The following is a 228,704-nucleotide window of genomic DNA, read 5'->3' as shown; positions in this document are numbered from 1 at the left end:
CCCGCCACGCGACTGCTCGATATTGCCAAGGAAGTCGCGCCGGGCATGCAGCCGGACTTCATCGCCTTCCCCGGCACGCGTTTCTCCAGCGAACACCATTACGCGGTGTTCATGAAAGGCAGCACGCACCTGACCTCGCACCTGCTGACCCCGGTGCTGATCGACGCCAGCACCCTGCAAGTCACGGCCGTGGCCGAGCGTCCGTGGTACATGGACGCCATGGGCATGTCACAGCCGCTGCACTTCGGGGATTACGGCGGCATGCCGATGAAAATCCTCTGGGCGACCCTGGATGTGCTGACCATCATCGTGCTCGGCAGCGGGGTGTATTTGTGGGTGGTGCGGCGCAAAGCGGCGAAGCCAGTGCTCGATAAAGCGGAGCGTGCGGCATGAAGCCCCGACAGCCGAACTTCTGGAAAGTCTTCGCCACGCCGACGGTAATCGCATTGCTCAGCGCGGCCGGGTTGTTTTCCGCGCTGCTGGGGGATGGCGTGTGGGATGCGTTGAGCTGGCTGGGCCTGGGCATCCCTGCGGCCCTGGCCCTGCGCGGGTTGCTGCAACGGCAGTAAAAACCTTTCACCTTGAGCTATCGGGGCAACACGCTATGCTGCCCGGCATTGCCACCGATCGAGACGCTGCCATGTCCGCCCCGAGCATGACCCTGTTCCACAACCCCGCTTCGCCCTTTGTTCGCAAAGTCACGGTGCTGCTGCACGAGACCGGCCAGACCGACCGCGTGGCCCTGCAACTCAGCCAGTTGACGCCGGTCAGCCCGGACCTGGCGCTGTGCGAAGACAACCCGCTGGGCAAGATCCCGGCCCTGCGCCTGGCCGATGGCAACGTCATCCATGACAGCCGGGTGATCCTCGATTACCTCGATCACCAGCACGTCGGCAATCCGCTGATCCCGCGTGACGGCCCGGCCCGCTGGCGGCGCCTGACCCTGGCCTCCCTGGCTGACGGGATCATGGACGCTGCGGTGATGATTCGTTACGAACAAGCCCTGCGCGCGCCGGAGAAACACTGGGAGCAATGGCTCGATGGCCAGCGCGAGAAGATTCGCCGTGCCTTGGCCGTGTTGGAAGCGGAGGCGATTGCCGAGCTGACCAGTCATTTCGATGTGGCGGCGATCAGCGTGGCGTGTGCCTTGGGCTACCTCGACCTGCGCCATCCCGATCTGGAATGGCGCGTGGCGAATCCGAAGCTGGGCGAGTGGTTTTTTGAGGTGAGTCAGCGGCCGTCCATGTTGGCCACGATGCCTAAGGCCTGATCTTTGCGGTGACTGATCTGCCGTCATCGCGGGCAAGCCTTGCTCCTACAGACCGCGTGTTCCTGTAGGAGCAAGGCTTGCCCGCGATGGCATCACCTCGCTCTAACGGGAACAACCCGAAAATCAGCGTCGCCAACACTTCCCCTTCCCGCTGATCCTCACGCAACCCCAACGACCGGCTCATTCCACCGCTCCCATATCAAATTCCAACGGCTTGGTGGTCTTCGCGCCGATGCCGTACCAGTCCAGTTTGCGCGTCAGCACCATGAACACCCCGAGCAAGCCGAACAGCAACAGCGAGCCCATCAACAGCGCGTAATCCTCGGCACTCAACAAGCCATAAAGCAAACCGTACAACGCCGCCAGCCCCGCCGAAAAACTCAGGCCGTGGCGCACGCTGCGCAACACGTGGCAGACGTAGAAGCCGATCAGCAGCACACAGCTACTCGCCGACAGCAGATACGCCAGGGCAAAGCCAATGTGCTCGGACAGCGACAGCAGCAACAGGTAGAAAAACGCCAGGGCCACGCCGACCAGCGCGTATTGCACCGGGTGCACCGCCAGGCTTTTCAGCACTTCGAAGAGGAAGAAGCCCGCGAAGGTCAGGACGATAAACAGCAAGGCATATTTGATCGCCCGGTCGCTTTTCAGGTACTGGTCCACCGGGTCGATGAAGCTCACGCCGAAGCTGCGAGCGTTGAACGCTTTACAGCCCGCGCCGGACGCGCAACTGTTCAACGCTTCTTGCAGGTTGGTGGAGAAAAACGAGGTTTGCCAATTGGCGGTGAAACCCTGGTCGCTGACTTCGCGCTGGGTCGGCAGGTAGTTGCCGACAAAGCTTGGGTGCGGCCAGTTGGCGGCGAACGCGACTTTGCTGGTCTTGCCCACCGGCAGCACTTGCAACTGACCGGTGCCTTGCAAGCGCAGGTCGAAACCGAAGGCCAATTCCGTGGCCTGCTTCGCATCCAGTGCCGGCAGCATGACGTGCACACCCTCCCCCAAAAAGCCCACCTGGCTACCCGGAACGAAGTCCAGGCGCTGGCCATCGAGTTCCAGTTTCAGGGCATTCTCGATGCCACGAATGTCGCTGATGCCGACCGCCAGAAAGGGCTGGTCGAATTGGTAATCCGCAAAGTCTTCCTTGATGCCCAGTTGTTCCGGGATCGAAAAATGCCCGCTGATGCGGTTGTCGGCGTGGAACAGGCGCGCTTCATAAATGCCGCGCGAGCGCAGTTCGGTCTGGACCTGGCCATCCAGTTCAAAGCGTTCCGGGAGAAAGTACAAACGCCCGCGCTCTTCACCGACGTCCTGATAACGCTCGTTGGTTTTTTCGTTGAGTTTCCAGTTGCGCACTACCTTGCGATACGGCACCACCATCAGCGGCCCGCTCAATTGCTGGCTGAAGCTGGAACTGCGGGCGATGTCTTCCAACACACCATCGCGCAATTGCTGACGGTCCTGGATCACGCCGTTGATCATCAGCAATGGAATCAGCAATAACAGAATCAGTAGGGCAATCGCCCCGAGTTTTATGGCCAGGTTACGGTTCATGGGTTCTCTCCCTGTTCGAATGAGGGAGAGTTTGGTGTCGGCGTGTGAGAGTTTTGTGGGGGGAATGTGGAGAGTGTGTGGAGACTGCTCAAACTCGGCAAACACATAACCCTGTGGCGAGGGAGCTTGCTCCCGTTGGGCTGCGAAGCGGCCCCATATCCAAACTGCGAGTTGTTTCAGACTGACTGCATACGCCGGATGACGACTGCTGCGCAGCCGAACGGGAGCAAGCTCCCTCGCCACAAAGGCAGCGTGCATTCAGGGTAATTGAAGCGTGACCTCTACACCGCCCGACACATTGCCGACATGCATTCCGCCACCATGCAACTTGACCACTTCTTCAACGAAGTTAAGTCCCAACCCGGTGCTTTTGCGCCCACTGTCCGGTCGTGGCAGCGAGTAGAACCGTTCACTCAAGCGGGGTAACGCATAGTCAGGAATCGCCTCGGCCTGGTTGAACAGCCTGAACTCAATCCGCTCGCCCACACGCTCGGCGCTAAACCGCATGACACCCTGAACCGGGGTGAAATCCAGGGCGTTTTCCAGCAGATTGCCGAATGCCTGGCGCAACAGGAACGGCTCACCGATCAATGCCAGGCCAGGGGCAATCGTCTGTTCAACGCGCAATTGTTTGCTTTCGATACGTGCGGCCTGAGCGTCGAGCACTGCCTTAACCAATGCCGCCAACGGCACCTCGACACGTTCTTCCAACCCTTGCCGCTGCTCAACCTGCGCCAGGTTCAACAACCGCTCGATCAACTGCTGCATCCGCGCGCTTTCGCTGTGGATGTTGCTGACGAAACGCTGCTGCTGGGCCAGCGGCATCTGGCCTTGTAACAGTTCCGCCGCGCCGCGAATCGCCGCCAGCGGGCTCTTCAACTCATGGGTCAAGGTGTGCACGTAGCGCTCGACGTAGGCTTTGCCTTCCAGTTGTGTGCGCATCTGCTCCACCGCCGTCGCCAGTTGCTCCAGTTCGCCGCCGCGATAATGCGGCACTTCAACTCGCCGCCCTTCGCTGACGGCTTGGGCGTAAGCGGTCAACCGCCGCAGCGCCGCGCTCAACCACCAGGACAGCACGGCGCCAAACATCAAGCCGAGGCCGATCAACCCGGCGCCATAAGCGAACAAGCGTCTCTCGGTCCGGTCGACGTAAGGCTGCAATGAGCTGTTGGGCTTGGCCACGGTGACCACACCGATGATCTGGCCGTTGTCACGGATCGGCGCGCCAACGTGCATCGCCGAGGTGCGGGCGTCATTGGGATCGGTGCGGGTCGAGCGGGCGCCGTATTCACCGCGCAGGGTCAGGTAGACGTCGTTCCAGCGCGAGTAGTCCTGACCCACGGCGACGCCGCTGGAGTCCAGCACCACGATGCCTTTGGCGTCAGTGACGTAGATGCGGTGGCTGACCTGATTCTTCGGCAGGCCCCAGATGCTCGCCTTCGGCTGCCGTTCGCCGTAGGCCTTGAGCAGTTGCGGCCAGTGATTCTGGTTGAGGGTGCCGGCCTTGAAGTCATCGCGCAGGATCTCGGCCATCAGGTTGGCGGTGTCCACCAGGGTTTCTTCGGTGGACTGGCGCACGCCGGGGCGGATTTCCTGGATCACGGTGTTGAGCACGAAATAACCGGTCAGGCCGATAAACAGCACGTAGACCAGGAAAATCCGGATCGCCAGTGACATCAGCTGTGTCCCGGGCTGTAGCTGTAGCCGAGGCCGCGATGGGTCTGGATCGGTTCGGCGTCGGCCCGCACCAGGCGCAGTTTGGCGCGCACGCTCTTGATGTGGCTGTCGATGCTGCGCTCGTAGCCGGCATCGGCGGGCACGCCCAGGGCGTCGAGCAATTGCTCGCGACTGAAGACACGCTCAGGTTGTTCGAGCAGGCATTGCAGCAGACGGAACTCATGGCGTGTCAGGCTCAGGGGCTGGCCGCGATAGCTGATCTGCACCCGTTCGCTGTCGATGCGGAACAGCGTCGAGGCCACTTCGGCTGAAGCACGCGGGGTCATGCGCTTGAGGATCGCCCGGACCCGCGCCGCCACTTCTCGCGGGCTGAACGGCTTGACCACGTAATCGTCGGCACCGATTTCCAGGCCCACCACGCGGTCGATTTCCGCATCACGGGCACTAAGGAAGATCACCGGCACGTCGCTGAAACGCCGCAGTTGCTTGCAGGTTTCGAAGCCGCTGATGTCCGGCAGGCCAATGTCGAGGATGATCAGGTCGGCCGGGGTCTGGCGCTGATGTTCAAGCGCGGCGGCGCCAAGGCTCACCCACGTGGTGGTAAAGCCTTCGCCCTGCAAGGCAAAAATCAACGTATCGGCAATGGCCGCTTCGTCTTCGACAATCAGGATATGAGGCATGGCGTCCGGGCACGGCAGTTAAGTTGCGCAACGGTGGCCCAAGCCTCACATCCCGTCAATCAGCAGTCGGGTTTATCCGCGGTAAAACGTCGGGCCGGGTTCACCGCTGCGCCGAATTCACGCAAGGCCTTGGCGCCGATCAGCAGCGGGTAATTGAAGCTGCTGCGGTCGGTGAGGTTGACCTCGACCGTGCGCTTGACGTTGCCCAGGCACAGTTCCAGATCGACGACCGGACGCTTGGTGGGTGCGGCTTCGTCCTTCTCGTCCTCGTCTTCTTCGGAGCGGGTCTTGATCTTGCTGATCCGCGCGATCTTGTGCTCGTAGACCTTGTTGCTCGCGTCCTTGGTGGCGAGGCGGAAGCGCACCCAATCGTCGCCGTCGCGGGTGAACATTTCGATGTCCTTGGCCGACAGCGATGCCGTCAGGGCGCCGGTGTCCATCTTGGCCTTGAGGACTTCACCGCCGATTTCCGGCAGCGCGATGTATTCGTAACGCCCGTACAGGGTCGGCTCGGCGGCCATGACCGGCAGGGCCACGAGGGTCAGCAGTGCAAGGAGGGATTTCACGTATTGGGCATCCATAAGGAGTGGGCAGCGGGATTTTAGACCTTTATCGGTTAGATCGTTCCCACGCTCTGCGTGGGAACGATCAGTACCGCGTGCGTCGGGTTGACGACTGCTTCGCAGCCGAAGCGGGAGCAAGCTCCCTCGCCACAGGGGATCTTCATGATTCTGAGCATATCGCTTCAAAGGTGAAACATTCGTCACCCCCGATTTGGCCTGCCGCCCGAAGCTGCTTATCATGGCGCGCCCAAATGCTTTCAAGAGTTACTTATGCGCCGCCTGCTCACCGGCTGTTTCGTTACCCTGCTGCTGTTGCTCAACACCCTGGTCCTGTTCGGGCCGCTGATGGTGTTTGCCCTGCTCAAACTGGTCCTGCCCGGCCGTTATCGCGATTACGCCTCGTGGTCGGTGATGTGGATCGCCGAGACCTGGGCCGAAATCGACAAGCTGATCTTCCGCCTGTGCATCCCCACCCAATGGGACATTCGCGGGGGCGCTGACCTGCGAGTTGTTACGTCCTATCTGGTGATCAGCAACCACCAGTCCTGGGTGGATATCCCGGCGCTGATCCAGACCCTGAACCGGCGCACGCCGTTCTTCAAATTCTTCCTCAAGAAAGAGCTGATCTGGGTGCCGTTCCTGGGCCTGGCCTGGTGGGCGCTGGATTACCCGTTCATGAAGCGCTACACCAAGGCGTTCCTGGCGAAAAACCCTGAATTGGCCGGGCATGATCTGGAGATCACCAAGGCTGCGTGCGAGCTGTATAAGCGTCAGCCGGTGACGGTGGTCAATTACCTGGAAGGCACCCGGTTTACGGCGGCAAAAAGCACCGAGCAGCAATCACCCTTCACCCACCTGCTCAAGCCCAAGGCCGGCGGCGTGGCGTTTGTGCTGGCGGCGATGGGCGAACAGCTGGATGCGATTCTGGATGTGACGGTGGTGTATCCGCAGCAGGCGATTCCGGGGTTCTGGGATTTGATCAGCGGTAACGTGCCGAAGGTCATCATCGACATCCAGCCCCGCGAACTGGACCCGGCGTTGTGGCAGGGGGATTACGAAAACGATCCGCTGTTTCGCGAAACGGTCCAGAACTGGGTCAACCAGCTCTGGATCGAGAAGGACAAGCGCATCGACGCGTTGCGCACCGAGCGCCGCTGAATCAGCTACCGGAGCCGGCGCCCCAGATCCCGCCCAGGCTTTCCAGCAATGGACCTCCAACGCCCTGGCCACCGAGGTACTGGAGAATCACCGGAGCAAATTGGCCGATCATGCTGCTGTCCATGCCCAAGGCGCTGAATGCGCTGTTCAGGTCATTGGTGTTCTTCACATTGCCCAAGGCGTTTTCCAGGCCGGCCGATTTGCCGGACGAACCGAGCAAGCCGCTGAGGGCACCCAGCTCACCGCCACCCGACAGTTTATCGATCCCCGGTACGCTTTTGGCCAACTCTGAGTAATCCGTCGAACTCAATTGATTTTTGGCCAGACCGAGCATCGCCCCGGTGCCGCCAACGGCTTGTTGCGGGGTCACGTTCAATTGGCTGAGCGCACTCAGCAGGCCGGCCGTCTGCGAGGTGGGCGCGGCTGCGGCGGCGGCGTTGTCGCCTTTCATGCCGGAGATGGCATTGGCCGCATCGTTCAGGTTGAACTGAGCAAACACCGGGCTGGCCGCGAGGGTCATGAGCGAAGCCAGTGCAAAACCGCGTGAAATCTTCATCGAGACAACCTCTATAGGCATAAACCGCCCACCCATGAGCGGCGCAAAACTGTGCGTTCGACTGACATCCCCGGGGAATGTTCCCAACCCCCTGTGGGAGCGGGCTTTTGTGGCGAGGGGCTTGCCCCCGTTGGGTCGCGAAGCGGCCCCTGCATTTTCCAGGCAGACCGCATTCAACGGACTGACGACTGCTTCGCAGCCGAACGGGGGCAAGCCCCCTCGCCACATAAGGCCTCAGTCACAAAGAGTTTCTTGGTGGTGCATCCAGTCTAGACCCCGCCGCGTATATCAAGCACGGACAGACACTCCTGGCCGATTCTCCCCACAAGGATCACCACCATGAACCGCACTTCGATCAAAACCCCGTTGATTGCCAGCCTGCTGACCCTGGCCCTTGCCGGCGGATTCGCCCTCAATACCGTGCAAGCGGCAGACATGAGCCACGACAGCGTCATGGTCGGCGGCCAAAGCATGCTGCCCAGCAAGGACATCGTCGATAACGCGGTGAACTCCGCCGACCACACCACCCTGGTGGCTGCGGTAAAAGCCGCCGGTCTGGTCGACACCCTCAAAGGCAAAGGCCCGTTCACCGTGTTCGCCCCGGTCAACTCGGCGTTCACCGCCCTGCCCGCCGGCACGGTCGATACGCTGCTCAAACCCGAGAACAAAGGCACCCTGACCAAGCTCCTCACCTACCACGTCGTCGCCGGCAAACTCGACATGATGACCCTGGCCGCGAAGATCAAGGCGGGCGGCGGCAAAGCCGAACTCACCACCGTCGCGGGCGGCAAGCTGTGGGTGATGATGAACGGCCCGCACAACATCACGCTCAAGGATGAAAAGGGTGACGTCGCCGACATCACCACCTATGACGTGTACCAGTCCAACGGTGTGATTCAGGTCATCGACAAAGTGCTGATGCCCAAAGGTTGAGCAGTGCTCGCCGGCCCTGCGCATCGGGGCCGGCATTTTTCCGAGGTGCCCGTCCGTGAATGGAACAACCCCGCGCGGTGAACTAACCTCTGCCTGCAACCGGCACCGTACGCGGCCCATCGTCGCGAGCTCGATTGCCTGGAGAACCGTCATTTCCATCGCCGACACCGATCAGCTCCGACAGCTTCTGGCCCAGTGTTCACTGGGGGACCGCCGCGCGTTCGAGACGCTTTACCGTAGCGTCGGCCCGCGCTTGCACGGTATCGCCCTGCGTTTCATGGGCCGCCACGACCTGGCCGAAGAAGTGTTGCAGGAAAGCTTCGTGCGCATCTGGAACAACGCCTCGCGCTATGAATCGCACCTGTCGGCACCGCTGACCTGGATGATCAACATCACCCGCAATCAAGCCATCGACCAGTTGCGCAAACACCGCGACCGGCCGCTGACCGATCAGGAAGAACTGGCGCTGGTGGACGAAAGCCCCTCCGCCCACGAATTACTGAACGCCGCCCGCGAGGCCAATGCCTTGAACCGCTGCCTGGAAAGCCTCGAAGGCAGGCAGCGCCAATCGATTACCGTGGCGTACTTTCAGGGGCTGTCCTGCTCCGAATTGGCGGAGCATCTGGCCGCGCCGCTGGGCTCGGTCAAGTCCTGGATCCGCCGTGGCATGGAGCGCCTGCGCAGGTGCCTTGAATCATGAATTACCAAACTCCGACCCTGCGCCGCGCCCTCGCCGCCGACTACGCCATTGGCTTGATGCCCGCCGCGGCTCGCCGACGTTTTGAACAGTTGCTGCTGGAGGATGCGGCATTGCGCGCAGAACTGGCGCACTGGCAGGAAAGCCTCGCCAGCCTGACCGAAGCATTGCCCGAGCAACCGGTGCCAGAGCATGTGTGGCAGGGAATCACCGCACGGATCGAACCGCAGAGGCTGCACGTGCCCGAGAAGCGTTCATTCTGGAACTGGATGCGGGTAACGGCGGCGCTGTGTTCGCTGGTGGTGGTCGTGTTCCTGAGCATGCTCTACAACCGCGACGATGCCCGCTACAGCGCCACTTTGCTCAGCGCCGACGCACAACCTGCGTTGAAAGTTGAAGCGCACGCGAACTTCCTGAACGTCGAGCCGCTGACACTGGCTGCGGTTGATCCAGGACGCAGCCTGGAGTTGTGGGCGATACCAGCGAACGGCAAACCGATCTCCCTCGGCGTGATTCCGGCGGGCGGCAAGGGCAAGGTTGAGTTGAGCGATGCGCAGAAGGCGTTGATCGGCAAACCGATTGCGTTGGCGGTGAGTCTTGAGCCCAAGGGTGGCTCGCCGACCGGACAGCCGACGGGGCCGGTGTTGTATCAAGGGGCGTTGGCGGCGTTGTGAGCAAACAGCAAGATCTTTTGATTCAAAAAAACGGCGACCCGAAGGTCGCCGTTTTACTTCGCTCAACACGAACCGACGCGTTGCAGAAACTAACAACTACCAACGGTTAACTTGCTATTACAGTTTGACAACTTCGCTACATCGCTCAATGGAACTGAAATTATGTTTTGTGCCCGATCCGTCGAACGACGAGTCCATCCAGCGGGACCATCAGTGAAGGTGCCTGTCCCAAAACACGTCTGATCCAGATTGCATGTGCCCGGAGGGTTCTGAGTTGTCACTGCGTTACCGCTACAAGTAGCGGCTGCTGAGCTGTTCATGAAAGCCTTCGCACACTGTTCATCGGCGAAACCCTGGGTACTGACCAACAGCAGTAATATCGAGGCGCACGGTAATCCTATTTTTTTAGCAATGTTCATTATCATCACTCCCTGAAAATAAAAGTCATTGGTACAAGAAGAACCTTGCGATTGACATAACAAATGTCACGACAAGTCCATCGTATTAACAACCCAGTGCACTTACACCTGTCATCTCTGACAGTTCTTTAGAAAAAAATGTAATTAGCGCCATCTGCCAACCAACGATTCTGCAATCAAAAAAAAACGGCGACCCGAAGGTCGCCGTTTTGCATTGCGGTAAAGTCTTACGCCGCGCTGAACAACTTGTGCGGGTCGATCACAAACTTCTTCGGTACGCCGGCATCGAACTCGCCATAGCCACGTGGTGCGTCGTCGAGGCTGATGACTTCCACGCCGACGATGTCGGCAATGTGGATGCGGTCCCACATGATCGCCTGCATCAGCTGGCGGTTGTACTTCATCACGGGCGTCTGGCCGGTGTGGAAGCTGTGGGATTTGGCCCAGCCCAGACCGAAGCGAATGCTCAGGCTGCCCATTTTCGCGGCCGCATCCACAGCGCCCGGATCTTCCGTCACGTACAGGCCCGGAATACCGATTTTGCCCGCTACGCGAACCACGCCCATCAGCGAGTTGAGCACGGTGGCCGGAGCCTCGTGTTTCACGCCGTCATGCCCGTGACCACGCGCTTCGAAGCCCACGGCGTCGACGGCGCAATCCACTTCCGGTTCGCCCAGCAGTGCAGCGATTTGTTCGTGCAGCGGGGTGTCGAGGGACAGGTCGGCGATTTCGAAACCCTGAGCCTTGGCGTGCGCCAGGCGCACGGTGTTGACGTCACCGATGATCACCACCGCCGCGCCCAGCAGACGCGCGGAAGCCGCAGCGGCCAGACCGACTGGACCAGCGCCCGCGATGTACACGGTGCTGCCAGGGCCAACGCCCGCAGTCACGGCGCCGTGATAACCGGTCGGCAGGATGTCGGAGAGGCAGGTCAGGTCGCGGATTTTTTCCATCGCGCGATCACGGTCCGGCAGTTTCAGCAGGTTGAAGTCGGCGTACGGCACCATGGCGTATTCCGCCTGGCCGCCGGTCCAGTCGCCCATGTCGACATAACCGTAAGCACCGCCGGGACGGGCCGGGTTGACGCTCAGGCAGACACCGGTGTGCATCTCTTTGCAGGAACGGCAGCGCCCGCAAGCGACGTTGAACGGAACGGACACCAGGTCGCCGATTTGCAGGTTTTCGACGTCGCTGCCCTTCTCGATCACTTCACCGGTGATTTCGTGGCCCAGGACCAGGCCGGTTTGAGCGGTGGTACGACCGCGCACCATGTGCTGATCGGAACCACAGATGTTGGTGGAGACTACGCGCAGGATGACAGCGTGATTGATCTTCCTGCCGCGCGGGTCCTGCATTTTGGGATAGTCGATTTTCTGTATTTCGACCTTGCCGTTGCCGAGATACACGACACCACGATTACCAGACATGCTTTCACCTCGCTGTTGTTTTTATGTAGCGGTCGCGTCGCCAGACAGCGGCGGCGCGTTGATTGCTCGGGTTATTGCCTGTGTCTTTTTGCGTTGTTTGTGAGGGCCTCTTCGCGGGCAAGCCTTGCTCCTACAGGATTGAGGTGGCCCCATTTTCACGAGCAACCCCAATCCTGTAGGAGCGAGGCTTGCCCGCGAAGGCGATCTAAAGAACGACGGTTCTGTTGGCGTTGAGGAAAACCCTGCGTTCAATGTGATACCCCACGGCCCGCGCCAGGGTCAGCCCTTCAATATCCCGCCCCTTGGCGATCAAATCTTCCGGGTAATGACTGTGGTCCACGACCTCCACGCCCTGGGCGATGATCGGGCCTTCGTCCAGGTCGTTGTTGATGTAGTGCGCGGTAGCGCCGACCAGTTTCACGCCCTTGTTGTAGGCCTGGTGATAGGGCTTGGCGCCCTTGAAACCCGGCAGCAGGGAGTGGTGAATGTTGATCGCCTTGCCGTCGAGTTTGCGACACAGCTCCGGCGACAACACCTGCATGTAACGGGCAAGGATCACCAGTTCGGCGCCGGACTCCTCGATCACCTGCAACACCTGACGCTCTTGCGAAGGCTTGTCGTTCGGGTCCAGGGGGAAGTGGTAGTACGGAATCTGGTGCCAGTCGGCCAGCGGCTTGAGGTCCGGGTGGTTGGAGACCACGGCGGCCACGTCCATGGACAACTGGCCGATGCGCTGGCGGTAGAGCAAATCGTTGAGGCAGTGATCGGCCTTGGAGACCATGATCACCACTTTCGGGCGGTAGTTCGGCGGAGTCAGCTCGAAGATCATGCCGAAGGCCTGGCCACGCTCTTCGAGGCCGGCGCGGAAGGCTTGTTCGTCGAAGCCGTCAGGCTGGCGGAATTCCACACGAATGAAGAAACGACCCGAGAGCCGGTCATCGAAGGAATGGTGCTCGGTGACGTAGCAGCCCTGCTCGAACAGAAAGCGGGTCACCGCATCCACGGTGCCGAGGACGCTTGGGCAGTCGGCGGTCAGAATCCATGTGTCTGGGGCGCGGCTCATAGTGCGGTGACTCCTATCTGATCGTTCCCACGCTCTGCGTGGGAACGCCGCCATGGACGCTCTGCGTCCGCTTTGGGACGCGGAGCGTCCCGGGATGCATTCCCACGCAGAGCGTGGGAACGATCATTACGCCTGGACGCTAAGCCCGTATTCGGCGGCCGCATCCTGCAACCACAACCACCAGTAATCCGAGAAGCTGCGACGGATCAGCAGTTCCCAGGTGTCTTCAGCGGTGTGGCGAATCACCAGTTGCGACTTGGCGAACACCGTGCCGACGGCCTTGCCCACCGGGAAGCTGTTCGGATGCACGTCGTAGCTGGTGGATTTCATCAGCACCTGGCGCACGTTCGGGCCGCTCAGTTCGAGGATCTGCTGGCCGCCGCTGACGTTGACGATCTGGATGTGCAGGTCGCCCAACGCTTCACGCAGCTTTTGCTCGGCGGCAAATTCTTCGCCGGTCGGCACGATCAGCAGCCACTCATCCGGCCCCATCCATTGCAGGCTGGTTTCGCCTTTGACGATGACGCTCAACGCGCCGGGCAACTCGATGCCCAGGGCCTTGTGCACGCCGGCGCTGAACGCGGCATCGTGGCCATCACCACGAAGGGTCAGGTGGCCGAGGAGTTTTTTCTCACGCACGATCACGCCGGCGCTTTTACGGCCCTTGCCCACGAGGCTGGCGAGGTCGGCGTGATGCAGCGACGACTCGGCCTTGGCCCCGGTGGTTGGGCGTTGTTGGTAAACATTGGCTGCGGTCATAAAGCACCTTTCCTGAATTCTTGCATCTCACCTGTGGGAGCGTGGCTTGCCCGCGATGGGAGCAACTCGGTCTGCCTGAGGCACCGCGTTATCGTTCATCGCGGGCAAGCCACGCTCCCACAGGTACTGTGGTGTCAGATGTTCTGGCGATCACCCTTCGGATCGAAGAACACCGAAGAAACAATCTCCGCCTCGATCACGCTGCCATCCGCCAGCGGTGCGAACACCCGCTCGCCGATGCGCTTCAACCCACCCTTGACCACGCCCATGGCAAACGAATAACCGAGGGAGTTGTGCAGGTAGCTGGAGGTCACGTGACCGACCATGGTCATCGGGATGGTTTGCTTGGTGTTGAACACCAGTTGTGCCCCTTCCGGCAGCCACTTGGTCGGATCGATCGGCTTCAGGCCCACCAACTGTTTGCGCTGATCACGCACGCAGTCTTCGCGATTCATCCCGCGCTGGCCGATCCACGAGAACGGTTTGGTGCGACCGACACACCAGCCCATGTTCAAATCGTCCGGGGTCATCGAGCCGTCGGTGTCTTGGCCCACGATGATGAAGCCCTTCTCGGCCCGCAGTACGTGCATGGTTTCGGTGCCGTACGGGGTCAGGTTGTACTGCTTGCCCGCCGCGACGATTTTTTCGAGCACGCCCATGGCGTAGTCGGCCTGCACGTTGACTTCGTACGACAGCTCACCGGTAAACGAGATCCGGAACACCCGCGCCGGTACACCGCCGACTAGGCCTTCTTTCCACGTCATGAACGGGAAGGCTTCGTTGCTCAGATCAATGTCGGTGACTTCGCTGAGCAGCTTGCGGCTGTTCGGCCCGGACAGGGTCATGGTTGCCCAGTGATCCGTCACGGAGGTGAAGTACACCTTCAGGTCTGGCCATTCGGTCTGTTGGTAGATTTCCAGCCATTGCAGCACGCGTGCAGCGCCGCCGGTGGTGGTGGTCATCACGAAATGGTTGTCGGCGAGACAGGCTGTTACGCCGTCGTCGAAGACCATGCCGTCTTCTTTGCACATCAGACCGTAGCGCGCCTTGCCCACATCGAGCTTGGTCCAGGCGTTGGTGTAGATGCGGTTCAGGAACTCACGGGCATCCGGGCCCTGGATGTCGATCTTGCCCAGGGTCGAAGCGTCCAGCAGGCCGACGCTATCGCGCACGGCTTTGCATTCGCGCTTGACGGCGGCATGCAGGTCTTCGCCATTTTTCGGGAAGTACCAAGGACGTTTCCACTGACCGACGTCTTCAAACTCGGCGCCGTTTTTCACGTGCCAGTGATGCAGCGCGGTGAAACGCACCGGTTCGAAGATGTGCCCACAGTGACGACCGGCCACGGCGCCGAAGGTCACCGGCGTGTAGTTCGGGCGGAACATGGTGGTGCCCATCTGCGGGATGGTCACGTTCAGCGAACGGGCGGCAATCGCCAGGCCGTTGACGTTGCCGAGCTTGCCCTGGTCCGTACCGAAGCCCAGCGCGGTGTAGCGTTTGACGTGCTCGACCGACTCGAAGCCTTCGCGGGTCGCCAGTTCGATGGCGGCGGCGGTGACGTCGTTTTGCAGGTCGACGAATTGCTTCGGCGCCCGTGCGGTGTTCTTTTCGTGGGGCACCTGGAACAGCGCCAGGGTCGGCTCTTCGAGACGGCTCAGGGCTTTGGGCAAGGAACCTTCGACCACACCGAAACCGGCTTCACTGGCGGCGCGAGCGCCGCCTTCAAAACCATCGGCCAGGGAATCGCCGAGGCCGTAGACGCCGTTGATACCACCGACGCACACGCGTTTCTGCGGGGCTTCGCCCGGTACGAAACCGAGAATGTCTTCACGCCAGGTCGGCTTGCCGCCCAGGTGCGAAGCCAGGTGAACCACCGGGCTGTAACCGCCGGAAGTGGCAACCAGATCGCAATCGAGCCATTCGCCAGGACTGGTCACGGCGTGGGCCTTCACATCAATCGCGGCGATGCGAGCAGCGGTTACGCGCTTGGTGCCACGGGCCTCGATCACGGCGCTGCCGGTGAGGATGCGGATGCCTTTGGCGCGGGCTTCTTCAACCAAAGCGCCACGCGGATTGCTGCGAGCGTCGGCGATGGCCACGACTTGCAGGCTGGCGTCGAGCCAATCCAGCGCCACGCGGTAGGCGTGATCGTTGTTGGTCGACAGCACCAGCTTCTTGCCCGGCGCCACGCCGTAGCGGCGCACGTAAGTCGAGACAGCGCCGGCGAGCATGTTGCCCGGCACGTCGTTGTTGCCGTAAACCAATGGACGCTCGCAAGCGCCGGTCGCCAGCACCACACGCTTGGCGCGAACCCGGTGGATGCGCTGGCGCACCTGGCCAATCGGGGCGCGGTCGCCGAGGTGATCGGTCAGACGCTCGTGAATGGTCAGGAAGTTATGGTCGTGGTAACCGTTGACCGTGGCGCGGGGCAACAGCAGCACGTCCGGGGTGTTTTTCAGTTCTTCGATGACGCTGGCGACCCATTCGGTCGCCGGTTTGCCATCGAGACTTTCCCGAGAATCGAGCAGGCTGCCGCCAAACTCTTCCTGCTCATCGGCCAGGATCACGCGAGCACCGCTGCGCGCAGCGGCCAATGCAGCGGCCAGGCCAGCAGGGCCGGCACCGACGATCAGCACGTCGCAGTGCTGGTTCATGTAGTCGTAGGTGTCCGGATCGTTCTCGGTCGGCGAGCGGCCCAGACCGGCAGCCTTACGAATGTACTTCTCGTAAGTCATCCAGAACGATTGCGGGTACATGAAGGTTTTGTAGTAGAAACCCGGCGGCATCAGCTTGCCGCCGACTTTGCCGAGAATCCCCATCATGTCGTTGTTCACGCTCGGCCAGCCGTTGGTGCTGGTGGCGACCAAACCCTGGTACAGCGCTTGTTGCGTGGCGCGCACGTTCGGGATTTGCGTAGCTTCGGTGGCGCCAATCTGCAGCACCGCGTTCGGCTCTTCGGCACCGGCGGCGAAGATGCCGCGCGGACGGGAATACTTGAAGCTGCGACCGATGATATCCACGCCGTTGGCCAACAAGGCTGCGGCCAGGGAATCGCCTTCAAAGCCTTTGTAGACCTGGCCGTTGAAGGTGAAGCTCAGCACTTTGTTGCGGTCGATCCGTCCGCCGTTGGACAGGCGATTGGTCTGGCTCATACCTTCTCTCCCAGAGCCGTGCTCGCCGCTTTCGGGCTATCGGTCTTGTCGGTGAATTGGGGCTTGGTGCCGATCTTGTAGGTTTCGAGAATCTCGTAGGTCACGGTGTCGCGGGTCGCGTTGAAGTACTGGCGGCAACCGGCGGCGTGGATCCACAGTTCGTGGTGCAGACCGCGAGGGTTATCGCGGAAGAACATGTAGTCGCCCCACTCCTCGTCGGTGCAGGCATTAGGATCCAGTGGACGCGGGATGTGCGCCTGGCCGGATGCGTGGAATTCCTCTTCGGAGCGCAGCTCGCCGCAGTGAGGACAGAAGATATGCAACATGGGGATTTCTCCTGTTAGTGGGCAACCGCAGCAGCGCCGTGTTCATCGATCAACGCACCGTTGTGGAAACGGTCGATGGAGAAAGGTGCGGCCAACGGGTGCATTTCACCCTTGGCCAGGCTCGCGGCAAATACGTTGCCCGAGCCAGGTGTCGCCTTGAAGCCACCGGTGCCCCAACCGCAGTTGAAGAACATGTTCGGGACCGGCGTCTTGGAGATGATCGGGCACGCATCCGGCGTGGTGTCGACGATGCCGCCCCACTGCCGGTTCATGCGTACGCGGGACAGCACCGGGAACATCTCGACGATGGCCTGGATGGTGTGCTCGATCACCGGGTACGAACCACGCTGGCCGTAGCCGTTGTAGCCGTCGATACCGGCGCCGATCACCAGGTCGCCCTTGTCGGACTGGCTGATGTAACCGTGCACGGCGTTGGACATGATCACGCTGTCGATAATCGGTTTGATCGGCTCGGACACCAGCGCTTGCAGCGGGTGGGATTCGATCGGCAGACGGAAACCGGCGAGCTTGGCCATGTGCCCGGAGTTGCCGGCGGTCACCACACCGACGCGCTTGGCGCCGATGAAGCCCTTGTTGGTTTCAACACCGATGCACACGCCGTTTTCCTTGCGGAAACCGATCACTTCGGTCTGTTGGATCAAGTCCACGCCGAGTGCGTCAGCGGCCCGGGCAAAGCCCCAGGCCACGGCATCGTGACGGGCCACGCCGCCGCGACGCTGGACGGTGGCGCCCAGCACCGGGTAGCGGGTGTTCTTCGAGCAGTCGAGGTACGGAATCTCATCGGCCACTTGCTTGGCATCCAGCAGTTCGCCGTCCACGCCGTTGAGGCGGTTGGCGCTGACCCGACGCTCGGAATCACGGATGTCCTGCAGGGTGTGGCACAGGTTGTAGACGCCGCGCTGGGAGAACATCACGTTGTAGTTCAGGTCCTGGGACAGGCCTTCCCACAATTTCATCGCGTGTTCGTACAAGTGCGCCGACTCGTCCCACAGGTAGTTGGAGCGAACGATGGTGGTGTTGCGCGCGGTGTTACCCGCCGCCCAGCCAGCCTTTCTCGACCACAGCCACGTTGGTGATGCCGTGTTCCTTGGCCAGGTAGTAAGCCGTGGCGAGACCATGCCCGCCACCACCGACGATGACCACGTCATAGACCTTTTTCGGGGTCGGCGTGCGCCACATTTTCTGCCAGTTTTCGTGATGGCTGAGGGAGTGTTTGAAGAGGCCGAAGCCCGAATAGCGTTGCATAGTCATTTACTCCAAAACCGCGCTCAGCGATAAACCGGGAAGTCCGCGCACAGGGCTGCCACTTGCTGCGCCACATTCGCTTCAACGTCGGCATCGCCGAGGTTGTCGAGGATGTCGCAGATCCAGCCGGCCAGCGTCACGCACTGGGTGACTTTGAAGCCGCGCGTGGTCACCGCCGGGGTGCCGATGCGCAGGCCCGAGGTCACGAACGGCGACTGTGGATCGTTCGGCACAGCGTTCTTGTTCACGGTGATGTGGGCGCGACCGAGGGCGGCGTCCGCATCTTTACCGGTGAGGCCCTGACGGATCAGGCTGACCAGGAACAGGTGATTGTCAGTACCGCCGGACACTACATCGTAGCCGCGTTTGATAAACACGCCGGCCATGGCCTGGGCGTTGTCGATCACTTGTTGTTGGTAAGCCTTGAAACCAGGCTCCAGCGCTTCCTTGAAGCACACCGCTTTACCGGCGATGACGTGCATCAGCGGGCCGCCTTGGGCGCCGGGGAATACGGCGGAGTTGAGCTTTTTCTCGATTTCTTCGTTGGCCTTGCACAGGATCAGGCCGCCACGTGGACCGCGCAGGGTCTTGTGGGTAGTGGTGGTGACCACGTCGGCGTACGGCAGCGGGTTCGGGTACAGACCGGCGGCGACCAGACCGGCCACGTGGGCCATGTCGACGAACAGCAGCGCACCGACCTTGTCGGCAATCTGACGGAAGCGCGGGAAGTCGAGGGTCTTGGAGTAAGCCGAGAACCCGGCGACGATCATTTTCGGCTTGCACTCGACGGCCAGGCGTTCAACTTCGTCGTAGTCGATCAGACCGGTCTTGGTGTCGATACCGTACTGCACGGCGTTGTAGAGCTTGCCGGAGGACGACACTTTGGCGCCGTGGGTCAGGTGACCGCCGTGGGCCAGGCTCATGCCGAGAATGGTGTCGCCCGGCTGGATCAGGGCCAGGTACACGGCGCTGTTGGCGGAGGAACCGGAGTGCGGCTGGACGTTGGCGTAATCGGCGCCGAACAGTTGCTTGGCGCGTTCGATGGCCAGGGCTTCAACCTTGTCCACGTGCTCACAGCCACCGTAGTAGCGCTTGCCCGGATAACCTTCGGCGTATTTGTTGGTCAGGCCACTGCCTTGCGCTTCCATGACGCGTTTGCTGGTGTAGTTCTCTGACGCGATCAGCTCGATGTGATCTTCCTGGCGTTGCTCCTCGGCATTCATCGCCGCCAGCAGTGCATCGTCGTAGCCCTTGATCTGGTCTTGCTTGCTGAACATCGCGTCTCTCCCAGCGGCGGCTTGTGCGCCTTTCGTCTCGGTGAGGCACGTACCTTTCGGCAGTGCCCTTTGGATGCGATGGTATGACCGGCGCAGACAGGTCAAATGCCTATGGACGCCACGCAAAGGTGCGTTTACGACATGACGCAAAATGGCTGCGTCCTGTGGCGAGGGAGCTTGCTTGTGGCGAGGGGGCTTGCCCCCGTTCGGCTGCGCAGCAGTCGTAAAAAACCCGGGACTGCAATGTCTTGATCTGGGGCCGCTTCGCAGCCCAACGGGGGCAAGCCCCCTCGCCACAAAAGCCCCATCCACAGAAACGGCATCAGGCAATGAGTTGGCGTAACGCCAACAGGGCGAGGAAGTGCGCGGGATAGAGCGCGTACGCCCAACGACGCATGGGCGGTGGCTTGAGGCTACGAGCGTGTTGCAGTAGCAATACACCGATCAGTGGCGCAATCAGACAAGCGGCAATACCGAAAATCGCCGCGCTGTTCCCCATCCGCGCCGCGCCATACAGCACCTGCCATTGATTCGCCGCCAGGCACACCAGCCCCGGCAACAGGCTGAAATACCAGGGCCGGCGGATCACCAGCAGCATCGCCAGCGGCAACAGCACGCCGAAGAAACCGAACATCAGTCGCTCCGGGAACACCAGCGCAAGCAACACCGCGCCGATCGCCAGCCATCGCGATTGAAGTGTCGGCTGCTGCCAGCCCCGCGCCACCAGCAAGCCAAGTACCAGCGTGGGCATCACATTGAAGGTGTCGGGATCGGGAATGTAGATCCGGTAGGGAATTTCGCTGATGGCGCTGAATACGATCAACCACCCCAGGTAACGCCACTGACCCGTTGCAGTGGCTGCACGCGCCCGCGCCAGATTCGTCGCCATTGCCAGACAAAACCACGGAAACGCCAACCGCCCCGGCACATACAGAAAATCGACGGAGTAACCGACATATCGCAGGTGATCGAGCACCATGCTCAGCAGCGCCAGCCACTTGAGCAGATCCAGCGCGCCGTCCCGTGGCGTCATGTGCATAATTGCCCGTCAACTGTGTACATTTCTGACAGCATCACTGCGTGTGCTCCCCGGACGATCTTCGGTAAAGTGCGCACCATCATTGACCACAAGTCCCTTCACCATAAGGGCCTTGAACACGGAATCAGGCCATGACCGATAAGAGCCAACAATTTGCCAGCGACAACTATTCCGGTATCTGCCCTGAAGCCTGGGCAGCCATGGAACAGGCCAACCACGGCCACCAGCGCGCCTATGGCGACGACGAATGGACCGCCCGCGCGTCCGACGATTTCCGCAAATTGTTTGAAACCGACTGCGAAGTGTTCTTCGCGTTCAACGGCACTGCCGCTAACTCTTTGGCCCTGTCCTCGCTGTGCCAGAGTTACCACAGCGTGATCTGCTCGGAAACCGCCCACGTCGAAACCGACGAATGCGGCGCCCCGGAGTTTTTCTCCAACGGTTCCAAATTGCTGGTCGCGCGCACTGAAAACGGCAAGCTGACCCCGGAATCGATCCGCGAAGTCGCGCTCAAGCGCCAGGACATCCACTACCCGAAACCCCGCGTCGTGACCCTGACCCAGGCGACCGAAGTCGGCAGCGTCTACACCCCGGAAGAAATCCGCGCCATCAGCGTCACCTGCAAAGAGCTGGGCCTGAACCTGCACATGGACGGCGCGCGCTTCTCCAACGCCTGCGCCTTCCTCGGTTGCACCCCGGCGGACCTGACCTGGAAGGCCGGCGTCGATGTGTTGTGCTTCGGCGGCACGAAAAACGGCATGGCCGTGGGCGAGGCGATCCTGTTCTTCAACCACAAACTGGCGGAAGACTTCGACTACCGCTGCAAACAGGCCGGGCAACTGGCCTCGAAGATGCGTTTCCTCTCGGCCCCCTGGGTCGGCATCCTGGAAAACGACGCCTGGCTCAAATACGCCCAACACGCCAACCGCTGCGCGCAACTGCTGGCGGAACTGGTCAGCGACATCCAGGGCGTGGAACTGATGTTCCCGGTACAGGCCAACGGTGTGTTCCTGCAACTCTCGGAACCCGCCATCGCCGCCCTGACCGCCAAGGGCTGGCGCTTCTACACCTTCATCGGCAACGGCGGCGCGCGCTTCATGTGCTCGTGGGACACCGAAGAAGAGCGCGTACGCGAACTCGCAACGGACATCCGCGAAGTCATGTCCCGCTAAGCCCCGACACCGATCATTCCCACGCTCCGCGTGGGAATGCAGCCCGTGACGCTCCGCGTCACAAGCGGAGTCTGGCCTTGCGCTGGCGGTGAAGCTGGAACGCGGAGCGTCCCTGGAGGCATTCCCACGCGGAGCGGGGGAACGATCAGTGGAGGCGCGTCGCCATTTCCCACGCGCTTCGCGGTGCCGTCCGCTAGCCTGACGTCAAAACCCGGCTCACCCTAGTCATCCCTTCGCAATGGAATGCACCTATGGGCCGAAGCCGCTACACCATCACCGAACCTGACAAACCCCACTTCCTCACCTGCACCCTCCTGGAATGGCTCCCGCTGTTCATCCGGCCTTATATCGTCGATCACCTGCTCAATTGCTGGCGTTATCAGCAAACGCATCAGGATTTAAAGCTGTATGGCTATGTGGTCCTGGAAAACCATCTGCACTTCGTCGCGCAAGCTCCAGACCTGAGTAAATGCCTCCACCAGTTCAAATCCTTCACTGCCCGACAAATCCTGGACGATTTGCAAAGCAAAGGGGCTGAACGCGCATTGCAGCGTCTGCGGTTCAGTAAACGGGCGCACAAGAAGGATCGCGTTTATCAGCTGTGGCAGGAGGGTTCACATGCCGAGATGGTGCTCAGCGAAACAGTGATGCGCCAGAAGCTGGATTACATCCATTACAACCCGGTGAAGCGTGGGTATGTGGACTTACCGGAACAGTGGAGGTACTCAAGCGCCCGAGATTACGCAGGTCAGGAAGGACTGATCGAAATACAGCGGTGGTACTGACACGTTGATCGTTCCCACGCTCCGCGTGGGAATGCAGCCCGTGACGCTCCGCGTCACAAGCGGAGTCTGGCCTTGCGCTGGCGGTGAAGCTGGAACGCGGAGCGTCCCTGGAGGCATTCCCACGCGGAGCGGGGGAACGATCATCGTCGATCATCGCGGCACGCGTCTTGGACTACATTGAATCGCTCAGACAATAACAATCAGGAGCGCACCCATGTCCCTTCAAGGCAAAACCCTGTTCATCACCGGCGCCAGCCGTGGCATCGGGCGCGAGATTGCGCTGCGGGCCGCGCGGGACGGGGCCAATATTGTGATTGCGGCTAAAAGTGCCGACGCGCATGCCAAGTTGCCGGGGACGATTTTCAGCGTGGCGCAGGAAGTTGAAGCGGCGGGTGGCCAGGCGTTGGCGCTGCAGGTGGATGTGCGCGATGAAGTCGCGGTGCGGGAGGCCTTGGCCCGGGCCAATGAGCATTTCGGCGGGATTGATGCGCTGGTCAACAATGCCGGGGCGATCAAGTTGACCGGCGTGCAACACATCGAACTCAAGCGCTTCGACCTGATGCACCAGATCAACACCCGCGCCGTGCTGCTGTGCAGCCAGGCGGCCCTGCCCTATCTGAAAAAATCCAACGGCCACATCCTTAACCTGTCGCCGCCGCTGAACCTGGCGACGAAATGGTTCGCGCAATACAGCCCCTACACCGTGACCAAGTACGGCATGAGCATGCTGACGCTGGGAATGAGCGAGGAATTTGCCAATTACGGCATTAGCGTCAACTCGCTATGGCCGCAAACCATGATCGCCACGGCGGCCATCGAGTTTCAGCTCGGCTCGCGGGAATCGTTCAAACACGCACGAACGCCGGCGATCATGGCGGACGCCGCGCACATCATTCTGGACAGCAGCGGTCGCAGCATGACCGGGCGGTTGTTGATTGATGAGGAGGTTTTGCGCGAAAGCGGAGTGACGGAGTTCGAGGGGTATCGGTTTGAACCGGGCTCGATCGACAAACTGATGCCGGATCTGTTTGTCGACTGAAAAGCGAACCCTGCAGGAGCTGCCGGAGGCTGCGATCTTTTGATCTTGATCCTGAAAACAAGATCAAAAGATCGCAGCCTCGTTTCGCTCGACAGCTCCTACAAGGTTATTGCGCGAGCTTCAAAAATCGATCCGCACGTCGCCCTTCGGCACACTGCAGCACGACAGGATGTAACCCTCGGCCTCGTCTTCCTCGGTAATCCCGCCGTTGTGGTCCATTTCGACCTCGCCCCCCAGCTTCATTACCTTGCATGTCCCGCAGATCCCCATCCCGCACGCCTTTGGAATCAGCAAGCCCAGCTTGGCCGCCGCCGCATGCACGGTTTCACCCGGGGCCACCCGAATGCTCTTGCCGGACGAGATAAATTCGACTTGATGCAGGTCCGCCAAATCGACTTCCGGCGCGTCGGCAGCGATTTCGGCTTGTTCCACCGCATCGGCACGGGCTTCCGCTGGCGTGGCGCCGAAGGATTCCTCGTGATAACGGCTCATGTCGAAACCGGCCGCCTCGAGCATACGTTTGACCGCGTTCATGTACGGCGTCGGGCCGCAACAGAACACTTCGCGCTCCATGAAGTCCGGCGCCATCAGTTCCAGCATCTTGTGGTTCAGGTAGCCGCGATAACCGGCCCATGGCTCGCCCAGACCGTGCTTCTCGCAGATCAGGTGCAGGCTGAAGTTATCGATCCGCGACGCCATGTGTTCCAGCTCGCGGTGATAGATGATGTCTTTGGGCGAACGGGCGCTGTGGATAAACACCATGTCGACGTTGCCGTTGGTGTCGTAGAACCAGCGCGCCATGGACATGACCGGCGTGATCCCGACGCCACCGCTGAGGTAGAGCACCTTCGGCGCGGTGAAGTCCATGGCGTTGAACAGCCCGACCGGCCCGTGCACCGCCAGCTCCTGGCCTTCGTGCAGCGTGTCGTGCAACCAGTTGGAGACCTTGCCCCCCGGCACGCGCTTGATGGTCACCGAAAAGCTGTACGGCACCGACGGCGAACTGGAAATGGTGTAGGAACGCATGATCGGCACGCCGTCGATTTCCAGCTCCAGGGTCACGAACTGCCCGGGCTTGAAGAAGAACAGGATTGGCTGATCGGCCATAAAGCAGAAGGTGCGCACGTCCCAGGTTTCCTGGATGACTTTGACGCAACGGACGATGTGTCGACCATTGGCCCAGGTCTGGGTGGTTACCGGATTCAGGAAGCTGTTGGACATGCTGTTCTCCACCGCCGATGGTCGGCCTTATGTTGGCGATTCTGCGTATAGCGCGAGCCACCCATTTACCTATCTGCGACATTCACATACTTATCGCGACCAGCCCCCAACTACCGGGGGTTGCGCGTCGGGAACAGATTGGGCCATGTCGCCCATGGATAAGGTTCAGGGATGCGCCGGCCCCACACTCGCTCCACACAACTACAGTTTCTTTACGCCTTGCGATGTAACCGTATCAGCCACTTTCGCCGGCCTCACAGAAAGGCCTTGAGGATCAAATCGATGGACGTCACCGCAAAAATCAGCCTGGGCGATCCGCTGGAACCCGCACGCAAGGCCACCGCGCAGATGCTGCAAGAGCGCGAGCGCACTTTCTCGCTGCCACAGCCGTTTTACTCTGACGAACGGCTGTTTGATATCGATATGCAGGAGATCTTCCAGAAAGAGTGGTTGATCGCCGGCATGACCTGCGAAATCCCGGCCAAGGGCAACTACCTGACCCTGCAAGTCGGCAAGAACCCGATCATCGTGATCCGCGGCGCCGACGGCGTGGTGCACGCATTCCACAACGTCTGCCGCCACCGTGGCTCGCGGCTGTGCACCAGTGAAAAAGGCAAAGTCGCCAAACTGGTTTGCCACTACCACCAGTGGACCTACGAGCTGGACGGTCGCCTGCTGTTCGCCGGCACCGAAATGGGCGCCGACTTCGACATGAAGCAGTACGGCCTCAAACCGGTGAGCGTGAAGACCGCTGGCGGCTACATCTTTATCAGCCTGTCGGAAAACCCGCCGGCCATTGATGACTTCCTGTCGACGCTGAACCATTACATGGAACCGTACGACATGGAGAACACCAAGGTGGCGATCCAGACCACCTTGTTCGAAAAGGCCAACTGGAAACTGGTGCTGGAAAACAACCGCGAGTGCTACCACTGCAACGCGTCGCACCCGGAACTGCTGAAGACCCTGCTGGAATGGGACGACGTCACCGACCCGCGCGCCGACCAGGCGTTCAAGGACCACGTCGCCGCCTCCGCCGCCGCCTGGGAAGCCGAGAAGATCCCTTACGCCCACGCCAGTTTCGGCCTGCGTAACCGCATCGTGCGCATGCCGCTGCTCAAGGGCACCGTGTCGATGACCCTCGATGGCAAACAGGGCTGCGCCAAACTCATGGGCCGGATCAAGAACCCGGACCTCGGCTCGATGCGCATCCTGCACCTGCCGCACTCGTGGAACCACTGCATGGGCGACCACATCATCGTGTTCACCGTGTGGCCGATCAGCGCACAGGAAACCATGGTCACCACCAAGTGGATCGTGCACAAGGATGCCGTCGAAGGCGTGGATTACGACGTCGAGCGCATGCGCAAAGTCTGGGATGCGACCAACGACCAGGACCGGCGCCTGGCGGAAGAGAACCAGCGCGGGATCAACTCCACGGCTTACCAGCCTGGGCCTTACTCCAAGACTTATGAGTTTGGCGTGGTGAATTTTGTGGATTGGTACAGCGAGCGGTTGTTGAACAACCTCGGGGCGGAGCCTGCGCCTTACCTCAAAGGCGTGCCGGTTCAGGGCTGACCTGAGCATGATCGTTCCCACGCTCCGCGTGGGAACGCAGCCCGGGACGCTCCGCGTCCCAAGAGCCGAACGCGGAGCGTCCATTGAGGCATTCCCACGCAGAGCGTGGGAACGATCATCTAAGGGAAGACCACCGCACTGACCCATCCTCCCCGATAAACGTCTCCTCGATGTTCTCCCCCACCAGCCGCACTTTCACGTAACCGTTCAACACCCGATCCGGGTATTCCTCGTCCCGCGCATTCTCGGTTTCCGACCACAACACCCGCGAATGCCCGTTCAGCTCGCTGGCATTGCCATACGGAATCGCCCCATGCCCGGCGCACCGTGCATGCAGCCCGCCCTGGGCGGCGTAGCAGATGCCGTTGTGCAAATGCCCCCAGTACCAGTAATCCGGCTCACGCCCCAAGGCATCGCACACCGGTTGATACAGCGCCGTCTTGTTGTGCCCGGAGATATCAAAGCCCTGGTGGTGGCTGAGCACCATGATCTTCTTGCGCTGAGGCAGCTGTTTCATCCAGGCGATCTGCTCTTTGTTCAGCGTGCCGTCCATGTACAGGTTGATCGCGTCCGAGGCGTAGGCCGTGTCGAGCCCGACCACCAGCCAGTCATCGTTGTACAACGCGAAATAACTGGTGCCCTGCTGCGTCGGGAAGCGCTTGGCCAGTTCCTTGTAGTAGCCATGGGCGCCGCTGTACATCTCGTGATTGGAATTGAGGGTGAACGAGCCGTGCTTGCCCATGGGCCAGCCGACCATGTCGACGTCTTCCTGGGAGTGAGTGCCGGCGTAATACACGTCCCCCAAGTGAATGGTGAAATCGGCCTGGGCCAGTTGCATCTGATTGGCCACCGCCACCGCTGGGGCATGGCTGTCGAACGGCCCGGTGCCCCAGTCGCCGGCAATCCCCAGAATCACGTCGCTGTCCATTTTCATCAGCGCCGGGGTGGTGGCGAACGGCGCGTGATGCCGCAGGTTTTCGATCCACTTCAGCAACGCCTCGCTCCACAGCAAGTCCAGCAGTTCCCACTTGCGACAACCGAGCAGACTGCCGTCCTTGAGCACCCGGGTTTGCAACTCGTCGGTGGATTGCGGCAACGGGGTGGCGTTGCCGATGTGCAGGATCGACAAGCCGTGGGACAACTCCCACGGCACGCTCGGTTCATCGTCCGGCAAGTCGCCGTGCTTGAGCACGTATTGCGCCTGGTCGTGACCGCGCTGCAGCAGCGCGACAATGGCCTCGAACTCTTGCGGCTCCAGCTCGCTGACGAGTTTCTTCCACGACATTTCCAGCCGCGTGAACAGCCCGTGCAGGCGCAGCTTGACCTTGTCGTACTCATGTTCCCAATGACTGACTAATGACATGTTGGCCTTCCTCCATCCGTAGTGGGATCACAGGGTTTTCATGAATTCGATGAGCGCCCGTTTATCGACATCCGACAGCTGCGTGCCATACAGGTGGCCGCTGTTGTGGTTGCCTTCCAGTCGTGTGTCGTATTTGAAGCCCCCCGGGATTTGGGTGGTGGTGACGAAGCCGACCTTCTGCTGGTCGTAGACGTCGGAACCGGTGAAGAACACCGGCGGCCGCTGTTCCGGTGGTTGCAGCAAATCCCACAGGGTCGGCACCGAACCGTTGTGCAGGTAAGGCGCGCGCATCCAGATGCCGTCGGTCGGGGTGTTGCTGTAGCTCTGGGTCTTGCGATAGGCGTTGAAGTCGAACGGCGGTTTCTTGAAGCCGTGGAACGCGGTCACCAGACCGGTGGTGAACGAGTCCAGGCGATGGGGATCGGTGCCCAGTTCATCGATGTTGGTGGTGACCTGGCCGGTGTCGGTGCGGCCGAACTCATGGCACCCGGCGCAGTTCTTGTCCCACACCGGTTTGCCCTGGGCAACCTTGGCCTGATCCAGCGCCCACGGCCACTTCGGTGGCTGGGTGCCGAGCAGCCAATTGGTCACGCGGTTGAAGCTTTCCGGCAGCACCGATTCCGGCGTCGCGCCCACGGCCATGGCCGCTGCGTAGTTGCGCTCGTGGATGTCGTTGTTGTTGCCGTCCCAGTGCAGGTACAGCGACTCCCGGGGTTTCTGGTTCCAGACTTGCGGCAGGTCGACGGTGCCGATGGTCGAGTCATCCGGGAAGCCGAACACCACCATTTTGGTCGGGTTGAAGGTGTCGGTGCGCCCCGGTCCTTGAGGTGGGCGCAGCTTCTGCCAGGCGTACGCCTGTTTCTGCGCGAGCAACGCGCTCTTGGCCATCGGGATGATCAGGTAGCGGTTGTAAATCCGCTCGAAAAAGCCGAGCTGGAACTTGCTGTTGATCGCCGTCATCACCGCGTCGGTGGTGAATTTCGGGTCGCTGGCGCAATCGTAGGCGAACCACTGGAAGGCCTGGAGTTGCAAGGTGTTGGCCGGTGCGGTGGCCACCGTTTTGGCGACGTCGCTGGCATTCGCGCGGTAGGAACCGGTGTGGCACAGGGCGCAGTTCGGCTCCACGGTCGGGTAGCCGATCTGCCGCTTGGCCATGCCGACGGGCAGGTCCTTGCCGTTTTCGTAGAGGAAGCCGAAGACTTCATAGCCGCCGGGTTTCGGCAGTTTCTCCGGGCACATCTGCGGCAGTACGGCGAACAGGTAATACGGGATGCGTGCTTCGATACCGAGGCCGATGGCGGCGTATTTGTAGTGGTCTTCATCCGAGGCGTATTTCTCTGCCGGCACCACTCGCAGCATTTGGTACCAGGTTTCGTAGCCGATAAACCCCAGCAGCAGCACCACGATCAGCGTCCCGACCTTGAAGCCGTGGCTTTGCCAGCGCAGCGCCCATCCGGCGCGCCACTCCCGCCAGCCGTCGCACAGCAGCGCCAACGGCCGAGTGGCCGGCGTGGTGCCGAGGTACAGCAGGATCCCGAGGATCAGGAACATGCTCAAGTCGCCGAGGAACATCGGCACGAACACCGTGGCCTGGTTGCTGGTGTTGATCAGGTAGATCCAGAACGCCACGGCGATCAGCCGCGACAACACGCACAACCAGGAATGCACCACGAACCTCGGCGCGTTGAAGCCCGACGGCATGTAGAACACGCTGATCCCCACCAGCAACATGCCGGCGTTTTCCAGCCAGGGATCGGAGAGTTGCGGCGGCAGGCCGAGCATCGACGTGAGCAGCGCCGGGGCAAACAGGGCTGGCAGCGCGAAGAACATGTTCATCACGATGCCTAGCCAGATGAAGCGTTGAAACCAGCGGATGTAACTGTCCATATCATCCATTTCCTTGTGCAAGACCCGCAGAGGTGTAGCGCCTGGTAAATCGCCTTCGCGGGCAAGCCTCGCTCCTACAGGTTTCGCGTCGCTTTTGTAGGAGCGAGGCTTGCCCGCGAAGGGGTCGCCTCGGTCTACCGCCTAGCCGATAGCGGTTTTCTCCAGGTGTTGCAGGATGATCGGGTACACATCCACCACCGCGTCCTTGCCGAACATGCAGTCGATGTGGCCATACCCCGGCACCACGTGCCGGCTGTAGCGCTCCGGCCCGTGGGCCTTGCACACCCGCTCGAAGGTCTTGAGCGTGCTTTGCGGCAGGTAACACTGGTTGTCCGCGCCGCTGATGAAACAGATCGGCATGCTCAGCCGATCGAAGTGCGACATGTACACGTCTTCACCCTTGAAGTTCACCAGATGACCTTTGCGCACAATCAGCGCCAGGTGCTCGAAGGTGTGCATGTTCGACTCGCCGAACAGTTCGTGCAGGTTGTCGTGCAGGGTTTCGTTGAGGGTGTCGTGGCGGTACAGCGACGCATACATGAAGGTGATGCGGTGGCACACCGGGTTGGTGCAATAGCCCTGGGCCTCGATCCGCGCGTAGCCGTTGAGGGCTTTGTCGTAGAGTTTGTTGAACCAGTTTTCCTTGTTGTCGGCGTAGGCGGTGAGGGATTTCACACCCATCGCATCGAGCATCCCCGGCAGGTGCAACCCGGCCTTCAGCCCCGTCGCCGTCGCTACCACGGTATCCGCCGCAATCTGCGAACAAACCACCGAGCGCACCCCTTGCAACCCGGCCAGCAGCGACATGAAGAAGGTCGTCGCGCCGTAGCAATGCACCACGCATTGCACATCTTTCGCCTGAGTCGCCTGCCGGATCTGCGCGATCGCCGCTTTGAAGTCGTACTCGGCGATCTGGTCGCCGTTCCATTCCTGCTTGCTCGCCGGCAGCAGGATGCTCACCCGCAGATCCAGCAGCCACACGTCGTACTCGTGCTTGCACAGGAATTCCAGCAGGTTGGTCTGGATGGTGTCGGTGGAGAAAATGTTCGAGCCCACGCCCAACCCATGCACCAGCATCACCGGGCCTTTAGTGCCGCCCTGATAACGGGTCAGGCGCAGCTCCACGTTGTCCTCGGTCTGGAAGAAATGCACGCTCGGCGTTGGCGCATCCAGCGGTCGTTTCAGCCGCGGCGGCGCGTCCGGGTTGAAGTAGATGTCGCCAGCAAACACTCCGCCGTAACTCTCCCAGAGAATCCCGGCGAAGAACTTGCCGAACCGCGCCAGGCCTTCGATGCGCTCGCGTTCGTTGCGCGCATTCAGCACTTTCATGGTGGTCATTTGCTTGGCGAAGTCGGTCGGGTGGATGTGCATCACCCCGGAGCCAATCACCGCGCCAGTCTTGTCCGGCCCGTTGTACAGCGTGACGTAGAGGGTGCTGGTGTCGTGCCAGATATTCAGCACGCCGTTGTCTTCGGGCACAGTTTTGAAGGCGCTGAAGAAATAGTCGTGACCGTCCTCGGCGGTCAGTTTCATGTCGTATTTCATGTGGCGTACGCCGACCTGTTCCTCGAACTGCTCGAACAGGTTGAACACGCCGTTGCTGGCGGTCAGTGGCTGTGGCGACAGGCCCGGAGCATTCAGCGTGCCGACCAGGGTCGCGGCATGTTCCGGCTCCTTGATCATGCGGTTGAGGTCGTTGGCGGTGATGGTCAGGGTGAACTCGATGGGCGAGTTTTCCGCTTCGCCACGGGTGGCCGCCGCTTCATACAGCTTGAGGTCGGTGCCTTGGGCCTGGGTGAAATCCTTGGAGAAGTAGCCCTTCATGGTTTCGGTGAACTGCACGCCGAGGGTCGGCGGCGCCACCTGTTTACGCGGCGCTGACGGCAGCGTGTAGTCGATCTGCCAACCGCGATCCGCCGCCAGCAGGCCCATGTTGCGCTCGCTCACCGCCGAGATGGTCAGCAGCGGATTGACCGCCAGGGACGTCGGGATCACCGCGCCGTCGGTCACGTACAAACCGGCGTACACGTCAGTGCCACTCGCACCGCTGAACACCTGGCCCTTGTGGTTGACCACGCCCTGCCCCGCGTCCTCGCCCATCACGCAGCCGCCCAACGGGTGGACCGAAACGATGCTGTGCTTGAGCAGTTTGGTCCAGATCGGGTTCTCGACCCAGATCCCGCCCAGCGCCTTGGTGCTCAGGTGCAGGCGCTCGTTGCCGATTTTGACGTTCTCCTGCTCGCCGACGCCCGGCCAATCGATACGCAGTTGATCCTTGCTGTCGAGCACCATCCGGCCTTTGCCATCGTCGTGGCTCATGATCAGGTAGGTCTGCATGTTGTGCAGCGCGCCGTAATACGGGCCACGCAGGAAGCTTTCGGCCTCGCGCTCCTTGTATTTCAGTTTGCCGCTGAAGCTGTCGTCAGTGGCTTTGCCGATCAGTTCAGCGAACCCGGCCATGCTCGGCACCATCGGCCGGCCGAGGGCGCCGGGGATCGAGCCTTCTTCGATGACCATGCGGCTGCGCCAGTCGCCTTCGGTGCGCATGTCGATGATCGAGGTGATGCACGGACCGACTGGCTGCAGTTCCTTGGCCGGATGGGCGCCGAAACCGATGCCGTTGATCGGCTGTTCGCAGTTGTGGCCGAAGCCGAGGATGTCACCGTTGCCGCTCATGTTTTCGCCGAGCTGGTTGGACGTGGACAAACCTTTGTCCCTAGAGCGCAGGAGGATTTCGGTGGAGCCCAGGGTGCCGGCGGAAACGACCACGATGTCGGCTTTGACGAACAGCGTTGGCGCCGAGAATTTCTCACGGCCGCTGTCCAGGTACTGGAAGTGCACGATCCAGCCATCGCCGTCGCGCTCCAGATGCCGCACTTCGGCCTGGCAGAAAATCTCCGCGCCGTGGTTCCAGGCGTCCGGCAGGTAGTTCATCAGCGTGGTGTTCTTGGCCTTGTTGTTACAGCCCGAGACGCAGTCGCCGCAGTGGTTGCACGGCAGTTGTTCGACGCCGACGTGGTTGAGGTTGTTCGGCAGTTTGTCGAAGGTCACGTTGATCGGCGGCCGGTAGAAGTGCGCGCCTTGCTTGAGGTAATCCGCCGACTTCTTGTTGGCTTCCAGTTTCGGCAACACCGGGGAGGTGCTGGGATAAGGCGTCGGTTTGAGCATTTCCCGAGCCCGGGCGTAACCGTCCTTGAGCAAGGTGTCGCGATGTTCGCGCACCGCCAGCGGCCAGCGCGGATCGTCGAACACGCCAGGCTCCGGTTCAAGGGCCACGTTGGCGTTGATCAGCGACGTACCGCCCAAACCGCAACCGACCACCACGTTCTGTTGGGCGTTGACGTGCAGATCGAACAACCCGGTGCGCGAGCCGATGTGGCCGTCCGGGTCATGCACCTGCAATTCCTCGGTGGCCGCGATCATGGTGTTCGGGTATTCCCCAGGCTGCATCTCCCGCCCGCGCTCCAGCAGGCACACCCGCTTGCCCGCCCGGGACAGGCGCGAAGCCGCGATCCCGCCGCCATAGCCGGAGCCGATGACGATCACGTCGTAGTGTTCCTTGATGTCGCTGATGGGCGTAGCGATCCGGGTCATGGTTCTTTTCCTCTCAGGCTGATGGGGCAACTCTGCGGTTGCCTGCAATCAATGGGCGAACGAACACCTGGCCACCGGGCGAACCCGGCGGCAGCAAGCTGTGTCAGTGCAAAGGTCTGGCGCTATAGACGCGCACGCTGATTGACGGCCCGGCGATGGATTCGCTTGCGCAGCGAAGTCGCGGCGGCCGGGACGCAGGTCGTGCAGGGAATGGGGTGCGAGCGGTGTGGCTGGCTATCCATCACGCGTTCTCCCTGAACCAGATGTGGATAAGTGGCGGCTGTCCTTTTGTAACTGGTTAGTGAAGACACGCGGCAGTTTGAAGTCAAGGAAGTGCCTTAGAACTGTATGAAATCTGATCTATAGCGTTCGGGCCTATGAACGGCGTGGCTTGCAGGGTTTAGCGAACAAGTTATCCACACCTTCGCCCACAGCAAATGGGGACAACTATGGGTTTCCCTGGAATTAGCCTGATAAATACTGAAGAAAAACCGTGACTTATCCAGAAGCAGGGTTTGCAGAGGTGATTGGGTGTTTTTTGATCAAAAGCCTGGAGGGCACGTTATGTATGGCGTGTAGCGGATGGCGAACACCTTATCCACAGAAGCGCCAACAGACTTTGGGGGCAACTTTGGCGGATCTGTGGAAAACCGCTGATAGCTTCGATAAATCGGGGTTCGCAGGCGGTTTAACGAGTTAAAACGATGAATTGGGTGTTTTTTGATCAGTCGCTTGATAGGCCCGGTTTATATAGCCTGTAGCGGACAGCGAACATCTTATCCACAGAAGCGCCAACAGAGATTGGGGGCAAGTATTGGTTCCTGGGCAAAGTTATCCTCGGGAAAAAGCCCGAAAAAACCGTAGGTTAGGCTGGTTGTTTTTTGTACGGAGGGTTGCAGGGCCCGGTTTGTATGGGGTGTAGCGAGGGGCGAACATGTTATCCACAGAAGCGCTAACAGGGATTGTGCATAAATCCTGAAAATCCCCTTGTAGGAGCAAAGCTTGCTCGCGATAGCGGTGGGTCAGGCGACATCGATGTTGGATGGGATGGCCTCTTCGCGAGCAAGCTTTGCTCCTACAGGGGTTGGCTTGGGCCCCCGCGACCTGTAGGAGCAAAGCTTGCTCGCGATAGCGGTGGGTCAGACAACATCGATGTTGGATGGGATGGCCTCTTCGCGAGCAAGCTTCGCTCCTACAGAGGGTTGGCTTGGGCCCCCACGACCTGTAGGAGCAGAGCTTGCTCGCGAAAGCGGTGGGTCAGGCGACATCGATGTTGAATGTGATGGCCTCTTCGCGAGCAAGCTTCGCTCCTACAGGGGGTTGGCTTGGGCTCCCGCGACTTGTAGGAGCAAAGCTTGCTCGCGATAGCGTTGGGTCAGACAACATCGATGTTGGATGGGATGACCTCTTCGCGAGCAAGCTTCGCTCCTACAGGGGGTTGGCTTGGGCTCCCGCGACTTGTAGGAGCAGAGCTTGCTCGCGAAAGCGGTGGGTCAGGCGACATCGATGTTGGATGTGATGGCCTCTTCGCGAGCAAGCTTTGCTCCTACAGAGAGTTGGCTTGGGCCCCCACGACCTGTAGGAGCAGAGCTTGCTCGCGAAAGCGGTGGGTCAGGCGACATCGATGTTGGATGTGATGGCCTCTTCGCGAGCAAGCTTTGCTCCTGCAGGGGTTGGCTTGGGCCTTATGGCCGGTACATCAGATAGGCCTCACCGGTGACCCGAATCATCGGATGCGGCGTGATCTGGCAGGTATCGACAATCCGAAACCCATGCCGCTCATAAAACCGCCGGGCGCCGGTGTTCACCGCGTAATCGATCAAACTCAAGCCGTTGAGCCCCAATTGATTGGCGCGGTCGTAAGCGTAAGCGAGGAATTGTTGGCCCAAGCCCTGATTGCGCCAGCCTTCGTGCAGCGCCAGGCTCGAAATGTAGAGGGTGTCGGGGATTTCCATCGTGGCGTACGGCGCCAGGACGGGATCGGTAACCGGCGCGGCCAGCGGATCGTGACGCATCACGTAGCTGTGCAACATGCCGACAACCTCGCCCCCGGCCTCTGCGATCAGGCAGTTCTGGTAAGAGAAATCGACGTCGTCACGGGCATAGCGACTGGCGCCGACGTCCAGCAGATCCTGGCCGGGCCGGGCCAGTTGGCTCCAGATGTAATCCGCCGCGCCTTCCGATGAAATCTGAAACAAGCGAGCAATCTCCCGCGCATCCGCGCGCAGGGCCGAACGAAATTCAACGGGCATTATTTTCTCCGACAGGATGGCGAGCTCAGGCGGCAAAGAGGGACGCAGAGCGTCCCGGGCGGCATTCCCACGCAGAGCGTGGGAACGATCAGCGGACGACGCCTTCTTCGATCAACAGTTTGAGGATGGCTTCTGCGCCGGCTTGCGCCGTCACGCCTTTGAGCACCTGACCACCGCCACCGCTGGCCTTGGCCGTCGCGGCTTTCATGCGGTCGGCACCGCTTTTGGCTTTGATCACTTTCAGGCGTTTAGGCCGTGGCTTGGCCGGTTGCAAAGTGGCGACAGCCAGCAGTTCATCGTCGATGACTTCGACTTGATCCGCCTGCAACACCCCACGCCGAGCCGGGCCGTAGGCGCTTTGCCGAGGCTTCGGCGCGGCGTTATCCACAGTCGCCAGGAACGGCAGCCGCACTTTCAAACGACGACGCTGGCCCCGGGGCAAGGCTTGCAGGACCAAGGCCGAATTGCCGTCGATGGATTCCACCTGAGCCAACCCCACCACCAGCGGCCAGCCGAGGCTTTCGGCCAACAGGAACGGCAACATGCCCGAACCTTCACCGGTTTCCGCCTGGCTGCCTGTCAGCACCACTTGTGCCCCGGCATCACGCAAATAAGCGGTCAACGCGGGCAGCGCATCGGCGCCCGACGGTTGTTCCAGCACGTGCAGTTGTTCGAGTCCCATGCCCAGATAGGCGCGCAACGCCGGTTCTGCAACATCGCCGGCATGCAGCACTTGCAGGTTATCCCCAGCCAGTTGCAGGCCCAGCTCCACGGCGCGCGCGTCCTGCTCGGCGCGGCGGGGCCGGCCAGAGGTCGGGTGGGCGCCGATGGACACCAGGCTGATGACTTTTGTACTCATGACCCTTTCCTTCCCTTAAGCCGCATCGCGCTTGGCGTCGTTGCGATAAGCCGCTATCGCATCGATCAAGGCTTGAAGAATCTCGGCGCTCTCGCCGATCACCGACAGGTCGGCCCGTTTGATCATGTCGCAGCCAGGGTCGAGGTTGATCGCCACCACCTTGTCGCAGGCACCGATACCTTGCAGGTGCTGGATCGCCCCGGAAATCCCCACGGCCACGTAGACCCGCGCGGTGACCCAGGTGCCGGACGCGCCGACCTGACGGTCGCGAGCCATGAACCCATCGTCCACCGCCACCCGCGACGCACCTTCGGTCGCGCCCAAGGCTTCGGCGGTCCTGTGGAAAAGTCCCCAGTCCTTGACCCCGTTGCCGCCGGAGAAGATGAACTCGGCTTCGGCCATCGGAATCGCCGCCGGATCCACCGCCACCGCGCCCAGATCTTCGATACGCGACAGACTGCGCACCACGGCTGTGGATAACTCCACCGGCAGGGCTTCGTGACGGGTTTCACTGACCGGTTCGGCGCATTCGACGGCGGCCAGAATCAGTCGAGCCACCGGACGCGCAAGGTCTTGCAGGCCTGCACCGGCGCGGCCGATACACTCCTGATCCTTGACCTGCCAGACCCGCGTGGCCGGGCGTTCGCCCAGAGCAGCGGCAAAGCGCCGACCGAGTTCACCACCACCGCTGCGGCTGTCCGGCAGCAACCAGTGACGCGGGCTGAACTGGTTATCCACAGACCGCAGGCCCTGGACTCTTTGTTCCGGTGCATAACCGCTGAACTCGTCGCCATCCAGCACCAGCAAGCGATCGACGCCCGCAGTGGCGAAGGCGTTTTCCTTGTGTTCGCCGAAGACCACGGCCAACACCGCGCCATCCTTGCCGGCCAGTTGATGGGCGAGGCCGAGCAAATCGCGGTCGTGGCTGCTCAAACGGCCACCGACCATGTCCGGAACGACGCTGATGTAGAACGCCGGGGCCGGCACTTGATGCAGCGGCAATTGCACTTCAACGGCGGCCGAACGTTTAGTCGCCCCGCCCTGCTGCGCACCACTGCGGTCGATGCGCTTGATGCCGTTCGGCCCGATAAAACCGATGCCATGCAGGTTCTTGCGGATGACGCCGTTGGGCCCCATCCAGCTGTGTTGCGCCGGTTGCATCGCCGCGTGCAGCGGGTGCAGGCGGTTACGGGCAATCCATTCGGCGCGGGGGTCGCGGCGGATAATGTCGCTCATCAGTGGGCCTCCGCAGGTTCACGTTTGGCCGGGGTGTTCGGCTTGCTCGGCGCGGCATCTTCGAGCAATGCGTCCGCCACCAGTTCGGCGATGTCCTTGATCAGCGGACGGGGTTCGACCACGCCTTCGAGCATCGCCGTGCATTGCGGGCAACCCACGGCTACCAGTTCGGCACCGGTTTCGCGGATGTCGTCCATGCGCATGTCGGGAATCCGTTGCTTGCCCGGAATGTCAGTGATCGGCGCCCCGCCACCGCCGCCGCAGCAGCGCGAGCGGAAACCGGAGCGTTGCATTTCCTTCACTTCGATTCCGAGGGCGCGCAGCACTTCGCGCGGCGCCTCGTATTCGCCGTTGTAGCGACCGAGGTAGCACGGGTCGTGATAGGTCACGCTGCTGCCTTTGTGCTGGCCGAGGTTCAGGGCGCCAGCGCCAATGATTTCGGCCATGTAGGTGCTGTGGTGCTGCACCAGGTAATTGCCGTCGAAGGCGCCGTATTCGTTTTTCAGCACGTGGAAGCTGTGCGGATCGCAGGTGACGATGCGGTTGAAGTTGTACTTCGCCAGGGTCTGGATATTGCGTTTAGCCAACAACTGGAAGGTCGCTTCGTCGCCCAGACGTCGGGCCACGTCACCGCTGTCGCGCTCTTCAAGACCCAGCACCGCGAAGTCGACCTTGGCCGCTTTCAGCACTTTGACGAAGGCGCGCAAGGTGCGCTGGTTGCGCATGTCGAAGGCACCGTCGCCGACCCAGAACAACACGTCGACGGACTTTTTCTCGCTCATCAAATTCAGGTTCAAATCCGCCGCCCAGTTCATCCGCCCGCCCGGCGCGAAGCCGCCCGGGTTGTCGGTGGCGATCAGGTTTTCCAGGACTTCGGCGCCCTTGTTTGGCGTGGCGCCAAGCTCCAGGGTCAGATGGCGGCGCATGTCGACGATGGCATCGACGTGCTCGATCATCATCGGGCATTCCTCGACGCAGGCGCGGCACGTGGTGCAGGACCACAGGGTTTCGGCGTCGACCAGACCGTTGACGATGGGTTGATGTGGATTGCCGGCGTGTTCGCCAACCGCTTTGCCTGGATAGGGGCTACCGGCGAACTTAGCGTCAGTACCGCCAGCGAGGCCAACCACCATGTCTTGAATCAGTTTTTTCGGGTTCAGCGGCTGGCCGGCGGCGAAGGCCGGGCACGCCGCTTCGCACTTACCGCACTGCACGCAGGCGTCAAAACCGAGCAGTTGGTTCCAGGTGAAATCCTTGGGTTTTTCCACGCCCAGAGGCGCGGTCGGGTCGTTCAGGTCCAGGGGTTTCAAACCGGTGGATCGACCACCGCCGAAGCGTTCGGCGCGACGGTGCCAGGCCAGGTGCAGGGCACCGGCAAAGGCGTGCTTCATCGGGCCGCCCCAGGTCATGCCGAAGAACAGTTCGCTAACGCCCCACAACACGCCGACGCCGAGGACCGCAGCTACCACCCATCCACCGAAGTTTTCCGGGAGGATGCCAGCGACCGGCAGGGTCAACAGGAAGAAACTCGCCGAGAACGCCAGCAGGCTTTTCGGCAACCGCATCCACGGCCCTTTGGACAGGCGCGCCGGTGGATTGCGACGACGCAGGAACATGAAAATCGCCCCGCCAAACATCACCGCCGAAGCGATCAACAGGGCGAAACCGAGAATACGGCTGTGCAGGCCGAAACCGTGGACCAGGATCGCCAGCACAATCGACGCCACCGCCCCACCGGCCGTGGCTACGTGGGTGTTGGCGATGTATTTGTCCCGCGCGACGACGTGGTGCAAATCGACCATGTAACGCTTGGGCATGGCCAGCAGGCCGCCGATCAGGTCGACCTTCGAGGCCCGGCCCCGGCGCCACATATTCATCCGCCGCAACGCGCCGAGGACAGCCAGGCCCAGGGCAGCGAACAGCAGGATTGGAAGAAGGGTGTTCAACATCAGAGTCACCTCTAGCGAGGTGCAAGCTACAAGCTACAAGCTGCAAGAAAGACCAGCGGCGAGGCTGAGCTTTTACTTGCGACTTGCAGCTTACGGCTTGCAGCTGCGCCGTCAAAAATCCTTACAGAGCCGGAGTGCGTCATAAATGGCGGCGTGTGTGTTGCGCTGGGCCACGCAGTCGCCGATGCGGAACAGCAAGTAGCCGTCACCCGCCTGGCTCAGCGATGGCTGCGGCTTGATCGCGAACAAGGCTTCGATGTCCATCTGGCCCTTGTTGCGCGACGCTTCCTTCAGCGCGTAATAGATTTCTTCGTCCGGACGCACGCCGTTTTCGACGACGACCTGGTCCACCACCCGCTCCTCTTTGGCGCCGGTGTATTCGTTCTCCAGCACCGCCACCAGCTTGTCACCTTCGCGGTAGACCTTCTCCAGCATCATGTCGCCGGTCATGATCACTTCTTTCGGGTACATGCTGCGGTAGTAGGTCGGGAACGACGTACCGCCAATCGCCACGCCCGGCTTGATGTCGTCAGTGACGATCTCGACCTGGCTGCCCTTGTCCGCGAGGAAGTCTGCGGTGGACATCCCGGTGAACTCGCAAATGGTGTCGTAGACCAGCACGTTTTTGCCCGGCGCGACCTTGCCGTCGAGGATGTCCCAGCTGCTGACCACCAAGCCTTCCGCCGCGCCCCAGTGTTCGTTCTGTTCCAGGAATGGATGTCCGCCGACGGCGAGCACCACCACGTCCGGACGCAGGTCGAGAATGGTCGCCGCATCCGCCGCCACGCCCAGGCGCAGGTCGACTTTCAGACGCGCCAGCTCAAGTTGGAACCAGCGAGTGATACCGGCAATCTGGTCCCGTTGCGGGGCTTTCGAGGCGGTGGTGATTTGCCCGCCGATGAATTCTTTCTTTTCGAACAGGGTCACGTCGTGGCCCCGTTCGGCGGAGACGCGCGCCGCTTCCATCCCCGCAGGGCCGGCACCGACCACCACGACTTTGCGCTTCACACCGGTCGATTTCTCGATGATGTGCGGCACGCCCATGTATTCACGGGAGGTCGCGGCGTTCTGGATGCACAGCACGTCCAGGCCCTGGTACTGACGGTCGATGCAGTAGTTGGCGCCGACGCATTGCTTGATCTGGTCCACCTGGCCCATTTTGATCTTGGCGATCAGGTGCGGGTCGGCGATGTGGGCGCGGGTCATGCCGACCATGTCGACGTAGCCGCCTTCCAGAATACGGGTCGCCTGGTTCGGGTCCTTGATGTTCTGCGCGTGCAGGACCGGGGCCTTGACCACTTCCTTGATACCGGCGGCCAAGTGCAAAAATGGCTCCGGTGGATAACTCATGTTGGGGATAACGTTGGCCAGGGTGTTGTGGGTGTCGCAACCCGAGCCGACCACGCCGATGAAGTCGATCATGCCGGTGTCGTCGTAGTACTTGGCGATCTGCTTCATGTCTTCGTGGGACAAGCCGTCCGGGTGGAATTCATCACCGCACAGACGGATGCCGACACAGAAATCCGGCCCAACTTCAGCGCGCACAGCCTTCAACACTTCCAGGCCGAAACGCATGCGGTTTTCGAAGCTGCCGCCCCATTCGTCGGTGCGTTTGTTGACGCGAGGGCTCCAGAACTGGTCGATCATGTGCTGGTGCACTGCCGACAGTTCTACGCCGTCGAGGCCACCGGCCTTCGCACGGCCAGCCGCCGTGGCGTAGTTGCCGATCACCCGCCAGATTTCTTCCGGTTCGATGGTTTTGCAGGTCGCACGGTGCACCGGTTCCCGGATGCCCGACGGCGACAGCAACGTTGGCCAGTGCTCGCCGTCCCAACGGGAGCGACGGCCCATGTGGGTAATCTGGATCATGATCTTGGCGCCATGCTTGTGCATGGCATCGGCCAGGTTCTGGAAGTGCGGAATGATCCGGTCGTCGGCCAGGTTGACCGACTTCCACCAGCCTTGCGGGCTGTCGATGGCCACACTGGAGGAACCGCCGCAAATCGCCAGGCCGATCCCGCCCTTGGCTTTCTCTTCGTAATACTTGACGTACCGGTCGGTGGTCATGCCGCCGTCGGTGGCATACACCTCGGCGTGCGCGGTGCTGAGCACGCGGTTGCGGATGGTCAGTTTGCCGATCTGGATCGGCTGGAACATTGCTTCGAAAGCCATGGCGGGTTCCTCGACTTACAACGGCTTGACGGTGAACAAACCGTCGTCGTGGCCTTCTTCGGAGCCACCGTAGACTTGCTCGGCAACCGTACGGATCTTGCTGCCGCGCGCCTCAAGAATCTGGTCCATGGCGCCGGCAAACCAACCGGTGAACATGTAGTCGACTTTGCGCCCGACCTTGCCGTACACGTAGACGAACGCCGAGTGTTCGAGCTTGACGCTCGCGGTGCCTTTGTCGAGGTCGATGTCCTGGATCTTGAACAGGCCCCAGCCGCGCTGCGACAGGCGCTTCATGTAGTGCTCGAACACCGCGACGCCTTCCAAGCCGTGGCATTCGGCTTCTTTTTCACACCAGTGCCAGGCGGATTTGTAGCCAGCCTTGTAGAGGATTTCGGCGTAGGCTTCGGCGCCCAAAACCTCTTCGATGCCCATGTGGTTGTTGACGAAGAAGTGACGCGGTACGTACAGCATCGGCAGGGCGTCGGAGGTCCAGACACCGGTTTCGCTGTCGACTTCGATTGGCAATTGCGGGGCGATCTTGGCCATGGAAACTTAACTCCAGAAAAATTGGGGTGTTGCCCCCGGCGCGGACGGCCGGGGGAAAGGATTCAGAATGCGGTGGCTTATTCGCCCCAGACGTCCTTGAGGACGTTGACCCAGTTCTCGCCCATGATCTTGCGCACGACTCGCTCGGAGTGGCCGCGCTTGAGCAGGGTTTCAGTCAGGTTCGGGAACTCGCCGACGGTGCGGATGCCCAGCGGGTTGATGATCTTGCCGAAGCTGGTCAGACGGCGGGCGTAGCCCTTGTCATGGGTCAGGTATTCGAAGAAGTCCTGGCCATGGCCCTGGGTGAAGTCGGTGCCAATGCCGATGGCGTCTTCGCCGACGATGTTCATGGTGTATTCGATGGCTTCGGCGTAGTCGTCGATGGTCGAATCGATGCCCTTGGCCAGGAATGGCGCGAACATGGTCACACCGACGAAACCGCCGTGATCGGCGATGAACTTCAGTTCTTCATCGGATTTGTTGCGCGGGTGGATTTTCAGACCCGACGGCAGGCAGTGGGAGTAGCAGACCGGCTTCTTGGATTCGAGAATGACTTCTTCGGAGGTCTTGGAGCCGACGTGGGACAGGTCACACATAACGCCGACGCGGTTCATCTCGGCGACGATTTCACGACCGAAACCCGACAGGCCGCCATCGCGTTCGTAGCAACCGGTGCCCACCAGGTTCTGGGTGTTGTAGCACATCTGCACGATACCGACGCCGAGCTGCTTGAACACCTCGACATAGCCGATCTGGTCTTCAAACGCGTGAGCATTCTGGAAGCCGAAGAGGATGCCGGTCTTGCCCTGCTCCTTGGCCTTGCGGATATCGGCGGTGGTGCGCACTGGAATCACCAGGTCGCTGTTCTCGCGGATCAGCTTCTGGCTGGCGGCGATATTGTTGACGGTGGCCTGGAAGCCCTCCCACACCGACACGGTGCAGTTGGCCGCAGTCAGACCGCCCTTGCGCATGTCTTCAAACAGCTCGCGGTTCCACTTGGCGATAATCAGCCCGTCGATAACGATGCTGTCGGCGTGCAATTCGGCTGGGCTCATCAGGCTGTCCCCTATTAGCGATTCGTGCGCCGAATCGTGTGCCGGCGCTTTGGGGCCAGCATATGCCTGAGGACCGGGGCAGCCGGGTGCAAAAACGACAGAGGGTTTGCCGAAAGCGTCAATCTGCGACAAAGGGTCGTCGCCGGGCATGATCGCGTAGCTGTTCAAGGGCCTGCGCATGGGCCAGAATTCGCGGCATTACTGGAAATGCACTGAAAAAGGGGCGACGACGCAATGAAAACGATGTTCCTGGCTTTGGCACTCATAGCGACCGGCGTACAGGCGGCGGAAGAGTCCGACAACAACCCCTGCGATTCAGTCGAAAACGACGTCCAGACCCTGGAATGCTCGGCCTACAGCAGAACCACCGCCGAAGATCTGCTCAAGGAAAACTACCAGGGGCTGAACACGCGTTTGCAGTCGGTCTACGGCAAGAACAAGGCGCAATTGAGCGACATCACTGAAAAGCTCAAGGTCGCCCAGCAGCAGTGGCTGAAGAGCCGGGATGCCGATTGCGCCGTGGAAGCGTTTCCGGCGACGAGCGGTAGCAAGGCCTTCACCATTGCGCAGAATGATTGCGTGGCGCGGATGAGTGATGAGCGGTCGGAGTTTTTGGAGTCGATTTCGCAGGAGTGATCTTGAATTTCCGTCGGAAGCTGGCACCGGCGTCGGCTTTCGATCCTGAAGAGATGATGTTTCCTACAAACCTCGCTGACTAAACCTACAGCACTTCCAGTACCTCGCAGCAGACCCTATTGGCCGGGCAACATCCCGACATGCTTCGTTAATTGGCTGAGAGAGAATTATAAGTAAAGATTGTAAAAGCTTATAAAAGACTTATATTCTCTCATGAACAGTATTCACTGGACTCGAAAGGCCGTTAAGCAGCTTCTGAAATTGCATTCCGTTCACCAGATCCAGGTCCGTGATGCCGTCGCGGTGCTGACTGACATGCCTGACATCAGCAATGTCAAAGCACTGGTCGGTCATGACTATGCCTATCGACTTCGAGTGGGTAATTATCGAGTCATGTTCGACTGGGATGGCGCAATCAAAGTGGTCAGTATTCAAGAGGTCAAAAAACGCGATGAACGCACCTACTGACGTTCAAATCATCAACGACGCGGAGGGCAATCCTGCTTTCGTGGTCATTCCCTACGCGCAATATGTGGCGCAGAAGATTGAGCCCGATCTGATTCCCCACGAAGTCGTCAGCCGCATTGTCGATGGCTCGACGCCGATTCGCGCCTGGCGCGAACATCTGAACCTTACTCAGGACGAAGTGGCCAAACGCATGGGTATTTCCCAACCGGCCTTCGCTCAGCAAGAGACGGTTGCGAAACCGCGCAAGGCCACCCGCGAGAAAATTGCCGCGGCGTTTGGCATCACGGCCAATCAACTTGAGTTGTAGGCTGCACACCACCATTTCTGAAAGGGATTGATATGAACATCTGCGGCATCGAAATCAAAGGCAGCGAAGCGATCATCGCCGTGGCCTCCCTCGACGGTCAGGCCTTGAGCCACGTCGCCCTGGCCACCAAGAAAATCGCCCTGGACGATGATGACGAGGCCGCCAACGTCAAGGTCTTCGCCGCTCAAGTGGCGTCGTTTGTGCGGGAGAATTCCATAGACCGGATTGCGATCAAGAAGCGCAGCAAGAAGGGTGAGTTTGCCGGGGGGCCGACGACGTTCAAGATCGAGGGGGTTTTTCAGCTGTTGGAGAGTTGCGAGGTGACGCTGCTGTCGCCGCAGACGATCAATGCCCAGGCCAAGAAGCACAACTTCGAACTGCCGGGAACGCTGAACAAGTATCAGCATGAGGCGTTTAAAGCGGCGTGTTCGGCCCTCATGAAAAAGTAAAACCCTCCACTGATCGTTCCCACGCTCTGCGTGGGAATGCATCCCGTGACGCTCTGCGTCACATCCCGAAGCGGAACGCGGAGCGTCCCTGGCGGCATTCCCACGCAGAGTGTGGGAACAATCATGCCTTGGCGGTTCGCCGGTCTTCCCGCGGACACCGCTCAAACCGCGCCCGATAACTGCGGGTGAAATACGACGGCGATTCAAACCCGCACGCAATGCTCACTTCCAGCACGCTCATGTCGGTCTGGCGCAATAACTGCCGCGCCTTTTCCAGCCTTAGCCGCAGGTAAAAATTGCTCGGTGTGTCGTTCAGGTGCAACCGAAACAACCGCTCCAACTGCCGCCGCGTCACTTTGATCGACTCCGCCAACGCCAGCGTACTCAACGGCGGTTCGCTGTGCTGCTCCATCTCGCCGATCACCTGCACCAGTTTCTTGTTGCTGATGCCATAACGCGTGGCGACTTCCATGCGTTGGTGGTCTTTGCGCGGGCGGATGCGGCCGAGTACGAATTGTTCGCTGACCTGGATCGCCAGTTCCGGGCCGTGGGCCTGGCCGATGAGGTCGAGCATCAGGTCGATGGAGGCGGTGCCGCCGGCGGAGGTGATTCGCCGGCGGTCGATCTCGAACAGTTCCTGGGTGACGCTGAGCTGTGGGTAGGATTCCTTGAAGGCGTCGATGGCTTCCCAGTGCAGGGTCAAGCGATGGCCGTCGAGCAGGCCGGCTTCGGCGAGGACGAAGCTGCCGGTGTCGATGGCGCCGAGGGTGACGCCCTCGTTGTCCAGTCGGCGCAGCCAGTGCTCCAGGGCCGGGGTGGCGAATTTCAGCGGTTCGAAACCGGCGACCACCAGCAGCGTCGCGCCTTTCTTCAGCGGTTCCAGCGCCGCATCGGCGTTGACCGACATGCCGTTGCTGGCCAGAACCGCGCCGCCATCAGCACTTAATACATGCCAGCGATACAGCTCGCCGCGAAAGCGATTGGCGACCCGCAGTGGCTCGATGGCCGAGATAAAACCGATGGCCGAGAAACCCGGCATCAGCATGAAGTAGAAATCCTGGGACATGGAGCGCACTCGACTGGCAAGTAACGAGAGGGCGGGGAGCGTGTGGACGTTGATACGCCACTTGGCGATGGCATTCAAGAGCGCAGGTCGCTGCAGTGCAAGAGCTGGTCGCCGTAGTGCGTTTGGCCGGGGCCTTAGCTGCGTAACTTGGTCATCACCGGCGCACGAAGATGCCGGGACCCACAATAACGACCTGCCGAGGAACCCACCATGAAACGACTGATCAGCAGCTGTGTTCTTGCACTCAGCGGTACCGCTTTCTTGAGCGCCAGTGTCATGGCCGCCGACCCTGCCTCGTGCCAGAACGTGCGCATGGGCGTAGTGAACTGGACCGATGTGATTGCCACCAGCGCCATGACTCAGGTATTGCTCGATGGCCTCGGCTACAACACCAAACAAACCAGTGCGTCCCAGCAAATCATCTTCGCCGGGATCCGCGACCAGCGCCTGGACCTGTTCCTGGGCTACTGGAACCCGCTGATGACCCAGACCATCACCCCGTTCGTCGCAGCCAATCAGGTCAAGGTGCTTGAGGCCCCAAGCCTGAAAGACGCCCGCGCCACCCTCGCCGTCCCGACCTACCTCGCCGACAAGGGCCTGAAAACCTTCGCCGACATCGCCAAGTTCGAAAAAGAACTGGGCGGCAAGATCTACGGCATCGAACCGGGCTCGGGCGCCAACACCCAGATCAAGGCGATGATCGCCAAGAATCAGTTTGGCCTCGGCAAGTTCCAGCTGGTCGAGTCCAGCGAGGCCGGCATGCTCGCCGCCGTGGATCGCGCCGTGCGCCGCAAGGAAGCCGTGGTGTTCTTCGGCTGGGCGCCGCACCCGATGAACGTCAACGTGAAGATGACTTACCTCACCGGCAGCGAAGATGCTCTGGGCCCGAACGAAGGCATGGCCACGGTCTGGACCGTCACCGCCCCGAAATACGCCGAACAATGCCCGAACGTCAGCCGTTTGCTGAGCAACCTGACCTACACCGCCGAAGATGAGAGCCGGATGATGCAGCCGTTGCTGGATCACAAGGACGCCTTCGAGTCGGCCAAGCAATGGCTCAAAGATCACCCGCAAGACAAGCAACGCTGGCTCGAAGGTGTGACGACTTTCGATGGAAAACCAGCGGCTGAAAACCTGTCATTGACCAGTAAATAAACCCGATTGAACCACCGAATCGCAGCCTGCACGGGCTGCGAACGGAATCATCACGCCTGCCACACCCATAAAGAACAGGAATCGCCTAATGAACCACGACGTCATCATCACCTGCGCACTCACCGGTGCTGGCGACACGACCGCCAGAAGCCCACATGTGCCGGTCACCCCGAAACAAATTGCCGCCGCCGCCGTGGAAGCCGCCAAGGCCGGCGCCACCGTGGTCCACTGCCACGTCCGCGATCCCGAAACCGGCAAGTTCAGCCGTGACGTGGCGCTGTACCGCGAAGTGATGGAGCGCATCCGCGAGGCGGACGTGGACATCATCGTCAACCTCACCGCCGGCATGGGCGGCGACCTGGAAATCGGCGCGGGCGAGAACCCGATGGCGTTCGGCCCGAACACCGACCTGGTCGGCCCGCTGACCCGCCTCGCTCACGTCGAAGAACTGCTGCCGGAAATCTGCACCCTCGACTGCGGCACTCTGAACTTCGGCGATGGCGACACGATTTACGTCTCCACTCCGGCGCAGCTGCGCGCTGGCGCCAAACGCATTCAAGAGCTGGGCGTGAAGGCCGAGCTGGAAATCTTCGACACCGGTCACCTGTGGTTCGCCAAGCAGATGATCAAGGAAGGCTTGCTCGACAACCCGCTGTTCCAGCTGTGCCTGGGCATCCCGTGGGGCGCGCCGGCCGACACCACCACCATGAAAGCCATGGTCGACAACCTGCCGGCCGACGCGGTCTGGGCCGGGTTCGGCATCGGGCGCATGCAAATGCCGATGGCGGCGCAAGCGGTGCTGCTGGGCGGCAACGTACGGGTCGGGCTGGAAGACAACCTGTGGCTGGACAAAGGCGTACTGGCGACCAACGGCCAACTGGTGGAACGCGCCAGCGAAATCCTCAGCCGCCTCGGCGCTCGCGTCCTGACGCCGGCCGAAGGCCGGGCAAAAATGGGCCTGACCAAGCGCGGTTAAACCCCACAACACATTCAACCTGTGGGAGCGGGCTTGTGTGGCGAGGGGGCTTGCCCCCGTTCGGCTGCGAAGCAGTCGTAAACCATTGCATGCGGTATGCCTGGCATACCGCGGTTGCAGGTTTTGGGGCCGCTACGCGACCCAACGGGGCCAAGCCCCCTCGCCACAAAGGTTCGGCCCACATGGGATCACTGAATTCATTTAGGAAGTCGCCATGAGCTTTATCACCGAAATCAAAACCTTCGCCGCGCTGGGCAGCGGTGTCATCGGCAGCGGCTGGGTCTCCCGCGCCCTCGCCCATGGCCTCGACGTGGTGGCCTGGGACCCGGCGCCCGGTGCCGAAGCGGCGCTGCGCAAGCGGGTCGCCAATGCCTGGGGCGCACTGGAGAAACAAGGCCTGGCCCCCGGCGCCTCGCAAGATCGCCTGCGCTTTGTCGCCACCATTGAAGAATGCGTGCGCGACGCGGATTTCATCCAGGAAAGCGCCCCGGAACGTCTGGAACTGAAACTGGAACTGCACGGCAAAATCAGCGCAGCGGCCAAGCCCAATGCACTGATCGGCTCCAGCACCTCGGGGCTGTTGCCGAGCGAATTCTACGAAGGCTCAACCCACCCGGAACGCTGCGTGGTCGGGCATCCGTTCAACCCGGTTTACCTGCTGCCATTGGTAGAAGTGGTCGGCGGCAAGAACACCGCGCCGGAAGCGATTCAAGCGGCGATCAAAGTCTACGAATCCCTAGGGATGCGCCCGCTGCATGTACGCAAGGAAGTGCCGGGGTTCATCGCCGACCGCTTGCTCGAAGCGCTGTGGCGCGAGGCGCTGCACCTGGTCAACGACGGCGTGGCGACTACCGGCGAAATCGACGATGCGATCCGCTTTGGCGCGGGTCTGCGCTGGTCGTTCATGGGCACGTTCCTGACCTACACCCTGGCAGGTGGCGATGCGGGCATGCGGCACTTTATGGCGCAATTCGGGCCGGCGTTGCAGTTGCCTTGGACCTATCTGCCGGCACCGGAGCTGACCGACAAGTTGATTGATGATGTGGTGGATGGGACCAGTGATCAGTTGGGCAGCCACAGCATTTCAGCGCTGGAACGCTATCGTGATGATTGCTTGCTGGCGGTGCTGGAGGCGGTGAAGACCACCAAAGAGAAGCATGGGATGGCGTTTGCCGACTAAACCCGCGTCCTGATCGTTCCCACGCTCTGCGTGGGAATGCAGCCCGGGACGCTCCGCGTCCCAAAGCGTGACGCAGAGCGTCACAAGAGGCATTCCCACGCGGAGCGTGGGAACGATCACAACCCAACCATTTTCGGATGTGACGACATGCCCACCCTCACCACCTACCAAACCAAAATCATCCCCGACTGGGTCGACTACAACGGCCACCTGCGCGACGCCTTCTACCTGCTGATCTTCAGCTACGCCACCGACGCGCTGATGGATCGTCTGGGCATGGACAGCAACAACCGCGAAGCCAGCGGCAACTCGTTGTTCACCCTCGAATTGCACCTCAACTACCTGCACGAAGTGAAGCTCGACGCCGACGTCGAAGTGCACACGCAAATCATCGCCCACGACAGCAAACGCCTGCACCTCTACCACAGCCTGCACCTGGTGGGCGGTGACAAGGAACTGGCCGGCAACGAGCAAATGCTGCTGCACGTCGACCTCGCCGGACCGCGCTCCGCACCGTTCAGCGAAGACACCCTGGGCAAGCTGCAAGCCATCGTCGCCGAACAAGCCGACCTGCCTGCCCCTGACTACATCGGCCGAGTGATCGCACTACCGCCAAAAAAATAACCAGGAGATCGCCATGAACACCGCCGCCGCTTTTGCCGACTTCCGCACCTACCCGTTGATCAGCGCGTTAACCGCCGTGCACACCCTGGCGGACCGCGTCCAAGTGACCTGGGCCGATGGCCGCGTCAGCCCTTTTCATCACCAATGGCTGCGGGACAACTGCCCGTGTCCGTTGTGTGTCTATACCGTGACTCGCGAGCAGGTGCTGGAAATCGTCGATGTCGCGGAAGACCTGACACCCAGTGCCGCGCATCTCGAAGCCGACGGTTGCCTGCGCGTCGACTGGCAAGACGGCCACCTCAGCCGCTTCGATCCGGGCTGGTTGCGGGCCCATGCCTACGACGATGAATCCCGCACCGAGCGACGGGCGGGCAAACCGAAATCCAAATTGTGGACCAGCGATTTGCGGCTGCCGGTGTTCGACTATCAGGCATTAATGAACGACAACGACGCCCTGCTGCAATGGCTGCTGGCGGTGCGGGATATCGGCCTGACCCAGGTCCGTGGCGTGCCCACCGAACCCGGCTCGCTGAAGTTGATCGCCCAGCGCATCTCCTTCATCCGCGAGAGCAATTTCGGCGTGTTGTTCAACGTGCAATCCAAGGCCGACGCCGACAGCAACGCCTACACTGCTTTCAACCTGCCGCTGCACAGCGACCTGCCAACCCGGGAGTTGCAACCGGGGCTGCAATTCCTGCATTGCCTGGTGAATGATGCCGAGGGTGGCGAGAGTATTTTTGTCGACGGTTTTGCCATTGCCGAGGCGTTGCGGGTTGAGAGCCCAGAGTCGTTCCAGGCCTTGTGCGACATCCCCGTGGAGTTCCGCAACAAGGATCGCCACAGCGACTACCGCTGCCTGGCGCCGATCATCGCACTGGATGCGTTGGGGCACGTGTCGGAGATCCCGCATGGCGAACTTCCTGCGCGGGCCGTTTGATGCATCGATCGAGGACATGCCCAAGCTCTATCGGGCGTATCGGCGGTTTATTGCCATGACCCGAGAGGCGCGGTTTCGCCTGATGCAGCGGCTCAATCCCGGCGAATTGTGGTGTTTCGACAACCGCCGCACCCTCCACGCCCGCAACGCCTTCGACCCTGCCACCGGCGCCCGGCATTTCCAGGGGTGTTATGTGGATCGGGATGAGTTGTTGTCGCGGATTTTGGTGTTGCAACGGTAGACCGCGTCATCGTTCATTCGCGGGCAAGCCTCTCTCCTACAGGGGATCGCATACCCCCTGTAGGAGCGAGGCTTGCCCGCGAAGACGTCAGCCCAAACAACACATCCCCACCTGATTCCCCAGACAAAAAAAAGCCCCGATCAAGCCGTGACAGGATCGGGGCACAAGGTACTGTTGAGGAGCCGTTGCGCGAGGGTGACCAAACCATCGTGAAGCCAGCTGAATCCAGTGTGCCTACTCCCCTCCCTGGCAAGTTAGCCGAAAACGACCTGTTCATAGGTATCGCGGCCATTGCGACAAATCGTCCTTGCCGACGCCCCGCCCCCCTACCAGAATCGAGCCACGACACCGTTCCCTGAAGAAGGATTGCGTCATGATGTACGCCGATTTGATTGACCAGGAAGACCTGTTGGGCCAGCTGAAATCGTTGGGCTTTCCAGTACCGAGCGGTGCCACCGCCGAACAGGCTTGCGAGTGTGCGGTGCGGGGTTTGAACGATGAGCGGGCCATCGTGCTGCGCACCATGGTCAAGCAGATGTACACCAGCAGCGCGACCATCCTGCCGGCGGTGCGCCAGGCGATAGACAAGCAATTGTTGCCGGCGTTGGCGGAGTATCAGCAGAGTCGTAGCGCCTGATTGTCAGCACTGAGCGGCCTTTTGTGGCGAGGGAGCTTGCTCCCGCTCGACCGCGAAGCGGTCGCAAAAAGCAGCGAATGCGGTTTGTCAGAAAGACCGCATTCGCCGGTTTTGGGACTGCTGCGCAGCCCAGCGGGAGCAAGCTCCCTCGCCACAGTAGCCCGCTCGGTCTAGAGCCTAACGCTGGCGAAGGTTGACTCATTGCGCGCCTGACTCAACGCCGACAACGGCCCGGACAACGGCGACAAGACCAGCGCTTGCGGCAGCGGCATCATCGCCACCTGTTGCGTGGTGTTGGACCCTACGCGCTCGTCACGCGGCGGAATGCCGAAGTATTCGCGGTAGCACTTGGAGAAGTGCGGCGTGGACACGAAACCGCACACCGACGCCACTTCGATGATCGACATCGGCGTTTGCTTGAGCAACTGCCGGGCGCGGATCAGGCGCAGCTTGAGGTAGTAGCGCGACGGAGAGCAGTGCAGGTATTTCTGGAACAGCCGCTCCAGCTGACGTCGGGAAACGGCGACGTACACCGCCAGTTCGTCGAGGTCGATAGGCTCTTCCAGGTTGGCTTCCATCAGCGCAACGATTTCCTGCAACTTCGGCTGGTTGGTGCCGAGCATGTGCTTGAGCGGCACGCGCTGGTGATCCTGCTCGTTGCGGATGCGCTCGTAGACAAACATCTCCGAAATTGCCGCCGACAGTTCACGGCCGTGATCGCGGCTGATCAGGTGCAGCATCATGTCCAGCGGCGCGGTGCCGCCGGAGCTGGTGAAACGGTTGCGGTCGAGGGTAAACAAGCGGGTGCTCATGGCCACGCGCGGAAACGCTTCCTGCATAGCCGCCAGGCATTCCCAGTGCACGCTGCAATCGAAGCCATCCAGCAGACCGGCGCAAGCCAGGGCCCAACTGCCGGTGCACACCGCGCCGAGGCGCTTGGACTGACGCGCCTGGCTTTGCAGCCAAGACACGTGTTCGCGGGTCACAGTGCGCTGGATGCCGATACCGCCGCAGACAATGATGGTGTCCATGGACGGCGCTTTGTGCATGGAGCAATCGGGGGTGATTTGCAGACCGTCACTGGCCCAGACCTGGCCGCCGTCGACGGTGAGGGTGGTCCAGCGATACAGCTCGCGGCCGGACAATTGGTTGGCCATGCGCAGGGGTTCTACTGCTGAGGCCAGAGAAATCAGCGTGAAATTGTCCAGCAGCAGAAAGCCGATGGATTGAGGCGCACGGTTCTGGGGTTGAGCCCCCGAGTTGAACGTCGTCATCGCGGTATCTCCTCACACAAAGCGGGTGATGGCCTCAGGCGGAGGCTCTTGTTATTGCCATCGTTCTCGCGTGGGAGACGGGCTTTGTAATGACAGAGCAAATGCCATGCCTAAAATTGAATGCGCGTTCAATAACTCCTGAAAACGACGTCGCGGCGTGTCTATATAAGCCGTGCGCAGAGTGGGGGTTATAAGTGCCATCAAGGCGGGCAAATGCGCAGTATTGCGGGGTGTGAGCAAATCGGTAGCACTTGTGGGAACAGGGGCTGCGAGGTGCTGGAGCAGAGTGTCACCACAAGCACAGGTGACAGGCGGTAATGGCCAGACTGGATCCCGGATCTCGGGAAGTGCGCTTGTCTGTAAGCGACGCGCTAAAAGGTGGCGCGGTTTTGGTGCGGTGTTCACTTAGCGCGCAGTTTTGACTGGTCTGACGCCTTCGCGGGCAAGCCTCGCTCCTACAGGTTTTGTATTGCCCTTGTAGGAGCGAGGCTTGCCCGCGAATGGCGCGACGCGGTCCTACTGAATCAACACTCCACCGCACTCACCGCCAACCCACCCCGCGACGTTTCCTTGTATTTGTCATGCATATCGGCGCCGGTATCGCGCATGGTGCGGATCACCCGGTCCAGCGAGATAAAGTGCTGACCATCGCCGCGCAACGCCATCTGCGCCGCGTTGATCGCTTTCACCGCGGCAATCGCATTGCGCTCGATGCACGGCACTTGCACCAACCCGCCCACCGGGTCGCAAGTCAGGCCGAGGTTGTGTTCCAGGCCAATCTCCGCCGCGTTGCACAACTGCTCCGGCGTGGCGCCGAGAATCTCCGCCAACCCCGCCGCCGCCATGGCGCAGGCCGAGCCGACTTCGCCCTGGCAACCGACTTCGGCGCCGGAGATGGAGGCGTTCTTCTTGCACAGAATCCCCACCGCTGCCGCACTGAGGAAATAGTCGACCACGTTGGCCTCGGTCACCACCTCGCTGAACTTCATAAAGTAGTGCAACACCGCCGGAATAATCCCTGCCGCGCCGTTGGTCGGCGCCGTGACCATGCGCCCACCGGCCGCGTTCTCTTCGTTGACCGCCAGGGCGAACAGGTTGACCCATTCCATAGCGCTCAACGTCGAGCCGATCACGTTGGGCTTGCCCAGCTCTTGCAGACTGCGATGCAACTTGGCGGCACGTCGGCGCACGTTCAGGCCGCCGGGCAGGATGCCTTCGTGCTTGAGGCCCTGGTCGACGCAGTCCTGCATGGCGCGCCAGAGTTTCATCAGGCCGGCGCGGATCTCTTCTTCGCTGCGCCAGACCTTCTCGTTGGCCAGCATCAGCTCGGCCACGCGCAAGTTGTGCTTCTGGCACAACTCCAGCAGTTCCACCGCACTGGAGAAGTCATACGGCAACACGGTGCGATCCAGGTCCACCACGCCACTGGACGCTTGTGCCTCATCGACGACAAAACCGCCGCCAATCGAATAGTAGGTGTCGCGGTGCAGCTCCCCGTGATCGCCTTCTACAATTAAGGTCATGGCATTCGGGTGAAAAGGCAGGTTCTCGTCGATCAGGCGCATGTCACGAGCCCAGATGAACGGCACCGACAAACGACCGTCGAGCAACAAGGTGTGGGTTTCGCGCAGGGTTTCGATATGCAGGCCGATTTTCGACGGATCGATCGCGTCCGGCCACTCGCCCATCAGCCCCATGATCACGGCGTTATCGCTGCCGTGACCGATGCCGGTGGCCGATAACGAGCCGTAGAGCTGAACTTCGACACGCCTTACTTGTTCCAAAAGACCCTGCTCACGCAAACCTTGCACGAACAGCGCCGCCGCCCGCATCGGGCCGACGGTGTGCGAACTGGAAGGGCCAATGCCGATTTTGAACAGGTCGAAAACGCTGATAGCCATTACTGCCGAACTCCTGGATGTGCCAACTCCAGGCGCAAAAGCGCCCAGTGACGGAGCTGCTACGCTCAAGCTGCAATCCGCCGAGATGGCCGCATCATCAGGCTTTTGTGGTGTCGTTCGACGTCTCACACCGACGCACTCATGTCCAACAACGCCGCGGGTCGTCGACGCTGCGTTTTCGCCGTTTTTTTGCGGTTCAGAGCGGCAAACAGGGCAGAAAAAAGCTGTAAACGACGTCACTGACACTGGATGCGACCATCCCTGTACTGGTTACGACGCCCCCTGTAGGCGTCAGATTTTCACTGGTACATGATCGTATCGACTCGATTGCAAGGCGCCGTGGTAGAGCTGTCTTAAAAAACGCCACCAACCGCAACCTATAAGTGCGGTGGTCCAGTCGGAACACTGCCAAAAAAAACACCAAGGAGTCCACCCATGAAAGGTTCCCCGTCGTTGTTGTTGGCCGCCATGCTGAGTTTGCCGTTACTGGCTCAAGCCGCAGAACCCGCTCAGTGCAGCACCGTAAACTTCTCTGATGTCGGCTGGACCGACATCACCGCGACTACCGCGACCACCAGCGTTGTCCTCGACGCCCTGGGCTACAAAACCAAGACCACCATGATTTCCGTGCCCGTGACCTACAAGTCCCTGGCCGATGGCAAGAACATGGACGTGTTCCTCGGTAACTGGATGCCGACCATGGAAAACGACATCAAGGCCTACCGCGATGCCGGCACCGTGGACGTCGTTCGCACCAACCTCACCGGCGCCAAGTACACCCTCGCCGTTCCGCAAGCCCTGTACGACAAGGGGCTGCATGACTTCGCCGACATCGCCAAATTCAAGAAAGAACTCGACGGCAAGATCTACGGCATCGAGCCAGGCAACGACGGCAACCGCCTGATCCAGAGCATGATCGACAAGGATGCCTTCGGTCTCAAAACCGCCGGCTTCAAAGTCGTCGAGTCCAGCGAAGCGGGGATGCTGTCCCAGGTCGATCGCGCGCAGAAACGCGATACCGCCGTGGTCTTCCTCGGCTGGGCACCGCACCCGATGAACAAGCGCTTCAAGATTCAATACCTGACCGGTGGCGATGACTTCTTCGGCAAGGACTTCGGTGCCGCCACCGTGGCCACCAATACCCGCAAGGGCTACGTCCAGGAATGCAGCAACGTCGGTACTCTGCTGAAAAACCTGGAATTCACCGTAGACATGGAAAGCGCGCTGATGGGCAACATCCTGGACGACAAGATGAAGCCTGACGCGGCCGCCAAGGCCTGGCTGAAAAAGAATCCACAGGTCCTCGATACCTGGCTCGCTGGCGTGACCACCATTGACGGTAAACCAGGCCTGGAGGCCGTGAAAGCCAAGCTCGCGCAGTAATCGCTTACGCCGGACGGTTTCGGCCGTCCGGGCTGTTTATTTCCTTGCATGCGGACGTTCACTACCATGCTGATTGATCAGAAAATCCCCCTAGGCCAGTACATCGCGGGCTTCGTTGAATGGTTGACGCAACACGGCGCCAGCACCTTCGACGCAATCGCCGTGACACTGGAAACGATGATCCACGGCGTGACTTTTGCGCTGACCTGGTTCAACCCGCTGGCATTGATCGGCCTCATCGCGCTACTGGCACACTTCATTCAACGCAAGTGGGGGCTGACCGTTTTCGTCATCGCCTCCTTTCTGCTGATCCTCAATCTGGGGTACTGGCAGGAAACCATGGAAACCCTCGCCCAGGTGCTCTTCGCGACCCTGGTCTGCGTGGTCATCGGCGTGCCGTTGGGCATCGTCGCCGCGCACAAACCGATGTTCTACACACTGATGCGTCCGGTGCTCGATCTGATGCAGACCGTGCCGACCTTCGTGTACCTCATTCCAACCCTGACCCTCTTCGGGCTGGGTGTGGTCCCGGGCCTGATCTCGACGGTGGTGTTCGCGATTGCCGCGCCAATCCGCCTGACCTACCTGGGTATCCGTGATGTTCCCGCAGAACTGATGGACGCCGGCAAAGCCTTCGGCTGCTCGCGACGTCAACTGCTCGCACGCATCGAACTGCCCTACGCGATGCCCAGCATCGCGGCCGGTATCACCCAGTGCATCATGCTGTCGTTGTCGATGGTGGTGATCGCTGCACTGGTGGGCGCCGACGGCCTGGGCAAACCCGTGGTCAACGCACTGAACACCGCCGATATCGCCCTGGGCTTCGAAGCCGGGTTGGCAATCGTACTGCTGGCGATCATGCTCGACCGTATCTGCAAACAACCCGACGCTAAAGTAGGGGGTGACGCATGAGCATTATTCGCTTCGAAGACGTCGACGTAATCTTCTCCAAAGACCCGCGTGAGGCGCTCAAACTCCTCGACCAAGGCATGACCCGCGACCAGATCCTGAAGAAAACCGGGCAGATCGTCGGCGTTGAAAAAGCCAGCCTGGACGTCGAAAAAGGCGAAATCTGCGTGCTGATGGGCCTGTCCGGCTCCGGTAAATCCAGCCTGCTGCGTTGTATCAACGGTCTTAACACCGTCAGCCGTGGCAAGTTGTTCGTCGAGCACGAAGGCAAGCAGATCGATATCGCGTCCTGTACCCCGGCCGAACTGAAAATGATGCGCACCAAGCGCATCGCGATGGTGTTCCAGAAGTTCGCCCTGATGCCTTGGCTGACCGTGCGCGAGAACATCAGCTTCGGTCTGGAAATGCAGGGTCGCCCGGAAAAAGAACGGCGCAAGCTGGTGGACGACAAGCTTGAGCTGGTGGGCCTGACCCAGTGGCGCAACAAGAAGCCCGACGAACTCTCCGGCGGTATGCAGCAACGTGTGGGCCTGGCCCGTGCGCTGGCGATGGACGCCGACATTCTGCTGATGGACGAACCGTTCTCGGCCCTCGACCCGTTGATCCGCCAAGGCCTGCAAGACGAACTGCTGGAACTGCAAAGCAAGCTGAACAAGACCATCGTGTTCGTGAGCCATGACCTGGATGAAGCGCTGAAGCTCGGCAGCCGGATTGCGATCATGAAAGACGGGCGCATCGTGCAGTACAGCGTGCCGGAAGAGATCGTGTTGAACCCGGCGGACGATTACGTGCGCACCTTCGTGGCTCACACCAACCCGCTGAACGTGTTGTGCGGCCGCAGCCTGATGCGCACGCTGGACAACTGCAAACGCATCAACGGTTCGGTGTGCCTGGATCCGGGCGGCGATTCGTGGCTGGACCTGGCCGAGGGCAACACCATCAAGGGCGCCCGCCAGAACGGCGCGAGCCTGGACCTGCAGAACTGGGTGCCAGGGCAATCGGTGGAAGGTTTAGGCCGTCGGCCAACGGTGGTGGATTCGAACATCGGCATGCGCGAAGCGCTGCAGATTCGTTACCAGACCGGCAACAAACTGGTGCTGCACGACAACAACAAAGTGGTGGGGATCCTCGGCGACAGCGAGCTTTACCACGCGCTGCTCGGCAAGAACCTGGGCTAAGGCAACAGACACAAAAACGCCGCGAGAGGATCGCGGCGTGATCGTTCCCACGCTTGATCGTTCCCACGCTCCGCGTGGGAATGCATCCGGTGACGCTCCGCGTCACGATTCAAAAGCGGACGCGGAGCGTCCGGGGCGGCATTCCCACGCAGAGCGTGAGAACGATCAACCGATCGATCAGGCACAAAAAAAGGGGCTCAACTTGAGCCCCTTTGCGTTCCCACGCGTAGCGCAGGAACGCTCATCTCGCTACTCAGCTATAGACACGGCCAAGGAGCTGCCGATGGCTTTCAAACTGATCGAGCACGTCACGGGTGATCTGATCCTGAGCGAAGCCCATCAGGTCATAGTCCTGGCTGCCGTTGTGCAGGTACACCTCGGCGCGGTAGTAGCGTGCGCGGGGTTCATCGGCGCTTTCGGCCGACACCGTGTCACTCGCCGCCGCCAGATAGCCGTCCAGGCTCACTTCGTAGACAAAAGGGTTGCCCTCTTCCATCTCGATCCGCAGGCCCATGCAACGCTTGGACTTGCCGAGCAAGGTCTGCACGTCCAGGCCTTGAGCGCGCAATTGCACCGCCGCATCTTCCAGCGCCGGGCTGACTTGCTTGTCCATGAAGCGCTGCACGATCGACTGGTTCGGTTGCAGGTCCAGCTGGGTCAAGCGCTCGCTGAAACCGCGACGACCGCGTGCGGCCAACTCCGCTTGCTCCTGTTCGATCTGCACGTCCAGGCGCATCTGCTTGTGCAAACCGAACATGAAGAACACCAGCACCACCGAGAACGGCAGACCGGCCAGCACCACCATGGTTTGCATGGCTTCGAAGTTACCGGCAAACAGCAGGCCGATGGTCACCAGGGTGATCACCGCCGACCAGAAGATCCGCAGCCAGTGCGGCGCATCTTCATCAACGTTGCCGCCCTTGCAGGACAGGTTGGCCATCATCACCGCGCCGGAATCCGCCGGGGTCAGGAACAGCACAAAACCGACAAAGATCGACACGCCGATCACAATCTTCGACGCCGGGTAATGCTCAAGCAGTTGGTAGATCGCCATCGACGGCTGTTCCAGCGCCGTCTTCCCGAGCTCCACCGCCCCATGGTTCATCACCAGGTCCAGGGCCGAGTTACCGAAGATCGACAGCCACGCCAGGGTGAAACCCAGCGGAATCAGCAGCACGCCGGCCACCAGTTCACGCACCGTGCGACCACGGGAAATACGCGCGATGAACATGCCTACGAACGGGGCCCAGGAAATCCACCAGGCCCAGTAGAACAGAGTCCACAGGCCCAACCAGCGGTCGGACTTGTCACTGTCGCCTTCGTACACATAGAGGTCGAAGGTCTTCAGCACCACACCGTTCAGGTAATCGCCGATGTTCTGCACGAAGCCGTTGAGCAGGTGCAACGTCGGGCCGAACAGCAGCACGAAAATCAGCAGGCCGCTGAACAGCACGATGTTGAGGTTGGACAGACGACGGATGCCGTTTTCCACGCCCGACACGGCCGCGATGGTCGCCACGGTGCTCATCACGATGATCACGATCAGCAGGTTGGTGTTGCTGTGTTCCATGCCGAACAGGTTTTCCAACCCCGAAGACACTTGCAGCGAACCAATCCCCAGGTTCGTCACCAGCCCCAGCAACGTCACGAACATGCCGAAGCCGTCCACTGCGTGACCGGCCGCGCCTTTGACCCAACGCTCACCCACCAGCGGATACAGCGCCGAACGCAGCGCCAGCGGCTGGTTGTGGCGATAAGCAAAGTAAGCAACAGCCAGACCGACCAGTGCGTAGATCGCCCAGCCATGCAGGCCCCAATGCAGGAACGTCAGCTGAACCGCCTGACGCGCCGCCATGTTGCTCGCGGCCACACCTTCCGGCGGGTTGAAGTAATGGTCCAGCGGCTCGGAGGCACCGAAGTACAGCAGCGAGATGCCGATGCCCGACGAGAACAGCATCCCCGCCCAGGCGCCGTAGCTGAAGTCCGGGGTGTCGTCCTTGCTGCCCAGTTTGAGTTTGCCGTAGGACGAAAACGCCAGGCCGACCACGAACACCAGGTAGGCGGCGATCACCACCATGTAGTACCAGCCGAAGCTGCGGGACAACCAGGCCTGGGCAATGCCGAGCAATCTGCCGGCCTCTTGCGGGGCGATGATCAGAATGGCGGTCAACAACAGGATCAGCGCGGTAGAGGTGTAGAACACCCAACCGTTGACCGTCACCTTCTCGGGCGGGGTCTTTATTAGAGAGGCAGAACTCATGGCACAGATGCTCCGGGCAGTGCGGGAGAAGAACACAAGGCAACGCGATACCCGACCAATCGGTTAGTTGGCAGCCGACCAGCGGGTGATATAAAGACAGCCCGAAAAAAGCCCGAAGCCCGGGAGCGCCTGTGCGCGGGGGTTTCGAGCCGTTTCGGATGTCGTTTTTCCGCCCGCTACACGTAGGAAAAACCGGCAGGCAGCGACGAATTGTCGCAGATCTTATTCTTTGTTGATTGAACGTTCAATCAAAACAAAATAGACTGGCCTTCAATCCGACAGACGTTTTTCGTCCGCCGGAAGGCCTAAGGAGATGTGCAAGATGCCCAAGGTCGGTATGCAACCCATCCGTCGCCAGCAATTGATCGAAGCCACTTTACAGGCTGTCGATCAGGTCGGGATGGGGGACGCCAGCATTGCGCTGATCGCCCGTTTGGCCGGTGTCTCGAATGGCATCATCAGTCACTATTTTCAGGACAAGAATGGCCTGATCGCCGCCACGATGCGGTATCTGATGAGCGTCCTCAGCGAGAACGTCACCGCGCGTCGTCAGGCGCTGGAGGACAGCAGCCCAAGGGCGCACCTTCAGGTGATTATCGAAGGCAACTTCGACGCCAGCCAGGTCAATGGCCCGGCAATGAAAACCTGGCTGGCCTTCTGGGCCACCAGCATGCACCAGCCGTCTTTGCACAGGTTGCAGCGGATCAACGATCACCGCCTGTATTCCAACCTGTGCTGCCAGTTCCGCCGTGCATTGCCGCTCGATGAAGCGCGCAACGCCGCCCGTGGCCTGGCAGCCCTCATTGACGGCTTGTGGTTGCGCGGCGCGCTGTCGGGAGATGCTTTCGACACCGGGCAGGCGCAACAGATCGCTTACGAATACATGGATTTCCAATTGGCCAAGCAGGTGAGCTAGAGCACACATAACCGCTCAGCCCCTGAACCGTCACCGATCGCCAACGCTCCACGGCACCCGGTGACCAACGCCAACCACTTATGCACTTGCGAGGACACTATGGCCCGTTTCGAACTGCAAAAACTCTACATCGATGGCGGCTACTCCGACGCCAGCAGCGACGCCACCTTCGAAGCCATCAACCCGGCTAACGGTGAAGTCCTCGCAAAAGTACAGCGCGCGACTTTCGACGACGTCGAGCGTGCTGTGGTCAGCGCTGAAAAGGGCCAGAAAATCTGGGCCGCCATGACCGCCATGGAGCGTTCGCGCATCCTGCGTCGTGCCGTCGACATCCTGCGCGAGCGCAACGATGAACTGGCCGCCCTGGAAACCCTGGACACCGGCAAATCCTTCTCCGAAACCAAGTACGTCGACATCGTCACCGGCGCTGACGTGCTGGAATACTACGCAGGCCTGGTGCCGGCTATCGAAGGCGAGCAGATTCCACTGCGCACTACTTCGTTCATCTACACCCGTCGCGAGCCGCTCGGTGTTGTCGCCGGTATCGGCGCGTGGAACTACCCGATCCAGATCGCCCTGTGGAAATCCGCACCGGCCCTGGCGGCCGGTAACGCGATGATCTTCAAGCCAAGCGAAGTCACTTCCCTGACCACGCTGAAACTGGCTGAGATCTACACCGAAGCCGGCGTCCCGGCGGGCGTGTTCAACGTGCTGACCGGCAGCGGCCGTGAAGTCGGCACCTGGCTGACCGAGCACCCACGCATCGAAAAAATCTCCTTCACCGGCGGCACCGACACCGGCAAGAAGGTCATGGCCAGCGCTTCGAGCTCTTCGCTCAAAGAAGTCACCATGGAACTGGGCGGCAAGTCCCCGCTGATCATCTTCGACGACGCCGACCTCGATCGCGCCGCCGACACCGCGATGATGGCCAACTTCTACAGCTCCGGCCAGGTCTGCACCAACGGCACTCGCGTGTTTATCCCGACGCATTTGAAAGCGGCTTTCGAAGCCAAGATCGCCGAGCGCGTTGCCCGTATCCGCATCGGCAACCCGGAAGACGAAAACACCAACTTCGGCCCGCTGGTCAGCTTCGCCCACATGGAAAGCGTGCTGGGCTACATCGCCAAAGGTAAGGAAGAAGGCGCTCGCGTCCTGTGCGGCGGCTCCCGTCTGACCGAAGGCGACCTGGCCAAAGGCGCCTTCGTGGCACCGACCGTATTCACCGACTGCACCGACGAGATGACCATCGTTCGCGAAGAAATCTTCGGCCCGGTGATGGCGATCCTGACCTACGACACCGAAGAAGAAGTGATCCGTCGTGCCAACGACACCGACTTCGGTTTGGCCGCCGGTATCGTCACCAAGGACCTGAACCGCGCTCACCGCGTGATTCATCAACTGGAAGCCGGTATCTGCTGGATCAATGCCTGGGGCGAGTCCGACGCGAAGATGCCGGTCGGCGGCTACAAGCAGTCGGGCGTGGGCCGTGAGAACGGGATCAGCTCTCTCAATAACTTCACGCGCATTAAGTCCGTGCAAGTCGAACTGGGCGATTACGCCTCAGTGTTCTGAGGAGCTACAAGCGGCAAGCTTCAAGCTGTAAGTAAAAGCAGTTTGTTTTTGCCGCTCCCCCCGATTTCACAGACATAGCTCGCTGCTTTTTCTTGCAGCTTGGAGCTTAGAGCTTGCAGCTCCCCCAGGAGACCACATGACTACCGAATACGACTACATCATCATAGGGGCCGGTTCCGCAGGTAACACACTTGCGACCCGTCTGACTGAAGACGAAGGCGTCACCGTCCTGCTGCTCGAAGCGGGCGGCCCGGATTACCGTTTCGACTTCCGCACGCAAATGCCGGCCGCGCTGGCGTTCCCGCTGCAAGGCCGTCGCTACAACTGGGCGTACGAAACCGATCCAGAGCCACACATGGACGGTCGCCGGATGGAATGCGGTCGCGGCAAGGGCCTCGGCGGTTCTTCGCTGATCAACGGCATGTGCTACATCCGCGGCAACGCGATGGACTACGACAACTGGTCGAAGCTGCCGGGCCTGGAAAACTGGACCTACCTCGACTGCCTGCCGTACTTCCGCAAAGCGGAAACCCGCGACATCGGCCCGAACGACTACCACGGTGGCGACGGCCCGGTCAGCGTGACCACGCCGAAGGCTGGCAACAACCCGCTGTTCCACGCGATGGTTGAAGCCGGCGTGCAGGCCGGTTACCCGCGCACCGAAGACTTGAACGGTTACCAGCAAGAAGGTTTCGGCCCGATGGACCGTACCGTGACGCCGAACGGCCGTCGCGCCAGCACCGCTCGCGGTTACCTGGACATTGCCAAGAAGCGTTCGACCCTGACCATCGTCACCCACGCCCTGACCGACAAGATCCTGTTCGAAGGCAAGCGTGCGGTCGGCGTGCGTTACCTGATCGGCGCCGCTGAAGAGCGCGTTGAAGCCCGCGCCCGCAAGGAAGTGCTGCTGTGCTCCGGCGCCATCGCTTCGCCGCAGATCCTGCAACGCTCCGGCGTCGGCCCGGCTGAACTGCTGAACAAGCTCGACATCCCGGTGGTCCACGACCTGCCAGGCGTCGGCGAAAACCTGCAGGATCACCTTGAGCTGTACCTGCAATACGCCTGCACCCAACCGGTCTCGCTGTACCCGTCGCTGCTCTGGTACAACCAGCCGGCCATCGGTGCCGAGTGGCTGTTCAACGGCACCGGTATCGGCGCCAGCAACCAGTTCGAAGCCGGCGGTTTCATCCGTACCCGTGAAGAATTCGATTGGCCGAACATCCAGTACCACTTCCTGCCGGTCGCGATTAACTACAACGGCAGCAACGGTGTGAAAGAGCACGGCTTCCAGGCGCACATGGGTTCCATGCGCTCGCCAAGCCGTGGTCGCATCCAGGCCAAGTCGAAGGATCCGCGCGAGTACCCGAGCATCCTCTTCAACTACATGGCCACCGAGCAGGACTGGCAGGAATTCCGCGACGGCATCCGCCTGACCCGTGAAATCATGCAACAGCCTGCACTGGACGCTTACCGTGGCCGCGAAATCAGCCCGGGCATCGACGTGCAAACCGATGAACAGCTCGACAAGTTCATCCGCGAACACGCCGAAACTGCGTTCCACCCGTCCTGCTCCTGCAAAATGGGCACCGACGAGATGGCCGTGGTTGATGCTGAAGGCCGTGTGCATGGCATGCAGAGCCTGCGGGTGGTCGACGCCTCGATCATGCCGATCATCACCACCGGCAACCTGAACGCGCCAACGATCATGATCGCCGAGAAAATCGCCGACAAGATCCGTGGCCGCCAGCCATTGCCGCGCAGCACCGCTGACTACTTCGTGGCCGGTGATGCACCGGTGCGTGGCAAGCCGATGCGGGATGTGAGTCCTACTGCTCAGTAAGGCGTAATACCGAGGCGCGGCCTTCGCGGGCAAGCCTCGCTCCTACAAGGAATCGCATTCCCCCTGTAGGAGCGAGGCTTGCCCGCGAAGAGGCCCTCACAAACAACTGCACAACCCTCTGACACACCCCGGTAATCCTTTCCTACACCGCTTCACGCTTGATCCTACCCCCCGCCCAGGCCTAATCTAGCGCCACGCAAACGTTTCACCCCCTCGCAGTACCGATACGCCGCTTCTCCAGACCAAGGAGGTTTTCGAATGTTCGATTTCCACCCCCAGCTCAAGCAGCGTTTTGCTGCCTTGCGCACGGGCGCTGAATTCTTTTCGCTGCGTTATGTACGCGAGTCCGGCCAATACCTGTCAGTGCGCAAGAACGTCGCCGAGCCGCCGAGCCTGCGCCGTGATGAAGGCGCGATGCTGACCGTTCGGGTCAACGGCGTCGAAGCCTACGCGGCGACCAATGACCTGTCGCAACAAGGCCTGCAAGCCGCGCTGGAGAAGGCCGAGCAACAAGCCCGCCGCCTCAAGCCCCACGCTTTGCTCGACCTGAGCGCACAAACGGTCTCCAGCGACCGCGCCGACTACTTTTCGCCGAACCTCGACCAGCCCTTCCCGTCCCTGAGTGATTGCTACCAACTGCTCGGCGCCGAATCCGCCGCCGTGCCCAAGGACGAGCGTCTGGTGAACTGGGAAGTGAGCATCGGCATCACCCACGTCGAGCAGATCTACCTCAGCAACGCCGGCGCCGAACTGCGCCAGGCCCAGCGCTTTATCTTCCCGAGCCTGGAAGTCACCGCCTACGACGGTAACGACAGCCAGACCCGCACCCTCGGCCGCGAGAACTTCGGCCAGCAGGGCGGCTTTGACGTGATCAGCCGCTGCGGCCTGGTCGGCGCCGCGCCGAAAATCGCCGATCAGGCGCTGCAATTGCTGTTGGCGCCCAACACCCCGAAAGGCCCGCGCGACCTGCTGTTAATGCCGGACCAAATGATGCTGCAGATCCACGAATCCATCGGTCACCCGCTGGAACTGGACCGCATCCTCGGTGATGAGCGCAATTACGCCGGCACCAGTTTCGTCAAGGCCGAGGACTTTGGCCGCCTGCAATACGGCTCCAAACTGCTCAACGTGACCTTCGACCCGGACATTCCCGAGCAGTTGGCCAGTTACGGTCACGATGACGACGGCACTGCCGCAAGCAAGCAATTCCTGATCAAGGAAGGCCTGTTGCTGCGGCCATTGGGCGGTGCGCTGTCGCAGTTCCGCGCCGGCATGGATGGCGTGGCCAACAGCCGCGCCTGTGGCTGGAACCGTCCGCCGATCGATCGCATGGCCAACCTGAACATCGAGCCCGGCGATCAACCGCTGGAACAGATGATCGGCAATATCGAACACGGCATCTTGATGAGCACCAACCGTTCCTGGTCCATCGACGATGCGCGCAACAAGTTCCAGTTCGGTTGCGAATGGGGCCAGTTGATCGAGAACGGCGAACTCAAAGGCGTGGTCAAGAACCCGAACTACCGGGCGATTTCGGCGCAGTTCTGGAAAAGCCTCAGCGCCGTCGGCGACGCCAACACCGTCAAGGTCCTGGGCACGCCGAACTGCGGCAAGGGCGAACCGAACCAGGTGATTCGCGTCGGCCATGCGTCGCCGGCCTGCGTGTTCAGCAATGTGGATGTGTTTGGGGGAGATGCCTGATGAGCACTGCAAAAAATCAGGCCGATGCGTTCAAGGCCTTGGTCACTTGGCTGCGCGAGGCGATTCGCGAGCCGGAACAATTCACCCTCAGCTACGCCGCCGAGTCCTCGGCCTTCGTGCGCTTCAATCACGCCAAGGTCCGTCAGGCCGGGCAAGTGCAACAGGCGAGTGTCGGTTTCAAGCTGATCAACGACGGTCGCCACGCCGACCTGAACATCACGCTGTCGGGTGAGGCTGAAGTCGATGTGCAGCGCCTGGCCGAAGGTCTGCAACAGCTGCGCGAAACCCTGCCGTTGCTGCCCCAGGATCCGTACCTGCTGCTCAACCACAACGGCTGGCAGAGCAAGAATGTGCAGGATCACCCGTTGCCGGACACCGAGCAGGTCGTCGCTGAAATCACCCAGGCCGCCGAAGGGCTCGACCTGGTCGGTTTCTACGCGGCCGGGCCGATCAGTCGTGGTTTCGCCAGTTCTTCGGGCGCGTTTGGCTGGCATCAGGCCAATAGCTTCAACTTCGATTTCAGCCTGGTGCATGAAAACGGCCAAGCGGTGAAAGCCAGTTACGCCGGGCACGACTGGAGCAGCGAAGGGTTTGCCAAGCGCTTTGCCCTCGCCCGCGAGCAATTGACGTTTCTCGGTCGGCCATTGCGCACCCTGGCGCCGGGTAACTACCGCGCCTACCTCGCTCCGGCGGCCATGGAAGAAATCATGGACATGCTCGGCTGGGGCGGTTTCTCGGCGCAGTCGATTGCCAGCAAGAACAGCCCGTTGCAGAAGCTCTACGCAGGGGACAACGCGTTCAGCCCGTTGGTGTCCGTCGATGAGAAAGTCAGCGGTTCCCTGAGCCCGGCGTTTTCCGGCGAAGGTTATCCGCGCAGTGATCTGGGGTTGATCGTCGCGGGCAAGGCCGGCGCGCAAATGGTCAGCTCGCGCAGCGCCGCGGAATACGGCTTGCCGGCCAACGGTGCCGGCGGTGGTGAGATGCCGAGCGCGTTGAACATGGCGCCCGGTACATTGCCGCAAGCCGAGATTCTCAAGCAACTGGGCACGGGGCTGTACATCAGCAACCTCTGGTACCTGAACTACTCGGATCAACCAGCGGCGCGCCTGACAGGTATGACGCGGTTTGCGACCTTCTGGGTCGAGAACGGCGAGATCCAGGCCCCGGTGAGCACCATGCGATTTGATGACAGCGCCTACAGCCTGCTCGGTTCGCAGCTGGAAGCGTTGACCCAGGAGCGCGAGTTGCTGCTGTCGGCGAGTACTTACAGTCAGCGGGCGACGGCGTCGGCGTTGTTGCCGGGGGCGCTGGTCAGCCGATTGACCTTGACCCTCTGACCCAGATCGTTCCCACGCTCCGCGTGGGAATGCAGCCCGGGACGCTCCGCGTCCCATTGAAGGCGTAACGCAGAGCGTCACAGGATGCATTCCCACGCGGAGCGTGGGAACGATCATTGATAAACCCACAGAGGTCCCATGCCCAACCGCCCGCCTCTCGACGCTGTCACTGCCCGCTGGTTGCCGTGGGTCGTCGCCATTGCCTTCTTCATGCAGTCCCTCGACGGGACCATCCTCAACACCGCCCTGCCGGCCATGGCCCTGGACCTGGCGGAAAACCCGTTGCGCATGCAGGGCGTGATCATCGCCTACATGCTCACCGTCGCCCTGCTGATCCCCGCCTCGGGCTGGATCGCCGACCGTTTTGGCACCAAGAAGATCTTCTTCGGCGCGATCCTGTTGTTCAGCATCGGCTCGTTGCTCTGCGCGTTATCGAGCACCCTGACCATGTTGATCGGTGCCCGGATCATCCAAGGCCTGGGCGGTGCCTTGATGCTGCCGGTGGGCAGGCTGGTGGTGCTGCGGGCCTACCCGCGCTCGGAACTGGTGCGGATCATGGGTTTCATCACCATTCCCGGTCTGCTCGGCCCGTTGCTCGGCCCGACCACCGGCGGCTGGATGGTGCAGTACCTGTCGTGGCACTGGATTTTTTTGATCAACCTGCCGGTCGGCGTGATCGGTTGCTACGCCGTGTGGAAGTTCATCCCCGACCTGCGCGGCAGCGAACGCACGCGGTTCGATAGTCTCGGCTTTCTGCTGTTCGGCGCGGCCATGGTGTTGATCACCATTGCCATGGAAGGCCTCGGCGAATTGCATTTGCCGCACCTTCGCGTGATGTTGCTGCTGTTCGGCGGCATGGCCTGCCTCGCGGCTTATTGGCTGCGGGCCGGGCATATCGATAATCCGCTGTTCGCGCCATCGCTGTTCAAGACCCGCACGTTCGCCGTGGGCATCCTCGGCAATCTGTTCGCCCGCCTGGGCAGCGGCGCCCTGCCATTCCTCGTGCCGTTGCTGCTGCAAGTGGCGCTGGGGTATTCGCCGTCCCAAGCCGGGATGAGCATGTTGCCGCTGGCGGCGGCGGCGATGTTCGCCAAGTCCGTGGCGCGACCACTGATCGAACGCTTCGGTTACCGCATCGTGCTGACCGGCAACACCCTGGCCCTGGGCATCATGCTGGCGGCCATGGGCCTGGTCAGCGAGCAGACGCCGTATTGGCTGCTGCTGGTGATGCTGGCGATTGCCGGCGCGATCAACTCCTTGCAGTTCACCGCAATGAACACCGTGACCCTGATCGACCTCGACGACGCCAGCGCCAGCAGCGGCAACAGTTTGCTGTCGGTGGTGGCGCAATTGTCCCTGAGCCTGGGTGTGGCGTGCGCCGGTGCGCTGCTCGGTGGCTTTACGGCGGAGGTCGGAAATGATGGCGTGGAGACCATTTTGGGCGCGTTCCAACTCACGTTTGTCACCGTCGGCGTCATGGCGATGCTGGCCGCGACGATCTTCTCGCAGCTCTCAAAGGAAGACGGACGGCGCGTCAGGAGTCCGGAAGAACACATCGAACCTTAGTTTCCAGACGATAAGTGCCTGCGCTCGACCATGCTGCGTTGAAAACTGACTCGAAATGCTCATTGGCTAAAGCCAACTCCGCTTTCTCGCCAGTTTTCGCCTTGCCTAGTCTTCGCTCGGCGACTTCTCGTCTGGAAACTCCGGGCGAATGGCCACGGGCCTGATACACTGCGCGACATTTTGTTTTGCAGGCCCGTCCCGTGACCACCATCGCCACCGCTTTTAATACTTTGCCGCTGTCCGCCGCCATGCTGGCTAACCTCGACTCTTTGGGTTATGCCGAGATGACGCCGATCCAGGCGCAAAGCTTGCCGGTGATCCTCAAAGGGATGGACCTGATCGCCCAGGCCAAGACCGGCAGCGGCAAGACGGCTGCCTTCGGCATCGGCCTGCTGAACCCGATCAATCCGCGCTTCTTCGGTTGCCAGGCGCTGATCATCTGCCCGACCCGCGAGCTGGCGGACCAGGTGGCCAAGGAAATCCGTCGTCTGGCCCGTGCCGAAGACAACATCAAGGTCCTGACCCTGTGCGGCGGCGTGTCCCTCGGCCCGCAGATCGGCTCCCTGGAGCACGGCGCGCACATCATCGTCGGCACCCCGGGCCGCATCCAGCAGCACCTGCGCAAGGGCTCGCTGATCCTGCATGGCCTGAACACCCTGATCCTCGACGAAGCCGACCGCATGCTCGACATGGGTTTCTACGATTCCATCGAAGAAATCATTGCCCAGACCCCGGAACGCCGCCAGACCCTGCTGTTCTCCGCGACCTACCCGTCGGGCATCAAGCAGCTGGCCGCCAAGTTCATGCGCAACCCGCAGATCGTCAAGGCCGAGGCGTTCCACGACGACTCGCAGATCGAGCAGCGCTTCTACGAAATCTCCCCGGAAGAACGCATGAGCGCGGTGACCAAGGTGCTTGGCCACTTCCGTCCGGCGTCCACCGTAGCCTTCTGCTTCACCAAGCAGCAGGTTCAGGAAACCGTCGATCACCTGACCTCCAAAGGCATCTCCGCCGTCGGCCTGCACGGCGATCTGGAACAGCGTGACCGCGACCAGGTGTTGGCCATGTTCTCCAACCGCAGTACGTCGGTACTGGTCGCCACCGACGTCGCCGCTCGCGGCCTGGACATCGATGCGCTGGACATGGTGATCAACGTCGAACTGGCCCGCGATTCGGAAATCCACATCCACCGTGTCGGCCGTACCGGTCGCGCCGGTGAGAAAGGCATTGCGATCAGCCTGGTGGCACCGTCCGAAGCCATCCGCGCCCAAGCCATCGAGAAACTGCAGCAGTCGCCGTTGAACTGGGATCAGATCGACAACCTCACCTCCCAGGGCGGCGCACCGCTGCTGCCGGTGATGAGCACGTTGTGCATCGGCGCGGGCCGTAAAGACAAGGTACGTCCGGGCGACATTCTCGGCGCACTGACTGGCGACGCCGGTATTCCGGGTGCCCAGGTGGGCAAGATTGCGATCTTCGACTTCCAGGCATTTGTGGCGGTGGAACGCGGGATCGCCAAGCAGGCCTTGCAGCGCTTGAACGACGGCAAGATCAAAGGTCGTTCGTTGCGCGTGCGTATCCTCTGATCCTGATCGTTCCCACGCTCCGCGTGGGAATGCATCCCGTGACGCTCCGCGTCACATAACGGCGGACGCAGAGCGTCCATGGCGGCATTCCCACGCAGAGCGTGGGAACGATCATTGTGTGAGGACACCGTTTTGCGCTCTACCGAAGTCGTGATCATTGGCGCTGGCGCCGCAGGGTTGATGTGTGCGCTGACCACCGCCGGGCGCGGGCGCCAGGTGATGTTGCTCGACCACGCCAACAAGGCCGGCAAGAAAATCCTGATGTCGGGCGGTGGCCGCTGCAATTTCACCAACATGTACACCGAACCGGGCAATTTCCTCTCGCAGAACGAACACTTCTGCAAATCCGCCCTGGCCCGCTACACCCAGTGGGATTTCATCGGCATGGTCGCCAAACACGGCGTGCCGTACCACGAGAAGAAGCTCGGCCAACTGTTCTGCGATAACAAATCCAGCGACATCCTCGAGATGCTTTTGAGCGAGTGCGATCAGGTCGGCGTCAGCCTGCACCTGGACACCTCGATCCAGACCATCGAGAAACTCGAAAGTGGCTACCTGCTGGACACCACGCTCGGCCAAATCACCTGTGAATCCCTGGTGATCGCCACCGGCGGTTTGTCGATCCCGACCCTGGGCGCCACCGGTTTCGGTTATCAAGTGGCCAAGCAATTCGGCCACGAGTTGCTGCCGACCCGCGCCGGCCTGGTGCCGTTCACCATCACCGATCAGCTCAAAGAACTGTGCACCGAACTGTCCGGCACCTCGGTGGACTGTCTGGTGAGCTGCAATGAGCAGAGCTTTCGCGAGAACATCCTGTTCACTCACCGTGGCCTCAGCGGCCCGGCGATTTTGCAGATTTCCTCGTTCTGGGAATCCGGCGACACGGTTGAAATCAACCTGATGCCCGACCACGACGTGCCGACCTGGCTGCAACAGCAGCAAGCCGAACGTCCGAACAGCGAGTTGAAAACCCTGCTGGGGGAAATCTTCACCAAGAAGATGGCCAACCTGCTGGCGGACAACTGGTTCGTGTCCAAACCGATGAAGCAATACACCCACGCGGAAATCGCCGACATCGCCGAAAAACTGGCGAGCTGGAAGATCGTGCCCGCCGGGACTGAAGGCTATCGCACGGCTGAAGTGACCCTGGGCGGGGTCGACACCCATGAGGTGTCGTCCAAGACCATGGAATCGCTGAAAAGCCCTGGGTTGTACTTCATTGGTGAAGTGCTGGATGTGACCGGGCATCTGGGCGGCTTCAACTTCCAGTGGGCGTGGGCTTCGGGTTATGCGGCGGCGCAATACGTCTGACGCTGTAGGAGCAAAGCTTGCTCGCGATAGCGGTCTTACAGTCGACATGGATGTTGAATGCATTGGCCTCTTCGCGGGCAAGCCTCGCTCCTACAGGTTGGCGTCGAACGTGATATAGCGAACGACGCGTCGAACGCGATATTGCGCATGGCACGGACCTGTAGGAGCGAGCGGTGCGACGATTCGACTTGCCCGCGAAAGCGTCCGAACAGACAACACAGAACCATCAAGGGAACAGATTTTGCTGTCAGATGTGATCGGCGCCATTGCGTCGGCGTCATTACTGGCTCAATTTAGCGTCATCGCCTCGGAAGGCCCTCGCACTTCATGTCATCGACCCCTTTTAGTCAGTCTCTACGCCGCCTCTGGGCGCTGGATAAATTCAGTTACAGCGTAAGGGTGTTCATCGCCCTGACCGGCAGCATGGCCGTCTGTTGGTACCAGGATGAAATGGGGCTGTTGATCCCGTTGTTCCTGGGCATCATCGCCAGCGCCCTGGCCGAGACCGACGACAGTTGGCAGGGCCGCCTCAACGCGCTGGCCGTGACGCTGGTGTGTTTCAGCATCGCCGCGTTCTCGGTCGAATTGCTGTTCCCCTACCCCATCATCTTCATCATCGCCCTGGCCCTGGCCGCGTTCGGCCTGACCATGCTCGGTGCGCTGGGCGAACGCTATGGCGCGATTGCCTCGGCGACGTTGATCCTGTCGGTCTACACCATGATCGGCGTGGACCAGCGCGGCGGCGCGGTGACCGATTTCTGGCACGAACCGGTGCTGCTGGTGGCCGGTGCCGCCTGGTACGGCTTGCTCTCGGTGTTGTGGCAGGCGCTGTTTTCCAATCAGCCGGTGCAGCAGAGTCTGGCGCGGTTGTTCCGGGAATTGGGGTTGTACCTGAAGCTCAAGTCATCGCTGTTCGAACCGATCCGGCAACTGGACGTGGAAGCCCGGCGCCTGGAGCTGGCCCAGCAAAACGGCCGGGTGGTCGCCGCGTTGAACGTGGCCAAGGAAATCATTCTGCACCGGGTCGGCAACGGTCGGCCGGGCTCGAAAGTCAGCCGTTACCTAAAACTCTATTTCCTCGCCCAGGACATCCACGAGCGCGCCAGTTCTTCGCACTACCCTTACAACGCCCTGGCCGACGCGTTCTTCCACAGCGACGTGATGTTCCGTTGCCAGCGCCTGCTGCGCCAACAAGGCAAAGCCTGCCGGGCCCTGGCCGAATCGATCCAGATGCGCCAGCCCTTCGTCTACGACGCCAGCTTCGCCGAAGCCCTGGGCGACCTGCACGCCTCCCTCGAACACCTGCGCATCCAGAGCAACCCGGCCTGGCGCGGATTGCTGCGTTCCTTGCGCGCACTGGCGGCCAACCTCGGCACTCTCGACCGTTTGCTCAGCGACGCGAGCAACCCCGACGCCCTCGCCGACGCCACCGACAGTAGCCTGCTCGACCGCTCGCCGCGCAACCTCAAGGATGTGTGGCTGCGCTTGCGCACCCAACTGACGCCGACCTCGTTGCTGTTCCGCCACGCCCTGCGTTTGCCCCTGGCGCTGAGCATCGGCTACGCCATGGTGCATTTGATCCACCCGTCCCAGGGTTACTGGATCATCCTCACCACACTCTTTGTCTGCCAACCGAACTACGGCGCCACCCGGCGCAAACTTGGGCAGCGGATCATCGGCACCGCCATCGGCCTGACCCTGGCCTGGGCGCTGTTCGATCTGTTTCCCAATCCACTGGTGCAGTCGTGCTTCGCCATCGCCGCCGGGGTGGTGTTCTTTATCAACCGCACCACGCGCTACACCCTGGCGACGGCGGCGATCACCCTGATGGTGCTGTTCTGCTTCAACCAGGTCGGCGACGGTTACGGGCTGTTCCTGCCGCGCCTGTTCGATACCTTGCTCGGCAGCCTGATCGCCGGCCTCGCGGTGTTCCTGTTCCTGCCGGACTGGCAGGGTCGACGCCTGAACAAAGTGCTGGCCAACACCCTGACCTGCAACAGCATTTACCTGCGCCAGATCATGCAGCAATACGCCGCCGGCAAAAGCGACGACCTGGCCTATCGCCTGGCCCGACGCAACGCGCACAACGCCGATGCGGCGCTGTCGACCACATTGGCCAACATGCTGATGGAGCCCGGGCATTTCCGGAAGGAAGCGGATGTCGGGTTCCGCTTCCTGGTGCTGTCCCACACGTTGCTCAGCTATTTGTCAGGGCTCGGCGCGCACCGCGAGACGCAATTGCCGCCGGACGTGCGCGAGCATTTGATCGATGGCGCCGGGGTGAGCCTGGCGGCCAGCATCGACGAAATCGCCCAGGGGTTGGCGAGCAAACTGCCGGTGGCGATCCAAAGCGACGCGGAAGAGGCACTGGCCAATGAGCTGGAGCAGATGCCGGACGAGATCGATGAAGGACAGCGGCTGGTGCAGACGCAGTTGGCGTTGATCTGTCGGCAGTTGGGGCCGTTGCGCACGCTGGCGGCGCATCTGATTAAAGACACCAGCGAGGTCTGAGATTTGTAGCGGCTGGGCGGGCCTCTTCGCGGGCAAGCCTCGCTCCTACACGGGTTGTGTCGTGCCGAAAATCACGGATTCACCCCAACCCACTTGCCGCTTGAAGCTCAAAACCTGCCGCTGCCCTACATCCCATGCTGCTTCATCAACCGCTCATAACTCCCATCCGCCTTCATCGCCGCAATCTCCCGATCAAACCCCGCCACGATCTGCTCATGCGCCGGGTTCTTCAGGCTGACCAGAATGTGCAGGCTGTTCTCGCTCAAGGGCTTGGGCAAAAACTCGACCGTATTGCGCACCCTGGACGATTCCCGGGCCAGGTAATAACGGGCGACGAATTCATCTTCCAGGGTCAACTTGACCCGGTCGGCCGCGAGCATGCGCACGGCCATGGCGAAGTTGTGCACCGGGACTTTCTGCAGCGCTTTATCCTCATCGAATTCCGGCGAATAGGCGTAACCGCGCACCACGGCGATCGGGTAGGTGTGCAGTTGCTGCAGGTTGTTGTATTCGATGGGTGCGTCTTTGCGCTTGATGAAGCGCACGCGATTGAGCAGGTACTCGGCGGAAAACTGCCCGAGTTTGGTCCGGTCGTCGTTGTACCAGGCGTTGACTAGCACGTCGTAGCGGCCCTCGCCCACGCCCAGCAAGGCGCGCGCCCAGGGCACCTGCTCGAAATCGCTGGCGTAACCGGCCCGGGCCAGTGCCGTGCTGACGATGTCCGTGGCCAAGCCACCGTTGACCAGCGTGGCATCGGTAAAGGGCGGCCAGGCATCGGCCACCAGACGCAGCTTTTCCGCTGCCGCAGTCTGAGTCAGCAACAGCAAGCCAATCAAAGCAAAAGCTCGATGCAATCGCGGCATGCTAGAAAATCCTTAGCGGGCGGGCGGCCCGACGTGTTTTCAGCCAAAACTCCAAGACTCGAATACCGGCGCAGCGGTACTAAACCTTAGCTCATGGAAGCCAATGCACAGCGCTGACTTGCAGATTACACAAAGAAGACAAGGGCGCGCGAAATGAATGATGGCATTTTGGCCTTTATCACAGATTTCTCAGTCATCAAGACATCTTTCGCCCAGACGCCTAGTATCGCAGGGACGTAATTCAAGGAATGTGAAGATGACAATCGAGTGGGTCTGCAAACATCACAGCGATCTGGGTAAAGAGCAGCTGTATGCCATTTTGAAACTGCGCGCCGAGGTGTTTGTGGTCGAGCAGCGCTGTGCCTATCAGGACGTCGATGGCCAGGACCTTGAAGGCGACACCTGCCATTTGATGGGCTGGAGCGGGGATGCGCTGCTGGCGTACCTGCGCTTGCTCGACCCGGAATTGCAGGGTGGCGACGTGGTCATCGGACGCGTGGTGACGGCGCCTGAAGGCCGTGGCCAGGGGCTGGGGCATGAAATGATGGAACAGGCGTTGAAACAGGCTGAGAAGCGCTGGCCGGAAGTGCCGATCTATCTGTCGGCGCAGGCGCATTTGCAGGGGTATTACGGGCGGTATGGGTTTGTCGCGGTTGGGGAGCAATACCTGGAGGATGATATTCCGCATATCGGGATGCGGCGTACTTGAGGGCCTCTTCGCGGGCAAGCCTCGCGCCTACAGGTTCGCGCGATTTTATGCACGACGCCTTACCTGTAGGAGCAAGGCTTGCCCGCGAAGGCGTCAGCCCAGGCGCGGCAAATCTCAGGGATATTCCAACACCGCTTTAATCTGCCGCAAATTGCGCTCGATCCACCCGCGATCAATCGCCCCCCACTCGCGAATCCGGTAACGCCCGGCATGATTGCGTGCGCCGTCTTCCTGCTCGAACTCGCAAACAATGTCCAGATCCGCCAGCGCCGCGATGGTGTCCTGGGCCGTACGCCGGGGCATGCCGGTGACTTCGGTCAGGGTCGGCACGCTGCTGGCCAGTCCGCTGTCGATCAGGTACGCCACGTATAGCCGGCGGTAGAAGCTGCTTTTGGTTTTGCTGACGTCCATCCGGACACTCCTTATTGCATATCCCGCCAAGTCAGATACACCCGCAGATCAAACTCCACCTGGTGATACCCCGGCAACATGTGTTCGCACAGTTTGTAGAACGCCTTGTTGTGATCCGACTCTTTGAAATGCGCCAGCTCATGCACCACGATCATTTTCAGGAACTCCGACGGCGCTTCCTTGAACAGCGACGCCACGCGGATTTCCTTCTTGGACTTGAGCTTGCCGCCCTGCACCCGGGAAATCGTGGTGTGCAGGCCGAGGGCGCGGTGGGTCAGGTCCAGGCGATTATCGAACAACACCTTGTCGATGGCCGGGGCGTTGCGCAGGTATTCCTGCTTCAGGTCCAGGGCGTAGGTGTACAACGCCTTGTCACTTTGCACCGCGTGCTTTTGCGGGTAACGCTGGGTCAGGTAGTCGCCCAGCCGACCGTCGGCGATCAACTGGCGCACCTGGTCCTGCAACGCAGCGGGATAGGCCTGGAGGTATTTCAACGCGGTCATTGGGCGGGCAACACGAATCACGAAAAGGTCGCCAGTGTAGCGAATTCAGCGGTGCAGCGCGCTCCAGTCGAAGGGCTGCACAAACTCCCCGGCATCGTCGGAGGTCATGGGCCGCGCCACCAAAAAACCCTGCACATACTCGCAGCCGTTGGCCTGCAGCCAGTCATATTGCGCCACCGTTTCCACCCCTTCGGCGATCACCAGCAGACCGTATTGCTTGCACAGATCGATCACCGTGCGCACCAGCGAGGCATCCCGCGTCGACTCCGGCAGCCGCGCAATCAAATGCCGGTCGAGCTTGAGAGTGTCCAGCTCCAGGTCCCGCAGATGCGCCAGCGAACACGGTCCCGAACCGAAGTCATCCAGCGCCACCCGCACCCCCAGATTGCGCAGCAAACGCAGCTGCTTGCGGGTTTCGTCGGGGTTGATCATCAACGCTTCTTCGGTGACCTCGACTTCTATCTGGCTCGGCCGCAATGCATGGCGCTCCAGGGTTTGCCGCAACTCCGTGACCAGGTTCGGCATGCCGAATTGCGTACTGCTCAAACTCACCCCCAGCACCAGGTCCTCGGCGAACAAGGTTTCCCAGGCCTTACGCTGCTTGGCGCTGCGATGGTAAATCCAGCTGCCCAGGCGACTGATCAACCGCGCCTCTTCCAGCAACGGCAAAAACAGCCCCGGCGGCACATCGCCGACACTCGGGTGCTGCCAGCGCAGCAACGCCTCAAAACCGCGAGTCTGCCCGCCATTGATCGCCACTTGCGGCTGATACACCAGGTTGAAATCACGGTTCTCAATGGCGGTGCGCACACTCTCTTCCAGCATCAAGCGCGAACGCGCCCGGCCGTTCATTTCGTGATCGTAGAAGCGATATTGCTGACGCCCGGCGCGCTTGGCTTCGTACATCGCGATGTCGGACGCGCGCAGCAAACCGTCGAGGTTGGAACCACAATCCGGGTACGTGGCAATACCGATGCTGGCGCCGAGGGCGATGTCCAACCCTTCGATCTGCTGACAGATCGACACACGCTCGATCAGCTTCTCGGCAATCTTTGCCGCTTGCTCCGGAAACTCCAGGTCCAGCAGCGCGGTGAATTCATCGCCGCCCATGCGCGCCAGAATGTCGAAGGGCCGCAGGCAGGCCTTCAACTGCTCGGACACCCAGCGCAACACCCGGTCGCCAGCGTCGTGGCCGAGGGAATCATTGACCCGTTTGAAGCCGTCCAGATCCAGGTACAACAGCACCCAGGCACTGTCGGAACGTTCGCCGCGCAGCAGCAGGTTTTCCACGGTCTGGTGGAAACCACGGCGGTTGAGCAGCCCGGTCAGCGGATCGGTGACGGCCTGGAACTCCAGTTGCTGATGCAGATGGCGCACCACCGACATGTCCAGCACCGTCACCACCATCGCGTGTTGCTCGGAGGGCAGCGGCGCGCAGGACAACGCCACCGGCACCTGCTGGCCCGGCGCCGTGCGCAGCAGCGCGTCGTGCAGGCGCAGGGTTTCGCCGCGTTTGTAACCGGTATACAGGTCGGAATCGGCCCAGATCGGGATGTGCGGTTTTTGCAGGAAGTCCAAAAACTCCCGGCCCTGCAGGTCCTTGACCGTGGCATTGAGCAGCCGCGACATCGCCGGGTTGGCAAAACGAATCAGACCGTCCTCACCCACCACCAGAATGCCTTCGGCGGCGTTATCCAGCACCGAGGCGTTAAAGGCGCGGGCGACCTCCAGATCGTGGCTCAGGCGCTGCAAGGCCCGGCGGTTGCGCTGATGCTCCAGCAACGCCTGGACTTTGGGCTTGAGGATTTGCGGGTCGAAGGGTTTGAACAGGTAATCCACCGCGCCGCTGGCGTAGCCCTTGATCACGGCGTCCTGGGACTGTTCGTTGGCGGTGAGGAAAATGATCGGGGTCAAGCGGGTGCGCTGACTGCCGCGCATCAACCGCGCGACTTCAAAACCATCCATGCCCGGCATCTGCACATCCAGCAGCACCAGGTCGACATCGTGTTCAAGCAGCAAGCTGAGGGCCTCGAAGCCCGAGGCGGCGGTCATGACCTGCCAGTCCTGGCGCTGTAACAAGGCGCGCATGCTGATCAGGTTTTCAGGGTAATCATCAACGATTAAAAGGACAGAGCTGCCTTCACTTGGCGTGGGTTGCGCGCATTCCATGCTGCTTCTCTTGTTCGGGGCGACAGGCCGGTTTCTCGTGAAAACCGGACAAATACTACGCCTTCACTCTAGACCCGGATCCGAAAAAGCAGTAGGTGTCATCGCGCCATCATGTAACCAAACCGTCCATAACCCGACTAACGGTCGGCGCTACAGCCCCCGAAAACCGGGAAAGATGGCTTTTTGACAGGATGTTGACGTCAATCTTCTGCCCGGCGGGCATTAACAAAGCACGCGACTACGCTTATAAAGGCAGCCCTCCAAGGCCCGTGCTAGAGCTTGTGGCACGGGCGTGCAGCATGAATTCGTGGAAGCTTTGTCTATGATCGATCTCGCAACATGGAACCTCAGTGTTCCTGTCGGCAATCCGCCTTACACCGTCGAAACAGCCAAACTGGTGAAGGGTTTCAAGGACCAATACTTCCATTCCGACACCGGCACCCTGTTCTTCTGGTCCCCGGTCACCGGCTCCAAAACCGCAAACGCCAAATACCCCCGCACCGAACTTCGCGAAACCTACAGCAACGGCACCCTGCGCAACTGGCTCTACCCGGACGCCGACAATTCCCTGCGCGCCACCCTCGCGGTGAACCAGGTGCCGAGCTCCGGCAAGATCGTCATAGGCCAGATCCACGCCTATGAAAGCCAGAAACCGTTGATCAAGCTTGAATATCAATTCAAGACCAGCACGCAAACGGGCAACATCGTCGCCAAAGTGCGCATGCACCCCGATGACGGCGAAGGGCGGGTGATCACCATCGCCACCGGCGTGAAGCTGGATCAGGAGTTTTCCTACCTCCTGCACCTGAGCCCGGGCGGTCAATTGGGTATCAGTGCGGCGGGTTATCAGTGGGATTCAAACATCAGCGCGACGTGGCGCGACAAACCGCTGTATTTCAAGGCGGGCGTGTATGTGCAGGACCACACCGGGTATACCAGCGAGGGTGGGAAAGTGACGTTCAGCAAGCTGGATATCGATCACGACAAGTAAGCCTTCTGCCCTGATCGTTCCCACGCGCAGCAAAGGAATGCAGCCCGGGACGCTCCGCGTCCCATCCAGAGCCCAACGCAGAGCGTCCGATGAGGCATTTTGTGGCGAGGGGGCTTGCCCCCGTTGGGCTGCGCAGCAGCCCCAATTAATCTCAAGCCTTCCGCAAATCCCGTAGGAATAATGCCTTTATGGCGAGGGAGCTTGCTCCCGCCGGGCGGCGAAGCAGCCCCATCCACCTGCCACCGCATTCCTACAGCCCCACCGCAACGCCCGGTTTTGCGGCGGCTGCGCCGCCGAACGGGGGCAAGCCCCCTCGCCACAAGGGTTATGCGCCGCCCTACAGTGCGGTTGCAGCCATCAAAGTCGCCGCTTATAGTTCGCCCCGTCGCTGACAGCAGTCGGCGATAGGGTTTCGCAGCCCTACCGAGTTAAAACCGCAACCGTCAAAATCCGACATAGGCGATGTCCGCCTATGTTCGGCTTTTATATGGCGGCTGTGCGTGGGAGACCTTCGGGTCTGCCGGGTCTTAACTCCTCGGTCTGCGAACCCGCGCACAGTTGCCACCCAATTTGTTTCGCAGCAAACGGTGGTGAATTCTTTCTTGAGTTAAGGATTTCCCATGACAGATCAACAACCGCCGCGCCGCTTCACCCCCATGTCCCAATTCGCCACCGACTACCCCGTCCTACTCATCGACAGCGACGCCCCGCTCCGCGAATTGCACAACTGCGTCAGCGAACGCCTCAACGCCGTCATCAAATACCTCAACCTCATGGCCTGCACCAGCCTGCCGGACTACGCCGAAAACGACATCAACACCGTCAGCAACATCGCGTTGATTCTGCTGCGGGATGTGGGTGATGTATTTAAGGTGATTGAAAAGCGTGGGTTTGATACGCCTTAACCATCGCACTAATCATCAACCGATAAAAACCCGCACGACGGCGGGTTTTTATTAGCGCGATTTTTATTCCGACTCTTTTGGAAGCGTGAAAGACGCAGGTCCTTTCGAGTGTTTGATTATGCCTTCCGCCATCCCTGAATCAACAGGTTGCTTCTGCGAACTTGCTGGTTTTTTTGTATCTTCAGGCCGTGCTTTTCGTGTAGTCATCATGGCGTACTCTTTTAAAATGAACCAGATTTACCTACTCGCACCTACACACTCAACGATAGACACTCCACCCTAAATAATCACCTGTTAGAAATAACAGTCCTTAATACAATTTTGCGATAACAAAATCTCAAACTCTTGCGCCACACTATTACAAAACTCTAGATTACGAGCGCGAGGCCAGCCAACCAGGGGACGATTAAATAAATCTGTCCACTTTTTGCTCTTTAACTGCTTTAGCTGTGAGCCAATTTTTCTGTTCTTAAATAAATTCGCCTCCATTTATTCCGTATTTAATTTCAAAAAAATATAAAGGACTGTCATTTCTTACAGGTTACGCACAGCAACGCACTGCCTATCCTAAGCACGAAACATGAAAAACATCTAACGGAGAAGGCGAGTTCTCCCTTAGTACTACTTATGATACAAAAAAGGAGTTTTTACATCATGACAGACGTTAGCGCACCTGTTTTACAGACAGCAAACGGCAGTTACGGCCGAATAGACATTGTAGGATTCGGAGCAAACCCAGGCTGGCGAATAGATGTTCATAAAGCAGGAACGGGAGAGTACTTGGGAGCCGGCCCAGTCGGTGACGACGGAGGTTTTTCATTTACTGCGAACTATAATATCATGCAAAGTCTCACAGGAACCTACCACGTTCAGATACGGCAAACGGACGGCTCTACATATTCCTATTGGAGCCAAGCATTGGAAACTACTGTACTTTGATCTTGAGCGGAAGGGACTTAAAAAGGGACAGATTTATTTATTCTGTCCCGCCCCTAGCTTTGGGTTGAGCAGTTACCACTAGTCACGCTCAACCAACTCGACAAGACTTTTAATATCAATACGGTTATCGACTATTTCAAGCCCCCCCTAAGGCCGCAGTGACTCTAAACACCGTATATAACGCGACATTCTCACCAGCCTCCAACGCCACAATGGTCTTTCGACTGCATTTCGCTCTCTGCGCCAATTGCTGCTGGCTATAGCCTTTGGCACGGCGTAATTGGCGTAGCCTTTCAGCAAATACTGCCGGGTTGTACAGAACCATATATGTCGCCTATAACGGACTTTTGGGGTTTTACTCCTTGGCTATGTCCACTATAAGTGACATCGCAGCGCACTTATGTCAGCCCATTCCGAAAGTGAAGATTGCGCACACAAAAAACCCGCCTCTCGGCGGTTTTTTTATCAACGCTGTTTAACGCCCAGCCATAATTAACCTTAGTGTAAAAAGGGGACGGATTTATTTATCCACCACCTTCATGCCTAACGACAACCACTCCCCATAAATAATCACCTGTAAGAAATAACAGTTCCTAATACAATTTTGCGATAACAGAGCAATAAGATATGATACAAAATCTTACAACGAATCCATAGACTATTTCCTGCCACGGCCTGCTACGCTTCCTGAAACGTACAAGGAAGTAGGTGGCTATATGCCTAGAGCAGCACGCATTGTATTACCCAACTATCCGCATCATGTTGTGCAACGAGGCCACAACAAACAGGTGGTCTTCGCCCACACAAACGACTTCGGAGGTTACCTGGCGGACTTGCAAGAACTCAAAACCGTCTTTGATGTGAAGGTGTACGCATTTTGTCTAATGACCAACCATGTCCACTTGTTACTTGCGCCTAGTGACTCAACAGGCCTAGGCAAGCTGATGAAAGCCTTGGCAGCGCGAATGACGCGGCACCGCAACAAACTGGAAGGACGCTCGGGCACGCTATGGGAAAGTCGCTACAAATCCAGCATCGTTCAGACCGATACCTACTTGCTGGCCTGTAGCCGATATATCGAACTTAACCCCGTACGCGCGCAAATGGTTCAACGTGCACAAGACTACCCTTGGTCCAGCCTGCGTCTACGGCTCAACGAATCGCCTGAAAGCAATTGGCTGGACAATCCCCCTGGCTACCTTGACCTCGGCGCAACGCCCGCCGAACGCCTTGCCCGCTACCACTCCTTCATGGACCAGCCGATTCCCACCTCGGAACTGCAACTGATAAGAGGGGCTCTTCAACGAGGGCAACTGACAGGCAACTCGCAATTTACGGATGAAATTGAAAAAATTACGGGATTGCGGATAACAGAAAGAGCACGGGGACGGCCGGCGAAATAGGTCAATACGATAGTTGTCATTAGAGGGGATCGATTAAATAAATCTGTCCCCTTTTCCCCAAAATAAATCCGCCCCCTTTTCCTTTGTTTTAATATCCATAACAAAAAGATCTTAAGAACTGTCAACTTTTACAGCTGACAGCGAAACCTGCGCCACCTACCATTCAATACGAAACAAACAAAAGGAAAAGAACAGACAAATAAACCTGACCCTTTTCCTCCAGCAAAAAAACTATTAAACATTTTAAAAGGATTACTATCATGGGTGCTCTAGTCGGAACTTTCTATGGCGCGTATGGCCAGGATCATATATACCTTACCGTCAACAGTAGTGACGACATTGGCGGAGCGGTAAACGCAACTGCCATTGTTAATGGGCAAACTGGCCCGCTAACAGGAACGCAAAAAATCGGCGCTACCACTACAACCATTATGCTGACCGGCAGTGTAGGCGTGAACGCAGAAAGTTGGACATTCAACACTTCCGACTTTAATGCTTTGCAGGGAAGTCGCAACTTTGCAGGCGCCACAGGAGTCTGGAACTCTCAGCAATTTGGCTTGGGACGAATTTCTTAGCCCCCAAGAAAAAACAGATAAAAAAAGTAAATAGATTTATTTAATCTACCCCTTAATTCTCTCCACAAAAAAACCCGCCTCTCGGCGGGTTTCTTATCAACGCAGCTTAACGCCCAGGCTTAGTTCACCTTAGCGTTCAACTCACCTTTCAGATAACGCTGATACATCGCTTCCAACGAGATCGGCTTGATCTTCGAAGCATTACCGGCAGTACCAAACGCTTCATAACGAGCGATACACACATCACGCATGGCGGTCACGGTCGCGCCGAAGAACTTGCGCGGGTCGAATTCGCTTGGGTTGGTGGCCATCAGGCGACGCATCGCACCGGTGGACGCCAGACGCAGGTCGGTGTCGATGTTGACCTTGCGCACGCCGTGCTTGATGCCTTCGACGATTTCTTCAACCGGCACGCCGTAGGTTTCTTTGATGTCGCCGCCGTACTGGTTGATGATCGCCAGCCAGTCTTGTGGGACCGAAGACGAGCCGTGCATCACCAGGTGGGTGTTGGGGATGCGTTTGTGGATTTCTTTGATGCGGTCGATGGCCAGCACGTCGCCGGTCGGTGGTTTGGTGAACTTGTAGGCGCCGTGGCTGGTGCCGATGGCGATGGCCAGGGCGTCGACCTGGGTGCGTTTGACGAAGTCAGCGGCTTCTTCCGGGTCGGTCAGCATTTGGCTGTGATCCAGAACGCCTTCGGCGCCGATGCCGTCTTCTTCACCGGCCATGCCGGTTTCCAGGGAACCCAGGCAGCCCAGCTCGCCTTCTACCGATACGCCGCAGGCGTGAGCCATGGCCACGGTTTGTTGGGTGACGCGGATGTTGTAGTCGTAGTCGGTCGGGGTCTTGCCGTCTTCGCCCAGGGAACCGTCCATCATCACCGAGCTGAAGCCCAGTTGGATGGAGCGCTGGCAGACGTCAGGGCTGGTGCCGTGGTCCTGGTGCATGCACACCGGGATGTGCGGGAATTCTTCGATGGCCGCTAGGATCAGGTGACGCAGGAACGGGGCGCCGGCGTATTTGCGAGCACCGGCCGAAGCCTGGACGATCACCGGGGAGTCAGTCTTGTCAGCGGCTTCCATGATGGCGCGCATCTGCTCAAGGTTGTTGACGTTGAAGGCTGGAACGCCGTAGCCGAATTCGGCTGCGTGGTCCAACATCTGGCGCATGCTGATAAGTGCCATTGTGTGTGTCTCTCCCGGTTTGGGTCGTTAATCGTGCCAGCCTGCCGTAGCGGCGGCGGCTATTCAAGTTATTGCAGATCGGGGGTGGGTCCGGTCCGCTCATTCGGTATGACAAAAATCTCTACGAGCCATCGATGACCTGTAGGAGCAAAGCTTGCTCGCGAAAGCGGTTTAACCGCCAACACATGTGTTGAATGTGCTGGCCTCTTCGCGAGCAAGCTTCGCTCCTACAGGTTTGGCGCGAGCCTTCGATTACTCGGCTTTACAACCGCGGCCAATCAAATCATTGGTGGCGACCCAGTAAACCAGGCCTTCCTCACCTTTTACGTGAAACGCCAGCATGTCGTTGCTGTACAGCGAACCTTCGGCGCCCGGTTCAAGCTTCAAGCGGTAGACCTGATCGGCCCCGCCGAGGCGCACGTCGACTTCCCTAAGGCTGTCGTCGGTGTAGCGCCAGAGCACTTTGGCCTGGCTGTCGCAGGTCCAGGTGGTCCAGTTGTCCGCAGGCGCCGAGGTGTTGAACAGGTTGAAATTGGAGCAACCTGCCAGCAGTGCCAGCGCCATGACGGCGATAAAACCTTTCATCCATGTTCCTCGACCGACGGCGCACGCCGCCAGCCTTGATTAAAGAGTCAGACCCGTCAAGGGCAGCCATGTTCCTTGGCCGGGGTCTGTGTCTCGTATTTGTCCAGGCCATCGGGCCCGGAACGCTTGTTGAGCACCGGGTTGGTTTCAGCCTGCCAGTCGGCCTGGTAACAGCCTCTATCCGCCGGCGCAGACGGCGCGGGGTCCGGCTTGGCTTTCGGGTTACTCCCGCAAGCCGCCAGCGACACCGCGACGATCAACAGCGCTATCGTCCTGACCATATCAACACTCCTTTGCCTGGTCATTTGAGTGATCTCAGGCCTTGGCCCGGCTTTCCAGGACTTCAACCGCCGGCAGTACTTTGCCTTCGACGAACTCAAGGAACGCGCCGCCGCCGGTAGAAATGTAGGAGATCTGATCGGCAACGCCATATTTATCGATGGCCGCCAGGGTGTCGCCACCGCCGGCAATGGAGAACGCCGAGCTGTCCGCGATGGCCTGGGCCAGGACTTTGGTGCCGTTGCCGAACTGGTCGAATTCGAACACGCCCACCGGGCCGTTCCACAGGATGGTCTTGGACGACTTCAGCAACTCGGCGAAATTCGCCGCGGTCTGTGGGCCGATGTCCAGGATCATGTCGTCGGCGGCTACGTCGGCAATCAGCTTGACGGTAGCGGTGGCGCTTTCCGCGAATTCCTTGGCGACTACGACGTCCACCGGCAGCGGCACGCTGACTTTGGCGGCGATGGCGCGGGCGGTGTCCAGCAGGTCCGGTTCGTACAGGGATTTGCCGACCGGGTGACCGGCGGCGGCCAGGAAGGTGTTGGCAATGCCGCCGCCGACGATCAGCTGGTTGCAGATCTGGCTCAGGCTGTTGAGCACGTCGAGTTTGGTCGAGACCTTGGAGCCGGCCACGATGGCAGCCATTGGCTGGGCCGGGGCGCCGAGGGCTTTGCCCAGTGCGTCCAGTTCAGCAGCCAGCAGCGGGCCGGCGGCGGCGACTTTGGCGAACTTGGCCACGCCGTGGGTCGAACCCTCGGCGCGGTGAGCGGTGCCGAAAGCGTCCATCACGAACACGTCGCACAGGGCGGCGTATTGCTGGGCCAGTTCGTCAGCGTTCTTTTTCTCGCCTTTGTTGAAGCGCACGTTTTCGAACAGCACGATGTCGCCGGCCTTGACGTCAACGCCGCCCAGGTAATCGGCCACCAGCGGCACGTCGCGGCCCAGGGCCTTGCTCAGGTAGTCGGCGACGGGCTTGAGGCTGTTCTCGGCCGAGAACTCGCCTTCGGTCGGACGGCCAAGGTGCGAGCAGACCATCACGGCCGCGCCTTTTTCCAGGGCCAGCTTGATGGTCGGCAGCGAAGCCAGGATACGCGCATCGCTGGTGACAACACCGTCCTTGACTGGGACGTTGAGGTCTTCGCGGATCAGTACGCGCTTACCTTGCAGATCGAGGTCGGTCATCTTCAACACGGTCATGGGTCGCAATTCCTGAATTACTGTTTTTGAGTGACAGAAAGTGGAGCAGCTATGTGCAGATAGTGTTCTGCAACGTCCAGCATTCGGTTGGCAAAACCCCATTCGTTGTCGAACCAGGCCAGGATGTTCACCAGCCGTGGGCCGGAAACGCGGGTCTGACTGGCATCGACGATGGCCGAATGTGGGTCGTGATTGAAATCACAGCTTGCGTGGGGAAGCTCGGTGTAAGCCAGCAGACCTTTGAGCGGGCCACTGGTGGCGGCTTCGCGCAGGATCCGGTTGACCTCCACGGCGTCGGTGTCGCTGACGGTTTGCATCGTAATGTCGAGACACGACACGTTCACCGTCGGCACGCGTACGGCTTTGGCCTGAATTCGCCCGGCAAGTTCCGGCAGCAGACGTTCGATGCCGCGCGCCAGACCAGTGGACACCGGGATCACCGACTGGAACGCCGAACGGGTGCGGCGCAGGTCTTCATGATGGTAGGCGTCGATCACCGGCTGGTCGTTCATCGCCGAGTGGATGGTGGTGATCGACACGTATTCCAGACCAATGGCCTGGTCCAGCAGACGCAACAGCGGCACGCCGCAGTTGGTGGTGCAGGACGCGTTGGACACCAGCAGCTCGTCGCCGGTCAGGCAATCCTGGTTCACGCCGTAGACGATGGTGGCGTCGACATCCGCCTCGCTGGCCATCGGCTGGGAAAACAGCACGCGGGGAGCGCCGGCGTCGAGGAAGCGCTGGCCATCGGTGCGGGTGTGGTAAGCGCCGGAGCACTCCAGCACCAGATCGACGCCCAACGACGCCCAATCGATGCCTTCGGGGGTAGCACTGCGCAGGACCTTCACGCAGTTGCCATTAATATGCAGACAATCGTCCTCCACCCGCACTTCGCCGGGGAAACGCCCGTGAGTGGAGTCGAAGCGTGTCAGGTATTCGATGCTGGCCATGTCTGCCAGATCGTTGATCGCGACAATTTCAAACCCGGCCTTCTCGCCTCGCTCAAACAACGCACGCAAGACGCAACGACCAATCCGGCCGTAGCCGTTGAGTGCAACTTTGTAGGGATGCGGTTGGGGCATGGGGTTCTCGATTACCGTGGTGAATCCGTTGTTGCAGTGCTGGCAGGGCCGACGCCTTCGCGGGCAAGCCTCGCTCCTACAGGTTTTCGGCTGTCATGAAAAACAACACGACCCCTTGTAGGAGCGAGGCTTGCCCGCGAAGAGGCCAGCCCGGACAACGCAACCTTCGGACTTAGTCTTCCAGCAGCTCTTCAGCCTGACCCAGGATGTTTTCCAGGGTGAAACCGAATTCTTCGAACAAGGCTGGCGCAGGCGCCGACTCGCCAAAGGTGGTCATGCCGATGACACGACCTTCCAGGCCCACGTACTTGTACCAGTAGTCCGCGTGAGCGGCCTCGATGGCGATACGCGCACTGACCTGCAACGGCAGAACGGCTTGCTTGTAGCCAGCGTCCTGAGCATCGAACACGCTGGTGCACGGCATCGAAACGACGCGTACCTTGCGGCCTTGCTCGGTCAGTTTGTCGTAAGCCTGAACCGCCAGACCCACTTCCGAACCGGTGGAGATCAGGATCAGCTCAGGCTCGCCTGCGCAGTCCTTCAACACGTAACCGCCACGGGCGATGTCGGCGATCTGGCCGGCATCACGCTCCTGGTGCTGCAGGTTCTGACGCGAGAAGATCAGCGCCGAAGGGCCGTCCTTGCGCTCGATGGCCAGTTTCCAGCAAACAGCCGATTCAACGGCATCGGCTGGACGCCAGGTGTCGAGGTTCGGGGTGCTGCGCAGGCTGGTCAGTTGCTCGATCGGCTGGTGAGTCGGGCCGTCTTCGCCCAGACCGATGGAGTCGTGGGTGTAGACGAACACCACGCGTTTCTTCATCAGCGAGGCCATGCGCACCGCGTTGCGCGCGTATTCCATGAACATCAGGAAGGTCGCGCCGTAAGGCACCAGGCCACCGTGCAGGGACACGCCGTTCATGATCGCGCTCATGCCGAACTCGCGAACGCCGTAGTACATGTAGTTGCCGCTGGCGTCTTCAGCCGACACACCTTTGCAACCTTTCCACAGGGTCAGGTTGGAACCGGCCAGGTCAGCGGAGCCGCCGAGCAGTTCAGGCAGCAGCGGGCCGTAGGCATTCAGGGCGTTCTGGCTGGCTTTACGGCTGGCGATGGTTTCGCCCTTGGCCGCAACTTCCGCGATGTAAGCCGAGGCTTTTTCCGCAAAATCGGCTGGCAATTCACCGCTGAGGCGACGCACCAGTTCGTTGGCTTCGGTCGGGAACGCGGCGGAGTAAGCGGCGAAACGCTGGTCCCACTCGGCTTCGGCAGCGCGGCCTTTTTCCTTGGCGTCCCACTCGGCATAGATGTCAGCCGGGATTTCGAACGGGCCGTGGTTCCAGTTCAGCGCCTTGCGGGTCAGGGCGATTTCCGCGTCACCCAGTGGGGCGCCGTGGCAGTCTTCCTTGCCTTGCTTGTTCGGCGAACCGAAACCGATGGTGGTCTTGCAGCAGATCAGGGTCGGCAGCTCGCTTTTGCGCGCGGTCTCGATCGCAATCTTGATTTCTTCCGGGTCGTGACCGTCGACGTTGCGGATCACTTGCCAGTTGTAGGCTTCGAAACGCTTCGGCGTGTCGTCGGTGAACCAGCCTTCGACTTCGCCATCGATGGAGATGCCGTTGTCATCGTAGAAGGCGATCAGTTTGCCCAGACCCAAGGTACCGGCCAGGGAGCCGACTTCGTGGGAAATGCCTTCCATCATGCAGCCATCACCCAGGAACACGTAGGTGTGGTGGTCGACGATGTTGTGGCCAGGACGGTTGAACTGCGCCGCCAGGACTTTCTCAGCCAGGGCGAAACCCACGGCGTTGGCCAAGCCTTGGCCCAGTGGACCGGTGGTGGTTTCAACGCCTGGGGTGTAGCCGAATTCCGGGTGACCCGGGGTGCGGCTGTGCAGTTGGCGGAACTGCTTGAGGTCTTCGATCGACAGGTCGTAGCCGGTCAGGTGCAGCAGCGAGTAGATCAGCATCGAGCCGTGGCCGTTGGACAGCACGAAGCGGTCACGGTCGGCGAACGATGGATTGCTTGGGTTGTGCTTGAGGTAGTCACGCCACAGCACTTCGGCGATATCCGCCATACCCATAGGGGCACCCGGATGGCCGCTGTTGGCTTTTTGCACGGCATCCATGCTGAGGGCACGAATGGCGTTGGCACGCTCACGACGGCTTGGCATCGCTGATCTCCTAGGGTTTGAATAAAACGAAACGGAAAAAAGGCGAGCATTTTCCCTCACCCACCCGCCTCGGGGCAATGACAGATAGTCATCTAGAGACGTTTTTCCAATGGATAACGACGGTTTCGGCGGGTGAAACCTTTCTGCTATTCGTTTGTAGAGACAACAGCGCCTTGAGAAGTGCCATCTATCGAGCAATATCAAAACTTTTTGATATTGCTCTTGCGAGGCTTTCTGACCATCACTAGACTGCTGGCCCTATGAATCTACGCGTGCCTTCCATTCAACATGACGATTGCGATGAGCTGGCGGCCTTGTGCAAGGCCGGTGGCGATCCTCTACGCCTGAATGTATTGCGCGCGCTGGCCAACGATTCGTTTGGCGTACTGGAACTGGCGCAGATCTTCGGCATCGGTCAATCCGGCATGAGTCACCACCTCAAGGTCCTGGCCCAGGCCGACCTGGTGGCGACCCGCCGTGAAGGCAACGCGATTTTCTATCGTCGCGCCCTGCCCCACACCGACTTGCTGGGCGGCCAGTTACACGCGGCCTTGCTGGACGAAGTGGACAACCTGACCCTGCCGGCCGATGTGCAATTGCGGATCGCTCAGGTACACGGGCAACGGGCGGCGGCCAGCCAGGACTTTTTCTCACGGGTGGCGGAGAAGTTTCGCGCCCAGCAAGACCTGATCGCCGGCCTGGCGCAGTACCGCGAAAGCGTGGTGGCGCTGCTCGACAAGCTGAGCTTCAGCGAAGGCGCCACGGCGATTGAAGTCGGCCCCGGCGATGGCGGTTTCCTGCCGGAACTGGCGCGCCGCTTCACCCAGGTCACGGCGCTGGACAACAGTCCGGCGATGCTCGAACTGGCGCGCCAGGTCTGTGAACGTGAAAGGCTGACTAACGTCAGCCTGCAATTGGCCGATGCATTGAATGGCGTAAGCCTGACCGCCGATTGCGTTGTACTGAACATGGTGCTGCACCATTTCGCCGCACCGGCCGAAGCGCTCAAGCACATGGCCGGCTTGCTGCAACCAGGCGGTAGCCTGTTAGTGACAGAGTTATGTAGCCACAACCAGAGTTGGGCCAGGGAGGCCTGCGGTGATCTATGGTTGGGGTTTGAACAGGACGATCTGGCCCGTTGGGCCACCGCTGCGGGACTCGTTCCCGGGGAAAGCCTCTATGTAGGCTTACGTAATGGTTTCCAGATTCAGGTCCGCCATTTTCAGCGGCCGGCTGGCGACACTCACCATCGGTAAATTCAGGAAAACATCGAGATGAGCGAATACTCCCTCTTCACCTCCGAGTCCGTGTCTGAAGGGCATCCGGACAAAATCGCCGACCAGATTTCCGATGCGGTGCTGGACGCCATCATTGCTGAAGACAAGTTCGCCCGTGTGGCGTGCGAGACTCTGGTCAAGACCGGCGTGGCAATCATCGCAGGTGAAGTCACCACGTCGGCCTGGGTCGATCTCGAAGAGATCGTGCGTAACGTCATTCTGGACATCGGCTACAACAGCTCCGATGTCGGCTTCGACGGTGCCACTTGCGGCGTGATGAACATCATCGGCAAGCAGTCCCCTGACATCAACCAGGGTGTCGACCGTGCCAAGCCTGAAGATCAGGGCGCCGGCGACCAGGGCCTGATGTTCGGCTACGCGAGCAACGAAACCGACGTGCTGATGCCAGCACCGATCACCTTCTCGCACCAGCTCGTGCAACGGCAAGCCGAAGCCCGTAAATCCGGCCTGCTGCCTTGGCTGCGCCCGGACGCCAAGTCACAAGTGACTTGCCGTTACGAAGGCGGCAAGGTTGTCGGGATCGACGCCGTTGTTCTGTCGACCCAGCACAACCCTGAAGTGTCGTACAAAGACCTGCGCGAAGGCGTGATGGAGCTGATCGTCAAGCACGTGCTGCCTGCCGAGTTGCTTACCAAGGACACCCAGTTCCACATCAACCCGACTGGCCAGTTCATCATCGGCGGCCCGGTTGGCGACTGCGGTCTGACCGGTCGCAAGATCATCGTCGACAGCTACGGCGGCATGGCCCGTCACGGCGGCGGCGCGTTCTCCGGTAAAGATCCATCGAAGGTTGACCGTTCGGCGGCTTATGCCGGTCGTTACGTGGCCAAGAACATCGTCGCGGCCGGCCTGGCCGAGCGTTGCGAGATCCAGGTTTCCTACGCGATCGGTGTTGCCCAGCCGACTTCGATCTCGTTGAACACCTTCGGCACCGGCAAAATCAGCGACGACAAAATCGTCAAACTGGTTCGCGAAGTGTTCGACCTGCGTCCATACGCCATCACCACCATGCTCGACCTGCTGCACCCGATGTACCAGGAAACCGCTGCGTACGGCCACTTCGGTCGCACCCCGGAAACCAAGACCGTGGGCGAAGACACCTTCACCACGTTCACCTGGGAAAAGACCGACCGCGCCGATTCGTTGCGCGCTGCTGCCGGCCTGTAAGACTTCCCCGGCGGTACCCAAAGCCCCGCACGGCTCGCGCCGTGCGGGGCTTTTTCATGCTGGAAAATCTGTCCTCGAAACACCCCGAAAAACACCCCGCTTTTACAAAACTGATGACCGACTAATCTTCCAGACATCCCAACGAGCAAGGACGCTCTCGATGCTCCCCAGCCTGCGCCTGTTTTTCGCCCTCCTGCTGACATCCCTGACCGCCAGCGCCGCCGATTGCCCCGACTGGGCACCCGCGCGTGCCCAAGCCGAAATCACCACCCTGCAACAGCAACTCGACCGTTGGGACGACAGCTACCACCGCAAGGGCCAATCCCTGATCGGCGACGAACTCTACGACCAGTCCCGAGCCCGGCTGACGCAATGGCGCACCTGTTTAAACCTCGCCCCTGCCCCTGAACCGCTGCGAACGGCGGGCGGCAAGGTGCCTCACCCCATCGTCCACACGGGGTTGGAAAAACTCCACGACGGACCCGCCGTCGAACACTGGCTGCGCGATCGCAAGGATGTCTGGATTCAGCCAAAGGTCGACGGCGTGGCGGTATCGCTGATCTACAGCAAAGGCCTGCTGCAACAGGCGATCAGTCGCGGCGACGGCATGAACGGCCAGGACTGGACCGCCTCCGCACGCCAGATCGCCGGCATCCCCCAGCAACTGAAGCAACCAATGGACGTCCTCGTGCAAGGCGAACTCTACTGGCGCCTGACCGATCACATACAAGCCAAAGCCGGCAGCCTCAACGCCCGCGCCAGCGTGGCCGGGTTGATGGCGCGCAAGTCGCTGAGCGCGGAGCAGGCTGCCGGGATCGGGTTGTTTGTCTGGGATTGGCCGCAAGGTCCGGAAAGCTGGCCTGCCCGGGTCACCGCTTTGGATAGGCTGGGATTCCCGGCCACCGGCGTCTACAGCCAATCGATCAACACCTTTGCCGATGCAGACCGCTGGCGCGATCACTGGTATCGCTCGCCCCTGCCTTTCGCCAGCGACGGCGTCGTCCTGCGCCAGGATTCACGTCCACCCGCCGAACGCTGGCAGGCCCGGCCACCTTACTGGAGCGTCGCCTGGAAATACCCCTTCGCCCAGGCATTGGCCGAGGTGCGCAAGGTGCATTTCAAGATCGGCCGGACCGGGCGGATCACCCCGGTACTGGAGCTGTCGCCGGTAAAGCTCGATGACCGGCAGATCAAACGAGTGAGCGTCAGCTCCATGCAACGCTGGGAGCAATTGGACATTCGCCCCGGTGATCAGGTTGCCATCAGCCTCGCGGGCCTGACCATTCCCAGGCTCGATGACGTCGTGCTGCGCAGCGCCGAGCGCGCGGAAGTGAATGCACCGCTGGCGGCTGACTTTCATCCGCTGAGCTGCTGGCAGCCAACGCCGGGCTGCGAAAGCCAATTTCTCGCCCGGCTGACCTGGCTAAGCGGCAAGCAAGGGCTGGCCTTGCCGCATGTCGGACCGGGCACCTGGGAGAAACTTCTCGAAACAGGCCGCCTCAACAGCCTGCTGGATTGGTTGACCCTCGATGCCCAAGAGCTTGCTAACATTGCCGGCCTCGGCGAGCGCAGCAGTGCTCGTCTTTTAAACAGTTTTGAAAGTGCCCGGCAGCGTCCGTTTGCTCGCTGGCTCAAAGCCCTTGGCTTGCCGCCGACGGGTCAGGCGAAGCTTGCCGATTCATGGCAGACCCTGGCGCAACGCAGCCACGAACAGTGGCTGGCCGAAGCCGGCATCGGCCCGGGACGCGCAGCGCAATTGAGCGCGTTTTTTCGCGACCCGCAGGTCCTGGCCTTGAGTGAAACATTACGTATGGCGGGGATTGACGGTTTTTAGCGACCAACAATGCCTGTCAGCCCGGGAACCCAATGGTGGCGCTGCGCTCAAACAGCCCATTGCCACCTCGACCCGCTTGCCTTTTTTTGCATGGAGCTTTTATGAAATTTCTTGCACCGCTCGCCCTGCTGACCCTTTGCGGCATGATGGCTGCTCCGCTGATGGCAGCCGAAGAGATCCCGGAACTGACCGGTTGCGCCGCCAAGAAACAGGGCATCGTCAACCAGATCGAACTGGCCAAATCCCATGGCAACGCCGATCAGCAGGCGGGCCTGGAAACCGCCCTGAACGAAGTCACCACCCACTGCACCGACGCCTCCTTGAAGAAGGAACGGGAAAACAAGGTGCTCGACGCCAAGCATGAAGTCAGCAAGCGCCAGGCCGATCTCGACAAGGCCATGAGCAAGGGCGATGCCGAGAAAATCAACAAACGCAAAGACAAACTGGCCGAGTCCCGCAAGGAATTGCAGGAAGCGCTGGATGAACTGGATAAGTAGGATCTCGGCGTTGCGAGGAAGCTTTTGTGGCGAGGGGGCTTGCCCCCGTTGGGTCGCGAGCGACCGCAAAATCAGCAGACGCGGATAATCAGATAGACCGCGCGGGCCGAATTGACGACTGCTTCGCAGCCGAACGGGGGCAAGCCCCCTCGCCACAGGGAATACACACCGCTAGATCAATGATCCCGAAACTGTTTATGGCAAGCACTGCAGGCATCTTCAACTTTCTGCACCGCCGGCCCGAGGTTGCTGGCCTTGTACGGCTGGACCTTGCTGGCAATCACCAATTCACCGGTGGCGCCTTCAAGGTTGCGGGCCATTTCCTGGAAGCGTGCCTGTTGCTTCCACACATCGTCCTTGGCGCTGGTGTGATCTTCTTCGCGCACCTGCGGGAAATGTTTCCACGGCTCATGGGACAGCGCATCGAGTTTCACCGCACCCTCGGCAAATTTCGGCCCGTCGAACGGAATGCGTCCGCGCAACATGCCACCCAGGTCTTCGCCGGTCTTGAGCATTTGCTTGAAGATCGCCTTGCGTTGACCCAATGGCGAATTCGGATCAACACCGCCGCAGGCGGACAAGGTCAGGCAGGCCAGCAATACAACAGAAAGTCTTTTAAGAGTCATGGTGGCTTCAGGTCACGGGGAACGGCGGCCAGTATCCTCGCGTCATCGTTAAACACCAATAGCCCTATTATCAATAAGGGTTGTTTGAGCGCATGGAGCACTCAGGCAGCCGTCAAAGGAATTACTCCATGAACAGCCGTTTCATGGCCTGGCGCCCGCGCCTGGCCTGGACCCTTCCGATGGTAGCCGTGCTTGCGGGCTGCACCGGCGGCGAAAACAACACCCCGAAAACCCACGCCCTGGCCACCTACACCAGCGCCACCTGGGAAGCGTTGCCAACGGTGTCCGACGATGATCTGGTGGCCGGTTTCGGTTCCTGGCGCAGCGCCTGCACCCGACTCAAGGCCGACCCGGTCTGGGGCTCGACCTGCGCAGCGTCCGCCAATGTGGCGCAAACCGCCGGCGAGATTCGCGGCTTTCTCAAGCAGAACCTGGACGTCTACGGCCTGCGTGCCGCTAACGACAATCCCAATGGCCTGATCACCGGCTACTACGAACCGGTGTACCCCGGCAGCCTGACCCAGACCGAAGTGGCTAATGTCCCGGTTTACGGCGTGCCCGAGGACATGATCATTGTGTCCCTGGACAGCCTCTACCCGGAACTCAAGGGCAAACGCCTGCGCGGTCGACTTGAAGGTCGCGTGCTCAAACCCTACGACGACGCCGCCACCATCGAGAGCAAAGGGGTCAAGGCGCCGGTCGTGGCCTGGCTGACCGACCCGATGAACCTGCAATTCCTGCAAATCCAGGGTTCCGGGCGGATCCAGCTCGACAGTGGTCGACAACTGCGTATCGCTTATGCCGACCAGAACGGCCATCCGTATCGTCCCATCGGCCGCTGGCTGGTGGATCAGGGTGAACTGAAGAAGGAAGACGTGACCATGGGCGCTATCAGCGCCTGGGCCAAGGCGAATCCGTCGCGCATTCCGCAATTGCTCGGCAGCAACCCCAGCTACGTGTTTTTCACCCAAAATCCGGACAGCAACGAAGGGCCTCGCGGCTCGCTGAACGTACCGCTGACGGCGGGCTACAGCGCGGCGGTGGATCGCAAGGTGATTCCGCTGGGCAGTCTGCTTTGGTTATCCACCACCAAACCGGATGGCAGCGCACTGGTGCGGCCGGTGGCGGCCCAGGACACTGGCGGCGCGATTGCCGGCGAAGTGCGGGCGGACCTGTTCTGGGGCACCGGCGAAGCGGCCGGGCAATTGGCGGGGGATATGAAGCAGCAGGGGCAGATCTGGATGTTGTGGCCTAAAGGTGCAGCGTTGCCGCAAGTGCCGCAGGTGGCTGACAAGCCTTAACGTCAAAAGATCGCAGGCTCCTACGGGGAATCGTTGTGAACACGGTCCCTGTAGGAGCTACCGAAGGCTGCGATCTTTTGCTTTTGCTTCAATCAGATCGACACAAAAAAGAAACTGGCAATCAACCCCATCCCCACAAACCACACCAGCGACCGCAAGATCGCCCAGTCCGCCAGGTAGCAAATGATGTACAGCAGCCGACTGGTGATAAACAGCACCGCCAGCACGTTGACCGTCACCAACTGCGCCGTGCCCACCAGATGGGCCGCGAGCACTGCCACCGCGAACGCCGGCATCACTTCAAAACTGTTCAACTGCGCCGCATGGGCACGCCGACCCAAGCCATTCAGCGATTCGAGAAAGTCCCGGGGATCATGGTTGTCTTTCAGGTTGTACCTGCCACTGGCCTTGGCGATGGCCGTGCAGACATAGGGCAGGAAAATCGCAATCAAAACGCACCACAGCGCAACCGTCATAAAGCAGTCCCTTCTTCAGTTTTCAGAAATTCGGTGGTCGGTCAAAACTTCATCACCAAGATGCCGATCAGCACCAACCCACAGGCTAAGAGCCGCGGCCGGCCGAAAGGTTCTTTCAAGTAGCGCATGCCGAGCAGCACCACCAGGATCACACTGATCTCACGCAACGCCGCCGCTTCGGCAATCGAGCCCAGTTGCATCGCCCACAGCACCAGAGCGTAGCTGAACAACACGCAAAACCCGACCGCCAGCCCCAGTCGCCACTGTTCTCGCCAGAACAGCATGAACGCCGGTCGCTTGCGCACCAGCGCCAGCAACGGGAATGGCCAGGCACTGAGCAGCGTGACCCACACCAGGTAATCCAGCGGATGCGACCAGCGCCGCAACGCCTGGCCATCGATGAAGGTGTAGCAGCCGATGCACAGGCCAATCAGCGCCACCACCGGCAGCATTGACCACGGCAATCGCGCACCGCCACCGCCCTGCCACAGCAGGCACAGCATGCCGAACGGGATCAGCAAAATGCCGAAGATCTGCTGATTCGTCAGCACTTCCCCGGCGAAGATCAGCGTCAGCGCCAGCACCACCAGTGGCGACAGGCCCCGCATCAGCGGATAGACCAGCCCCAGGTCGCCAACCCGGTAGGCCTGGATCAGCAAATAGCGATAGAGCAACTCGAACGCCGCCGACGCCAGGATCCACGGCCAGATTTCAATCGGCGGCACGTTCACGAACGGCAGCATCACGGCGACAAACAGCATCGCCACCGAGTCCATGCACGCCACCACCAGCAGCCGCTCGGCGCTGAATTTGATCAGGGTATTCCACGCCGCGTGCAACAGCGCCGCGACCAACACCAGTGCTGTTGCAAGCACGGTTCACTCCTTCTGTTGCCCACCCCCATCCCTGTAGGAGCGAGGCTTGCCCGCGAAGGCGATCTCAAGGACGCCTTCGCGGGCAAGCCTCGCTCCTACGGAAAGCGGGCAGATAATTGATTCGCCATATGTCCGCAGCTGTTTATACTGCAAGCGACCACGCCGCACTCAGTTGCGCACAGACTAATTCCAATAATTCCTGCCCCCGCCCGCTCTCCTCGAGAACGGCCGATGGCCTGCGTATGCCTGATCCGAGCGTCAAGACTACCGACAGAGACCTTGCGCATGCCACTCGCCTTGCTTGCCCTCGCTGTTGCCGCGTTCGGCATCGGCACCACTGAATTCGTCATCATGGGCTTGATGCCCGATGTCGCCCGCGACCTCGCCGTGAGCATTCCCCACGCCGGCCTGTTGATTACCGGCTACGCCCTGGGCGTGGTGTTCGGCGCGCCGATCCTGGCGATCGGCACCGCGAACATGCCACGCAAAGCCACGCTGCTGGGCATGACGCTGATGTTCATCCTCGGCAACATCCTCTGCGCCCTGGCGCCGAACTACGCGACGCTGATGGCTGCGCGGGTGGTCACCGCGTTGTGCCACGGAGCGTTCTTCGGTATCGGTTCGGTGGTCGCGGCCGGTCTGGTGGCGCCGAACAAACGGGCCCAGGCGATTGCCATGATGTTCACCGGCCTGACCCTCGCCAACGTGCTCGGCGTGCCACTGGGCACGGCGCTCGGCCAATACGCCGGTTGGCGCTCGACGTTCTGGGCGGTATCGGTGATCGGCGTGATCGCGGCCATCGCCCAATGGGTGTGGTTGCCGAAAGACATCGTCATGGACAAGGCGAACCTGGCCAGCGAGTTCAAGGTGCTGGGCAAGGTCAACGTGTTGCTGGCCCTGGGCATGAGCGTGCTGGCGTCCACCAGTCTGTTCAGCGTCTTCACCTACATCGCACCGATCCTGCAAGACGTCACCGGCGTCAGCCCCCACGGCGTGACCATCATGTTGCTGTTGTTCGGCGTGGGTCTGACGGCGGGCAGCATGCTCGGCGGGCGCTTGGCGGACAGTCGCTTGCTGCCTTCGCTGGTGGGCATGGCCCTGGCGGTCGCGGTGGTGCTGGCGGCGTTCAGCCAGACCAGCCATTCGGTGATTCCGGCGGCGATTACGCTGGTGTTGTGGGGGATTTTTGCGTTTGCCCTGTGCCCGATCCTGCAACTGCTGATCATTGATCAGGCGCATGAGGCGCCGAACCTCGGTTCGACGTTGAACCAGAGTGCATTCAACCTCGGCAATGCCGCTGGCGCGTGGATTGGCGGGCTGGTGGTCGCCAGCGGCGCGGACCTGGCGGATTTGCCGTGGACGGGGGCGCTGGTCAGCGGGCTGACGGTGCTGACGGCGCTGTTCTATATCTACCTGCAACGGCGCGGGGCGGCTGCGGTCAATGTGTCCGGCTGACTCGACGCACTGCATTAACCTGTGGCAAGGGGGCTTGCCCCCGTTCGGCTGCGCAGCAGTCGCAATCCAGACGCCGCGCTCATCCTGATTTACCGCGATTGCAGATTTGAGGGCCGCTTCGCAGCCCAACGGGGGCAAGCCCCCTCGCCACAGGGGATCGCATTTGTGTCCCTGACTTGCGACAGCCCATCCAACCTCATGCACGACCCGCATCGTGCCCAACTCCACCCACCATCCAAAGGACCCCGGATGCTTGAACTTGTCGCTGCGTTTATCTGCCTCACGTCCCTCCTCACCTACGTGAATTTCCGCTTCATCGGCCTGCCCCCGACCATCGGTGTGATGGTCACGGCGCTGATGTTTTCCCTGCTGTTGCAAGGCCTGAGCCTGCTCGGCTACCCCGGTCTCGAAGAGCGCGTACAACAGCTGATCGGCCAGATCGACTTCGGTGATCTGCTGATGAACTGGATGCTCTCGTTCCTGCTGTTCGCCGGCGCCCTGCACGTCAATCTGAGCGACCTGCGCAGTTACCGCTGGCCCATCGGCCTGCTCGCGACCTTCGGCGTATTGATCGCCACGGCGGTGATCGGCAGCCTCGCCTATTACATTTTTGCCCTGTTCGGCTGGCACGTGAGCTTCTTGTATTGCCTGCTGTTCGGCGCGCTGATTTCCCCCACCGACCCGATTGCGGTGCTCGGTGTGCTGCGGACCGCCAACGCGTCCAAGCCGCTGAAAACCACGATCGTCGGCGAGTCGCTGTTCAACGATGGCACAGCGGTGGTGGTGTTCACCGTGTTGCTGGGCATCGCGCAATTGGGCGAAACCCCGACCGTCGGCGCCACGGCCATGCTGTTCGCCCACGAGGCGATTGGTGGCGTGGTGTTTGGCGGGCTGATCGGTTACCTGGTGTACCTGATGATCAAGAGCATCGAGCAGCATCAGATCGAAGTGATGCTGACCCTGGCGCTGGTGATCGGCGGTTCGGCCATGGCTTCGGAGCTGCACGTGTCCGCGCCGATCGCGATGGTGGTCGCCGGTCTGATCATCGGTAACCTGGGGCGCAACCTGGCGATGAACGACATGACCCGAAAGTACCTGGACGGTTTCTGGGAACTGCTCGACGACATGCTCAACGCCCTGCTGTTCGCGCTGATCGGCATGGAACTGTTGCTGCTGCCATTCAACTGGCTGCACGTATTGGCCGCGAGTTTGCTGGCGTTGGCGATTCTGCTGTCGCGTCTGTTGACCGTGGCCCCGGCCATCCTGCTGTTGCGGCGCTGGCGCACCGTGCCGCGCGGGACGATCCGAATCCTGACCTGGGGTGGTTTGCGCGGCGGTGTGTCGGTAGCCCTGGCCCTGGCGTTGCCGCTGGGCCCGGAGCGCGACCTGATCCTGAGCATCACCTACATCGTGGTGTTGTCGTCGATCCTGTTGCAGGGTTTGAGCATCGGCAAACTGGTCAAGTACGTGACCCGGGATGAGCCTGCGCCAACGGCACAGGCCGAGCATCACTGATTACTTTTTGATCTTCTGCGGGTCAGGCTTCCCGGGCTGATCCGCAGCCTTGTTCGGCGTGCTGCTTTCACTGCGCACCTGGGCATGGCTGATCAGGGCAAAAATGAAACTGCCGCCAATGATGTTGCCCGCCAGCGTCGGCCCGGCGAACACCAGCCAGAAATCCTTCCACGGCAATTCGCCGGCAAACACCAGGTACGACACTTCCGCCGAACCGACGACGATGTGGGTGAAATCCCCCAGCGCCATCAGATAAGTGATGAGGATGATGATCCACATCTTGGCGCTCTCCATGGACGGGATCATCCAGACCATGGTGGCGATCATCCAGCCGGAAATGATGCCTTTGGCGAACATCTGGCTGGCGCTGTTTTCCATGATCTTGCGCCCGATGTCGAGGAAGGCCAGATCGGTCTTGGTGTCGAAGATCGGCAGGTGCAGCATCACGTAGGCCACCAGCAACGTCCCGCACAGGTTGCCGAACAGCACGACACCCCACAGGCGCAGCAAGCGCCCGAAATTGCTCAACGTGGGTTTGGTCATGATCGGCAGCACGGCCGTCAGGGTGTTTTCGGTGAACAGTTGCTGGCGCGCCAGGATCACCGCGAGGAAACCGGCGCAGTAGCCGAAACTGGCGATCACCTTGAAACCTTCGCCGTCCGGCAGGCGGGAATTGAGCAGCCCCATGGCCATCAGCGACAGGCCCATGGTCAGGCCGGCGGCCAGGGCCGACCACCACAGCGCGGCGACGCTGCGTTCCAGCTCCTGATCGCCCTGGGTGCGGATGATTTCATGCAACACCGCCGCCCGGGGCGGCTGGTTGCGGTCGGCTTCGTGCTGCTCTTCAGCCGAGAGGTTCGGGGTCTTGCCGTCTTTTTGAGTGTCCATGGAGCTCCGGAACCGGTGGCGTGTCATGTAGGTACGACACGCGGGGTTCGGAGCTGTTCACTGACCTCGGCAGATCGTTCCCACGCTCTGCGTGGGAATGCCTCTTGTGACGCTCTGCGTCACGCTTTGGGACGCAGAGCGTCCCGGGCTGCATTCCCACGCGGAGCGTGGGAACGATCATCAATCAACGACGACGTCGTCCTTGAACTGGTCTTTGACGTAGAGGATTTCGGTGCGGCCGTGGGGCGCCGGCAGGCCGTCTTCGCCGAGGTTGACGAACACCATGCGCTCGACGGTCAGGATGCTTTTGCGGGTGATCTTGTTGCGCACTTCGCAGGTCAGGGTGATCGAGGTGCGGCCGAACTCGGTGGCGGTGATGCCCAGTTCGATGATGTCGCCCTGGCGCGAGGCGCTGACGAAGTTGATCTCGGAAATGTACTTGGTGACCACGCGCTGGTTGCCCAGCTGGACGATCGCATAGATCGCCGCTTCTTCGTCGATCCAGCGCAACAGGCTGCCGCCGAACAGCGTGCCGTTGGGGTTGAGGTCTTCGGGTTTTACCCATTTGCGGGTGTGGAAATTCATGGGGGGCTCCGGGGTTGAGGCGTTTGAGCGATAGGTTTCTGCCCCCAGCTTCAAGTTTTAAGCGACAAGCTGCAAGTAAAAGCAGATTCGCTGTTACTTGCCGCTTGTAGCTTGTCACTTGCCACTAGCCGGACAAAGAAAGCTATAATCGCCACCGTTTCAAAACGGCTACTACCGTTTTCCCGCCACCTGTCCGAGGGGCGCTGCAGCAGGTCAAACCTGTCAGGCTCGGATGGGGCGTTGCCTGGCCCTGGCCAGACACTAAACGCACAACGGCGCCCATTCGCATACATTACGAATGGAGGCTCATCATGAGCGCTGTCATCACGCCTGCAGATTTTACCGATTACAAAGTTGCCGACATGTCCCTGGCTGCCTGGGGTCGTCGCGAAACCATCATCGCCGAATCCGAAATGCCTGCCCTGATGGGTCTGCGCCGCAAGTACGCCGGTGAGCAGCCGCTCAAAGGCGCCAAGATTCTCGGCTGCATCCACATGACCATTCAGACTGCCGTGCTGATCGAAACCCTGGTTGCCCTGGGTGCCGAAGTACGCTGGTCGTCCTGCAACATTTTCTCGACTCAAGACCAGGCCGCTGCTGCTATCGCCGCTGCCGGCATCGCGGTGTATGCCTGGAAAGGCGAAACCGAAGAAGAGTACGAGTGGTGCCTGGAGCAAACCATCCTGAAAGATGGCGCGCCTTGGGATGCCAACATGATCCTCGACGACGGCGGCGACCTGACCGAGCTGCTGCACAAGAAATACCCGGCGATCCTGGACCGCGTCCACGGCGTCACCGAAGAAACCACCACTGGCGTGCACCGTCTGCTGGACATGCTGGCCAAGGGCGAGCTGAAAATCCCGGCCATCAACGTCAACGACTCGGTGACCAAGAGCAAGAACGACAACAAGTACGGCTGCCGTCACAGCCTGAACGACGCGATCAAGCGCGGCACCGACCACCTGCTGTCCGGCAAGCAAGCGCTGGTCATCGGTTACGGTGACGTGGGCAAGGGCTCGGCCCAGTCCCTGCGTCAGGAAGGCATGATCGTCAAGGTTTCCGAAGTTGACCCGATCTGCGCCATGCAAGCCTGCATGGACGGCTATGAGCTGGTTTCGCCGTTCATCGACGGCATCAACAACGGCACCGAAGCCTCCATCGACAAAGCGCTGCTGGGCAAGATCGACCTGATCGTGACCACCACCGGTAACGTCAATGTGTGCGACTCGAACATGCTCAAGGCCCTGAAGAAGCGCGCTGTTGTCTGCAACATCGGCCACTTCGACAACGAAATCGACACCGCTTTCATGCGCAAGAACTGGGCATGGGAAGAAGTGAAGCCACAGGTTCACAAGATCCACCGTACCGGCCCTGGCGCGTTCGACGCCCAGAACGACGACTACCTGATCCTGCTGGCCGAAGGCCGTCTGGTTAACCTGGGTAACGCCACCGGTCACCCAAGCCGCATCATGGACGGTTCGTTCGCCAACCAGGTGCTGGCGCAGATCTTCCTGTTCGGCCAGAAGTACGCCGACCTGTCGCCAGCCCAGAAAGCCGAGCGCCTGACCGTTGAAGTACTGCCGAAGAAACTCGACGAAGAAGTGGCCCTGGAAATGGTCCGCGGTTTCGGCGGCGTCGTGACTCAACTGACCAAGACCCAGGCCGACTACATCGGCGTGACCGTCGAAGGCCCGTTCAAGCCGCACGCCTACCGGTACTGACAGCAGCTGCAAGTGGCAAGCTTCAAGCGGCAAGTAAAAGCGGTTCGTTTACTTGTGGCTTGAGGCAGGCGCTTGCTTCTTCATCGCTTTTTTGCAGCCGTGAGTTGCGGGCTTCAACTACGAGAGTCGGCGCTACGCCCTCTTGCAGCTTGCAGCTTGCAACTTGCAGCTGGAGGTCCCCTCCATGTCCCAAGACCGTCGCTACAGCTTCGAGTTCTTCCCGACCAAGACCGATGCTGGGCATGAAAAACTGCTCGCCACTGCCCGTCAGCTGGCGACGTACAACCCCGATTTCTTTTCCTGCACCTATGGCGCTGGCGGTTCGACCCGTGATCGCACCATCAACACCGTGTTGCAGCTCGAAAGTGAAGTCAAAGTCCCGGCCGCACCGCATCTGTCTTGCGTGGGCGACAGCAAGGACGACCTGCGCAGCCTGCTGACGCAATACAAGGCTGCCGGCATTACCCGTATCGTTGCCCTGCGCGGTGACCTGCCTTCGGGCATGGGCATGGCCAGCGGTGAACTGCGCCACGCCAACGACCTGGTTGAATTCATTCGTGAAGAAACCGGCGATCATTTCCACATCGAAGTCGCCGCTTACCCGGAAATGCATCCACAAGCGCGCAATTTCGAAGACGATCTGAACAACTTCGTGCGCAAGGCCAACGCCGGCGCCGACAGCGCGATCACCCAGTACTTCTTCAACGCCGACAGCTACTTCTACTTTGTCGAGCGTGTACGGGCGATGGGCGTGAACATCCCGATCGTGCCGGGGATCATGCCGATCACCAACTACAGCAAACTCGCGCGCTTCTCCGATGCCTGCGGTGCGGAAATCCCGCGCTGGATCCGCAAGCAACTGGAAGCCTACGGCGATGACACCCAGAGCATTCAAGGCTTTGGCGAGCAAGTCATCACCGAAATGTGCGAACGCCTGCTGCAAGGTGGCGCGCCAGGGTTGCACTTCTATACGTTAAACCAGGCTGAGCCGAGTCTGGCGGTGTGGAATAACCTGAAGTTGCCGCGGTAAAACAGCTGCAAGCTTCAAGTTGAAAGCGACAAGCCAGATCAAAAGATCGCAGCCTTCGGCAGCGCCCACGCGCCTCCGAGCGCTGCGATCTTTTGCTTTCAACGCCCGAAACAGAGCTTCTGGATCCCGTTTCTGGCTCTTTACGGTTTCTCGTCGTAATCTCAAGTCATGCCATTGATCGCGCAGTTACTGACCGTGCTTCTTTTCACTTGCCTGAGCTTCGCCGCCCGGGGCGAGAAATTGCGCATTGTCACAGAGCCGTGGGCGCCGTACGTGTACGAGGAAAACGGCAAAGCCCTGGGCCTGGACTACGAAACCACCGCCATCGTCTTCAAACGCCTGGGCATCGAAGTGGAATGGCAATTCCTGCCCTGGAAGCGCTGCCTGTCGATGCTCGACACCGGCCAGGCCGACGGTGCGCTGGACATTTTCCACAGCGACGAACGCGACGCCACCCTGCTCTACCCCAGCGAACCGCTCTCGGAAGTCGAGTTCGTGATGTTCTACGCCAACGAACGACCTCATCCGTTTCGCACCCTTGAAGAACTCAAAGGCCTGACCATCGGCACCTCGCCGGGTTATCTCTACAGCGAGGACTTCAGCGGTTCGACATTGTTTACCCGGGAGCCGGCGCCGACCCACGAAGCCAACTTCGGCAAGCTGCTGCGCGGGCGCATCGACCTGTTGATCACTGACCGCCGGGTCGGCCAGCATTTGCTGGATGAGCTGAACATTCGCGATCAGATCAGCGAAAACCCGACGATCATCAGCCACCAGAGCCAATTCCTGGCGGTCCGACGCAATGCCGGCATGGATTTGCTGGTGCAACGTTTCGGCGCCGAACTCAAGCGCTTCAAGCGTGAGCCCGCCTACGCCGAGCTGAGCGCCCGTTATGGCGCCGGCCCGGCCCCCGATCTGCAAGCGCCAGGCATCACCGCCGCCCGTGGAAAAACCGTTGAGCAGCAGGAAAGCGGCGCGCAGTGAATGCTCTGTTATACTCCGGCCTTCCCGCCAGGCTCACGCCCGGACGCTCGGAATCGTTCAAGGCATCTCGACCCCGCTACAGCGCAGCTTTTCAGCCCGCGCGAGCGCTCCAGACGAGCCTTCGAAAACCCAGCAGGACCGGACGGGATTGCGTCCTCTTAAACGCCATTCGCGCCAGGCAAGACTCCCATTGGGCCAAGCCCTAACTAAAACAGGATTACTCATGTCCTTTGCTTCCCTCGGTCTCTCCGAGGCTTTAGTCCGTGCCATCGAGGCAGCGGGCTATACCGAGCCTACTCCGGTGCAACAGCGGGCTATCCCCGCCGTGTTGCAAGGTCGCGACCTGATGGTCGCGGCGCAGACAGGTACTGGTAAAACCGGCGGCTTCGCCCTTCCGATCCTGGAGCGGTTGTTCCCCAACGGTCACCCGGACAAATCCCAGCGTCACGGCCCGCGCCAACCGCGCGTCCTGGTCCTGACCCCTACCCGCGAACTCGCGGCTCAGGTCCATGAAAGCTTCAAGGTCTATGCCCGTGACCTGAAGTTCGTCAGCGCCTGCATCTTCGGCGGCGTCGGCATGAACCCACAGGTTCAGGCCATGTCCCGCGGTGTTGACGTGCTGGTGGCCTGCCCTGGCCGCCTGCTCGACCTCGCCGGTCAAGGCAGCGTCGATCTGTCCCACGTGGAAATCCTCGTGCTGGACGAAGCCGACCGCATGCTCGACATGGGCTTTGTCCATGACGTGAAAAAGGTCCTTGCCCGTCTGCCGAGCAAACGCCAGAACCTGCTGTTCTCGGCGACCTTCTCCAAAGACATCACCGACCTCGCCGGCAAACTGCTGCACAACCCGGAACGCATCGAAGTCACGCCGCCGAACACCACGGTCGAGCGTATCGAACAGCGTGTGTTCCGCCTGGCCGCGAGCCACAAGCGCTCCTTGCTGGCGCATTTGATTACCGCCGGCGCCTGGGAACAGGTTCTGGTCTTCACCCGCACCAAGCACGGCGCCAACCGCCTGGCCGAGTACCTGGACAAACACGGCCTCAGCGCCGTCGCGATCCACGGTAACAAGAGCCAGAACGCGCGCACCAAAGCCCTGGCCGACTTCAAGGCCGGTGAAGTGCGCATCCTGGTTGCCACCGACATCGCCGCTCGCGGCCTCGACATCGACCAGTTGCCCCACGTGGTCAACTTCGAACTGCCGAACGTCGACGAAGACTATGTGCACCGTATCGGCCGTACGGGCCGGGCCGGTCGTTCGGGCGAGGCGATCTCGCTGGTCGCCCCGGACGAAGAGAAGCTGCTGAAAAGCATCGAGCGCATGACCAAGCAGAAGATTGCCGACGGCAACCTGATGGGCTTCGACTCCAGCGCTGTAGAAGCCGAGAAGCCAGAAGTCCGCGAGCGTCCGGATGTGCGTAACCCGCGCAACCCACGTGGCCCGCGCGGCGACGGTCCGAACGGCACTGGCGGTGGCGGCGGTCGTAAAGACAAAGGCAAGGACAAGGGCGGCAAGGAAAAACCTGCCGCTACTGGCCGTGGCGATCGCCCTGCCCGTGAGCACAAACCACGCGAAGGCACTCCGGCCCGCGAACAACAGCGTCCGGCGCCACGCGCTGCGGCGGCTGATCGCGCGCCGGACGAGTTCCTGGACGATGACGTGGATAACTTCGGTAACCGCGTTGACTACGTGCCGCAAGCCAAACCGGCCCAGGGCCGTGGTCGTCGTCCGGGTGCTCCGGCACAAGGCGCGGCAGCGGGCGCAGGTGCTGGTGCTCCGCGCACCGGCGGCAAGCCTCAGGGTCGCCAAAGCGGTCCGCGCAGCAGCGACGGCGCCACCACCGGCACCCCGCCAGCCAAGCGCAGCGGCCCACGCAACGGCGCGCCACGTGACGGTCAGGCCCGTCGCGAAGAGTCCCGCAACCGCCGCCCGGCCCGCACCGACGACCAGCCTCGTTCGGAACCGGCCGTGCAGAACCCGCGTGGCCCGGCACCGAAGATCATCCATAAAGAGTCGAAAACCGATCGGTTCCCGACGCCTGAGCAACTGGATCAACTGCCAGGCCGCCCACGCGGCGAAAAACCAGCATTGCTGACTCGCAATCGCTGATTTTTTGAAGTAATCAAAAATGCCCCGGATCGCGAGATTCGGGGCATTTTTTATGCGCACCAACCCCTGTAGGAGCGAGGCTTGCCCGCGAAGGCGCCATCCGCGACACAACAGAAACCGAGTTGCCCCCGTTCGCGGGCAAGCCTCGCTCCTACAGGGTTTTGTCGTCCATGCAATTTGTGTTCGGCCATAAAAAAACGCCCCCGACCGTGAGATCGGGGGCGTTTTTGTTGAAGCGACGAATGTTACTTCGCTTTCACACCTTCAAACGTGACGTACAGATCAACCGCGTCGGACTGCGGACCCAGGTCCATCATCTTGCCGAAATCAGAGCGCTTGATGCTGGTGGTGCCTTCGAAGCCTGCACGGTAGCCGCCCCATGGATCCTTGCCTTCACCCAGGAAAGTGGCCTTGACCACAACTGGTTTGGTGACACCAGCAATAGTCAGGTTGCCCGCCACGTCGGCAGTGACTTTGCCGTCGGCGTTTTTGCCGGTGGTTTTAACGCCGGTGGACACGAACGTAGCTTTAGGGAAATCAGCTACTTTCAGGAAGTCTTTGCTGGAGATGTGCTTGTCGCGCTCAGCGTTGTTAGTGAAAACGCTGGCGGTGTTCACGTTGAACTCGATCTTGCTGTCTTCTGGCTTGGCAGCGTCGAAGCTGAACTTGCCGTCGATATCCTTGAAGGTACCGGTGATGTAGCTGTAACCCAAGTGGCTGATCTTGAAGTCAACGAAGGCGTGCTGGCCTTCCTTGTCGACGGTGTAGTCAGCAGCCATCACGTTAGCGGACAGCAGCGCAGAACCGATTGCCAGAGCGGCGAGAGTCTTTTTCAACATGCTTTATTTCCTTTTGGAGTCGAGGTTGAATTTCAGGCTTTGCGACCCAGCATTCGCTTAAGGGTCACATCACGGTCGATAAAGTGGTGCTTCAATGCTGCCAACGCATGGAGACCGGAAAAAATTACCAGCGCCCACGCCAGGTACAGATGAATCGCACCTGCGGTATCTGCCTGGTCCGGTAGTCCGGACACCAGTGCAGGCACTTCAAACCAATCAAACACCGGGATCCCGACGCCTTCTGCGGTGGAAATCAGGTAACCGGCAATCATCACAGCAAACAGGCAGAGATACAGAAAGGCATGCCCGAATTTCGCACCCAGGCGCGTCATGCGGCTGTAGCTGGTCAAGGTCGGTGGCGGTGGGCTGATAAGGCGCCACACCACGCGAAACACCATCAACGCCAGCAAGATCAGACCGATGCTCTTGTGGATATCCGGCCCTGCCTTGCGCCAGGGATCGTAATAACCGAGACCGACCATCCACAGACCCAACGCGAACATTGCGAACACCGCCAGCGCTACGCCCCAGTGCATGAAGATGCTGACCCAGCCGTAGCGAGCAGTAGAGTTTCGTAGTTGCATTGCCAAGTCCCTGTAAGTGCTGGCCCAAGACTATCGAGTTATCTATCGATTTAAAGCGGAAAATTTCGCTTTGAAATATCGAGAAATACGATCAAGAGTCTCTTAGGGATGCGTTAAGGAAAGATTAAAGACGCCAATCTCTGAAAAACCAGGTAGTCCAGGCCAAGAACACCTGCGCCATCCGGTTTATTCGAATCGTGAGGGCCCTTTTCTTCAGGCGTAAAAAAAGCGCGGCATCACTGCCGCGCTTTCTTTTTCAACCCAAAGCCCTACTGCGCTTTGGTATCGGTCGCTGCCGGTGTCGTTGCAGCTGGCTTCTTGGCCGCTGGTTTCTTCGCCGGTTCAGCTTTCTTGGCCGGAACCTTTTTAGCATCGGTTTTCGCTGCCGGCTTCTTCGCCGCAGGCTTGGCCGCTTTCTTCGCAGGCTCGGCCTTGGCCGGTGCCGCTGGCTTCGGTGCTTCCACTGGCGCCGGGGCCGGGGTTGGCACTGGAGCAGGGGCCGGAGCTGGCGGGGTCACTGGCTCTGGGGCCTTGACCGGTTCTGGCTTCTTGTCGTCATCCGAACCGCCGAACAGGTTGGTGAAGAAGTTACCTTTCTTCGCCGCCACTGCGCCGGCCGCTGCTGCGGTCGCTGCCGGCACAACTTTCACCGGTTCAAACGACTTGCCCGCCGCCAGGTCTTCAACCTGACTGGCCGCACGCTGGCCGGTGCGCAATGCGCCTTCCAGGGTGCCCGGGTACAAGGTGTCGGTGTGTTCGCCGGCAAAGGCTACACGTTGCAGCGGACGCTCCCACAGGCGCCAGTACTTGCTGATCTGGCCCGGACCGAAGGCCAGGTAAGCGCCACCCATCGACGGGTCGGTGCTGTAGCGGCGGATTTCATAACCGGTGAACGAACCGCGCGCCTGTGGATAAAACGCGTGCAGGCGAATCAGCACCTGATCGACCATCTGCTTGTCGCCGAAAGCCTGCATCACCCGCGCATTGTCGCCGGACAGGTTGATCACCACGTTGGCGCCACCCTTGAGCGCCGGCTCTACCCACAACATACCGAGGCCGGCGTTGCTGTAGATCTCGCCGGACATGCGCGCCTTGCTTTCCCAGACCGGGGTCTTGAACTTCAGCATGATCTGGTCGCGCCAACCGTAGTTGGTGCCCTTGATCGCGCCCATGTGCTGGGCATCCAGCGACGGGGTCATGATGATCTTGCTCAGGGCGCGCAATGGCACAGCGACCACTACGTAGTCAGCCTGATAGCCAACACTGCCGACCTTGACGGTCACGCCGTCCTTGTCCTGGGTGATGGCCGAGACTGGCGAGTTGGTCTTGATCGTCTTCAGTTGTTTGACGAAGGCCTGGGCCAGCACCGGGCTACCGCCGATCAGGCGCGAAGCGCGCAAGTCACGGTCGGAAACGCCTTGGTACACACGGCTCTGTTGTGCGAAATACAGCAGCGACAGGCGCGAAGGTTCGTCGTAACGGGTACGAATCTGCTGGTTCACCAACTGACGGGCAGTCGCTGGCAGGGTCAGACGATCGAGCCAGTTGGCCACGTTGATCTGGTCCAGGGCGAACAGCGTGCTGTTGGCTGCCGGGTTTTGCGGGTCGGTGATCGAGCGCGCCAGGTCGTCGAGGGTCTTTTCGTAGCGTTTGAGCGCTTCGGCGGTGGCCGGTTGCTTGGTTGCCAGGTCGGCGGCGGTGAAGTATTCGCCGTCGATCAGGTAGCCCGGTGTACGCACGAATTCAGGCGCCGGCGTGGTGCCGAGCTTGAAGGTCGACACATATTTGTTCAGCACCGGTTGGGCCTTGTCGTTACCAATCCACTCGCTGGTGGCCATGCCGGAGCGACCGCCCAGGCTTGGCTTGGCTTCCAGCAGGGTGACCTGCCAGCCTTTGTTTTGCAGCTCGTAGGCCGCGGTGAGGCCCGAAAGCCCGCCGCCGATCACGATTGCCGTTTTATCCTTGGCCAGCGCCGAAACGCTGAACAGCCCCAACATCACCAGCGCACAGGCGCGCAGCCAACCAGCAGACATTCAGCGAACTCCGGAAATCAGGTAGGAAAAAGCAGTTTTGCGAGTCAGACGACTCAAAGAACCGCGAAGAATACGTCAGCCATCAAAACGCCGCCAGCGACGTCTATCACCCCATACAAAGTAGCTCAATCGACACAATGGGTTGTCCCGGCGCGATGCATTGCATAGGCTTGCGCGATTGTTTGCCCGCGCCTGCCGCGGACCGCCTCGAGGAGACTGTAAATGGGCCTGAATAATCAGTGGATGCAACGGGACCTGGCCGTGTTGTGGCACCCCTGCACCCAGATGAAAGACCACGAACAGCTGCCGCTGATCCCGATCAAGCGCGGTGAAGGCATCTGGCTGGAAGACTTCGAAGGCAAGCGCTACCTCGACGCCGTCAGTTCCTGGTGGGTCAACGTGTTCGGCCACGCCAACCCGCGAATCAATCAGCGCATCAAGGACCAGGTCGATCAACTGGAACACGTGATCCTTGCTGGTTTCAGCCATCAGCCGGTGATCGAGCTGTCCGAACGCCTGGTGAAGATGACCCCGGAAGGCCTGACCCGGTGCTTCTACGCCGATAACGGTTCGTCCTGCATCGAAGTCGCGCTGAAAATGAGCTTTCACTACTGGCTCAACCGCGGCCAGCCAAACAAGAAGCGCTTCGTCACCCTGACCAACGGCTATCACGGCGAAACCATGGCGGCGATGGCGGTGGGCGACGTGCCGCTGTTCACCGAAACCTATAAAGCCCTGCTGATGGACACCATCAAGGTGCCGAGCCCGGATTGCTACCTGCGCCCGGAAGGCATGAGCTGGGAAGAACACTCGCGCAACCTGTTCGTCGCCATGGAACAGACCCTGGCCGAGAACCATGACACCGTCGCCGCCGTGATCCTTGAGCCGTTGATTCAAGGCGCGGGCGGCATGCGCATGTACCACCCGGTTTACCTCAAGCTGCTGCGCGAAGCCTGCGACCGTTATGGCGTGCACCTGATCCACGACGAAATCGCCGTCGGCTTCGGCCGCACCGGGACGATGTTCGCCTGTGAACAGGCCGGCATCCGCCCGGACTTCCTGTGCCTGTCCAAGGCCCTGACCGGCGGCTACCTGCCACTGGCGGCGGTGCTGACCACCGACGACGTCTACAGCGCCTTCTACGACGACTACCCGACCCTGCGCGCCTTCCTCCATTCCCACAGCTACACCGGCAACCCGCTGGCGTGCGCAGCGGCACTGGCGACGCTGGATATCTTCGAAGAAGACAACGTCATCGAGAACAACAAGGCCCTGGCCCAGCGCATGGCCACCTCCACCGCGCACCTGGTCGATCACCCGAACGTGGCGGAAGTGCGCCAGACCGGCATGGTCCTGGCCATCGAGATGGTCAAGGACAAGGCGACCAAGGAAGCCTACCCGTGGCAAGAGCGCCGTGGCTTGAAAGTGTTCAAGCACGCCTTGGAGCGCGGTGCTTTACTTCGCCCGTTGGGCAGCGTGGTGTATTTCCTGCCGCCGTACGTGATTACCCCGGAGCAGATTGATTTCCTCGCGGAGGTGGCCAGTGAAGGGATCGATATTGCGACCCGCAATAGCGTCAGCGTGTCGGTGCCGGAAGACTTTCACCCCGGCTTCCGCGATCCGGGCTAACAGGCACTGCATAACCCTTGTGGCGAGGGAGCTTGCTCCCGCTGGAGGCCGAAGGACTCCCAACCCCACTCAACGCGGTACATCAGAAACACCGCGCTGAATGGATTGGCGACTGCTTCGCAGCCGAACGGGAGCAAGCTCCCTCGCCACAAAGAGTCAGCAGCCACAAAAGCGATTCCGAGCCAATTTTTAGAGACCCAAGATGAGACTGTCCCGCTTCTTTATCGACGCCCCCCTGAGCACCGGCGAGCACGAGTTGCCCGAGGCCCAGGCCCATTACATCAGCCGCGTGCTGCGCATGGCCGAGGGTGATGCGGTGCAATTGTTCGACGGCTCGGGCCACGAGTTTCGGGGTTCGCTGGTGGAAGTCGGCAAGAAACGCGTGGTGGTGCAACTCGATGAAAGCTTCATCGGGCAAGTGGAGTCGCCGTTGTCGATCCACCTCGGCCAGGGCCTGTCCCGTGGCGAGCGGATGGATTGGGCGATCCAGAAAGCCACCGAACTGGGCGTGACCGAAATCACCCCGATCTTCACCGACCGCTGCGAAGTCCGCCTCAAGGACGAACGCGCCGACAAACGCCTGCTGCATTGGCGCCAGGTGGCGATCAGCGCTTGCGAGCAGTGCGGGCGCTCACGGGTGCCGGTGATTCATCCGCCGCTGCTGTTGGCGGATTGGTTGAAGCAGACCGACGCGGAATTGAAGCTGGTGCTGCATCCGGTGGCGCAGCCGCTGGTGAGTCATGCCAAGCCTGCGACCCTGGCGTTTCTGATCGGCCCTGAAGGGGGGTTGTCGGAGGCGGAAGTGGATCAGGCCAAAGGGGCGGGTTTTCATGCGGCTCGACTGGGCCCGCGGGTGTTGCGCACAGAGACCGCGCCGGTGGTGGCGTTGGCGGTGGCTCAGCAATTGTGGGGTGATTTCTAAAAAGATCGCAGCCTTTGATCGTTCCCACGCTCTGCGTGGGAATGCCTCTTCGGACGCTCTGCGTTCGGCTCTGGATGGGACGCGGAGCGTCCCGGGCTGCATTCCCACGCGGAGCGTGGGAACGATCAACGATCAACGATCAGGATCAGGAGTCGGTTATTGCACCGGCTCACTCACCGGTTTGGCGATGATCGCTTTCAACTCGCTGGTCATCGGAAACTCCAGGTTCAAGCCCTTGGGCGGAATCGGCTGCTGGAACCAGCGGTTGTAGATGCCGTTGATTTCCCCCGAGCTGTACAGGTCGGCGAGTGTCGAGTTCACCAACTCGAGAAATTGCGGATCGCCCTTGCGCACCATGCAGCTGTAGATTTCCCGCGATTGTTCCTCACCCACCACCACCCAGTTATGCGGATCGCGAGCCTTGGCCCGTTCGCCGTAGAGCAGCGCATCGTCCATGTAAAACGCCGCCGCCCTGCCCGACTGCAACATCTGGAACGCTTCGCCGTGGTCCTTGGCGCTGATCACGAACATGTCGATCTTGTGATCGACGTTGTAGCTCTTCAGAAACCGCTCATTGGTGGTCCCCGCAGTGGTCACGACATTCTTGCCACGCAGGTCGGCGAAGCTTTTGATCCCGCTGTCCTTGGCCGTGAGCAACTGCCCTTTCACATAGATAAACCCGTAGGAAAACGCCACTTGCTGCAGGCGCTCGGCCGTCACCCCGGTGGAGCCGCACTCAAGGTCGACCGTGCCGTTCTGCACCAGCGGAATGCGGGTTTGCGAGGTCACCAGGTTGTACTTCACCTGCAAGTTCGGCTGATCGAGTTTTTGCTTGATGCGCTCGACAATTTTGCCCGCCAGGTCCACCGAGTAACCCATCGGCTGCCCCGAGTGATCACCCACGTAGGAGAACGGCACCGACGCATCGCGATAGCCCAGGGTGATGCTCTTGGCATTCGCGACCTTGTTCAGCGTGCCCGTCAGCGGCGCTTCCGTGGCCTGGACCTGACTGCCGAGCAGCAGACCGAGGGTGCAGCCGATCAACGTGATTTTTTGCATTGTTATTCTCCGTTGTGGGTGGGGCGATTAGCGGCGGGCGGCGATCACGGTGATTTCCACCAGTACTTCGGGACGGGCCAGTTGCGCCTGCAAGGTGGTGCGGGTCGGCGCCTTGCCCAGCGACAGCCATTGCGACCAGACCTCGTTCATGGCGGCGAAATCGCGGCCAATGTCGCTTAGGTAAATAGTCGCGCTGAGCAGGTGATCCTTGTCGCTGTCGGCCTCGGCCAGCAGCGCATCGATTTTCGCCAGCACCTCGGCGGTCTGGCCGCTGACGTCGCGGCTCTCGCCCGGCACCTGGCCCGAGAGAAACACCAGTTCGCCAAAGGTCAGGGCGGCGGAGAGGCGGCTGTTGCTGTTGATTCGGTTGATGCTCATCGGTTCTTCCTTTTCAAGCTCAAGTCAGGCGACGCGAGGCGCGAGGCCGTGCATTTCAATCGAAGGTGCGCGCTGCGTCAGCAAATCCCTGAGCAGTCGCGCGCTGCCGCAGGCCAAGGTGAAACCCAGCGCGCCATGGCCGAGATTGAGCCAAAGGTTGCGGTACGCCGTGGCGCCAATCAGCGGCACGCCGCTGGGGGTCGCCGGGCGCATGCCGGCCCATTCGATGGCGGCGTCGTAGTCGCCGGCATGGGGCAAGGTGTCCTGGGCCTGGCGTTTGATCAGCGCCAGGCGCTTGGGATCGAGCGCCGGGTCGAAGCCGACAATGTCGACCATCGCCGCCACCCGCAGTTGAGCACCGATGCGGGCGTAAACGATCTTGCGGTTGTAATCGGTGATGCTCAGATCCGGCGCGCGATGTTCGGCGCGAATCGGTGCGGTCAGGCTATAGCCCTTGAGCGGGTACAGCGGCAGGTTCATACCGGGCAACGCCAGCGCCGGGCTGCGATGCCCGGCCGCGATCACCAGCTGCTCGACCGGCAACACCTGCGCGCCCATTTCGATGGCCTGCACCGCGCCGTCCATGTGGCGAATGCCGGTGACCGTTTGCCCGAGCAAAAACTCGCAACGCCCCGACGCCTTGAGCCGGGCCACCAGTTGCTGGCAGAACCCGTGGCAGTCGGCGACTTCTTCATCCGGGGTGTAAATCGCGCCCACGAACGGCGCCTCGGCAAGTGCCGGTTCCAGTTGGGCGCATTCGGCCCGGGACAACACCTGCTGCTGTTGTGGATCAGCCAGACCGTGGCGCGCATGCTCGAAACTCGCGGCTTCACGAAACGTCACCAGTTTGCCGTTGCGCCGCCAGTCGAAGCCGTCGAGACGGTCTTCCTCGCGCCAGCCTTGCAACGTCGTCTGGCTGAGCAGCGCCAGGCGCAGCAGATGCGCGCTGTTGCGCTGGTTCACCGAGCTGCGGCAGGCCGCCAGAAAGGACGCCATCCAGCGCCATTGCGCCGGGTCCAGCCGTGGGCGCAGCTTCAGGGGTGAGTCACCGCGCAGCATCCAGCCGATCGCCTGCAACGGCACGCCGGCGTCGGCCAGCGGTGCGACGTAGCGGTAGGACAACTGGCCGCCGTTGGCGAAACTGGTTTCGCTGGCCAGCGAGTCCCGGGCCTCGACCAGCGTCACGTCGATGCCGTCGCGCACCAGTGCGTAAGCCGTGGTCAGCCCGATGACGCCGCCGCCGATGATGCAAACCCGCTGAGCCATGTCTGTCCTTAACCGTTGTTGAAACAGGCCTCAGGTTAGGACCAGGTGACAGCCGTTGAACAATGCATAAAGATGGCTCACCCATAAACAAAGGTTATGGACTCGCCATGCGCCTGCGTCACATCGAGATTTTCCAAGCCATTCGCCAGACCGGTTCGGTCAGTGGCGCCGCCCAGTTGCTGCACGTCTCGCAGCCGGCGGTGAGCAAAGTACTGCAACACGCCGAGCAGCAACTGGGCTTTGCGTTATTCCTGCGGGTGCGCGGTAAATTGCAGGCCACGCCCGAAGCGCTGGAGCTTGAGCGTGAGGTCGATAAGGTCACCGAAAGCCTGCAAGGTGTGCGACGCCTGGCCCAGAGCCTGCGCCGCGAGCCGGGCCACAGTGTGCGGATCGGCGCGATCCCGGCGTTAGCGCTGTCGCTGCTGCCACCGGCGATCAACGAATGGACACAACGTTACCCGGACATCGTCTGCGAACTGTCCAGCGCCCACAGCCGTGAGTTGATGCAGAACCTGTTGATGCGCGAAGTGGACGTCGCCCTGACGTTGCAGCCGCCGGATCATCCGGGGCTGAAGGCCCAAGCCCTGGCCAGCGGGATGCTGGTGGCGTTGGCGCCGCTGGGTTATTGGCCCGCTGACAGCCACGGCCAGCCGTTGCCATTGCTCGAACTGGCCGGCGCGCCGCTGATCGGCCTGTCCAGCGCCGACCCATTGGCCGCCCGGCTCGACAGCTACCTGGAAGCGGTCGATCCGCCGCCGCGAGTGCGCATTGCCGTGCAAACTTATTCACTGGCCCGGGCGATGGTGGAATCCGGGGCCGGGCTGGCGGTCATCGACCCGTTCACCGCCCTCGGCGCCTCCCCCGCCGCCACGGCGATTCGTCCCCTGGCACCGGCGCTGCCGATCACCTTGTACGCCGTGACCCGCGCCGACGAACCGCCGCCGCATACCTTGAGCGACCTGTTGCAGGTCTTCAGCCGCAGGGCGCAGGCGCAACTGGATCGATTGATTCTGTAATGTGTGCCTGCTCGCGAAAGCGTCAGCAATTGTGGGGGGACTTCTAGGGCCCCATCACCCGTAGGAGCGAGGCTTGCCCGCGAAAGCGTCGGTACATTCAACATTTATGCTGACTGACACGCCGCCGTCGCGGGCAAGCCTCGCTCCTACAGGACGCATTATCGTTTAGAGCACGTAAAACAGAATCGCCACAAAGTGCAGCAGGCTCCCGGCGATCACGAACAGATGCCAGATCCCGTGGGCATGGCGCAGGCGATGGTCGAGGGCAAAAAAGATAATGCCCACGGTGTACAACACCCCACCCGACGCCAGCCAGGCAAAACCGGTCGAGCCCAGCGCCGCAAGCAGCGGCTTGACCGCCACCAGCACGATCCAGCCCATCACCGCGTAGATCACGATCGACAGAATCCGCGCCTCCGAGCGCGGCTTGATCTCTTGCAGGATGCCGATCAGCGCCAATCCCCAGACAATGCCGAACAACGTCCAGCCCCACGGCCCACGCAGGGTCACCAGGCAAAACGGCGTGTAGCTGCCGGCGATCAGCAAATAGATCGAAAAGTGATCAACCTTCTGCATGATCTCTTTCTTGCGCCCGCGCACGCTGTGGTACACGGTCGACGCGCTGTAGAGCACCATCAAGGTGAAACCGTAAATCGCCACGCTGACAATCTTCCACGGGCTGCCGTCCATGCTGGCGATCACCAGCATCCACACCACCCCGACCGTCGCCGCCACCGCCCCGACCAGATGGGTCCAGGCGTTCAATCGTTCCCCGTGATACATGTATCGCTTTCCTCGAAATTCGTTGCCGCAGTGCGCAAGGCTCAGGCCTTGAGACTAAAAGCGCAATGTTTCAGGACACATATCCCCGTATTCCCCACATACGTGCACAATCGAGCCATTCGAATAAGAGTCCGGCCCATGCTGATCGACGAAGAGTTGACCCTGAAAAAACTCGAGGTGTTCCTGGCCTTCATGCGCACCGGCAACCTGGCCCGGGCCGCTGCCGAGTTGCAGACCAGCAACGTCAGCGTGCACCGCGCCATCCACTCTCTGGAAAGCGCACTGCGCTGTCCGTTGTTCAAGCACGAAGGCCGCAACCTGACGCCGCTGGAAAGCGCTTATGTGCTGGAAGAACGGGCGCAGAAGCTGATTCAGGACGTGGTCGAAAGCGTGCGCCTGACCCGCGAAGCGGCCGGGTTCTCGGCGGAGCGCTTCAAACTCGGTTCGCTGTATTCGCTGACGGTGAAGACCGTGCCGCAGCTGATCATGGGCCTGAAAATCCGCCGCAGCGAACTCAACATCGACCTGATCCTCGGCTCGAATATTGACCTGCTCTACAAGCTGAAAAACATGGAAGTCGACGCGATCCTGGTGTCCCTGGACGACAGCGTCAACGACCCGGACTGCGAGCAGATTCAACTGTTCTCCGACGACATCTTCCTCGCCACCCCGGCCGATTCGAAGTTTGCCCAACGGGCGGAAGTCGACCTGGCGGAAGTGCGCGACGAAACCTTCATCACCCTGACCCAGGGCTTCGCCACGCACCAGGACGGGATCCGGGTGTTCAAACAGGCGGGTTTCGAGCCGAAAGTGGCGATGCAGGTCAACGACATCTTCACCCTGCTGAGCATGGTCAGCTCGGGAGTGGGTTATGCGTTGCTGCCGGGGCGGATTGCGGCGGTGTATGAGAATCGGGTGAAGCTGATTCCGTTGCAGGAAAAGTACCGGTTGCAGCAGCACATTGGCGTGGTGTTCCTGAAGGCCAAGGAGCGCGATCCGAATCTGCTGGCGTTGCTGGCGGAGTGTCGGATGTATGCCAATCGCCAGGCTTGAGACCCTGTGGCGAGGGAGCTTGCTCCCGCTCGGGTGCGCAGCACCCGCAAGAATTGGGGCTGCTGCGCAGCCCAGCGGGAGCAAGCTCCCTCGCCACAAAAAGCAGTCAGCGTTTTGATCATTCCCACGCTGATCGTTCCCACGCTCCGCGTGGGAACGATCGGTTTCTGGCGGCTTAGCCGACAATCCCGCGAACAATGAAGTACAACAACGAAGGCCCCAGCAAGCACCCAAGCCCGGTATGGAACGTCGCGGTCAACGCCCCATAAGGCACCAACCGCCGATCCGTCGCCGCCAGCCCCGCCGTCACGCCACTCACGGTGCCGGCCAACCCGCCAAACACCATCGCCGAACGCGGGTTATCCAGGCCCATCCATTTCGCCGCCATCGGCGTGCCGACCATCACGAAAATCGCCTTGATCAACCCGGTGGCAATCGACAACGCCACCACATCCGAACTGGCACCAATCGCCGCCCCGGTCACCGGCCCGACGATGTAGGTCACGGCGCCCGCGCCGATGGTGGTCATGCTGATTGCATCGCGATAACCGAAGGCCCAGGCAATGCTCGCGCCGACAATGAACGGCAGAATCGTGCCCAGCAGCAACGCTATCGCGCCGATCATCCCGGCCTTTTTTGCTTCGGTGGCCTGCACTTCGAACGCCGTGGCGACGATGGCAAAGTCCCGCAGCATGGCGCCGCCCATCAAGCCGATGCCAGAGAACAACGACAGATCTGCCAGGCCTTTCTGCCCGCCAGTCATGGTGCCGCCGACCCAGGCCAGCACCAGGCCGATGACGATGGCAATCGCCGAGCCGTGAATCCGCCCGAACGTCAGGCGCTTGGACAACACCACCGACACCCACATGATCACGCCGACGAAGGCGAACGCGGTGATCAGCGAATTATTGATCAGGCCTTTCTCGATGACTTCCCACATATCAGCGACCTCCTACTGGGGTGCCGACCGGCGTCACTTCCGCCGGTTCATCGGGCAGGGGTTCGCCTTTGTGGGTCCGGCTGATCAGGGCAATGGTGCAGCCGCAAATCACCACCGAACCGATGGCGGCCAACACCGCCACCGGACCGCCGTGCAGCGCAGTCACTACGTTTTGTTGCGCGGCCATCGCCACGACCACCGGAATGTACATCGCGCCCCAGAAGCCGACGCCCATCTCGCAATCCTTAGTCATGCCGCCGCGCTTTTGCATGTACAACCGCGCGCAGATCAGTAGGATCATGGCGATGCCGACCCCGCCCACGTTGGACTTCACGCCCAATAACATGCCCAGGGCATCGCCCAGGATCACCCCTGCCAGCGTACAGATCGCCAACAGCGCCACACCGTAAATAATCATTGTTGTAGTCCTCAAAGTGCATCGTCGAAGTTGTTGTTTTTGTGCTTCGCAAGCCTGAGTCGGTGTTCTAGGGTTGGCGGCTTCCCTCCTCACGCAACAGCGCTTGCAAGGTGTCGAGGCGAGCACCGTCGAAGGCAATCACGGTGCCCTGCTCGAACACCCGGCGCGCCAGCCCGGTCAACACCGCACCGGGCGGCAGTTCGATTTGTAGCCGTACGCCGCGCTCGTAGGCGCTTTGCACGGTGCCGCGCCAATCGACGACGCGGCACATATTGAAAGCGAGGTCGTCGCGCAGGGCTTCGACGTTGACGATGGGCCGGGCGCGACTGCCGCTCAGGTAGCCCATCGATGGGGTTTTCAGTGACACCTTGGCGAAGGCTTCGGCGAGGGTTTTCGCTGGCGCGTCCAGCAAAGGACAGTGCGACGGCACGCTGACGGCCAGACGCTTGGCCAGACCTGCACCGTGACCTTTCGCCAACTGCGCCACGGCTTTCATCGCCCCATCGCTACCCGCAATCACCACCTGGTTATCGGCGTTGATATTGGCCAGGTACACCGGCGTTTCATTGCTGTGAACCTGGGCGAGCAACTGTTCGACGGTGAATAAATCGAGACCGATGATCGCGGTCATGCCGTAGCCCTGTGGATAAGCCTGTTGCATCAGCTCACCGCGCAGGCTGACCAGATGCAGGGCATCGCTGAAGCCCAGAGCCCCGGCGACGACCGCTGCCGGATAGGCGCCGATGGACAACCCGGCCACGTAATCCGCCGGTTCCTGTAGTTGCCGTGAAGCCGCGACGCCAGCGATCAGCAGGCAAAGCTGCACCGCCCGCGTCGTCTTCAAGGCCTCGGCAGAATCCAACAATAAGGCGTCTTCACCGAGGACATCACTCGCCTCCGTCACCGTTTCCAAAGGCAAACGATGGAGCATGCCCGGCTGCTGCGCACCTTGGCCCGGGAACACCAGCAAACTGCTCACGCCGCTTGCTCCTGGGGGTTCCACGGATCGAGCACCAGACAAGCCTCACTGGCGTTTTTCAGCAAGACTCGCCGCGCAGGCCCGGCCCATTCGCGCAAGGCGATGGCACCCAAAGGCGTCTGCAATTGCATGTCCACCTGACACGCGGCGGTATCGAAAATCTTCACCAGTTCCTGAGCCTGTGCGCGGCTCAAGGGTTGCGGTGTGCGCAGGATCAAGTCGAGGTCGCTGCGCTCATGCAAGGCCTGAACACCACTGGCCAATTCGAAACCGGCGCTGCCGCTGATGCCCCATACGAAACCGCAAGCATCCAGCATCGACCGCAGTTGAGTCAGTGCGCGCAATGCGGGTAGATCCCGATCAATCGAAACATGACGAAGATCTTCAGGTTTGACCCGACGCTGAATCGCCTCGACTGCCATCACCGTCGCAAACCGCTGCTCACGCATCGGCCCACGCACGCCGACGGCAACCTGACCCGGCGCGCACAACGCACGCCGGACCACCACTGGCTGACCCTGAGCCAAAGCGTCTGTCGCCCACATCGGCGCATCCAGCGGCAACTGCTCCGGGGTCATGCCCCAGAGCAAGTCGTGAGCCAGAAACGTATTCACCACTGCGCTCTCAGCAGTTCACGCACCTTGCTCGATGCCGCGCGATTGCTGGCACCCAAGCGACTGCTCAAATCACGACCCTTCGCGGCGACATCGCTGATCGCTTGATTCAGGCATTCCGTCACGCGGGTCAGATCTTGCGCCGTCGGCTGCTCAATCTGTTCCACCGACAAGGTTTCCCAGAGCAAACCGAGGCTGGCGTAGCTTTCAATGTCATACGCCATCGGCGGCACGCTGGCGGCCAGGGCTTCGAGTTCTTCGACACTGCGCAACGTCACCCGCGCCGCCGACGCCTTGCCCATGGCGTGAACCATTACGCCGGGATCGCGCAAGGCAATTAGTCGATTGGCTTGATACCCGTGAGCGAGAAACGCCCCGGACATCGCCTTGCCCACCAGCAAACCGATCACCGCGTGTCCGGCCAGTCGAGCACGAGCATAACTGTCCGCCGCACCAGCCAATGCCTGATGAATACCGAGGGCTTCTTCGCGGCGGCCATAGGCTTGGCTGGGTACATCGACGATGGCGATCAAGGCACGCTTCTGAGATTTATCGCTGTCGGCCGCGATGACTTCATCCACGGCTTTGGCCAACCCCCAGCCTTCCAGCAGACCGACCTCACCGTTGCGGGCACGGACGAAGCGGTTGTCGGGATCAGTCACCACCGCGATAAACCGCACGGGCTGATCACCCAACACACCATCGGCCACCTTCAACGAAGCAGGCAAACCTTCGACCGGTTTCGCACCGGTACTCAAGGCGTTAAACCAGTTCAAACCTCTCATGAGCGCTCTCCTTGATACAGATCGCGAACCACCGACGGTTCGATTTGCGGTTCAGCATCCAATCGCGCCAAGCGCTCCAGAAACAACCCGGCCTGCTGGCTACGTTGCTGCTCCGGCAAGCCTTGCTTGAGCAATTCACTGACCTGCAGTTGAATCTGCGCCACATCATCGGCCACATAACGATCCACCAAACCACTGGCAAACCGCTGCTCACCACCGGTCAGGCTCCAGATGAAAGGACGATCCCGGGAGTCGTATTCCTCAAGCCCCGCTTCCTGCTCGATCACCTGCGGACCGTTGAGACCAAGCCGCGCTTCCTGAGTCACCAGCAAATAGCTGCACAACCCGGCGGCAATCGACATCCCGCCAAAGCAACCGACGCTGCCCGCCACCACGCCAACAACAGGCTGGTACTGACGCAAATCGACAATCGCCGCATGGATATCCGCAATCGCTGCCAACCCGAGATTGGCCTCCTGCAACCGTACGCCACCGGTTTCCAGCAGCAACACAGCGCGGGTTGGAATGCCTTTGCGGTTATCTTCGGCGGCGAGTTCCAGCGCACCAGAAATCTTCGCCCCGCCGACTTCTCCAAGGCTCCCACCCTGAAACGCGCCTTCAATCGCCGCGATCACCACCGGCAAACCGCCGATGCTGCCCTTGGCGATCACCACGCCGTCATCGGCTTGCGGCACCACGCCCTGGCGCGACAGCCACGGCGACATGATTCGCTGAAACGGATCGAGTAATTCGCGGAAGGTGCCGGCGTCGAGCAAGGCTTTCGCCCGCTGCCGCGCACCGAGTTCGACGAAGCTATGTTTGTTAAGGAGATCAGTCATGGCCAATCTCCTCAAAGCCTTGCTCCAGACGCAAGCGCACCACACCCGGCGTCGCGCCGAAGTCGTGGATATCGATGGCCATGGCGGGCGGCGTCTGACCGTCAAACATCCGCGCAAACAGATGCTGCCAACGCTGTTCGGCGCCATTGACCGAGGTCTGCACCTGGATGGTCAACTTGCCGGCCACACCCGGTTCGATCAGCACTTCCAGATCGCCCGAGCCAACACAGCCCACCAGCGTCCGGCCCCGGGGCGGCTGCCCGGCGGGGAATTCAAAGGATAAGGTTTCCATCAGAAAGCTCCGAATTCGAGGCGGTCGATGAACAGGCACGCGGCGAGCAAATCAGCGGCTCCACCCGGCGAGGCGTTCAACGCGATGAGTTGTTCATCCAGTTCATGCAAGCGGCGACGACCACCGAGGCTGGCACTGCCGCCTGCGTCGAGTACGGCTTGGGCGCCGAGTTGCATGGTTTGCAGGCCGGTTTCGCCGGCGCGGTAGAGCACACAGGTGTCGGCCAGTCGGGTCATGATCGCGAGCAAGGCGTCGAGGCGAGCGTTTTGTTCGCCGTGGCCGAGGGCGCGGCTGCGTTTGAGTTGTGGGAGCGCGCGTTGCAGGACGGAAGGGAAGCCGAGTTGCGCTTCTTCACGGGCACCGCGTGCGCCGTAGCGTTGGGCGACTTGGGCGCCGTGGCTTAGCGGGCGTGGCGCGTGACGGTCGTCGAGCAAAGCCAAACGTGCGGCGCACAGCGTGACGGCGCTGGCGTTGGTGTTTTCAAGGGCGGCGGCAGCGACCAACAGCCCCAGCGCCCAGATCGCCCCACGATGAGTATTCACGCCATCGGTGGTGGTGAGCATTGCTTGCTCCCCTTCCCGACCAATGCGCCCGAGGGCTTCGCGCAGCGGCAGACCGACGTCGCCAAACGCGATGGCCACGTCGGCCATTTCCTTGAACGCCGGCCATAACGACAACGCCGACGCGTGCATCAAGCCCAGGTGCAAATCGGTGTGCGCTCCGTTGCCGCGACGGTCCACCAGCGCCGGTTTCGGCGACAGGTCTGCTTCGTCGATCAGCGCGTCCACCGCCAAATCCGCCAGCCGCTCGGCCAGGGTCAGTGTTTTGGGTTGCAGGTTAAGTGCGTGCATTTACCAGCTCCTGAACTTGGCGGGCGGGTTGTAGAGGCCACCGGACCACTCCACCAGATCGGCCACGCTTTTGGCCGCGAGCAGTTCGCGGGTGGCGTCGGTGCGGCGGATGCCGAGGTCTTCGGGCAAGGCGATCAAACCTTCGCGGCGCATGCGGGCGGTGTCTTTCGGGTTGTGGCGCAAGCCGATCACGGTGACGCCCGCGACCGCCGCGATCATCGCCTGGCGTTCTTCCAGCGAGCGCGCCTTGTACAGATAGGCGATGCCTTCTTCGGTCAGCAGGTGGGTGACGTCGTCGCCGTAGATCATGATCGGCGCCAACGGCATGCCGCTCTTACGCGCCACTTCCACCGCGTCGAGGGTTTCGACGAAGGTCGGTTTGCCGCCCTCCTGGAACGTCTCGACCATTTGCACCACGAGTTTTTTGCCGCGTTCGAGCAAGGCTTCCGGCGCATCGTCGTGGCGCATGTCGAGCCAGGCCGGGGTGCCATGGCGGCGACCGCGCGGGTCGTGGCCCATGTTCGGCGCGCCACCGAAACCGGCCAAGCGTCCGCGAGTTACGGTGGAGGAATGACCGTCGCCATCGACCTGCAGGGTCGCGCCAATGAACAGGTCCACCGCGTACTGTCCGGCCAGTTGGCAGAACATGCGGTTGGAACGCAACGAGCCGTCGCGCCCGGTGAAGAACACGTCGGGCCGGGCGGCGATGTAGTTTTCCATCCCCAGTTCAGTGCCGAAGCAATGCACACTCTCGACCCAACCGCTTTCGATGGCCGGGATCAGGGTTGGGTGCGGATTGAGGGTCCAGTTGCGGCAGATCTTGCCTTTGAGGCCGAGGGATTCGCCGTAGGTCGGCAGGATCAATTCGATGGCGGCGGTGTTGAAACCGATGCCGTGGTTCAGCGACTGTACGTTGTGTTTTTCGTAGATCCCGCGAATCGCCATCATCGCCATCAATACGTGCACAGGCTTGATGTGGCGAGGGTCGCGGGTGAACAGCGGTTCGATGTAGAACGGCTTGTCCGCCACCACCACGAAATCGACCCAGGACGCGGGGATATCAACGCGGGGCAGATCGGTGACGTCGTCCACCAGTTGATTGACCTGGACGATAACGATGCCATCGCTGAAGGCTGCCGGTTCGATCAATGCCGGGGTGTCTTCGGTGCTCGGCCCGGTGTAGATGTTGCCGGCGCGGTCGGCCATGAAACCGGCGGAGAGCACGACGTTGGGGATCAGGTCCACCACCAGTCGTGCGTAGAGTTCGATGTAGGTGTGGATCGCGCCGATTTCCAGCAGGCCATCTTCCAGCAACTGGCTGATGCGCAGGCTCTGGGTGCCGGCGAAGGAGAAATCGAGCTTGCGGGCGATGCCCCGTTCGAACAAATCGAGGTGCTCGGAGCGGCCGACGCTGGGCATGATCATGTGCAAATCGTGCAGCTTCGCGGGATCAGCCTTGGCCAGGGAGCGCGAAAGGAAATCCGCCTGCTTCTGGTTATTGCCCTCCAGCACCACCCGGTCGCCGGGCAGAATCAACGCCTCCAGCGCTGCGACGATCTTGTCGGTGGGCAACACCACGCCGTCGGCAAAACCTTTGACCAACTCAAGACGCCGCTGCTTCTCGCTGCGCCGCCGCGTCCATCGCGAGTCGGGGGATATTGTTGTTGTCATGACCACTCCACGGGTTCGCTGTCGTGGGGCCACCTTAGGAGGGTTGGGTGTGGGGCATCAATCAAGCAGAGCGACGGATCGTTACGGTCAGGGTAATGGTTGGCCGGGCTGACGCCTTCGCGGGCAAGCCTCGCTCCTACAAGGTCGCGTCGTACACAACCTCTGCGAACGACACAAACCTGTAGGAGCGAGGCTTGCCCGCGAAGAGGCCAGACCAATCACCGCGATCTTCGATCAGTCCCAAAAGAGGACCGATCAGTCCCTTTTTGGGACTTTGATCGTTCCCACGCTCTGCGTGGGAATGCCTCAACGGACGCTCCGCGTTCGGCTCTTGGGACGCGGAGCGTCCCGGGCTGCATTCCTTTGCTGCGCGTGGGAACGATCAGGTTTGCGGCGTCATCTGCTCCTGCACCCGAACCAGAAGCTGCTCAGCGCTTTCCAACAACTGCGCCAACAACGCCGGATCTTCATCCATATAGCCTTCGTACTCCGCCAGGTTTCGTCGTTCATGACACAAGGCAAACAACCGAACCTGCACCTTGCCAATATCAGCCGTGTGAACCAGGCACTGAAACACCAGATATCGCTTGTCCGAGCGGTAACCACACAAGCGAAGTGCCGTCAGTGCAAGCGCATGGGCAGCGTTGTAAGCCAAGTCGAAACGACTCGCGAAGGACAGCGAAGCCGTTTGCGCATCTTTCAATCGATCCACCGCCGAACGCATCAGCCCTTCACATTCCTTGCGATCCGGCGGCTCGGCTTTCAGTCCACCGCTACGTAACAGGTTCTCCAGATTCTCGTTGCTGCCCATCCTTGGACTCCAAAGGGTTTTGCCCCATCAGATTGATTTTGTCCTGCTGCGCCACACGCACGACAAAACTGTTTTCAGCCGCCAGTTTGGCGACCCAGTCGCCGGGGGTGTAGAGCGTCGGGTTGAGGACGCGGCCCAGTTGCTCCTCCAGGGGCAAGAGCCGCTCCATCACTTCACTGTAGTGCAGGCTTTCGCCGATCAGCATGAGATCAATGTCACTGGATGCGTTTGCCGAATCCTTGGCGATGGAGCCGTACACGAAGGCCCAGGTGATCTGTTCGGCGAAGGGTTGCAGCGCCTGGCGCAGGGGCTCGGCGATGCCGAAGGTTTTGCGGGCGATGCCCAGCAGTTCGGCATAGATCGGGCAGTCGGGGTTGGCTTGATAGTGGGTCTGGTTGCCCTGGCGGGTCAGGGTCAGCACGCCGGCCTGCTGCAACCGATCCAGTTCGCGCATAAGGCTGCCTTTACCGACTTGCGCCCACCGGGCGATTTCGTTGGCGTAGAAACTGCGGTCGGGTTTGCCAAACAACAAACCCAGCACTTTTTGCTGGGTGGTGGTGAACAGGGCTTCGCTGAGGGAAAGGTTTTTCACATTGGCAACCAAAGAGTCCCAAAAAGGGAACGATAGGTCCCTTTTTGGGAATCTTCAACCTTCGCCAGCTAAATGGGGGATTGATCGTTCCCACGCGGAGCGTGGGAACGATCAACTCCTGTGGCGAGGGGGCTTGCCCCCGTTCGGCTGCGCAGCAGTCGTAAAACCATCGCACCCGGTGTGCCTGATACACCTCGGTTGCAGATTTTGGAGCTGCTTCGCAGCCCAACGGGGGCAAGCCCCCTCGCCACAGGGAGTTCGACCGCCAGGGGATTTGTGTTTAAAAGTTGCGGCGCAGGAAGGGTTGGCGGCTACGCGGTCTGACGTCACTGCCTACAGCAATGGGGGAACACGCTGACTGGTGGGGTTTTGCGTTGATCTTTATCGTTTGTGTGTCGCTGCCAATTCAGCGACCGGGTCTGGAATCCCGAGGTGTAGAAGGCGCGAAAGCGCCCCTCATGACGTATGCTTGCGCACCTTTAATGTGTGCATTCAGTTATGGCGGCTGTGCGCGGGAGACCTTCGGGTCTACCGGGTTTTCTCCACCTCGGGTTCCAGCCCGCGTACAGCTGCCACCCCTTCGGCTGGAACCGAGGGAGCAGCTGAAACTCATTACTGGAGATTTCACTATGTTCAAAGCTACCCCCACCCCCCCAGAATCCGGCACCGATTCCCAACCATCCCTCGATGCCGAAAAGATGAAAGAAGCCGCCGACCGCGCCTTCGCCCATTACTTCCCCCCGGCGGATGCAAAACCCGCCAAGCGCCGGAAATACCAACTCTTCGCCGTTGCCCCGGGAATCAACGACCCCGAGGCCCTGCTGGCCAACGCTTCCGAAGACTTGCTGTCCATCAGCGCGATTGCTGCCGATTTGGCGGACGATGTGGAAGGCACGCGCCGTTCGGTAGCTTTGGCGATCAGCCGTTTGACCGATGGCGTGCAATTGTTGGTGGAGCGGGTGCTGGATCACCATGAGGCGTTGGCCGCGGGCAAGGTTTAGCCGTTGATGTTGTGGTGAATTGACGGCCGCCTTCGCGGGCAAGCCTCGCTCCTACAGGATTTACGTTGCCCCTTGTAGGAGCGAGGCTTGCCCGCGAAGGGGCCCGTCAGACGAGCCCGGCACTCACCAACAACTCCTCCAGCGCCAATAAATCCGGCACTTTCGCCACTTGCTCCCCCACCTGCACCGCCGCTTGCTCAAGCGGACACAACGGCACATCCACATAGCTCAATTGGCTATCCAACTTGTACGAGCGCGGAATCCCCTGCACCAGCAGCGCAATGAACTTCAACTCCGGTCGCCCGCCCAGGGCATTGAGGATGACGATGCGCACGCGCTCGCCGATCACCACTTTGCTGCCACATGCAGACTCAAAACTGAGCAACGGAATCTGCCGATCCCGCCACGTCACCAGCCCCAGGTACCACGGCGGTGTATCGAGGTCGAACGCCGCCGGTTGGTAGTCGATCAACTCGGCGACGGCGACGTTGGGCAGGATCAAGTTGCGATCCGCCAAGGGCAGCAACAGGCCCGTGAGGTTGCTGGTGCGATGCTCAAGCATGGGTTCTGCTCCACAGGGCGATGCTTTCGAGCAGCACCGATTCCTGGTACGGCTTGCCGAGGTAGTCGTTGACGCCAATGGCCATGGCGCGGTCGCGGTGTTTTTGGCCAGTGCGGGAGGTGATCATGATGATCGGCAGGTGTTGCAGGCGTTCGTCGGCGCGCACTTGGGTGGCGACTTCGAAGCCGTCCATGCGCGGCATTTCGATGTCGAGCAGCATCACGTCGGGCATGTGCTCTTCAAGCAGCAACATGGCATCGACCCCGTCCTTGGCGGTGAGCACGTTCATGCCGTGGCGTTCGAGCAAACGGCTGGTGACCTTGCGCACGGTGACCGAGTCGTCCACCACCAGCACCAGCAACGGCTTGTGCGGCTCGGCTTCCATTTCCTGAAGCACCGGGCGTTGCGGCACGCGGGCCTGCATGGCGCGGATCGGCGCCAGCAAATCGAGAATCAGCACCACCCGGCCATCCCCCAGAATCGTCGCCCCGGACAACCCCTGCACGGCGGCAAATTGCGGGCCGAGGCTTTTGACCACGATCTCCCGCGTACCGGCCATGGAATCCACTTGCACGGCGATGTGCCGTTCGTTGCATTGCACCAGCAGCACCGGCAGCGGCAGGCTCTGGCCCAGCAGTTTCGGGCGGGTGCTGGTTTTCAGCAGTTCGCCGAGGTAGCACAGTTCGTAGTCCTGCCCGGCGTATTTGTAGGTCGGCGGATCGAGGCGGTAATGGCCTTCGAGTTCGTTGGGCAACACGCGGACGATGCCGTCGATGGTGTTCAGCGGGATTGCGTATTGGTCATCAAAACACTGCACCATCAGCGCGCGGTTGACCGACACGGTGAACGGCAGGCGAATGCGGAAATGCACGCCCTGCCCCGGCACAGAGTCGATCACCATGCTGCCGCCCAGTTGCCGCACCTCTTCATGCACCACGTCCATACCGACGCCACGCCCGGAAATCTGGGTGATTTTCTCGGCGGTGGAGAACCCCGGTTGCAGGATGAATTGCAGGACGTCGCGGTCGCTGATGTCGCTGTCCGGCGCGAGCATGCCGCGCTTGATCGCCTTGCTTCGCACCGCGTCCAGCGGCACGCCGGCACCGTCGTCGCGGATGTCGAAAATGATGTCGCCGCCCTCTCGCGACAGGTCCAGCGTGATACGACCCTGGGCCGGTTTGCCCGCCGCGATCCGCGCTTCGGTGGATTCCAGGCCATGGTCCACAGCGTTGCGCAGCATGTGTTCCAGCGGCGCGGCCATGCGTTCCAGCACGTTTCGATCCATCTCGCCTTCGGCGTTACCGACGACGAACTCCACGTCCTTGCCCAGTTCGCTGGAGACCTGACGCACGATACGTTTCAAACGCGGCAGCATTCGTTCGAACGGCACCATGCGCGTGCGCATCAGGCCTTCCTGCAATTCGGTGTTGATGCGGCCCTGCTGTTGCAGCAGGTTGTCCGCGTCCTGATTGGTCCGGTCGAGGGTTTCCTTGAGGTCGAGCAAGTCGGAGGCGGATTCGAATAGCGCCCGGGACAGTTGCTGCAACTGCGAATGGCGGTCCATTTCCAGCGGATCGAATTCTTCGTAGCCCAAGCGTTCGGCTTCGACTTGCTGGCGGCTGAGAATCCGCCCTTGGGTTTCGGTGTCGAGGCGCCGCAACTGATCGCGCATCCGCTCAATGGTGGTTTCCATCTCGCTCAGGGCCACGCGGGCGTCGTTGACCTGCTGCTCGATACGGCCACGGAAGATCGAAGTTTCCCCGGCGAGGTTGACCAGATCGTCCAGCAACTCGGCCGAAACCTTGACCATGTCCGCGCCGGCCTCGGGCGTCGGCACTTCCGGTTTAGCCACAACAGGCGCGACTACCGGGGCTTCAGGAACGGCCGGATGACTGAAATTCTTGATCGCATCAATCAACCGGTCCGCTGGCGGACAAGGTTGCCCGGCGCGGGTGGCATCGAGCATCTGCGCCAAGCGATCGTGGCTGCTTTGCAACAGCGTGAACAACGGCGCCGTCGGTTGCAGCACCCCGGCGGACAAGCCTTCGTAAAGGAATTCCAGCTCATGGGCGAGGTCGCCAATCGGGGCGATTTCCACCATCCGCGCGCCGCCCTTGAGGGTGTGCAAATCCCGCAGCAGGGTTTCCACTTCCTGGCGATTCGACGGCTCGGCCTGCCAGCGCACCAGCGCCGCGCCGGAGTTTTCGATGATGTCGAAACCTTCTTCGAGGAAGATCTCCAGCAGCTCCGGGTCATGGCCGGGGGAATCATGTTCGTGGGTCGGCTCGACAGCTTCTGGCGTGCTGGCGTGGCTTTGGCGGAACTGGCGAATCGCTTCGATCTGCTCGCTCGGATCACCCAAGGCTTTCTGCTGCTGCAACTGTTCCAGCAGCACCGCCAAGCGGTCATGACTGGTTTGCAGCAACCGCGCCAGCGCTTCGCTGTGGCTGTAACGGCGGTCAACCAAGCCTTCGTAAAGATTCTCCAGCTCATGGGCCAGGTCGCCGACTTCTTCAACCTCGGCCATGCGCGCGCCGCCCTTGAGGGTGTGCAAATCCCGCTGCAACGACGACAGCGGTGCGGCGTTATCCGGGTCGTTCAACCAGCGCTGCAAGGCCTGGCCGGCGCTTTCGAGGATATCCACCGCTTCTTCGAGGAAGATCGAAACGATCTCGTCGTCGTGTTCAAGTTGCGTCGCGGTTTTCGACAGCTCAGCGGTGGCAGTGCCCAGTTCGCGAATGCTCAGGCTACGACTGCCATCGCTGCGAATCAGGCCCGTGGCCGACGGATCGAGGCTGGTGTCGAGCAAATCGCGCAAGGCCCGGACCCGTTCCGGTTGCGGGCTGACTTCCTGGCCGGCGGCCAGTTCGTCGAGCATGTTGATCAGCGCTTCGTGGGCACTTTGCGCTTCATGGAAAAACTCGTCGCTGACCGCCAGGCTGCTTTCTTCCACCGCGCCATACAGGTCGAGCAAGGCTTCGCACAGTTCATCCACCGGGTGCAGGTCGGCCAGGTGCGCGCCTTCACCGAGGGTGGTCAGCTCATCCAGCAACGCGCTGAGTTCCTGGCGCTCGCCGGGGTGTTGCTGCCAGCGGCGCAACAGGCTTTCGGCGTCGAGCAGGATGTCCATGCCCTGGGCCAGGAAGTTGTTGATCAACTGCGGATCGCGCTTGATCCGCAAACCCCGGTTCGGCGCGCTGAGGATCGCTTCCAGGCGTTGGTCCAGCAACGTTCGCGTGCGCTCGATCAACGAACGGGCGCCGGGAATCTCGGCCAGTGGATCGGTCTTGAGTTGACGCAAGCCGAGGCGGAACAACCCTTCGGCTTCCAGCAGCAACTCGACCTCATCCAGGTCCAGCGCAATCAGGTGCGCCTTGTATTCCCGGGCCAGGTGATCCAGCGGCGCGGCGAGTTCGGCAATCGGCACCACACCGGCCATCGAGGCGCTGCCCTTGAGCGTGTGCAAGGCCCGCTGCAATTCGTCGCTGGCTTGCAGCGGCACATGCTCGGCGGCTTGGTCGAGGTAGCGGTTGAGGCTGGCGAGGTGGGTTTCGGCCTCGTTGCGGAAGATCTCCAGCAACAACGGATCGAGGGCGGCGACGTCCTGGGTGTCTTCGTCGGACAGCAGCGCATCGCCCTTGGCCAAGGCGTGAGCCCGGGCGGCCAAGCGGTCGACGTCGTCGCGCTGGCGCTGGGCGTTGGCGGCAAAATCGGTGATCAGTTCTGGTAGCAGGTTGAGCGCGTCGGTCAGCAGTTGCTGCACCGCCGGCCCAGGCTCGACGCTGTGTTCCAGCACGCGGTTGAGCAGGTTTTCCACGGCCCAGGCCAGTTCGCCCAGCACCAGTGCGCGGACCATCCGGCCGCTGCCTTTCAAGGTGTGGAAGGCCCGGCGCAGTTCGCTCAGTGCTGCGCTATCGCCAACATTCGCGGACCAGCGCGGCAGGTATTCGCGCAGCACGTCCAGGACTTCGTCGGTTTCTTCGAGAAAGACTTCCCGCAGCTCATCGTCCACCGGCTCTTCACCCGACGGCGGTGGCAACAGGCTGCCCGGGGTGTTCAGGGCGGGCGGGTTGACGGCTGAAACCGGGCTGGCCAGCACGGCGGCCAGGGACTGCACGGTGTCGGGATCGTCCAGTTCCTGCAGGTCTTGCATGACCTGGGCTTCGTTGGGGCTCAGTACGTCTTCAAGTATCGGAACAAGTTTTTCGGCAGGGAAAAACCCGAGGGCGGCCAGGCTGTTTTCCGCGACGTCGAGCAGGTGTTCGTCCAATTCTTGCGGGTCGTCGTTCAGGCGTTCGAGGTAGTACTCAATGCTGGTGATGACGTCGGCCAGGCTGTCGAGTTGCTGCCAGCCGGGGTGATCGGTGTCCACCAGCAAGTGTTCGCGGATAAAGCCGTTGCAGGCTTCGATCAGGCTCGCGGCACGGTTCAGCGGAATCATCGCCAGTGCGCCGCGCACCTGGGTCAGCAGCGCCGGCAAGGGTTGCAGTTGCTGGCGATCCCAATCGGCGTCGATGTAGTCGACGATCATGTCCTTGGCTTGTTGCAGGCAAATCCGTGCCTCGCGGATGACGATCTGATGAATCTGGGTCAGGTCGGTGGTCGGCAGGCGGCTTTCTTCCTGGCTCTCCGGCTCCACGGTGCCGACCATCCCGGCCAGCGTCGCTTCGACGTAAAGCAAGGCCCCGGCCACGTCCATCAGGATCGCGTCGTTGGGTTCGCGCTGGCCTTGGGCAAGGCTGAGCACCACCGCCAGTTGATCGATGATCACTTTGCGCGGCTGGCCGAAACCGAGCACCGCCAGGGTGTCAGCGATTTGCCGCAGGGGCGCCAGCAGGCTTTCCAGGTCGGAGGTGTGCTGGCGGTCGCTGCGCACGAACAGGTCCAGGCGTTCCTTGACCCGCACCAGTTCTTCGCACAGCGCGGCGAGCACCGAGCGCATGGCATCGCGGTCGGGGCCGGCGAGGCGTGCGCGTTCTTCGTCGACCATCGCGCTGTCAGGCAGCGCATCGTCCAGTCCGTAGCGATCTTTCATGGTCAGCATCTGCCCGGTGGGATGTTCGGCTTTGGCAATGTAGAACAACAAGCTTTTGAACAGCTCGGGCGGCGGCGCCTGATTGACCCCGGCCATGCCCTGTTCCAGCAAGCGTTTGAGTTCCTTGTCGGCGTCCTTGAACAGGCTGCGCAGGGCCGGGCTGTTGGCAATCGCGCCATTGCGCAGGCCTTCGACCAGCGCCGACGCGACCTGCCACAACGGGCTCAGCGGCGCGTCACCGCACAACGCTTCGAGCTTGGCGAAGACTTTGGTCAGGTAATCCAGATTGGTTTCGCCATCCTGCTCGCGAAGCAAACCGACCAAGGCCATCTGCAACATCTGCCGCAATTTGCGCAGCACATTCGGTAATTCGGGTGGTTCCAGCAGCGCCAGATCGTCCGGATCCAGCGGCGGCAAGTCCGGCAGTTGCGGGCTGAACAGGCTGGTTTCCGAGAGCAGGCTTTCGCCTCGGGCACTGCGCAGATCGTTGATCAGCGGCAGCACCACCAGCGGCAGGTCGCGACGTGCGCCTTGCACCCGGTCGAGGTAGATCGGCAGCTGCCCCAAGGCCTGTCTTAACAGATGAATGGCTTCATCGCGATGACTGACGCGGTTTTGTTGCAGGGCAGCGGTCAGTTGCTCCATTTCTTCGGCGAGCAGGGCCGCGCCGTAGAACTCGACCATCTGCAAACTGCCGTGCACCTGATGGATACACGCCAGGCACTCGCCCAGCGCGTAGGTCGCCTGGGGGTCGTCGAGCAGTTGCTCCAACGCCTGATGAGCCTGCTTCAGCGTTTCGGCAATCTCGCCTTTGACCCACTCGAGGGCCACATAGTCGTGCCGATCACCCATAACCACTCCACTCTTCATTCTTTACGCCCGCAGGCGGTTCAAGCCTTGTCCGTGGCCGGCTTGGGCTCGGTCGGCAAGGTGAAACCCGACACCGAGCGCCGCAACTGGCTGGCCATTTTTGCCAGGTTGCCGATGCTCTCGGCGGTCGCCGTGGAGCCGGACGAAGTCTGCGAGGTGATCTGCTGGATCACGTTCATGGTCAGGGAAATCTGCCCGGCGGACGACGTCTGTTGCTGCGCGGCGTTGGAAATGCTCTGGATCAGCGCCGCCAGGGTCTTCGATACGCCTTCGATTTCTTCCAGGGCCACCCCGGCATCCTGCGCCAGCCGCGCGCCACGCACCACTTCGGTGGTGGTCTGCTCCATGGAAATCACCGCTTCATTGGTATCAGTCTGGATCGCCCGGACAAGGGTTTCAATTTGTCGGGTCGCGGCGGACGAACGTTCGGCCAGCCGTTGCACTTCGTCAGCGACCACGGCAAAGCCGCGCCCGGCGTCACCGGCCATGGAGGCTTGAATGGCTGCGTTGAGGGCGAGGATGTTGGTCTGGTCGGCAATGTCGTCGATCAGGCTGACGATGTCGCCGATTTCCTGGGAAGACTCGCCCAGGCGCTTGATGCGTTTGGCAGTGTCCTGGATCTGCTCGCGGATGTTGTCCATGCCGTGGATGGTGTTGTGCACCACCTCGTTGCCCTTGTTGGCGATTTCCACCGAACGCTCGGCCACCGCGGAGGATTCGGCAGCGTTGGCCGAGACCTGATCGATGGACTGCGCCATGTCGTTGATTGCCGTGGAGGCTTCGGAAATCTGCTGCGCCTGATGCTCCGAGGCCTGGGCCAGGTGCATGGCGGTGGCCTGGGTTTCCTGCACGGCGGCGGCGACCTGGCCGGCGGTGAGGTTGATGGTCGCCACCAGGTCGCGCAGTTGGTCGACGGAATAGTTGATCGAGTCGGCGATGGTCCCGGTGAAGTCTTCGGTCACCGAAGCGGTCACGGTCAGGTCGCCGTCGGCCAGGTCTTCGATTTCGTCCAGCAAACGCATGATCGCGTTCTGGTTGCGCTCGTTCTTCTCGGCGGTTTCCTGGAGCTGGCGGTTGGTTTCGCGAACCATCACCAGACCGATGAGGATGATCGACATCAGCGCCAGCAAACCCAGCACGTAGCCGCCGATGGTGTCGGTGTTGCGCCCGCCCGCGAGGTTTTCGAAACCGGTGGCCAGGTGCGAGGCTTCATCGAGCAGGGTTTGCGACAGGGTGAAGATGCTGGTGGCGGACTCGCGGACTTTGAACAGTTCCGGCGAGGTTTCGAGGATTTCATCCACCGAGCCGGAGACGAATTCGAACAGTTCGGAGATTTCGGTCAGGCGCGCCCGAGCATCCTTGTCTTCGACCTGGCTGACTTTCAGCGCCGGGTTGCCCTGGAGCATGCCGTTGAGCACCTGACCGAAACGGGCGGCATCGCGGCCGAAGGCGTCGGCGGCCTGCTGCGAGTTTTCGTCGCCGGACAACACCGTGTTCACCGCGCCGAGAATCCGTTCAGCCAACAGCGATTGACGCTGGGCCATCGCGACCTGAGCTGCCGGGGCACCGCGCTGCAGGAGGATTTCGACGACTTTTTCGTACTCGACCTGCAACTGCGGCACGGTTTCGGCCAGGGTCGCGGCGACCTGATGCAGGGACAGCACGGTTTGTTCGCTGGACAGAATGGCGTCGGTGTTTTTCAGCAGGCGTTCCCAGTCCAGCTGCACGGCGCGCATTTCCGGGCGCACGGTGGACGGCGCGGGCGGCAGGCCGGTGCTCGGGTCGCCCTTTTTCAGGTAACCCCAGCGCTGGGCAAAGTCGTTGCGCGCATCGCTGAGCAACTTGAACGCGGCAGCCTTGCCGGCGGCGGCTTCCGTGGCGTTCTTGGCGATGCGCTGGGACAGCACGCGCAGCTCACCGGCGTGGCCGATGTACTGCTTGTCGTAGGTGGCCTGGGTGTTGAGGTAAGCGAAGTTGGCGAACAGCAGCATGATGAAGATGATCAGCGCGATAAACAGCACGATGATCTGCGAACGGCTGCGGGACCCTTCGGGGGTGCCTGTTTTTGCTTTTGTCATCGGTCCTCGCCTGTACTGCCCAATTCAACCCATCCCCTGTAGGAGCGAGGCTTGCCCGCGAAAGCGGTTATTCATTCAACATTAATGTCGACTGACACGACGCCTTCGCGGGCAAGCCTCGCTCCTACGGGATTGCGGTGCCTACACCGCCACATGCATGAAATCCTGGGACTGCGCCAACGCAAACGGGCTGAACACTTGCCAGCTCTGTTCCCGCTGGAACCGGCCCTGGACGAACGCGTCCATCGCGCCGCTGATCTCGTTCGGCGGCACCGCTTCCAGGCTGTCCTGGGCAAAGTGCTGCAAACCGTAGACTTCATCGACCATCAACCCGGCGAATACGTCTTTGTATTCCACCACCAACACCCGCCGCTGCTTGCGCACCGCCGACAGCTCATGACCGAGCTCTTGATCAGAAAAGAAAGCGCACACATCCATGATCGGCAACAACCGCCCGCGCAAGTTGGCCACGCCCTTGACCCAAGGCTTGACCCCCGGCAGTTGGGTGTAGCGCGGTTCATGCAGGACTTCGCTGACTTCGCCCATCGGCGCGACGTACCAGTGCTCGCCCAGGCGAAAACCGATGCCGCTCCAGTTGTCCTGTCGCGACGGCTGGGACGGCAGGTCTGCGGCCAGCACGCGACAACGCTGGTCGATCTGCAGCAGCAGTTCGAAAGCCGTCAGCGACTCGCTCATGACCGGGCGATCAACCGGCCAGCACGTTGTTCAGGGTCTTGATCAGGGTTTCTTCGTCGACCGGTTTGGTCAGGTAGTCCTTGGCGCCCTGGCGGGTGCCCCAGACCTTGTCGGTCTCCTGATCCTTGGTGGTGATGATGATCACCGGGATGTGCCCGGTGTCCGGGTCTTTGGTCAACTGGCGGGTGGCCTGGAAACCGTTGAGGCCGGGCATGACGATGTCCATCAGCACGGCGTCGGGTTTTTCCTGGCGGGCCAGCGCCACGCCGTCGGCGCCGTTTTCGGCTTTCAACACTTCATGACCGTGCTTTTCCAGCATGCCGGTCAGTTTGTACATTTCGGTCGGCGAATCATCGACGATCAGAATACGTGCCATGGTCTTCCCCATTCTTCTTGTCGACGCCGGGCCCGTTGGCCGAGCGTCACTGTGCGTGTCCTACTGCGGCAAAACGGCGGCGAAGCCCGGAACATGGGCCTGGATCGCGTTCAGCAGTTCTTCCTTGCTGAAAGGCTTGGTCAAAAACTGGTCGGAGCCGACGATGCGCCCCTTGGCCTTGTCGAACAACCCGTCCTTGGACGACAGCATAATCACTGGCGTGGACTTGAACGCACTGTTGTTCTTGATTAAAGCGCAGGTCTGATAACCATCCAGGCGCGGCATCATGATGTCGACAAAGATAATGCCCGGGTGATTGTCGGCAATCTTGGCCAGCGCATCGAAACCATCGACGGCGGTGATGACTTCACAGCCCACGTTTTTCAGCAGCGTTTCGGCGGTGCGGCGAATCGTCTTCGAATCGTCGATCACCATGACCTTCAAGGCGCTGGAATGCTGTTCCATAAATGCTCTACCGTCGCCTTTGCGAATCAATTTGTCCGTTTGACGGCTTCAAACCCTTGATGGTGAAGGGCCAGTCGCACTTGGCGACCTTTTTAGCACAGTCTCAATGACCAATCTATCGGCCGACGGGCGCGGTGGTTTTTCCTTGACCGGGAACACACTCAGCGCCACTCTGACGCCACTTTTTCGTGTCCTTTCGGACCACCCCATTTCGAGGAAAAACCCATGAGCGTTCGCGTCGGGATTGTCATGGACCCTATCGCCAGCATCTCCTATAAAAAGGATAGCTCGCTGGCCATGCTGCTGGCCGCACAGAAGCGCGGCTGGGAACTGTTCTATATGGAACAGAAGGATTTGTACCAGGGCGAAGGTGAAGCACGGGCGCGGATGCGGCCGCTGAAGGTGTTCGCCAACCCGGAGAAGTGGTTCGAACTGGAAGCCGAGACCGACGCGTTGCTGAGCGATCTGGACGTGATCCTGATGCGCAAGGATCCGCCGTTCGACATGGAATTCGTTTACTCCACCTACTTGCTGGAGCAAGCCGAGCGCGCGGGCGTGCTGGTGGTCAACAAGCCGCAGAGCCTGCGCGACTGCAATGAAAAGCTGTTCGCCACGCTGTTCCCGCAGTGCACGCCGCCGACCGTGGTCAGCCGCCGCGCCGACGTGTTGCGTGAATTCGCCGCCAAGCACGGCGATGTGATCCTCAAGCCGCTGGACGGCATGGGCGGCACCTCGATCTTCCGTCACCGTGCGGGCGATCCGAACCTGTCGGTGATCCTCGAAACCCTGACCGCCCTGGGCACCCAGCAGATCATGGGCCAGGCTTACCTGCCGGCAATCAAGGACGGCGACAAACGCATCCTGATGATCGACGGCGAGCCGGTGGATTACTGCCTGGCGCGCATTCCGGCGGCGGGCGAAACCCGTGGCAACCTCGCCGCCGGTGGTCGTGGCGAAGCCCGTCCGCTGAGCGACAAGGACCGCTGGATCGCCGCCCAGGTCGGCCCGACCCTGCGTGAGAAAGGCCTGTTGTTCGTGGGTCTGGACGTGATCGGCGAGAGCCTGACCGAAATCAACGTCACCAGCCCGACCTGCATTCGCGAGATTGATAACGCGTTTGGCACCGATATCGGTGGGATGCTGATGGAGGCGATCGAGAAGAAGCTGCAAGTTGCAAGCTCCAAGCCGCAAGTTTGAAGCGCTCGGCGTGCAACTTGTCGCTTGAAGCTTGAACCTTGAAGCTAAAAACCAACATTGCGTTATCATGCCGAGCCCGTAAAAACGCGATGTTGGTTTTTCTGTTATGACGCTCCCGTCCGATCTGCCCGTTGAACTCGCCCATCGTGGCGTGCGCCCGGCCGATCGCCTCGGTTTTACCCTGTTTCTCGCGGCGTTGATTCACCTGGCCTTGCTGTTGGGCGTCGGCTTTTCCATGGTCGAACCCAAGCAGATCAGCAAAACCCTGGAAATCACCCTCGCCACCTTCAAAAGCGACACCAAGCCGAAAAAAGCCGATTTCCTCGCCCAGGAAAATCAGCAAGGCAGCGGCACCCTGGATAAAAAGGCGATTCCCAAGACCACCGAGGTCGCGCCGTTCCAGGACAACAAGGTGCAGAAAGTCACTCCACCGCCGGCAGCCAAGCCCGAAGTGCCGGAAGCCGCGCCCAAGGCTGCGGTGACCACCGTCGCGCCGAAGCCGAAAAAAGCCCCGGCCAAGAACGAAGAACCCAAGACCCCGCCCAAACCCGCCGTGGCCGCGCCGACGTTCGACAGCTCGCAGCTGTCCAGCGACATTGCCAGCCTGGAAGCGGAACTGGCCAACGAACAACAGCTGTACGCCAAGCGCCCGCGCATCCACCGCTTGAGCGCGGCCTCGACCATGAAAGACAAGGGCGCCTGGTACAAGGACGAATGGCGCAAGAAGGTCGAGCGCATCGGCAACCTCAACTACCCCGACGAAGCGCGACGCAAGCAGATCTACGGCAACTTGCGCCTGATGGTCTCGATCAACCGCGACGGCTCGCTGTACGAAGTGCTGGTGCTGGAATCCTCCGGGCAACCGTTGCTGGACCAGGCGGCCCAGCGGATCGTGCGGCTGGCGGCACCGTTTTCGCCGTTTACCGGGGATTTGTCGGACATCGACCGGCTGGAAATCATTCGGACGTGGAAGTTTGCGCGCGGGGACAAGCTCTCCAGTAACTGACCGATGGATTTGTGGTGATCGGGCCGACGCCTTCGCTCCTGTAGGAGCGAGGCTTGCCCGCGAAGGGCCCCTCAAGCAAACCCAGATCAAAAACACACCCGCGCAGCCATTTCCTACACATCCCCAGCTTGTCAGTTCGCCCCTCCAACGCCACACTAGCGCTCATGAAGAACGTCAGCCCCAGCTACCTCAAGCATCACTTCCTGATCGCCATGCCTCACATGGCCGACCCGAACTTTGCGCACACCTTGACCTACATCGTCGAGCACACGGCCAATGGCGCCATGGGGCTGGTGGTCAACCGTCCGCAAGAACTGAACCTGGCCGATATCCTCGAGCAACTGCGCCCTGACATCGAGCCGCCCGTGCTCTGTCAGCATGTGCCGATCTTTATCGGCGGGCCGGTGCAGACCGATCGCGGGTTTGTCCTGCATCCGTCGGGGAAAACCTTCCAGGCGACCGTTGATCTGGAAGGCGAGCTGTCCTTGTCCACCTCCCAGGACGTGCTGTTCGCCATCGCCGACGGCGTCGGTCCGGCAAAAAGCGTGATCACCCTCGGCTACGCCGGTTGGGAAGCCGGGCAACTGGAAGCCGAGCTGGCGGACAACGCCTGGCTGACCTGCCCGTACAACGCCGACATCCTCTTCAATACCAGCAGCGAATCGCGCCTCGAAGCGGCGGCCCGGCACTTAGGTGTCAACCTCAGCCTGCTGACCAGCCAGGCGGGCCACGCCTGATGGCCCTGCGACTGATCCTGGGTTTTGACTACGGCACCAAACAGATCGGCGTGGCGGTCGGCCAGGTGATTACCGGCCAGGCTCGCGAGCTGTGCACCTTGAAGGCACAAAACGGTATCCCAGACTGGAATCAGGTCGAAGCCCTGATCAAGGAATGGAAACCCGACGCCGTGGTGGTCGGCCTGCCGCTGAACATGGACGGTACGCCGAGCGACATGTGCCTGCGGGCCGAGAAGTTCGCCCGCCGCCTCAACGGCCGCTACAACCTGCCCTTCTATACCCACGACGAACGCCTGACCACTTTTGAAGCCAAGGGCGAGCGGCGTGATCGTGGCGGGCAAAAAGGCAGCTACCGCGACAACCCGGTCGATGCCATTGCCGCCGCGCTGCTGCTGCAAGGCTGGCTCGACGAAAACACCGCACTGTTCGAATCCTGAAGAGTCGTCTCGACGCCTCTCTATAGCGACAACCCGAGCCAAACCACGCCGCCTTACTCAAAGGCAGGGCTCGGGCCCAAGAAGGAGCAACCATGAGCCTGCCCAATCCCGCCGAACTGATCAGCCAGATGGCGATCCGTCTCAAGGCACACCTGGAACACCGTGGCATCAGTGAACCGCGCTACATCGGTATTCGTACCGGCGGCGTCTGGGTCGCCCAGGCCTTGCTCGATGAACTGGGCAGCGACTCGCCCCTCGGTACCCTGGACGTGTCCTTCTACCGCGACGACTTCAGCCAGAACGGCCTGCACCCGCAAGTGCGCCCGTCGGCCCTGCCGTTCGAGATCGAAGGCCAGGATCTGGTGCTGATCGATGACGTACTGATGAGCGGCCGCACCATCCGCGCCGCCATGAACGAACTGTTCGACTATGGCCGCCCGGCCAGCGTGACGCTGGTATGCCTGCTGGACCTGGACGCCGGCGAGCTGCCGATCCGCCCGAACGTGGTGGGCGCGACCCTGTCACTGGCGGCCCACGAACGGGTGAAGCTGTCCGGCCCGTCACCGCTGGTGCTCGAACTGCAAGACCTCGCCCTTTAATCCGCCCTATTGAGAGTCCCCCTCGCGATGACGCCTCTAGATACCAAGCGCCCGCTGCAGCTCAATGATCAGGGCCAGCTGCGCCACTTCCTCTCGCTCGACGGTTTGCGCCGCGAGTTGCTGACGGAAATCCTCGACACAGCCGACTCGTTCCTCGAAGTCGGCGCCCGGGCGGTGAAGAAGGTCCCGTTGCTGCGCGGCAAGACCGTGTGCAACGTGTTCTTCGAGAACTCCACCCGCACCCGCACCACCTTCGAACTGGCGGCCCAACGCCTGTCGGCGGACGTGATCACCCTGAACGTGTCGACCTCGTCGGCGAGCAAGGGCGAAACCCTGCTCGACACCCTGCGCAACCTGGAAGCCATGGCCGCCGACATGTTCGTCGTGCGCCACGGTGACTCCGGCGCCGCGCACTTCATCGCCGAACATGTTTGCCCGCAAGTGGCAATCATCAACGGTGGCGACGGCCGCCACGCGCACCCGACCCAGGGCATGCTCGACATGCTGACGATTCGTCGGCACAAGGGCGGCTTCGAAAACCTCTCCGTGGCCATCGTCGGCGACATCCTGCACTCGCGGGTCGCGCGCTCGAACATGCTCGCGCTGAAAACCCTCGGCTGCCCGGACATCCGCGTGATCGCGCCGAAAACCCTGCTGCCGATCGGCATCGAGCAATACGGCGTGAAGGTTTACACCGACATGACCGAAGGCCTGAAAGACGTCGACGTGGTGATCATGCTGCGCCTGCAACGTGAGCGCATGACCGGCGGCCTGCTGCCGAGCGAAGGCGAGTTCTACCGCCTGTTCGGTCTGACTACCGCGCGCCTGGCCGGGGCCAAGCCCGATTGCATCGTCATGCACCCGGGGCCGATCAACCGTGGGGTGGAGATTGAGTCGGCGGTGGCCGACGGCCCGCACTCGGTGATCCTCAACCAGGTGACTTACGGTATTGCGATTCGTATGGCCGTGCTGTCCATGGCCATGAGCGGGCAAACAGCCCAGCGCCAATTCGAGCAGGAGAACGCCCAGTGAAGCTCAGCATTCTCGGCGCACGCGTCATCGATCCAGCCTCGGGGCTGGATCAAGTTACCGATATCCATGTTGAAGCCTGCAAGATCGTTGCCCTTGGCGCGGCGCCGGCCGGTTTTGTCCCGGTCGAGACCATCGACGCCAAAGGCCTGGTGGCCGCGCCTGGGCTGGTTGACCTGAACGTCGCCCTGCGCGAACCGGGTTACAGCCGCAAAGGCTCGATTGCCAGCGAAACCCGCGCCGCTGCCGCCGGTGGCGTGACCAGCCTGTGCTGCCCGCCGAAGACCAAACCGGTGCTCGACACCTCGGCTGTGGCCGAACTGATCCTCGACCGCGCCCGGGAGGCCGGCAACACCAAGGTGTTCCCGATTGGCGCCCTGAGCAAAGGCCTGGACGGCGAGCAGCTGGCCGAGCTGGTCGCGTTGCGCGATGCCGGCTGCGTGGCCTTCGGCAACGGTCTGGAGAGCTTCCGCAACACCCGCACGCTGTGTCGGGCGCTGGAATATGCGGCGACGTTCGACCTGACGGTGATTTTCAATTCTCAGGATCATGACCTGGCCGAAGGTGGCCTGGCCCATGAAGGCCCGACCGCGAGTTTCCTTGGCTTGCCGGGGATTCCGGAAACCGCTGAAACCGTGGCCCTGGCCCGGGATCTGCTGCTGGTCGAGCAAAGCGGCGTGCGTGCGCACTTCAGCCAGCTCACCAGCGCTCGCGGCGTGGCCCTGATCGCTCAGGCCCAGGCGCGTGGATTGCCGGTGACCGCCGATGTCGCCCTGTACCAGTTGATCCTGACCGACGAAGCGCTGATCGACTTCAGCAGCCTTTATCACGTCCAGCCGCCGCTGCGCACCCGCGCCGACCGGGATGGCCTGCGGGCGGCGGTGAAGTCCGGTGTGGTTTCGGCCATCTCCAGCCATCACCAGCCCCACGAGCGGGACGCCAAACTGGCGCCGTTCGGTGCCACCGAGCCAGGGATCAGCAGTGTTGAGCTGTTGCTGCCGTTGGCGATGACCTTGGTGGAGGATGGCTTGCTCGATCTGCCGACCCTGCTCGCGCGCTTGAGCGCAGGGCCAGCCGACGCCTTGCGCTTGCCGGCGGGCAAGTTGGCGGTGGGCGGTGCGGCGGATATCGTGCTGTTCGACCCGGCGGCCTCGACCGTGGCCGGTGAAACCTGGCTGTCCAAGGGCGAGAACTGCCCGTTCATTGGCCACAGCTTGCCGGGCGTGGTGCGTTACACCCTGGTGGATGGGCGGATCTGCCACCAGGCTTAACACCTTGTGGCGAGGGGGCTTGCCCCCGTTGATCGTTCCCACTCTCCGCGTGGGAACGATCATCTTCGCTCTTATCTTTGACTCTGCGCGTTACGCACCGACACCTGATCATTCAGCGTCCAGAAGTCATACAACACCCCCAGAAAGAACACCCCGCCCGTCACCAGGTACAGCAAACCGCTGATCCACTTCCCCTGATACATCCGGTGCACGCCGAACACCCCCAGAAACGCCAGCAGGATCCACGCGACGTTGTATTCGATCGGCCCAGCGGTAAAACGCAGGTCTGCCTCACGGTCCATGGCCGGGATCAGGAACAGGTCGATCAACCAGCCGATGCCAAACAAACCGAAAGTGAAGAACCAGATCGTCCCGGTCACCGGCTTGCCGTAATAGAAGCGGTGAGCCCCGGTAAAACCGAAAATCCACAGCAGGTAACCAATGACTTTGCTGTGGGTGTCTTGGTATTCGCCAGGGTGTCGATAGCTGTTCATTGATGACCTCGTTTCAGACGATAGATAAATATTGTTGAATTCTTTGTGACTTTTTTACGAGCACCCGACGTATGGCAAATGCTACCTTCACTCCCGTCAAAGCCTTATACCACCTGACCTCTGTCAGACAATCGCGTCAATTTACCGCTTATTTGGTTCCGTTGACTCCAAGGTCCAATCGACCAACGGGCTCGGAAGGGTCAAAAAAGCTGTTATAAAGTTGCGCGCTAACCCATATGAGCCTTGCCTAATGCGTCCATTTTTCAAGACATGGCTAACCATTTGCCTTTTGATGCCACTGGCCGCCCACGCCACCAATCGTGAGCAACGTCTTCCAAACGTTAATGGTTACACCCCGAAATCCCATGTTTCTGCTCCTTCGAGCAAAAACAAGCAAAGTGCCAAACACTCCACCACGCTGGCCACCGCCAACAGCAAGCTGGTGCCGCCAATGGCGACCAAGCAAAGCAGCAACGTGTTGAGCCGTGCCGTGAACGTCCTCGGCACTCCTTACCGTTGGGGCGGCAGCAGCCCAAGTAAAGGGTTCGATTGCAGTGGCCTAGTGAAATACGCGTTCAACGACGCTACGTTCGACCTGCCGCGCACGTCCAACGCGATGGCCAGTGGTCATGGCGAGAAAGTCGATCGCAAGGATCTGAAGCCGGGCGATCTGATTTTCTTCAACATCAAGAGCCGTCGAGTCAACCACGTCGCCATCTACCTGGGCAACGACCGCTTCATCCACGCACCACGTCGTGGCAAAGCGGTGTCCATCGATACGCTGAAGAAGCCGTATTGGGAAAGCCACTATGTGGTGGCCAAGCGGGTTTTGCCGAAAGAACCGAATCAGATGCGCGTCGTTCAGCGTTGATTTGAAGCTTCCGTCGTTCTTGAGGTCCCCTTCGCGGGCAAGCCTCGCTCCTACAGGTCATGCGCCATTTTCACGGCACATATCAATCCTGTAGGAGCGAGGCTTGCCCGCGAAGGCGTTTGTGGATCTGTCAAAAGTTATCCGGCGACCGCGCCTTCTCCCGCGCGTGCTCGCGGCTGATCAAGCCCTTGGTCACCAACTCCTTCAAGCACATATCCAGCGTCTGCATCCCCAGGTTGCCCCCGGTCTGAATCGACGAGTACATCTGCGCCACTTTGTCTTCGCGAATCAGGTTACGGATCGCCGACGTGCCGAGCATGATCTCGTGCGCCGCAATCCGCCCGCCGCCGATCTTCTTGACCAGCGTCTGTGACACCACCGCCAACAACGATTCGGACAGCATCGAACGCACCATCGACTTCTCGTCCCCCGGAAACACGTCCACCACTCGGTCGATGGTCTTCGCCGCCGACGTGGTGTGCAGCGTGCCAAACACCAGGTGACCGGTCTCGGCTGCCGTCAACGCCAGGCGAATGGTCTCCAGATCGCGCATCTCGCCCACCAGAATCACGTCCGGGTCTTCGCGCAGCGCCGAGCGCAGGGCGGTGGCGAAACTGCGGGTATCACGGTGAACTTCGCGCTGATTGATCAGGCATTTGCGCGATTCATGCACGAACTCGATCGGGTCTTCGATGGTGAGGATGTGGTGATGGCGATGGTTGTTGAGGTAATCGATCATCGCCGCCAGGGTGGTGGACTTGCCGGAACCGGTCGGGCCGGTCACCAGCACCAGGCCACGGGGAGCGTCGGTAATCTTGCGAAACACATCGCCCATGCCAAGGTCGTCCATGCTCAGGACCTTCGACGGAATGGTGCGGAACACGGCGCCGGCGCCCCGGTTTTGGTTGAACGCGTTGACCCGGAAGCGCGCCAGGCCCGGCACGTCAAAGGAAAAATCGGTTTCCAGATGCTTCTCGAAGTCCACCCGCTGGGTGTCGTTCATGATGTCGTAGATCAGCTCCTGCACCTGTTTCTGGTCCAGAGCCGGCAGATTGATCCGCCGCACATCGCCATCGACGCGAATCATCGGTGGCAGGCCGGCAGACAGGTGCAAGTCGGACGCGCCCTGTTTGGCGCTGAATGCCAGCAGCTCAGTGATATCCATAGCGCTCCTCAATTCCAGTAGAATGCCGCGAACCTTCAGACTGGCGGCGCCTCTTGATGTCCACGATAGCAGACAACATTCTCCAGGTTAGTTCGCGTATCCAGGCTGCGACCCAAGCGGCTCACCGCGATGAGCACAGCGTCCAGTTGCTGGCCGTGAGCAAGACCAAGCCCGCCGAGGCCCTGCGTGAAGCCTACGCCGCCGGGTTGCGGGACTTTGGCGAGAATTATCTGCAGGAAGCCCTGAGCAAACAGCTCGAATTGGCCGACCTGCCCTTGATCTGGCACTTCATCGGCCCCATTCAATCGAACAAGACTCGCGCTATCGCCGAGCACTTCGCTTGGGTGCATTCCGTGGATCGTTTGAAAATCGCACAACGCCTGTCCGAACAACGTCCTGCCGATTTGCCACCTCTGAACATCTGCATCCAGGTCAACGTCAGCGGCGAGGACAGCAAGTCCGGCTGCACTCCGGCCGACCTGCCCACGCTGGCGACTGCCATCAGCGCCCTGCCGCGCCTGAAATTGCGCGGCTTGATGGCGATCCCCGAGCCGACCGAAGATCGCGCCGCCCAGGATGCCGCTTTTGCTGCCGTGCAAAGCCTGCAAGCCAGCCTGAACCTGCCGCTCGACACACTTTCCATGGGCATGAGCCACGACCTCGAGTCGGCTATCGCCCAAGGCGCCACGTGGGTCCGTATCGGTACGGCCCTGTTTGGCGCCCGCGACTATGGCCAGCCATAACGTGACTGATTCCTCTCTTTACAAGGACCTGACATGAGCAAGACTCGTATTGCCTTTATCGGTGCCGGCAACATGGCCGCCAGCCTGATCGGTGGCCTGCGCGCCAAAGGTCTGGAAGCGGCCCACATCCGCGCCAGCGACCCGGGCGCCGAAACCCGCGCTCGCGTGAGCGCTGAACACGGCATCGAAGTGTTCGCCGACAACGCCGAAGCCATCCAGGACGCCGACGTCGTGGTGCTGGCGGTCAAACCCCAGGCGATGAAAGCCGTGTGCGAAGCGATTCGCCCAAGCTTGAAACCGAACCAACTGGTGGTGTCCATCGCCGCCGGCATCACTTGCGCCAGCATGAACAACTGGCTCGGCGCCCAGCCGATCGTGCGTTGCATGCCCAACACCCCGGCGCTATTGCGTCAGGGCGTGAGCGGCTTGTACGCCACCGCCGAAGTGAATGCCGAGCAACGCCAACAGGCGCAAGAGCTGCTGTCCGCCGTCGGCCTCGCGCTGTGGCTGGACGAAGAGCAGCAACTGGACGCCGTCACCGCTGTTTCGGGCTCGGGGCCGGCGTACTTCTTCCTGCTGATCGAAGCGATGACCGCGGCCGGGGTGAAACTCGGCCTGCCCGCGGACATCGCCGCGCAACTGACCCTGCAAACCGCACTCGGCGCCGCGCACATGGCGGTCGCCAGTGATGTCGACGCGGCAGAACTGCGTCGCCGTGTGACTTCGCCTGCGGGCACCACGGAAGCCGCCATCAAGTCGTTCCAGGCCGGGGGCTTCGAAGCCCTGGTAGAAAAAGCACTCGGCGCCGCTGCGCACCGCTCGGCCGAGATGGCCGAACAATTGGGTCAATAAGGAGCCTTTCATGATTGGATTGAACACTGCAGCGGTCTACGTGCTGCAAACCCTCGGCAGCCTGTACCTGCTGATCGTGCTGTTGCGCTTTGTGCTGCAACTGGTGCGCGCCAACTTCTACAACCCGCTGTGCCAGTTCGCGGTAAAAGCCACCCAGCCGCTGCTCAAACCACTGCGCCGGATCATCCCGAGCATGTTCGGCCTGGACATGTCCTCGCTGGTGCTGGCGATCCTCGTGCAACTGGCGTTGATGGCCCTGACCCTGCTGCTGACCTACGGCACCACCGGTAACCCGCTGCAATTGTTTATCTGGTCGCTGATCGGCGTGACCGCGCTGTTCCTGAAGATCTTCTTCTTCGCCCTGATCATCAGCGTGATCCTGTCCTGGGTCGCTCCGGCCAGCCATAACCCCGGCGCCGAACTGGTGAACCAGATCTGCGAGCCGGCCCTGGCGCCGTTCCGCAAGATCCTGCCCAATCTGGGTGGCCTGGATATCTCGCCGATCCTCGCGTTCATGGTGCTCAAACTGCTGGACATGCTGGTGATCAACAACCTCGCCGCCATGACCATGATGCCGGACATCCTGCGTTTGCTGATCTGACCCGGTGAGCTACTTTCGCTGGGACGGTGATGACTTGATTCTGGAATGTCACCTGCAACCGGCGGCCCGCAGCGATGATTTCTGCGGGCTGCATGGCGACCGACTGAAAATCCGCCTGACCGCGCCGCCGGTCGAGGGCAAGGCCAACGCCTACCTGATGGCGTTTCTGGCCAAGGCGTTTGGCGTGTCCAAGAGCCAGGTGAGTTTGATCAGCGGCGAGCTGAACCGGCAGAAGCGGGTGCGGATTTGTTCGCCAAAGAAGTTGCCTGAGTTGCCGGATCTGGTGCGTCCGGCAGGTTGACCGCGTTATCGTTCTTCGCGGGCAAGCCTCGCTCCTACAGGTCCGGGGTCGCACCCGATTCCGCTACCAACACAAACCCCGTAGGAGCAAGGCTTGCCCGCGAAGGCCGCACCTCGGTTTAACTGAATGAAATCAGCCCCGCCCTTTGCTTGCCGCTAGCCACAGCGGTCTTTAGACTTACGCCTCATTTCAACGAGAGCAGGGTCGATGCCAACTGCCTTTCCCGCCGATTCTGTTGGTCTGGTGACGCCGCAAATGGCGCACTTCAGTGAACCCCTGGCCCTGGCCTGCGGCCGTTCGCTCCCAGCTTATGACCTGATCTACGAAACCTACGGCACGCTGAACGCCACGGCGAGCAACGCCGTGCTGATCTGCCACGCCTTGTCCGGTCACCACCACGCTGCCGGTTTCCACAGCCCCGACGACCGCAAACCCGGTTGGTGGGACAGCTGCATCGGCCCCGGCAAGCCGATCGACACCAGCAAGTTCTTCGTGGTCAGCCTGAACAACCTCGGCGGCTGCAACGGTTCCACCGGCCCCAGCAGCCTCAACCCGGAAACCGGCAAGCCGTTCGGCGCCGACTTCCCGGTGCTGACCGTGGAAGACTGGGTGCACAGCCAGGCGCGTCTGTCCGACCTGCTCGGCATCCGCCAGTGGGCGGCGGTGATCGGCGGCAGCCTCGGCGGCATGCAGGCCTTGCAGTGGACCATCACCTACCCCGACCGCGTGCGGCACTGCCTGGCCATCGCCTCGGCGCCCAAGCTGTCGGCGCAGAACATCGCGTTCAACGAAGTGGCGCGCCAGGCCATCCTCACCGACCCCGAGTTCCACGGTGGTTCGTTCCAGGAAGCCGGGGTGATCCCCAAGCGTGGCCTGATGCTGGCGCGGATGGTCGGGCACATCACTTACCTGTCCGACGATTCCATGGGCGAGAAATTCGGCCGCGGCCTCAAGAGTGAAAAGCTCAACTACGACTTCCACAGCGTCGAGTTCCAGGTCGAGAGCTACCTGCGCTATCAGGGTGAAGAGTTCTCCGGGCGTTTCGACGCCAACACTTACCTGTTGATGACCAAAGCCCTGGATTACTTCGACCCGGCGGCAAACTTCGACGATGACCTGGCGAAAACCTTCGCCGGCGCCACCTCCAAGTTCTGCGTGATGTCGTTTACCACCGACTGGCGCTTCTCCCCTGCCCGCTCCCGGGAACTGGTGGACGCGCTGATGGCGGCCAAGAAAGACGTGTGCTACCTCGAGATCGATGCTCCGCAAGGCCACGACGCCTTCCTGATTCCGATCCCGCGTTACCTGCAGGCGTTCAGCAATTACATGAACCGTATTTCGTTGTGAGTAAGCCATGAGAGCTGATCTGGAAATCATCCAGGAATGGATTCCCGCCGGTAGCCGCGTGCTCGACCTCGGTTGCGGCGACGGCGAACTGCTGACCTGGCTGCGCGACAACAAGCAAGTCACCGGTTATGGCCTGGAAAACGATGCGGACAACATCGCCGAGTGCGTGGCCAAGGGCATCAATGTGATCGAGCAGGACCTGGACAAGGGCCTCGGCAACTTTGCCAGCAACAGCTTCGACATCGTGGTCATGACCCAGGCCCTGCAAGCCGTGCATTACCCGGACCGGATTCTCGACGAAATGCTGCGGGTCGGGCGCCAGTGCATCATCACCTTCCCCAACTTCGGTCACTGGCGTTGCCGCTGGTACCTGGCGAGCAAGGGCCGGATGCCGGTGTCCGAGTTCCTGCCGTACACCTGGTACAACACGCCGAACATCCACTTCTGCACTTTCGGCGACTTTGAAGAACTGTGCCGCGAACGTGAAGCGAAGGTCATTGATCGGCTTGCCGTGGATCAACAGCACCGACACGGGTGGGCCAGTAAGCTATGGCCTAATCTGTTAGGTGAGATCGGTATCTACCGCGTCAGCAGTCCCGGGCTGCAAGACCACAAGGTCGCGGTCTGAAACCACGCCATTCCAAGGAGAACGAACATGGGTCGTCTAGCGCTGTTTGTACTTACTGCCTGCCTGAGCGTCACCGCCATGGCCGCCGATATCATCAAGGGCGAGCGCCAGGAAACGTTTGGTGATGTGACGGTGCACTACAACACCTTCAATTCCACGTTTCTGACACCGGACATTGCCAAAGCGGCCGAGCTGATCCGCAGCAAGAACCAGGGCGTGATCAACGTGTCGGTGATCAAGGACGGCAAACCGCTGATCGCCCAGGTCAGCGGCACAATCAAAGACCTGACCAGCAAAACCGTCACGCTGAACTTCCGCCAGATCACCGAACAGGGTGCGGTCTACTACATCGCGCAATACCCGGTGGACCAGCAGGAAACCCGCACCTTTGAAATCAAGGTGCAGAACGGCGATAAAATCAACACCATCAACTTCAACCAAGAGCTTTTCCCCGGCGAATGATGAACTTCACGCAACTCGTACTGGCCAGCCATAACGCCGGCAAACTCAAGGAACTCCAGGCCATGCTCGGCGCCTCGGTGCAACTGCGCTCGATCGGCGAGTTCAGCAGCATCGAGCCTGAGGAAACCGGCTTGTCGTTCGTCGAGAACGCCATCCTCAAGGCCCGCAACGCCGCGCGCATCTCCGGCCTGCCGGCGCTGGCCGACGATTCGGGGCTGGCGGTGGATTTCCTGGGCGGTGCGCCGGGCATTTATTCGGCGCGTTACGCTGACGGTCAGGGCGATGCGGCGAACAACGCCAAACTGCTCGACGCCATGAAAGATGTGCCGGAAGCCGAGCGCGCGGTGCGCAGTTCGTCTGCGTGCTGGCGCTGGTGCGACATGCCGATGATCCATTGCCGGTCCTCTGCGAAGGCCTGTGGCACGGCCGAATCCTGCAAGCTGCCAGCGGCGAGCACGGTTTTGGTTATGACCCGCTGTTCTGGGTGCCGTCACGCGACTGCTCCAGCGCCGAATTGAGCCCGAGCGAAAAGAACCTGATCAGCCACCGCGCCCGTGCAATGGATCTGCTGCGCCAGCGTCTAGGCTTGATATGACCCACGACTCATCCGCGTCGCCGCTGATCTTCGGCGGCGCCGCCCAATCGCCTCGGGCCGCGCTGCCAGTGCTGCCGCCCCTGGCGCTGTACATCCACATCCCGTGGTGTGTGCGCAAATGCCCTTATTGCGACTTCAACTCCCACACCGCCAGCCCGGTGCTGCCGGAAGAAGAGTACGTCGACGCGTTGCTGGCCGACCTCGATCAGGACCTGCACGCGGTTTACGGGCGCGAACTGAGCTCGATCTTCTTCGGTGGCGGCACGCCGAGCCTGTTCAGTGCCGCAGCACTGGGCCGTTTGCTCAAGGGTGTGGAACAACGGATTCCGTTTGCCGGCGACATCGAAATCACCCTGGAAGCCAACCCCGGGACCTTCGAACAAGAGAAGTTCGTTGCCTACCGCGCGCTGGGGATCAATCGCCTGTCGATTGGCATCCAGAGCTTCCAGGAAGAGAAACTCAAGGCCCTGGGGCGAATTCACAACGGCGACGAAGCGATACGTGCCGCCGGCATGGCCCGTCAGGCCGGGTTCGACAACTTCAACCTGGACCTGATGCACGGCTTGCCCGATCAGTCTCTGGACGACGCCCTGAGCGACTTGCGCCAGGCCATCGCCCTGAAACCCACCCATTTGTCCTGGTATCAGCTGACCCTGGAGCCGAACACCGTGTTCTGGAACCAGCCGCCGACGCTGCCGGAAGACGACACGTTGTGGGACATTCAAGAGGCTGGCCAGGCGCTGCTCGCCGAACACGGTTACGCGCAGTACGAAGTTTCGGCCTATGCCCTGCCCGGTCGCCCGGCGCGGCATAACCTCAATTACTGGAGTTTCGGCGACTTCATCGGCATCGGCGCCGGCGCCCACGGCAAGCTGAGTCACCCGGACGGGCGCATCGTGCGCACCTGGAAAACCCGCTTGCCAAAGGATTACCTCAACCCGGCCAAAAGCTTCAAGGCTGGCGAGAAAGCCCTGACCAATGACGAGTTGCCTTTCGACTTCCTGATGAACGCCCTGCGTCTGACCGAGGGCGTGGAATCGCGCCTGTATCCGGAGCGCACCGGCCTGCCCCTGGAAAGCCTCGCCGAAGGTCGCCGCGAGGCAGAACAAAGCGGCTTGTTGCAGGTCGAACCGTCACGTCTGGCGGCCACCGAGCGCGGACAACTGTTTCTCAATGACTTGCTGCAGACATTTCTGAGCTGATTTCAGCCTTAAGGGAAAACCAATGGATCTGATCCTCGACCTGCTCGCCACCGTGTCCCGCTGGAGCCGTAGCAACCTGTCGGAAATCTCCCTGGCCCTGGTGGGCTGCCTGCTGGTGCTGTTTGGCGCCGACATCAAAGGCTGGGTCGAACAACGCCTGGGCGGCATCGCCGGCGCCCTGCGCGTCCCGTTGATGTCCCTGCTGTGCATGGTGGGTAGCGGCGTCGCGCTGATCTACGCCACGCCATGGATCATCAAGGGCCTGAGCCAGTTCAACAACTACAGCCTGGCGCCGGTGTTGCTGGTGGTGTTGGTGTTGATTGGCGTGGTCGCTGATCGCCGCTGAATCCCAGAAAAACCCGTAGGAGCGAGGCTTGCCCGCGAAGGCGTCGTATCAGTCGATGATGATCGTGACTGATACGACGCCTTCGCGGGCAAGCCTCGCTCCTACAAGGTTGTGGTCGATGCATTGTTTGCTAACAGTCAGGGAAGATCATGAGTAAAAAGCTGCTGGACGAGACAAGCAAATTTCTCAGCTATGTATTGCGTCACGAACCCCAGGCCATCGGGCTGGAACTGGATGCCGACGGCTGGGCGGATATCGACGCACTGATTAGCGGCGCGGCGCTCGATGGCAGAACGCTGGATCGGGACTTGATCCAGCAAGTCGTCGACAGCAGCGACAAGAAACGCTTTTCAATCTCCGAAGACGACCAACGCATTCGCGCCGTGCAAGGCCACTCGACCAAAACCGTCGACCTGCAATTCGAAGAGAAACGCCCTCCTGCCACGCTGTACCACGGCACCGCGACACGGTTCATGGCATCGATCAACGAGCAGGGATTGATTGCGGGGTCGCGCCATCACGTGCACCTGTCCCAAGAGGTCGAAACCGCCAGCGCCGTAGGCCAGCGTTATGGGACCGTGGTGATTCTGAAGGTCGCTGCTTTGCAGATGCTGGAGCAAGGCTTCAAGTTCTATCAGGCTGAGAATGGCGTCTGGCTGACAGAGCATGTACCGGTGAAATTCATCACACCGGTGTAGCCGCCGCACAAAAAAACGTAGGAGCGAGGCTTGCCCGCGAAAGCGGTGTGTCAGTCGATGATGATAGTGGCTGGCACGCCGCCTTCGCGGGCAAGCCTCGCTCCTACAGGTTGCGGGTCGCTTAAGGCTGTTTTTGATCGTTCCGACGCTCTGCGTAGGAACGATCAGTCGGGCTATGCTTAGGACTGCTTTTCGAACTTCAGGTCCCACACGCCATGCCCAAGACGTTCGCCGCGGCGTTCGAACTTGGTAATCGGGCGCTCGGTCGGGCGCGGGACGCATTTGCCGTCTTCGGCCAGGTTGCGGTAGCCCGGCGCGACGTTCATCACTTCCAGCATGTACTCGGCATACGGTTCCCAGTCGGTGGCCATGTGCAGAATGCCGCCGACTTTCAATTTGCTGCGCACCAGTTCAGCGAACGAGGCCTGGACGATGCGGCGCTTGTGGTGACGGCTCTTGTGCCACGGGTCCGGGAAAAACAGCATCAGACGGTCGAGGCTGTTGTCGGCGATGCATTGGTTGAGCACTTCGATCGCGTCGCAATCGTAGACCCGCAGGTTGGTCAGGCCCTGAGTCAGCACGCCATTGAGCAGCGCGCCGACACCCGGACGGTGAACTTCCACGCCAATGAAATCCTGTTCCGGCGAAGCCGCGGCCATTTCCAGCAGCGAATGGCCCATGCCGAAGCCGATTTCCAGGGAGCGCGGGGCCGAGCGGCCGAACACCTGGTCGAAGTCCACCGGCGCATCGGCCAGCGGCAGGACGAACAGCGGCGTGCCCTGCTCCAGGCCTTTTTGCTGGCCTTCGGTCATGCGTCCGGCGCGCATCACGAAACTCTTGATGCGGCGGTGTTGGCGTTCTTCGCCTTCTTCCGGCTGGATAGGCGTGTCGTTCGATTCAGTCATCAATGGCTCTTACTTGATCAGACCATCCAGCGGCGAGGAGGCGCTGGCATAGAGTTTTTTCGGCATGCGGCCGGCGAGGTAGGCCAGGCGACCGGCGACGATGGCGTGTTTCATGGCTTCGGCCATCATGATCGGCTGCTGGGCGTGGGCGATGGCCGAGTTCATCAGCACCGCTTCGCAACCCAGTTCCATGGCGATGGTGGCGTCGGAAGCGGTGCCGACACCGGCATCCACCAACACCGGAATCTTGGCTTCTTCAAGGATGATCTGCAGGTTGTACGGGTTGCAGATCCCCAGGCCCGTGCCGATCAGACCAGCCAGCGGCATCACCGCGATAACGCCGATTTCCGCCAGTTGACGGGCGATGATCGGGTCATCGCTGGTGTAGACCATCACGTCGAAGCCTTCCTTGACCAGCACTTCGGCGGCCTTGAGGGTTTCGATCACGTTGGGGAACAGGGTTTTCTGGTCGGCCAGCACTTCCAGCTTCACCAGGTTATGGCCGCCGAGCAGCTCACGGGCCAGGCGGCAGGTGCGCACAGCCTCGGTCGCGTCGAAGCAACCGGCGGTGTTCGGCAGGAAGGTGTAGCGATCCGGCGACAGGACTTCGAGCAGGTTCGGCTCTCCCGGGTTCTGGCCCAGGTTGGTGCGACGCACGGCGAAGGTGACGATCTCGGCACCCGAGGCTTCGATGGCCAGGCGGGTTTCTTCCATGTCGCGGTACTTGCCGGTGCCTACCAGCAAACGCGACTGGTAAGTACGACCGGCCAGGACGAAGGGCTTGTCGCTACGAACGATGCTCATGGGAAATCCTCTGTAGGGGTGAGGTTCTTGCAGAATTCTGTGCCCTTGCGGGCCGGGCGACTAGCCGCCGCCGATGGCGTGCACGACTTCGACGCTGTCGCCGTCGTTCAACGTGGTGTCAGCGTGCTGGCTGCGCGGGACGATATCCAGATTGAGCTCAACCGCCACCCGGCGTCCGGTCAGTTCCAGACGGGTCAGCAGGGCCGCGACGGTTTCACCGTCGGGCAGTTCAAGGGATTCGCCGTTCAACTGAATGCGCATGCAAGAAGCCGCCATCATTTTTAGGGGCTGGCATTCTAGCCCGATCATGACCTAAAGGTCAGCACCAAGCGTCAAGCGGTCAGCGGCAAGCGCCACGCGGCGAGGCCCAGACACAGCCAACCAATCAGGAACGCCAGGCCTCCGAACGGTGTGATGATCCCCAGCTTGCTGACTCCGGTGATGGTCAGCAGGTACAAACTGCCGGAAAAAAGCAGGATGCCAATGGCAAAGGATGCGCCAGCCCAGGTGATCAAACGCCCCTGGATCTGCGTGGCCAGCAACGCGACGCCCAGCAACGCCAGGGTGTGCACCAGTTGGTAGGTGACGCCGGTATGGAAAATCGCCAGGTATTCCGGGGTCAGGCGGTTTTTCAGGCCATGGGCGGCGAACGCGCCAAGGGCCACGCCGGTGAAGCCGAAGAAAGCGGCCAGCATCAGAAAGCCACGCAGCATGAGAACTCCAGTCAGACTCGATCAACAGGGTCTGTATAATGGCCCGCTCAACGGGTTCGGCCAAGCCATCTCTATGCTGCGTTTATTTTTACGACGATTCACTAAGGCCCTGCTCTGGTTCGCTTGCGGCAGCGTGGCGCTGGTCCTGATTTTCCGCGTGGTGCCTCCACCGGGTACGGCGTTGATGGTCGAGCGCAAAGTCGAATCCTGGTTCGACGGCGAGCCCATCGACCTGCAACGTACCTGGAAACCCTGGGATGAAATCTCGGACGACCTAAAAGTCGCGGTGATTGCCGGCGAAGACCAGAAGTTCCCGGAGCACTGGGGATTCGACTTCGGTGCGATCCAGGCAGCTCTGGCGCACAACGAACTCGGCGGCTCGATTCGTGGTGCCAGTACCTTGAGTCAGCAAGTGTCGAAAAACCTGTTTCTGTGGTCCGGCCGCAGCTGGCTGCGCAAAGGCCTGGAAGCGTGGTTTACCGGGCTGATTGAAGTGTTGTGGCCCAAACAGCGGATTCTTGAGGTTTACCTGAACAGCGTCGAGTGGGATGACGGGGTGTTTGGCGCGGAAGCGGCGGCCCGGCATCACTTTGGTGTCGGCGCCCGGTCATTGTCCCGGCAGCAGGCGAGTTTGCTGGCGGCGGTGTTGCCGAATCCACGGGTTTGGAGCGCGAGTCATCCGACTAATTATGTAGCGCGGCGTGCCGGGTGGATTCGCCAGCAGATGAGTCAGCTGGGTGGCGATAGTTATCTGCTGGGCCTCAACGATTCGCGACGCGCACCGTGGGCCCAATGAATTGACGCGATCCCTGTAGGAGCGAGGCAGGAATAGCGGACACCAACAAAAACGCCCCGATCATCACTGATCGGGGCGTTTTTATTGCCGGTGCGCCGGTTAGGCGGCAATCGACAACTTGAGCTTGTTCATCGCGCTCTTCTCAAGCTGACGAATACGCTCGGCCGACACGTTGTACTTCTGCGCCAGGTCGTGCAGCGTGGCTTTTTCTTCTGCCAGCCAACGCTGGTAGAGGATGTCACGGCTGCGGTCGTCCAGCACTTCAAGCGCTTCGTGCAGGTTGTGGTTGGAGTTGTCGCTCCAGTCAGCATCTTCCAGTTGACGGGCCGGGTCGTACCGGTGGTCTTCCAGATAGTTGGCCGGCGACTGGAAAGCGCTGTCGTCGTCCGCTTCCGCGGCCGGGTCGAAGGCCATGTCATGGCCGGTCAGGCGACTTTCCATCTCGCGCACTTCCCGCGGCTCTACGCCGAGGCTTTCCGCCACGCGGTGGACTTCTTCGTTGTTCAACCACGCCAGGCGTTTCTTCTGGCTGCGCAGGTTGAAGAACAGCTTGCGCTGGGCCTTGGTGGTCGCGACTTTCACAATGCGCCAGTTGCGCAGGATGAACTCGTGGATTTCCGCCTTGATCCAGTGCACAGCGAACGATACCAGGCGCACACCCATTTCCGGGTTGAAGCGCTTAACGGCCTTCATCAGGCCGACGTTGCCTTCCTGGATCAGGTCAGCCTGGGCCAGGCCGTAGCCGGAATAGCTACGGGCAATGTGTACGACAAAACGCAGGTGGGCGAGCACCATCTGCCGAGCCGCCCCCAAATCCTGCTCATAATAGAGACTCTCGGCCAGTTCACGCTCCTGCTCCGGCGTCAGCAATGGAATGCTGTTCACCGTGTGCACATAGGCCTCCAGGTTTGCGCCTGGGACCAGAGCATAAGCAGGTTGCAAAGAAGTGGTCATACGAAAAAACCTCCGTCTTACATAACTCGTGCAGTTCAGCACTGCGAAAATTGACCGGAAACCGTGGGACAAGTTCCCATAAAAACCGAAAGGTCAATACGCGCAAAAAGATACTACTTCGGCGCCAACTCCCTGAGATGACGTGCGACTGCAATCCATGCACCGATATAACCCAACAGCACCGCGCCAAGCAAGAGCGACAGACCATCGGCAACTGGCACTCCGGCCAGCGCAAAATTACTGCCGTACAAGCCGGCCAAACCAACCACCGCGTCGTTCAACCAGTTCAGGCCGAACGCCAACACGCCCCAGGAAAGAATCCCCGCACCGAAGCCATAAAGCGCGCCCATATACAGAAAGGGCCTGCGCACATAGCTGTCCGTGCCGCCGACGAGTTTAATCACTTCTATCTCTGTGCGGCGGTTTTCAATATGAAGACGAATGGTATTGCCTATCACCAAAAGTAATGCAGACACCAAAAGCACGGTCAGGCCGAAGACAAACCGGTCTCCGAGCTTGAGGATGGCGGCCAGACGCTCGACCCAGACTAGATCAAGTTGAGCCTGTTGTACCTTCGGCAGCTCGGAAAGTTTTTGTCTTAATGCTTCAAGCGTTGGCTTGTCGACTTCGTTCGGCGTCACCAGCACCACGCCCGGCAGCGGGTTTTCCGGCAGCTCCTTGAGCGCCTCGCCCAAACCGGACTGCTGCTGGAATTCCTCCAGTGCCTGGTCGCGACCGACATATTCCGCCTCCGCGACGCCGGGCATGCCTTTGATCTGCTCGCGCAACGACTCGCCCTGCTCTGGGCTGGCGTCGAGTTGCAAGTACAGGGAAATCTGCGCCGCACGCTGCCAGGAGCCGCCCAGCCGCTCGACGTTATTCAGCAAAAGTGACAGCCCCATCGGCAAACTCAGGGCTACCGCCATCACCAGGCAGGTGAAAAAACTGCCGATCGGCTGTTTGCCCAACCGACGCAGGCTGTCCACCAGGCTGGCACGATGGCTTTCGATCCAGGCGCGCAGCAGCGTGGCGAAATCCGGGCCGTCGTCATCGTCGCGTTTTTTCTTTTGCGGTTGCGGATCGGCGGCCTTCGGGGCCACGCGCTCGGAAACCTTGGGGCTGCGTGTCGCACTCATACGCCAGCCTCCCCGTCGCCGATCAAGCGGCCGCGCTGCAGGGTCAGCATGCGGTGGCGCATACGGGCGATCAGCGCCAGGTCGTGACTGGCGATGAGCACGCTGGTGCCCAGACGGTTGATGTCTTCAAACACGCCCATGATCTCGGCCGCCAGGCGCGGGTCGAGGTTACCGGTCGGTTCGTCCGCCAGCAGCAAGGCCGGGCGATGCACGATGGCGCGGGCAATGCCGACGCGCTGTTGCTGACCGGTGGACAAGTCGCCGGGATACAGATCGGTCTTGTCCGAGAGCGCCACACGCTCCAGGGCCGAATCCACCCGCTTGACGATTTCGGCCTTGGACAGGCCAAGAATCTGCAACGGCAGCGCGACGTTATTGAACACCGTGCGATCAAACAGCAACTGGTGGTTCTGGAACACCACGCCGATCTGCCGACGCAGGTAAGGAATCTGCGCGTTGCTGATGGTGCTCAGGTCTTGCCCGGCCAGCAGCAACTTGCCGGTGCTCGGGCGTTCCATCGCCAACAACAGCCGCAACAAGGTGCTTTTACCGGCGCCGGAATGGCCGGTGACAAACAAGAATTCGCCCCGACGGACTCGAAAGCTCAGCTCATGCAAGCCGACGTGACCGTTCGGGTAGCGTTTACCGACCTGTTCGAAACGAATCATGAACGCTCCCGCTCGGCAAACAATGCCTGGACAAAGGGTTCTGCTTCAAAGGTACGCAAATCATCGATGCCTTCACCGACACCGATGTAGCGGATGGGCAAGCCAAACTGTTTGGCCAGGGCGAAAATCACCCCACCCTTGGCGGTGCCGTCGAGCTTGGTCAGCGCCAGGCCCGTCAGTTGCACGGTCTGGTTGAACTGCTTGGCCTGGTTGATCGCGTTCTGGCCGGTACCGGCGTCGAGCACCAGCAGCACCTCGTGGGGCGCGTCGGCGTCGAGCTTGCTGATTACCCGGCGCACCTTTTTCAACTCTTCCATCAGGTTGTCTTTGGTGTGCAGACGACCGGCGGTGTCGGCGATCAACACATCGATGCCACGGGCCTTGGCAGCCTGCACGGCGTCGAAGATCACCGAAGCCGAATCGGCGCCGGTGTGCTGGGCGATCACCGGGATCTTGTTGCGCTCACCCCAGACCTGCAATTGCTCCACCGCGGCGGCGCGGAAGGTGTCACCGGCGGCCAGCATGACTTTCTTGCCTTCCAGTTGCAGCTTCTTCGCCAGTTTGCCGATGGTGGTGGTCTTGCCGGCGCCGTTGACGCCGACGACCAGAATCACGAATGGCTTGTTCTGCGAGGTGATTTTCAGCGGCTGCTCGACAGGCTTGAGCATCGCCGCCAGTTCAGCTTGCAGGGATTTGTACAGCGCGTCGGCGTCGGCCAATTCTTTGCGCGCGACCTTCTGGGTCAGGCGCTGAATGATCACCGAGGTCGCCTCGACCCCCACGTCAGCGGTCAGCAGACGGGTTTCGATGTCTTCGAGCAGTTCGTCATCGATGGTCTTGCGGCCCAGGAACAGACTGGCCATGCCTTCGCCGATGCTGGCGCTGGTCTTGGACAGGCCCTGCTTGAGACGGGCGAAGAAACCGGCTTTGGTTTCCTCGGTGCGCGGCGGCTCGGCCGGGGTTTCAACGAGGGCGACAGGTGCTTCGACAACGGGAGCGACAACCGGCACAGGCGCAGGCGCCTGGACAATCGGCGCGACAGGCGCTACGAAGGCCGGCGCTTCTGGCTCTGGAACAACCACCGGTTCAGGTTCGGCCACGAAGACTGGCGCGACAACCGGCTCCATCACCGGCACATGAATCGGCTCAGGGGTAAACGCAATCGGCGCTGGAATAGGCGGAGCAATGTGCGGCGCCTGCTCATCCTCAACCAACGCCACCGGCTCTTCCGCGACCGGCAAGGTCAGCCAAGGCTCAGCGGCTGGCGTCAGCGGCAATTCGGCCACGACTTCAGGCTCGGTCTCAACCACCGGTTGCGATACCGGCTCGACATTCGGCAGAACAACCGGTGCCGGCTCTTCTTCTATTACCGGTGCGGGAACAGGCTCAGGAATGGATTGTGGCTGTTCGACGACGGTTTCCTGCGGCTTTTTGCGCAGCCATCCGAACAGGCCTTTCTTCTCGCCAGCCGCAGCTGGGGTCTTCTTGTCGTCGTTGGAACCAAACATGGAGGACGGCTATCTCACGGTAGCGACGCGCCAAAGGGCGCCCCGGCAAATAAATATTCGATGCAGAACAGACTGCGATTCACCCAGCTTGTTCACGCGCAACAATTTGTCGAGGTGCCAACGGCACCTCAAAGGTCGACTAATACGAAGGACTGGACCGGCATCGTCGGCGAAAACGCAGAGTTTAGCGGACAAACTCAAAGCTTCTGCCGAGAACCCAGACAACCTGCGCGCCGATAAAAGGCTCACAGGCGTGGCCGCCAGTAAAACGGATCAGTATCCTAGCACCCTCTCGCCCGCTGACGCTAAGAACAAGCGGGCAGCCCCAAAGGTTTAAAAACGTATGAATGCTCTAGCCCGCCGCGCTGCAGGCCTGCTGTTCAGCGCAGTTTGTCTGCCCCTCTCGGCCCTGGCTGCCGATCCGCAACCCACCCATGAATTCACCCTCGACAACGGCTTGAAGGTCGTCGTGCGCGAAGACCATCGGGCGCCGGTGGTGGTTTCCCAAGTCTGGTACAAGGTCGGCTCCAGCTACGAGACCCCGGGTCAGACCGGTTTGTCCCACGCCCTGGAGCACATGATGTTCAAGGGCAGCGAGAAAGTCGGCCCCGGCGAAGCGTCGCTGATCCTGCGCGACCTCGGCGCCGAAGAAAACGCCTTCACCAGCGACGACTTCACCGCCTATTACCAAGTGCTGGCCCGGGATCGCCTGGGCGTGGCCTTCGAACTCGAAGCCGACCGCATGGCCAACCTGAAACTCCCGGCCGACGAATTCAGCCGCGAAATCGAGGTTATTAAGGAAGAACGTCGCCTGCGCACCGACGACAAGCCGATGTCCAAGGCCTACGAACGCTTCAAGGCCATGGCTTACCCGGCCAGCGGCTATCACACGCCGACTATCGGCTGGATGGCTGACCTTGAGCGCATGAAAGTCGAAGAACTGCGCAATTGGTACAAATCCTGGTACGTGCCGAACAACGCCACCCTCGTCGTGGTCGGCGACGTCACCCCGGATGAAGTCAAAACCCTGGCCCAGCGTTACTTCGGCCCGATTGCCAAGCGTGACGTGCCACCGGCGAAAATCCCGCTGGAACTGGCCGAGCCCGGCGAACGGCAGATCACCCTGCACGTGCAGACCCAACTGCCGAGCCTGATGCTGGCCTTCAACGTGCCTAGCATCGCCACCGCCGAAGACAAGCGCTCGGTGAATGCCTTGCGCCTGATCTCGGCCCTGCTCGACGGCGGCTACAGCGGTCGGATTCCGACGCAACTGGAGCGCGGCGAAGAGCTGGTGTCCGGCGGTTCGTCGAGCTACGACGCCTACACCCGTGGCGACAGCCTGTTCACCCTGTCGGCCAGCCCGAACTCGCAAAAGAAGAAAACCATCGCCCAGGCGGAAGCCGGCCTGTGGAAGCTGCTCGAACAGTTGAAAACCACGGCGCCATCGGCTGAAGAGCTGGAGCGCGTGCGGGCCCAGGTCATTGCCGGCCTGGTCTACGAGCGGGATTCGATCACCAGCCAGGCCACCGCCATCGGCCAACTCGAAACCGTCGGCTTGTCGTGGAAACTGATGGACACCGAACTCGCCGACCTGGAAAGCGTCACCCCCGACGACATCCAGAAAGCCGCCAAGCTGTATTTCACCCGCGAACGTCTCAGCGTCGCCCATGTACTTCCACTGGAGACGACTCATGAGTGAGCGTAAAAAACCGCGCCTGGCGCTGATTGGCCTGATCCTCGTTGCACTGATCGGCTCGGCCACCGTCTACCTGTTGCGGCCCGACGAGTCCACGGCCAGCGAAGCCCTCGACAAGGCCAAGTCCAGCCAGAAGCTGCAATCTCTGGCCGAACTCGACGGCAAGGCCCCGAGCCACCGCAACATGGACGTGCAGACCTGGACCACCGCCGAAGGCGCCAAGGTGATGTTTGTCGAAGCCCGGGAGCTGCCGATGTTCGACATGCGCCTGATCTTCGCCGCCGGCAGCAGCCAGGACGGCAATGCGCCGGGCCTCGCGCTGCTGACCAATGCCATGCTCAACGAAGGCGTGGCCGGTAAAGATGTCGGCGCCATCGCCCAGGGTTTCGAAGGCCTGGGGGCAGACTTTGGCAACGGCGCCTACAAAGACATGGCCGTTGCTTCGCTGCGCAGTTTGAGCGCCGCCGACAAACGCGAGCCAGCCTTGAAGCTGTTTTCCGAAGTCATCGGCAAACCGACCTTCCCCGCCGACTCGTTCGCGCGGATCAAGAACCAGCTGCTCGCCGGTTTCGAATACCAGAAGCAGAACCCCGGCAAACTGGCCGGCCTTGAGCTGATGAAACGCTTGTACGGCGATCATCCTTACGCCAATTCCAGCGATGGCACGGCGAAATCCGTTCCGGCGATCACCCTGGCGCAGTTGCGGGCCTTCCACGAGAAAGCCTACGCCGCTGGCAACGTGGTGATTGCGCTGGTGGGCGACCTGTCCCGTGCCGAGGCCGAAGCGATTGCCGCGCAAGTCTCCAGCGCGCTGCCAAAAGGGTCCGGCCCTGGCGAAGATCCCGCAACCGGTCGAACCCAAGGCCAGCATCGGCCACATCGAGTTCCCGTCCAAGCAGACCAACCTGATGCTCGCGCAACTGGGCATCGACCGCGATGACCCGGACTACGCGGCGCTGTCCATGGGCAACCAGATCCTCGGCGGCGGTGGCTTCGGCACCCGCTTGATGAGCGAAGTGCGCGAGAAGCGTGGCCTGGCTTACGGCGTCTACTCGGGCTTCACCCCGATGCAGGCCCGTGGCCCGTTCATGATCAACCTGCAGACCCGCGCCGAAATGAGCGAAGGCACGCTGAAACTGGTGCAGGACGTACTCGCCGACTACCTTAAAACCGGCCCGACCGAGAAAGAACTCGACGACGCCAAGCGCGAACTGGCCGGCAGCTTCCCGCTGTCCACCGCCAGCAACGCCGATATCGTCGGCCAGCTCGGCGCCATGGGTTTCTACAACCTGCCGCTGACCTACCTTGAGGACTTCATGCAGCAGTCCCAGAGCCTGACGGTCGAGCAGGTGAAAAACGCACTGAACAAACACCTGAGCACGGACAAAATGGTCATCGTCAGCGCTGGCCCGACCGTGCCGCAAAAGCCGTTACCGGCCCCATCTGATAAACCCGCCGAGCAGCCGCTCGGGGTTCCGGAGCATTAATGGCCACTCGTCCTAAAAAACCTGTTCACAACGTGCACAACGGCGTGAACCAACTGCGCATCATCGGCGGCGAATGGGGCAGCCGGAAGCTGAGTTTCCCTGACGCCCCGGGCCTGCGTCCGACCCCGGACCGGGTGCGTGAAACCTTGTTCAACTGGCTGGCACCGTATATCGCCGGGGCCAAGGTGCTGGACCCGTTCGCCGGTAGCGGCGCGCTGTTCCTCGAAGCCCTGTCCCGCGGCGCCGCCATGGGCCAGGCGCTGGACGCGAGCAACATCGCGGTCTCCAGCATCAAGGAACACCTGGGCACCCTGCGCTGCACCACCGGCCAGGTCCAGACCGCCGATGCCTTGCGCTACCTGGAAATCCAGCCAGCGACCGCCTACGACGTGGTGTTCCTCGACCCGCCGTTCAACCAGAACCTGTTGCCAGGCGTGTGCGCCTTGCTCGAAGAGCGGCAGTGGCTGGCCGATGACGCCTGGGTCTATACCGAAAGCGAGAACGCGCCGTCGGTGCTGGGTTTGCCGGGTAACTGGCGCCTGCACCGGGAGCAGAAGTCCGGGCGCGTTTACTACGCGCTGTGGCAGCGCAGCCCGCTGGCGAACTGAGCCGCCATCCCTGAAACACCCCGGCCCGTGCGGTAGATAATTACCGCCAGGCGCCACGTCCGATTCGCCACAGTGGTTTACGCATGTTTCGTAAACCACTGAGGATGAACACGGATGAACGTCGCTCGCAGCAGGATGCTGCTCTTTTCCTGGCTATTGCCCTTCTCGGCATTGGCCGAACCCGCACAACCCACCCACGAATTCACGCTCGGCAACGGCCTCAAGGTCGTGGTGCGCGAAGACCACCGCGCGCCAGTGGTGACCGCACAACTCTGGTTTCGCGTCGGCTCCAGCGATGAACCGCCGGGGAAGTCCGGCCTGTCCCACGCCCTGGAACACATGCTGTTCAAGGGCAGCAGCAAGACCTGCACCGGCGAGGCCACGGCCATCCTGGACAACCTGGGCGCGAACCATAACGCCTTTACCGACCAGGACGTGACCACTTATCACCAGACCTTGCAGCCCCACCAACTGGGCGTCGCGTTCGAACTGATGGCCGACATGATGTCCACGGCGACCCTGCGCGCCGAGGATTTCATCCCCGAACGGGCGGTCATCCAGGAAGAGCGCCGGCTGCGCACCGATGACAATCCGGACGAGATCGCCCATGAGCGCCTCACCCGTATCGCCTACCCCGCCAGCAGTTCTGGCGCACCAGTCATCGGCTGGATGCACGACATCCAACGCCTGACCGCCGACGACCTGCGCCATTGGTATCAAACCCGCTACGCCCCCGGCAACGCGACGCTGGTGCTGGTCGGCGATGTCACGCTGGAGACGATCAAACCCTTGGCCGAGCGCTACTTCGGTGTCGTCCCGGCCAAGCCGTTCATTGCCCCGACAACCTCCCTGGAACTGGCCGAACCCGGCGAGCGAACCATCACCCTGCACCAAGCCATTGCTGCGCCTCGGCTGATCATGTCGTTCAACGTCCCGAGCCTGGTCACGGCTGAAAACCGCCGTTCGGTACATGCCTTGCGGCTGCTCAACATCTTGCTGGGCGATTCTCCCAGCGCACGCCTGCCCAAACGCCTGCAACTCACCGACCGGCTGTTTTCCAGCGCGACCTCCCATTACAACGCCCTGTATCGCGGCGACAGCCTTTTGACCCTCACTGCCCAACTCAACCCCCATCGCACTGAAAGCCTCGATCAGGCACAGGCACGCATCTGGGCGCTGCTGGAGGAATTGAAGTCCACCCCGCCCGCCCCCGCCGAACTGGAACGCGCCCGCACCCAACTGATCGCCCGGCAGGTTTACGACCGCGACGCCATCGAAAGCCAGGCGTCCCTCCTGGGTACATTTGAGAGCGTCGGTCTTCCCTGGCAACTGACGGAACAGGACACCCACGAACTGAATCAGGTCACCCCCGCCGACATCCAGCACGCCGCCATCACCTACCTGACCCGCCAACGCCTGAGTTCGGCCCATGTCCACGTGGAGAAACCCCATGAATAAGCTCACTTGCGTGACCCTATGGCTGCTGATCAGTGGCCTGCAAGGTTGCCTGGCCCTGGCCGACAGCGAGCCCCCGCGCCTGCAATCCCTGGCCGAGCTGGACGAAACGGCCAGCGCCAAACGCGCCCTGGAAATCCGCGGCTGGAAGTCACCGGTTGGCGGCAAGGTGCTGTTTGTCCACACCCCGGAACTGCCGATGTTCGACCTGCATGTGAGCTTCCCCGCCGGCAGCGCGCGGGACGGTGAACATCCGGGGCTGGCGGCCGCGACGTTCAGCCTGCTGAACGAGGGTGTGTCGGGCAAGGACCTGGCCGCGATTACCGAAACCTTTGACGGGCTCGGCGCCCGATTTGCCATGAACATCGATCAGGATCAGGTCTCGTTGTCCTTGCGCAGCCTGACCGCCAAGGACAAAAGCGTCCCCGCGCTGGCGCTGTTCACCCAGATCCTTGGCCAACCCTTGTTGGCCGAAGAAGCGCTGATCCACGTCAAGAAACAACTCGTCGAGCTGATCCAGGCCGGGCCGCAGAACCCGGAATCGCAGACCGCCCAAGCCATGAATGATTTGCTGATGGCGGGTCACCCCTATGCCAGGCCAGTCCTGGGCACCGAACCCGGCGTGGCCGCACTCTCGCGGGAGCAGATACGGGCGTTCCATCGGCAGGCCTACACCGGCTCCAACGCACGGATCACCCTGGTGGGCGACCTGACGCTGGAGCAAGCCCAGGCCATCAGCCTGCATGTGTTCAACAGGCTACCGGCCGGTGCCGAATTAGCCCCCGTGCCGCCAGTTCCCCGCCGACAAGGCGACGCACCGTCACGGCATATCGAGCGAGCGGCGAGCCAGACACAGATCATGCTCGGCCAACCAAGCGTGCCGCGCCTGCATCCTGATTACGTGGCATTGACAGTGGGTCATACGATTTTCGGCGGCCAGAAACTGACCTCTCGCTTGATGACCGAGCTACGGGAAAAACGCGGGGTGACCTACGGCGTACACCTGAAGACCACGCCCTGGCAGGGCGGCGGCAGCGCCATCGTCAGCCTGCAGACCAGCCCGCAGTTCAGTGAGGGCGTGGTGAACAAGGTGCAGTCGATGTATCGCGAGTTTTTGCAAACCGGTCCGACCCAACAGGAACTCGATGACACCCTGCGCCAGCTGCGCAGCCACTCCGCGCTGAACAGTTCGAGCAACGCACAGATCCTGAAGCGACTGGTCGCGATCAACCACTACAACTTGCCCCTGGACCTGGACTTCACCATTGAGCAGGCCCAAGGGTTGACGACCGAGCACATCAAAACGGCGTTGAACCGGCATTTTGACCCGGACCAATGGTCGGTGGTGACCGTCGGCCCGACGGTGGAACAGCAGCCATTGCCCTTGCCGATCAGCGGGGCCACCCAGAGCATGTGTCGCGCCGAGCCGGGGATTGTGGCAAGTTAGATTCTTTGGACATCGGTGGCAGGCTCCAGCCCTGCCGCCGATTGTTTTACCTTGCAGAGAACCACCGTGCTCCAGCCCAGCGAACGCTTCACCCCGGCCTTCGGCCTCGGCAACCCGCACTTGCAAACCTTGTGGGGGCCGCTATGGCGCAAAACCACCCATATCGAACGTGACCGTGAACGCCTGTGGCTCGACGATGGCGACTTCCTCGACCTCGACTGGCACGGCCCGCACACCGTCGATGCGCCGTTGGTGCTGGTGCTGCACGGGCTGACCGGCTCGTCGAACTCGCCTTATGTCGCCGGCCTGCAAAAAGTCCTCGGGGATCAAGGTTGGGCCAGCGTCGCGCTGAACTGGCGCGGCTGCTCTGGGGAGCCGAATCTGTTGCCCCGCAGCTATCACTCTGGCGCCAGCGAAGACCTGGCCGAAGCCATCAAACACCTGAAAGCCAAACGCCCGCTCGCGCCGTTGTACGCGGTCGGCTATTCCCTGGGCGGCAACGTGTTGCTCAAGCACTTGGGCGAAACCGGCAGCGACAGCGGTGTGCTCGGCGCGGTGGCGGTGTCGGTGCCGTTTCGTCTCGACCAGTGCGCGGACCGGATCGGCAAAGGTTTTTCCAAGGTTTACCAGGCGCATTTCATGCGCGAGATGGTCGCCTACATCAAGAACAAGCAACGGCAGTTCCAGCATGACGGGCGCGAGGATGGCCTCGCGGCATTGGCGGCACTGGGTTCGCTGGAGAACATGCGCACCTTCTGGGATTTCGATGGCCGGGTCACGGCGCCGCTGAATGGTTTTGTCGACGCCGAGGATTACTATCGCCGCGCGTCGAGTCGTTATTTCCTCGGGGAAATTCGTACGCCGACCTTGATCATCCAGGCCGCCGACGATCCGTTCGTCTTTCCCCACAGCCTGCCCGATGCCAGCGAATTGTCCGCCAGCACCCAGTTCGAATTGCAGGCCAAGGGCGGGCATGTCGGTTTTGTCGACGGCTCGTTCCGGCAGCCGAGTTATTACCTGGAACGCCGCATCCCCCGCTGGCTGGCCAGCCCAGGTCGCGAGTAAGTCATGGACGTCGATCAGGGCGAGTCGATCCACTTCTGGCAAACAGCGCCGCTGGCCGGGGTCGAGCTGTTGTCGGCGCGCTACATCGAACACCGCTTCGCGCCCCATGTGCACGACGGCTATGTGATCGGCATGATCATGGCCGGCGCCCAGCGTTACCGTTATCGCGGCGCCGAACACCTGGCGGGCAGCGGCACGCTGGTGTTGATCAACCCCGATGAACTGCACACCGGCCATAAAGGCACGGAGGACGGCTGGTTGTACCGGGCGTTTTACCCCGACAGCGGGCAGATCCTGTCGCTGCTGGCCGAACTGGAATTGCCGACCAATGAGTTGCCGGCGTTTGGCGCCACGCTGTATCGCGACCCGGATCTGGTGAAGGGCTTCTGTCAGTTGCATCGTTTGCTGGAGAGCCCGTCCACGGCGCTGCAACAGCAAACGGTGTGGCGGGAAATGATGCTGTCGCTGCTGCAACGCCACGCCGCCGTGCCGATTGCCGGCAAACCCGGCAAGGAACACCGGGCGGTGACCCTGGCCAAGGACTTGTTGCACTCGCAACTGGCGGCGCCGCCGTCGCTGGAAGAACTGGCCAGCGCGGTGAACCTGTCGCCCTTCCACTTCGCCCGGGTGTTCCGCCGCGCCACCGGCATGCCGCCGCACACCTGGCTGATGCAGCAACGTATTGCGCGGGCGCGGGCGTTGTTACAGGGTGGTTGCCTGCCGCTGGAAGTTGCGACCCAACTGGGGTTTGCCGACCAGAGTCACTTGAGCCGGCAGTTCAAGCAGGTTTACGGGGTTGGGCCGGGGGCGTATCGCAGTGCGCGAACACCCCTCAGGAATTAAGACAGGTCCAAGGGCTACGGGGTTATTCGCCGGTAGCGATGCCCCGCGCCGGCTCATTGATCCACTCGCTCCAAGACCCGGCATACAACGCCGCCAACGGATAACCCGCCAGGCACAACGCAAACAGGTTGTGGCACGCCGTCACGCCGGAGCCGCAATACGCCACCAACTCCGTTGGCGAGCGATCACCGAGTTTCGCGGCAAAGCGTTGCTTGAGCTGGTCCGCTGGCAGGAAACGCCCGTCACTGCCCAGGTTCTCGGTGAACGCCGCGCATTGCGCGCCGGGGATGTGCCCGGCGATCGGGTCGATCGGTTCCACTTCGCCCTTGAAGCGTGGCAAAGCCCGGGCGTCGAGCAGGGTCAGCGCAGGTTGGCCTAGACGTTGCTGGAGTTGTTCGGCACTGAGCAGCAACGAAGCATCCGGCTTGCCGCTGAAGGTGCCACGGATAACGGAAGGCGCATCGAGACTCAACGGCAGCCCCGCCGCGTGCCAGGCCTTGAGCCCGCCATCGAGGATAAACACGCCGTCACGCTTGCCCAGCCAGGCCAGCAACCACCAGGCCCGCGCCGCGAAGGCACCGGGACCGTCATCGTATAAAACCACTTCGCTGTCGGCGTTGATGCCCCAGGCTTGCAGGCGTTCGATCAAGGCTTCAGGTTCCGGCAGCGGATGACGCCCGGTGACGCCCTTCACCACGGGCCCGCTCAGATCACGCTCAAGATCGGCAAAGCGCGCCCCGGCGATATGCCCTTCCGAGTAGCTGCGCTGACCGTAGTCCGGGTCTTCGAGGGCAAAACGACAATCCAGAATCACCAGCCCCGGCGGCTCCTTTTTCAGGTCCAACGCTTGCGGGCTGATCAGTTGCGCAATGGGCATAACGGGCTCCTGTGCTTAAGTCGGTGTCTGATCCTACTGCACTTCTTCCAGGGCTTGGGCCAACGGCACGTAAAACTCTTCGAACAGGGCATTCACCTCGCCGCGCGCCTGCTCGGTGACAAACCCCGCTTCCAGCACCAGCACCTGGTACACGCCGCGCTTGATCGCCTGTTCGCTCAGGTGATTGGAGTTTTCCCGCGTGGTGCACAGGAAACGCACCCAGGACGTGAGAATGATCCAGGCATTGATGGTCAGGGATTCGATCTGCACGCGATCCATGTTGAGGATGCCGGCCTCGACGAAGCCGACGTAGATGGCGGTGCCCTGAATCACGCAGCGCTGTGAAAAGCGTCGGTAACGGGCAGCCAGGTCCGGGTCGCTTTCCAGCAAGTGCTCGAGGTCGCGGTGCAGGAAGCGGTAGCGCCACATCGCCGACAGCAGCTCCTTGAGGTAGTAGCGCTTGTCTTCGACCGTGGCGGCGCGGCCCTGGGGTGGGCGCAGGAAGCTGTCCACCAGGGTTTCGTACTCACTGAACAACACGGCGATGATCGCCTGCTTGTTGGGGAAGTGGTAGTACAGGTTGCCCGGGGAAATTTCCATGTGGGCTGCAATGTGGTTGGTGCTGATGCTGCGCTCACCCTGCTGATTGAACAGTTCCAGGCTGTTCTGCACGATGCGCTCGCTGGTTTTGATCCTGGGGGCCATGGCTTGAGCTTTAATTCAGAGTGCGGTGACGGAGCATCTTACGGCCTATCCGGTGGTGGATAAAACCATGCTGCATCAGGAAGTCATTTGACTTTCTAGAGCATAGACTCTAAAAAGTCCCTCATTACAATAAATCCGGAGCCGACGATGACTGCCGACATTGCCTACCTGCAGAACCTACAGCAGCCTTTGGATGAGCTCCAGACTTTGTTCAATGCGCAGCGCGCCGCTTACGCCGCCAACCCGATGCCAACCGCCGGTCAGCGCCAGCAATGGCTCAAGGCATTGCGCGATCTCTTGAGCCATGAACGCCAAGCCCTGATCGATGCGATCAGCCAGGATTTCAGCCACCGCAGCGCCGATGAAACCCTGCTCGCCGAGCTGATGCCCAGCCTGCACGGCATCCATTACGCCAGCCAGCACCTCAAAGGCTGGATGAAACCGTCGCGGCGCAAGGTCGGCATCGCCTTTCAACCCGCTTCAGCCAAAGTCGTTTACCAGCCATTGGGCGTGGTCGGCGTGATCGTGCCCTGGAACTACCCGCTGTACCTGGCCATCGGCCCGCTGGTGGGAGCGTTGGCGGCGGGTAATCGGGTGATGCTCAAACTCAGCGAGTCCACGCCCGCCACGGGCTTGCTGCTCAAGGCATTGCTCGCACGGATCTTTCCGACAGATCTGGTCTGCGTGGTACTGGGCGAGGCGGATATCGGCGTCGCGTTCTCCCGCCTGCGTTTCGATCATTTGCTGTTTACCGGCGCCACCAGCATCGGCAAACACGTGATGCGCGCGGCAGCGGAGAACCTGACCCCGGTGACCCTCGAACTGGGCGGCAAGTTCCCCGGCCATCGTCTCCCGGGACGTGCCGCTCAAGGACGCCGCCGAGCGCATCGCCTTCGGCAAGACCCTCAACGCCGGGCAAACCTGCGTGGCCCCGGACTACGTGCTGGTACCGGAAGACCGCGTCGGCTCCTTCGTCGAAGCTTATCGCCAGGCGGTTCGCGGGTTTTATCCGACCCTGACTGACAACCCGGACTACACCGCGATCATCAATGACCGACAACTGGCGCGGCTCAACGGCTACCTCAGCGACGCGACCAGCAAGGGTGCGCTGCTGATTCCGCTGTTTGACCAGGGCCAGGGCCGACGCATGGGCCATAGCCTGCTGCTCAATGTCAGCGACGACATGACAGTAATGCAGGATGAAATCTTCGGCCCGGTGCTGCCGATCGTGCCGTACAGCGATCTGGACCAGGCGTTTGCCTACATCAATCAACGGCCTCGTCCGCTGGCGCTGTACTACTTCGGCTACGACAAGCGCGAGCAAAACCGCGTGCTCCACGAGACCCATTCCGGCGGCGTATGCCTCAACGACACGCTGTTGCACGTAGCCCAGGACGACATGCCGTTCGGCGGCATCGGTGCCTCGGGCATGGGCCATTACCACGGCCACGAAGGTTTCCTGACCTTCAGCAAGGCCAAGGGTGTGCTGATCAAACAGCGGTTCAACGCGGCGAAGCTGATTTACCCGCCGTACGGCAAAGCCATCCAGAAACTGATTCAGAAGCTGTTTATCCGCTAACAATCATCACCGCCGGGTAATAACAATAATGAACCCAAGCCTGTCCGCTACACCCGCGCTGTCACGGCGCGGCTTACTGAAATTCAGTCTGGGCGCCAGCGTCTTCCTCGCCACGGCGGGATTGGGCGCCAGCCTCAGCGGTTGCTCCTCCAGTATTTCCGCTGACGGTTTCGCGATTCTGCGTAGCGGCGACCTGCTGTTTTTGCGCGCGCTGATCCCGGTGATGCTCGACGGCGCCGTGGTCAGCGCAAACATGCCGGCCGCCGTCGATGGCACCCTGAAAACCCTGGATAACGGCCTCAATCACCTGTCGCCGGAAATGCTCAAACTGACCCGGCAATTATTCGATGTGCTCGGCATGGCCGTGACCCGTGGGCCGCTGACCGGGATCTGGGGCAGTTGGGAAAATGCTTCCGCCGATGAGATCCGGCACTTCCTGGATCGCTGGGAAAACAGTTCGCTGAGCTTGCTGCGCATGGGGCATAGCTCGTTGCTGCAACTGGTGATGATGGCGTGGTACAGCCGGGCGGAGTCCTGGGCGCATTGCGGTTATCCCGGGCCGCCTACCGTTTAAGACCGTGTCTCGCCCTTCGCGGGCAAGCCTCGCTCCTACGAAGGCACGCGTTCCCCTTGTAGGAGCGAGGCTTGCCCGCGAAGGCGCCAGCCGCCTCACCACTGAATCCAAAAATAAGAAGAGACCCCAAACATGCCCGTACCCGATCCGTTCCGCGAAGGCCTGGCCCGCGGCTGGAAAACCTACAACGGCGCGCAACTGACCCAGGACCTGACCCTGGAAGCCGACGTGGCCATCATCGGCAGCGGTGCCGGCGGCGGCACCACGGCCGAAATCCTTAGCGCCGCCGGCTACAAGGTGTTGCTGATCGAAGAAGGCCCGCTCAAGACCAGCAGCGACTTCAAGATGCTCGAAGACCAGGCCTACGCCAGCCTCTACCAGGAAGGCATCGGGCGCATGAGCAAGGACGGCGCGATCACCATTCTCCAGGGCCGAGCGGTGGGCGGCACCACGTTGATCAACTGGACCTCAAGCTTCCGCACCCCGGACCCGACCCTCGAACACTGGGCCAAAGAACACAACGTCAAAGGTCACAGCCCGGCAGAGATGGCGCCGTGGTTCGAGAAAATGGAACAACGCCTCGGCGTCGCCCCGTGGCTGGTTCCGCCCAATGCCAATAACGACGTGATCCGCAAAGGCTGCGAGCAACTCGGTTATAGCTGGCACGTGATCCCGCGCAACGTGCGCGGCTGCTGGAACCTCGGCTACTGCGGCATGGGCTGCCCGACCAACGCCAAGCAATCGATGATGGTGACGACCATTCCGGCGACCCTGGAAAAGGGTGGCGAGTTGCTGTACCTGGCCCGCGCCGAAAAGTTGTCGATCAAGGATGGCAAGGTCACTGGCCTGAATTGCGTGGCGATGGATGAGCGTTGCGTGGCGCCGACCGGTCGCCGCATCACGGTCAAGGCGCGGCATTACGTACTGGCCGGTGGCGGGATCAACAGCCCGGCGTTGCTGCTGCGTTCCGATGCGCCAGACCCGCATAAACGCCTGGGCACCCGCACCTTCCTGCATCTGGTGAACATGTCCGCCGGGCTGTTCGACGAGGTGATCAACCCGTTCTATGGCGCACCGCAGTCGATCTATTCCGACCATTTCCAATGGCAGGACGGCACCACCGGCAAAATGTCTTACAAACTCGAAGTGCCGCCGCTGCAACCGGCGTTGGCGGCGACCTTGCTCGGCGGCTTTGGTAAAGAAAACTCCCAGCACATGGAAAACCTGCCCCACACCCACGCCATGCTGGCCTTGCTGCGGGACGGTTTCCACCCGGACAGCCCCGGCGGCAGTGTCGAGTTGCGCGGCGACGGCACGCCAGTGCTCGATTATCAGGTTTCGCCCTACGCCTGGGACGGTTTACGCCGGGCGTTCCACAGCATGGCCGAGATCCAGTTCGCTGGCGGCGCCAAAGCGGTCATGCCGATGCACGCCGATGCGCGTTACGTCAAAACCCTCGCCGAGGCTCGCAGCCTGATCGACGGTTTGAGCCTTGAGCTGTATCGCACACGCCTGGGCAGCGCCCATGTGATGGGCGGGTGCGCGATGGGCGAAGACCCGAAGAATGCCGTGACCGACAGCCTTGGCCGGCATCACCAGCTGAGTAATCTGTCGATCCACGACGGCTCGCTGTTCCCCACCAGCATTGGCGCAAACCCGCAATTGTCGGTGTACGGGCTGACGGCACAACTGGCGACGGCGTTGGCCGAACGCCTGAAAAACCCATGAAAAACCACACTATTCCTATCGTCTATAGTGCTTTCTTACCTAACAGGCGACTTTCCCGACCGGGAAGGCTGCGATACCATCCGAGTCCCCAACGGACTCCCGCCAGGACGACGCGATGAACCGAGTGTTGTACCCAGGTACCTTCGACCCTATTACCAAGGGCCATGGCGATCTGGTCGAACGCGCCGCGCGCCTGTTCGATCACGTGATCATCGCCGTCGCTGCCAGCCCGAAGAAAAACCCGTTGTTTCCCCTGGAACAGCGTGTGGAGCTGGCCCGCGAGGTCACTAAACATCTGCCCAACGTGGAAGTCGTCGGCTTCTCGACACTGCTGGCGCACTTTGCCAAAGAGAAGAACGCCAATGTGTTCCTGCGTGGCTTGCGCGCAGTGTCAGACTTCGAATACGAATTCCAGCTGGCCAACATGAACCGCCAATTGGCGCCGGATGTGGAAAGCCTGTTTCTTACGCCTTCCGAACGTTATTCGTTCATTTCCTCGACGCTGGTGCGTGAAATCGCGGCCCTGGGCGGCGATATCACCAAGTTTGTCCACCCGGCGGTGGCGGACGCCCTCACCGAGCGCTTCAAGAAGTAACGACCGCTCAAGCGGCGCCCGCGTGCACTGCGGGCGCCAATGCGGCACAATTGCGCGCATTGGTTTATTGCGCCCGGGCCTGCCGCCCCGGCTGGAGTTAGCATGTCCCTGATCATCACCGACGATTGCATCAACTGCGACGTCTGCGAACCCGAGTGCCCGAACGCCGCCATTTCCCAGGGCGAAGAGATCTACGTGATCGACCCGAACCTGTGCACACAATGTGTCGGCCACTACGATGAGCCTCAGTGCCAACAGGTCTGCCCGGTGGATTGCATTCCGCTGGACGAGGCGCATCCGGAGACTGAAGAGCAGTTGATGGCGAAGTATCGGGTCATTACCGGTAAGGCTTGATTCCTTTGGCGTCTGTGAGGGCGCCTTCGCGGGCAAGCCTCGCTCCTACAGGTCTTGCGCCAATCATGAATTAGCGCGATCCCTGTAGGAGCGAGGCTTGCCCGCGAAGCTTTTAAAGCTCACTCCCGCTGCTCAAACCCTTCCCCGACACACCCCAGGCACCGCACAAACGCGGCTTTCGCCGGATCGACCACCAACGCCTGCCCCGCATCGCCCACACCGCCACCCAGCGCGGTAAACGGCAACGACACCACAAACACCCCCGCACCAATCACCGTCGCCGCGACCAGCAAGGGTCGGGCAATCAGCAAGTCGCCGATCATGGCGTAGGCCGGTGGGTTCTGAATGGTGTAGCGCGGGTCGCCACTGCCGTTGTCAGCCGCCAGCGCCGGCAGGCCGGTGCTCAGCAGCAAGGCAACGACAAAGGTTCGAAACGAATTCATGGCACGGTCCTTCGGCTAGGCAGTCAGAACACTGACTATAGACCGTCACGCGTATCAGCTCTGGCAGCGTGGGCAAAAGACGCTGGCGCGCTGGCCCAGCATCACACTGCGCAACTCCGTGCCGCAGACTTTGCACGGCTCACTGCCACGGCCATAGACGAACAGTTCCTGCTGGAAATAACCCGGCTGGCCGTCACCGCCGATAAAGTCGCGCAACGTAGTGCCGCCCCGTTCGATGGCGTGGGCGAGGATGCGTTTGATCTCGATCGCCAGTTTCAGATAACGCGCCCGGGAAATGCTCTTGGCTTCACGGCGCGGGTCGATGCCGGCGGCGAACAAGGCTTCGGTCGCATAGATATTGCCCACCCCCACCACCACCGCGTTGTCCATGATGAACGGCTTGACCGCCATCGAGCGGTTGCGCGATTGCTGGAACAGACGCTCGCCGTCGAACAGGTCGGTCAACGGCTCCGGCCCCAGGCGAATCAGCAATTCGTGATTGAGCGGATCGAGGCTCCACAGCATCGCGCCAAACCGCCGTGGGTCGGTGTAGCGCAGGGCCAGGCCGGATTCCAGTTCGATATCCACATGCTCATGCTTGGCCGCCGGCGAACCGACTTCCACCAGCCGCAGGTTGCCCGACATGCCCAAGTGGCTGATCAGCGTCCCGACCTCGGCATTGATCAACAGGTACTTGGCGCGACGCTCCACCAGCACGATGCGCTGGCCGGACAGGCGCACGTCCAGGTCTTCGGGAATCGGCCAGCGCAGGCGCCGCTCACGCACGATGACCCGGCTGACGCGCTGGCCTTCCAGGTGCGGGGCGATGCCCCGGCGGGTGGTTTCAACTTCCGGCAGTTCAGGCATGGTGCTCTCGAATCAGACGCGATTGATCAGGCAATGGCTGATCTTCAGTGGTGGCTACCCAGGTCGCGGATCGTTTGTTTCAGGGTCTCGAAATCGTAATCCGACAGGCCGACATAATCGAGCACCAACGGCCCGACGCTGTTCCACTCATGATCTTCGGTCTGATTGCCCAACACCCGATAGGACGCGCAAATGTGCTCGGCCATTTTCAGGATCGACAGCAGGTTTTTCATCTGCGTGTTGCGCGAGGACTCATCGGTGAAGATCGCCAGGGCGTTGTGGTGATTGGCGATGGCAGAGGTGATGTGTTCCGGCAGACGCCAGGACTTGGCGGTGTAATAGCCGACCACCGCATGGTTGGTGTTGAACACGCGGTTTTCGGTGTCCACGACCCGGTTTTCAGCGCTGGCGTCGGCGTAGGCCAGTTCCAGGGTCTTCATGTAATCCGGGAAACGCTTGAGCATCAGCGGCACGCCGCAATCGTGGAACAGGCCCAGCGCATACGCCTCGTCGCCGGCCTGGGAGCCGATGCGCTTGGCCAGGGTCAGGCAGGTCATCGCCACATCCTGAGCCGTGTCCCAGAACCGGTTCAGGGTGACGATCGTGTCGTCATTCATCTCGCCCTTGATCGACTGCGCATTGATCAGGTTGATGATCGAGCGGCTGCCCAGCAGGTTCACCGCACGCTGGATCGAGGCGATCTTGTTACTCAAGCCGTAATACGGCGAGTTGACGATTTTCAGCAGCGCCCCGGAGAGGCCCGGGTCCTGGGAAATCAGCTTCGCGATCACTTCCAGGTCCGGGTCGGGCATGTACTGCTCCATCTGCAGATCCACCATGATCTGCGGCTGGGCCGGCACGCTGATGCCTTGCAGGGACTGTTGAATCTGTTCGGAACTCAGCTCTTGGGACATAAGTACACACTCTGGGACAGGCGGGGATTCTAACCCTTATAAAGTTGGATCCGACACACTGGCCGGCAGATCGACGAAAATTTCATCGAGTGCCCAAGCTCAGGCGGCTTCCTGTGGCGAGGGGGCTTGCCCCCGTTGGACGGCGGAGCCGGCCCAAAAAGCAACGACTGCTTCGCAGCCGAACGGGGTGATGCGGCATTCCGACAAGCCCCCTCGCCACAGGTCTACTCGCAGACCTAACCTTAGGCGCAACACGCTATACTCCCGCTCTTTTTTCCGGAGCGACGTCATGTCCCTGCCTAGCCTGCGCCTCAAAGCCAACGCCGACCGACGCCTGCGAAACGGCCACTTGTGGGTCTACAGCAACGAAATCGACGTGGCCGCCACCCCGTTGCACGGCTTCAAGGCCGGTGACCAGGCGATCCTCGAAGCCGCCGGCGGCAAGCCGCTGGGCATCGTCGCCATGAGCCCGAACAACCTGATCTGCGCCCGCCTGCTGTCGCGCGACATCAAGTTGCCGCTGGACAAATCGCTGCTGGTGCATCGCCTGAACGTCGCCCTGTCCCTGCGCGATCGCCTGTTCGACAAGCCGTTCTATCGCCTGGTCTACGGTGATTCCGACCTGTTGCCAGGCCTGGTGGTCGACCGTTTCGGCGACATCCTGGTCGTGCAGATCGCTTCGGCGACCATGGAAGCCCATAAAGATGACGTGATCGCGGCGCTGACCCAAGTGCTCAAGCCAAGCGGGATTCTGTTCAAGAACGATTCCGCCGCTCGCGACGCCGAAGGCCTCAACCGCTACGTCGAAACCGTGTTCGGCCTGGTGCCGGAGTGGGTGGCGCTGGAAGAGAACGGCGTGAAATTCGAAGCGCCGGTCATCCAGGGCCAGAAAACCGGCTGGTTCTACGACCACCGCATGAACCGCGCACGCCTGGCGCCGTATGCCAAAGGCAAACGCGTGCTGGACCTGTACAGCTACATCGGCGGCTGGGGCGTGCAAGCGGCCGCGTTCGGCGCCAGTGAAGTGTTCTGCGTCGACTCGTCGGCCTTCGCCCTCGACGGCGTCGAGCGCAACGCCGCACTGAACGGCGTCGCCGAGAAAATGACCTGCGTCGAAGGCGATGTCTTCGAAGCCCTGAAAGAGCTGAAAGCCAGCGAAGAGCGTTTCGACGTGATCGTGGCCGACCCGCCGGCGTTCATCAAACGCAAGAAAGACATGAAGAACGGTGAAGGCGCTTACCGTCGCCTGAACGAGCAAGCCATGCGCCTGCTCAGCAAGGACGGCATCCTCATCAGTGCTTCGTGCTCCATGCACCTGCCGGAAGATGACCTGCAGAACATCCTGCTGACCAGCGCCCGTCACCTGGATCGCAACATCCAGATGCTGGAACGTGGCGGTCAGGGTCCGGATCATCCGGTACATCCGGCCATCGCCGAGACCCGCTACATCAAGAGCATCACCTGCCGCCTGCTGCCAAACAGCTGATTACGCGGGTTTGACGGGGAGTCAGCAGGCTCCCCGTTTGCGTTCTACCCCCACTGAATCCTTCTATTTCTTACACTTGCCGTCCTACAGACGTGCAGGAAGTTTCCCTGCATCTTTTATTCTAAAGAATAAGACTTACAAGCACCCTTCAACCTAAAGATCGCTCCCACAAAATTACTGGATATTTCCTACCGTTTTACCCCTTGATAAGAACTCATTACAAACTATGATTGAGTTGTCACCAAGCGGTGGCACTCACTATCACTTACAAGGAGTTAAAAACATGAAAGCAGTTACTCTGGAAACCAACAAAATCGCTAACCTGGCTTTTCTGGTTGCCCCTAAAGCCCGTTAAGTAGGCAAGACGCTGGGGAGTGCCGGCTTACCCAGCGTTTTCCATGGCCCAGCCCAGAGTGAAGCGCCCGTCATGCAGATAAACCCTCATCTATTCATACTGCCTCGCACACCCGGGCAAATAGTCTGGGATTACAGAAACCACAAGCAATTCGAACTAAACCTGGATTACTCAATCCGGCTTGCACAACTTATCGACAATACAGAAGTATTCGACAGCGCCAATATAATCGACACTCAATTCTTGAATACAGGAATACTGACAACTTCAATAGAAGCGCCTCAAGACTGGGGCTGGGATGAACTATCAAAGATCTTTCATATCGGCACCAAGAACATACCTTGCCAATACATACCGCAGAATATTCATGAATGGTCGAGACACTATCTGGACCATTGCACCGAAGTATTGACCTGCGGCGCACCCGACGCCGATCTCGCGCACCGTGCGGCCACCGGGATGATTGCCCTGCCCGCGCCTTCCGGGTTGCCGGCCGAGAGCCTCGGCGATGCCCTGGTCCGCCGCAAGACCTGTCGCTCGTTCACCGGTGAAGCGGTTTCTCTCGGCGATATCAGTAACCTGCTGTATTTGTCCCTCGGCTACCTTAAAGAGCGCGAATACGACGTCGATGAAACGATCGCCGAAGGCCTGGCCGCCCGCCGCAGCAGCCCTTCGGGGGGAGGCTTGAATGCCTGTGAAGGGTTTCTTCTGGCGCAGAACGTCACAGGCCTGGAGCCCGGGCTCTACGCCTACCATCCGGCTGATCACGCGCTGAGCTTTATCAACCCGTTGCCCGGCTCGCCGCTGGGTCAGTTGCTGTGTGGGCAACACTTCATCAACAACTTGCCCGTGGGCCTGTTCATCAGTGCGCGCTTCGACAAACTGTGGTGGAAATACCAACACTCCCGGGCCTACCGAATGGCCTACGTCGAGGCCGGTCATATTTCCCAGACGTTCCAACTGGTGGCGACTGCACTGGGCCTGAATACCTGGCTGACGGGGGCACTGACGGACGATCAGGTGGAAACACTGCTGGGGCTTGAAGACAGCGCGGAACAACCGTTGTTTTTTGTCGGTTGCGGCCAGAGCGATGGCCAGGCGATGTGCAAGGAGTTGAAAGCGTTGTTGAACGAGGGCCCGCAACAATGACCGGTGCCTCCTCTGTCCCGGAATTCTGGGCCCGGCGTTTCACCCTTGGCGAATGGGATACCCGAGCCTCGGTGCGCGCCAGCGAGCACACCTACCTCTTGCCGCCGGACCTGAAGCAGCAACTGGAAACCCGTCACTGGTTTCCGCCAGCCTTTCTGCCCTACCTCAGTCACCCGAGCATCGAAGCCGCGGGCCAATCGGTCATCCATCGCTTATCGGCCAACCACCTGGTGTATTTCCTCGACTACACCACCCTGCTCGAACATCGCATCGTCAACCGCGCCGTAGAAAACCATCGTCCACGGCGAGCTGGATGTGAGCATTCCGCCGCGCATGAAAACCGCTGCGTTGCAGCTCTACACCGATGAAGGTTTTCACGCGTTGTTCTCCAACAGCCTCGCCGAGCAGGTTGCCGGTCATTACGGCATCACCCAGCGGCCAGCGATGCCACGGCGGATATCCCGGCTCAATGCCCTGCTGGACCAGGCCCCGGACCGGCACAAGGCACTGGCCTGGTTTATGGTCGGTTTCGTGTCAGAGACGATCATCGCCAGGGAACTGCTCGAAGTTTGCCGTGATGGACTAGTCTCCAGCGTCCAGGAAATGCTCAGGGATCACCTGACGGACGAGGCGCGCCACAGTCGCTATTTTTCAGAAGTGTTCCACTACCTGTGGCTGACCCTGAACAGCAGTCAACGCACGTTCACCGCCAAACTGCTGGTGGACATCATTCTGTTGTTCTTTGAAGTCGATGAGCGATGGCTGAAGGCAAGCCTGCACAGCGTAGGCCTGAACAATGCCGTTATCGCAGACATTCTCGATGGGCTGACGGGCGAGCAAGCCACCGTGCTGCGGGCTCGCTCGGGGGCCGGCGCCACGCTCCAGGCCTTACACAGCGCAGGGTTTTTCGACCTGCGCGCCAACCAGCAACTTTTCGCACAGGCAGGGCTCGTGGATGGATGAAGGAAAACCTGCTGATAAACGACGTGCCGCCGTCATCCTGTTAATGACCATGGTGGTGCTCGGGGTCTTTCCGCTGGATGTTCTGTTGCCGTCGTTTCCGGCACTGGCCCAACACTTTCAGACCACCCCGACCGACATTGCGTTATCCATCAGCCTGTTCGCCGTCGGTATCTCCCTGTCTCAACTGCTGATCGGGCCGTTGTCGGACATCATTGGGCGCAAAGGCCTGCTGCTGTCCGGAATGGCCGTTGCGATCATCGGCGCGGCGGGTTGCATGCTTTCCACCGAGTATTCCTGGTTCCTGCTGTTCCGTGTGGTCCAGGCTGTCGGCTGCGGCTGCTTCGTGCTCACGCAAGCCCTGGTGCAAGACCTGTTCGAAGGCAAGGATCGGGATCGCTTGCGGATACTGTTGGTGACCGCCAGCGGCATCTGCATTTCCATTTCGCCTCTGGCCGGGACCCTGCTGCAACAAGCCATGGACTGGCCCGGCAGCTTTGTGATCTTCATCGTCCTGGCCGGCGCGGTGTTTCTGAAAGCCTGCCTGTTTCTTGAAAACCAGCGTCCCGCCAACGTCATACGGCGCAGCATCGCCCAGTCATACCGCCTGGTCTATCGCGATGCCGGGTTCATGGGGTATTGGCTGATCTCCTCAATCGCCTTTGCCTGCCACTTTTCCTTCATCGTCATTTCGCCGCTGATTTTCATGGAGCAGTTGCACCTCACGCCCTACGAATTTTCGCTGATCCTGCTGCTCTATGGCCTGGCCTACATCATCGGCGGCATCGTCGCCCGGTTCCTCGGCGGCCGGATCGCACCCACTACGCAGATCGTCGTGGGCCTGGGCCTGATCCTCTTTTCGGGCCTGGTGATGCTGGTGCTTTCAGCGTGGCTGGGGTTATCGACCTTCACCGTACTGGTCCCGATGATCATCTGCACCGCCGGCACCACCATCGCCCGGCCAGTCGCCACTTCGATGGCGATGGACGTTTTTCCGGAAATGGCCGGCACCTCGGCGTCAGCCGGCAGTTCCCTGATCTTCGTCTCGGGCGGCCTGATCAGCGCCCTGATCAGCCTGAGTCCCTTCGAATTGCAACTGACGCTGGCACTCGCCTTCATCGTCCTGAGCAGCATCGGGCTGGTGGTGTGCAGCCATCTCCGCCTGCGCAGCCCGGCCTTGAGTGAGGCCTGAAGCCAGTGGAAGTCATTGCTCCTCAGGTTCGGGGGCCAATGTGAGGTCGCCTATTTGCACGCTCTTGAAGCGCGGCTCGATGATCTTGACGTCACCGGCGCGCAGCCGATTCAGGTTCTGCGGCGAGAGATTGGCGCCCAGCAGCACGGTGACGTATTGCCACTCGCCGTCAGCGGCACGTTTGTAGAGCAACGCCCGGTGGTCCCACGGCTGCTGATTGAATTGCACCACTTCAGCCTGGCCATCGCCATCAAGGTCGACGCCCCACATCACGCAACCAGCATCCTGGCACTGAAGCTGGCGACTGTTGAGGCTGATGAATTGCTCGCTGCCGTCCACTTTCGGGCCGATCCATTCCAGGTTCACCGGGCTCGGTGTATAGGGTCGGGGCTCAACCGTGGATTCACCGGGCGTGCGTTTGATCTGGGCGCGCAGCACCTCTCGCGAAGGCGCATCGAGCACCTCATCGCGTTCAACCCGTTCGGACAACGCCTCGAACTGCTGCCGACCGGCCGTACCCAAACCATTGCGCAGGTAATTGCTATCGAACGTCAGCACCGACGTGCGGCCATCCAGCAAGCGGTGCACCTGATCCCGTGCGCTGAAGGATTGGCCGTTGAACCAGGGTGTATTAATCAGCACCAATAGCAGGCATACCGCCAAGGCCAGGGCCGGGTTGCTGCGCCGCAGCCCGTTGAGCCAGAAGGCATTGCGTTGCACCACGGCCAACATCGCCGCCAGGCTGTACGCCGCGAAGATCGCGACCAGCAACAGCCCCATGAAACGCCGGGGCGACAAGCCGTATTGCTCGACACGCAGCCAGCTGGAATACCCGGACAACGCCACCAGCACTGGCAAGCACAGCAAACCCGCCTCGACACAGCGCATCAGCCACGCCGGATAAGGCTTGGCCTGGCGCCCGTCCTGGAACACCCCGTTGAGCAAAAACAGGTACGTCCCCACCAGGCACAACAGAATCGGGGTCGAGTAGCCGGTGTCCCAGATCTTTTGCACGCCGGTAAAGGGCAATGTCACGGTAAACAGGACCGTAATCAGGGTGATCAACGGCAACAGGAAATGACAGGCCGCCAACAAGACGCCCCGCAACATGCCGATGACTCTTTCGTTGTGCAGGCCCAGGCGCATGGCCAGGGAGAAGACAACCGACAGGCTGAGGCAGATAAAGACCCGGGAGGAGAACTGCTCGGCAAAAAAATCGATGCCCAGCATGAGGAACAACTTGCTCCAGAGCAGCAGCAACAGGCTGAACACGCCCGTCAGCATCAGTGCAAAAAACACCACGAACACATGGCTCCAGGCGCTGTGGTACAGATCAGCATAGTCCCAGCGCCGGCCGGTGCCCGAGGGCCAACTGGCGAGAAACGCACACACCACGTAGCTCAACGGCACGCCGGTTAACAGCCAATTCTCCATCAACCAACGATTGCCGTTATCGAGGCCGGTCTGTTGAACCCAGGAACTGATTGCCATCATCAACAGGCAAAAGCCCAGCGTCAGCGCCAGCACCCGGCGGTCCTTGAGTTTTGGGCCGAGCAGTTGCAGGACCAGCCCCCCGACCACGACCAGCGTCAGGCTCGCCGCCAGCACGCCGCGTGAACCAAATGACTCGATCTGCCAGAAAACCACCCCCTGGCACAGACCGATGAGCAGGTAAAACCACAACGAGCGATTGAACAGCGGCATGCCAATTCCTTTTGGTGCGATTACGCGAAGGGCGGCAGTTTAGCCAAGCGTCCCGTGTGCTGATATCCCCACGGGAGGCTTGTTCACCTTACCGATGGTCATCCCGCACACGGCGTCAGGGCTGGATCAACACTTTGAGCCATTCCCTCCTGACGCCAGCGGTGTAGAATCGCGAGATTCATCGCCATTCATCCCCCGGCGGGTTTATGAGCTCAGGCTGAGGCAAGCGGCGATCCCGCAAAGTCATCGGCAACTTCCGGACACACGGCCATTTCTGAGTGTTCCAGACGTCAATAGAAGCTCACTCCCCTTTGATACCTGATTAGCCGCCCGGAGTGCTCCATGCCTGATTACCGCTCGAAAACATCCACCCACGGCCGCAACATGGCCGGTGCCCGCGCACTGTGGCGCGCCACGGGGATGAAAGATGACGACTTCAAGAAGCCGATCATCGCCATTGCCAACTCCTTCACCCAGTTCGTACCGGGCCACGTCCACCTCAAGGACCTGGGCCAACTGGTCGCCCGCGAGATCGAACGGGCCGGTGGCGTTGCCAAAGAATTCAACACCATCGCTGTGGATGACGGCATCGCCATGGGCCACGACGGCATGCTCTATTCGCTGCCGAGCCGCGAGATCATCGCCGACTCCGTCGAATACATGGTCAACGCCCACTGCGCCGACGCCATCGTCTGCATCTCCAACTGCGACAAGATCACCCCCGGCATGCTGATGGCCGCCTTGCGCCTGAACATCCCGGTGATCTTCGTGTCCGGCGGCCCGATGGAAGCCGGCAAGACCAAACTGGCCAGCCACGGTCTCGACCTGGTCGATGCCATGGTGATCGCCGCCGACTCCAGCGCTTCTGACGAGAAAGTCGCTGAGTACGAGCGCAGCGCCTGCCCGACGTGCGGTTCGTGCTCCGGCATGTTCACCGCCAACTCGATGAACTGCCTGGTTGAAGCCCTGGGCCTGGCCTTGCCGGGCAACGGTTCGACCCTCGCGACCCACAGCGACCGCGAACAGCTGTTCCTGCAAGCCGGCCGCACCATCGTCGACCTGTGCAAGCGTTACTACGGCGACAACGATGAGTCGGTGTTGCCGCGCAACATCGCCAACTTCAAGGCGTTCGAAAACGCCATGACCCTGGACATCGCCATGGGCGGTTCCACCAATACCATCCTGCACTTGCTGGCCGCCGCCCAGGAAGCCGAGATCGACTTCGACCTGAAGGACATCGACCGCCTCTCCCGCCACGTACCGCAACTGTGCAAAGTCGCGCCGAACATCCAGAAGTACCACATGGAAGACGTTCACCGCGCCGGCGGGATCTTCAGCATCCTCGGCTCGCTGGCCCGTGGCGGCCTGTTGCACACCGAGCTGCCGACCGTGCACAGCAAGTCCATGGCCGAAGGCATTGCCAAGTGGGATATCACCCAAACCACCGACGAAGCGGTGCATCACTTCTTCAAGGCCGGTCCTGCGGGCATCCCGACGCAAACTGCGTTCAGCCAGTCGACCCGTTGGGAAACCCTGGACGACGACCGTGAAAACGGCTGTATCCGCAGTGTCGAGCACGCTTATTCGCAAGAAGGTGGCCTGGCCGTTCTGTACGGCAACATCGCCCTCGACGGTTGCGTGGTGAAAACCGCTGGCGTCGACGAGTCGATCCACGTGTTCGAAGGCAACGCGAAGATCTTTGAAAGCCAGGACAGCGCCGTGCGCGGCATCCTCGCTGACGAAGTGAAGGCCGGCGATATCGTGATCATCCGTTACGAAGGCCCGAAAGGCGGCCCGGGCATGCAGGAAATGCTGTACCCGACGTCCTACCTGAAATCCAAAGGCCTGGGCAAAGCTTGCGCCTTGCTCACCGACGGTCGCTTCTCCGGCGGCACCTCGGGCCTGTCCATCGGCCACGCTTCGCCAGAAGCCGCTGCCGGCGGCGCAATTGGCCTGGTGCAGGATGGCGACAAGGTACTGATCGACATTCCAAACCGCTCGATCAACCTGTTGGTCAGCGATGAAGAACTGGCGGCACGCCGGGTCGAGCAGGATCAGAAAGGCTGGAAACCGGTGGAAAAACGTCCACGCAAAGTGACCACCGCACTCAAAGCCTACGCCCTGCTGGCCACCAGCGCCGACAAGGGTGCCGTGCGTAACAAGGCGATGCTCGACGGGATCTAAAGCAGTTACAAGCAATGAGCTACAAGCGGCAAGAAAGAGCAAAGCGGTTCTTACTTGCGGCTTGCAGCTCGCCGCTTGATCGTTCCCACGCTCCCGCGTGGGAATGCCTCAAGGGACGCTCCGCGTCCAGTGACGCGGAGCGTCACGGGCTGCATTCCCACGCAGGAGCGTGGGAACGACCATCACGGTGGAATCGAGCGCCGGGTCTTACTGAATCTCTTCCGGTTTCACGATCACCCAATTCTTGTCCGCCGTCACCGGCAACCCTTCCTTGGCCTGGGCCGCGGCGTGCTTGGCCATCATGCCGTTAATCTGGGTCATGTATTTGTCTTTGCGGTTGACCCACAAATGAATGCCGCCCTTGGCCACGTCGACGCTGTGGAACAGCATGTAGCCGTCGCTGCTCGGGGTATCGCCGCCCACCAGCACCGGTTTTTTCCATTCATCGATGTAAGTCAGGATCGCCGCTTGCTTGCCGGCCATCCAGGTCGCCGGGGTCCACAGGTACGGGGTCAGTTCCAGGCCGAGGTTGGCCTTCTCGTCATACTTGCCGGCGCTGATCTGTTTGCGCGCGGTCGTCAGTTCGCCGGTCTTGCGGTCCTTGAGCAGCGTGGTCACGCCGATCACGTTCTGCGGTTTGACGTTGTAGCCGTACTTCGGATCAGCCGCGACCATGCGCACCAGTTCTTCGGAGGCGGCGGTCATCACGTAGACCTCGATACCGTTCTCCATCAGCTTGTTGTACAGCTCGGCCTGGCCGGTGAAGACTTTCGGCGGCTGGACGTCGATGGTCTTGACCACATCGCCGTCGTAATACGTGCTCGGCACCGGTTTGCCGGACGCCATCAGCTCATCGACATAGCCCTTGAGTTCTTGCAGGGTGAAGCCGGAGAACACCTGCGCGACCCATGGGTAGCAAACCATGTCGTCGATTTCGCAGAGGCGGTAGTAATAGCTGAACAGGCTTTCCTTGTGGTCGGCGGTGTCCTTGAACGGGATCAGCTTCAGGGAGGGGTCGAGGGTTTCGCGGGTGATCAGGCCCTTGTTTTCCATGAACGGCAGCAACGACTCTTCGAGGTCGTAGCGGTAACTGGTGTTGTCCATGTCGAACACCGCGAAGTTACCCTTGTTGGCATTGGCCGCGATCATCGCGTCCAGCGCCTTGGCCTGATCGGCTGGCCAGTGTTTCAAATCCGTGGCGAACGCCTGGCTGGCGAGGGCGAGGCCCAACCCTAGACCCAGTGCGGCAGCCAGCATTTTCGGTGCGAATTTCATCGGCATGCTTCCTTGTAGAGACCCAGATTCAAAGACATCGACGCTAACAAAAAAGTGTGACAGTTCCCGCCTGCCCGCGACCGCTTGCGTCCCCTTCGCGCCAGTTGCATCCCTGACAGCGACACCGGCTTATTCCAAAAACGACAGTCCACCTCGGTTTTTGGTATTAATTCATTAGATATCAAGCTGTTAGGCTTGCCGGTTCGCAGTCACACACGAAGGTGGCTGGCACAAGTCTATGGAGTCTCTATGAATCTGCCGCTGATTCTCAATCTGCTGGTGTTCCTCGCCCTGCTCTTGGGCCTGGCGCAAACCCGTCACACCTCCTGGAGTCTAGCCAAGAAGGTCCTGCTGGCACTGGCCTTGGGCGTGGCGTTTGGCGTGGCCTTGCACACGATTTACGGCGCCGGCAACCCGGTGCTGAAAGCCTCGATCGGCTGGTTCGATCTGGTCGGCAACGGTTACGTGCAGTTGCTGCAAATGATCGTGATCCCGCTGGTGTTCGCCTCGATCCTCAGTGCCGTGGCCCGTCTGCACAACGCTTCGTCGTTGGGCAAGATCAGCTTCCTGACCATCGGCACGCTGCTGTTCACCACCGCCATCGCGGCGCTGATCGGCATCGGCCTGACCAACCTGTTCGGCCTGACCGCCGAAGGCCTGGTGGCCGGCACCCAGGAAATGGCGCGCCTGCAAACGATCCAGACCGATTACGCGGGCAAGGTGGCGGACCTGAATGTGCCGCAGTTGCTGCTGTCGTTCATCCCGCAGAACCCGTTCGCCGACCTGGCCCGGGCCAAGCCGACCTCGATCATCAGCGTGGTGATCTTCGCTGCGTTCCTCGGAGTCGCCGCGCTGCAACTGCTGAAAGATGACGTCGAAAAAGGTCAGAAAGTGATCAACGCCATCGACACCCTGCAAGCCTGGGTGATGCGCCTGGTGCGCCTGGTGATGAAACTGACCCCGTACGGCGTGCTGGCGCTGATGACCAAAGTGGTCGCCGGTTCCAACCTGCAAGACATCATCAAGCTCGGCAGTTTTGTGGTGGTGTCCTATATCGGCCTGGGCCTGATGTTCGTGGTCCACGGTCTGCTGGTGTCGGCGGCCGGGATCAACCCGCTGCGCTTCTTCCGCAAGATCTGGCCGGTGCTGACCTTTGCCTTCACCAGCCGCTCCAGCGCCGCGAGCATTCCGCTGAGCATCGAAGCGCAGACCCGTCGTTTGGGCATTCCGCAATCCATCGCCAGTTTCGCCGCTTCGTTCGGCGCGACCATTGGCCAGAACGGTTGTGCCGGTCTGTACCCGGCGATGTTGGCGGTGATGGTTGCGCCGACCGTGGGCATCAACCCGCTCGATCCGCTGTGGATCGCGACGCTGGTGGCGATTGTGACCCTGAGTTCGGCCGGTGTGGCGGGCGTGGGTGGCGGCGCGACGTTTGCCGCGCTGATCGTGCTGCCGGCCATGGGCTTGCCGGTGTCACTGGTGGCGTTGCTGATTTCGGTTGAGCCGCTGATCGACATGGGCCGTACGGCGCTGAACGTCAGCGGGTCGATTACGGCCGGGGCGATTACCAGCCAGATGATGCAGCAGACCGATAAAGCGCTGCTGGATGCGGATGAGCATGCGCAGCTAGCGAGCTAGCTGAGCTATAAGCTGCAAGCTGCAAGCTGCAAGAAAAAGCCCATCCGCTTGTACTTGCAGCACCGATCGTTCCCACGCTCCCGCGTGGGAATGCCTCTAGGGACGCTCCGCGTCCAGTGACGCGGAGCGTCACGGGCTGCATTCCCACGCAAAGCGTGGGAACGATCTATGCGCGCTCCCAAACCTCGAAGTTGTATGCCGGCTTATCTTCCACCGCCGGATTCTCAATGTTCGACACCAATTTCCATTCGTTCAAATCAAACTCTGGAAACCACGCATCCCCTTCCGGGCTCAACGCCACGCGCGTCAGATACAGCCGATCAGCCTGCGCCAACCCTTGCGCATACAACTGCGCCCCGCCAATCAGCATCAGCTCATCGACACCCTGCGCTTTTGCCCATTCTTCGGCGCGAACGACGGCGGCTTCCAGCGACGGATAAACCTCCGCGCCTTCCAGCACCAGATCCACCTGACGGCTGACCACGATGTTCAACCGGCCCGGCAGCGGACGACCGAGGGAATCCCAGGTCTTGCGACCCATGATGATCGGCTTGCCCAGGGTGGTGGCCTTGAAGTATTTGAAGTCCCCCGGCAAGTGCCAGGGCATGCTGTTGTCGACGCCGATCACGCGGTTTTCACCGAGGGCTGCGATCAGGCTGAGGGGGAGTGATTTAGTCATGCCGGCGAGGATACCAGAGCCTCCCTTTTCCCGATAAGCGCCACAGCGGTTATGCTCACCGTTCATCTAAGCGACGGGATGCCGCGTGACTGAACTGAATAACCTCTGGCTGACAGAAACCATCCGCCTGCGCGAAGAACACGCCGGCCCTCTGGACGACCTGGAAGCCAACCGACTGGCCCGCAGTGCTGGCGGCGATCTGCCGACACGGATTCAACGCCGCGCCCTGTGGCTGGCCGAGCGCGATGGACTGACCAGCGCGCTCAAACATTGGCTGCAAGGGGCACGCCTGGCGTTGTTGTTGATGATCGTGCTGGCGGCCATTAGCGGCGCCGGCCTGGCGTTCTCGGCATTGGGCAACGGCACACAGCCGGTCAATGTGTTCTGGGCGTTGGGTACGCTGTTGGGCCTGAACCTGATTCTGATGCTGAGTTGGGCGATGGGCCTGGTGTTTGCCGGTGAGCATGGCGCCGCCCTCGGCCGTCTGTGGTTGTGGCTCAGCGAAAAATTCGCGCGCGATACCAAAGCCGCACAGCTGCCACCCGCCCTGCTGCTGTTGCTGCAACGCCATAAACTCAATCGCTGGGCCATCGGAACGCTGGTCAACGGTCTCTGGTTGCTGATCATGCTCAGCGCCCTGACGTTACTGGTGCTCATGATGGCCACCCGGCGCTATGACTTCATCTGGGAAAGCACGCTGTTTGGCGCCGACTTTTTTGCGGCCCTCACTGACGCCTTGGCGGCCGTGCCCCATGCGCTGGGCTGGAGCGCACCCCGAGTCGACATGATTCGTGTCACCCTGGACACCGATTACAACCGGGAGCTGGTACGTCAGAGCTGGGCCATTTGGCTGGTCGGTGCCGTGCTGATTTACGGCGTATTGCCGCGTCTGTTTTTGATGCTGTTCTGCCGCTGGCGCTGGAAGCGCGGGCGCGCGACCCTGCGTCTGGACCTGAACCTGCCCGGCTACGCGCAACTGCGCGAACGCCTGATGCCCACCAGCGAACGCCTAGGGATCAGCGATGCCGCGCCGGATCAGCTTCACCGCGTCGAAAGCGGCGTCAGTGACCTGCAAACCGAAGGCGCACTGTTGGTGGCCATCGAACTCGACGATCAACGCCCGTGGCCGCCGGCCCTGCCCAAATCCGTCAGCGATGCAGGCATCCTCGACAGCCGCGAATCCCGTAACAAACTCCTCGAACAATTGAGCCGTTTTCCCCCGGCACGCCTCGCGATTGCCTGCGATCCACGGCGTTCGCCGGATCGCGGCAGCCTGGCCTTGATCGCCGAGCTGGCACGCAACGCCAGCGCCACCCGGGTCTGGCTGCTGCAAGCGCCGCCCGGCGAAGCGCTGGATGCCGAGCGCCTCGGCGACTGGCACACAGCGCTGCAACAACTTGAACTGCCCTTCGCCGATTGCGCGCCGTTGAATTGGCTGGAGAGCGGTCATGACTAAGCCTTTGAAACTCGCGGTGGTCGGCCACACCAACGTCGGCAAAACCTCATTGCTGCGCACCCTGACCCGGGATGTCGGTTTCGGCGAAGTGTCCCATCGGCCCAGCACCACTCGGCATGTCGAAGGTGCCCGGCTGTCGGTGGACGGCGAACCGTTGCTCGACCTCTACGACACGCCCGGGCTGGAAGACGCCATCGCCCTGCTCGACTACCTCGAACGCCTGGAGCGCCCGGGCGAACGCCTCGACGGCCCGGCGCGACTGACGCGATTCCTTGAAGGCAGCGAAGCCCGGCAGCGTTTCGAACAGGAAGCCAAAGTGCTGCGCCAACTATTGGCCTCGGACGCCGGCCTCTATGTGATCGACGCCCGGGAACCAGTGCTGGCCAAGTACCGCGATGAACTGGAAGTGTTGGCCAGTTGCGGTAAACCGCTGCTGCCGGTGCTGAATTTCGTCAGCAGCGCCCAGCATCGCGAGCCGGATTGGCGTGAAGCTCTGGCGCGTCTCGGGCTGCATGCGTTGGTGCGCTTCGACAGCGTCGCCCCGCCGGAGGATGGCGAACGCCGGCTCTATGAAAGCCTCGCGCTGTTGCTGGAAAACGCCCGCCCGCAACTGGATCGCCTGATCGCCGATCAACAGGCCCAACGCATCGCCCGTCAGCACAGCGCGGCGCGGCTGATTGCCGATTTATTGATCGATTGCGCTGCGTGCCGACGCAGCGTGGTCAGCGAGGCGGAACAGGAACAACAAGCCATCAGCGAACTGCGCAAAGCCGTGCGCCAACGGGAACAGCGTTGCGTCGAAGCCTTGCTCAAGCTCTACGCCTTCCGCCCGCAAGACGCGGCGGCCAGTGACTTGCCGCTGCTCGACGGCCGTTGGGGCGATGACTTGTTCAACCCCGAAACCCTCAAGCAATTGGGCGTGCGGGTTGGCGGTGGCATTGCGGCGGGTGCGGCGGCGGGGGCTGGCGTGGATCTGCTGGTCGGCGGCCTGACCCTCGGCGTGGCGGCATTGGCCGGGGCGATTGCTGGCGGTGCCCTGCAAACCGCCCGCAGTTACGGCGGGCGCTTGCTGGGCAAGATCAAGGGCCAGCGCGAATTGACCGTCGATGACAGCGTGTTGCGGCTATTGGCCCTGCGTCAGCGGCAACTGGTACAAGCCTTGAACCAGCGCGGGCATGCGGCGATGGACAGCATCCAGGTGGCCACGCCCCAGGACAAGACCTGGCGCGAAGGCAAACTGCCCGAGGCGCTGAACAAGGCGCGGGCGCATCCGCAGTGGTCGTCGCTCAATCCCCAGGCGAAGTTGAGCCAGGCGGAGCGGCAGGAGCAGGTTGAGGGGTTGGCTGCGAAAGTGGTTGAGTGATCGTTCCCACGCTCGGCGTGGGAATGCAGCCCGTGACGCTCTGCGTCACTGGAACGCGGAGCGTCCCTTGAGGCATTCCCACGCCGAGCGTGGGAACGATCTATCTATACGCCATCGCGGGCACGCCTTGCTCCTACAGGAGGGTGGCGCTGATCCCTTGTAGGAGCAAGGCTTGCCCGCGATGACCGCACCTCGCTCTTATGGCCCTACGCCGCCAACAGGCGCAACGCCTTTGCCTTCAAAAGACCAAGATCCAACACCGGCACCCACATCTCCTTGGCCTGCTCATCCCACTGGCGCATGCGCAAACTCACCGCACACAAAGGGTCCTGCTCGAACGCCTCAGCCTCGGCCGGCGTCATCACCCCACCCTGATATTCCAGGGTCCGGCGACTGGCCTCGCTCAAGCGTTCGTAGTACCCCGGCTCTTTCAGCGTCAGATACCGCTTGGCCTGCACGTGGTATTCCACCAGCCGCGCCATGCGTTCGCTGAAACCGGCGCGACGCAGGTAATCCGCACCCAGGCGTTCATGGCTGACCACGCCGAACCCCCCCATGTTCTCGGCACCTTCAGCACAGATATGCCCGATATCGTGAAAGAACGCCGCCAGCACCACTTCATCGTCGAAGCCTTCGGCCATGGCCAATTCGGCGGCCTGGGACATGTGCTCGATCTGCGACACCGGTTCGCCGATGTAGTCGCTGTCGCCGAAGCGTTCGTACAGCGCGAACACCTCGGCAATCACTTGTTCATGCCGCGCCATCAATCCTCTCCCAATAGAAGGCCGACGTTACGCTCGGCCATCGCCGGCCCGACACTCATGCCGACGCCAGTGTGCATCAGCGCCACGCTGACGCCGGGTTGCGGGCGCAGGAACGAGAACGGGCCCGGCCCCTTGGAACCATAGACCCCCTGCCAGCGCTCGATGACCTGAATCTTGCAGCCCAACGTCTGTTCGGCCAGTTCGATCATCCAGTCGTCCACCTGCTCGGCGTTGAACGGTGAGGGATCGCTGCCGTAGTGATGAGAATCGCCGATGATCAATTCGCCGTAAGGCGTCGGGCTGATCAGCAGGTGGATTCCGTTGTCGTGCAGGTGCGGGGCATCGCGCAGGATTTGCGCCTGTACGGCGGCGGCTTCCGGCAGGTCGGCGAATGCGCCGTAATGCACGCAGCTCAATCCGGTGAGCAGTGCGTGTTGCAGATTCAGATCGATCTGCGGCCGGGCGCGGAGCATTTGCAGGCGGCAGATGTGCGGGTTGAGCGCGGCGATCGGCTCGGCCAGCAAGGTCTGATAGTCGTGCCCCGAACAAACGATGATCTGCCCAGCGCTGAAGCTGCCGGCGGTGCTGTGCAAGCGACCGGGCTCGATGTCGCGCACCAGGGTGGAGAAGTGAAACTCGACGCCGAGTTCGCGGCGCAGGTAATCGATCAGCGCCGGAATCGCTTCGCGGGAATACAGTTGCTGATCGTCGATGCCGTGCAGCGCGGCGCGATGATGGCTGAACTGGCCGCCGTACAAATCCCGCAGGGCAGCACCGCGCAGCAGTTCGACGTTGTAGTTGTGTTCCACGGCGCGACCGTTGCAAAAGGCTTGCAGCAAGTGTTCTTCGGCTTCGGTGCGGGCGAACAGGTACGAGCCGTTGCGCTTGAGTGGCAGGCCGGCGACGTTGGCCCAATGGCCCCAGATGTCGCGGCTGGCTTTGGCCAGTTCGAGCATCGGACCCGGTGGCTGGCCGGTGACCAGGGCCTGGCCGAAGTTGCGGACCGAGGCGCCCAAAGGTGTTTCGCTGCGTTCGAAAACGCTGACTTTCAGACCGCGCTTGGCGGCGGCGTAGGCATGGGACAGGCCGAGGATGCCGGCGCCGACGATGAGCATGTCGTGGTGTTGCGTCATAGAGTTCCCCCAATGATCGTTCCCACGCTCCGCGTGGGAATGAATCCCGTGACGCTCTGCGTCACAGAGGACGCGGAGCGTCCTTGGCTGCATTCCCACGCAGAGCGTGGGAACGATCGGTCGAGCGGTGTCGGTTACTTGGCAACCACTTTCTCGGACTTGCCGTCATAGCGCTTGCGCCACTCGGTCAGGATCTCGTCGCGATTTTTCGAGGCCCAGGCGAAGTCGTTCTTGATCAGACGCTGCTCGTAATCTGCCGGCAATTCGGTCTGCGGCTTGGCGATACCTGGCTGCGCGAGGACCGCGAAGTTCTCTTTATAGAGCTCCATCGCCGCCGGGCTGGCGGAGAAGTCGGCCAGTTTCTTCGCCGCGTCTTCGTGGGCGGTGCCCTTGATCACGGCGGTGGCTTCGATTTCCCAGCCCAGGCCTTCTTTCGGCAGGATGATGTCCAGTGGCGCGCCCTGGCGTTTCAGTTGAACCGCCGGGTATTCAAAGGAGATACCAATCGGGAATTCCCCGGAAGCCGCGAGTTTGCACGGCTTGGAACCGGAGTGAACGTACTGGCCGATGTTCTGGTGCAAGCCATCCATGTAGGCCCAGCCCTGCTTCTCGCCGAAGGTTTGCAGCCAGGCGCTGACGTCGAGGAAACCGGTGCCGGACGACGCCGGGTTCGGCATGACGATCTTGCCTTTGTACTCAGGCTTGGTCAGGTCTTGCCAGCTCACGGGTTTGGTCAGGCCCTGCTTCTCGGCTTCGACAGTGTTGAAGCAAATCGTCGCGGCCCACACGTCCATGCCGACCCAGGCGGGCGGGTTGGCGGCGTCGCGGTAGTTGCCGCCGATCTTGCCCAGGTCCTTTGGCGCGTAGCTTTGCAGCATGCCTTGTTGATCGAGAATCGCCAGGCTCGACGCGGCCAGACCCCAGACCGCATCGGCTTGCGGGCGCTCTTTCTCGGCCAGCAACTTGGCGGTGATGATCCCGGTGGAATCACGCACCCACTTGATCTCAACGTCCGGATTGGCCTTTTCGAAGGCGTCCTTGTAGGTCTTCAATTGTTCGGCTTCGAGGGCGGTGTACACCGTCAACTCGGTTTTCGCCGCGAAGGCGTTCAGGCTGAAAGTGGTGAGGACAGCAGCGGCCAGGGCCAAAGGCTTGAACATGATGCGGTTCCTTTTATGGGGACAGATTTATTTATTGAATCAGTTGCCAGGCGCGGTCTGCCGCCAGGCTTGGGAGCGACGCAGCAAACCGCGCGAAGCCCAGGCCAGTAGCAGGGACACGCCCGCCGAGGTGAACAGAATCAGGGTCGACATCGCCGCCGCGCCGCCAACGTTGCCGGCGTCGTCCATGTTCAGCACCGCCACCGCCGCGAGGATGGTGTCGGGGCTGTAGAGGAAGATCGCCGCCGAGACGGTGGTCATGGCCGAGACGAACAGGTAGCGCACGATGTCCAGCAGCGCCGGCAGACAGATCGGCACGGTGACCCGCAGGTAATGCCGATACAGCGGTGCCTTGAGCGACAGCGCGGCGGCTTCGAACTCGGCGTCGAGCTGGCGCAGCGCGGTGGTGGCGGTCATTTGCGCGGTGGTCAAATAGTGAGCAATGGTGCAGACCACCAGCAACGTCATGGTCCCGTAGAGCACATGCAGCGGGTTGCCGCTGAGGTTGAAGAAGAAGACGTAACCCAGACCCAACACCAGTCCCGGCACCGCCATCGGTACGAAACTGAGCATGCGCAGTGTCAGATTCAGTCCGCGCTGGCCCTTGGTTTTTTCCATCAGGTAGGCGCCAGTGAAGATCAGCACGCTGCCGATCAACGCCGTGCACAACGCCATCTTCACGCTGTTGCCATAGGCCAGCCAGCCGCCGCCCGCCGTGTCGTTGAACTGGTAATGGTTGAGCGACAGCGACAGGTTGTACGGCCAGAATTTCACCAGCGACGAGTACACCGCCATGCCGAACACCAGCAGCAACACCGCGCAGATCAATAGGACGATGGCCAGGTAGCAACCGTCCCGCAGCTGCGATGGCGCCGGTTTGAACACTTGCGCGCGGCCGCTCATGGAATCGCCGTGACGCCGACGCAGCCAGGCATCAACGCCGAAGCTGAACAGCGCCGGCAGCAGCAACACCATGCCGATCAACGCACCACGACCGAATTGTTGCTGGCCGACCACGGCTTTGTAGGCTTCCAGCGCCAGCACTTGGTAATCACCGCCGACTACTACGGGCACGCCGAAGTCGGTGATGGTCAACGTGAAGACTAAACAGAACGCCGCGAACACCGCCTGACGCGTCGCCGGCCAGGTGATGCTGCGAAAGGCTTTGGCCGGACTGGCGCCCATGCTCGACGCCGCATCGAACAGTCGCGCATCCGCCAACGAAAGCGCCGACAGAAGAATCATCAAGGCATGTGGGAAGGTGTAGATCACCTCACCCAGAACAATGCCCCAGAAGCCGTAGATATTGTCCGAGAGCAATCCGCGCAACAGGCCCTGATTGCCGAACAGATAAACCAGCGCAATCCCCGGCAGCATCGACGGCGCCATCAGCGGCAACAACGACATGCCGCGCCAGATGCCTTTGCCCGGAATCAATGTGCGTTGCAATGCGTAGGCAAACAGGTAGGCCAGCGGTACGACAATCGCCGCGACGCTGAGGGAAACTTTCAGGCTATTGCCGAGCAACCAATGGAAATTCGCGCTGGTGACCAGTTCACGAGCAGCGACCAAACCACCGCCCTGCCCGGCTTCGGCGCTGAAACCGCGCCAGAAGATCGCCAGCAACGGCATCAACACCGCGAGGCCGAGCAACACCAGCAACAGGACTTTGCCGCCCACCACGAACACCCGGTCGCCGATCTCGGCACGGGAGGTCTGCCGAACCTGCTTGTGCGGTATCGGCAGCGCGAGGTTCGCGCTCATCAGGCAAACACCTGCAGGCTGCGTGGAGGCAAGGCGACCATGATGTGCTGGGCGCCGAGGCGCGGCATGGCTTCCGGGGCGAGTTCCGCGAGCAAGGCGTGGCCCGGCAGTTGATCGAGCTCGAAGCTCATGCGGCAACGATTGCCGAGGAAGGTGATTTCGCGAACCTTGGCCGGGAACAGGTTTTCTTCATGCACCGGCGGGTTGACGTTGATCGCCTCCGGGCGGCAGAACAGACGGCCGGAAGCGGTTTTGGCACTGCCTTCGGCCAGGCGCATATTCATGCCGCCGACCTGGGCGTGGCTGTCGCTGCTGCGACGGAACGGCAGCCAGTTGCCCTGGCCGACAAACTCCGCCACGAATGGCGTGGCCGGGCGGTCGTAGATTTCCTGCGGCGTGGCGTACTGCTCGACCTTGCCGTTGTTCATCACGGCGATACGGTCGGCCATCAGCATGGCCTCGTCCTGGTTGTGGGTGACCATCAGGGTGGTGACGCCGAGGTTGCGTTGCAGTTGGCGCAGCTCGGTGCACAGGTGCTCGCGGACCCGGGCATCGAGGGCGGACATCGGTTCGTCCAGCAGCAGCAGCGAAGGCGCCGGGGCCAAAGCACGGGCCAGGGCCACGCGTTGTTGTTGGCCGCCGGACAATTGGCCGGGGTATTTTTTCTCGCTGCCGAGCAGGCCGACCAGTTCCAGCATCTGGCCCACACGCTTGCGCACTTCATCGCGACCACTGCCGGCGAGGCCGTAGGCAATGTTCGCTTCGACGGTCAGATTGGGGAACAGCGCGTAAGACTGGAACAGAATTCCGTAGTCCCGGGCTTGCGGCGCCAGGTGGGAAACATCGCGCTCGCCGAGGTACAACTCGCCGCTGTCTTGTTTCTCCAAGCCGGCGATGCAGCGCAGCAAGGTGGTTTTGCCACAACCCGACGGGCCCAGCAGACACACCAGCTCACCGGCCGCCACGTCGAGGGAGACGTTATCCAGCGCAGTGAACGCGCCGAAGCGTTTCTGCACGCCACGCACCTTCATCGGTGCGCCGGGGTTGGTCAGGGCAGTTGCGATCGAGTGGTTCATGGACAGACCTCATCAAGCAGATGAGGCCCATCCTAGGTTTGTAATGCGTCCGTCATGTGGCAGTGAGGCAAAAACGGTTGATAGTGGTATTCGGGGATTTGGGTTGGGAAATTCCACGATCTTATGTCGGATGAAATTGTGGCGAGGGGGCTTGCCCCCGTTGGGTCGCGAAGCGGCCCCAAAACCTGCAACCGTGTTTTGTCAGGCATACCGCATTCGATGGGTTTGCGACGGCTTCGCCGCCGAACGGGGGCAAGCCCCCTCGCCACAGGGATCTATGCGGGGGCCATTTCCTGCGCCAACCCCAGAAACGCCGCCGGCAACCGCGCGCCTTTGCGTTCCTTGAGGCAATACAAATACTCGGGAATCTGCGGCGCATTCTCAATTGTCAGCACCCGCAGCTGTGGATCATGGGGTACTTCCTGGCGGGCGATGATGCTGATGCCGATATTGCGCAGCACGGCCTCGCGAATCGACTCGCGGCTGCCAATCTCCAGCAACGGCCCGAAACTCACCCCGGCGCCGGCCAGCAATTCTTCGGTCAACCGCCGAGTGGTCGAACCCGACTCACGCATCAACAACGTATGCCCAGCCAACGCACTGAGCGGCACATGATCGTGCACCGCCAGCGGATGATTGCGGTGCACCGCCAGCACCAATGGGTCGCTGCCGAGCACCCGACGAATCAGCCGCGCATCGTCCAGCAACTGCGAAGACGCGGCGACATCGACCCGGTAATCCTCCAGCGCTTCGAGAACTTGCTGGGAGTTGCCGATTTCCACCGACACTTCCACTTGCGGCAAGCGCTCGCGAAAGGTCTTCACCAGATCGAGGATGTAATACGGCGCCGTGGCCGCAATGCGTAAAGTGCCCTGGACCTGGCCGCTGTTGCGCAGGAAAAACTCGATATCGGCTTCCTGCTGCAACAGCGCCTTGACCATCGGCAGTAGCCGCGCGCCTTCGTCACTGACGCTGAGGCGGCGTCCGCCACGGTAGAACAGCTCAACCGAGTACTGGCTTTCCAGATTGCGAATCTGCGTGGTCACGGTGGGTTGGCTCAGGCCGAGCTTCTTCGCCGCCAGGGTAATGCTGCCCAGGCGGGCCACCATGTAAAACGCCTTCAGCTCGGCACTCAGCACACCCTTCCCTCATCGTTTATTTGCGCAGCAGGCGCAAACCATTGAACACCACCAACAGGCTCACGCCCATGTCGGCGAACACCGCCATCCACATGGTGGCGATCCCGGCGAAGGTTACCCCAAGAAAGATCGCCTTGATGACCAAAGCGAGGGCGATGTTCTGTTTCAGGATGCTCGAGGTTTGCCGCGACAGGCGAATGAACGCGGGGATCTTGCGCAGATCGTCGTCCATCAGGGCGACATCGGCGGTCTCAATGGCGGTATCGGTGCCCGCCGCGGCCATGGCAAACCCGATTTCCGCCCGGGCCAGCGCTGGGGCGTCGTTGATGCCGTCGCCGACCATGCCGACGTTGTGACCCTGTGCATACAAGGCTTCAATGGCTTGCAGCTTATCGGTCGGCAACAGATCGCCCTTGGCTTCGTCGATGCCCACTTGTGCGGCAATCGCCTGGGCGGTGTGGACGTTGTCGCCGGTGAGCATCAGGGTTTTGATGCCCAGGTCGTGGAGTTGCTGGATCGCTTCGCGGCTGGATTCCTTGACCGTGTCGGCCACGGCGAACAGCGCCAATGGACCGGACTGATCGAGCAGCAGCACCACGGATTTGCCTTGCTTCTCCAGAGCGAACAGTTTCTCTTCCAGCGCTGGCGAGCAGAGGTTGAGCTCTTCCACCAGGCGATGGTTGCCCAAGTGGTAGACCTGACCGTTGACCTCGCCGCGCACACCGCGTCCGGCCAGGGCTTCGAAGTTATCCACAACCTGCGGCGCGAATTGTTTATCCACAGCCGCGTTGGCGATGGCCAGCGATACCGGGTGATCGGAGCGGCCAGCCAGCGCCGCCGCAATCGCCGGGGCAGTGTCTGCGGCGGTTGGCACGAGCAACAGGAAATCGGTCTGCACCGGTTTGCCATGGGTGATGGTGCCGGTCTTGTCCAGGGCCAGGTAATCGAGCTTGTAACCGCCCTCCAGATAGACGCCGCCCTTGACCAGGATCCCTTTGCGCGCCGCCGCCGCGAGGCCGCTGACGATGGTTACCGGGGTGGAAATCACCAGCGCACACGGGCAAGCGACCACCAGCAACACCAGCGCCCGGTAAATCCAGTCGAACCACACCGCGCCCATGAACAGCGGCGGGATGACCGCCACGGCCAGGGCGAGGACAAACACCGCCGGGGTGTAGATTTTCGAGAATTGATCGACGAAGCGCTGGGTCGGTGCCCGGGCGCCTTGGGCCTGCTCCACGGCGTGGATGATCCGCGCCAGGGTCGAGTTGTTGGCGGCAGCGGTCACCGTGTATTCCAGAGAGCCCGCCTGGTTGATGGTGCCGGCGAAGACTTTATCGCCCACCGTTTTCTCGATCGGCAGGCTTTCGCCGGTGATCGGCGCCTGATCGATGGTGGACGTGCCAGACACGACTTCACCGTCGAGACCAATTCGCTCGCCCGGCCGCACCCGCACCCGCGCGCCCAGTTCGATGCTTTTAACGTCCTGTTCGACCCAACTGCCATCAGCCTGCTGCACTGTGGCCTGTTCCGGGGTCATCTGCATCAGCCCGCCGATGGCGTTGCGCGCACGGTCCAGGGACTTGGCTTCGATCAACTCGGCCACGGTGAAGAGAAACATCACCATCGCCGCTTCCGGCCACTGGCCGATCAGGATCGCGCCGGTCACCGCGATGCTCATCAGCGCGTTGATGTTCAGGTTGAGGTTCTTGAGGGCGATCCAGCCTTTTTTGTAAGTGGTCAGGCCGCCGCTGAGGATCGACACCAGCGCAATGATGGCCACCACCCAGTTCGGCGCGGCGTTGGTGAAGTGGATCACTTCAGCCGCCAGGGCACCCACGCCGGACAGCGCCAATGGCCACCAGTGCTTCTTCTCGGCGACCGGCGCAGGGGCTTCAACACCTTTTTCCAACGGCTCGGCCACCATGCCCAGCGACTTGATCGCGTCGATGATCGGTGCGGTGCTCGGCAGGTCGTGGGTCACGCCCAGTACCCGGTTGATCAGGTTGAACTCCAACTGCTGGATGCCGGTCAATTTTCCAAGCTTGTTCTGAATCAGCGTTTGCTCGGTCGGGCAGTCCATGGCATCGATGCGGAAACTGCTCAGCCGCGCGCCGTCGGTCGAGGTTTCGCTTAACTTGATCAGCGATGGCGCTGCCGCTTTCGACGAACAGCAGGAATCGCCATGGCCGCCATGGGCGTGCTTTTGCACAGGCTGCAGCTTGTGGCTGTGATCATGATCGTGATCGTGATCGTGATCAGCCTCGGGTTTGTGGGTGTGAAGGGAATCGCTCATCGGGTCGCGTCCATGAAAGGTGCCTGTTGCCAAGTAAAGACCCTGTAGCCACTATAGGGTCAAGCAACCTTTTGGAGATTGTCGCGATGAAGATCGGAGAACTGGCCAAACTGACCGACTGCGCGGTGGAAACCATCCGTTATTACGAGCGCGAAAGCCTGCTGCCAGAGCCCGCCCGCAGCGACGGCAACTACCGCGTCTACACCCAGGCCCACGCCGAACGCCTGACGTTTATCCGCAATTGCCGCACCCTCGACATGACCCTCGAAGAAATCCGCAGCCTCCTGGCCCTGCGTGATAGCCCGCAGGATCAGTGCGAAAGCGTCAACGCGCTGATCGACGAACACATCCACCACGTCAAGGCACGGATCGACGGCTTGCTGGCCTTGCAGACACAACTGCTCGACCTGCGCCAACGTTGTGGTGAAGGGCCGAATGTCGATCATTGTGGGATTTTGCAGCGGTTGGAAGTGAGTGGCGGGGTGGTGGCGACGGAGGTTGAGCACTCCCCATGTGGGCCGCAGTCACGGCCACTAAACACACCGCATAACCCGGCTTGATCGTTCAATGATCGTTCCCACGCTCCGCGTGGGAATGAATCACGTGACGCTCTGCGTCACATAGGACGCGGAGCGTCCACGGCGGCATTCCCACGCGGAGCGTGGGAACGATCATCGCATTTCCCTGTAGGAGCGAGGCTTGCCCGCGAACACCGCGAAGCGGTGCCTGATCAGACCGCCATCGGCGCGGTCATCGGCGCGTGGTGCTGATAACCCTCAAGCGAGAAATCACTCGGCTCGATCAACTCCAGCCATTCCGGCTGGTACACGCCGGTCTCGGCAAACGCCGGCACACGATCACTGATTACCAGTTTTGGCATCGGGAATGGCTCGCGCTTGAGCTGTTCATTCAGCATGTCCAGATGGTTTTCGTAGACGTGCGCATCGCCGATGAAATAGGTGAACCAGCGCGGCGTGTAGCCGGTCAGGCGTCCGATCAGGCTCAGCAGCGCGGCGCCTTCGGTGAGGTTGAACGGCGTGCCCAGGCCCAAATCATTGGAGCGGATGTAGAGGGTCAGGGAGATTTCCTTGGTCTCGACATTCGGGTGGAACTGGTACAGCAAGTGGCACGGCGGCAGGGCCATTTCATCTAGCTGGGCGACGTTCCAGCCGTGGAACAGGATGCGGCGGCTGCCCGGGTCTTTAATGATCGTGTCTACGCACTGACGAATCTGGTCGATCGCCTTGTACAGCACCACATAGGCCTGGCCGTCTTCTTCGCCTTCGGCAATCTGACGATAGCCCTGGCTCAAGGTCTGCTCGATGGCGGCTTGGTTGCTGACCGGGATCTGCTTGTACGCCGGCCATTTGCGCCATTGCACGCCGTAGATCTCGCCGAGGTCGTCTTCGCCCTGGCGGAACGGGTTGGCCAGCCACTGCGCGTTTTCGTTGGCGTTCTGGTCCCAGACCTTGCAGCCCAGGGCACGGAATTCGGCGGCGTTGTTCACGCCACGCAGGAAACCGCACATCTCGCCGATGGCCGATTTGAAAGCCATTTTGCGGGTGGTGATCGCCGGGAAACCTTCCTTCAGGTCATAGCGCAGCATCGCGCCAGGGAAGCTGATGGTGTTCACGCCAGTGCGGTTGGCTTGCTTGGTGCCGTTCTTGATGACGTGGGCCACCAGATCGAGATATTGCTTCATGAGTTACCTGTGTCCTTGAACCCGGGAGCCGTCGCCCCCGGGATTCGAATTTATACGGCCGCCGCTGGCGCTGCCGGGGCGCGATGATACGCCAGCCAGATCAGGAACAGACCGGCGAGCACCATCGGTACGCACAGCACCTGACCCATGGTCAGCCAGCCCCAGGCCAGATAGCCCAGTTGCGCGTCCGGAACGCGGACGAATTCGACGATGAAACGGAAGATGCCGTAGAACAGCGTGAACATCCCGGACACCGCCATGGTTGGCCGTGGCTTGCGCGAGAAGATCCACAAGATCAGGAACAGCGCCACGCCTTCCAGCGCGAACTGATACAGCTGCGAAGGATGACGTGCCAGCTGCGCCGGATCGGTCGGGAAGACCATCGCCCACGCCACATCGGTCGGCTTGCCCCACAACTCGGCGTTGATGAAGTTACCGATGCGCCCGGCACCCAGGCCGATCGGCACCATCGGTGCAACGAAGTCCATCAACTGGAAGAACGACTTGTTGTTCTTCTTGCCGAACCACAACGCCGCCAGCATCACGCCGATAAACCCGCCGTGGAACGACATGCCGCCCTTCCACACTTCGAGAATCAGCATCGGGTTGGCCAGGTACGCGCTCAGGTCGTAGAACAGCACGTAGCCCAGGCGGCCGCCGACAATCACCCCCATCGACATCCAGAAGACCATGTCGGAGAGTTTCTCCTTGGTCCAGGTCGGGTCGAAGCGGTTCAGGCGACGGGACGCCAGCAGCCAGGCGCCGCCGATGCCGATCAGGTACATCAGGCCGTACCAGTGGATTTTCAGCGGACCGATGGCCAGGGCCACCGGGTCGATCTGCGGGTAAGGCAGCATTGCGACTCCTCGTTAGAGTTGAAACCTTCAAAATTCCCGGGGGACGTTGCCACCTCAGGATTAAGCCGGGATTGTCAGAGCAGGAAATTCAGGCCGACGCACAACAGCAAAGCGGCGAACAGTCTTTTGAGCAAGCGCGGCGACAAATTGTGCGCCAGTCGCGCGCCGAAGCGGGCGAAGAACATGCTGGTCAGGGCGATCCCCAGCAGCGCCGGCAAATAAATAAAACCGAGACTATGAGCCGGCAACAATGGATCGTGCCAGCCCAGAATCATGAAACTTAATGCACTTGCCAGAGCGATGGGCAGCCCGCAGGCCGATGACGTGGCCACCGCCTGCTGCATCGGCACGCTGCGCCAGGTCAGGAACGGCACCGTCAACGACCCGCCGCCAATCCCGAAAATCGCCGAGGCCCAGCCAATCACACTGCCGGCCACGGTCAGACCGACTTTGCCCGGCACCGTTCGGCTGGCCTTGGGTTTGAAGTCCAAAGCGAGCTGCGCGGCGACGATCAGCGCGAAGACGCCGATGATCTTCTGCAAATGCGGGCCGGAGATCGCTTCGGCGGTCAGCGCACCGAAACCGGCGCCGATCAGGATGCCGAGGGTCATCCAGGCAAAGATCGGCCAACGCACGGCGCCGCGACGGTGATGCTCGCGGATTGCATTGACCGAAGTAAAAATGATCGTCGCCAGGGACGTGCCGACGGCCAGGTGCGTGAGGATCGACGGATCGAAGCCCTGCAACTTGAAGCTGAAGACCAGCACCGGGACGATAATGATCCCGCCGCCGACGCCAAACAGCCCGGCCAGCACGCCTGCACAGGCGCCCAGCGCCAGGTAGAGCAGAAATTCCATGGCCGTAGTCCACGCATCCCGAAAATAGGAGCGGCATGGTAACGGATGCATGGCCTCAAGCTCTACTGGATGGCGATGGATGCGCGCGCAATGTCTGCGTAGAGTGAGCAAAAACACACAAGGACCACCTTATGTGCCTGATTGTTTTCGCTTGGCGACCGGGCCACGCCCAGCCCCTGATCGTGGCGGCCAACCGCGACGAATTCTATGCACGGCCCACCCAGCCCCTGGCGCAATGGGCCGATGCACCTCATGTCCATGCCGGTCGGGATCTGGAAGCGGGCGGTACCTGGCTCGGTATCGGTGCCAATGGGCGCTTTGCCGCGCTGACCAATATCCGCAAACCCGATCAACCAGCGTCACCGAAATCACGGGGTGAACTGGTCGCAGGATTTCTCAGCGGCGAGATGTCGATTGATGACTATTTAAGCGACGTTGTCGCCCGTTCGGCGGAGTATGCCGGGTTTAACCTGCTGGTCGGCAATTCCAACGAGCTGTGGCACTTCAATGCTTGGGATACCGAGGCGGTGATGCTGGCGCCCGGGGTTTATGGGCTGTCGAACGCGGGGCTGGATACGCCGTGGCCGAAAGTGCTCAAGGCCAAAGCTGCATTGAGCGAACTTCTGGATGATCCGCAACCTGCGGCGATGCTGGCGATTTTGGCGGACTCGGCAACGGCGCCGCTCACGGAGCTGCCGGATACCGGGGTTGGATTGGCCACCGAGACGTTGTTGTCGAGTGTGTTTATTGCCAGCCCGACGTATGGGACCCGGGCGAGTACGGCGTTGATTGTTTCGGCGGATGGGACGCGGGTGATGGTCGAAAGGAGTTTCGGGCCGTATGGCGGGCATTTGGGGGAAGTGGAGATCAGGGTTTAGATTGCGGTGATTGTGCCGACGCCTTCGCGGGCAAGCCTCGCTCCTACAGGTGATTTGCGATATCCGCGAACAACACCAAACCTGTAGGAGCGAGGCTTGCCCGCGAAGGGGCCATCAGCCTTTCAGAGGGTCTTGACCGAAGCCGGATTGATCATCCGCGCCAACCCAAGGTTCTTCAGCGCCAATTGCAGCGAGCTGTGGATAACTTGCGGGTTGTCGATGGTCATCAACTCCGCCAGCAATTCCTTGGCCTTGCTCAGGTTGATCTGACGCAGCATCCACTTCACTTTCGGCAAGTTGGTGGCGTTCATCGACAGGCTGTCGAAGCCCATCGCCATCAACAGCACCGCCGCTGCCGGGTCGCCGGCCATCTCGCCGCAGATACTCACTGGCTTGCCTTCGGCATGGGCGTCACGCACGACGTTCTGCAGGGCTTGCAGCACCGCCGGGTGCAGGTAGTCGTAAAGGTCGGCCACCCGCGGGTTATTGCGGTCCACGGCCAGCAGGTACTGAGTCAGGTCGTTGGAGCCGACCGACAGGAAGTCCACCATCCGCGCCAGTTCCTTGGTCTGGTACACCGCCGCCGGAATCTCGATCATCACCCCAATCGGCGGCATCGGCACGTCGGTGCCTTCGTCGCGGACTTCGCCCCAGGCCCGATGGATCAGGTGCAGGGCTTCTTCGAGTTCGTGGATGCCGGAGATCATCGGCAGCAGGATCCGCAGGTTGTTCAAGCCTTCGCTGGCCTTGAGCATGGCGCGGGTCTGGACCAGGAAGATTTCCGGGTGGTCGAGGGTGACGCGAATGCCGCGCCAGCCGAGGAACGGGTTGTCTTCCTTGATCGGGAAGTACGACAGCGACTTGTCGCCGCCGATGTCCAGGCTGCGCATGGTCACCGGTTGCGGGTGGAACGCGGCGAGCTGCTCGCGATAGATCGCCAGCTGCTCTTTTTCGCTTGGGAAGCGCTGGTTGATCATGAACGGCACTTCGGTGCGGTACAGGCCAACGCCTTCGGCGCCACGCTTCTGCGCCCGCGCCACGTCCGCCAGCAGGCCGGTGTTGACCCACAGCGGCATGCGGTGGCCATCGAGGGTCACGCACGGCAAGTCCCGCAGCTTATCCAGCCCCAGGGACAGTTGTTTCTCTTCCTCGACCACTTCGGCGAACTGCTTGCGCAGTACGTCACTCGGGTTGGTGTAGACCTCGCCGTGGTAGCCGTCGACGATCATCTGGATGCCGTCGACCTTGGAATACGGCAGATCGACCAGGCCCATCACCGTCGGAATACCCATGGCACGGGCCAGGATTGCAACGTGGGAGTTACCGGAGCCGAGTACCGACACCAAACCCACCAGCTTGCCTTCCGGCACCTCGCCGAGCATCGCCGGCGTCAGTTCTTCGCTGATCAGAATGGTGTTGTCGGGGTAGACCAGGGTCTGCTGACGCTCTTCCTGCAAGTAAGCCAGCAAGCGCCGGCCCAGGTCCTTGACGTCGGAGGCGCGCTCACGCAGGTAGGCGTCGTCCATCAATTCGAAACGGTTGACGTGCTCGGTGACCACCTGGCGCAACGCGCCCTGGGCCCACTGGCCGGTCTTGATCACCGTGGTGATTTCGCTGCCCAGGGAGGCATCGTCGAGCATCATCAGGTAGACGTCGAACAGCGCGCGCTCTTCCGGCCGCAGCTGGGTCGCGAGCTTGGCGGACAAGGCGCGCATGTCGGCGCGCACGCCTTCGATGGCGGTCTTGAACAGCCCGAGTTCGGCGTTGATGTCGGTGATGGTCTTGTCCGGCACCACGTCCAGGTCGGCGGGTGGCAGCATGACCACCGCGGTCCCGACCGCCGCACCCGGCGAACCCGGCACGCCGACGAACTTGGCTTCCTGGATGCCTTTGCCCTGGCGGCCCAGGCCACGGATCGAACCGGTGGCCTCGGCGTGGGCGATAACGCCCGCCAGTTGCGCGCTCATGGTCACGAGGAAGGCTTCTTCACCTTCATCGAACTGGCGGCGTTCTTTTTGCTGAATGACCAACACGCCGACGACGCGACGGTGGTGAATGATCGGCGCCCCGAGGAATGAGGCGTAGCGTTCTTCACCGGTCTCGGCGAAGTAACGGTAGCGCGGGTGATCCGCGGCGTTTTCGAGGTTCAGGGGTTCTTCACGCGTGCCGACCAGGCCAACCAGACCTTCGTTGGGCGCCATGCTGACTTTGCCGATCGAGCGCTTGTTCAAGCCCTCGGTGGCCATCAGTACGAAGCGGTTGGTTTCCGGATCAAGCAGGTAGACCGAGCAGACCTGGCTGCCCATGGCCTCTTTGACGCGCAACACAATAATCCCCAACGCCGCCTTGAGATCCTTGGCGGAGTTAACTTCCTGGACGATCTTGCGCAGCGTATTGAGCATGGCTCGGGGTCGAACTCCGTCGTCAGTCGCGCGTTAAAAGGCGCGGGGCAAGCTCTTTGAGAGCGCGTCGATACACCTCGCGCTTGAATGTCACCACCTGGCCCAACGGATACCAATAACTGACCCAGCGCCAGCCATCGAATTCCGGTTTACCGGTCAAATCCATCCGCACCCGCTGCTCGTTGGAGATCAGGCGCAGGAGAAACCATTTCTGTTTCTGGCCGATGCACAGCGGTTGGCTGTGGGTACGGACCAGACGTTGCGGCAAACGATAGCGCAACCAGCCCCGGGTGCAGGCGAGAATTTCAACATCTTCGCGCTCAAGACCCACTTCTTCGTTCAACTCGCGATACAAGGCGTCTTCCGGCGTCTCCTGGGGGTTGATCCCGCCCTGTGGAAACTGCCAGGCATCTTGATTGATACGGCGAGCCCATAGCACCTGGCCGGCATCATTCGTGAGAATGATCCCGACATTGGGGCGGAAACCATCGGGGTCGATCACGGCAACAACCTCGCAAACGCATGTCGCCGCATTGTTCCACAAAGGTTGTGAAGGCAGCAACGAGCCGGCCCACCTTATGTGCACTCTTGTGAAAAGTACGTATTCTGGGCGCCTTTCTACAGACTTTTCAGCGAGTAACTGCAATGCGCCTGGCTTTATTCGACTTGGACAACACGCTTTTGGGCGGCGACAGCGACCACGCCTGGGGCGATTACCTGTGCGAACGCGGCTTTCTCGATGCCGTGACGTACAAGACACGCAACGACGAGTTCTATCAGGATTACCTCGCGGGCAAGCTCGATAACGCCGAGTACCTGAACTTTTGCCTGGAAATCCTCGGCCGCACCGAGATGGCCACCCTGGATCAATGGCATCTGGACTACATGCGCGACTGCATCGAACCGATCGTGCTGCCCAAGGCCCTGGCCCTGCTGGCCAAACACCGCGAAGCCGGCGACAAACTGGTGATCATCACCGCCACCAACCGTTTCGTCACCGGGCCGATTGCCCGGCGCCTGGGCGTCGACACCCTGATCGCCACCGAGTGCGAAATGATCGAAGGCCGCTACACCGGGCGCAGCACCGACATTCCGTGCTTCCGCGAAGGCAAGGTCACGCGCTTGAGTCGCTGGCTGGAAGAGACCGGGCACTCGCTGGAAGACAGCTATTTCTATAGCGATTCGATGAATGATTTGCCGTTGCTGGAGCAGGTGACGCATCCGGTCGCGGTGGACCCTGATCCGAATCTGCGTGCCGAAGCCGAGAAGCGCGGTTGGCCGGTGATGACTCTGCGCGACTGATATCGCCTTCGCGGCCTCGCTCCTACAGGATTTGTGTTGCGCGCCGGAAATGGACACGGCGCATAAACCGCAGGAGCGAGCGGTGCGACGATTCGACTTGTCCGCGAATGGCTCGACGCGGTCCAGCGCCTTAAACCGGTTTCGCGCCCATCAAACCCGCAATCGCGATCAAGCAGACAAAACTGAACAACGCCAACGCAAAGGTAAATTTCCCCACGCCACCCGGCGCCTTGCGCAGCTTGTTCAGCCGCACCAGCAGCCAGAACCACGCCAGCGCCGCCACGGTGTAAAGCACGCTCGACGCCAGAATCCAGGTCTGCCCCAGCGGCCAGCCCACCAGATGCACCATCCACCAACCGGTGAACGGCATACTCAGCAAGGCCAGGCCCATCAGCAGCCAGACGAACACCCGTGGCCGTTGCAGCGTGCGACTGCCCGCCGTGGCATCACCCTTACGCCGCGCAAGCCCGACCCAGATCGCCAGGCCCAATGCGCTGGCCAGCAGCAACACCGTCGCCACCACATGCGCCACTTTGAGGGCGGTTAATGTTTCCATGGTTCGATTTCCTTATGACGTGCCCATCAGCGTAGCCGCTCAGCCGAGAAACAGTTTGTAGGCCGGGTTGTCGCTTTCATCCCAGTACGGGTAGCCGATTTCTTCCAGGGCCGCCGGCACCAGATGACGCTCGTCGTGGGGCACTTGCAGGCCGGCGACTACCCGGCCATCTGCCGCGCCGTGGTTGCGGTAGTGGAACATCGAGATGTTCCAGCGCCCGCCGAGTTTGTTGAGGAAGTTGAACAGCGCTCCCGGACGTTCCGGGAACTCAAAGCGCAGCACCACTTCATCGACAACCTGGGCCGCACGACCACCGACCATATGGCGGATGTGCAGCTTGGCCAGTTCGTTGTCGGTCAGGTCCAACACCGGGAAGCCCTGCTCGCTCAGGCTGGTGATCAACGCGCTGCGCGGATCGGTGTCCGGGTGCGTCTGTACGCCAACGAAGATGTGCGCTTCGCTGCCGGTGTTGTAGCGGTAGTTGAATTCGGTGATCTGGCGTTTGCCGACGGCTTCGCAGAAGGCCTTGAAGCTGCCCGGTTTCTCGGGGATGGTCACGGCGATGATGGCTTCGCGGCCCTCGCCCAGCTCGGCGCGCTCGGCAACGTGGCGCAGTCGGTCGAAGTTGACGTTGGCGCCGGAGTCGATGGCCACGAACGTGTGCCCGGTGACGCCGCGCTGCTCGACGTACTTCTTGATCCCGGCCACGCCCAGGGCGCCGGCAGGTTCGGTGATCGAGCGGGTATCGTCGTAGATGTCCTTGATCGCCGCGCAGATTTCATCGGTACTGACGGTGATCACTTCATCGACATAGTGTTTGCAGATATCAAAGGTGTGCTGGCCAATCTGCGCCACGGCCACGCCGTCGGCGAAGATGCCCACGGTCGGCAGAATCACCCGTTCGCCAGCGGCCATGGCGGCTTGCAGGCAGTTGGAGTCGTCCGGTTCGACGCCGATGATCTTGATTTCCGGACGCAGGTATTTCACATAAGCCGCAATGCCGGCGATCAGGCCGCCGCCGCCCACCGGGACGAAAATCGCGTCGAGACGGCCCGGGTGCTGGCGCAGAATCTCCATCGCCACTGTGCCCTGCCCGGCAATGGTGTGGGGATCGTCGTAGGGGTGGATGTAGACGTAGCCTTTTTCGTCGACCAGTTTCAGCGAGTAGGCCAGGGCTTCCGGGAACGAATCGCCGTGCAACACCACTTTGCCGCCACGGGAACGCACGCCTTCGACTTTGATTTCCGGGGTGGTCTTGGGCATCACAATGGTGGCTTTCACGCCCAACACCTTGGCCGCCAGGGCCAGGCCTTGCGCATGGTTGCCCGCCGATGCGGTAACCACGCCGCGCGCACGTTCTTCATCGCTCAGCTGCGTCAGCTTGTTGTAAGCGCCGCGAATCTTGAACGAGAACACCGGCTGCAAGTCTTCGCGCTTGAGCCAAATACTGTTGCCCAGCCGCTCGGAGAGCTGGCGAGCAGTCTGCAATGGGGTTTCTACGGCAACGTCATAAACGCGCGAGGTGAGGATCTTCTTGACGTACTGTTCGAGCATCGGAAAGCATCACTGAGCGGGTTGGGCAGGGCCAAGGAGTCTAACCCGGCTTTCGCCTGAGCGACCACACTAAACGGGTGGTTTTACCTCTCCTGAACGGATCTCGGACCTGTAGGAGCGAGGCTTGCCCGCGAAAGCGATCTTACTGCCAACATTTATGCTGGATGTGACGGCCTCTTCGCGGGCAAGCCTCGCTCCTACAGGTAACCGTCGCGGCCTGCCAATCGGCCAATGACCTTCCCCGCCCCGAAGCCTATAATGCCGGCCTTTCCGTTCTCCCCTTGCCCGCTTCGGAGCCCGCATGACCCAGGATCAACTCAAACAGGCAGTGGCCCAGGCCGCCGTCGACTTCATCCTCCCGAAACTCGACGACAAGAGCGTCGTCGGTGTCGGCACCGGCTCCACCGCCAACTGCTTCATCGATGCACTGGCCAAGCACAAGGGTGCGTTCGATGGCGCGGTCGCCAGCTCCGAAGCCACCGCCGCGCGCCTCAAGGGCCACGGTATTCCGGTGTATGAGCTGAATACGGTCAGCGACCTGGAGTTCTACGTCGACGGTGCCGACGAAAGCGACGAGCACCTGAACCTGATCAAGGGCGGCGGCGCGGCCCTGACCCGCGAGAAGATCGTTGCGGCCGTGGCCAAGACTTTCATCTGCATCGCCGATGGCAGCAAACTGGTGCCGGTGCTCGGTGCGTTCCCGCTACCGGTGGAAGTCATCCCGATGGCCCGCAGCCACGTGGCCCGCGAGCTGGTGAAACTGGGCGGCGACCCGGTTTACCGCGAAGGCGTGCTGACCGACAACGGCAACATCATCCTCGACGTGTTCAACATGCAGATCACCAACCCGGTGGAGCTGGAGACGCAGATCAATGCGATCGTCGGCGTGGTTACCAATGGCCTGTTCGCGGCGCGTCCGGCGGATTTGCTGTTGTTGGGTACCCCTGAAGGCGTAAAAACCCTCAAGGCCTGACGCGTTACCCTGCAGGAGCGAAGCTTGCTCGCGAAGAGGCCATAACAGTCGACTGAGATGTTGAAAGTTATGGCCCCTTCGCGAGCAAGCTTCGCTCCTACAGGGGATTGTGGTGATGGTCAGGGCTGTGCAGGTTTTTTGAAGGTGTAGAACAGGTTTGGTTCGCTGACCAGGTACAAGGTGCCTTCATCGTCCATGGCGATGCCTTCCGCTTGCGGCACGGTCTTTTTCAGGCCCTGACGCCCGCTATTTAATGACATCGTGCTCAACGGTCGCCCATCCACATCCAGCTCGATAATCAGCCGCGATTCATCGGACAGCGCCATCAAGTGGCCGCTGCGTTCGTCGTATTGCAGGCTCGACAGGTCCCGCACGAACATCCCGGCATCGCGTTTGGGGTTGTTGACCACGTGCACGGCGTAGGACTTCTCCGGGTTGTAATGCGGGAAGCCCTGCACTTCGTAGATCAGCATCGGGTCGCGTTCCTTGGCGACAAACAGGCGCTTGCCCACCGAGTCATACGCCAACCCTTCGAAACCCTTGTTGCCGCTCATGTGCACACCAAGCGTCATCTGCTCGGCGTCCGCGGCGTCGAGGAACGTGGTGTCTTTCTCCAGGTGAATCTTGATCAGGCGCTGCTGGCGTTCGTCGGTGACCACGTAGGTGTCGGCGCTGATGAACTCCACCGCCTCCGGGTCGCCAAAACCGATCAGCGCGATACGCCGCAGGATCTTGCCGTCCAGGGACAGCTCGATCAGCTCGGCGTTTTTGTTGGTCACCGTGAACAGGCTGTGGCGCACCGGATCGTAGGTCAGCGCCGAGACGTCATCGTCCAGCCCGTCGATCACTTGCGCCTCGATCTCGACCCGATACTGATCCAGGCCAATGGCCTCGGCATTCATCGGCTGCCAGAGCGTGTGCACATTGAACCAGGCGCGCTCGAACAGACGCAGGTACTGGCCGACCGCGACCAGCACGATCAGCGCAATCACCGACAGGATCAGAATCAGGGGTTTGGGGCGGGCAAGTCGACGCATTCAGGCAAGCTCGAAATCAGGGCGGGCGGATGAAATACCACGGCTGACTGAATCCAAACTTAATGGCCTATGGCCGCGGCCCCGCAGGTTTACCTTAACCGGCGACCGCGCGCCACCCCGCGTCTGTAGGCTATTTCTGTTTTTCGAAGCGATAAAACAGATTCGGCTCGCTGACCATGTACAGCGTGCCCGCTTCGTCCATGGTTACGCCTTCGGCGCGGGGGATGGTCTTTTTCAGACCGTTGAAGCCGCCGAGCAGAGTCATGAAGCTGACCTGCTCGCCCTTCTCGTCCAGCTCCAGCAGCAGGTGCGAGTCGGCGGACAGCGCCAGCGTATGGCCGGTGCGCGGGTCAATGGCCAGGGCCGACAGGTTGCGGATATCCAGTTCGTTGCTGGCCAGTTTCTGTTTATCGCCGGTGAGGGTCTGGCTGCCGTCGCTTTTCCAGCTGAACAGCTGCGGCGGGCGCTCTTCGCCCAGCAACAGTTGCTGATTGCGCGGATCCCAGACGATGGCTTCGAACGCCTTGTTCTGGTCTTTCGACGGGCCCAGGTCGTATTTCGGGAAGTCTTCGCGGTGCAGTTCACGGGTGTTGGCATCGACCTTGATGATCGACAACATGTGCTCGCGCTCATCGGTAATGGCGATCAAGCCATTGCCCATGGTCGTCACGCCTTCCGGATTGGTCCAGCCCACCAGTGGCATCTTGCGCAGCACATCGCCCTGCAGGGTCAGTTCGACCAGGAACGGGTTCTTGCCCATCACCGAGAACAGGGTTTTGGTCTGCGGGTCGTAGGACAGGTCCGAGGCTTCGTCCTTTTCCATGCCCGGCAGCAGTTTGGCGTCGATCACCGCCCGGTAATCCGGGAGCCAGACACTCTGTTGGCGCTCGGCCCGGGCTTTCAAAACGCTCCATCAGCCAAAGCGCACCGCGGTCGTCCCAATGCATCGCAAACGCCAGGCCATAACCCGCTGCAACGGCCAGCAACAACCAGTAATACCAGCGCATGAGGAATCGTGGACGACGAGGAGTTGGCAGGGTCGGGAGCGGTGGTGTGGCCATCAGGGGATGCGTTCCAGAAATTCAGGCTAAAGGTAATAGCACAATCGGGCAGGCTCAGACGCCAGGAACCGAGGAATTATCCAGAAGGGATGTGAAAAAAACGGGAAATGGCGGGAAAGCCCTGCGCCTGATCGTTCCCTCGCACTGCGCGGGAATGCCGCCATGGACGCTCCGCGTCCGCTTCGAATGTGACGCGGAGCATCACGGGATGCATTCCCACGCAGAGCGTGGGAACGATTATGCGTAGATCAGCGAACGCTGCTGTTGAAGCTGCTGACACCCGGCAATTCCAGCACCAGTTCGTCACCGACATTCAGCGGGCCGACACCCACCGGCGTACCGGTGAGGATCACGTCGCCGGCCTGCAGCGAGAAGCAGCCGGCCATGTACTGGATCATCGGCACGATCGGGTTGAGCATGTCCTTGCTGTTGCCATCCTGGCGCACTTCGCCATTGATGGTCAGGCGGATGCCGATGTCGGTCAGGTCGGCGAAGCTGCCCGCGGACACGAACGGGGCAAGCACCGCCGCGCCATCGAAGGACTTGGCAATTTCCCAGGGCAGGCCCTTGGATTTCAGCTCGGCCTGTTTGTCGCGCAGGGTCAGGTCCAGGGCCGGGGCGAAACCGGAGATGGCGTCGAGCACTTCTTCACGGCTCGGTTTGGTCGACAGCGGCTTGCCGATCAACACGGCGATTTCCGCTTCGTAGTGCACCGAACCGCGCTCGGTCGGAATGGCAAAACCGCCTTCCAGCGGCACCACGCAACTGCCCGGCTTGATGAACAGCAGCGGCTCGGTAGGCACCGGGTTGTCCAGTTCCTTGGCGTGTTCGGCATAGTTACGGCCGATGCACACCACTTTCCCCAGCGGGAAGTGAATACGCGTACCGTCGACATACTGGTGCTGATAGCTCATTACCGACTCCTGCTCGTTGATTCAAACAGCAAAAATTTTGCCCGGGTTCATGATGCCGTTCGGGTCGAACACCGCTTTCACGGCTTTCATGTACTCGATCTCAACCGGGGAACGGCTGTAGGTCAAGTAGTCGCGCTTGGTCATGCCCACGCCGTGTTCGGCGGAAATCGAGCCGTTGTACTTCTCGACGGTTTCGAACACCCACTTGTTCACGGTCGCGCACTTGGCAAAGAACTCGTCCTTGCTCAGGTTTTCCGGCTTGAGGATGTTCAAGTGCAGGTTGCCGTCGCCGATGTGGCCGAACCAGACGATTTCGAAGTCCGGGTAGTGTTCACCGACAATCGCGTCGATTTCCTTCAGGAACGCCGGGACTTTCGAGACGGTAACCGAGATGTCGTTCTTGTACGGCGTCCAGTGGGAGATGGTCTCGGAGATGTACTCGCGCAACTTCCACAGGTTCTGCAACTGGGTTTCGCTCTGGCTCATCACGCCGTCCAGCACCCAGCCTTGCTCGACGCAGTGTTCGAAGGTTTCCAGGGCGTGGTTGGCCACTTCTTCGGTGGTCGCTTCGAATTCCAGCAACGCGTAGAACGGGCAATCGGTTTCGAACGGCGCCGGCACGTCACCGCGCCCCATGACCTTGGCCAGGGCTTTGTCGGAGAAGAATTCGAAGGCGGTCAGGTCGAGTTTGCTCTGGAACGCGTGCAATACCGGCATGATCGAGTCGAAATCGGCGGTGCCGAGGACCATCGCGGTGAGGTTTTTCGGCGCCCGGTCCAGGCGCATGGTCGCTTCGACCACGAAACCGAGGGTGCCTTCAGCGCCGATGAACAACTGACGCAGGTCGTAGCCGGTGGCGTTCTTGATCAGGTCGCGGTTCAGCTCCAACAGATCGCCCTTGCCGGTGACGACTTTCATGCCAGCCACCCAGTTACGGGTCATGCCATAGCGAATCACCTTGATCCCGCCGGCATTGGTGCCGATATTGCCGCCAATCTGGCTCGAACCTGCGGACGCGAAATCCACCGGGTAGTACAGGCCTTTTTCTTCGGCGACGTTCTGCAGATGCTCGGTGACCACGCCTGGCTGACAAACGGCCGTGCGGTCGGTGAGGTTCACGTCGAGGATCTGGTTCATGTAGTCGAACGAGACGACCACTTCGCCATTCGCGGCCACCGCAGCAGCGGAAAGCCCGGTGCGACCGCCGGACGGTACCAGCGCCACTTTGTGCTCATTAGCCCAACGCACGATGGCCTGGACTTGTTCGGTGGTCTTGGGAAACACGATGGCCGTCGGGGCCGGGGCGAAATGCTTGGTCCAATCCTTGCCATAAGCATTGAGGGAGTCGGCATCGGTCAGGACCTTGCCAGGCTCAACCAGGGTCTTCAGCTCTTCAATCAGGGCAGGATTGGTCATCGACAGAACTCTCGAACAATTCATGGTCATCCTGAGAACGCTTCACGTCGCAGGAATGAGTGTTTAGCGGGGTGCGTATGCTAGCATACCGACCCCGCAGGGTAGTGCCCAACGGCTATTCTGCGGTGATGGCATTGTTGCCGTCCGGGTCAGCATCTGTTGACCATTTCCTGCCATTTTTCTCCGGGATACAGGTTTACGCAGATGAGCAAGACTTCTCTCGATAAGAGCAAGATCAAGTTCCTTCTTCTCGAAGGCGTCCACCAATCGGCTGTCGACGTTCTCAAGTCGGCTGGCTACACCAGCATCGAGTACCTCACCGGTTCTCTGCCGGAAGCCCAGTTGAAGGAAAAGATCGCTGATGCGCACTTCATCGGCATTCGCTCCCGCACTCAACTGACCGAAGAGATCTTCGATCACGCGAAGAAGCTGGTCGCTGTCGGCTGTTTCTGCATCGGCACCAACCAGGTTGACCTGAACGCTGCCCGCGAACGCGGTATCGCCGTGTTCAACGCGCCGTACTCCAACACCCGCTCCGTGGCCGAGCTGGTGCTGGCCGAAGCGATCCTGTTGCTGCGCGGCATCCCTGAGAAGAACGCTTCCTGCCACCGTGGCGGCTGGATCAAGAGCGCGGCCAATTCCTTCGAAATCCGTGGCAAGAAGCTCGGCATCGTCGGTTACGGCTCGATCGGTACTCAGCTGTCGGTCCTGGCTGAAGGCCTGGGCATGCAGGTGTTCTTCTACGACACCGTGACCAAGCTGCCGTTGGGCAACGCGACTCAGGTCGGCAAACTGACCGACCTGCTGGCCATGTCCGACATCGTCACCCTGCACGTTCCGGAAACCGCCGCCACCCAGTGGATGATCGGCGAGAAGGAAATCCGCGCCATCAAGAAGGGCGGCATCCTGATCAACGCCGCGCGCGGCACTGTGGTTGAGTTGCAAGCCCTGGCAGACGCGATCAAGGACAAGCACCTGATCGGCGCGGCCATCGACGTGTTCCCGGTGGAGCCGCGCTCCAACGACGAAGAGTTCGAAAGCCCGCTGCGTGGCCTGGACAACGTGATACTGACCCCGCACATCGGCGGTTCCACCGCTGAAGCGCAAGCCAACATCGGTCTGGAAGTGGCGGAAAAACTGGTCAAGTACAGCGACAACGGTACGTCCGTTTCGTCGGTGAACTTCCCGGAAGTGGCCCTGCCGGCTCACCCTGGCAAGCACCGTTTGCTGCACATCCACGAGAACATCCCGGGTGTGATGAGCGAGATCAACAAGGTCTTCGCCGAAAACGGCATCAACATTTCCGGTCAGTTCCTGCAGACCAACGAGAAAGTCGGCTACGTCGTGATCGACGTCGATGCCGATTACTCGGAAATCGCCCAGGAGAAACTGCAGCACATCAACGGCACCATTCGTTGCCGGGTCTTGTTTTAAGAGCAGCTACAAGCGATAAGCTTCAAGCGGCAAGTTGAGTTCGCTTTTGCTTTGACTTGTGGCTTATAGCTTGAAGCTTGCAGCTATAAAAAAAGGGAGCCCCCAAAAGGGGCTCCCTTTTTTTATTTCACATTGACGGTGATCTTTTTCGACACGATGGGCGGATCGAAGGCCATATGGTTCATGTCGCCTAATTCCAACTGCAAGGTGTGCTTGCCAGGTGTCAGCGTCAGCTCGGTTTCGGTTTGCGCCTTGCCAAAATGAACGTGATTGGCATCTGCCGGGATGACTGCGCCTGCAGCCACAACATCCTTGGCATCGATCAGCAAATGGTGGTGGCCGGTGTTCTTGGTGGTATCGCCCGCGGGCGCCAGCGCAACATTCTCGACAGCGAATTTAACCTTGAAGGTTTTCTGGACAGTCCCACCATCTTCAGGAGAAACGATGGACACTTCCGCACCTTTAGGGGCCGGGGTAGCAGCGCTGGCGAGCACCGACACACCCATCAACAGGCCAGCCAATGCTGCTCGTGACATAAACGTTTTCATTCTCTTCTCCAGTTTTTCCGTAAAATCCGCGTGACCGTATCTAACTTCACGGCCATTCGTTGTCGAAGGCACTCGACAACCATAGCAAAGCGCGCCTGAATCAGAGCGTCGCAATAATGAATTCAAAGGAGTGACCATGCGTTTCTTGCCTGGCCTGATCTGCCTGCTACCCCTTTTGAGCCCTTTGGCTCATGCCGAACTGATTGACGATGTATTCGACCGTGGCGAATTGCGCATTGCTCTTGAGGCTAATACACCGCCATTCAATTTCAAGGACGACGGCAAACTGACCGGGTTCGAAGTCGAGTTGGGTCAACTGCTGGCCAATGAACTGGATGTGCGCGCCGACTTCGTCGTGACCGATGCCGCCGATCTGCTGCCAGGTGTTGAAACCGGCAAGTACGACGTCGCCATCAACCACATAGCAATGACCGCGGATCTGAAGGATCGTTTCGACTTCAGCGCGCCTTACAGCCACACCGATGCGCAATTGATCGCGCAGAAAGAAGAGCAGCCACAGTCGATGTTGCTGGTGCAGACGTTGAAGGAAGAAGCGCCCAAGGCCAGCGAGCCGGTGAGCCTGGCGATTCCGTTCCAGAAAGGTAACCCGGCATTCCACGCCAGCCTCGATAACGCGTTGCAGCGGATCAAGGCGGATGGTCGGCTGGAGGCGTTGACGCAGAAGTGGTTTGGGGCGGATACGAGTGTCGAGGCCAAGCCCTGATTTCAGGCTCGCCCCTTAAAGGTTTGTCCAAGTCGTCAGTCTTGTGTGAGCAAAGCGGCGGCTTCGGCCAATTCCAGTTCGCTGAACACTTGAACGCCATGGCGCTTGAGCAATGCCGCCGTCACCCCTTCGCCACTGACTTTCACGCCGCTGAAAGTCCCGTCATAGGTCAGCAAATTCCCGCAAGACGGACTGTTGGCCTTCAACACCGCAATCCGGATGCCGTGCTTTTGCACCAACTCCAGCGCTTGATAAGCCCCCGACAGAAACTCGGCACTGACGTCTTCACCTTCAGTGGTCATCACCGACGCATGCCCATCCAGCACCTCACCACCCTGCCCACCCGGAATCTCTGCCGCCGCCCTCGGTGTCGGCAACCCTCCGGCCACTTCCGGGCACAACGGCACCACCCGGCCCTCGGCGATCCATTGGTCCAGTAGATCAAACGGCCCACTCGCCCCGCCGTCGTAACGCACGCGATGGCCGAGCAGGCAGCGGCTTACCAGAATTTTTTGCATGATCAGAACGGCTCGTTACCGCGACGGCGGAACCAACCGGTCAATGACAGGCGATCCCGGGTCGCGGGCAGGACTTCGTGGGGCACTTCGCCCGACAGGAACACAACCAGGCAGCCGCCGGTGGGCACCACATTGTGTTCAACGCCACCGTCCAGGTACATGCGCAGTTCGCCGCCGTGTTCCGGCAGCCAGGCGTCGTTGAGGTAGATCACCGCCGAGACCATGCGCCGGTCGTCGTCGCGAAAACGGTCCACGTGCTTGAGGTAGAACGCGCCGGGCGGGTACAGGGCGAAATGGCTTTCGAAATCTTCCAGACCGAGGAACAGGCCACGATTCATCGCCTCGCGCAGGCTGTCCATCAAGCTCAGATAACTGTCGCAGGCCTCTGTCTCGCCGGGTTCGAGCCACTGGATGTGATCACCACGGATTCCTTCGCGAATCTCCGACGTTGGCCCGCGCCCCACCGCCGCCGGGGCCAGTTCACCTTCGGCCGCACGTTTACGGCACTCAGCCGCCAACGCTCGGGTCAGATCCAGAGGCAGGAAAATATTCTGCTGCGACCAGCCCCGTTCGGCCAGGTCGTCGACGATACGTAACAGCAGCGGGTGATCAGAGGGTATTTGCATGGCGCGCATAGTATTCCTGTGCCTGCAAATCCGACAGAGCCGCGCGGCGGGCTGATACGAATTCTCGACAAGTTCCTGTACCGCACGGAGAATAGTCGCCTGCCGACAGGAGTCCCTATGCGCCGTTTGCTTTTTTCACTGTTGATGCTCTGTGTTTTGCCCGCCTGGGCAGACGGCCACGACCAGTTGTACAAGGTCGCCGGTTGGCCAGACCAACGTGCGCATTTTAACGACGCCCTCTCGGCCGCCCAGCAGCGCTACCAGAACAGCCTGCCGCCCGCCGTCTTCCAAGCGTTGGTCAACAACAGCAACCAGCGCTTCGCCCCCCAGGCCATGGACCAGCGCGCCGAAGCGCAACTGCGCAAGACCCTCGCCGATCCGAAACCGGCCCTGGCGTTTTTCCAGACCCCGCTGGGCAAGAAGGTCGTCGCCGCCGAGTTGCTGGCGACCCGACGCGATCAACTGGCGAAAAACGCCAAGGGCTTGCCCAAGATTGAGGCCAGTGACACGCGCCTGCTGATCATCGGCCACCTGGCCCAGGCCCTGCCCGCCCGCGAGGCCGGTGCCGAAGTCACCCTGGCGATTGCCGGGGTCGCGGCGGACAGCTTGAGCTCGATGATCCCGGGCCTGCTCGGCGGCGGTCAGGCCCCCGGGATGTTGAATGGTCAGCGCCAGCGGCTGATGGATCAGATTGGCGCCGATCTGAACAACACGCTGCTCTACGTCTATCGCGACTTGTCGGATAACGAACTGGAAGAGTTTGCGACCTTTGCCGAGTCGGATGAGGGCAAGGCGTATTACCAGGCGGCGTTGGCGGCGATTCGGGCGGGGTTGGCGGTGGGGCAGTAGGATTTTCGCCGCCCGGAAGATTGCCTTCGCTGTAGGAACGAGGCTTGCCCGGGAAGAGGCCGGAACGACCGCTAGAGATTCCGCCCCTTGATCCGCTTCGTCAGAAACCCGAAATACTCCTCCCGAAACGCCACCGTCTCATTCGCCAAATGGTGCCGCGCCTCCGGCAGCATCAACACCTGCGGCCGATCGAACTTGGCCTTCAACACCTCCAGGTTGTGCTCCCAATCCACGGTCATGTCTGCCTGCCCCTGCACAATCAGTGGCCGCCGCGGACTGTTCGTCGACGCCTCGATACGCTTGATCCAGCGTTTCAGCGCACCGACCCACGCGGTCGGCAAACGCAGCGGCTGCAACGGGTCGGCTTGCAGGAAGGGCAGGAACGCCGGGTCATTGGAGTTCTCGCTGAAGCGCCGGGCGATGCCGTTGACGAAGGGCTTGAGCAGGTAATAACTCAACTGCGACCAGCCCCAGGCCCGTGGTCGTACCAGCGGCGACAGCAGGATCACCTGACCTTGCGCCGGGCTCTCCGCGCCCTGACTCAGCACATGGTCGATCACAATCGCCCCGCCGGTGCTCTGTCCGAACAAGTGCCACGGCTGTGGTAATTCCAGGGACCGCGCTTCGGCGAACAAGCCTTGCAAGGTGTCCTGATACTCGGCGAAATCCTTGATGCTCGCGCGCTCGCCACTGGACAGGCCATGCCCCGGCAAGTCGCAGGCAATCACCGCGAACCCCTGATCCAGCGCCCACTCGATCACATGCCGATACAGCCCCGTGTGATCGTAGAAACCGTGAAACAGGAACATCGTCGCCTTCGCCCGCTCCGGCCACCAGACCTGGCTGACCACTTCATAACCATCGACCTGAAACCGCCCCAGGCCACGGCGCAGCGTGCGCCCCGGCAAATCCAGCCCATAGAACGCTTGATAGGCCAGGCCCTCCGTCGACAGCGGCTGCCAATCAGCCAATGGCCGCAGGCTGGCGCGCAAATGATCGGGGTCGAAAGTAGCAAGCATGGGTAATTCCAGAACGCGAAACAGACTTTATGGGCCTGCGATATTCATCTGTCGCGGCAAGCATGGCAAGCTGGGCGACCTTCGAGGATTGAAACCCATGCGTTCGGCCTACCGCACCACACTGCTTGCCAGCCTGCTCGCCCTTGTGTGCGCCGGCGTGCTGTGGGCCGCTTACGACTGGTTTCAGGGGCGCTACCTGCGGGCGTTCAGCGAGCACACCGCGGTGTTTTCCGGCGACCCGTTGCGCCTGCCCGACGACCTCGCCGGCCCCGGTGCCGTCCGCCTGGTGCATTTCTGGGACCCGGCCTGCCCGTGCAACGTCGGCAACCAACAACACCTCACCGAACTCGTCGAGCTGTATGTACCCAAGGGCGTCGAGTTTTACGCAGTCCAAAAACCCGGTAGCCACGGCCAGTTGCCCAGCACCTTGAGCCGCCTGAAAACCATCACCGTGCTGCCCGGTTCCGAGCAGATCCCCGCCAGCCCGGCGGTGGCGATCTGGGACCGCGCCGGCAAACT

202 protein-coding genes, 8 pseudogenes and 1 riboswitch (2 of these 211 running past the window's edge) are annotated in these 228,704 nt (G+C 61.1%); of the genes and pseudogenes, 102 read left to right on the top strand and 108 right to left on the bottom strand.

The window, feature by feature from the left end:
- The 3 genes from ACZ89E_RS25420 to ACZ89E_RS25410 form a co-directional block, all read left to right on the top strand.
- Positions 1-393, top strand: the final stretch of a protein-coding gene (locus ACZ89E_RS25420; protein WP_149659614.1) for a PepSY-associated TM helix domain-containing protein. 738 nt of this gene lie to the left of the window's left edge; the window shows 393 of its 1,131 coding nt (coding positions 739-1,131); its start codon lies off the left edge, out of view; the stop codon is at positions 391-393.
- Positions 390-569 carry a hypothetical protein gene (locus ACZ89E_RS25415; RefSeq protein ID WP_476256668.1) on the top strand — a complete coding sequence of 60 codons (180 nt, stop codon included), beginning with the start codon at positions 390-392 and terminating at the stop codon, positions 567-569. The genes ACZ89E_RS25420 and ACZ89E_RS25415 overlap by 4 nt, the downstream gene beginning before the upstream one ends.
- Before the next feature lie 71 nt (positions 570-640).
- Positions 641-1,270, top strand: a complete 630-nt coding sequence (locus ACZ89E_RS25410) for a glutathione S-transferase N-terminal domain-containing protein (protein WP_149659616.1) — start codon at positions 641-643, stop codon at positions 1,268-1,270.
- Between the two features lie 180 nt (positions 1,271-1,450).
- Here ACZ89E_RS25410 and creD read toward each other — a convergent pair whose 3' ends face one another.
- From creD to rloA2, 4 genes are all read right to left on the bottom strand, one after another.
- Positions 1,451-2,821, bottom strand: coding sequence for a cell envelope integrity protein CreD (gene creD, locus ACZ89E_RS25405; RefSeq protein WP_476256667.1), 1,371 nt, complete (start codon positions 2,819-2,821; stop codon positions 1,451-1,453).
- A 258-nt stretch (positions 2,822-3,079) separates the two neighbouring features.
- Entirely contained in the window at positions 3,080-4,498 is a 1,419-nt protein-coding gene (gene creC / locus ACZ89E_RS25400; RefSeq protein WP_476256666.1) for a two-component system sensor histidine kinase CreC, read from the bottom strand.
- Positions 4,498-5,178 (bottom strand): two-component system response regulator CreB, encoded by a 681-nt coding sequence (gene creB / locus ACZ89E_RS25395; RefSeq protein ID WP_149659620.1) that lies wholly within the window; start codon positions 5,176-5,178, stop codon positions 4,498-4,500. The genes creC and creB overlap by 1 nt, the downstream gene beginning before the upstream one ends.
- A 59-nt stretch (positions 5,179-5,237) precedes the next feature.
- Positions 5,238-5,744 (bottom strand): retropepsin-like aspartic peptidase RloA2, encoded by a 507-nt coding sequence (gene rloA2 / locus ACZ89E_RS25390; RefSeq protein WP_169372764.1) that lies wholly within the window; start codon positions 5,742-5,744, stop codon positions 5,238-5,240.
- A gap of 267 nt (positions 5,745-6,011) precedes the next feature.
- Between rloA2 and ACZ89E_RS25385 the strand changes: the two genes are divergently transcribed.
- Positions 6,012-6,899 (top strand): acyltransferase, encoded by an 888-nt coding sequence (locus tag ACZ89E_RS25385; protein ID WP_476256665.1) that lies wholly within the window; start codon positions 6,012-6,014, stop codon positions 6,897-6,899.
- Between the two features lies 1 nt (position 6,900).
- Here the strand turns inward: ACZ89E_RS25385 and ACZ89E_RS25380 are convergent, their stop codons facing one another.
- Entirely contained in the window at positions 6,901-7,455 is a 555-nt protein-coding gene (locus ACZ89E_RS25380) for a DUF2780 domain-containing protein (protein WP_463258686.1), read from the bottom strand.
- A gap of 339 nt (positions 7,456-7,794) precedes the next feature.
- On the opposite strand from ACZ89E_RS25380, the gene ACZ89E_RS25375 reads away from it, so the two are divergent.
- The 3 genes from ACZ89E_RS25375 to ACZ89E_RS25365 are packed head-to-tail and all read left to right on the top strand — an operon-like array spanning position 7,795 to position 9,759.
- Positions 7,795-8,388 (top strand): fasciclin domain-containing protein, encoded by a 594-nt coding sequence (locus ACZ89E_RS25375; protein ID WP_476256664.1) that lies wholly within the window; start codon positions 7,795-7,797, stop codon positions 8,386-8,388.
- Positions 8,389-8,443: 55 nt separating this feature from the next.
- The gene (locus tag ACZ89E_RS25370; protein WP_149659625.1) at positions 8,444-9,088 is read left to right on the top strand and encodes a sigma-70 family RNA polymerase sigma factor; all 645 of its coding nucleotides are present in this window, start codon (positions 8,444-8,446) and stop codon (positions 9,086-9,088) included.
- Positions 9,085-9,759 carry an anti-sigma factor gene (locus tag ACZ89E_RS25365; protein ID WP_149659626.1) on the top strand — a complete coding sequence of 225 codons (675 nt, stop codon included), beginning with the start codon at positions 9,085-9,087 and terminating at the stop codon, positions 9,757-9,759. Before ACZ89E_RS25370 ends, ACZ89E_RS25365 begins: the two co-directional genes overlap by 4 nt.
- A gap of 646 nt (positions 9,760-10,405) precedes the next feature.
- Here the strand turns inward: ACZ89E_RS25365 and fdhA are convergent.
- From fdhA to ACZ89E_RS25325, 8 genes and pseudogenes are all read right to left on the bottom strand, one after another.
- Entirely contained in the window at positions 10,406-11,605 is a 1,200-nt protein-coding gene (gene fdhA, locus ACZ89E_RS25360) for a formaldehyde dehydrogenase, glutathione-independent (RefSeq protein WP_007947729.1), read from the bottom strand.
- A gap of 205 nt (positions 11,606-11,810) precedes the next feature.
- Entirely contained in the window at positions 11,811-12,668 is an 858-nt protein-coding gene (gene purU / locus ACZ89E_RS25355) for a formyltetrahydrofolate deformylase (protein WP_123513155.1), read from the bottom strand.
- A 126-nt stretch (positions 12,669-12,794) separates the two neighbouring features.
- A complete protein-coding gene (locus ACZ89E_RS25350) occupies positions 12,795-13,427 on the bottom strand; it encodes a sarcosine oxidase subunit gamma (RefSeq protein WP_476256663.1) in 633 nt (210 codons plus the stop codon).
- A gap of 134 nt (positions 13,428-13,561) precedes the next feature.
- Positions 13,562-16,579, bottom strand: coding sequence for a sarcosine oxidase subunit alpha (locus ACZ89E_RS25345; protein ID WP_463258687.1), 3,018 nt, complete (start codon positions 16,577-16,579; stop codon positions 13,562-13,564).
- A complete protein-coding gene (locus tag ACZ89E_RS25340) occupies positions 16,576-16,905 on the bottom strand; it encodes a sarcosine oxidase subunit delta (protein WP_123410389.1) in 330 nt (109 codons plus the stop codon). The genes ACZ89E_RS25345 and ACZ89E_RS25340 overlap by 4 nt, the downstream gene beginning before the upstream one ends.
- 14 nt (positions 16,906-16,919) lie before the next feature.
- A pseudogene (locus ACZ89E_RS25335) lies at positions 16,920-18,171 on the bottom strand (sarcosine oxidase subunit beta).
- A gap of 23 nt (positions 18,172-18,194) precedes the next feature.
- Positions 18,195-19,448, bottom strand: coding sequence for a serine hydroxymethyltransferase (glyA, locus tag ACZ89E_RS25330; RefSeq protein WP_149659736.1), 1,254 nt, complete (start codon positions 19,446-19,448; stop codon positions 18,195-18,197).
- A gap of 322 nt (positions 19,449-19,770) precedes the next feature.
- Positions 19,771-20,487 carry a TraX family protein gene (locus ACZ89E_RS25325; RefSeq protein ID WP_149659629.1) on the bottom strand — a complete coding sequence of 239 codons (717 nt, stop codon included), beginning with the start codon at positions 20,485-20,487 and terminating at the stop codon, positions 19,771-19,773.
- A 131-nt stretch (positions 20,488-20,618) separates the two neighbouring features.
- On the opposite strand from ACZ89E_RS25325, the gene ACZ89E_RS25320 reads away from it, so the two are divergent.
- The 3 genes from ACZ89E_RS25320 (at position 20,619) to ACZ89E_RS25310 (ending at position 23,483) form a co-directional block, all read left to right on the top strand.
- Entirely contained in the window at positions 20,619-21,659 is a 1,041-nt protein-coding gene (locus ACZ89E_RS25320) for a threonine aldolase family protein (RefSeq protein ID WP_463258690.1), read from the top strand.
- 251 nt (positions 21,660-21,910) lie between these two features.
- Positions 21,911-22,444, top strand: coding sequence for an REP-associated tyrosine transposase (locus ACZ89E_RS25315; RefSeq protein WP_149659631.1), 534 nt, complete (start codon positions 21,911-21,913; stop codon positions 22,442-22,444).
- Between the two features lie 214 nt (positions 22,445-22,658).
- Positions 22,659-23,483 (top strand): SDR family oxidoreductase, encoded by an 825-nt coding sequence (locus tag ACZ89E_RS25310; protein ID WP_476256662.1) that lies wholly within the window; start codon positions 22,659-22,661, stop codon positions 23,481-23,483.
- A gap of 120 nt (positions 23,484-23,603) precedes the next feature.
- Here ACZ89E_RS25310 and gbcB read toward each other — a convergent pair whose 3' ends face one another.
- On the bottom strand, positions 23,604-24,704 hold the full coding sequence (gene gbcB, locus ACZ89E_RS25305) for a glycine-betaine demethylase subunit GbcB (protein ID WP_149659633.1): 1,101 nt from the start codon (positions 24,702-24,704) through the stop codon (positions 23,604-23,606).
- A 282-nt stretch (positions 24,705-24,986) separates the two neighbouring features.
- On the opposite strand from gbcB, the gene gbcA reads away from it, so the two are divergent.
- Positions 24,987-26,282, top strand: a complete 1,296-nt coding sequence (gene gbcA / locus ACZ89E_RS25300; RefSeq protein WP_149659635.1) for a glycine-betaine demethylase subunit GbcA — start codon at positions 24,987-24,989, stop codon at positions 26,280-26,282.
- Between the two features lie 115 nt (positions 26,283-26,397).
- Here gbcA and ACZ89E_RS25295 read toward each other — a convergent pair whose 3' ends face one another.
- The 10 genes from ACZ89E_RS25295 to ACZ89E_RS25250 all read right to left on the bottom strand — a co-directional run bounded on the left by ACZ89E_RS25295 (position 26,398) and on the right by ACZ89E_RS25250 (position 43,195).
- Entirely contained in the window at positions 26,398-27,645 is a 1,248-nt protein-coding gene (locus tag ACZ89E_RS25295; protein ID WP_476256661.1) for a metallophosphoesterase family protein, read from the bottom strand.
- 27 nt (positions 27,646-27,672) lie between these two features.
- Positions 27,673-29,532 carry a c-type cytochrome gene (locus tag ACZ89E_RS25290; protein WP_476256660.1) on the bottom strand — a complete coding sequence of 620 codons (1,860 nt, stop codon included), beginning with the start codon at positions 29,530-29,532 and terminating at the stop codon, positions 27,673-27,675.
- A 141-nt stretch (positions 29,533-29,673) separates the two neighbouring features.
- Positions 29,674-33,126 (bottom strand): GMC family oxidoreductase N-terminal domain-containing protein, encoded by a 3,453-nt coding sequence (locus ACZ89E_RS25285; protein WP_476256659.1) that lies wholly within the window; start codon positions 33,124-33,126, stop codon positions 29,674-29,676.
- A gap of 1,685 nt (positions 33,127-34,811) precedes the next feature.
- Complete coding sequence (locus ACZ89E_RS25280; RefSeq protein WP_463258695.1) at positions 34,812-35,378, bottom strand: GNAT family N-acetyltransferase; 567 nt, start codon at positions 35,376-35,378, stop codon at positions 34,812-34,814.
- Positions 35,379-35,466: 88 nt separating this feature from the next.
- Complete coding sequence (etfB, locus tag ACZ89E_RS25275) at positions 35,467-36,237, bottom strand: electron transfer flavoprotein subunit beta (protein WP_149659640.1); 771 nt, start codon at positions 36,235-36,237, stop codon at positions 35,467-35,469.
- 15 nt (positions 36,238-36,252) lie between these two features.
- Entirely contained in the window at positions 36,253-37,473 is a 1,221-nt protein-coding gene (gene etfA / locus ACZ89E_RS25270) for an electron transfer flavoprotein subunit alpha (protein ID WP_476256658.1), read from the bottom strand.
- Positions 37,473-39,422 (bottom strand): dimethylglycine demethylation protein DgcB, encoded by a 1,950-nt coding sequence (dgcB, locus tag ACZ89E_RS25265; protein ID WP_463258697.1) that lies wholly within the window; start codon positions 39,420-39,422, stop codon positions 37,473-37,475. The genes etfA and dgcB overlap by 1 nt, the downstream gene beginning before the upstream one ends.
- Positions 39,423-39,533: 111 nt before the next feature.
- Complete coding sequence (dgcA, locus tag ACZ89E_RS25260) at positions 39,534-41,594, bottom strand: dimethylglycine demethylation protein DgcA (protein ID WP_133835677.1); 2,061 nt, start codon at positions 41,592-41,594, stop codon at positions 39,534-39,536.
- A gap of 15 nt (positions 41,595-41,609) precedes the next feature.
- Positions 41,610-42,140 carry a DUF5943 domain-containing protein gene (locus ACZ89E_RS25255; protein ID WP_008083165.1) on the bottom strand — a complete coding sequence of 177 codons (531 nt, stop codon included), beginning with the start codon at positions 42,138-42,140 and terminating at the stop codon, positions 41,610-41,612.
- Between the two features lie 77 nt (positions 42,141-42,217).
- Positions 42,218-43,195 carry a dipeptidase gene (locus tag ACZ89E_RS25250; RefSeq protein ID WP_008033250.1) on the bottom strand — a complete coding sequence of 326 codons (978 nt, stop codon included), beginning with the start codon at positions 43,193-43,195 and terminating at the stop codon, positions 42,218-42,220.
- Positions 43,196-43,429: 234 nt separating this feature from the next.
- On the opposite strand from ACZ89E_RS25250, the gene ACZ89E_RS25245 reads away from it, so the two are divergent.
- The 4 genes from ACZ89E_RS25245 (at position 43,430) to ACZ89E_RS25230 (ending at position 45,055) form a co-directional block, all read left to right on the top strand.
- Positions 43,430-43,831, top strand: coding sequence for a lysozyme inhibitor LprI family protein (locus tag ACZ89E_RS25245; RefSeq protein WP_149659645.1), 402 nt, complete (start codon positions 43,430-43,432; stop codon positions 43,829-43,831).
- Positions 43,832-44,044: 213 nt separating this feature from the next.
- A complete protein-coding gene (locus tag ACZ89E_RS25240) occupies positions 44,045-44,299 on the top strand; it encodes a type II toxin-antitoxin system RelE family toxin (RefSeq protein ID WP_149659646.1) in 255 nt (84 codons plus the stop codon).
- On the top strand, positions 44,283-44,606 hold the full coding sequence (locus ACZ89E_RS25235; protein ID WP_149659647.1) for a helix-turn-helix domain-containing protein: 324 nt from the start codon (positions 44,283-44,285) through the stop codon (positions 44,604-44,606). Before ACZ89E_RS25240 ends, ACZ89E_RS25235 begins: the two co-directional genes overlap by 17 nt.
- A gap of 32 nt (positions 44,607-44,638) precedes the next feature.
- Positions 44,639-45,055 carry a DUF3010 family protein gene (locus tag ACZ89E_RS25230; protein WP_149659648.1) on the top strand — a complete coding sequence of 139 codons (417 nt, stop codon included), beginning with the start codon at positions 44,639-44,641 and terminating at the stop codon, positions 45,053-45,055.
- 121 nt (positions 45,056-45,176) lie between these two features.
- Here ACZ89E_RS25230 and ACZ89E_RS25225 read toward each other — a convergent pair whose 3' ends face one another.
- Positions 45,177-46,121 (bottom strand): GlxA family transcriptional regulator, encoded by a 945-nt coding sequence (locus tag ACZ89E_RS25225; RefSeq protein WP_149659649.1) that lies wholly within the window; start codon positions 46,119-46,121, stop codon positions 45,177-45,179.
- A gap of 210 nt (positions 46,122-46,331) precedes the next feature.
- Between ACZ89E_RS25225 and choX the strand changes: the two genes are divergently transcribed.
- From choX to ACZ89E_RS25195, 6 genes and pseudogenes are all read left to right on the top strand, one after another.
- Positions 46,332-47,276: a choline ABC transporter substrate-binding protein gene (gene choX, locus ACZ89E_RS25220; RefSeq protein WP_149659650.1), complete on the top strand. Its 945-nt coding sequence runs from the start codon at positions 46,332-46,334 to the stop codon at positions 47,274-47,276.
- A gap of 88 nt (positions 47,277-47,364) precedes the next feature.
- Complete coding sequence (gene cdhC / locus ACZ89E_RS25215) at positions 47,365-48,252, top strand: 3-dehydrocarnitine:acetyl-CoA trimethylamine transferase CdhC (protein ID WP_149659651.1); 888 nt, start codon at positions 47,365-47,367, stop codon at positions 48,250-48,252.
- A 214-nt stretch (positions 48,253-48,466) separates the two neighbouring features.
- Positions 48,467-49,432 (top strand): L-carnitine dehydrogenase, encoded by a 966-nt coding sequence (locus ACZ89E_RS25210; RefSeq protein WP_149659652.1) that lies wholly within the window; start codon positions 48,467-48,469, stop codon positions 49,430-49,432.
- Between the two features lie 147 nt (positions 49,433-49,579).
- Positions 49,580-50,056, top strand: coding sequence for a thioesterase family protein (locus ACZ89E_RS25205; RefSeq protein ID WP_149659654.1), 477 nt, complete (start codon positions 49,580-49,582; stop codon positions 50,054-50,056).
- Between the two features lie 13 nt (positions 50,057-50,069).
- Positions 50,070-51,234 (top strand): annotated as a pseudogene (locus tag ACZ89E_RS25200) (gamma-butyrobetaine dioxygenase).
- A 373-nt stretch (positions 51,235-51,607) separates the two neighbouring features.
- A complete protein-coding gene (locus ACZ89E_RS25195; protein WP_149659656.1) occupies positions 51,608-51,871 on the top strand; it encodes a hypothetical protein in 264 nt (87 codons plus the stop codon).
- Between the two features lie 170 nt (positions 51,872-52,041).
- On the opposite strand, the gene gbdR is transcribed toward ACZ89E_RS25195, so the two are convergent.
- Together gbdR and ACZ89E_RS25185 are read right to left on the bottom strand one after the other, a co-directional pair.
- A complete protein-coding gene (gbdR, locus tag ACZ89E_RS25190) occupies positions 52,042-53,145 on the bottom strand; it encodes a choline metabolism transcriptional regulator GbdR (RefSeq protein ID WP_123513212.1) in 1,104 nt (367 codons plus the stop codon).
- A gap of 524 nt (positions 53,146-53,669) precedes the next feature.
- Positions 53,670-55,046, bottom strand: a complete 1,377-nt coding sequence (locus tag ACZ89E_RS25185) for an L-serine ammonia-lyase (protein WP_149659657.1) — start codon at positions 55,044-55,046, stop codon at positions 53,670-53,672.
- Between the two features lie 435 nt (positions 55,047-55,481).
- Between ACZ89E_RS25185 and ACZ89E_RS25180 the strand changes: the two genes are divergently transcribed.
- From ACZ89E_RS25180 to choV, 3 genes are all read left to right on the top strand, one after another.
- Entirely contained in the window at positions 55,482-56,429 is a 948-nt protein-coding gene (locus tag ACZ89E_RS25180) for a choline ABC transporter substrate-binding protein (RefSeq protein WP_149659658.1), read from the top strand.
- 66 nt (positions 56,430-56,495) lie between these two features.
- Complete coding sequence (gene choW, locus ACZ89E_RS25175) at positions 56,496-57,341, top strand: choline ABC transporter permease subunit (protein WP_123404334.1); 846 nt, start codon at positions 56,496-56,498, stop codon at positions 57,339-57,341.
- Entirely contained in the window at positions 57,338-58,516 is a 1,179-nt protein-coding gene (gene choV / locus ACZ89E_RS25170) for a choline ABC transporter ATP-binding protein (RefSeq protein ID WP_149659659.1), read from the top strand. The genes choW and choV overlap by 4 nt, the downstream gene beginning before the upstream one ends.
- Before the next feature lie 253 nt (positions 58,517-58,769).
- On the opposite strand, the gene ACZ89E_RS25165 is transcribed toward choV, so the two are convergent.
- Complete coding sequence (locus ACZ89E_RS25165; protein ID WP_256672302.1) at positions 58,770-60,719, bottom strand: BCCT family transporter; 1,950 nt, start codon at positions 60,717-60,719, stop codon at positions 58,770-58,772.
- A gap of 379 nt (positions 60,720-61,098) precedes the next feature.
- On the opposite strand from ACZ89E_RS25165, the gene betI reads away from it, so the two are divergent.
- From betI to yccS, 9 genes are all read left to right on the top strand, one after another.
- Positions 61,099-61,692, top strand: coding sequence for a transcriptional regulator BetI (gene betI, locus ACZ89E_RS25160; RefSeq protein WP_149659662.1), 594 nt, complete (start codon positions 61,099-61,101; stop codon positions 61,690-61,692).
- A gap of 99 nt (positions 61,693-61,791) precedes the next feature.
- Entirely contained in the window at positions 61,792-63,264 is a 1,473-nt protein-coding gene (betB, locus tag ACZ89E_RS25155; RefSeq protein ID WP_149659663.1) for a betaine-aldehyde dehydrogenase, read from the top strand.
- 136 nt (positions 63,265-63,400) lie between these two features.
- Entirely contained in the window at positions 63,401-65,104 is a 1,704-nt protein-coding gene (gene betA, locus ACZ89E_RS25150; protein WP_476256657.1) for a choline dehydrogenase, read from the top strand.
- Positions 65,105-65,362: 258 nt separating this feature from the next.
- Positions 65,363-66,805: a TldD/PmbA family protein gene (locus tag ACZ89E_RS25145; RefSeq protein ID WP_463258707.1), complete on the top strand. Its 1,443-nt coding sequence runs from the start codon at positions 65,363-65,365 to the stop codon at positions 66,803-66,805.
- On the top strand, positions 66,805-68,142 hold the full coding sequence (locus ACZ89E_RS25140) for a TldD/PmbA family protein (RefSeq protein WP_463258708.1): 1,338 nt from the start codon (positions 66,805-66,807) through the stop codon (positions 68,140-68,142). The genes ACZ89E_RS25145 and ACZ89E_RS25140 overlap by 1 nt, the downstream gene beginning before the upstream one ends.
- A 138-nt stretch (positions 68,143-68,280) precedes the next feature.
- The gene (gene mdtD, locus ACZ89E_RS25135; RefSeq protein WP_476256656.1) at positions 68,281-69,708 is read left to right on the top strand and encodes a multidrug transporter subunit MdtD; all 1,428 of its coding nucleotides are present in this window, start codon (positions 68,281-68,283) and stop codon (positions 69,706-69,708) included.
- 200 nt (positions 69,709-69,908) lie between these two features.
- Positions 69,909-71,294, top strand: a complete 1,386-nt coding sequence (gene dbpA / locus ACZ89E_RS25130; RefSeq protein ID WP_149659668.1) for an ATP-dependent RNA helicase DbpA — start codon at positions 69,909-69,911, stop codon at positions 71,292-71,294.
- A gap of 132 nt (positions 71,295-71,426) precedes the next feature.
- Complete coding sequence (locus ACZ89E_RS25125) at positions 71,427-72,605, top strand: BaiN/RdsA family NAD(P)/FAD-dependent oxidoreductase (RefSeq protein WP_149659669.1); 1,179 nt, start codon at positions 71,427-71,429, stop codon at positions 72,603-72,605.
- 327 nt (positions 72,606-72,932) lie between these two features.
- The gene (gene yccS / locus ACZ89E_RS25120) at positions 72,933-75,116 is read left to right on the top strand and encodes a YccS family putative transporter (RefSeq protein WP_476256655.1); all 2,184 of its coding nucleotides are present in this window, start codon (positions 72,933-72,935) and stop codon (positions 75,114-75,116) included.
- A gap of 125 nt (positions 75,117-75,241) precedes the next feature.
- On the opposite strand, the gene ACZ89E_RS25115 is transcribed toward yccS, so the two are convergent.
- Positions 75,242-75,979 (bottom strand): substrate-binding periplasmic protein, encoded by a 738-nt coding sequence (locus tag ACZ89E_RS25115; protein WP_149659671.1) that lies wholly within the window; start codon positions 75,977-75,979, stop codon positions 75,242-75,244.
- A 256-nt stretch (positions 75,980-76,235) separates the two neighbouring features.
- On the opposite strand from ACZ89E_RS25115, the gene ACZ89E_RS25110 reads away from it, so the two are divergent.
- On the top strand, positions 76,236-76,688 hold the full coding sequence (locus tag ACZ89E_RS25110; protein ID WP_463258713.1) for a GNAT family N-acetyltransferase: 453 nt from the start codon (positions 76,236-76,238) through the stop codon (positions 76,686-76,688).
- Between the two features lie 114 nt (positions 76,689-76,802).
- Here ACZ89E_RS25110 and ACZ89E_RS25105 read toward each other — a convergent pair whose 3' ends face one another.
- Genes ACZ89E_RS25105 through ACZ89E_RS25095 form a run of 3 tightly spaced genes read right to left on the bottom strand, consistent with a single transcriptional unit; the run spans position 76,803 to position 79,771 of the window.
- A complete protein-coding gene (locus ACZ89E_RS25105) occupies positions 76,803-77,099 on the bottom strand; it encodes a winged helix-turn-helix domain-containing protein (RefSeq protein ID WP_123404302.1) in 297 nt (98 codons plus the stop codon).
- Between the two features lie 11 nt (positions 77,100-77,110).
- On the bottom strand, positions 77,111-77,602 hold the full coding sequence (locus tag ACZ89E_RS25100) for a M48 metallopeptidase family protein (RefSeq protein WP_149659737.1): 492 nt from the start codon (positions 77,600-77,602) through the stop codon (positions 77,111-77,113).
- A gap of 45 nt (positions 77,603-77,647) precedes the next feature.
- A complete protein-coding gene (locus ACZ89E_RS25095) occupies positions 77,648-79,771 on the bottom strand; it encodes a putative bifunctional diguanylate cyclase/phosphodiesterase (protein WP_149659673.1) in 2,124 nt (707 codons plus the stop codon).
- A gap of 322 nt (positions 79,772-80,093) precedes the next feature.
- Here ACZ89E_RS25095 and ACZ89E_RS25090 point away from each other — a divergent pair, with 322 nt between their 5' ends.
- Both ACZ89E_RS25090 and ACZ89E_RS25085 read left to right on the top strand, forming a co-directional pair.
- On the top strand, positions 80,094-80,762 hold the full coding sequence (locus tag ACZ89E_RS25090; protein ID WP_149659674.1) for a polysaccharide lyase family 7 protein: 669 nt from the start codon (positions 80,094-80,096) through the stop codon (positions 80,760-80,762).
- A 620-nt stretch (positions 80,763-81,382) separates the two neighbouring features.
- Positions 81,383-81,667, top strand: coding sequence for a fructose-bisphosphate aldolase (locus tag ACZ89E_RS25085; protein WP_476256654.1), 285 nt, complete (start codon positions 81,383-81,385; stop codon positions 81,665-81,667).
- 1,075 nt (positions 81,668-82,742) lie between these two features.
- Here ACZ89E_RS25085 and ACZ89E_RS25080 read toward each other — a convergent pair.
- Positions 82,743-82,931: a helix-turn-helix transcriptional regulator gene (locus ACZ89E_RS25080; RefSeq protein ID WP_476256653.1), complete on the bottom strand. Its 189-nt coding sequence runs from the start codon at positions 82,929-82,931 to the stop codon at positions 82,743-82,745.
- 391 nt (positions 82,932-83,322) lie between these two features.
- On the opposite strand from ACZ89E_RS25080, the gene ACZ89E_RS25075 reads away from it, so the two are divergent.
- A complete protein-coding gene (locus ACZ89E_RS25075; RefSeq protein WP_476256652.1) occupies positions 83,323-84,009 on the top strand; it encodes a transposase in 687 nt (228 codons plus the stop codon).
- 260 nt (positions 84,010-84,269) lie between these two features.
- Complete coding sequence (locus tag ACZ89E_RS25070) at positions 84,270-84,584, top strand: hypothetical protein (RefSeq protein WP_463258718.1); 315 nt, start codon at positions 84,270-84,272, stop codon at positions 84,582-84,584.
- A gap of 119 nt (positions 84,585-84,703) precedes the next feature.
- On the opposite strand, the gene fba is transcribed toward ACZ89E_RS25070, so the two are convergent.
- The 6 genes from fba to tkt all read right to left on the bottom strand — a co-directional run bounded on the left by fba (position 84,704) and on the right by tkt (position 91,084).
- Positions 84,704-85,768 (bottom strand): class II fructose-bisphosphate aldolase, encoded by a 1,065-nt coding sequence (gene fba / locus ACZ89E_RS25065; RefSeq protein ID WP_054044249.1) that lies wholly within the window; start codon positions 85,766-85,768, stop codon positions 84,704-84,706.
- Between the two features lie 252 nt (positions 85,769-86,020).
- Positions 86,021-86,353, bottom strand: coding sequence for an MliC family protein (locus ACZ89E_RS25060; RefSeq protein WP_149659681.1), 333 nt, complete (start codon positions 86,351-86,353; stop codon positions 86,021-86,023).
- A gap of 56 nt (positions 86,354-86,409) precedes the next feature.
- Positions 86,410-86,634 carry a hypothetical protein gene (locus ACZ89E_RS25055; RefSeq protein ID WP_149659682.1) on the bottom strand — a complete coding sequence of 75 codons (225 nt, stop codon included), beginning with the start codon at positions 86,632-86,634 and terminating at the stop codon, positions 86,410-86,412.
- 34 nt (positions 86,635-86,668) lie between these two features.
- On the bottom strand, positions 86,669-87,832 hold the full coding sequence (locus tag ACZ89E_RS25050; RefSeq protein ID WP_149659683.1) for a phosphoglycerate kinase: 1,164 nt from the start codon (positions 87,830-87,832) through the stop codon (positions 86,669-86,671).
- 17 nt (positions 87,833-87,849) lie between these two features.
- Positions 87,850-88,914, bottom strand: a complete 1,065-nt coding sequence (epd, locus tag ACZ89E_RS25045; protein ID WP_149659684.1) for an erythrose-4-phosphate dehydrogenase — start codon at positions 88,912-88,914, stop codon at positions 87,850-87,852.
- A gap of 172 nt (positions 88,915-89,086) precedes the next feature.
- Entirely contained in the window at positions 89,087-91,084 is a 1,998-nt protein-coding gene (gene tkt / locus ACZ89E_RS25040; protein ID WP_149659685.1) for a transketolase, read from the bottom strand.
- 260 nt (positions 91,085-91,344) lie between these two features.
- Here tkt and ACZ89E_RS25035 point away from each other — a divergent pair, with 260 nt between their 5' ends.
- The 4 genes from ACZ89E_RS25035 to ACZ89E_RS25020 all read left to right on the top strand — a co-directional run bounded on the left by ACZ89E_RS25035 (position 91,345) and on the right by ACZ89E_RS25020 (position 95,880).
- Positions 91,345-92,340 (top strand): ArsR/SmtB family transcription factor, encoded by a 996-nt coding sequence (locus tag ACZ89E_RS25035; protein ID WP_476256651.1) that lies wholly within the window; start codon positions 91,345-91,347, stop codon positions 92,338-92,340.
- 18 nt (positions 92,341-92,358) lie between these two features.
- Positions 92,359-93,549 (top strand): methionine adenosyltransferase, encoded by a 1,191-nt coding sequence (metK, locus tag ACZ89E_RS25030; protein WP_149659687.1) that lies wholly within the window; start codon positions 92,359-92,361, stop codon positions 93,547-93,549.
- Positions 93,550-93,709: 160 nt separating this feature from the next.
- A complete protein-coding gene (gene ligB / locus ACZ89E_RS25025; RefSeq protein ID WP_476256650.1) occupies positions 93,710-95,383 on the top strand; it encodes an NAD-dependent DNA ligase LigB in 1,674 nt (557 codons plus the stop codon).
- Positions 95,384-95,484: 101 nt separating this feature from the next.
- Positions 95,485-95,880 carry a DUF1090 domain-containing protein gene (locus ACZ89E_RS25020; protein ID WP_149659689.1) on the top strand — a complete coding sequence of 132 codons (396 nt, stop codon included), beginning with the start codon at positions 95,485-95,487 and terminating at the stop codon, positions 95,878-95,880.
- 176 nt (positions 95,881-96,056) lie between these two features.
- On the opposite strand, the gene ACZ89E_RS25015 is transcribed toward ACZ89E_RS25020, so the two are convergent.
- Positions 96,057-96,506, bottom strand: coding sequence for a c-type cytochrome (locus ACZ89E_RS25015; protein ID WP_476256649.1), 450 nt, complete (start codon positions 96,504-96,506; stop codon positions 96,057-96,059).
- Between the two features lie 128 nt (positions 96,507-96,634).
- Here ACZ89E_RS25015 and mltA point away from each other — a divergent pair, with 128 nt between their 5' ends.
- On the top strand, positions 96,635-97,807 hold the full coding sequence (mltA, locus tag ACZ89E_RS25010; protein ID WP_149659691.1) for a murein transglycosylase A: 1,173 nt from the start codon (positions 96,635-96,637) through the stop codon (positions 97,805-97,807).
- Positions 97,808-97,899: 92 nt separating this feature from the next.
- Here mltA and ACZ89E_RS25005 read toward each other — a convergent pair whose 3' ends face one another.
- Positions 97,900-98,283, bottom strand: coding sequence for an MAPEG family protein (locus ACZ89E_RS25005; protein ID WP_123404270.1), 384 nt, complete (start codon positions 98,281-98,283; stop codon positions 97,900-97,902).
- Positions 98,284-98,324: 41 nt separating this feature from the next.
- The gene (locus ACZ89E_RS25000; RefSeq protein ID WP_476256648.1) at positions 98,325-99,158 is read right to left on the bottom strand and encodes an EamA family transporter; all 834 of its coding nucleotides are present in this window, start codon (positions 99,156-99,158) and stop codon (positions 98,325-98,327) included.
- Positions 99,159-99,443: 285 nt separating this feature from the next.
- Between ACZ89E_RS25000 and ACZ89E_RS24995 the strand changes: the two genes are divergently transcribed.
- A complete protein-coding gene (locus tag ACZ89E_RS24995; RefSeq protein ID WP_476256647.1) occupies positions 99,444-100,613 on the top strand; it encodes an MFS transporter in 1,170 nt (389 codons plus the stop codon).
- Positions 100,614-100,862: 249 nt separating this feature from the next.
- Positions 100,863-102,128 carry a cation:proton antiporter gene (locus ACZ89E_RS24990; RefSeq protein WP_149659695.1) on the top strand — a complete coding sequence of 422 codons (1,266 nt, stop codon included), beginning with the start codon at positions 100,863-100,865 and terminating at the stop codon, positions 102,126-102,128.
- Here ACZ89E_RS24990 and ACZ89E_RS24985 read toward each other — a convergent pair whose 3' ends face one another.
- Entirely contained in the window at positions 102,129-103,016 is an 888-nt protein-coding gene (locus tag ACZ89E_RS24985) for a formate/nitrite transporter family protein (protein WP_133835627.1), read from the bottom strand.
- A gap of 180 nt (positions 103,017-103,196) precedes the next feature.
- Positions 103,197-103,601, bottom strand: a complete 405-nt coding sequence (locus ACZ89E_RS24980) for an acyl-CoA thioesterase (protein WP_123514743.1) — start codon at positions 103,599-103,601, stop codon at positions 103,197-103,199.
- A gap of 189 nt (positions 103,602-103,790) precedes the next feature.
- Positions 103,791-103,889, top strand: a riboswitch (S-adenosyl-L-homocysteine riboswitch).
- Positions 103,890-103,912: 23 nt separating this feature from the next.
- Here ACZ89E_RS24980 and ahcY point away from each other — a divergent pair.
- The 4 genes from ahcY (at position 103,913) to ACZ89E_RS24960 (ending at position 109,446) form a co-directional block, all read left to right on the top strand.
- Complete coding sequence (gene ahcY / locus ACZ89E_RS24975; protein WP_133835625.1) at positions 103,913-105,322, top strand: adenosylhomocysteinase; 1,410 nt, start codon at positions 103,913-103,915, stop codon at positions 105,320-105,322.
- 184 nt (positions 105,323-105,506) lie between these two features.
- Complete coding sequence (gene metF / locus ACZ89E_RS24970) at positions 105,507-106,352, top strand: methylenetetrahydrofolate reductase [NAD(P)H] (protein ID WP_123599646.1); 846 nt, start codon at positions 105,507-105,509, stop codon at positions 106,350-106,352.
- Positions 106,353-106,520: 168 nt separating this feature from the next.
- On the top strand, positions 106,521-107,336 hold the full coding sequence (locus ACZ89E_RS24965; RefSeq protein WP_149659696.1) for a substrate-binding periplasmic protein: 816 nt from the start codon (positions 106,521-106,523) through the stop codon (positions 107,334-107,336).
- A gap of 223 nt (positions 107,337-107,559) precedes the next feature.
- Entirely contained in the window at positions 107,560-109,446 is a 1,887-nt protein-coding gene (locus ACZ89E_RS24960) for an RNA helicase RhlE2 (protein WP_149659697.1), read from the top strand.
- A 245-nt stretch (positions 109,447-109,691) separates the two neighbouring features.
- Here the strand turns inward: ACZ89E_RS24960 and ACZ89E_RS24955 are convergent, their stop codons facing one another.
- The 3 genes from ACZ89E_RS24955 to ACZ89E_RS24945 form a co-directional block, all read right to left on the bottom strand.
- Positions 109,692-110,285: a YceI family protein gene (locus ACZ89E_RS24955; RefSeq protein WP_149659698.1), complete on the bottom strand. Its 594-nt coding sequence runs from the start codon at positions 110,283-110,285 to the stop codon at positions 109,692-109,694.
- A gap of 32 nt (positions 110,286-110,317) precedes the next feature.
- Positions 110,318-110,869 carry a cytochrome b gene (locus ACZ89E_RS24950; protein WP_149659699.1) on the bottom strand — a complete coding sequence of 184 codons (552 nt, stop codon included), beginning with the start codon at positions 110,867-110,869 and terminating at the stop codon, positions 110,318-110,320.
- Positions 110,870-111,138: 269 nt separating this feature from the next.
- The gene (locus ACZ89E_RS24945; RefSeq protein ID WP_476256646.1) at positions 111,139-112,902 is read right to left on the bottom strand and encodes a flavin monoamine oxidase family protein; all 1,764 of its coding nucleotides are present in this window, start codon (positions 112,900-112,902) and stop codon (positions 111,139-111,141) included.
- A gap of 222 nt (positions 112,903-113,124) precedes the next feature.
- Between ACZ89E_RS24945 and ACZ89E_RS24940 the strand changes: the two genes are divergently transcribed.
- Positions 113,125-114,531, top strand: coding sequence for an adenosylmethionine--8-amino-7-oxononanoate transaminase (locus ACZ89E_RS24940; RefSeq protein ID WP_054044354.1), 1,407 nt, complete (start codon positions 113,125-113,127; stop codon positions 114,529-114,531).
- A 202-nt stretch (positions 114,532-114,733) separates the two neighbouring features.
- Positions 114,734-115,453, top strand: a complete 720-nt coding sequence (locus ACZ89E_RS24935) for a 16S rRNA (uracil(1498)-N(3))-methyltransferase (RefSeq protein WP_476256645.1) — start codon at positions 114,734-114,736, stop codon at positions 115,451-115,453.
- 156 nt (positions 115,454-115,609) lie between these two features.
- On the opposite strand, the gene ACZ89E_RS24930 is transcribed toward ACZ89E_RS24935, so the two are convergent.
- The 3 genes from ACZ89E_RS24930 to ACZ89E_RS24920 are packed head-to-tail and all read right to left on the bottom strand — an operon-like array spanning position 115,610 to position 118,156.
- Complete coding sequence (locus ACZ89E_RS24930) at positions 115,610-116,512, bottom strand: transporter substrate-binding domain-containing protein (RefSeq protein ID WP_476256644.1); 903 nt, start codon at positions 116,510-116,512, stop codon at positions 115,610-115,612.
- Positions 116,513-116,539: 27 nt separating this feature from the next.
- Positions 116,540-116,890 carry a RidA family protein gene (locus ACZ89E_RS24925; protein ID WP_476256643.1) on the bottom strand — a complete coding sequence of 117 codons (351 nt, stop codon included), beginning with the start codon at positions 116,888-116,890 and terminating at the stop codon, positions 116,540-116,542.
- A 24-nt stretch (positions 116,891-116,914) separates the two neighbouring features.
- A complete protein-coding gene (locus ACZ89E_RS24920; protein WP_476256642.1) occupies positions 116,915-118,156 on the bottom strand; it encodes a D-amino acid dehydrogenase in 1,242 nt (413 codons plus the stop codon).
- Between the two features lie 107 nt (positions 118,157-118,263).
- Between ACZ89E_RS24920 and ACZ89E_RS24915 the strand changes: the two genes are divergently transcribed.
- A complete protein-coding gene (locus ACZ89E_RS24915) occupies positions 118,264-119,172 on the top strand; it encodes a LysR family transcriptional regulator (RefSeq protein ID WP_463258733.1) in 909 nt (302 codons plus the stop codon).
- 165 nt (positions 119,173-119,337) lie between these two features.
- On the opposite strand, the gene trhA is transcribed toward ACZ89E_RS24915, so the two are convergent.
- Complete coding sequence (trhA, locus tag ACZ89E_RS24910; protein ID WP_054044362.1) at positions 119,338-119,955, bottom strand: PAQR family membrane homeostasis protein TrhA; 618 nt, start codon at positions 119,953-119,955, stop codon at positions 119,338-119,340.
- A 138-nt stretch (positions 119,956-120,093) separates the two neighbouring features.
- Here trhA and ACZ89E_RS24905 point away from each other — a divergent pair, with 138 nt between their 5' ends.
- Positions 120,094-121,008 (top strand): LysR family transcriptional regulator, encoded by a 915-nt coding sequence (locus ACZ89E_RS24905; protein ID WP_476256641.1) that lies wholly within the window; start codon positions 120,094-120,096, stop codon positions 121,006-121,008.
- Positions 121,009-121,183: 175 nt separating this feature from the next.
- Here the strand turns inward: ACZ89E_RS24905 and madM are convergent, their stop codons facing one another.
- The 11 genes from madM to ACZ89E_RS24850 form a co-directional block, all read right to left on the bottom strand.
- Positions 121,184-121,948: a malonate transporter subunit MadM gene (gene madM / locus ACZ89E_RS24900; RefSeq protein ID WP_133835615.1), complete on the bottom strand. Its 765-nt coding sequence runs from the start codon at positions 121,946-121,948 to the stop codon at positions 121,184-121,186.
- A gap of 1 nt (position 121,949) precedes the next feature.
- A complete protein-coding gene (gene madL / locus ACZ89E_RS24895; RefSeq protein ID WP_169372689.1) occupies positions 121,950-122,366 on the bottom strand; it encodes a malonate transporter subunit MadL in 417 nt (138 codons plus the stop codon).
- 67 nt (positions 122,367-122,433) lie between these two features.
- The gene (gene mdcH, locus ACZ89E_RS24890; RefSeq protein ID WP_476256640.1) at positions 122,434-123,345 is read right to left on the bottom strand and encodes a malonate decarboxylase subunit epsilon; all 912 of its coding nucleotides are present in this window, start codon (positions 123,343-123,345) and stop codon (positions 122,434-122,436) included.
- A complete protein-coding gene (locus ACZ89E_RS24885) occupies positions 123,342-123,962 on the bottom strand; it encodes a malonate decarboxylase holo-ACP synthase (protein ID WP_476256639.1) in 621 nt (206 codons plus the stop codon). Before ACZ89E_RS24885 ends, mdcH begins: the two co-directional genes overlap by 4 nt.
- On the bottom strand, positions 123,956-124,744 hold the full coding sequence (gene mdcE / locus ACZ89E_RS24880; protein WP_476256638.1) for a biotin-independent malonate decarboxylase subunit gamma: 789 nt from the start codon (positions 124,742-124,744) through the stop codon (positions 123,956-123,958). Before mdcE ends, ACZ89E_RS24885 begins: the two co-directional genes overlap by 7 nt.
- Positions 124,741-125,583, bottom strand: a complete 843-nt coding sequence (locus ACZ89E_RS24875; protein WP_476256637.1) for a biotin-independent malonate decarboxylase subunit beta — start codon at positions 125,581-125,583, stop codon at positions 124,741-124,743. The genes mdcE and ACZ89E_RS24875 overlap by 4 nt, the downstream gene beginning before the upstream one ends.
- Positions 125,576-125,875, bottom strand: coding sequence for a malonate decarboxylase subunit delta (locus ACZ89E_RS24870; protein WP_123404225.1), 300 nt, complete (start codon positions 125,873-125,875; stop codon positions 125,576-125,578). Before ACZ89E_RS24870 ends, ACZ89E_RS24875 begins: the two co-directional genes overlap by 8 nt.
- Complete coding sequence (locus ACZ89E_RS24865; protein ID WP_476256636.1) at positions 125,875-126,726, bottom strand: triphosphoribosyl-dephospho-CoA synthase; 852 nt, start codon at positions 126,724-126,726, stop codon at positions 125,875-125,877. Before ACZ89E_RS24865 ends, ACZ89E_RS24870 begins: the two co-directional genes overlap by 1 nt.
- The gene (gene mdcA / locus ACZ89E_RS24860; protein ID WP_133835608.1) at positions 126,727-128,397 is read right to left on the bottom strand and encodes a malonate decarboxylase subunit alpha; all 1,671 of its coding nucleotides are present in this window, start codon (positions 128,395-128,397) and stop codon (positions 126,727-126,729) included.
- 382 nt (positions 128,398-128,779) lie between these two features.
- Positions 128,780-129,208 (bottom strand): hypothetical protein, encoded by a 429-nt coding sequence (locus tag ACZ89E_RS24855; protein WP_476256635.1) that lies wholly within the window; start codon positions 129,206-129,208, stop codon positions 128,780-128,782.
- A complete protein-coding gene (locus ACZ89E_RS24850) occupies positions 129,171-129,800 on the bottom strand; it encodes a transcriptional regulator (protein ID WP_476256634.1) in 630 nt (209 codons plus the stop codon). Before ACZ89E_RS24850 ends, ACZ89E_RS24855 begins: the two co-directional genes overlap by 38 nt.
- A 629-nt stretch (positions 129,801-130,429) precedes the next feature.
- Between ACZ89E_RS24850 and ACZ89E_RS24845 the strand changes: the two genes are divergently transcribed.
- Positions 130,430-130,801, top strand: coding sequence for a DUF6124 family protein (locus ACZ89E_RS24845; protein WP_476256633.1), 372 nt, complete (start codon positions 130,430-130,432; stop codon positions 130,799-130,801).
- 106 nt (positions 130,802-130,907) lie between these two features.
- Here ACZ89E_RS24845 and ACZ89E_RS24840 read toward each other — a convergent pair whose 3' ends face one another.
- From ACZ89E_RS24840 to pilG, 6 genes are all read right to left on the bottom strand, one after another.
- Positions 130,908-131,363, bottom strand: coding sequence for a chemotaxis protein CheW (locus ACZ89E_RS24840; RefSeq protein WP_133835604.1), 456 nt, complete (start codon positions 131,361-131,363; stop codon positions 130,908-130,910).
- Positions 131,356-137,250, bottom strand: a complete 5,895-nt coding sequence (locus tag ACZ89E_RS24835; RefSeq protein WP_476256632.1) for an Hpt domain-containing protein — start codon at positions 137,248-137,250, stop codon at positions 131,356-131,358. The genes ACZ89E_RS24840 and ACZ89E_RS24835 overlap by 8 nt, the downstream gene beginning before the upstream one ends.
- A 38-nt stretch (positions 137,251-137,288) precedes the next feature.
- Positions 137,289-139,346 carry a methyl-accepting chemotaxis protein gene (locus tag ACZ89E_RS24830; protein ID WP_149659719.1) on the bottom strand — a complete coding sequence of 686 codons (2,058 nt, stop codon included), beginning with the start codon at positions 139,344-139,346 and terminating at the stop codon, positions 137,289-137,291.
- 141 nt (positions 139,347-139,487) lie between these two features.
- A complete protein-coding gene (locus ACZ89E_RS24825; protein WP_149659720.1) occupies positions 139,488-140,042 on the bottom strand; it encodes a chemotaxis protein CheW in 555 nt (184 codons plus the stop codon).
- A gap of 10 nt (positions 140,043-140,052) precedes the next feature.
- Complete coding sequence (gene pilH, locus ACZ89E_RS24820; RefSeq protein WP_027926574.1) at positions 140,053-140,418, bottom strand: twitching motility response regulator PilH; 366 nt, start codon at positions 140,416-140,418, stop codon at positions 140,053-140,055.
- A gap of 60 nt (positions 140,419-140,478) precedes the next feature.
- A complete protein-coding gene (pilG, locus tag ACZ89E_RS24815; protein ID WP_111448588.1) occupies positions 140,479-140,883 on the bottom strand; it encodes a twitching motility response regulator PilG in 405 nt (134 codons plus the stop codon).
- Positions 140,884-141,108: 225 nt separating this feature from the next.
- On the opposite strand from pilG, the gene gshB reads away from it, so the two are divergent.
- The 7 genes from gshB (at position 141,109) to ACZ89E_RS24780 (ending at position 147,159) form a co-directional block, all read left to right on the top strand.
- Positions 141,109-142,080 (top strand): glutathione synthase, encoded by a 972-nt coding sequence (gene gshB / locus ACZ89E_RS24810; protein WP_476256631.1) that lies wholly within the window; start codon positions 141,109-141,111, stop codon positions 142,078-142,080.
- Between the two features lie 106 nt (positions 142,081-142,186).
- Positions 142,187-143,086 carry an energy transducer TonB gene (locus tag ACZ89E_RS24805; RefSeq protein WP_476256630.1) on the top strand — a complete coding sequence of 300 codons (900 nt, stop codon included), beginning with the start codon at positions 142,187-142,189 and terminating at the stop codon, positions 143,084-143,086.
- Between the two features lie 164 nt (positions 143,087-143,250).
- Positions 143,251-143,823, top strand: a complete 573-nt coding sequence (locus ACZ89E_RS24800; RefSeq protein ID WP_123404202.1) for a YqgE/AlgH family protein — start codon at positions 143,251-143,253, stop codon at positions 143,821-143,823.
- On the top strand, positions 143,823-144,260 hold the full coding sequence (gene ruvX / locus ACZ89E_RS24795) for a Holliday junction resolvase RuvX (protein ID WP_005792259.1): 438 nt from the start codon (positions 143,823-143,825) through the stop codon (positions 144,258-144,260). The genes ACZ89E_RS24800 and ruvX overlap by 1 nt, the downstream gene beginning before the upstream one ends.
- 92 nt (positions 144,261-144,352) lie before the next feature.
- On the top strand, positions 144,353-144,859 hold the full coding sequence (gene pyrR, locus ACZ89E_RS24790) for a bifunctional pyr operon transcriptional regulator/uracil phosphoribosyltransferase PyrR (protein ID WP_476256629.1): 507 nt from the start codon (positions 144,353-144,355) through the stop codon (positions 144,857-144,859).
- A 27-nt stretch (positions 144,860-144,886) separates the two neighbouring features.
- Positions 144,887-145,891 carry an aspartate carbamoyltransferase catalytic subunit gene (locus ACZ89E_RS24785; protein ID WP_007913665.1) on the top strand — a complete coding sequence of 335 codons (1,005 nt, stop codon included), beginning with the start codon at positions 144,887-144,889 and terminating at the stop codon, positions 145,889-145,891.
- Entirely contained in the window at positions 145,888-147,159 is a 1,272-nt protein-coding gene (locus tag ACZ89E_RS24780; protein ID WP_476256628.1) for a dihydroorotase, read from the top strand. Before ACZ89E_RS24785 ends, ACZ89E_RS24780 begins: the two co-directional genes overlap by 4 nt.
- Positions 147,160-147,230: 71 nt before the next feature.
- On the opposite strand, the gene ACZ89E_RS24775 is transcribed toward ACZ89E_RS24780, so the two are convergent.
- Positions 147,231-147,653, bottom strand: a complete 423-nt coding sequence (locus ACZ89E_RS24775) for an NINE protein (protein ID WP_149659725.1) — start codon at positions 147,651-147,653, stop codon at positions 147,231-147,233.
- A gap of 250 nt (positions 147,654-147,903) precedes the next feature.
- Here ACZ89E_RS24775 and ACZ89E_RS24770 point away from each other — a divergent pair, with 250 nt between their 5' ends.
- Positions 147,904-148,524, top strand: a complete 621-nt coding sequence (locus tag ACZ89E_RS24770; RefSeq protein ID WP_149659726.1) for a C40 family peptidase — start codon at positions 147,904-147,906, stop codon at positions 148,522-148,524.
- A gap of 130 nt (positions 148,525-148,654) precedes the next feature.
- Here the strand turns inward: ACZ89E_RS24770 and ACZ89E_RS24765 are convergent, their stop codons facing one another.
- Positions 148,655-149,689 (bottom strand): type IV pilus twitching motility protein PilT, encoded by a 1,035-nt coding sequence (locus ACZ89E_RS24765; RefSeq protein ID WP_133835591.1) that lies wholly within the window; start codon positions 149,687-149,689, stop codon positions 148,655-148,657.
- Positions 149,690-149,745: 56 nt separating this feature from the next.
- On the opposite strand from ACZ89E_RS24765, the gene ACZ89E_RS24760 reads away from it, so the two are divergent.
- The 11 genes and pseudogenes from ACZ89E_RS24760 to ACZ89E_RS24710 all read left to right on the top strand — a co-directional run bounded on the left by ACZ89E_RS24760 (position 149,746) and on the right by ACZ89E_RS24710 (position 157,464).
- Positions 149,746-150,432, top strand: a complete 687-nt coding sequence (locus ACZ89E_RS24760; protein WP_476256627.1) for a YggS family pyridoxal phosphate-dependent enzyme — start codon at positions 149,746-149,748, stop codon at positions 150,430-150,432.
- A 33-nt stretch (positions 150,433-150,465) separates the two neighbouring features.
- Positions 150,466-151,284, top strand: coding sequence for a pyrroline-5-carboxylate reductase (proC, locus tag ACZ89E_RS24755; RefSeq protein WP_463258746.1), 819 nt, complete (start codon positions 150,466-150,468; stop codon positions 151,282-151,284).
- A gap of 10 nt (positions 151,285-151,294) precedes the next feature.
- Positions 151,295-151,885: a YggT family protein gene (locus ACZ89E_RS24750; RefSeq protein WP_149659729.1), complete on the top strand. Its 591-nt coding sequence runs from the start codon at positions 151,295-151,297 to the stop codon at positions 151,883-151,885.
- 4 nt (positions 151,886-151,889) lie between these two features.
- Complete coding sequence (locus tag ACZ89E_RS24745) at positions 151,890-152,186, top strand: DUF167 domain-containing protein (RefSeq protein ID WP_149659730.1); 297 nt, start codon at positions 151,890-151,892, stop codon at positions 152,184-152,186.
- A 207-nt stretch (positions 152,187-152,393) separates the two neighbouring features.
- Complete coding sequence (metX, locus tag ACZ89E_RS24740) at positions 152,394-153,533, top strand: homoserine O-succinyltransferase MetX (RefSeq protein ID WP_149659731.1); 1,140 nt, start codon at positions 152,394-152,396, stop codon at positions 153,531-153,533.
- A 7-nt stretch (positions 153,534-153,540) separates the two neighbouring features.
- Entirely contained in the window at positions 153,541-154,161 is a 621-nt protein-coding gene (gene metW / locus ACZ89E_RS24735; RefSeq protein ID WP_054044417.1) for a methionine biosynthesis protein MetW, read from the top strand.
- Positions 154,162-154,188: 27 nt separating this feature from the next.
- Positions 154,189-154,623 carry a DUF4426 domain-containing protein gene (locus tag ACZ89E_RS24730; RefSeq protein WP_149659732.1) on the top strand — a complete coding sequence of 145 codons (435 nt, stop codon included), beginning with the start codon at positions 154,189-154,191 and terminating at the stop codon, positions 154,621-154,623.
- Positions 154,620-155,218, top strand: a pseudogene (gene rdgB, locus ACZ89E_RS24725) (RdgB/HAM1 family non-canonical purine NTP pyrophosphatase). Before ACZ89E_RS24730 ends, rdgB begins: the two are co-directional and overlap by 4 nt.
- Positions 155,215-156,420 carry a radical SAM family heme chaperone HemW gene (hemW, locus tag ACZ89E_RS24720; protein ID WP_149659734.1) on the top strand — a complete coding sequence of 402 codons (1,206 nt, stop codon included), beginning with the start codon at positions 155,215-155,217 and terminating at the stop codon, positions 156,418-156,420. The pseudogene rdgB and the gene hemW overlap by 4 nt, the downstream one beginning before the upstream one ends.
- Before the next feature lie 22 nt (positions 156,421-156,442).
- Positions 156,443-156,766 (top strand): DUF3392 domain-containing protein, encoded by a 324-nt coding sequence (locus tag ACZ89E_RS24715; RefSeq protein ID WP_054044425.1) that lies wholly within the window; start codon positions 156,443-156,445, stop codon positions 156,764-156,766.
- A gap of 149 nt (positions 156,767-156,915) precedes the next feature.
- Complete coding sequence (locus ACZ89E_RS24710; RefSeq protein ID WP_476256626.1) at positions 156,916-157,464, top strand: RNA 2'-phosphotransferase; 549 nt, start codon at positions 156,916-156,918, stop codon at positions 157,462-157,464.
- A 179-nt stretch (positions 157,465-157,643) separates the two neighbouring features.
- Here the strand turns inward: ACZ89E_RS24710 and trmB are convergent, their stop codons facing one another.
- The 4 genes from trmB to ACZ89E_RS24690 all read right to left on the bottom strand — a co-directional run bounded on the left by trmB (position 157,644) and on the right by ACZ89E_RS24690 (position 159,886).
- Positions 157,644-158,369: a tRNA (guanosine(46)-N7)-methyltransferase TrmB gene (gene trmB / locus ACZ89E_RS24705; RefSeq protein WP_149660323.1), complete on the bottom strand. Its 726-nt coding sequence runs from the start codon at positions 158,367-158,369 to the stop codon at positions 157,644-157,646.
- A gap of 9 nt (positions 158,370-158,378) precedes the next feature.
- Positions 158,379-159,173, bottom strand: a complete 795-nt coding sequence (locus tag ACZ89E_RS24700; protein WP_008068101.1) for a thiazole synthase — start codon at positions 159,171-159,173, stop codon at positions 158,379-158,381.
- Between the two features lie 60 nt (positions 159,174-159,233).
- Complete coding sequence (gene thiS, locus ACZ89E_RS24695; protein WP_008026157.1) at positions 159,234-159,434, bottom strand: sulfur carrier protein ThiS; 201 nt, start codon at positions 159,432-159,434, stop codon at positions 159,234-159,236.
- Between the two features lie 71 nt (positions 159,435-159,505).
- On the bottom strand, positions 159,506-159,886 hold the full coding sequence (locus ACZ89E_RS24690; protein ID WP_149660322.1) for a DUF423 domain-containing protein: 381 nt from the start codon (positions 159,884-159,886) through the stop codon (positions 159,506-159,508).
- Between the two features lie 73 nt (positions 159,887-159,959).
- On the opposite strand from ACZ89E_RS24690, the gene mtgA reads away from it, so the two are divergent.
- Positions 159,960-160,682, top strand: a complete 723-nt coding sequence (gene mtgA, locus ACZ89E_RS24685; protein ID WP_463258749.1) for a monofunctional biosynthetic peptidoglycan transglycosylase — start codon at positions 159,960-159,962, stop codon at positions 160,680-160,682.
- A 99-nt stretch (positions 160,683-160,781) separates the two neighbouring features.
- Here mtgA and rpoH read toward each other — a convergent pair whose 3' ends face one another.
- From rpoH to ftsY, 4 genes are all read right to left on the bottom strand, one after another.
- Complete coding sequence (gene rpoH, locus ACZ89E_RS24680) at positions 160,782-161,636, bottom strand: RNA polymerase sigma factor RpoH (RefSeq protein WP_003176698.1); 855 nt, start codon at positions 161,634-161,636, stop codon at positions 160,782-160,784.
- A gap of 113 nt (positions 161,637-161,749) precedes the next feature.
- Positions 161,750-162,772, bottom strand: coding sequence for a permease-like cell division protein FtsX (gene ftsX / locus ACZ89E_RS24675; RefSeq protein WP_149660320.1), 1,023 nt, complete (start codon positions 162,770-162,772; stop codon positions 161,750-161,752).
- Positions 162,769-163,440, bottom strand: a complete 672-nt coding sequence (gene ftsE, locus ACZ89E_RS24670; protein ID WP_025215982.1) for a cell division ATP-binding protein FtsE — start codon at positions 163,438-163,440, stop codon at positions 162,769-162,771. The genes ftsX and ftsE overlap by 4 nt, the downstream gene beginning before the upstream one ends.
- Positions 163,437-164,948: a signal recognition particle-docking protein FtsY gene (ftsY, locus tag ACZ89E_RS24665; protein ID WP_476256625.1), complete on the bottom strand. Its 1,512-nt coding sequence runs from the start codon at positions 164,946-164,948 to the stop codon at positions 163,437-163,439. Before ftsY ends, ftsE begins: the two co-directional genes overlap by 4 nt.
- A gap of 343 nt (positions 164,949-165,291) precedes the next feature.
- Here ftsY and ACZ89E_RS24660 point away from each other — a divergent pair, with 343 nt between their 5' ends.
- The 7 genes and pseudogenes from ACZ89E_RS24660 to ACZ89E_RS24630 all read left to right on the top strand — a co-directional run bounded on the left by ACZ89E_RS24660 (position 165,292) and on the right by ACZ89E_RS24630 (position 173,549).
- The gene (locus ACZ89E_RS24660; RefSeq protein WP_463258751.1) at positions 165,292-166,647 is read left to right on the top strand and encodes a M16 family metallopeptidase; all 1,356 of its coding nucleotides are present in this window, start codon (positions 165,292-165,294) and stop codon (positions 166,645-166,647) included.
- Positions 166,616-168,131, top strand: a pseudogene (locus tag ACZ89E_RS24655) (M16 family metallopeptidase). Before ACZ89E_RS24660 ends, ACZ89E_RS24655 begins: the two are co-directional and overlap by 32 nt.
- Positions 168,131-168,739 (top strand): 16S rRNA (guanine(966)-N(2))-methyltransferase RsmD, encoded by a 609-nt coding sequence (rsmD, locus tag ACZ89E_RS24650; protein WP_149660316.1) that lies wholly within the window; start codon positions 168,131-168,133, stop codon positions 168,737-168,739. Before ACZ89E_RS24655 ends, rsmD begins: the two are co-directional and overlap by 1 nt.
- A gap of 114 nt (positions 168,740-168,853) precedes the next feature.
- Positions 168,854-170,197: a M16 family metallopeptidase gene (locus tag ACZ89E_RS24645; protein WP_476256624.1), complete on the top strand. Its 1,344-nt coding sequence runs from the start codon at positions 168,854-168,856 to the stop codon at positions 170,195-170,197.
- Complete coding sequence (locus ACZ89E_RS24640; protein ID WP_476256623.1) at positions 170,190-171,641, top strand: M16 family metallopeptidase; 1,452 nt, start codon at positions 170,190-170,192, stop codon at positions 171,639-171,641. Before ACZ89E_RS24645 ends, ACZ89E_RS24640 begins: the two co-directional genes overlap by 8 nt.
- Positions 171,642-171,707: 66 nt before the next feature.
- Positions 171,708-172,706 carry a hydrolase gene (locus tag ACZ89E_RS24635; protein WP_476256622.1) on the top strand — a complete coding sequence of 333 codons (999 nt, stop codon included), beginning with the start codon at positions 171,708-171,710 and terminating at the stop codon, positions 172,704-172,706.
- A gap of 3 nt (positions 172,707-172,709) precedes the next feature.
- Entirely contained in the window at positions 172,710-173,549 is an 840-nt protein-coding gene (locus ACZ89E_RS24630; RefSeq protein ID WP_149660312.1) for an AraC family transcriptional regulator, read from the top strand.
- 22 nt (positions 173,550-173,571) lie between these two features.
- Here the strand turns inward: ACZ89E_RS24630 and ACZ89E_RS24625 are convergent, their stop codons facing one another.
- On the bottom strand, positions 173,572-174,426 hold the full coding sequence (locus ACZ89E_RS24625) for a sulfurtransferase (RefSeq protein ID WP_476256621.1): 855 nt from the start codon (positions 174,424-174,426) through the stop codon (positions 173,572-173,574).
- 33 nt (positions 174,427-174,459) lie between these two features.
- Positions 174,460-175,131 carry a TetR/AcrR family transcriptional regulator gene (locus ACZ89E_RS24620; RefSeq protein WP_133835569.1) on the bottom strand — a complete coding sequence of 224 codons (672 nt, stop codon included), beginning with the start codon at positions 175,129-175,131 and terminating at the stop codon, positions 174,460-174,462.
- Positions 175,132-175,278: 147 nt separating this feature from the next.
- On the opposite strand from ACZ89E_RS24620, the pseudogene ACZ89E_RS24615 reads away from it, so the two are divergent.
- From ACZ89E_RS24615 to ACZ89E_RS24595, 5 genes and pseudogenes are all read left to right on the top strand, one after another.
- Positions 175,279-176,710 (top strand): annotated as a pseudogene (locus ACZ89E_RS24615) (coniferyl aldehyde dehydrogenase).
- Positions 176,711-176,738: 28 nt separating this feature from the next.
- Complete coding sequence (locus ACZ89E_RS24610; protein ID WP_463258757.1) at positions 176,739-177,284, top strand: twin-arginine translocation pathway signal protein; 546 nt, start codon at positions 176,739-176,741, stop codon at positions 177,282-177,284.
- Positions 177,285-177,416: 132 nt separating this feature from the next.
- Positions 177,417-179,012, top strand: coding sequence for a GMC family oxidoreductase (locus ACZ89E_RS24605; RefSeq protein ID WP_476256620.1), 1,596 nt, complete (start codon positions 177,417-177,419; stop codon positions 179,010-179,012).
- 115 nt (positions 179,013-179,127) lie between these two features.
- The gene (coaD, locus tag ACZ89E_RS24600) at positions 179,128-179,607 is read left to right on the top strand and encodes a pantetheine-phosphate adenylyltransferase (RefSeq protein WP_007945531.1); all 480 of its coding nucleotides are present in this window, start codon (positions 179,128-179,130) and stop codon (positions 179,605-179,607) included.
- Between the two features lie 102 nt (positions 179,608-179,709).
- Positions 179,710-179,961 (top strand): YfhL family 4Fe-4S dicluster ferredoxin, encoded by a 252-nt coding sequence (locus tag ACZ89E_RS24595; protein WP_048722619.1) that lies wholly within the window; start codon positions 179,710-179,712, stop codon positions 179,959-179,961.
- Between the two features lie 119 nt (positions 179,962-180,080).
- Here the strand turns inward: ACZ89E_RS24595 and ACZ89E_RS24590 are convergent, their stop codons facing one another.
- The 3 genes from ACZ89E_RS24590 to ACZ89E_RS24580 are packed head-to-tail and all read right to left on the bottom strand — an operon-like array spanning position 180,081 to position 182,131.
- Positions 180,081-180,404 (bottom strand): multidrug transporter, encoded by a 324-nt coding sequence (locus ACZ89E_RS24590; protein ID WP_149660307.1) that lies wholly within the window; start codon positions 180,402-180,404, stop codon positions 180,081-180,083.
- 54 nt (positions 180,405-180,458) lie between these two features.
- Positions 180,459-181,271, bottom strand: a complete 813-nt coding sequence (mutM, locus tag ACZ89E_RS24585; RefSeq protein ID WP_133835564.1) for a bifunctional DNA-formamidopyrimidine glycosylase/DNA-(apurinic or apyrimidinic site) lyase — start codon at positions 181,269-181,271, stop codon at positions 180,459-180,461.
- Positions 181,272-181,315: 44 nt separating this feature from the next.
- On the bottom strand, positions 181,316-182,131 hold the full coding sequence (locus ACZ89E_RS24580) for an HDOD domain-containing protein (protein WP_178129187.1): 816 nt from the start codon (positions 182,129-182,131) through the stop codon (positions 181,316-181,318).
- A 343-nt stretch (positions 182,132-182,474) separates the two neighbouring features.
- Between ACZ89E_RS24580 and ACZ89E_RS24575 the strand changes: the two genes are divergently transcribed.
- The 4 genes and pseudogenes from ACZ89E_RS24575 (at position 182,475) to ACZ89E_RS24560 (ending at position 187,327) form a co-directional block, all read left to right on the top strand.
- The gene (locus ACZ89E_RS24575) at positions 182,475-183,671 is read left to right on the top strand and encodes a class I SAM-dependent rRNA methyltransferase (protein ID WP_149660305.1); all 1,197 of its coding nucleotides are present in this window, start codon (positions 182,475-182,477) and stop codon (positions 183,669-183,671) included.
- Between the two features lie 427 nt (positions 183,672-184,098).
- Entirely contained in the window at positions 184,099-185,175 is a 1,077-nt protein-coding gene (locus ACZ89E_RS24570; RefSeq protein ID WP_476256619.1) for a SagB family peptide dehydrogenase, read from the top strand.
- A pseudogene (locus ACZ89E_RS24565) lies at positions 185,172-186,138 on the top strand (diiron oxygenase). The gene ACZ89E_RS24570 and the pseudogene ACZ89E_RS24565 overlap by 4 nt, the downstream one beginning before the upstream one ends.
- Complete coding sequence (locus ACZ89E_RS24560) at positions 186,131-187,327, top strand: multidrug effflux MFS transporter (protein ID WP_463258762.1); 1,197 nt, start codon at positions 186,131-186,133, stop codon at positions 187,325-187,327. The pseudogene ACZ89E_RS24565 and the gene ACZ89E_RS24560 overlap by 8 nt, the downstream one beginning before the upstream one ends.
- A 12-nt stretch (positions 187,328-187,339) precedes the next feature.
- On the opposite strand, the gene ACZ89E_RS24555 is transcribed toward ACZ89E_RS24560, so the two are convergent.
- Positions 187,340-189,031 (bottom strand): DUF4153 domain-containing protein, encoded by a 1,692-nt coding sequence (locus ACZ89E_RS24555; RefSeq protein WP_476256618.1) that lies wholly within the window; start codon positions 189,029-189,031, stop codon positions 187,340-187,342.
- Positions 189,032-189,373: 342 nt separating this feature from the next.
- On the opposite strand from ACZ89E_RS24555, the gene ilvD reads away from it, so the two are divergent.
- Positions 189,374-191,215: a dihydroxy-acid dehydratase gene (gene ilvD, locus ACZ89E_RS24550; protein ID WP_133835557.1), complete on the top strand. Its 1,842-nt coding sequence runs from the start codon at positions 189,374-189,376 to the stop codon at positions 191,213-191,215.
- 207 nt (positions 191,216-191,422) lie between these two features.
- On the opposite strand, the gene ACZ89E_RS24545 is transcribed toward ilvD, so the two are convergent.
- Positions 191,423-192,490, bottom strand: coding sequence for an HAD family hydrolase (locus ACZ89E_RS24545; RefSeq protein ID WP_149660299.1), 1,068 nt, complete (start codon positions 192,488-192,490; stop codon positions 191,423-191,425).
- Positions 192,491-192,739: 249 nt separating this feature from the next.
- Between ACZ89E_RS24545 and ACZ89E_RS24540 the strand changes: the two genes are divergently transcribed.
- Positions 192,740-194,128 (top strand): L-cystine transporter, encoded by a 1,389-nt coding sequence (locus ACZ89E_RS24540; protein WP_476256617.1) that lies wholly within the window; start codon positions 192,740-192,742, stop codon positions 194,126-194,128.
- A 166-nt stretch (positions 194,129-194,294) separates the two neighbouring features.
- On the opposite strand, the gene ACZ89E_RS24535 is transcribed toward ACZ89E_RS24540, so the two are convergent.
- Positions 194,295-194,807 carry a dihydrofolate reductase gene (locus ACZ89E_RS24535; RefSeq protein ID WP_476256616.1) on the bottom strand — a complete coding sequence of 171 codons (513 nt, stop codon included), beginning with the start codon at positions 194,805-194,807 and terminating at the stop codon, positions 194,295-194,297.
- Positions 194,808-194,892: 85 nt separating this feature from the next.
- Here ACZ89E_RS24535 and ACZ89E_RS24530 point away from each other — a divergent pair, with 85 nt between their 5' ends.
- Together ACZ89E_RS24530 and ACZ89E_RS24525 are read left to right on the top strand one after the other, a co-directional pair.
- A complete protein-coding gene (locus ACZ89E_RS24530; RefSeq protein ID WP_149660296.1) occupies positions 194,893-196,263 on the top strand; it encodes a DUF2868 domain-containing protein in 1,371 nt (456 codons plus the stop codon).
- Entirely contained in the window at positions 196,256-197,626 is a 1,371-nt protein-coding gene (locus tag ACZ89E_RS24525; RefSeq protein WP_149660295.1) for a GTPase/DUF3482 domain-containing protein, read from the top strand. Before ACZ89E_RS24530 ends, ACZ89E_RS24525 begins: the two co-directional genes overlap by 8 nt.
- 206 nt (positions 197,627-197,832) lie before the next feature.
- Here ACZ89E_RS24525 and ACZ89E_RS24520 read toward each other — a convergent pair whose 3' ends face one another.
- The 7 genes from ACZ89E_RS24520 to ACZ89E_RS24490 all read right to left on the bottom strand — a co-directional run bounded on the left by ACZ89E_RS24520 (position 197,833) and on the right by ACZ89E_RS24490 (position 206,958).
- A complete protein-coding gene (locus ACZ89E_RS24520) occupies positions 197,833-198,390 on the bottom strand; it encodes a phosphonate degradation HD-domain oxygenase (RefSeq protein ID WP_476256615.1) in 558 nt (185 codons plus the stop codon).
- Positions 198,390-199,523 (bottom strand): TIGR03364 family FAD-dependent oxidoreductase, encoded by a 1,134-nt coding sequence (locus tag ACZ89E_RS24515; RefSeq protein ID WP_463258768.1) that lies wholly within the window; start codon positions 199,521-199,523, stop codon positions 198,390-198,392. Before ACZ89E_RS24515 ends, ACZ89E_RS24520 begins: the two co-directional genes overlap by 1 nt.
- Before the next feature lie 134 nt (positions 199,524-199,657).
- Positions 199,658-200,683, bottom strand: a complete 1,026-nt coding sequence (locus ACZ89E_RS24510; RefSeq protein WP_149660292.1) for a putative 2-aminoethylphosphonate ABC transporter substrate-binding protein — start codon at positions 200,681-200,683, stop codon at positions 199,658-199,660.
- A gap of 39 nt (positions 200,684-200,722) precedes the next feature.
- The gene (locus ACZ89E_RS24505) at positions 200,723-202,447 is read right to left on the bottom strand and encodes a putative 2-aminoethylphosphonate ABC transporter permease subunit (protein ID WP_463258769.1); all 1,725 of its coding nucleotides are present in this window, start codon (positions 202,445-202,447) and stop codon (positions 200,723-200,725) included.
- Positions 202,447-203,523 carry a putative 2-aminoethylphosphonate ABC transporter ATP-binding protein gene (locus ACZ89E_RS24500; protein ID WP_149660290.1) on the bottom strand — a complete coding sequence of 359 codons (1,077 nt, stop codon included), beginning with the start codon at positions 203,521-203,523 and terminating at the stop codon, positions 202,447-202,449. Before ACZ89E_RS24500 ends, ACZ89E_RS24505 begins: the two co-directional genes overlap by 1 nt.
- Positions 203,524-203,798: 275 nt before the next feature.
- Entirely contained in the window at positions 203,799-204,662 is an 864-nt protein-coding gene (locus ACZ89E_RS24495) for a LysR family transcriptional regulator (RefSeq protein ID WP_133835545.1), read from the bottom strand.
- Positions 204,663-204,678: 16 nt separating this feature from the next.
- Positions 204,679-206,958, bottom strand: coding sequence for a heavy metal translocating P-type ATPase (locus ACZ89E_RS24490; protein WP_476256614.1), 2,280 nt, complete (start codon positions 206,956-206,958; stop codon positions 204,679-204,681).
- Between the two features lie 86 nt (positions 206,959-207,044).
- Between ACZ89E_RS24490 and cadR the strand changes: the two are divergent.
- A pseudogene (gene cadR / locus ACZ89E_RS24485) lies at positions 207,045-207,495 on the top strand (Cd(II)/Pb(II)-responsive transcriptional regulator).
- 193 nt (positions 207,496-207,688) lie between these two features.
- Here the strand turns inward: cadR and ACZ89E_RS24480 are convergent.
- From ACZ89E_RS24480 to ACZ89E_RS24470, 3 genes are all read right to left on the bottom strand, one after another.
- A complete protein-coding gene (locus ACZ89E_RS24480) occupies positions 207,689-208,660 on the bottom strand; it encodes a thymidylate synthase (RefSeq protein ID WP_476256613.1) in 972 nt (323 codons plus the stop codon).
- Positions 208,661-208,710: 50 nt separating this feature from the next.
- Positions 208,711-209,517, bottom strand: a complete 807-nt coding sequence (gene lgt, locus ACZ89E_RS24475) for a prolipoprotein diacylglyceryl transferase (protein ID WP_133835540.1) — start codon at positions 209,515-209,517, stop codon at positions 208,711-208,713.
- 74 nt (positions 209,518-209,591) lie between these two features.
- On the bottom strand, positions 209,592-210,374 hold the full coding sequence (locus tag ACZ89E_RS24470) for a sulfite exporter TauE/SafE family protein (protein WP_149660286.1): 783 nt from the start codon (positions 210,372-210,374) through the stop codon (positions 209,592-209,594).
- 131 nt (positions 210,375-210,505) lie between these two features.
- Between ACZ89E_RS24470 and ACZ89E_RS24465 the strand changes: the two genes are divergently transcribed.
- A complete protein-coding gene (locus tag ACZ89E_RS24465) occupies positions 210,506-211,252 on the top strand; it encodes an NRDE family protein (protein ID WP_476256612.1) in 747 nt (248 codons plus the stop codon).
- Between the two features lie 122 nt (positions 211,253-211,374).
- Here ACZ89E_RS24465 and ptsP read toward each other — a convergent pair whose 3' ends face one another.
- Both ptsP and ACZ89E_RS24455 read right to left on the bottom strand, forming a co-directional pair.
- Positions 211,375-213,654, bottom strand: a complete 2,280-nt coding sequence (gene ptsP, locus ACZ89E_RS24460; RefSeq protein ID WP_149660284.1) for a phosphoenolpyruvate--protein phosphotransferase — start codon at positions 213,652-213,654, stop codon at positions 211,375-211,377.
- A gap of 22 nt (positions 213,655-213,676) precedes the next feature.
- Entirely contained in the window at positions 213,677-214,156 is a 480-nt protein-coding gene (locus ACZ89E_RS24455; protein ID WP_007945562.1) for an RNA pyrophosphohydrolase, read from the bottom strand.
- Between the two features lie 143 nt (positions 214,157-214,299).
- On the opposite strand from ACZ89E_RS24455, the gene ACZ89E_RS24450 reads away from it, so the two are divergent.
- Positions 214,300-214,956 (top strand): histidinol-phosphatase, encoded by a 657-nt coding sequence (locus ACZ89E_RS24450; RefSeq protein WP_149660283.1) that lies wholly within the window; start codon positions 214,300-214,302, stop codon positions 214,954-214,956.
- Positions 214,957-215,086: 130 nt separating this feature from the next.
- On the opposite strand, the gene ACZ89E_RS24445 is transcribed toward ACZ89E_RS24450, so the two are convergent.
- Both ACZ89E_RS24445 and ilvA read right to left on the bottom strand, forming a co-directional pair.
- Positions 215,087-215,512, bottom strand: coding sequence for a DUF2269 family protein (locus ACZ89E_RS24445; protein WP_054044514.1), 426 nt, complete (start codon positions 215,510-215,512; stop codon positions 215,087-215,089).
- A 39-nt stretch (positions 215,513-215,551) separates the two neighbouring features.
- Positions 215,552-217,066 (bottom strand): threonine ammonia-lyase, biosynthetic, encoded by a 1,515-nt coding sequence (ilvA, locus tag ACZ89E_RS24440; RefSeq protein WP_463258775.1) that lies wholly within the window; start codon positions 217,064-217,066, stop codon positions 215,552-215,554.
- Between the two features lie 301 nt (positions 217,067-217,367).
- On the opposite strand from ilvA, the gene rpiA reads away from it, so the two are divergent.
- Positions 217,368-218,039, top strand: a complete 672-nt coding sequence (gene rpiA / locus ACZ89E_RS24435) for a ribose-5-phosphate isomerase RpiA (protein ID WP_149660281.1) — start codon at positions 217,368-217,370, stop codon at positions 218,037-218,039.
- 119 nt (positions 218,040-218,158) lie between these two features.
- On the opposite strand, the gene ACZ89E_RS24430 is transcribed toward rpiA, so the two are convergent.
- The 4 genes and pseudogenes from ACZ89E_RS24430 to ACZ89E_RS24415 form a co-directional block, all read right to left on the bottom strand.
- On the bottom strand, positions 218,159-219,076 hold the full coding sequence (locus ACZ89E_RS24430; RefSeq protein WP_463258777.1) for an SdiA-regulated domain-containing protein: 918 nt from the start codon (positions 219,074-219,076) through the stop codon (positions 218,159-218,161).
- A gap of 130 nt (positions 219,077-219,206) precedes the next feature.
- Positions 219,207-220,137 (bottom strand): annotated as a pseudogene (locus tag ACZ89E_RS24425) (SdiA-regulated domain-containing protein).
- A 248-nt stretch (positions 220,138-220,385) separates the two neighbouring features.
- A complete protein-coding gene (locus ACZ89E_RS24420) occupies positions 220,386-221,051 on the bottom strand; it encodes a fumarylacetoacetate hydrolase family protein (protein ID WP_149660278.1) in 666 nt (221 codons plus the stop codon).
- A 21-nt stretch (positions 221,052-221,072) separates the two neighbouring features.
- Positions 221,073-222,467 (bottom strand): FAD-binding oxidoreductase, encoded by a 1,395-nt coding sequence (locus ACZ89E_RS24415; RefSeq protein ID WP_149660277.1) that lies wholly within the window; start codon positions 222,465-222,467, stop codon positions 221,073-221,075.
- A 204-nt stretch (positions 222,468-222,671) separates the two neighbouring features.
- On the opposite strand from ACZ89E_RS24415, the gene serA reads away from it, so the two are divergent.
- The gene (gene serA / locus ACZ89E_RS24410; protein WP_123404055.1) at positions 222,672-223,901 is read left to right on the top strand and encodes a phosphoglycerate dehydrogenase; all 1,230 of its coding nucleotides are present in this window, start codon (positions 222,672-222,674) and stop codon (positions 223,899-223,901) included.
- A 122-nt stretch (positions 223,902-224,023) separates the two neighbouring features.
- Here serA and ACZ89E_RS24405 read toward each other — a convergent pair whose 3' ends face one another.
- On the bottom strand, positions 224,024-224,449 hold the full coding sequence (locus tag ACZ89E_RS24405; protein WP_463258778.1) for a DUF4399 domain-containing protein: 426 nt from the start codon (positions 224,447-224,449) through the stop codon (positions 224,024-224,026).
- Positions 224,450-224,585: 136 nt separating this feature from the next.
- Here ACZ89E_RS24405 and ACZ89E_RS24400 point away from each other — a divergent pair, with 136 nt between their 5' ends.
- The gene (locus tag ACZ89E_RS24400; RefSeq protein ID WP_476256611.1) at positions 224,586-225,173 is read left to right on the top strand and encodes a transporter substrate-binding domain-containing protein; all 588 of its coding nucleotides are present in this window, start codon (positions 224,586-224,588) and stop codon (positions 225,171-225,173) included.
- A 35-nt stretch (positions 225,174-225,208) separates the two neighbouring features.
- Here ACZ89E_RS24400 and ACZ89E_RS24395 read toward each other — a convergent pair whose 3' ends face one another.
- The gene (locus ACZ89E_RS24395) at positions 225,209-225,691 is read right to left on the bottom strand and encodes a 2-thiouracil desulfurase family protein (RefSeq protein WP_149660274.1); all 483 of its coding nucleotides are present in this window, start codon (positions 225,689-225,691) and stop codon (positions 225,209-225,211) included.
- 2 nt (positions 225,692-225,693) lie between these two features.
- Positions 225,694-226,326, bottom strand: a complete 633-nt coding sequence (locus ACZ89E_RS24390) for a 2OG-Fe(II) oxygenase (protein ID WP_463258779.1) — start codon at positions 226,324-226,326, stop codon at positions 225,694-225,696.
- Positions 226,327-226,434: 108 nt separating this feature from the next.
- On the opposite strand from ACZ89E_RS24390, the gene ACZ89E_RS24385 reads away from it, so the two are divergent.
- Positions 226,435-227,166 (top strand): DUF2059 domain-containing protein, encoded by a 732-nt coding sequence (locus ACZ89E_RS24385; protein WP_149660272.1) that lies wholly within the window; start codon positions 226,435-226,437, stop codon positions 227,164-227,166.
- A gap of 71 nt (positions 227,167-227,237) precedes the next feature.
- On the opposite strand, the gene bipL is transcribed toward ACZ89E_RS24385, so the two are convergent.
- A complete protein-coding gene (gene bipL / locus ACZ89E_RS24380; protein ID WP_463258780.1) occupies positions 227,238-228,185 on the bottom strand; it encodes a phospholipase BipL in 948 nt (315 codons plus the stop codon).
- 97 nt (positions 228,186-228,282) lie between these two features.
- Here bipL and ACZ89E_RS24375 point away from each other — a divergent pair, with 97 nt between their 5' ends.
- Positions 228,283-228,704 carry the 5' portion of a DUF6436 domain-containing protein gene (locus tag ACZ89E_RS24375; RefSeq protein ID WP_463258781.1) on the top strand. The gene runs 157 nt beyond the window's last position, so the window shows 422 of its 579 coding nt (coding positions 1-422); its start codon is at positions 228,283-228,285; the stop codon falls past the right edge of the window.

Source organism: Pseudomonas sp. TE3899, from assembly GCF_056279105.1.
Note: the sequence above shows the minus strand (reverse complement) of the source record. Positions and strands in the feature narration are given on the sequence as shown.

Coding starts and splice junctions, on each gene's coding strand:
- ACZ89E_RS24765 (WP_133835591.1), bottom strand. CDS start 149,689: ATGGATATCACTGAGCTGCTGGCATTCAGCGCCAAACAGGGCGCGTCC.
- ACZ89E_RS24945 (WP_476256646.1), bottom strand. CDS start 112,902: ATGTCTGCTGGTTGGCTGCGCGCCTGTGCGCTGGTGATGTTGGGGCTG.
- ACZ89E_RS24770 (WP_149659726.1), top strand. CDS start 147,904: ATGCGTCCATTTTTCAAGACATGGCTAACCATTTGCCTTTTGATGCCA.
- ACZ89E_RS24625 (WP_476256621.1), bottom strand. CDS start 174,426: ATGCCCATTGCGCAACTGATCAGCCCGCAAGCGTTGGACCTGAAAAAG.
- ACZ89E_RS24935 (WP_476256645.1), top strand. CDS start 114,734: ATGAGACTGTCCCGCTTCTTTATCGACGCCCCCCTGAGCACCGGCGAG.
- choW (WP_123404334.1), top strand. CDS start 56,496: ATGCTGATTGATCAGAAAATCCCCCTAGGCCAGTACATCGCGGGCTTC.
- metF (WP_123599646.1), top strand. CDS start 105,507: ATGTCCCAAGACCGTCGCTACAGCTTCGAGTTCTTCCCGACCAAGACC.
- ACZ89E_RS25295 (WP_476256661.1), bottom strand. CDS start 27,645: ATGTCATTAGTCAGTCATTGGGAACATGAGTACGACAAGGTCAAGCTG.
- ACZ89E_RS25180 (WP_149659658.1), top strand. CDS start 55,482: ATGAAAGGTTCCCCGTCGTTGTTGTTGGCCGCCATGCTGAGTTTGCCG.
- ACZ89E_RS25280 (WP_463258695.1), bottom strand. CDS start 35,378: ATGCCCGTTGAATTTCGTTCGGCCCTGCGCGCGGATGCGCGGGAGATT.
- fba (WP_054044249.1), bottom strand. CDS start 85,768: ATGGCACTTATCAGCATGCGCCAGATGTTGGACCACGCAGCCGAATTC.
- betI (WP_149659662.1), top strand. CDS start 61,099: ATGCCCAAGGTCGGTATGCAACCCATCCGTCGCCAGCAATTGATCGAA.
- trhA (WP_054044362.1), bottom strand. CDS start 119,955: ATGTATCACGGGGAACGATTGAACGCCTGGACCCATCTGGTCGGGGCG.
- ACZ89E_RS25070 (WP_463258718.1), top strand. CDS start 84,270: ATGGGTGCTCTAGTCGGAACTTTCTATGGCGCGTATGGCCAGGATCAT.
- ahcY (WP_133835625.1), top strand. CDS start 103,913: ATGAGCGCTGTCATCACGCCTGCAGATTTTACCGATTACAAAGTTGCC.
- ACZ89E_RS25050 (WP_149659683.1), bottom strand. CDS start 87,832: ATGACCGTGTTGAAGATGACCGACCTCGATCTGCAAGGTAAGCGCGTA.
- ACZ89E_RS25110 (WP_463258713.1), top strand. CDS start 76,236: ATGACAATCGAGTGGGTCTGCAAACATCACAGCGATCTGGGTAAAGAG.
- ACZ89E_RS25105 (WP_123404302.1), bottom strand. CDS start 77,099: ATGGACGTCAGCAAAACCAAAAGCAGCTTCTACCGCCGGCTATACGTG.
- betB (WP_149659663.1), top strand. CDS start 61,792: ATGGCCCGTTTCGAACTGCAAAAACTCTACATCGATGGCGGCTACTCC.
- ACZ89E_RS24760 (WP_476256627.1), top strand. CDS start 149,746: ATGTCCACGATAGCAGACAACATTCTCCAGGTTAGTTCGCGTATCCAG.
- ACZ89E_RS24845 (WP_476256633.1), top strand. CDS start 130,430: ATGTTCAAAGCTACCCCCACCCCCCCAGAATCCGGCACCGATTCCCAA.
- pyrR (WP_476256629.1), top strand. CDS start 144,353: ATGAGCCTGCCCAATCCCGCCGAACTGATCAGCCAGATGGCGATCCGT.
- ACZ89E_RS24835 (WP_476256632.1), bottom strand. CDS start 137,250: ATGGGTGATCGGCACGACTATGTGGCCCTCGAGTGGGTCAAAGGCGAG.
- ACZ89E_RS24965 (WP_149659696.1), top strand. CDS start 106,521: ATGCCATTGATCGCGCAGTTACTGACCGTGCTTCTTTTCACTTGCCTG.
- tkt (WP_149659685.1), bottom strand. CDS start 91,084: ATGCCAAGCCGTCGTGAGCGTGCCAACGCCATTCGTGCCCTCAGCATG.
- ACZ89E_RS24660 (WP_463258751.1), top strand. CDS start 165,292: ATGAATGCTCTAGCCCGCCGCGCTGCAGGCCTGCTGTTCAGCGCAGTT.
- ACZ89E_RS25090 (WP_149659674.1), top strand. CDS start 80,094: ATGATCGATCTCGCAACATGGAACCTCAGTGTTCCTGTCGGCAATCCG.
- pilG (WP_111448588.1), bottom strand. CDS start 140,883: ATGGAACAGCATTCCAGCGCCTTGAAGGTCATGGTGATCGACGATTCG.
- etfA (WP_476256658.1), bottom strand. CDS start 37,473: ATGAGCGACATTATCCGCCGCGACCCCCGCGCCGAATGGATTGCCCGT.
- gshB (WP_476256631.1), top strand. CDS start 141,109: ATGAGCGTTCGCGTCGGGATTGTCATGGACCCTATCGCCAGCATCTCC.
- ACZ89E_RS25365 (WP_149659626.1), top strand. CDS start 9,085: ATGAATTACCAAACTCCGACCCTGCGCCGCGCCCTCGCCGCCGACTAC.
- proC (WP_463258746.1), top strand. CDS start 150,466: ATGAGCAAGACTCGTATTGCCTTTATCGGTGCCGGCAACATGGCCGCC.
- ACZ89E_RS25235 (WP_149659647.1), top strand. CDS start 44,283: ATGAACGCACCTACTGACGTTCAAATCATCAACGACGCGGAGGGCAAT.
- madL (WP_169372689.1), bottom strand. CDS start 122,366: ATGATTATTTACGGTGTGGCGCTGTTGGCGATCTGTACGCTGGCAGGG.
- madM (WP_133835615.1), bottom strand. CDS start 121,948: ATGTGGGAAGTCATCGAGAAAGGCCTGATCAATAATTCGCTGATCACC.
- ftsE (WP_025215982.1), bottom strand. CDS start 163,440: ATGATTCGTTTCGAACAGGTCGGTAAACGCTACCCGAACGGTCACGTC.
- ACZ89E_RS24420 (WP_149660278.1), bottom strand. CDS start 221,051: ATGAGCTATCAGCACCAGTATGTCGACGGTACGCGTATTCACTTCCCG.
- ACZ89E_RS24570 (WP_476256619.1), top strand. CDS start 184,099: ATGCAGATAAACCCTCATCTATTCATACTGCCTCGCACACCCGGGCAA.
- ACZ89E_RS25285 (WP_476256659.1), bottom strand. CDS start 33,126: ATGACCCGGATCGCTACGCCCATCAGCGACATCAAGGAACACTACGAC.
- ACZ89E_RS24620 (WP_133835569.1), bottom strand. CDS start 175,131: ATGGCCCCCAGGATCAAAACCAGCGAGCGCATCGTGCAGAACAGCCTG.
- ACZ89E_RS24785 (WP_007913665.1), top strand. CDS start 144,887: ATGACGCCTCTAGATACCAAGCGCCCGCTGCAGCTCAATGATCAGGGC.
- ACZ89E_RS25015 (WP_476256649.1), bottom strand. CDS start 96,506: ATGACTCTTAAAAGACTTTCTGTTGTATTGCTGGCCTGCCTGACCTTG.
- hemW (WP_149659734.1), top strand. CDS start 155,215: ATGACCCACGACTCATCCGCGTCGCCGCTGATCTTCGGCGGCGCCGCC.
- ACZ89E_RS24925 (WP_476256643.1), bottom strand. CDS start 116,890: ATGAGCATCAACCGAATCAACAGCAACAGCCGCCTCTCCGCCGCCCTG.
- bipL (WP_463258780.1), bottom strand. CDS start 228,185: ATGCTTGCTACTTTCGACCCCGATCATTTGCGCGCCAGCCTGCGGCCA.
- epd (WP_149659684.1), bottom strand. CDS start 88,914: ATGCCCCAACCGCATCCCTACAAAGTTGCACTCAACGGCTACGGCCGG.
- ACZ89E_RS24830 (WP_149659719.1), bottom strand. CDS start 139,346: ATGACAAAAGCAAAAACAGGCACCCCCGAAGGGTCCCGCAGCCGTTCG.
- dgcB (WP_463258697.1), bottom strand. CDS start 39,422: ATGTTGAACACCCTTCTTCCAATCCTGCTGTTCGCTGCCCTGGGCCTG.
- ACZ89E_RS24865 (WP_476256636.1), bottom strand. CDS start 126,726: ATGCACGCACTTAACCTGCAACCCAAAACACTGACCCTGGCCGAGCGG.
- ACZ89E_RS24775 (WP_149659725.1), bottom strand. CDS start 147,653: ATGAACAGCTATCGACACCCTGGCGAATACCAAGACACCCACAGCAAA.
- ACZ89E_RS24645 (WP_476256624.1), top strand. CDS start 168,854: ATGAACGTCGCTCGCAGCAGGATGCTGCTCTTTTCCTGGCTATTGCCC.
- ACZ89E_RS24560 (WP_463258762.1), top strand. CDS start 186,131: ATGGATGAAGGAAAACCTGCTGATAAACGACGTGCCGCCGTCATCCTG.
- ACZ89E_RS25320 (WP_463258690.1), top strand. CDS start 20,619: ATGACCGATAAGAGCCAACAATTTGCCAGCGACAACTATTCCGGTATC.
- ACZ89E_RS24555 (WP_476256618.1), bottom strand. CDS start 189,031: ATGCCGCTGTTCAATCGCTCGTTGTGGTTTTACCTGCTCATCGGTCTG.
- ACZ89E_RS25340 (WP_123410389.1), bottom strand. CDS start 16,905: ATGTTGCATATCTTCTGTCCTCACTGCGGCGAGCTGCGCTCCGAAGAG.
- ACZ89E_RS24450 (WP_149660283.1), top strand. CDS start 214,300: ATGCGCCTGGCTTTATTCGACTTGGACAACACGCTTTTGGGCGGCGAC.
- ACZ89E_RS24400 (WP_476256611.1), top strand. CDS start 224,586: ATGCGTTTCTTGCCTGGCCTGATCTGCCTGCTACCCCTTTTGAGCCCT.
- ACZ89E_RS24690 (WP_149660322.1), bottom strand. CDS start 159,886: ATGCTGCGTGGCTTTCTGATGCTGGCCGCTTTCTTCGGCTTCACCGGC.
- ACZ89E_RS24520 (WP_476256615.1), bottom strand. CDS start 198,390: ATGGCGCGGCATGAACAAGTGATTGCCGAGGTGTTCGCGCTGTACGAA.
- ACZ89E_RS24535 (WP_476256616.1), bottom strand. CDS start 194,807: ATGACTAAATCACTCCCCCTCAGCCTGATCGCAGCCCTCGGTGAAAAC.
- metW (WP_054044417.1), top strand. CDS start 153,541: ATGAGAGCTGATCTGGAAATCATCCAGGAATGGATTCCCGCCGGTAGC.
- cdhC (WP_149659651.1), top strand. CDS start 47,365: ATGAACCACGACGTCATCATCACCTGCGCACTCACCGGTGCTGGCGAC.
- mtgA (WP_463258749.1), top strand. CDS start 159,960: ATGCTGCGTTTATTTTTACGACGATTCACTAAGGCCCTGCTCTGGTTC.
- ACZ89E_RS24825 (WP_149659720.1), bottom strand. CDS start 140,042: ATGAGCGAGTCGCTGACGGCTTTCGAACTGCTGCTGCAGATCGACCAG.
- metX (WP_149659731.1), top strand. CDS start 152,394: ATGCCAACTGCCTTTCCCGCCGATTCTGTTGGTCTGGTGACGCCGCAA.
- ligB (WP_476256650.1), top strand. CDS start 93,710: ATGCTCCCCAGCCTGCGCCTGTTTTTCGCCCTCCTGCTGACATCCCTG.
- ACZ89E_RS25230 (WP_149659648.1), top strand. CDS start 44,639: ATGAACATCTGCGGCATCGAAATCAAAGGCAGCGAAGCGATCATCGCC.
- choX (WP_149659650.1), top strand. CDS start 46,332: ATGAAACGACTGATCAGCAGCTGTGTTCTTGCACTCAGCGGTACCGCT.
- mdtD (WP_476256656.1), top strand. CDS start 68,281: ATGCCCAACCGCCCGCCTCTCGACGCTGTCACTGCCCGCTGGTTGCCG.
- ACZ89E_RS24470 (WP_149660286.1), bottom strand. CDS start 210,374: ATGGAATTTCTGCTCTACCTGGCGCTGGGCGCCTGTGCAGGCGTGCTG.
- ACZ89E_RS25035 (WP_476256651.1), top strand. CDS start 91,345: ATGAATCTACGCGTGCCTTCCATTCAACATGACGATTGCGATGAGCTG.
- gbcA (WP_149659635.1), top strand. CDS start 24,987: ATGGACGTCACCGCAAAAATCAGCCTGGGCGATCCGCTGGAACCCGCA.
- ACZ89E_RS24750 (WP_149659729.1), top strand. CDS start 151,295: ATGATTGGATTGAACACTGCAGCGGTCTACGTGCTGCAAACCCTCGGC.
- ACZ89E_RS24595 (WP_048722619.1), top strand. CDS start 179,710: ATGTCCCTGATCATCACCGACGATTGCATCAACTGCGACGTCTGCGAA.
- ACZ89E_RS24590 (WP_149660307.1), bottom strand. CDS start 180,404: ATGAATTCGTTTCGAACCTTTGTCGTTGCCTTGCTGCTGAGCACCGGC.
- ACZ89E_RS24855 (WP_476256635.1), bottom strand. CDS start 129,208: ATGGGCAGCAACGAGAATCTGGAGAACCTGTTACGTAGCGGTGGACTG.
- ACZ89E_RS25290 (WP_476256660.1), bottom strand. CDS start 29,532: ATGGACAGTTACATCCGCTGGTTTCAACGCTTCATCTGGCTAGGCATC.
- ACZ89E_RS25410 (WP_149659616.1), top strand. CDS start 641: ATGTCCGCCCCGAGCATGACCCTGTTCCACAACCCCGCTTCGCCCTTT.
- ACZ89E_RS24415 (WP_149660277.1), bottom strand. CDS start 222,467: ATGACCAATCCTGCCCTGATTGAAGAGCTGAAGACCCTGGTTGAGCCT.
- ACZ89E_RS24730 (WP_149659732.1), top strand. CDS start 154,189: ATGGGTCGTCTAGCGCTGTTTGTACTTACTGCCTGCCTGAGCGTCACC.
- ACZ89E_RS24840 (WP_133835604.1), bottom strand. CDS start 131,363: ATGCTTGAGCATCGCACCAGCAACCTCACGGGCCTGTTGCTGCCCTTG.
- ACZ89E_RS24870 (WP_123404225.1), bottom strand. CDS start 125,875: ATGGAAACCTTATCCTTTGAATTCCCCGCCGGGCAGCCGCCCCGGGGC.
- creB (WP_149659620.1), bottom strand. CDS start 5,178: ATGCCTCATATCCTGATTGTCGAAGACGAAGCGGCCATTGCCGATACG.
- mdcA (WP_133835608.1), bottom strand. CDS start 128,397: ATGACAACAACAATATCCCCCGACTCGCGATGGACGCGGCGGCGCAGC.
- ACZ89E_RS24630 (WP_149660312.1), top strand. CDS start 172,710: ATGGACGTCGATCAGGGCGAGTCGATCCACTTCTGGCAAACAGCGCCG.
- mdcE (WP_476256638.1), bottom strand. CDS start 124,744: ATGAGAGGTTTGAACTGGTTTAACGCCTTGAGTACCGGTGCGAAACCG.
- ACZ89E_RS25325 (WP_149659629.1), bottom strand. CDS start 20,487: ATGCACATGACGCCACGGGACGGCGCGCTGGATCTGCTCAAGTGGCTG.
- ACZ89E_RS24985 (WP_133835627.1), bottom strand. CDS start 103,016: ATGGACACTCAAAAAGACGGCAAGACCCCGAACCTCTCGGCTGAAGAG.
- pilH (WP_027926574.1), bottom strand. CDS start 140,418: ATGGCACGTATTCTGATCGTCGATGATTCGCCGACCGAAATGTACAAA.
- ACZ89E_RS25225 (WP_149659649.1), bottom strand. CDS start 46,121: ATGTCCCAGGATTTCTACTTCATGCTGATGCCGGGTTTCTCGGCCATC.
- ACZ89E_RS25350 (WP_476256663.1), bottom strand. CDS start 13,427: ATGACCGCAGCCAATGTTTACCAACAACGCCCAACCACCGGGGCCAAG.
- ACZ89E_RS24445 (WP_054044514.1), bottom strand. CDS start 215,512: ATGGAAACATTAACCGCCCTCAAAGTGGCGCATGTGGTGGCGACGGTG.
- ACZ89E_RS25255 (WP_008083165.1), bottom strand. CDS start 42,140: ATGGCCAAGATCGCCCCGCAATTGCCAATCGAAGTCGACAGCGAAACC.
- mltA (WP_149659691.1), top strand. CDS start 96,635: ATGAACAGCCGTTTCATGGCCTGGCGCCCGCGCCTGGCCTGGACCCTT.
- creC (WP_476256666.1), bottom strand. CDS start 4,498: ATGTCACTGGCGATCCGGATTTTCCTGGTCTACGTGCTGTTTATCGGC.
- ACZ89E_RS24800 (WP_123404202.1), top strand. CDS start 143,251: ATGAAGAACGTCAGCCCCAGCTACCTCAAGCATCACTTCCTGATCGCC.
- ACZ89E_RS25240 (WP_149659646.1), top strand. CDS start 44,045: ATGAACAGTATTCACTGGACTCGAAAGGCCGTTAAGCAGCTTCTGAAA.
- mutM (WP_133835564.1), bottom strand. CDS start 181,271: ATGCCTGAACTGCCGGAAGTTGAAACCACCCGCCGGGGCATCGCCCCG.
- yccS (WP_476256655.1), top strand. CDS start 72,933: ATGTCATCGACCCCTTTTAGTCAGTCTCTACGCCGCCTCTGGGCGCTG.
- ACZ89E_RS25075 (WP_476256652.1), top strand. CDS start 83,323: ATGCCTAGAGCAGCACGCATTGTATTACCCAACTATCCGCATCATGTT.
- ACZ89E_RS25145 (WP_463258707.1), top strand. CDS start 65,363: ATGTTCGATTTCCACCCCCAGCTCAAGCAGCGTTTTGCTGCCTTGCGC.
- ACZ89E_RS24505 (WP_463258769.1), bottom strand. CDS start 202,447: ATGAGCGCGAACCTCGCGCTGCCGATACCGCACAAGCAGGTTCGGCAG.
- ACZ89E_RS25385 (WP_476256665.1), top strand. CDS start 6,012: ATGCGCCGCCTGCTCACCGGCTGTTTCGTTACCCTGCTGCTGTTGCTC.
- ACZ89E_RS25005 (WP_123404270.1), bottom strand. CDS start 98,283: ATGACGGTTGCGCTGTGGTGCGTTTTGATTGCGATTTTCCTGCCCTAT.
- ACZ89E_RS24385 (WP_149660272.1), top strand. CDS start 226,435: ATGCGCCGTTTGCTTTTTTCACTGTTGATGCTCTGTGTTTTGCCCGCC.
- ACZ89E_RS24430 (WP_463258777.1), bottom strand. CDS start 219,076: ATGCGTCGACTTGCCCGCCCCAAACCCCTGATTCTGATCCTGTCGGTG.
- ACZ89E_RS25080 (WP_476256653.1), bottom strand. CDS start 82,931: ATGGTTCTGTACAACCCGGCAGTATTTGCTGAAAGGCTACGCCAATTA.
- serA (WP_123404055.1), top strand. CDS start 222,672: ATGAGCAAGACTTCTCTCGATAAGAGCAAGATCAAGTTCCTTCTTCTC.
- ilvA (WP_463258775.1), bottom strand. CDS start 217,066: ATGCTCGAACAGTACGTCAAGAAGATCCTCACCTCGCGCGTTTATGAC.
- lgt (WP_133835540.1), bottom strand. CDS start 209,517: ATGCTGCCTTACCCGCAGATCGACCCGGTGGCCCTGGCCATCGGTCCG.
- ACZ89E_RS25100 (WP_149659737.1), bottom strand. CDS start 77,602: ATGACCGCGTTGAAATACCTCCAGGCCTATCCCGCTGCGTTGCAGGAC.
- fdhA (WP_007947729.1), bottom strand. CDS start 11,605: ATGTCTGGTAATCGTGGTGTCGTGTATCTCGGCAACGGCAAGGTCGAA.
- rsmD (WP_149660316.1), top strand. CDS start 168,131: ATGGCCACTCGTCCTAAAAAACCTGTTCACAACGTGCACAACGGCGTG.
- ACZ89E_RS25020 (WP_149659689.1), top strand. CDS start 95,485: ATGAAATTTCTTGCACCGCTCGCCCTGCTGACCCTTTGCGGCATGATG.
- gbdR (WP_123513212.1), bottom strand. CDS start 53,145: ATGACGACGTTCAACTCGGGGGCTCAACCCCAGAACCGTGCGCCTCAA.
- ACZ89E_RS25315 (WP_149659631.1), top strand. CDS start 21,911: ATGGGCCGAAGCCGCTACACCATCACCGAACCTGACAAACCCCACTTC.
- ACZ89E_RS25095 (WP_149659673.1), bottom strand. CDS start 79,771: ATGGAATGCGCGCAACCCACGCCAAGTGAAGGCAGCTCTGTCCTTTTA.
- ACZ89E_RS25250 (WP_008033250.1), bottom strand. CDS start 43,195: ATGAGCCCAGCCGAATTGCACGCCGACAGCATCGTTATCGACGGGCTG.
- ACZ89E_RS25055 (WP_149659682.1), bottom strand. CDS start 86,634: ATGGTCAGGACGATAGCGCTGTTGATCGTCGCGGTGTCGCTGGCGGCT.
- trmB (WP_149660323.1), bottom strand. CDS start 158,369: ATGACTGAATCGAACGACACGCCTATCCAGCCGGAAGAAGGCGAAGAA.
- ACZ89E_RS25375 (WP_476256664.1), top strand. CDS start 7,795: ATGAACCGCACTTCGATCAAAACCCCGTTGATTGCCAGCCTGCTGACC.
- ACZ89E_RS24390 (WP_463258779.1), bottom strand. CDS start 226,326: ATGCGCGCCATGCAAATACCCTCTGATCACCCGCTGCTGTTACGTATC.
- ACZ89E_RS24405 (WP_463258778.1), bottom strand. CDS start 224,449: ATGAAAACGTTTATGTCACGAGCAGCATTGGCTGGCCTGTTGATGGGT.
- rpoH (WP_003176698.1), bottom strand. CDS start 161,636: ATGACCACTTCTTTGCAACCTGCTTATGCTCTGGTCCCAGGCGCAAAC.
- ACZ89E_RS24950 (WP_149659699.1), bottom strand. CDS start 110,869: ATGCAACTACGAAACTCTACTGCTCGCTACGGCTGGGTCAGCATCTTC.
- ilvD (WP_133835557.1), top strand. CDS start 189,374: ATGCCTGATTACCGCTCGAAAACATCCACCCACGGCCGCAACATGGCC.
- ACZ89E_RS24905 (WP_476256641.1), top strand. CDS start 120,094: ATGCTGATCGACGAAGAGTTGACCCTGAAAAAACTCGAGGTGTTCCTG.
- ACZ89E_RS24575 (WP_149660305.1), top strand. CDS start 182,475: ATGTCCCTGCCTAGCCTGCGCCTCAAAGCCAACGCCGACCGACGCCTG.
- ACZ89E_RS24545 (WP_149660299.1), bottom strand. CDS start 192,490: ATGAAATTCGCACCGAAAATGCTGGCTGCCGCACTGGGTCTAGGGTTG.
- ACZ89E_RS24640 (WP_476256623.1), top strand. CDS start 170,190: ATGAATAAGCTCACTTGCGTGACCCTATGGCTGCTGATCAGTGGCCTG.
- thiS (WP_008026157.1), bottom strand. CDS start 159,434: ATGCGCATTCAGTTGAACGGCGAATCCCTTGAACTGCCCGACGGTGAA.
- ACZ89E_RS24955 (WP_149659698.1), bottom strand. CDS start 110,285: ATGTTGAAAAAGACTCTCGCCGCTCTGGCAATCGGTTCTGCGCTGCTG.
- ACZ89E_RS25185 (WP_149659657.1), bottom strand. CDS start 55,046: ATGGCTATCAGCGTTTTCGACCTGTTCAAAATCGGCATTGGCCCTTCC.
- ruvX (WP_005792259.1), top strand. CDS start 143,823: ATGGCCCTGCGACTGATCCTGGGTTTTGACTACGGCACCAAACAGATC.
- purU (WP_123513155.1), bottom strand. CDS start 12,668: ATGAGCCGCGCCCCAGACACATGGATTCTGACCGCCGACTGCCCAAGC.
- etfB (WP_149659640.1), bottom strand. CDS start 36,237: ATGAGTACAAAAGTCATCAGCCTGGTGTCCATCGGCGCCCACCCGACC.
- ACZ89E_RS25140 (WP_463258708.1), top strand. CDS start 66,805: ATGAGCACTGCAAAAAATCAGGCCGATGCGTTCAAGGCCTTGGTCACT.
- ACZ89E_RS24710 (WP_476256626.1), top strand. CDS start 156,916: ATGAGTAAAAAGCTGCTGGACGAGACAAGCAAATTTCTCAGCTATGTA.
- ACZ89E_RS24875 (WP_476256637.1), bottom strand. CDS start 125,583: ATGACTGATCTCCTTAACAAACATAGCTTCGTCGAACTCGGTGCGCGG.
- ACZ89E_RS24940 (WP_054044354.1), top strand. CDS start 113,125: ATGGGCCTGAATAATCAGTGGATGCAACGGGACCTGGCCGTGTTGTGG.
- ACZ89E_RS24980 (WP_123514743.1), bottom strand. CDS start 103,601: ATGAATTTCCACACCCGCAAATGGGTAAAACCCGAAGACCTCAACCCC.
- ACZ89E_RS24920 (WP_476256642.1), bottom strand. CDS start 118,156: ATGGCTCAGCGGGTTTGCATCATCGGCGGCGGCGTCATCGGGCTGACC.
- choV (WP_149659659.1), top strand. CDS start 57,338: ATGAGCATTATTCGCTTCGAAGACGTCGACGTAATCTTCTCCAAAGAC.
- ACZ89E_RS24915 (WP_463258733.1), top strand. CDS start 118,264: ATGCGCCTGCGTCACATCGAGATTTTCCAAGCCATTCGCCAGACCGGT.
- coaD (WP_007945531.1), top strand. CDS start 179,128: ATGAACCGAGTGTTGTACCCAGGTACCTTCGACCCTATTACCAAGGGC.
- ACZ89E_RS25195 (WP_149659656.1), top strand. CDS start 51,608: ATGATGTACGCCGATTTGATTGACCAGGAAGACCTGTTGGGCCAGCTG.
- ACZ89E_RS24610 (WP_463258757.1), top strand. CDS start 176,739: ATGAACCCAAGCCTGTCCGCTACACCCGCGCTGTCACGGCGCGGCTTA.
- dgcA (WP_133835677.1), bottom strand. CDS start 41,594: ATGGCTTTCGAAGCAATGTTCCAGCCGATCCAGATCGGCAAACTGACC.
- ACZ89E_RS24465 (WP_476256612.1), top strand. CDS start 210,506: ATGTGCCTGATTGTTTTCGCTTGGCGACCGGGCCACGCCCAGCCCCTG.
- ACZ89E_RS24995 (WP_476256647.1), top strand. CDS start 99,444: ATGCCACTCGCCTTGCTTGCCCTCGCTGTTGCCGCGTTCGGCATCGGC.
- creD (WP_476256667.1), bottom strand. CDS start 2,821: ATGAACCGTAACCTGGCCATAAAACTCGGGGCGATTGCCCTACTGATT.
- ACZ89E_RS25310 (WP_476256662.1), top strand. CDS start 22,659: ATGTCCCTTCAAGGCAAAACCCTGTTCATCACCGGCGCCAGCCGTGGC.
- gbcB (WP_149659633.1), bottom strand. CDS start 24,704: ATGTCCAACAGCTTCCTGAATCCGGTAACCACCCAGACCTGGGCCAAT.
- ACZ89E_RS24510 (WP_149660292.1), bottom strand. CDS start 200,683: ATGTTCAAGCCTTTGGCCCTGGCCGCTGCTGTCCTCACCACTTTCAGC.
- ACZ89E_RS25210 (WP_149659652.1), top strand. CDS start 48,467: ATGAGCTTTATCACCGAAATCAAAACCTTCGCCGCGCTGGGCAGCGGT.
- ACZ89E_RS24805 (WP_476256630.1), top strand. CDS start 142,187: ATGACGCTCCCGTCCGATCTGCCCGTTGAACTCGCCCATCGTGGCGTG.
- ACZ89E_RS24700 (WP_008068101.1), bottom strand. CDS start 159,173: ATGAGCATCGTTCGTAGCGACAAGCCCTTCGTCCTGGCCGGTCGTACT.
- ACZ89E_RS25115 (WP_149659671.1), bottom strand. CDS start 75,979: ATGCCGCGATTGCATCGAGCTTTTGCTTTGATTGGCTTGCTGTTGCTG.
- ACZ89E_RS24960 (WP_149659697.1), top strand. CDS start 107,560: ATGTCCTTTGCTTCCCTCGGTCTCTCCGAGGCTTTAGTCCGTGCCATC.
- ACZ89E_RS25060 (WP_149659681.1), bottom strand. CDS start 86,353: ATGAAAGGTTTTATCGCCGTCATGGCGCTGGCACTGCTGGCAGGTTGC.
- ptsP (WP_149660284.1), bottom strand. CDS start 213,654: ATGCTCAATACGCTGCGCAAGATCGTCCAGGAAGTTAACTCCGCCAAG.
- ACZ89E_RS24930 (WP_476256644.1), bottom strand. CDS start 116,512: ATGCAAAAAATCACGTTGATCGGCTGCACCCTCGGTCTGCTGCTCGGC.
- ACZ89E_RS24490 (WP_476256614.1), bottom strand. CDS start 206,958: ATGAGCGATTCCCTTCACACCCACAAACCCGAGGCTGATCACGATCAC.
- ACZ89E_RS24480 (WP_476256613.1), bottom strand. CDS start 208,660: ATGAAGCAATATCTCGATCTGGTGGCCCACGTCATCAAGAACGGCACC.
- betA (WP_476256657.1), top strand. CDS start 63,401: ATGACTACCGAATACGACTACATCATCATAGGGGCCGGTTCCGCAGGT.
- ACZ89E_RS24395 (WP_149660274.1), bottom strand. CDS start 225,691: ATGCAAAAAATTCTGGTAAGCCGCTGCCTGCTCGGCCATCGCGTGCGT.
- glyA (WP_149659736.1), bottom strand. CDS start 19,448: ATGTTCAGCAAGCAAGACCAGATCAAGGGCTACGACGATGCACTGCTG.
- ACZ89E_RS24515 (WP_463258768.1), bottom strand. CDS start 199,523: ATGACGCAACACCACGACATGCTCATCGTCGGCGCCGGCATCCTCGGC.
- ACZ89E_RS25380 (WP_463258686.1), bottom strand. CDS start 7,455: ATGAAGATTTCACGCGGTTTTGCACTGGCTTCGCTCATGACCCTCGCG.
- metK (WP_149659687.1), top strand. CDS start 92,359: ATGAGCGAATACTCCCTCTTCACCTCCGAGTCCGTGTCTGAAGGGCAT.
- ACZ89E_RS24500 (WP_149660290.1), bottom strand. CDS start 203,523: ATGAACCACTCGATCGCAACTGCCCTGACCAACCCCGGCGCACCGATG.
- ACZ89E_RS25345 (WP_463258687.1), bottom strand. CDS start 16,579: ATGAGCCAGACCAATCGCCTGTCCAACGGCGGACGGATCGACCGCAAC.
- ACZ89E_RS25085 (WP_476256654.1), top strand. CDS start 81,383: ATGACAGATCAACAACCGCCGCGCCGCTTCACCCCCATGTCCCAATTC.
- ACZ89E_RS24990 (WP_149659695.1), top strand. CDS start 100,863: ATGCTTGAACTTGTCGCTGCGTTTATCTGCCTCACGTCCCTCCTCACC.
- ACZ89E_RS25205 (WP_149659654.1), top strand. CDS start 49,580: ATGCCCACCCTCACCACCTACCAAACCAAAATCATCCCCGACTGGGTC.
- ACZ89E_RS25245 (WP_149659645.1), top strand. CDS start 43,430: ATGAAAACGATGTTCCTGGCTTTGGCACTCATAGCGACCGGCGTACAG.
- ACZ89E_RS25415 (WP_476256668.1), top strand. CDS start 390: ATGAAGCCCCGACAGCCGAACTTCTGGAAAGTCTTCGCCACGCCGACG.
- ACZ89E_RS24525 (WP_149660295.1), top strand. CDS start 196,256: ATGACTAAGCCTTTGAAACTCGCGGTGGTCGGCCACACCAACGTCGGC.
- rpiA (WP_149660281.1), top strand. CDS start 217,368: ATGACCCAGGATCAACTCAAACAGGCAGTGGCCCAGGCCGCCGTCGAC.
- ACZ89E_RS24715 (WP_054044425.1), top strand. CDS start 156,443: ATGGATCTGATCCTCGACCTGCTCGCCACCGTGTCCCGCTGGAGCCGT.
- ACZ89E_RS24605 (WP_476256620.1), top strand. CDS start 177,417: ATGCCCGTACCCGATCCGTTCCGCGAAGGCCTGGCCCGCGGCTGGAAA.
- ftsX (WP_149660320.1), bottom strand. CDS start 162,772: ATGAGTGCGACACGCAGCCCCAAGGTTTCCGAGCGCGTGGCCCCGAAG.
- ACZ89E_RS24540 (WP_476256617.1), top strand. CDS start 192,740: ATGAATCTGCCGCTGATTCTCAATCTGCTGGTGTTCCTCGCCCTGCTC.
- ftsY (WP_476256625.1), bottom strand. CDS start 164,948: ATGTTTGGTTCCAACGACGACAAGAAGACCCCAGCTGCGGCTGGCGAG.